The 230,686-nt window shown below is 65.4% G+C and carries 194 protein-coding genes, 3 tRNA genes, 1 other RNA gene and 1 riboswitch (1 of these 199 cut by a window edge); of the genes, 75 read left to right on the top strand and 123 right to left on the bottom strand.

Features of this window, described 5'->3' with window-relative positions; translation table 11 throughout:
* Together scpB and V6M63_RS01510 are read right to left on the bottom strand one after the other, a co-directional pair.
* Positions 1–418, bottom strand: partial view of an SMC-Scp complex subunit ScpB gene (scpB, locus tag V6M63_RS01515; protein ID WP_332738769.1) — the 5' portion only. 326 nt of this gene lie to the left of the window's left edge; 418 of the gene's 744 nt are visible here — the first part of the coding sequence; it begins with the start codon at positions 416–418; its stop codon lies beyond the left edge, outside the window.
* A 253-nt stretch (positions 419–671) separates the two neighbouring features.
* Positions 672–1,727 carry an RluA family pseudouridine synthase gene (locus V6M63_RS01510; protein WP_332738767.1) on the bottom strand — a complete coding sequence of 352 codons (1,056 nt, stop codon included), beginning with the start codon at positions 1,725–1,727 and terminating at the stop codon, positions 672–674.
* 31 nt (positions 1,728–1,758) lie between these two features.
* Between V6M63_RS01510 and V6M63_RS01505 the strand changes: the two genes are divergently transcribed.
* Positions 1,759–2,565: an outer membrane protein assembly factor BamD gene (locus tag V6M63_RS01505; RefSeq protein WP_332738765.1), complete on the top strand. Its 807-nt coding sequence runs from the start codon at positions 1,759–1,761 to the stop codon at positions 2,563–2,565.
* On the opposite strand, the gene V6M63_RS01500 is transcribed toward V6M63_RS01505, so the two are convergent.
* Complete coding sequence (locus tag V6M63_RS01500) at positions 2,528–4,576, bottom strand: ATP-dependent DNA helicase (protein WP_332738763.1); 2,049 nt, start codon at positions 4,574–4,576, stop codon at positions 2,528–2,530. The genes V6M63_RS01505 and V6M63_RS01500 overlap by 38 nt on opposite strands.
* Positions 4,577–4,677: 101 nt before the next feature.
* Between V6M63_RS01500 and V6M63_RS01495 the strand changes: the two genes are divergently transcribed.
* Positions 4,678–5,436: a PP2C family protein-serine/threonine phosphatase gene (locus tag V6M63_RS01495; RefSeq protein ID WP_332738761.1), complete on the top strand. Its 759-nt coding sequence runs from the start codon at positions 4,678–4,680 to the stop codon at positions 5,434–5,436.
* A gap of 34 nt (positions 5,437–5,470) precedes the next feature.
* On the opposite strand, the gene zapE is transcribed toward V6M63_RS01495, so the two are convergent.
* From zapE to V6M63_RS01455, 8 genes are all read right to left on the bottom strand, one after another.
* Positions 5,471–6,568 carry a cell division protein ZapE gene (zapE, locus tag V6M63_RS01490; RefSeq protein WP_332738759.1) on the bottom strand — a complete coding sequence of 366 codons (1,098 nt, stop codon included), beginning with the start codon at positions 6,566–6,568 and terminating at the stop codon, positions 5,471–5,473.
* A 19-nt stretch (positions 6,569–6,587) separates the two neighbouring features.
* Complete coding sequence (gene lpdA, locus V6M63_RS01485) at positions 6,588–8,015, bottom strand: dihydrolipoyl dehydrogenase (protein ID WP_332738757.1); 1,428 nt, start codon at positions 8,013–8,015, stop codon at positions 6,588–6,590.
* Positions 8,016–8,079: 64 nt separating this feature from the next.
* The gene (gene odhB, locus V6M63_RS01480) at positions 8,080–9,342 is read right to left on the bottom strand and encodes a 2-oxoglutarate dehydrogenase complex dihydrolipoyllysine-residue succinyltransferase (RefSeq protein ID WP_332738756.1); all 1,263 of its coding nucleotides are present in this window, start codon (positions 9,340–9,342) and stop codon (positions 8,080–8,082) included.
* A gap of 83 nt (positions 9,343–9,425) precedes the next feature.
* Positions 9,426–12,317, bottom strand: a complete 2,892-nt coding sequence (locus V6M63_RS01475) for a 2-oxoglutarate dehydrogenase E1 component (protein ID WP_332738755.1) — start codon at positions 12,315–12,317, stop codon at positions 9,426–9,428.
* 178 nt (positions 12,318–12,495) lie between these two features.
* Positions 12,496–12,870, bottom strand: a complete 375-nt coding sequence (locus tag V6M63_RS01470; RefSeq protein WP_082585987.1) for an ArsR/SmtB family transcription factor — start codon at positions 12,868–12,870, stop codon at positions 12,496–12,498.
* 98 nt (positions 12,871–12,968) lie between these two features.
* Positions 12,969–14,885: a propionate--CoA ligase gene (locus tag V6M63_RS01465; RefSeq protein ID WP_332739206.1), complete on the bottom strand. Its 1,917-nt coding sequence runs from the start codon at positions 14,883–14,885 to the stop codon at positions 12,969–12,971.
* Positions 14,886–14,993: 108 nt separating this feature from the next.
* A complete protein-coding gene (locus V6M63_RS01460) occupies positions 14,994–15,605 on the bottom strand; it encodes an isochorismatase family protein (protein WP_332738753.1) in 612 nt (203 codons plus the stop codon).
* An 87-nt stretch (positions 15,606–15,692) separates the two neighbouring features.
* Positions 15,693–16,427 (bottom strand): TetR/AcrR family transcriptional regulator, encoded by a 735-nt coding sequence (locus V6M63_RS01455; RefSeq protein ID WP_332738752.1) that lies wholly within the window; start codon positions 16,425–16,427, stop codon positions 15,693–15,695.
* A 292-nt stretch (positions 16,428–16,719) separates the two neighbouring features.
* On the opposite strand from V6M63_RS01455, the gene V6M63_RS01450 reads away from it, so the two are divergent.
* Entirely contained in the window at positions 16,720–17,247 is a 528-nt protein-coding gene (locus V6M63_RS01450; protein WP_442909516.1) for a C40 family peptidase, read from the top strand.
* 54 nt (positions 17,248–17,301) lie between these two features.
* Here V6M63_RS01450 and V6M63_RS01445 read toward each other — a convergent pair whose 3' ends face one another.
* A complete protein-coding gene (locus V6M63_RS01445; protein ID WP_332738748.1) occupies positions 17,302–18,285 on the bottom strand; it encodes a Bug family tripartite tricarboxylate transporter substrate binding protein in 984 nt (327 codons plus the stop codon).
* Positions 18,282–19,217 (bottom strand): LysR family transcriptional regulator, encoded by a 936-nt coding sequence (locus tag V6M63_RS01440; RefSeq protein ID WP_332738746.1) that lies wholly within the window; start codon positions 19,215–19,217, stop codon positions 18,282–18,284. Before V6M63_RS01440 ends, V6M63_RS01445 begins: the two co-directional genes overlap by 4 nt.
* Before the next feature lie 99 nt (positions 19,218–19,316).
* On the opposite strand from V6M63_RS01440, the gene V6M63_RS01435 reads away from it, so the two are divergent.
* Complete coding sequence (locus V6M63_RS01435) at positions 19,317–20,669, top strand: hypothetical protein (RefSeq protein ID WP_332738744.1); 1,353 nt, start codon at positions 19,317–19,319, stop codon at positions 20,667–20,669.
* 64 nt (positions 20,670–20,733) lie between these two features.
* Here the strand turns inward: V6M63_RS01435 and lpdA (V6M63_RS01430) are convergent, their stop codons facing one another.
* From lpdA (V6M63_RS01430) to aceE, 3 genes are read right to left on the bottom strand one after another with little or no spacing between them, the layout of a single operon-like run.
* Positions 20,734–22,560, bottom strand: a complete 1,827-nt coding sequence (lpdA, locus tag V6M63_RS01430) for a dihydrolipoyl dehydrogenase (protein WP_332738742.1) — start codon at positions 22,558–22,560, stop codon at positions 20,734–20,736.
* A 9-nt stretch (positions 22,561–22,569) separates the two neighbouring features.
* Positions 22,570–24,234, bottom strand: coding sequence for a dihydrolipoyllysine-residue acetyltransferase (aceF, locus tag V6M63_RS01425; protein ID WP_332738740.1), 1,665 nt, complete (start codon positions 24,232–24,234; stop codon positions 22,570–22,572).
* 20 nt (positions 24,235–24,254) lie between these two features.
* Positions 24,255–26,966, bottom strand: coding sequence for a pyruvate dehydrogenase (acetyl-transferring), homodimeric type (gene aceE / locus V6M63_RS01420; protein WP_332738738.1), 2,712 nt, complete (start codon positions 26,964–26,966; stop codon positions 24,255–24,257).
* Between the two features lie 12 nt (positions 26,967–26,978).
* Between aceE and V6M63_RS01415 the strand changes: the two genes are divergently transcribed.
* From V6M63_RS01415 to folD, 4 genes are all read left to right on the top strand, one after another.
* Positions 26,979–27,356 (top strand): hypothetical protein, encoded by a 378-nt coding sequence (locus tag V6M63_RS01415; protein ID WP_332738736.1) that lies wholly within the window; start codon positions 26,979–26,981, stop codon positions 27,354–27,356.
* Positions 27,304–29,733 (top strand): PAS domain-containing sensor histidine kinase, encoded by a 2,430-nt coding sequence (locus tag V6M63_RS01410; RefSeq protein WP_332739204.1) that lies wholly within the window; start codon positions 27,304–27,306, stop codon positions 29,731–29,733. The genes V6M63_RS01415 and V6M63_RS01410 overlap by 53 nt, the downstream gene beginning before the upstream one ends.
* On the top strand, positions 29,730–30,356 hold the full coding sequence (locus V6M63_RS01405; RefSeq protein WP_056277762.1) for a response regulator transcription factor: 627 nt from the start codon (positions 29,730–29,732) through the stop codon (positions 30,354–30,356). Before V6M63_RS01410 ends, V6M63_RS01405 begins: the two co-directional genes overlap by 4 nt.
* A 77-nt stretch (positions 30,357–30,433) precedes the next feature.
* Positions 30,434–31,285: a bifunctional methylenetetrahydrofolate dehydrogenase/methenyltetrahydrofolate cyclohydrolase FolD gene (gene folD, locus V6M63_RS01400; protein ID WP_332738734.1), complete on the top strand. Its 852-nt coding sequence runs from the start codon at positions 30,434–30,436 to the stop codon at positions 31,283–31,285.
* Here the strand turns inward: folD and V6M63_RS01395 are convergent.
* The 21 genes from V6M63_RS01395 to rpsB form a co-directional block, all read right to left on the bottom strand.
* Entirely contained in the window at positions 31,282–31,728 is a 447-nt protein-coding gene (locus tag V6M63_RS01395) for a DUF4149 domain-containing protein (protein WP_332738732.1), read from the bottom strand. The two genes, folD and V6M63_RS01395, sit on opposite strands and share 4 nt — an antisense overlap.
* Positions 31,728–32,204, bottom strand: coding sequence for a transcription elongation factor GreA (greA, locus tag V6M63_RS01390; protein ID WP_159605688.1), 477 nt, complete (start codon positions 32,202–32,204; stop codon positions 31,728–31,730). The genes V6M63_RS01395 and greA overlap by 1 nt, the downstream gene beginning before the upstream one ends.
* 161 nt (positions 32,205–32,365) lie before the next feature.
* The gene (gene carB / locus V6M63_RS01385; protein ID WP_332738728.1) at positions 32,366–35,623 is read right to left on the bottom strand and encodes a carbamoyl-phosphate synthase large subunit; all 3,258 of its coding nucleotides are present in this window, start codon (positions 35,621–35,623) and stop codon (positions 32,366–32,368) included.
* A 39-nt stretch (positions 35,624–35,662) separates the two neighbouring features.
* Positions 35,663–36,025, bottom strand: coding sequence for a hypothetical protein (locus V6M63_RS01380; RefSeq protein WP_300652166.1), 363 nt, complete (start codon positions 36,023–36,025; stop codon positions 35,663–35,665).
* A 10-nt stretch (positions 36,026–36,035) separates the two neighbouring features.
* Positions 36,036–37,202 (bottom strand): glutamine-hydrolyzing carbamoyl-phosphate synthase small subunit, encoded by a 1,167-nt coding sequence (carA, locus tag V6M63_RS01375; RefSeq protein ID WP_332738723.1) that lies wholly within the window; start codon positions 37,200–37,202, stop codon positions 36,036–36,038.
* A 269-nt stretch (positions 37,203–37,471) separates the two neighbouring features.
* On the bottom strand, positions 37,472–38,242 hold the full coding sequence (locus tag V6M63_RS01370; RefSeq protein ID WP_332738721.1) for a TrmH family RNA methyltransferase: 771 nt from the start codon (positions 38,240–38,242) through the stop codon (positions 37,472–37,474).
* Positions 38,235–38,885 (bottom strand): ribonuclease HII, encoded by a 651-nt coding sequence (gene rnhB / locus V6M63_RS01365; RefSeq protein ID WP_332738719.1) that lies wholly within the window; start codon positions 38,883–38,885, stop codon positions 38,235–38,237. The genes V6M63_RS01370 and rnhB overlap by 8 nt, the downstream gene beginning before the upstream one ends.
* A complete protein-coding gene (gene lpxB, locus V6M63_RS01360; RefSeq protein WP_332738716.1) occupies positions 38,857–40,002 on the bottom strand; it encodes a lipid-A-disaccharide synthase in 1,146 nt (381 codons plus the stop codon). The genes rnhB and lpxB overlap by 29 nt, the downstream gene beginning before the upstream one ends.
* Before the next feature lie 7 nt (positions 40,003–40,009).
* Entirely contained in the window at positions 40,010–40,804 is a 795-nt protein-coding gene (lpxA, locus tag V6M63_RS01355) for an acyl-ACP--UDP-N-acetylglucosamine O-acyltransferase (RefSeq protein WP_332738714.1), read from the bottom strand.
* 19 nt (positions 40,805–40,823) lie between these two features.
* On the bottom strand, positions 40,824–41,264 hold the full coding sequence (fabZ, locus tag V6M63_RS01350) for a 3-hydroxyacyl-ACP dehydratase FabZ (RefSeq protein ID WP_291080031.1): 441 nt from the start codon (positions 41,262–41,264) through the stop codon (positions 40,824–40,826).
* Entirely contained in the window at positions 41,261–42,313 is a 1,053-nt protein-coding gene (lpxD, locus tag V6M63_RS01345; protein WP_332738709.1) for a UDP-3-O-(3-hydroxymyristoyl)glucosamine N-acyltransferase, read from the bottom strand. Before lpxD ends, fabZ begins: the two co-directional genes overlap by 4 nt.
* Positions 42,314–42,329: 16 nt before the next feature.
* Positions 42,330–42,848, bottom strand: a complete 519-nt coding sequence (locus V6M63_RS01340) for an OmpH family outer membrane protein (RefSeq protein WP_332738707.1) — start codon at positions 42,846–42,848, stop codon at positions 42,330–42,332.
* On the bottom strand, positions 42,848–45,169 hold the full coding sequence (gene bamA, locus V6M63_RS01335) for an outer membrane protein assembly factor BamA (protein WP_332738705.1): 2,322 nt from the start codon (positions 45,167–45,169) through the stop codon (positions 42,848–42,850). Before bamA ends, V6M63_RS01340 begins: the two co-directional genes overlap by 1 nt.
* 12 nt (positions 45,170–45,181) lie before the next feature.
* On the bottom strand, positions 45,182–46,546 hold the full coding sequence (rseP, locus tag V6M63_RS01330; protein WP_332738703.1) for an RIP metalloprotease RseP: 1,365 nt from the start codon (positions 46,544–46,546) through the stop codon (positions 45,182–45,184).
* 57 nt (positions 46,547–46,603) lie between these two features.
* Positions 46,604–47,788, bottom strand: a complete 1,185-nt coding sequence (ispC, locus tag V6M63_RS01325) for a 1-deoxy-D-xylulose-5-phosphate reductoisomerase (RefSeq protein WP_332738701.1) — start codon at positions 47,786–47,788, stop codon at positions 46,604–46,606.
* A gap of 5 nt (positions 47,789–47,793) precedes the next feature.
* Entirely contained in the window at positions 47,794–48,627 is an 834-nt protein-coding gene (locus V6M63_RS01320) for a phosphatidate cytidylyltransferase (protein WP_332738699.1), read from the bottom strand.
* Positions 48,620–49,387 carry a polyprenyl diphosphate synthase gene (uppS, locus tag V6M63_RS01315; protein WP_332738696.1) on the bottom strand — a complete coding sequence of 256 codons (768 nt, stop codon included), beginning with the start codon at positions 49,385–49,387 and terminating at the stop codon, positions 48,620–48,622. The genes V6M63_RS01320 and uppS overlap by 8 nt, the downstream gene beginning before the upstream one ends.
* Before the next feature lie 35 nt (positions 49,388–49,422).
* Complete coding sequence (gene frr, locus V6M63_RS01310; RefSeq protein WP_056277813.1) at positions 49,423–49,983, bottom strand: ribosome recycling factor; 561 nt, start codon at positions 49,981–49,983, stop codon at positions 49,423–49,425.
* A 41-nt stretch (positions 49,984–50,024) separates the two neighbouring features.
* Positions 50,025–50,735 carry a UMP kinase gene (pyrH, locus tag V6M63_RS01305; RefSeq protein ID WP_291217465.1) on the bottom strand — a complete coding sequence of 237 codons (711 nt, stop codon included), beginning with the start codon at positions 50,733–50,735 and terminating at the stop codon, positions 50,025–50,027.
* A 148-nt stretch (positions 50,736–50,883) separates the two neighbouring features.
* On the bottom strand, positions 50,884–51,801 hold the full coding sequence (gene tsf, locus V6M63_RS01300) for a translation elongation factor Ts (RefSeq protein WP_332738690.1): 918 nt from the start codon (positions 51,799–51,801) through the stop codon (positions 50,884–50,886).
* A gap of 114 nt (positions 51,802–51,915) precedes the next feature.
* Positions 51,916–52,671, bottom strand: coding sequence for a 30S ribosomal protein S2 (gene rpsB, locus V6M63_RS01295; protein WP_056277823.1), 756 nt, complete (start codon positions 52,669–52,671; stop codon positions 51,916–51,918).
* 337 nt (positions 52,672–53,008) lie between these two features.
* On the opposite strand from rpsB, the gene V6M63_RS01290 reads away from it, so the two are divergent.
* Entirely contained in the window at positions 53,009–54,301 is a 1,293-nt protein-coding gene (locus V6M63_RS01290) for an FAD-dependent oxidoreductase (protein WP_332738688.1), read from the top strand.
* Between the two features lie 15 nt (positions 54,302–54,316).
* Entirely contained in the window at positions 54,317–55,912 is a 1,596-nt protein-coding gene (locus V6M63_RS01285; RefSeq protein WP_332738686.1) for an NAD(P)H-hydrate dehydratase, read from the top strand.
* A gap of 12 nt (positions 55,913–55,924) precedes the next feature.
* On the opposite strand, the gene V6M63_RS01280 is transcribed toward V6M63_RS01285, so the two are convergent.
* The 3 genes from V6M63_RS01280 to rnr are packed head-to-tail and all read right to left on the bottom strand — an operon-like array spanning position 55,925 to position 59,807.
* A complete protein-coding gene (locus V6M63_RS01280; RefSeq protein ID WP_332738684.1) occupies positions 55,925–56,476 on the bottom strand; it encodes a YggT family protein in 552 nt (183 codons plus the stop codon).
* 50 nt (positions 56,477–56,526) lie between these two features.
* On the bottom strand, positions 56,527–57,492 hold the full coding sequence (locus tag V6M63_RS01275) for a gamma-glutamyl-gamma-aminobutyrate hydrolase family protein (RefSeq protein ID WP_332738682.1): 966 nt from the start codon (positions 57,490–57,492) through the stop codon (positions 56,527–56,529).
* 14 nt (positions 57,493–57,506) lie between these two features.
* The gene (gene rnr / locus V6M63_RS01270) at positions 57,507–59,807 is read right to left on the bottom strand and encodes a ribonuclease R (protein ID WP_332738680.1); all 2,301 of its coding nucleotides are present in this window, start codon (positions 59,805–59,807) and stop codon (positions 57,507–57,509) included.
* Between the two features lie 34 nt (positions 59,808–59,841).
* Between rnr and V6M63_RS01265 the strand changes: the two genes are divergently transcribed.
* Positions 59,842–59,926, top strand: a tRNA-Leu gene (locus V6M63_RS01265).
* Positions 59,927–60,095: 169 nt separating this feature from the next.
* Here V6M63_RS01265 and rimO read toward each other — a convergent pair.
* The 5 genes from rimO to V6M63_RS01240 form a co-directional block, all read right to left on the bottom strand.
* Complete coding sequence (gene rimO, locus V6M63_RS01260) at positions 60,096–61,481, bottom strand: 30S ribosomal protein S12 methylthiotransferase RimO (RefSeq protein ID WP_332738678.1); 1,386 nt, start codon at positions 61,479–61,481, stop codon at positions 60,096–60,098.
* A 103-nt stretch (positions 61,482–61,584) separates the two neighbouring features.
* A complete protein-coding gene (gene phaR, locus V6M63_RS01255) occupies positions 61,585–62,121 on the bottom strand; it encodes a polyhydroxyalkanoate synthesis repressor PhaR (RefSeq protein ID WP_332738676.1) in 537 nt (178 codons plus the stop codon).
* Between the two features lie 214 nt (positions 62,122–62,335).
* Positions 62,336–62,412 (bottom strand) — tRNA-Val (locus V6M63_RS01250).
* A 47-nt stretch (positions 62,413–62,459) separates the two neighbouring features.
* Positions 62,460–64,760, bottom strand: coding sequence for a RelA/SpoT family protein (locus V6M63_RS01245; RefSeq protein WP_332738674.1), 2,301 nt, complete (start codon positions 64,758–64,760; stop codon positions 62,460–62,462).
* A gap of 13 nt (positions 64,761–64,773) precedes the next feature.
* A complete protein-coding gene (locus tag V6M63_RS01240) occupies positions 64,774–65,694 on the bottom strand; it encodes an alpha/beta fold hydrolase (RefSeq protein WP_332738672.1) in 921 nt (306 codons plus the stop codon).
* An 86-nt stretch (positions 65,695–65,780) separates the two neighbouring features.
* Between V6M63_RS01240 and V6M63_RS01235 the strand changes: the two genes are divergently transcribed.
* Positions 65,781–66,551, top strand: coding sequence for a 3-hydroxybutyrate dehydrogenase (locus V6M63_RS01235; RefSeq protein ID WP_332738670.1), 771 nt, complete (start codon positions 65,781–65,783; stop codon positions 66,549–66,551).
* Between the two features lie 113 nt (positions 66,552–66,664).
* Here the strand turns inward: V6M63_RS01235 and V6M63_RS01230 are convergent, their stop codons facing one another.
* Both V6M63_RS01230 and V6M63_RS01225 read right to left on the bottom strand, forming a co-directional pair.
* Positions 66,665–67,402, bottom strand: coding sequence for an SIMPL domain-containing protein (locus V6M63_RS01230; protein WP_332738668.1), 738 nt, complete (start codon positions 67,400–67,402; stop codon positions 66,665–66,667).
* Positions 67,399–67,809: a hypothetical protein gene (locus V6M63_RS01225; RefSeq protein ID WP_332738666.1), complete on the bottom strand. Its 411-nt coding sequence runs from the start codon at positions 67,807–67,809 to the stop codon at positions 67,399–67,401. Before V6M63_RS01225 ends, V6M63_RS01230 begins: the two co-directional genes overlap by 4 nt.
* A gap of 52 nt (positions 67,810–67,861) precedes the next feature.
* Between V6M63_RS01225 and ompR the strand changes: the two genes are divergently transcribed.
* Positions 67,862–68,593 (top strand): osmolarity response regulator transcription factor OmpR, encoded by a 732-nt coding sequence (ompR, locus tag V6M63_RS01220; RefSeq protein WP_332738664.1) that lies wholly within the window; start codon positions 67,862–67,864, stop codon positions 68,591–68,593.
* Entirely contained in the window at positions 68,593–69,996 is a 1,404-nt protein-coding gene (locus tag V6M63_RS01215) for an ATP-binding protein (RefSeq protein WP_332738662.1), read from the top strand. The genes ompR and V6M63_RS01215 overlap by 1 nt, the downstream gene beginning before the upstream one ends.
* Before the next feature lie 119 nt (positions 69,997–70,115).
* Here the strand turns inward: V6M63_RS01215 and ispF are convergent, their stop codons facing one another.
* Positions 70,116–70,619, bottom strand: a complete 504-nt coding sequence (gene ispF / locus V6M63_RS01210) for a 2-C-methyl-D-erythritol 2,4-cyclodiphosphate synthase (RefSeq protein ID WP_332738660.1) — start codon at positions 70,617–70,619, stop codon at positions 70,116–70,118.
* Entirely contained in the window at positions 70,616–71,350 is a 735-nt protein-coding gene (gene ispD, locus V6M63_RS01205) for a 2-C-methyl-D-erythritol 4-phosphate cytidylyltransferase (RefSeq protein WP_332738658.1), read from the bottom strand. Before ispD ends, ispF begins: the two co-directional genes overlap by 4 nt.
* Positions 71,351–71,433: 83 nt before the next feature.
* Here ispD and mfd point away from each other — a divergent pair, with 83 nt between their 5' ends.
* The 8 genes from mfd to V6M63_RS01165 all read left to right on the top strand — a co-directional run bounded on the left by mfd (position 71,434) and on the right by V6M63_RS01165 (position 77,806).
* A complete protein-coding gene (gene mfd, locus V6M63_RS01200) occupies positions 71,434–74,916 on the top strand; it encodes a transcription-repair coupling factor (RefSeq protein WP_332738656.1) in 3,483 nt (1,160 codons plus the stop codon).
* Positions 74,917–74,966: 50 nt separating this feature from the next.
* Entirely contained in the window at positions 74,967–75,689 is a 723-nt protein-coding gene (gene serB / locus V6M63_RS01195) for a phosphoserine phosphatase SerB (RefSeq protein ID WP_332738654.1), read from the top strand.
* Positions 75,690–75,849: 160 nt separating this feature from the next.
* Entirely contained in the window at positions 75,850–76,167 is a 318-nt protein-coding gene (locus V6M63_RS01190) for a BON domain-containing protein (protein ID WP_332738652.1), read from the top strand.
* Positions 76,168–76,233: 66 nt separating this feature from the next.
* On the top strand, positions 76,234–76,434 hold the full coding sequence (locus V6M63_RS01185) for a glycine zipper 2TM domain-containing protein (protein ID WP_156406485.1): 201 nt from the start codon (positions 76,234–76,236) through the stop codon (positions 76,432–76,434).
* A gap of 59 nt (positions 76,435–76,493) precedes the next feature.
* The gene (locus tag V6M63_RS01180) at positions 76,494–76,883 is read left to right on the top strand and encodes a hypothetical protein (RefSeq protein WP_332738647.1); all 390 of its coding nucleotides are present in this window, start codon (positions 76,494–76,496) and stop codon (positions 76,881–76,883) included.
* A gap of 18 nt (positions 76,884–76,901) precedes the next feature.
* The gene (locus tag V6M63_RS01175; RefSeq protein ID WP_332738646.1) at positions 76,902–77,285 is read left to right on the top strand and encodes a hypothetical protein; all 384 of its coding nucleotides are present in this window, start codon (positions 76,902–76,904) and stop codon (positions 77,283–77,285) included.
* The gene (locus V6M63_RS01170; protein WP_332738644.1) at positions 77,282–77,647 is read left to right on the top strand and encodes a hypothetical protein; all 366 of its coding nucleotides are present in this window, start codon (positions 77,282–77,284) and stop codon (positions 77,645–77,647) included. The genes V6M63_RS01175 and V6M63_RS01170 overlap by 4 nt, the downstream gene beginning before the upstream one ends.
* Positions 77,648–77,656: 9 nt before the next feature.
* A complete protein-coding gene (locus V6M63_RS01165; RefSeq protein ID WP_156406473.1) occupies positions 77,657–77,806 on the top strand; it encodes a lmo0937 family membrane protein in 150 nt (49 codons plus the stop codon).
* A gap of 13 nt (positions 77,807–77,819) precedes the next feature.
* Here V6M63_RS01165 and V6M63_RS01160 read toward each other — a convergent pair whose 3' ends face one another.
* Complete coding sequence (locus V6M63_RS01160; protein ID WP_332738635.1) at positions 77,820–78,182, bottom strand: translation initiation factor Sui1; 363 nt, start codon at positions 78,180–78,182, stop codon at positions 77,820–77,822.
* 74 nt (positions 78,183–78,256) lie between these two features.
* Between V6M63_RS01160 and V6M63_RS01155 the strand changes: the two genes are divergently transcribed.
* A complete protein-coding gene (locus V6M63_RS01155) occupies positions 78,257–79,492 on the top strand; it encodes a DEAD/DEAH box helicase (protein WP_332738633.1) in 1,236 nt (411 codons plus the stop codon).
* Positions 79,493–79,498: 6 nt separating this feature from the next.
* On the opposite strand, the gene V6M63_RS01150 is transcribed toward V6M63_RS01155, so the two are convergent.
* Both V6M63_RS01150 and V6M63_RS01145 read right to left on the bottom strand, forming a co-directional pair.
* Positions 79,499–80,059 (bottom strand): GNAT family N-acetyltransferase, encoded by a 561-nt coding sequence (locus V6M63_RS01150; RefSeq protein WP_332739202.1) that lies wholly within the window; start codon positions 80,057–80,059, stop codon positions 79,499–79,501.
* Positions 80,060–80,093: 34 nt separating this feature from the next.
* Positions 80,094–80,675, bottom strand: coding sequence for an RNA polymerase sigma factor (locus tag V6M63_RS01145; protein WP_332738631.1), 582 nt, complete (start codon positions 80,673–80,675; stop codon positions 80,094–80,096).
* 204 nt (positions 80,676–80,879) lie between these two features.
* Here V6M63_RS01145 and V6M63_RS01140 point away from each other — a divergent pair, with 204 nt between their 5' ends.
* The 4 genes from V6M63_RS01140 to V6M63_RS01125 all read left to right on the top strand — a co-directional run bounded on the left by V6M63_RS01140 (position 80,880) and on the right by V6M63_RS01125 (position 85,583).
* Entirely contained in the window at positions 80,880–81,296 is a 417-nt protein-coding gene (locus V6M63_RS01140; RefSeq protein ID WP_332738629.1) for a CesT family type III secretion system chaperone, read from the top strand.
* 12 nt (positions 81,297–81,308) lie between these two features.
* Positions 81,309–82,832, top strand: a complete 1,524-nt coding sequence (locus V6M63_RS01135; RefSeq protein ID WP_332738627.1) for a hypothetical protein — start codon at positions 81,309–81,311, stop codon at positions 82,830–82,832.
* A gap of 92 nt (positions 82,833–82,924) precedes the next feature.
* A complete protein-coding gene (locus V6M63_RS01130) occupies positions 82,925–83,383 on the top strand; it encodes a hypothetical protein (protein WP_332738626.1) in 459 nt (152 codons plus the stop codon).
* A 10-nt stretch (positions 83,384–83,393) separates the two neighbouring features.
* Complete coding sequence (locus V6M63_RS01125) at positions 83,394–85,583, top strand: hypothetical protein (RefSeq protein WP_332738624.1); 2,190 nt, start codon at positions 83,394–83,396, stop codon at positions 85,581–85,583.
* A gap of 58 nt (positions 85,584–85,641) precedes the next feature.
* Here V6M63_RS01125 and V6M63_RS01120 read toward each other — a convergent pair.
* The 11 genes from V6M63_RS01120 to V6M63_RS01070 all read right to left on the bottom strand — a co-directional run bounded on the left by V6M63_RS01120 (position 85,642) and on the right by V6M63_RS01070 (position 94,792).
* A tRNA-Val gene (locus V6M63_RS01120) sits at positions 85,642–85,716 on the bottom strand.
* 70 nt (positions 85,717–85,786) lie between these two features.
* A complete protein-coding gene (dnaQ, locus tag V6M63_RS01115; RefSeq protein ID WP_332738623.1) occupies positions 85,787–86,494 on the bottom strand; it encodes a DNA polymerase III subunit epsilon in 708 nt (235 codons plus the stop codon).
* 63 nt (positions 86,495–86,557) lie between these two features.
* Entirely contained in the window at positions 86,558–86,896 is a 339-nt protein-coding gene (gene fdx, locus V6M63_RS01110) for an ISC system 2Fe-2S type ferredoxin (RefSeq protein WP_332738621.1), read from the bottom strand.
* Positions 86,897–86,901: 5 nt separating this feature from the next.
* A complete protein-coding gene (gene hscA / locus V6M63_RS01105; protein ID WP_332738619.1) occupies positions 86,902–88,773 on the bottom strand; it encodes a Fe-S protein assembly chaperone HscA in 1,872 nt (623 codons plus the stop codon).
* 31 nt (positions 88,774–88,804) lie between these two features.
* Entirely contained in the window at positions 88,805–89,323 is a 519-nt protein-coding gene (gene hscB, locus V6M63_RS01100) for a Fe-S protein assembly co-chaperone HscB (RefSeq protein WP_332739200.1), read from the bottom strand.
* 64 nt (positions 89,324–89,387) lie between these two features.
* On the bottom strand, positions 89,388–89,711 hold the full coding sequence (gene iscA / locus V6M63_RS01095) for an iron-sulfur cluster assembly protein IscA (protein ID WP_332738617.1): 324 nt from the start codon (positions 89,709–89,711) through the stop codon (positions 89,388–89,390).
* A gap of 12 nt (positions 89,712–89,723) precedes the next feature.
* Positions 89,724–90,110 (bottom strand): Fe-S cluster assembly scaffold IscU, encoded by a 387-nt coding sequence (gene iscU, locus V6M63_RS01090; protein ID WP_332738615.1) that lies wholly within the window; start codon positions 90,108–90,110, stop codon positions 89,724–89,726.
* A gap of 12 nt (positions 90,111–90,122) precedes the next feature.
* Positions 90,123–91,340 (bottom strand): IscS subfamily cysteine desulfurase, encoded by a 1,218-nt coding sequence (locus tag V6M63_RS01085; RefSeq protein ID WP_332738613.1) that lies wholly within the window; start codon positions 91,338–91,340, stop codon positions 90,123–90,125.
* 109 nt (positions 91,341–91,449) lie between these two features.
* Positions 91,450–91,986, bottom strand: a complete 537-nt coding sequence (gene iscR, locus V6M63_RS01080) for a Fe-S cluster assembly transcriptional regulator IscR (RefSeq protein WP_056276648.1) — start codon at positions 91,984–91,986, stop codon at positions 91,450–91,452.
* A gap of 366 nt (positions 91,987–92,352) precedes the next feature.
* Positions 92,353–94,473 (bottom strand): excinuclease ABC subunit UvrB, encoded by a 2,121-nt coding sequence (gene uvrB / locus V6M63_RS01075; protein WP_332738610.1) that lies wholly within the window; start codon positions 94,471–94,473, stop codon positions 92,353–92,355.
* Positions 94,427–94,792 carry a DUF6172 family protein gene (locus tag V6M63_RS01070; protein WP_332738608.1) on the bottom strand — a complete coding sequence of 122 codons (366 nt, stop codon included), beginning with the start codon at positions 94,790–94,792 and terminating at the stop codon, positions 94,427–94,429. Before V6M63_RS01070 ends, uvrB begins: the two co-directional genes overlap by 47 nt.
* 75 nt (positions 94,793–94,867) lie before the next feature.
* Between V6M63_RS01070 and V6M63_RS01065 the strand changes: the two genes are divergently transcribed.
* The 5 genes from V6M63_RS01065 to V6M63_RS01045 all read left to right on the top strand — a co-directional run bounded on the left by V6M63_RS01065 (position 94,868) and on the right by V6M63_RS01045 (position 119,898).
* On the top strand, positions 94,868–95,473 hold the full coding sequence (locus tag V6M63_RS01065) for a 3'-5' exonuclease (RefSeq protein ID WP_332738606.1): 606 nt from the start codon (positions 94,868–94,870) through the stop codon (positions 95,471–95,473).
* 327 nt (positions 95,474–95,800) lie between these two features.
* Entirely contained in the window at positions 95,801–114,976 is a 19,176-nt protein-coding gene (locus V6M63_RS01060) for a VCBS domain-containing protein (protein WP_332738604.1), read from the top strand.
* 43 nt (positions 114,977–115,019) lie between these two features.
* Positions 115,020–117,161: a type I secretion system permease/ATPase gene (locus V6M63_RS01055; RefSeq protein ID WP_332738602.1), complete on the top strand. Its 2,142-nt coding sequence runs from the start codon at positions 115,020–115,022 to the stop codon at positions 117,159–117,161.
* Complete coding sequence (locus tag V6M63_RS01050) at positions 117,158–118,579, top strand: HlyD family type I secretion periplasmic adaptor subunit (RefSeq protein WP_332738600.1); 1,422 nt, start codon at positions 117,158–117,160, stop codon at positions 118,577–118,579. The genes V6M63_RS01055 and V6M63_RS01050 overlap by 4 nt, the downstream gene beginning before the upstream one ends.
* Entirely contained in the window at positions 118,579–119,898 is a 1,320-nt protein-coding gene (locus V6M63_RS01045; RefSeq protein WP_332738598.1) for a TolC family protein, read from the top strand. Before V6M63_RS01050 ends, V6M63_RS01045 begins: the two co-directional genes overlap by 1 nt.
* A gap of 9 nt (positions 119,899–119,907) precedes the next feature.
* On the opposite strand, the gene V6M63_RS01040 is transcribed toward V6M63_RS01045, so the two are convergent.
* Entirely contained in the window at positions 119,908–120,120 is a 213-nt protein-coding gene (locus tag V6M63_RS01040; RefSeq protein WP_056276668.1) for a DUF3820 family protein, read from the bottom strand.
* Positions 120,121–120,177: 57 nt separating this feature from the next.
* Here V6M63_RS01040 and V6M63_RS01035 point away from each other — a divergent pair, with 57 nt between their 5' ends.
* A complete protein-coding gene (locus tag V6M63_RS01035; RefSeq protein WP_332739198.1) occupies positions 120,178–120,771 on the top strand; it encodes a lysophospholipid acyltransferase family protein in 594 nt (197 codons plus the stop codon).
* A gap of 18 nt (positions 120,772–120,789) precedes the next feature.
* On the opposite strand, the gene V6M63_RS01030 is transcribed toward V6M63_RS01035, so the two are convergent.
* Positions 120,790–121,980: an aminotransferase-like domain-containing protein gene (locus V6M63_RS01030; RefSeq protein WP_442909523.1), complete on the bottom strand. Its 1,191-nt coding sequence runs from the start codon at positions 121,978–121,980 to the stop codon at positions 120,790–120,792.
* 148 nt (positions 121,981–122,128) lie between these two features.
* On the opposite strand from V6M63_RS01030, the gene V6M63_RS01025 reads away from it, so the two are divergent.
* Positions 122,129–123,529, top strand: a complete 1,401-nt coding sequence (locus tag V6M63_RS01025) for a hypothetical protein (protein ID WP_332738594.1) — start codon at positions 122,129–122,131, stop codon at positions 123,527–123,529.
* A gap of 20 nt (positions 123,530–123,549) precedes the next feature.
* On the opposite strand, the gene V6M63_RS01020 is transcribed toward V6M63_RS01025, so the two are convergent.
* Positions 123,550–123,876: a DUF2917 domain-containing protein gene (locus V6M63_RS01020; protein WP_332738592.1), complete on the bottom strand. Its 327-nt coding sequence runs from the start codon at positions 123,874–123,876 to the stop codon at positions 123,550–123,552.
* Between the two features lie 83 nt (positions 123,877–123,959).
* Between V6M63_RS01020 and V6M63_RS01015 the strand changes: the two genes are divergently transcribed.
* The 4 genes from V6M63_RS01015 (at position 123,960) to map (ending at position 126,773) form a co-directional block, all read left to right on the top strand.
* Positions 123,960–124,901, top strand: coding sequence for a LysR substrate-binding domain-containing protein (locus tag V6M63_RS01015; RefSeq protein ID WP_332738590.1), 942 nt, complete (start codon positions 123,960–123,962; stop codon positions 124,899–124,901).
* 22 nt (positions 124,902–124,923) lie between these two features.
* Positions 124,924–125,565, top strand: a complete 642-nt coding sequence (gene nth / locus V6M63_RS01010) for an endonuclease III (protein WP_332738588.1) — start codon at positions 124,924–124,926, stop codon at positions 125,563–125,565.
* Positions 125,566–125,727: 162 nt separating this feature from the next.
* A complete protein-coding gene (locus V6M63_RS01005; protein WP_332738586.1) occupies positions 125,728–125,982 on the top strand; it encodes a ParD-like family protein in 255 nt (84 codons plus the stop codon).
* Positions 125,982–126,773, top strand: coding sequence for a type I methionyl aminopeptidase (gene map, locus V6M63_RS01000; RefSeq protein WP_332738584.1), 792 nt, complete (start codon positions 125,982–125,984; stop codon positions 126,771–126,773). Before V6M63_RS01005 ends, map begins: the two co-directional genes overlap by 1 nt.
* A 13-nt stretch (positions 126,774–126,786) precedes the next feature.
* Here map and V6M63_RS00995 read toward each other — a convergent pair whose 3' ends face one another.
* Genes V6M63_RS00995 through V6M63_RS00915 form a run of 17 tightly spaced genes read right to left on the bottom strand, consistent with a single transcriptional unit; the run spans position 126,787 to position 143,573 of the window.
* On the bottom strand, positions 126,787–127,341 hold the full coding sequence (locus tag V6M63_RS00995; RefSeq protein ID WP_332738582.1) for a histidine phosphatase family protein: 555 nt from the start codon (positions 127,339–127,341) through the stop codon (positions 126,787–126,789).
* Positions 127,338–128,147, bottom strand: coding sequence for an adenosylcobinamide-GDP ribazoletransferase (locus V6M63_RS00990; protein ID WP_332739196.1), 810 nt, complete (start codon positions 128,145–128,147; stop codon positions 127,338–127,340). The genes V6M63_RS00995 and V6M63_RS00990 overlap by 4 nt, the downstream gene beginning before the upstream one ends.
* The gene (gene cobT, locus V6M63_RS00985; protein WP_332738579.1) at positions 128,147–129,196 is read right to left on the bottom strand and encodes a nicotinate-nucleotide--dimethylbenzimidazole phosphoribosyltransferase; all 1,050 of its coding nucleotides are present in this window, start codon (positions 129,194–129,196) and stop codon (positions 128,147–128,149) included. Before cobT ends, V6M63_RS00990 begins: the two co-directional genes overlap by 1 nt.
* Positions 129,193–130,644: a cobyric acid synthase gene (locus V6M63_RS00980; RefSeq protein ID WP_332738577.1), complete on the bottom strand. Its 1,452-nt coding sequence runs from the start codon at positions 130,642–130,644 to the stop codon at positions 129,193–129,195. Before V6M63_RS00980 ends, cobT begins: the two co-directional genes overlap by 4 nt.
* On the bottom strand, positions 130,641–131,615 hold the full coding sequence (locus tag V6M63_RS00975) for an aminotransferase class I/II-fold pyridoxal phosphate-dependent enzyme (RefSeq protein WP_332738575.1): 975 nt from the start codon (positions 131,613–131,615) through the stop codon (positions 130,641–130,643). Before V6M63_RS00975 ends, V6M63_RS00980 begins: the two co-directional genes overlap by 4 nt.
* A complete protein-coding gene (gene cbiB / locus V6M63_RS00970) occupies positions 131,612–132,586 on the bottom strand; it encodes an adenosylcobinamide-phosphate synthase CbiB (protein WP_332738573.1) in 975 nt (324 codons plus the stop codon). The genes V6M63_RS00975 and cbiB overlap by 4 nt, the downstream gene beginning before the upstream one ends.
* A 5-nt stretch (positions 132,587–132,591) precedes the next feature.
* The gene (gene bioF / locus V6M63_RS00965) at positions 132,592–133,845 is read right to left on the bottom strand and encodes an 8-amino-7-oxononanoate synthase (RefSeq protein WP_332738571.1); all 1,254 of its coding nucleotides are present in this window, start codon (positions 133,843–133,845) and stop codon (positions 132,592–132,594) included.
* A 4-nt stretch (positions 133,846–133,849) separates the two neighbouring features.
* Positions 133,850–134,530 (bottom strand): dethiobiotin synthase, encoded by a 681-nt coding sequence (bioD, locus tag V6M63_RS00960; protein ID WP_332738569.1) that lies wholly within the window; start codon positions 134,528–134,530, stop codon positions 133,850–133,852.
* Entirely contained in the window at positions 134,520–135,896 is a 1,377-nt protein-coding gene (bioA, locus tag V6M63_RS00955) for an adenosylmethionine--8-amino-7-oxononanoate transaminase (RefSeq protein ID WP_332738567.1), read from the bottom strand. The genes bioD and bioA overlap by 11 nt, the downstream gene beginning before the upstream one ends.
* A gap of 10 nt (positions 135,897–135,906) precedes the next feature.
* A complete protein-coding gene (gene bioB / locus V6M63_RS00950) occupies positions 135,907–136,902 on the bottom strand; it encodes a biotin synthase BioB (RefSeq protein WP_442909522.1) in 996 nt (331 codons plus the stop codon).
* Between the two features lie 39 nt (positions 136,903–136,941).
* Positions 136,942–137,523, bottom strand: a complete 582-nt coding sequence (cobO, locus tag V6M63_RS00945) for a cob(I)yrinic acid a,c-diamide adenosyltransferase (RefSeq protein WP_332738563.1) — start codon at positions 137,521–137,523, stop codon at positions 136,942–136,944.
* Between the two features lie 24 nt (positions 137,524–137,547).
* On the bottom strand, positions 137,548–138,309 hold the full coding sequence (locus tag V6M63_RS00940; RefSeq protein WP_332738561.1) for an ABC transporter ATP-binding protein: 762 nt from the start codon (positions 138,307–138,309) through the stop codon (positions 137,548–137,550).
* Between the two features lie 59 nt (positions 138,310–138,368).
* Complete coding sequence (locus V6M63_RS00935; protein ID WP_332739194.1) at positions 138,369–139,340, bottom strand: FecCD family ABC transporter permease; 972 nt, start codon at positions 139,338–139,340, stop codon at positions 138,369–138,371.
* A gap of 29 nt (positions 139,341–139,369) precedes the next feature.
* On the bottom strand, positions 139,370–140,248 hold the full coding sequence (locus tag V6M63_RS00930) for an ABC transporter substrate-binding protein (protein ID WP_332738559.1): 879 nt from the start codon (positions 140,246–140,248) through the stop codon (positions 139,370–139,372).
* Complete coding sequence (locus V6M63_RS00925) at positions 140,245–140,808, bottom strand: bifunctional adenosylcobinamide kinase/adenosylcobinamide-phosphate guanylyltransferase (protein ID WP_332738557.1); 564 nt, start codon at positions 140,806–140,808, stop codon at positions 140,245–140,247. The genes V6M63_RS00930 and V6M63_RS00925 overlap by 4 nt, the downstream gene beginning before the upstream one ends.
* Complete coding sequence (locus V6M63_RS00920; protein ID WP_332738555.1) at positions 140,801–141,622, bottom strand: ABC transporter substrate-binding protein; 822 nt, start codon at positions 141,620–141,622, stop codon at positions 140,801–140,803. The genes V6M63_RS00925 and V6M63_RS00920 overlap by 8 nt, the downstream gene beginning before the upstream one ends.
* 7 nt (positions 141,623–141,629) lie before the next feature.
* Positions 141,630–143,573, bottom strand: a complete 1,944-nt coding sequence (locus tag V6M63_RS00915; RefSeq protein ID WP_332738553.1) for a TonB-dependent receptor — start codon at positions 143,571–143,573, stop codon at positions 141,630–141,632.
* Positions 143,574–143,652: 79 nt separating this feature from the next.
* Positions 143,653–143,912, bottom strand: a riboswitch (cobalamin riboswitch).
* 51 nt (positions 143,913–143,963) lie between these two features.
* Between V6M63_RS00915 and V6M63_RS00910 the strand changes: the two genes are divergently transcribed.
* From V6M63_RS00910 to V6M63_RS00895, 4 genes are all read left to right on the top strand, one after another.
* Positions 143,964–144,212, top strand: a complete 249-nt coding sequence (locus V6M63_RS00910; RefSeq protein ID WP_332738551.1) for a DUF904 domain-containing protein — start codon at positions 143,964–143,966, stop codon at positions 144,210–144,212.
* Between the two features lie 52 nt (positions 144,213–144,264).
* Positions 144,265–144,648 (top strand): cell division protein ZapA, encoded by a 384-nt coding sequence (locus V6M63_RS00905; RefSeq protein WP_056276750.1) that lies wholly within the window; start codon positions 144,265–144,267, stop codon positions 144,646–144,648.
* A gap of 70 nt (positions 144,649–144,718) precedes the next feature.
* Positions 144,719–144,898, top strand: a non-coding RNA gene (gene ssrS, locus V6M63_RS00900) — 6S RNA.
* 2 nt (positions 144,899–144,900) lie between these two features.
* Positions 144,901–145,716 carry a sulfite exporter TauE/SafE family protein gene (locus V6M63_RS00895; protein ID WP_332738549.1) on the top strand — a complete coding sequence of 272 codons (816 nt, stop codon included), beginning with the start codon at positions 144,901–144,903 and terminating at the stop codon, positions 145,714–145,716.
* On the opposite strand, the gene rraA is transcribed toward V6M63_RS00895, so the two are convergent.
* Positions 145,713–146,219: a ribonuclease E activity regulator RraA gene (rraA, locus tag V6M63_RS00890; protein ID WP_332738547.1), complete on the bottom strand. Its 507-nt coding sequence runs from the start codon at positions 146,217–146,219 to the stop codon at positions 145,713–145,715. The genes V6M63_RS00895 and rraA overlap by 4 nt on opposite strands.
* Before the next feature lie 270 nt (positions 146,220–146,489).
* Between rraA and V6M63_RS00885 the strand changes: the two genes are divergently transcribed.
* The 4 genes from V6M63_RS00885 to V6M63_RS00870 all read left to right on the top strand — a co-directional run bounded on the left by V6M63_RS00885 (position 146,490) and on the right by V6M63_RS00870 (position 152,058).
* Positions 146,490–146,939 carry an SWIB/MDM2 domain-containing protein gene (locus V6M63_RS00885; protein ID WP_332738545.1) on the top strand — a complete coding sequence of 150 codons (450 nt, stop codon included), beginning with the start codon at positions 146,490–146,492 and terminating at the stop codon, positions 146,937–146,939.
* Positions 146,940–147,077: 138 nt separating this feature from the next.
* Positions 147,078–148,907 carry an adenylate/guanylate cyclase domain-containing protein gene (locus V6M63_RS00880; protein ID WP_332738543.1) on the top strand — a complete coding sequence of 610 codons (1,830 nt, stop codon included), beginning with the start codon at positions 147,078–147,080 and terminating at the stop codon, positions 148,905–148,907.
* A 359-nt stretch (positions 148,908–149,266) separates the two neighbouring features.
* The gene (locus tag V6M63_RS00875) at positions 149,267–150,061 is read left to right on the top strand and encodes a PA-phosphatase (RefSeq protein ID WP_332738541.1); all 795 of its coding nucleotides are present in this window, start codon (positions 149,267–149,269) and stop codon (positions 150,059–150,061) included.
* The gene (locus tag V6M63_RS00870; RefSeq protein ID WP_332738539.1) at positions 150,058–152,058 is read left to right on the top strand and encodes a hypothetical protein; all 2,001 of its coding nucleotides are present in this window, start codon (positions 150,058–150,060) and stop codon (positions 152,056–152,058) included. Before V6M63_RS00875 ends, V6M63_RS00870 begins: the two co-directional genes overlap by 4 nt.
* 100 nt (positions 152,059–152,158) lie before the next feature.
* Here V6M63_RS00870 and V6M63_RS00865 read toward each other — a convergent pair whose 3' ends face one another.
* From V6M63_RS00865 to V6M63_RS00855, 3 genes are all read right to left on the bottom strand, one after another.
* Entirely contained in the window at positions 152,159–152,809 is a 651-nt protein-coding gene (locus V6M63_RS00865) for a Crp/Fnr family transcriptional regulator (protein ID WP_332738537.1), read from the bottom strand.
* 6 nt (positions 152,810–152,815) lie between these two features.
* Positions 152,816–153,511, bottom strand: a complete 696-nt coding sequence (locus tag V6M63_RS00860) for a helix-turn-helix transcriptional regulator (protein ID WP_332738536.1) — start codon at positions 153,509–153,511, stop codon at positions 152,816–152,818.
* A gap of 121 nt (positions 153,512–153,632) precedes the next feature.
* Positions 153,633–155,333: a thiamine pyrophosphate-binding protein gene (locus V6M63_RS00855; protein WP_332738534.1), complete on the bottom strand. Its 1,701-nt coding sequence runs from the start codon at positions 155,331–155,333 to the stop codon at positions 153,633–153,635.
* A gap of 38 nt (positions 155,334–155,371) precedes the next feature.
* On the opposite strand from V6M63_RS00855, the gene V6M63_RS00850 reads away from it, so the two are divergent.
* The 6 genes from V6M63_RS00850 to V6M63_RS00825 all read left to right on the top strand — a co-directional run bounded on the left by V6M63_RS00850 (position 155,372) and on the right by V6M63_RS00825 (position 161,315).
* A complete protein-coding gene (locus V6M63_RS00850; protein WP_056276777.1) occupies positions 155,372–156,022 on the top strand; it encodes a TetR/AcrR family transcriptional regulator in 651 nt (216 codons plus the stop codon).
* A gap of 77 nt (positions 156,023–156,099) precedes the next feature.
* Positions 156,100–157,104: a Bug family tripartite tricarboxylate transporter substrate binding protein gene (locus V6M63_RS00845; protein WP_332738533.1), complete on the top strand. Its 1,005-nt coding sequence runs from the start codon at positions 156,100–156,102 to the stop codon at positions 157,102–157,104.
* 21 nt (positions 157,105–157,125) lie between these two features.
* Complete coding sequence (locus V6M63_RS00840) at positions 157,126–157,614, top strand: tripartite tricarboxylate transporter TctB family protein (RefSeq protein ID WP_332738532.1); 489 nt, start codon at positions 157,126–157,128, stop codon at positions 157,612–157,614.
* A gap of 22 nt (positions 157,615–157,636) precedes the next feature.
* Positions 157,637–159,136: a tripartite tricarboxylate transporter permease gene (locus V6M63_RS00835; RefSeq protein WP_332738531.1), complete on the top strand. Its 1,500-nt coding sequence runs from the start codon at positions 157,637–157,639 to the stop codon at positions 159,134–159,136.
* Positions 159,133–159,963, top strand: a complete 831-nt coding sequence (locus V6M63_RS00830; RefSeq protein WP_332738530.1) for a sugar phosphate isomerase/epimerase family protein — start codon at positions 159,133–159,135, stop codon at positions 159,961–159,963. Before V6M63_RS00835 ends, V6M63_RS00830 begins: the two co-directional genes overlap by 4 nt.
* Positions 159,960–161,315: a hypothetical protein gene (locus V6M63_RS00825; protein WP_332738528.1), complete on the top strand. Its 1,356-nt coding sequence runs from the start codon at positions 159,960–159,962 to the stop codon at positions 161,313–161,315. Before V6M63_RS00830 ends, V6M63_RS00825 begins: the two co-directional genes overlap by 4 nt.
* A 56-nt stretch (positions 161,316–161,371) precedes the next feature.
* Here the strand turns inward: V6M63_RS00825 and V6M63_RS00820 are convergent, their stop codons facing one another.
* From V6M63_RS00820 to V6M63_RS00800, 5 genes are read right to left on the bottom strand one after another with little or no spacing between them, the layout of a single operon-like run.
* The gene (locus V6M63_RS00820) at positions 161,372–161,914 is read right to left on the bottom strand and encodes a carboxymuconolactone decarboxylase family protein (RefSeq protein WP_332738526.1); all 543 of its coding nucleotides are present in this window, start codon (positions 161,912–161,914) and stop codon (positions 161,372–161,374) included.
* Complete coding sequence (locus V6M63_RS00815; RefSeq protein ID WP_332738524.1) at positions 161,911–162,888, bottom strand: Bug family tripartite tricarboxylate transporter substrate binding protein; 978 nt, start codon at positions 162,886–162,888, stop codon at positions 161,911–161,913. The genes V6M63_RS00820 and V6M63_RS00815 overlap by 4 nt, the downstream gene beginning before the upstream one ends.
* Entirely contained in the window at positions 162,885–164,018 is a 1,134-nt protein-coding gene (locus V6M63_RS00810; protein WP_332738522.1) for a mandelate racemase/muconate lactonizing enzyme family protein, read from the bottom strand. The genes V6M63_RS00815 and V6M63_RS00810 overlap by 4 nt, the downstream gene beginning before the upstream one ends.
* On the bottom strand, positions 164,015–164,986 hold the full coding sequence (locus tag V6M63_RS00805) for an amidohydrolase family protein (protein ID WP_332738520.1): 972 nt from the start codon (positions 164,984–164,986) through the stop codon (positions 164,015–164,017). The genes V6M63_RS00810 and V6M63_RS00805 overlap by 4 nt, the downstream gene beginning before the upstream one ends.
* Positions 164,961–165,893: a Bug family tripartite tricarboxylate transporter substrate binding protein gene (locus V6M63_RS00800; RefSeq protein WP_332738518.1), complete on the bottom strand. Its 933-nt coding sequence runs from the start codon at positions 165,891–165,893 to the stop codon at positions 164,961–164,963. Before V6M63_RS00800 ends, V6M63_RS00805 begins: the two co-directional genes overlap by 26 nt.
* A gap of 31 nt (positions 165,894–165,924) precedes the next feature.
* On the opposite strand from V6M63_RS00800, the gene V6M63_RS00795 reads away from it, so the two are divergent.
* From V6M63_RS00795 to V6M63_RS00775, 5 genes are all read left to right on the top strand, one after another.
* Positions 165,925–166,980, top strand: a complete 1,056-nt coding sequence (locus V6M63_RS00795; protein WP_332738516.1) for a LysR family transcriptional regulator — start codon at positions 165,925–165,927, stop codon at positions 166,978–166,980.
* Positions 166,981–167,212: 232 nt separating this feature from the next.
* Positions 167,213–168,184: a tripartite tricarboxylate transporter substrate binding protein gene (locus V6M63_RS00790; RefSeq protein ID WP_332738515.1), complete on the top strand. Its 972-nt coding sequence runs from the start codon at positions 167,213–167,215 to the stop codon at positions 168,182–168,184.
* A gap of 43 nt (positions 168,185–168,227) precedes the next feature.
* Positions 168,228–169,391 carry a Gfo/Idh/MocA family protein gene (locus V6M63_RS00785; RefSeq protein ID WP_332738514.1) on the top strand — a complete coding sequence of 388 codons (1,164 nt, stop codon included), beginning with the start codon at positions 168,228–168,230 and terminating at the stop codon, positions 169,389–169,391.
* 4 nt (positions 169,392–169,395) lie between these two features.
* Complete coding sequence (locus V6M63_RS00780) at positions 169,396–170,580, top strand: dihydrodipicolinate synthase family protein (protein ID WP_332738513.1); 1,185 nt, start codon at positions 169,396–169,398, stop codon at positions 170,578–170,580.
* Between the two features lies 1 nt (position 170,581).
* Positions 170,582–171,460 carry a sugar phosphate isomerase/epimerase family protein gene (locus V6M63_RS00775; protein ID WP_332738512.1) on the top strand — a complete coding sequence of 293 codons (879 nt, stop codon included), beginning with the start codon at positions 170,582–170,584 and terminating at the stop codon, positions 171,458–171,460.
* 9 nt (positions 171,461–171,469) lie between these two features.
* Here V6M63_RS00775 and V6M63_RS00770 read toward each other — a convergent pair whose 3' ends face one another.
* Positions 171,470–172,699: an MFS transporter gene (locus V6M63_RS00770; RefSeq protein WP_332738511.1), complete on the bottom strand. Its 1,230-nt coding sequence runs from the start codon at positions 172,697–172,699 to the stop codon at positions 171,470–171,472.
* A 91-nt stretch (positions 172,700–172,790) separates the two neighbouring features.
* Here V6M63_RS00770 and V6M63_RS00765 point away from each other — a divergent pair, with 91 nt between their 5' ends.
* Complete coding sequence (locus V6M63_RS00765) at positions 172,791–173,675, top strand: AraC family transcriptional regulator (protein WP_332738509.1); 885 nt, start codon at positions 172,791–172,793, stop codon at positions 173,673–173,675.
* Here V6M63_RS00765 and V6M63_RS00760 read toward each other — a convergent pair.
* Complete coding sequence (locus V6M63_RS00760) at positions 173,642–176,119, bottom strand: DUF1631 family protein (protein WP_332738507.1); 2,478 nt, start codon at positions 176,117–176,119, stop codon at positions 173,642–173,644. The genes V6M63_RS00765 and V6M63_RS00760 overlap by 34 nt on opposite strands.
* 223 nt (positions 176,120–176,342) lie before the next feature.
* Between V6M63_RS00760 and V6M63_RS00755 the strand changes: the two genes are divergently transcribed.
* Complete coding sequence (locus V6M63_RS00755; protein WP_056276810.1) at positions 176,343–176,597, top strand: hypothetical protein; 255 nt, start codon at positions 176,343–176,345, stop codon at positions 176,595–176,597.
* A gap of 17 nt (positions 176,598–176,614) precedes the next feature.
* On the opposite strand, the gene V6M63_RS00750 is transcribed toward V6M63_RS00755, so the two are convergent.
* The 10 genes from V6M63_RS00750 to V6M63_RS00705 all read right to left on the bottom strand — a co-directional run bounded on the left by V6M63_RS00750 (position 176,615) and on the right by V6M63_RS00705 (position 188,262).
* A complete protein-coding gene (locus V6M63_RS00750) occupies positions 176,615–178,042 on the bottom strand; it encodes a coniferyl aldehyde dehydrogenase (protein WP_332738504.1) in 1,428 nt (475 codons plus the stop codon).
* 86 nt (positions 178,043–178,128) lie between these two features.
* On the bottom strand, positions 178,129–180,747 hold the full coding sequence (gene clpB, locus V6M63_RS00745) for an ATP-dependent chaperone ClpB (RefSeq protein WP_332738502.1): 2,619 nt from the start codon (positions 180,745–180,747) through the stop codon (positions 178,129–178,131).
* A 109-nt stretch (positions 180,748–180,856) separates the two neighbouring features.
* Positions 180,857–181,609, bottom strand: coding sequence for a GNAT family N-acetyltransferase (locus tag V6M63_RS00740; protein WP_332738500.1), 753 nt, complete (start codon positions 181,607–181,609; stop codon positions 180,857–180,859).
* A 17-nt stretch (positions 181,610–181,626) separates the two neighbouring features.
* On the bottom strand, positions 181,627–182,100 hold the full coding sequence (gene moaE, locus V6M63_RS00735) for a molybdopterin synthase catalytic subunit MoaE (protein ID WP_332738498.1): 474 nt from the start codon (positions 182,098–182,100) through the stop codon (positions 181,627–181,629).
* A 2-nt stretch (positions 182,101–182,102) separates the two neighbouring features.
* Positions 182,103–182,354: a MoaD/ThiS family protein gene (locus tag V6M63_RS00730; protein ID WP_332738496.1), complete on the bottom strand. Its 252-nt coding sequence runs from the start codon at positions 182,352–182,354 to the stop codon at positions 182,103–182,105.
* On the bottom strand, positions 182,351–183,634 hold the full coding sequence (locus V6M63_RS00725) for a molybdopterin molybdotransferase MoeA (RefSeq protein ID WP_332738494.1): 1,284 nt from the start codon (positions 183,632–183,634) through the stop codon (positions 182,351–182,353). Before V6M63_RS00725 ends, V6M63_RS00730 begins: the two co-directional genes overlap by 4 nt.
* Positions 183,631–184,167: a molybdopterin-guanine dinucleotide biosynthesis protein B gene (mobB, locus tag V6M63_RS00720; protein WP_332738492.1), complete on the bottom strand. Its 537-nt coding sequence runs from the start codon at positions 184,165–184,167 to the stop codon at positions 183,631–183,633. The genes V6M63_RS00725 and mobB overlap by 4 nt, the downstream gene beginning before the upstream one ends.
* Complete coding sequence (locus V6M63_RS00715) at positions 184,164–185,687, bottom strand: threonine synthase (RefSeq protein WP_332738490.1); 1,524 nt, start codon at positions 185,685–185,687, stop codon at positions 184,164–184,166. The genes mobB and V6M63_RS00715 overlap by 4 nt, the downstream gene beginning before the upstream one ends.
* Positions 185,687–187,009, bottom strand: a complete 1,323-nt coding sequence (locus V6M63_RS00710; RefSeq protein WP_332738488.1) for a homoserine dehydrogenase — start codon at positions 187,007–187,009, stop codon at positions 185,687–185,689. The genes V6M63_RS00715 and V6M63_RS00710 overlap by 1 nt, the downstream gene beginning before the upstream one ends.
* Positions 187,010–187,035: 26 nt before the next feature.
* Entirely contained in the window at positions 187,036–188,262 is a 1,227-nt protein-coding gene (locus tag V6M63_RS00705) for a pyridoxal phosphate-dependent aminotransferase (RefSeq protein WP_332739192.1), read from the bottom strand.
* A 139-nt stretch (positions 188,263–188,401) separates the two neighbouring features.
* Between V6M63_RS00705 and V6M63_RS00700 the strand changes: the two genes are divergently transcribed.
* The 3 genes from V6M63_RS00700 to V6M63_RS00690 all read left to right on the top strand — a co-directional run bounded on the left by V6M63_RS00700 (position 188,402) and on the right by V6M63_RS00690 (position 191,384).
* A complete protein-coding gene (locus V6M63_RS00700) occupies positions 188,402–188,782 on the top strand; it encodes an Mth938-like domain-containing protein (protein ID WP_332738486.1) in 381 nt (126 codons plus the stop codon).
* A 166-nt stretch (positions 188,783–188,948) separates the two neighbouring features.
* On the top strand, positions 188,949–189,425 hold the full coding sequence (locus V6M63_RS00695; protein ID WP_056276841.1) for a peroxiredoxin: 477 nt from the start codon (positions 188,949–188,951) through the stop codon (positions 189,423–189,425).
* Positions 189,426–189,608: 183 nt separating this feature from the next.
* Complete coding sequence (locus tag V6M63_RS00690; RefSeq protein ID WP_332738483.1) at positions 189,609–191,384, top strand: PhoH family protein; 1,776 nt, start codon at positions 189,609–189,611, stop codon at positions 191,382–191,384.
* A gap of 65 nt (positions 191,385–191,449) precedes the next feature.
* Here V6M63_RS00690 and dnaB read toward each other — a convergent pair whose 3' ends face one another.
* The 9 genes from dnaB to V6M63_RS00645 form a co-directional block, all read right to left on the bottom strand.
* A complete protein-coding gene (gene dnaB, locus V6M63_RS00685) occupies positions 191,450–192,877 on the bottom strand; it encodes a replicative DNA helicase (RefSeq protein ID WP_332738481.1) in 1,428 nt (475 codons plus the stop codon).
* Positions 192,878–193,064: 187 nt separating this feature from the next.
* On the bottom strand, positions 193,065–193,517 hold the full coding sequence (rplI, locus tag V6M63_RS00680; RefSeq protein WP_332738479.1) for a 50S ribosomal protein L9: 453 nt from the start codon (positions 193,515–193,517) through the stop codon (positions 193,065–193,067).
* Between the two features lie 13 nt (positions 193,518–193,530).
* Positions 193,531–193,812, bottom strand: coding sequence for a 30S ribosomal protein S18 (gene rpsR / locus V6M63_RS00675; RefSeq protein WP_056276851.1), 282 nt, complete (start codon positions 193,810–193,812; stop codon positions 193,531–193,533).
* A gap of 11 nt (positions 193,813–193,823) precedes the next feature.
* Positions 193,824–194,111: a primosomal replication protein N gene (gene priB / locus V6M63_RS00670; protein WP_056276853.1), complete on the bottom strand. Its 288-nt coding sequence runs from the start codon at positions 194,109–194,111 to the stop codon at positions 193,824–193,826.
* A 26-nt stretch (positions 194,112–194,137) separates the two neighbouring features.
* On the bottom strand, positions 194,138–194,539 hold the full coding sequence (gene rpsF / locus V6M63_RS00665) for a 30S ribosomal protein S6 (RefSeq protein WP_332739190.1): 402 nt from the start codon (positions 194,537–194,539) through the stop codon (positions 194,138–194,140).
* Between the two features lie 186 nt (positions 194,540–194,725).
* Positions 194,726–196,831 carry a sodium:solute symporter family protein gene (locus V6M63_RS00660; protein WP_332738471.1) on the bottom strand — a complete coding sequence of 702 codons (2,106 nt, stop codon included), beginning with the start codon at positions 196,829–196,831 and terminating at the stop codon, positions 194,726–194,728.
* Between the two features lie 4 nt (positions 196,832–196,835).
* Positions 196,836–197,096 carry a DUF4212 domain-containing protein gene (locus V6M63_RS00655; RefSeq protein ID WP_056277334.1) on the bottom strand — a complete coding sequence of 87 codons (261 nt, stop codon included), beginning with the start codon at positions 197,094–197,096 and terminating at the stop codon, positions 196,836–196,838.
* Between the two features lie 147 nt (positions 197,097–197,243).
* On the bottom strand, positions 197,244–197,816 hold the full coding sequence (locus tag V6M63_RS00650) for a tetratricopeptide repeat protein (protein ID WP_332738468.1): 573 nt from the start codon (positions 197,814–197,816) through the stop codon (positions 197,244–197,246).
* Positions 197,813–198,148, bottom strand: coding sequence for a hypothetical protein (locus V6M63_RS00645; RefSeq protein WP_332738467.1), 336 nt, complete (start codon positions 198,146–198,148; stop codon positions 197,813–197,815). Before V6M63_RS00645 ends, V6M63_RS00650 begins: the two co-directional genes overlap by 4 nt.
* A 129-nt stretch (positions 198,149–198,277) precedes the next feature.
* On the opposite strand from V6M63_RS00645, the gene V6M63_RS00640 reads away from it, so the two are divergent.
* On the top strand, positions 198,278–199,777 hold the full coding sequence (locus tag V6M63_RS00640; protein ID WP_332738465.1) for a putative nucleotidyltransferase substrate binding domain-containing protein: 1,500 nt from the start codon (positions 198,278–198,280) through the stop codon (positions 199,775–199,777).
* Positions 199,778–199,799: 22 nt separating this feature from the next.
* On the opposite strand, the gene V6M63_RS00635 is transcribed toward V6M63_RS00640, so the two are convergent.
* The 5 genes from V6M63_RS00635 to ppsA form a co-directional block, all read right to left on the bottom strand.
* On the bottom strand, positions 199,800–201,983 hold the full coding sequence (locus V6M63_RS00635; protein ID WP_332738463.1) for a 3'-5' exonuclease: 2,184 nt from the start codon (positions 201,981–201,983) through the stop codon (positions 199,800–199,802).
* A 73-nt stretch (positions 201,984–202,056) separates the two neighbouring features.
* Positions 202,057–202,431 (bottom strand): response regulator transcription factor, encoded by a 375-nt coding sequence (locus V6M63_RS00630; RefSeq protein ID WP_332738461.1) that lies wholly within the window; start codon positions 202,429–202,431, stop codon positions 202,057–202,059.
* Complete coding sequence (locus tag V6M63_RS00625) at positions 202,428–205,181, bottom strand: sensor histidine kinase (RefSeq protein WP_332738459.1); 2,754 nt, start codon at positions 205,179–205,181, stop codon at positions 202,428–202,430. The genes V6M63_RS00630 and V6M63_RS00625 overlap by 4 nt, the downstream gene beginning before the upstream one ends.
* Before the next feature lie 2 nt (positions 205,182–205,183).
* Entirely contained in the window at positions 205,184–205,396 is a 213-nt protein-coding gene (locus V6M63_RS00620; RefSeq protein WP_332738457.1) for a hypothetical protein, read from the bottom strand.
* A 159-nt stretch (positions 205,397–205,555) separates the two neighbouring features.
* Positions 205,556–207,967, bottom strand: coding sequence for a phosphoenolpyruvate synthase (ppsA, locus tag V6M63_RS00615; protein ID WP_332738455.1), 2,412 nt, complete (start codon positions 207,965–207,967; stop codon positions 205,556–205,558).
* 158 nt (positions 207,968–208,125) lie between these two features.
* On the opposite strand from ppsA, the gene ppsR reads away from it, so the two are divergent.
* Positions 208,126–208,947, top strand: a complete 822-nt coding sequence (gene ppsR, locus V6M63_RS00610; protein ID WP_056276882.1) for a posphoenolpyruvate synthetase regulatory kinase/phosphorylase PpsR — start codon at positions 208,126–208,128, stop codon at positions 208,945–208,947.
* Between the two features lie 188 nt (positions 208,948–209,135).
* Here the strand turns inward: ppsR and V6M63_RS00605 are convergent, their stop codons facing one another.
* The 3 genes from V6M63_RS00605 to V6M63_RS00595 form a co-directional block, all read right to left on the bottom strand.
* A complete protein-coding gene (locus V6M63_RS00605; protein ID WP_332738452.1) occupies positions 209,136–209,495 on the bottom strand; it encodes a hypothetical protein in 360 nt (119 codons plus the stop codon).
* A 129-nt stretch (positions 209,496–209,624) separates the two neighbouring features.
* Positions 209,625–211,478: a sodium:solute symporter family protein gene (locus tag V6M63_RS00600; RefSeq protein WP_332738450.1), complete on the bottom strand. Its 1,854-nt coding sequence runs from the start codon at positions 211,476–211,478 to the stop codon at positions 209,625–209,627.
* Positions 211,479–211,494: 16 nt separating this feature from the next.
* Positions 211,495–211,755, bottom strand: a complete 261-nt coding sequence (locus V6M63_RS00595; protein ID WP_056276888.1) for a DUF4212 domain-containing protein — start codon at positions 211,753–211,755, stop codon at positions 211,495–211,497.
* A gap of 469 nt (positions 211,756–212,224) precedes the next feature.
* On the opposite strand from V6M63_RS00595, the gene V6M63_RS00590 reads away from it, so the two are divergent.
* From V6M63_RS00590 to V6M63_RS00570, 5 genes are read left to right on the top strand one after another with little or no spacing between them, the layout of a single operon-like run.
* Positions 212,225–213,133, top strand: a complete 909-nt coding sequence (locus V6M63_RS00590) for a caspase family protein (protein WP_332738447.1) — start codon at positions 212,225–212,227, stop codon at positions 213,131–213,133.
* Between the two features lie 58 nt (positions 213,134–213,191).
* Positions 213,192–214,145, top strand: coding sequence for an N-acetylmuramoyl-L-alanine amidase (locus V6M63_RS00585; protein ID WP_332738445.1), 954 nt, complete (start codon positions 213,192–213,194; stop codon positions 214,143–214,145).
* A gap of 36 nt (positions 214,146–214,181) precedes the next feature.
* Complete coding sequence (locus tag V6M63_RS00580; RefSeq protein ID WP_332738443.1) at positions 214,182–219,791, top strand: CHAT domain-containing protein; 5,610 nt, start codon at positions 214,182–214,184, stop codon at positions 219,789–219,791.
* Positions 219,788–220,852 (top strand): toll/interleukin-1 receptor domain-containing protein, encoded by a 1,065-nt coding sequence (locus V6M63_RS00575; RefSeq protein WP_332738441.1) that lies wholly within the window; start codon positions 219,788–219,790, stop codon positions 220,850–220,852. The genes V6M63_RS00580 and V6M63_RS00575 overlap by 4 nt, the downstream gene beginning before the upstream one ends.
* A gap of 18 nt (positions 220,853–220,870) precedes the next feature.
* Entirely contained in the window at positions 220,871–221,896 is a 1,026-nt protein-coding gene (locus V6M63_RS00570) for a M12 family metallopeptidase (RefSeq protein WP_332738439.1), read from the top strand.
* Positions 221,897–222,005: 109 nt separating this feature from the next.
* Here the strand turns inward: V6M63_RS00570 and ahpF are convergent, their stop codons facing one another.
* Positions 222,006–223,598, bottom strand: coding sequence for an alkyl hydroperoxide reductase subunit F (ahpF, locus tag V6M63_RS00565; protein WP_332738437.1), 1,593 nt, complete (start codon positions 223,596–223,598; stop codon positions 222,006–222,008).
* A 196-nt stretch (positions 223,599–223,794) separates the two neighbouring features.
* Positions 223,795–224,358: an alkyl hydroperoxide reductase subunit C gene (ahpC, locus tag V6M63_RS00560; protein ID WP_056276910.1), complete on the bottom strand. Its 564-nt coding sequence runs from the start codon at positions 224,356–224,358 to the stop codon at positions 223,795–223,797.
* 349 nt (positions 224,359–224,707) lie between these two features.
* On the opposite strand from ahpC, the gene V6M63_RS00555 reads away from it, so the two are divergent.
* The 6 genes from V6M63_RS00555 to V6M63_RS00530 form a co-directional block, all read left to right on the top strand.
* Positions 224,708–226,930, top strand: coding sequence for a TonB-dependent receptor (locus V6M63_RS00555; RefSeq protein WP_332738432.1), 2,223 nt, complete (start codon positions 224,708–224,710; stop codon positions 226,928–226,930).
* Between the two features lie 86 nt (positions 226,931–227,016).
* Positions 227,017–227,697, top strand: coding sequence for a Fe2+-dependent dioxygenase (locus V6M63_RS00550; RefSeq protein WP_332738430.1), 681 nt, complete (start codon positions 227,017–227,019; stop codon positions 227,695–227,697).
* Positions 227,694–228,821 carry an alpha-hydroxy acid oxidase gene (locus tag V6M63_RS00545; RefSeq protein ID WP_332738428.1) on the top strand — a complete coding sequence of 376 codons (1,128 nt, stop codon included), beginning with the start codon at positions 227,694–227,696 and terminating at the stop codon, positions 228,819–228,821. The genes V6M63_RS00550 and V6M63_RS00545 overlap by 4 nt, the downstream gene beginning before the upstream one ends.
* A gap of 215 nt (positions 228,822–229,036) precedes the next feature.
* Positions 229,037–229,759, top strand: coding sequence for an energy transducer TonB (locus V6M63_RS00540; protein WP_442909515.1), 723 nt, complete (start codon positions 229,037–229,039; stop codon positions 229,757–229,759).
* 28 nt (positions 229,760–229,787) lie between these two features.
* Positions 229,788–230,534 (top strand): MotA/TolQ/ExbB proton channel family protein, encoded by a 747-nt coding sequence (locus tag V6M63_RS00535; protein WP_291080339.1) that lies wholly within the window; start codon positions 229,788–229,790, stop codon positions 230,532–230,534.
* A 14-nt stretch (positions 230,535–230,548) separates the two neighbouring features.
* A partial coding sequence (locus V6M63_RS00530) for a biopolymer transporter ExbD (protein WP_332739186.1) occupies positions 230,549–230,686 on the top strand: 138 nt, incomplete at its 3' end.

Below are 230,686 nucleotides of genomic sequence, written 5' to 3'. Positions count from 1 at the left end.
CGGTTTCGCGGTGGCCGATGACTTCAATCCAGCCCCGGTCTTCCAGTTGCTTGATGATCAGCGAGTTGATCGTGACACCACGGATGTCTTCCATGTCGCCGCGCGTGACCGGCTGGCGGTAGGCAATGATGGCCAGCGTTTCCATGGCGGCACGGCTGTAGCGTGGTGGCTTCTCGGGATGCAGGCGGTCCAGGTAGGGGCGCAGCTCGGGCCGGCTCTGGAAGCGCCATCCCGTGGCGACCTGCACCAGCTCCACGCCGCGCCCGGTCCACTCGAGTTGCAGATCGGCCAGCAGGGTCTTGAGCGTGTCGGCCGACACTTCCATGTCGAACAGCGTGCCGAGCTCGCGCACCGACAGCGGCTGGGGCGCGCAGATCAATGCCGTCTCGAGGACACGCTTGGCATCCGTTGTGTTCATGGTGTCTGTCAGTCAAAAACCGGTTTGTGACCGGGACGGTGCGAAAAGCAAACGGTGCCTGCATCATCCGGGCAGTTTGTCCGGGGCATGCGGCATGCGGGCACGACCGTTGGGTCGGGGCGAATCAGCCAGATCCTGCAGCGCCCGGGTGTGGGCTCTCGGTCAGGCGGTTGGCTCGGGCAGCTGGACGATGGTCGGAGTGAAGGGGACTGTCGGGCGACAGGGCCATCCATCCGCGTTGGATGGTGCAGCTTCAGGCCGCCGATTCGCTGTCCCAGCTTGTCGCATTGTAATGGAGCCCACTGGATTCCAGTGCCAGGAACATGTCGGTCGGCGGCGTGGAGCGAAACAACAACGGCTGGCCACTGACGGGGTGCTTGAGTTCGAGGCGCGCTGCGTGCAGCGACTGCCGGCCCATGCCCCACAGCGCGCGCCCGCCATACAGCGTGTCGCCCACCAGCGGATGACCGAGCCAGGCCATGTGCACCCGGATCTGATGGGTGCGCCCGGTGTGCAGCTTGCAGGCGACCAGACTGGCCTGATCGCAGGTGTCGAGCAGGCGGAACGTGGTCTGGGCGGTCTTGCTGCTGCCGCCCTCCACCCTCACCACGGCCATGCGCAGGCGGTTGTGCACGTCACGGCCGATGGGCTGGTCCACATGCTGATCGCCCAGACCCTTCCAGCGGCCGTGGGCAAGGGCGAGGTACTGGCGGCTCACCTCGCGCGCGGCGATGGCGCGCACCAGCGCTTCCACGGCTTGACGGGTCTTGCCCACCAGCATCAGGCCCGAGGTGTCCTTGTCGAGCCGGTGCACGATGCCCGCGCGGGGCAAGCTGGCGGCACCCTTGTGGTGGGCCAGCAGGCCATTGAGCAAGGTACCGCTCCAGTTGCCAGCGGCAGGGTGCACCACCAGACCGGCGGGTTTGTGAATGACCAGCAGATCGGCGTCTTCGAACACCACGTCCAGCGCCATCGCTTCGGGCACGAACGCCTGGGCTTGCTGGGTGGGGCGCAACTCCACGCGCAGTTGATCGCCGGCGGCGATGCGCGCCGACGGTTTGGTCTGGGCCGCACCGCGCAGCTCCACGGCACCGTCGACCATGAGTTGTTGCAGGTAGGAGCGGGAGAACTCGGGGATCAGTTGGGCCAGTGCGCGGTCGATTCGCCAGCCATGCATGCCCACAGGCACGGCACAGAGGCGCCTTTCCATCTCGAGCGCCCATTCGTCGGCGGTCGCCGCCACGTCGTGACCCGTGTCTGCTGCCAGACCGTCCGACTCACCCCCCGTCGATATACTTTGCGCTTTCAATCCGTAGTTCCGTTGTGAAGGTGAGTTCGTTATGTTGACGTTCAGATTATCGGCTCTGAGTGCTTGTGCGCTGGGCGCCGCGCTCACGCTCGGCGCTTGCGGCAGCACCAAGCCGGTGGACGAAACCGTGAACTGGAGCCCCAACCGCATTTACAGCGAAGCCACCGAAGAACGCTCGGCTGGCAACTACGAGCGCTCAGTGACCTTGCTCGAGAAGCTCGAAGGCCGCGCTGCCGGAACCCCGCTGGCGCAGCAGGCCCAGCTCGACAAGGCCTACACCCACTACAAAGCGAGCGAGCCGCCCCAGGCACTGGCTGCCATTGAGCGTTTCCAGAAGCTCCACCCGGCCAGTCCGGCCATGGACTATGCGCTCTACCTCAAGGGTTTGGTGAACTTCAACGACAACCTGGGTCTGTTCGGCGCGATCGCGCGGCAGGACCTGTCCGAACGCGACCAGAAGGCCGCCAAGGAATCGTTCGAAGCTTTCCGGGAACTGAGCACCCGTTTCCCGGACTCCCGCTACACGCCGGACGCTCGCCTGCGCATGACCTACATCGTCAATTCGCTGGCTCAATACGAAGTGCACGTGGCGCGCTATTACCTCAGCCGAGGGGCTTATGTGGCGGCCATCAACCGCGCACAGACCGCGTTGAACGAATACACCGACGCGCCCGCGCTGGAAGAGGCCTTGTTCATCATGGTGCGTTCGTACGACGCGCTGGGCATGACGCAACTGCGCGACGACGCGCGTCGCGTCATGCAGGCCAACTACCCGCAAAGCGAATACCTGAGCCAGGGCTTCAAGACCGCGAGTGATCCTTGGTGGAAGATCTGGTGAACACGAGCGCGTCCAGCGCCGCGTTCATCTCGGCATCGTCCATCAAGCGGCGCATGGGTGGCAGGCCGGCCAGCAACTGATGGCCGTAGCTGCGTGTGAGCAGCCGGCGGTCGCCGATCACCAGCACCCCCCGGTCGGTCTCGGTCCGGATCAAGCGACCGGCCCCCTGCTTCAGGGCCATGGCGGCTTCGGGCAGATGCCCGTCACTGAAGGCCTTGAGGCCCTGCGCCTCCAAGCGCTCTGAGCGCGCCGCAGTCAAGGGATCGTCGGGCGAGGGAAACGGCAGCTTGTCGATCACGAGCAGCTGAAGCCCATCCCCAGGCAAATCCACCCCTTCCCAGAACGACACCGAAGCCACCAGGACGGCGCCGTGGCGCGACGACTCGGCCGCCCGAAACCGCGCCAGCAGCGCTGCGCGCGACAACTGCCCCTGGGCCAGCACCGTCATCGGTGCACAACGACCCTGCAACACCTGTTCGTTCAAGGCATCGGCCATGCGCGCCACGGCGCGCAGTGTGGTGGTCAGCACCAAAGTGCGCCCGCCCAACCGACCGGCCCACTGCGCCACCCGCACCGCCAGTTGGGGCGTGTGCGCAGCATCGGACGGCTCGGGCAGATCGTGCGGGACATACAGAGCGGCCTGGTCCCCATGGTCGAACGGGCTGGCCACCCGCAGCGTGCGCACGGTGCTGTGATCCGCCAGGCCCAGGCCGCGGGTGAACCAACTCAGCGCATCGTCGTGGCCGAGCGTGGCCGACGCAAAGATCCAGCTGCGAGTGCCGGGCCCTGCGTCCAACACGAGGCGGGTGAAGCGGGCTGCACTGTCCAGCGGCGCGCGCACCATGCGCCAGGAACGATCAGCGCCCCACTCCATCCAACGCACGCTGGCGGCATCCTGCGGGCTCGGGCCGCCCGGCGCCAACAGGCTCCAGGTGGTCTGCAGCTCCTTGATGCGGCCGAACAGGCGCATGAGTTCAGCGGCGCCCTGGGCGGTGGCTGACACAGCCTCCAGCACAGCCGTCAAGGCGTGGTCAAGGCCGGATACCGCCAGGAGCCAGGTGCCAGGGTCCAGGCCTTCGGGTGTGGATTCGGTCCACCGGCTGCGACCCTGGGTGCCCGCCTCACGGGACAAGGAACCCAAGGTGCGACAGGCCTGCTCCAGGCAGAGCGCCAGATGACCCCAAGGCCGCAGCCCGCGAGCCCAGGCGTGGCCCAGCACAGCCAGCTCGCGCACGAGATCATGCAGGTTGTCGGAAGAGATGGACTGCGACAACAGCTGGATGCCGGTGTCGTTGAGTTGATGCGCTTCGTCCAGCACCACCACACCGGTTTCGGGCAACCAATCCACCGCTTCGGCTTCGCGGATGACCTGGTCTGAAAAAAAGAGGTGGTGGTTGATCACCACCCAGTCGGCTTCGCGCGCCTGACGGCGCGCCAGATTGACGTGGCACTGCGCGGCCTGCGAGCAACTGGCTCCCACGCAGTTGTGACGCGTGGAGGTGATCAGGGGTCGCAGCGGCGAGCGCTCGTCCAGCATGTCCAACTCCCCCACATCGCCGCTGCGGGTGATCCGAGCCCAGCGCTGCACCCGCTCCAGGCCCGCAGCAATGGCAGGGTCGCGCTGAGCAGACGATCCCACGGTTCGGGCCAGCTCCAATCTGTGCAGGCACAAGTAGTTGGAGCGCCCTTTGAGCAGGGCCGCGCGCACCGGCAGGCCCAGCGCGCGGGAGACGGCCGGAATGTCGCGGGTAAACAATTGGTCTTGCAAGGCCTGCGTGGCCGTCGACAACAGCGCACGTCGCCCGCTCAGCAGCACAGGCACGAGGTAGGCAAACGTCTTGCCCACGCCGGTGCCCGCTTCCACCGCAAGATGCTCACCGGCCTGCAAAGCCTGCGCCACGGCCAGCGCCATCTGCAACTGGCCGGGTCTGGGGCGAAGACCGGGATGGCCCGCAGCCAGAGGGCCTTGGGCAGCAAAAGCGGCTGCCACGCCATGGGCCAGATCAATCACGCCAGCGGCGTGCAAAGACGCACGGGAGGTGAAGGCACCGCTGGAACATAACTGGATACCATTGCACGCATCGAACGGCATCCGAACAACGATTGATTCATATGTCCAAAGGCTACCGCATCCAGGCATCCACCGGCATCCACCGGGGCGACCGCGACTACCAGCAGGACCAGGTGTGTCTGCTGAACCATCCGCGCCACAGCAGTTGCATGCTGGCCGTGCTGGCCGACGGCATGGGTGGGCGCAGTGGAGGCCGCAAGGCGTCTGACCAGGTGATGCTCACCGCGCGCCAATTGTTTGAACGCTACGACCCCGACACCGACGACGCGTCCGCCCTGCTGCGCCAGATCGTCGAAGAATCGCACCTGGTGATCAAGCTCACCGCCGTGTCGGCCGAACAGGAGCCTCACAGCACCATCGCGGCCTTTTTGATCGATCCCGACGGTGAAAGTCACTGGGTACACGCCGGCGATTCGCGGGTCTACCACTTCCGCAACGGACGTCTGGTGTTCCGCACCATAGACCATTCCTACGTGCAAACGCTGGTCAACCAGGGTGAGATCAGCGAACAGGATGCCCTGGATCATCCGCACGCCAACATCCTCATGGGCTGCCTGGGTACCGAGAACGACCCGCCTGTGGACCTGCACGTGGTGCCGCAACTCATTCCGGGTGAAGCGTTGATGGCATGCAGCGACGGCGTGTGGCACTACTTCACGCCCGAAGAACTGGCCAGCACGATCGCCATGCTCTCGCCACGCGAGGCCTGCGAGTTCCTGATCCAGAAGGCGCGCACCCGGGCCAAGGGAGCGGGCGACAACTTGTCGATCGTGATCGTGAAGCTTGAACCGCTGAGCTGAGGCCAGCGCATTGCGGGCCTCCGGGTGACGCCCTTCAGGTCAGACCGGTGTCCACCACCCGATGCTCCAGCGCCAGAAACTCCTGTGACTGCATCTCGCTCAGGCGGGAAACCGTGCGCGGGAATTCGTGCGACATCGGGCCTTCGAGGTACAGCTCTTCCGGTGGTACAGCAGCCGACATCACCAGCTTGACACGGCGGTCGTAGAGCACGTCGATGAGCCATGTGAAGCGACGCGCTTCGGACGCCTGGCGCACCTGCATCTGCGGCACATTGGAGAGCATCACCGTGTGGAACTGGGTGGCGATTTCCAGGTAATCGTTCTGCGATCGCGGCCCGCCACACAGTGTGTGGAAGTCAAACCAGATCACGCCACCGGCGCGGCGCAGCGCACGGATCTGGCGGGACTCGATATGCATCACCGCTTCCTGGTCGCCCGCTTCAGCCAGCTCATTGAAAGTGGCTCGCAGCGCCGCATCGGCCTGTGGCCCGAGCGGGCAATGGTAAAGCTGGATGTGGTTGAGCGTGCGCTGGCGGTAGTCGGTGCCGTTGTCCACGCTGAGCACCTCCAGCCGCTCTTTCAACAGCTCGATGGCGGGCAGGATGCGGTCGCGGTGCAGGCCGTCGGGGTAGAGGTCGTCGGGGTGGAAGTTGGAGGTGGTGACGAAGCCCACGCCGGCCTTGAACAGGGCATCCAGCAGGCGGTGCAGGATCATGGCGTCGGTGACGTCCGCCACGTGGAACTCGTCAAAGCAGATCAGCTTGTAACGTTTGGCGATGCGCAGGCCGAGTTCGTCCAGCGGGTTGACCGTGCCTTGCAGATCGCGCAGTTCGCGGTGCACCTCGCGCATGAACTCGTGGAAGTGCAGCCGCGTCTTGCGCTTCAGCGGCACTGCGTTGAAGAAGCATTCCATCAGGAAACTCTTGCCCCGGCCCACGCCGCCAAACATGTACACGCCGCGCGGAATGTCGGGCTTGATGAAGAGCTTCTTGAGCGAATTGGAGCGACGCTGCTTGTACACCGCCCACTCGGAGGCACACCGCTCCAGCGCGTCGATGGCACGCTGCTGGGCGGGATCGGAGGTATAGCCGCGCTCTTTCAGCGCGGCTTCGTAGATGCTGCGAACGCTCAAAGCCAGTGACCGTGCGCGTTCAGAAGTTCAGCGTGCGCTTGTCCACCGCCAGCGCGGCCTCTTTCGTCGCCTCTGACAGCGAGGGATGAGCGTGGCAGATGCGTGCGATGTCTTCAGCACTGGCCTTGAACTCCATGGCCACGACGGCCTCCGAGATCAGCTCGCTGGCCATCGGGCCCACGATGTGCACGCCCAGGATTTCGTCGGTGGTGGCATCGGCCAGAAACTTGACCATGCCGGTGGTGTCACCCAGCGCGCGAGCGCGGCCATTGGCCAGGAACGGGAAGGTGCCGGCCTTGTAGGTGGCGCCGCGCGCCTTGAGCTGCTGCTCGGTCTCACCCACCCAGGCAATTTCCGGACTGGTGTAGATCACCCAGGGGATGGTGTTGAAGTTGACATGCCCGTGCTGGCCGGCGATGCGCTCGGCCACTGCAACGCCCTCTTCTTCCGCCTTGTGCGCGAGCATGGGGCCACGCACCACGTCACCCACTGCCCACACACCCTTGAGGTTGGTGCGGCATTCAGCGTCGACCACGATGGCACCGCGCTCGTCGAGCTGAAGGCCCACGGCTTCTGCGTTGAGACCGATGGTGTTGGGCACACGTCCGATGGAGACGATCAGCTTGTCGGCGTCCAACGACTGGGCTTCTCCCTTGGCGTTGGTATAAGCCACGCTCACGCCTTTCTTGGTGCTCTTGATCTCACCGACCTTCACGCCCAGTTCGATCTTCAGGCCCTGCTTGTCAAACGCCTTCTTGGCCTCCTTGGCGATCTGCTCGTCCACCGCGCCCAGAAACGTGGGCAGGCCTTCGAGGATGGTCACGTCGGAGCCGAGCCGACGCCAGACCGAACCCATCTCCAGCCCGATCACGCCCGAACCGATCAGCACCATCTTCTTGGGCACTGCGCCCAGGCGCAGTGCGCCATCGTTGGAGAGCACCATTTCTTCGTCAAACGGCGTGCCGGGCAAGGCGCGTGCGTTGGAGCCCGTGGCCACGATGATCTGGCGCGCGGTCAGCAGTTCTTCCTTCGCCCCCGTCACCTGGATTTCATAGCCGGCTTCCACCGACTTGGCGAACGAACCGCGACCGTGGAAGAACGTGATCTTGTTCTTCTTGAACAGATACAGGATGCCGTCGTTGTTCTGCTTCACCACCGCGTCCTTGCGCCCGATCATCTTGGCGATGTCGATCTTCACGTTGGTGGCGGTGATGCCGTGGTCGGCAAAGTGGTGGTTGGCGTGATCGAAATGCTCCGACGACTGCAACAGCGCCTTGGACGGGATGCAACCGACGTTGGTGCAGGTGCCGCCCGGGGCTGGGCCGCCGGTGGCATTTTTCCACTCGTCGACACAGGCGACCTTGAAACCGAGTTGGGCAGCGCGGATGGCTGCGATGTAGCCGCCGGGGCCACCGCCGATGACGACGACGTCAAATGTTTGGGACATGTTGGATTCCTGAATTCAAAAGGCCAACGCCCCTGTCGGGGCGTTGGCGAACGGGGGTTGCCGATCAGATGTCGAACAGAAGGCGAGCCGGATCTTCCAGCGCTTCTTTCATGGCCACCAGACCCAGCACGGCTTCGCGGCCGTCGATGATGCGGTGGTCGTACGACATGGCGAAGTAGTTCATCGGACGCACGACCACCTGGCCGTTTTCCACCATGGCGCGGTCCTTGGTGGCGTGCACGCCCAGGATGGCCGACTGGGGTGGGTTGATGATGGGGGTGGACATCATCGAGCCGAAGGTTCCGCCATTGGAAATGGAGAAGGTGCCACCGGTCATTTCATCGATGCCCAGCTTGCCGTCCTTGGCTTTCTGGCCGTACTCGGCGATCTTTTTCTCGATGTCGGCAAAGCTCATCTGGTCGGCGTTGCGCAGAATGGGCACCACCAGACCACGCGGCGAACCCACCGCAATGCCGATGTCGAAAAAGCCGTGATAGACGATGTCGTTGCCATCCACCGAGGCGTTGAGGATCGGGTACTTCTTGAGCGCGTGCACCGCAGCCTTGACGAAGAAGCTCATGAAGCCGAGCTTGACACCGTGTTCCTTCTCGAACTTCTCCTGGAACTTCTTGCGCATCTCCATGACCGGGGCCATGTTGATTTCATTGAAGGTGGTCAGGATGGCGTTGGTCGACTGCGACTGCAGCAGGCGTTCGGCCACACGGGCGCGCAAGCGCGTCATGGGCACACGCTCTTGCGGGCGATCGCCCAGATCGGGGGCGACCACAGGCACCTGCGGCAGCACCTTGGCAGGCGCGCCAGTCGAGATCGCCACGGGTGCGGCCACCGCGGGCTTGGGTGTCGCCACGGCGGAGAGCACGTCACCCTTGGTCACTCGGCCGTCTTTGCCAGTACCGGGTACCGAACCCGAGGCCAGGTTGTTGTCGGCCATCAGCTTGGCGGCGGCGGGCATTGCCACGCCGGCTTTGCTGGTAGACGCGACTGCGGCTGCTGCGGCGGCAGGGGCCGGGGCGGCAGCAGGTGCTGCTGCAGCGGCAGGAGCAGGTGCGACAGCACCGGCCACGGCGGCCGTGTCGATGCGAGCGATCAACTGTTCGGCCGCCACCGTGGCGCCGTCGCCCTGCAGGACCTCCACCAGCACGCCAGCCGAGGGGGCCGGCACTTCCAGCACGACCTTGTCGGTCTCGATTTCGATCAGGATCTCGTCGACCGCCACTGCGTCACCGACCTTTTTCTTCCACTGCAGCATGGTGGCTTCGGCCACCGATTCGGAGAGCTGCGGAACTTTGACTTCTACGATTGCCATGTTTCTTCTACCTGGGTTGTTTCGGACTGCGCTGTGCCAGCCGACCCGGGATGCACATCCTCGGGCCGGTCAGCGAGAGCGGCTTACTTGGTGAGGATGTAGCCCTTGAGCTTGCCGTAAGCGGCTTCGATCAGGTTTTTCTGCTGCTCCTGGTGCAGGTGGGAATAACCCACCGCTGGCGAGGCCGAGGCTGCGCGCCCGGCATAGCCGAGTTTCTGACCGTCGAGCATGTTCTCGTGGATGTAGTGCTGCACGAAGAACCAGGCACCCTGGTTCTGCGGCTCGTCCTGGCACCACACGATATCGGTGGCGTTGGGGTACTTGCGCAGTTCGGCACCAAACACCTTGTGCGGGAACGGGTAGAGCTGCTCGACGCGCAGGATCGCCACATCGTCGGACTCGCGCTCCTCGCGCTTTTTCACCAGGTCGTAGTACACCTTGCCCGAGCAGCAAATGACGCGCTTGACCTTCTCGGCCTTCTTGGCGATGTCAGCGCTCTGGTCGGGGATCACGGTCTGGAAACCACCCTTGGTGAACTCGGACAGCGGCGAGGTCGCGTCCTTGTTGCGCAAGAGCGACTTGGGCGTGAAGATCACCAGCGGCTTGCGCAGCCCGCGAATCATCTGGCGGCGCAGCACATGGAAGATCTGGCTGGCCGTGGTGGGCTGCACGATCTGCATGTTGGTGTCTGCCGCCATCTGCATGAAGCGCTCCAGGCGTGCGGAGCTGTGCTCGGGGCCCTGGCCTTCGTAGCCGTGCGGCAGCATCAGCGTGATGCCGTTGACGCGGCCCCACTTCACTTCGCCAGAGGCGATGAACTGGTCGATCACCACCTGGGCGCCGTTGACGAAATCGCCGAACTGCGCTTCCCAGATCACCAGCGTGTTGGGGTCATTGGAGGCGTAGCCGTACTCGAAGGCCAGCACCGCTTCTTCGGACAGGATCGAATCGATCACCACAAACGGGGCCTGGTTGTCGGCCACGTTCTGCAATGGCACATAGGTGCCCTCGTCGAACTTCTCGCGGTTCTGGTCGTGAATCACCGCATGGCGGTGCGTGAACGTGCCACGACCACAGTCTTCGCCCGACAGGCGCACCGGGAAGCCGCTGGCCACGAGCGAGGCAAACGCCATGTGCTCGCCCATGCCCCAGTCCACCGGAATCTCGCCACGACCCATGGCCGCGCGGTCGGCATACACCTTCTTCACCAGTTGGTGCGGAGAGACGCTGTCTGGAATCGTCGTGAGTCGCTCCGACAGGCGCTTCCACTCCGCCATGGGAATGGCCGAGTCGGAGTTGTCTGTCCATTTCTTGTTGAGGTAAGGACTCCAGTCCACAGCGAACTTGCTCTTGAAGTTGGTGAGCACCGGGTCCACCGTGTGCCGGCCATCGTCCAGCGCGGCACGGTAGGCCTTGACCATGTCGTCGCCGATGGACTCGCCCAGGCCTTGTGCGACCAGTTTGTCGGCGTACAGCTTGCGCGTGCCGGGGTGCGACGCGATCTTCTTGTACATCAGCGGCTGGGTCAGGCTCGGGGTGTCCTGCTCGTTGTGGCCGAGCTTGCGGAAACACACGATGTCGACCACCACGTCCTTCTGGAAGGCCATGCGGAATTCGAGCGCGAGCTGGGTGGCGTACACCACGGCTTCGGGGTCGTCACCGTTCACGTGCAGCACCGGTGACTCGATCATCTTCACGACGTCGGAGCAGTACAGCGTGGAGCGGCTGTCGCGCGGGTCGGAGGTGGTGAAGCCGATCTGGTTGTTGATCACCAGATGCACCGTGCCTCCCGTGGAGTAACCACGGGTTTCGGCCAGTGCCAGCGTTTCCATCACCACGCCCTGGCCGGCAAAGGCCGCATCGCCGTGCACCAGCACGGGCAGCACCTGCTTGCCCAGCGGATCGCCACGGCGGTCCATGCGGGCGCGCACCGAGCCTTCAACCACGGGGTTGACGATCTCCAGGTGCGAAGGGTTGAATGCCAGCGACAGGTGCACCGGGCCGCCGGGGGTGGTCACGTCAGAGCTGAAACCCTGGTGGTACTTCACGTCGCCGGACGGCAGGTCTTCGGGCGCGGTGTGGTCGAACTCGGCGAACAGGTCCTTGGGCATCTTGCCCAGGGTGTTCACCAACACGTTGAGGCGGCCGCGGTGGGCCATGCCGATCACGATTTCCTGGATGCCGACCTGGCCCGCCTGGCGGATCAGCTCGTCCATGGAGGCAATGAAGCTTTCACCGCCTTCGAGCGAAAAACGCTTCTGGCCCACGTATTTGGTGTGGAGGAATCGCTCCAGGCCTTCGGCCGCGGTCAGGCGGTCGAGGATGTGCTTTTTCTTCTCGGCGTTGTAGGCCGGCTTGGAACGGGTGCTCTCCAGGCGCTCCTGCCACCAGCGCTTCTGGCTCTGGTCGGTGATGTACATGTACTCGGCGCCGATGGAGCCGCAGTAGGTCTCACGCAAGGCATTGAGCAACTCGCGCAGGGACATCGTCTCCTTGCCGAAGAAGGTGTTGCTCGTGTTGAAGATGATTTCCAGATCGGCGTCGGCAAAGCCGTAGAACGACAGATCGAGTTCAGGAATGTTGTCGCGTTCGGCGCGCTTGAGTGGATCGAGATCGGCCCAGCGGGCGCCCACATTGCGGTAGGCAGCGATCAGCTGCTGAACGGCAACGCGCTTGCGACCGAGGTCTGAGTCGGCGCCGGTGGCGATGACGACCTTGGTGCCGCCCTGCTTGGCGCGGTCGGCAAAGGCATTGATGACGGGCTGATGCGGCACGTCACGGGCATCAGAACCGTCGCCGGCCGGCACGTGCTGCAGTGCATCGAAATAACCGCGCCAGGTGTCCGGCACGCTGCCGGGGTTGGCGAGGTAGTTCTCGTACATCTCTTCCACATACGGCGCGTTGCCGCCGAAGAGATACGAGTTGGTCTTGTAGGCAACATAGACGTTGCCCCCATTGGCTTGGGAATCGCTCATAAATCCGCTGACCTCCGTTTCCCTGCAGGAAACATTAGCTGGTTAGAAAAACCTTCCGCTGCACGGCTTGACCGTTATGCGGATGCGACAGTGACTGTGGAAGGACCTGGCTGCAACCCGGGATTGTGCCACCTTGCTGGCACGTGCAGGAAAAAGTTCGGCGCCAGAGGCGCCGTCATCAGGATGTCACGCGCGGCGAGAGCCGTTCCGAGGCGGGAACGGCGCTGGGCTCGTCGATCTCGATCGCAATCTGGGTGCACACCGTGCGACACAGCATGACGGCCTTTTCGCTTTGCACCCGGTAGATGACTTGTGTGCCTTCCTTGCGCTTGGCGAGCACCCCCGAGCGGTACAACAGGTTCAGATGCTGAGACAGGTTGGGTTGGGTCGTGTCGATCTCCTGCAGCAACTGCGAGACCGATTTTTCACGGTCACACAGGGCACTCAGGATGCGCAGGCGCATGGGCGTGGCCAGCACACCAAAAAGTTCTGCCGCGAGTTCGAAAACGCGAACCCGTTCCACCTGCCCGTCAGAGGCGATCATCTTGTCCATGGTGCCTGTCGCTCGTGTGAATATAAGCATGAATCATACTTAGAAAGCACCTTGCCGACCATGCGCCGAACGTGAGGGTGCGATGTGCACCGCTCCTTTCAGCCGAGCAAATCCTTGATCTGCTGCAACGCGGCCGGGTCGTCCATGGTGGTGAGGTCGCCAGGATCACGCCCCTCGCACACCGCCTGAATGGCGCGGCGCAACAATTTGCCGCTGCGGGTCTTGGGCAACACAGACACGAAACGCACGCGGGCCGGGCGTGCCACCGCGCCCAGTTGCTCGTCCACCACTTTCATCACCTCGCCTTCGAGCTTCAGGCGCGAGGCGTCGTCGGTCAGCGTTGAAGCGTCCTTGACCACGGCAAACGCCATCGCCACCTGTCCCTTGAGCTGATCGGCCACACCGACCACCGCCACCTCGGCGATGCGCGGATGGCTGGAGATGCTCTCTTCGATCTCGCGCGTGCCCAGGCGATGGCCGGCCACGTTGATCACGTCGTCGGTGCGTCCCAGGATGAAGAAGTAACCGTCCGCGTCCTTGATACCCCAGTCGAACGTGCTGTAGACCATCTTGCCCGGCACGCTCGACCAGTAGGTCTTCACGAAGCGCTCGTCGTCGCGCCACACAGTCTGCATGCAGCCGGGCGGCAGTGGGCCCTCGATGGCCACCACACCTTTCTGCCCGGGCTCGGTCAGTTCCGCACCGGTCTGATCGTCGAGCAGCTTGACGTTGTAGCCATAGACGGCACGCCCTGGGGATCCGAACTTGCTGCCGGCCGGCTCCACGCCGTTGCACAGCGACAGGATGGGCCAGCCGGTTTCGGTCTGCCAGTAGTTGTCGATGATGGGCTTGCCCAACGCTTCGGCGATCCATTGCGCGGTCGGCTCGTCCAGTGGCTCGCCCGCGAGAAAGAGTGCCTTGAGACTGGAGAGATCGTGGTTCTTGATGAACGAGGGGTCGTACTTCTTGAGCACACGCACAGCAGTGGGCGCGCTGAACATGACGCTGACCTTGTATTTTTCGACCAGGTGCCACCAGATGCCTGCGTCCGGCCGGATCGGCAGGCCCTCATACATGATGGTCGCCATGCCTGCGATCAACGGTCCGTAGACGATGTAGCTGTGGCCCACCACCCAGCCGATGTCGCTGGTGGAAAAGTAGGTCTCGCCAGGTTCGCCCATGAACACATGCTTCATGCTCGCGGCCAGTGCCACGGCATAGCCACCAGTGTCGCGCTGCACACCCTTGGGTTTGCCGGTGGTCCCGCTGGTGTACAGGGTGTAGCTGGGGTGGGTGGCATCCACCCACTCGCAGGGCACCACGGTGTCCAGATGCTGTTCGCGCGCGCTGGCGTAGTCCACATCACGCCCCGGGACGAGCTTCATGGGCGCCAGGCCGCGGTTGACCATCACGACCTGGGCCGGCTTGTGGGCCGAGAGGCGGATGGCCTCGTCCAGCAGCGGCTTGTACTCGACCACTTTGCCGCCGCGCGAACCGGCGTCGGCACTGACGATGGCCACGGGCGATGCGTCTTCGATGCGGCTGGCCAGCGAATGGCTGGCAAAGCCGCCAAACACCACCGAGTGAATGGCGCCAATGCGCGCGCAGGCCAGCATGGCAAAGGCGGCCTCCGGAATCATCGGCATGTAGATCAGGACGCAATCGCCCTTCTTGACGCCCAGGCTGAGCAGCACCGCGGCCATGCGCTGCACCTCGGCGTGCAGTTCACGAAAGCTGTAGCTGCGCTCCACGTCGGTTTCGGTGGAAACGAAGATCAGTGCGTTCTGGTCGGCCCGGTCCTTCAGGTGCCGGTCCACCGCGTTGTGGCAGAGGTTGGTGAGCCCCCCTTCGAACCATCGGGCAAACGGTGGGTTGTCGTGGTTGCAGACGCGGTCGAACGGCTTCTTCCAGTCCACCAGGGCGGCTTGTTCGGTCCAGAAGGCGTCTCGGTCTTCGATGGAGCGGCGGTAGAACTCGGCGTAGCCCTGGTTTTGGCTCATGAATGTCTCCTGCAGGGGTTGTGTCGGGTGGCCCCACCCAAACTGAATTCATAATTATGGCCAAGCGGCTTTCGACAGGCTGACATGCGCCCGGTGCCACCACTGGCGCATGCCCTGCAGGCCCTATTTGATGAGCGCCTGCACCTCGCGAAACAGCGGATGGTCCGCGGTGCGCAACCACTCGAAGGCCACCATCTCGGTTGTCACCAGTTCGGCACCGGCGCCGGCCAGACGGTCAAAGGCAGCGTCCCGGTTGCGTTCGGTGCGCGAGCCGCAGGCGTCGGTCACCACCCACACGTCGAACTCCTGCTCGATCAATTCCAGCGCGGTCTGCATCAGGCACACATGGGCTTCACAGCCGGCCACCACCACGGTCTGCCGTTCGGCGGCAGGCGCTGCCGCAGGCTTCTGCAAATGTTTGGGCAGGCTGCGCGCGTTGCCACCGCCCTGGGCCGGGCGCGCCGGAGGACGCAACCAGTCGCCCAGCCCATCGGAAACCGCGCCAAAGTGCATCTTGGCCAGCGTCTTGCGGCACAGCTCGCGCAACTCTGGCGGGTTGGGCCCCAGCTTCTCGGGATTCTGTTCGGTGCCCCAGGCCGGCACCTCCAGCAACTGGGCCATGCGGGCCAGACGCACGGCGTTGGCCAGCACTTGTGGGCCTTCAAAGATGCCAGGCATCAGGCGGGCCTGGTAGTCCACCAGCACCAATTGGGAGTCTTCAGCGTCCAGCAGCATGCTCGTCTTTCCTTGTTTCGTGTGTCGTTCAAATCGCTCGGGATGCTGGATTTTCGCAGCGCAGCCCGCGTCTTCGCCTGACGAGCGTCAAAGGCCGAACAAATCCGGCTGATCGAGCCCCCGTGGGGCAGCAAACGCGTCCGGGTTCAGGCGCTCCACGAGCTGTTCCACATAACCCGCGAAAAGCGGCTCCACCGATTGTCCGAACAACTGGATGCGGCCGGTGTGCAGCAGCAACAGCAAACCCACGCCGTGCGCGAACAGGGCCGTGTTTTCCCGCAACGCAGACTCGGGCGACAAACCCATGGCCTGCAGCGCCACCTCGCAAGGACGCAGCGCGTCCTGCAGGCGGCCATCGAGATGCTGGTTGAGTTCCCTGTCGAGGCCGCGCGACGTCACACCCTGGACCAGATAAAAGCAGAGATCCCGGTCGCGCGGACTGCGGGCGTAAAAACCAAACCAGGCCTGCGCCTTGGCTGCCAGGGTCAGTTGCGGCTGCAGCTTGAAATGTCGAGCGGATGCCACCTCGGCGTTGAGCCGCTCCAGCGACTCGGCGAGCAGCGCGGTGTAGATCGCTTCCTTGCTGTCGAAGTAGCTGTAGATCGCACCCGGGGTGTAGCCGGCACGACGGGCAATCTCACGGATGCTCGCCCCCTCCACACCCTTCTCGGCAAACACGCTGCGCGCGGCGTCCAGCACCAGCGCGCGGCGGGTATCGGACATGGCCAGCTGGCGCTGTTGGCGTTGCTGCTGCTGACGTTGCGCAGCCTCCTGCTCGGCGGCCGACAAGACCGGAATGAGCTCGTGCAACTGGACTTCCATGCCGGCAGTTTAGCAACCACCGGCATCGCTGATCGAATACTTGAACAGGGTTTTATAAATTTGAACATCGATCAAAAAACTGACGATCACTCATTCAAACCCACTCCATTCAATTGACGCAACTTCCAATCAAAACGATGCCAGAGGCCTGCTCCAACGAGTCGGTCAGTCGATTTGCTGGGCATTCACAACAAAGCTCAACAAAATCAATGCCTTGCAGGGTATTTCTCGCTTGACTTCACCAGGTATCGCCGATACCCTGCGGGCCATGCGTCGAATCTTCCCTGTCCTCATGCTCAGCCTCGCTGCCGCGGCCCACGCCGCGCCACCCGACGCCGCCTATGAAGACATGGACAGTTTGCTGACTGAAAAGGGCCTGATGTCCCGCCTGGGCAGCCAGATCCAGCACGCCCGCGACACCGTGGGTGAGCAGGCCTCCGGGCTGGTCATCAATGCCATGGCCTTTTTGGGAGTGCCCTACAGGTATGGTGGCAACACGGTGGACACCGGCTTCGACTGCAGCGGGTTTGTTCGCGCCGTTTTCGAGCAGTCGGTGGGCAAGATCCTTCCGCGCCGCTCCGACGAGCAAGCCGCAGCCACCCAGGAAATCGACCGCAGCGAACTCAAACCTGGTGATCTGGTGTTCTTCAACACCATGCGGCGCACCTTCAGCCACGTGGGCATCTATGTGGGTGACGGCAAGTTCATCCACTCGCCGCGCTCAGGCGCCCATGTCCGCGTTGAAGACATGCGCATGGCGTACTGGAACAAGCGTTTCAATGGCGCGCGTCGCGTGCCCATGGCCGACAAAGGTCCCTGAGGCCGCAAACGTGACGCGACGCAGCGGCCACCAGCACGGTGCGCCATGTCTGCATCACTCCATCCGGACATTGACGCTCTTGAGTCGTCGGTTGCTGCGCCACTCCTCGGCGATGCGACGCACGAACGCGGGTCGATCGCCGATGGCGGGCAGGTTGTCCGAAGCCAGCAGGCGTTCGCGAATTTCGGGCGCCTGAACAGCCTGGTTGATCTCGGTGTTCCAACGATCAAGCAGCATTGGTGGCGTACCACCTGGAGCGAACAGACCAAACAGCGAGCTCACATTGGCGTGCGGCAGGCCCAGTTCGGTGAAGGTGGGTACCTGTGGCAACACGTCAAGCCGCTGGGGTGCGCCCACTGCCAGCGGCTTGAAGTGACCGGCTTCGATATGGCGCAATTGAGCGGGCGCCACGTTGGTGGACAACAGCTCGAACTGACCGCCCAGTGCATCGGTGAGTTGCTGGCCGCCCCCTTTGTACGGGATGTGCGTCACCACAATACCGCTGCCCAGCTGCACCTGCTCCAGCACCAGATGTCCTGCGGTGGCCAGACCCGAGGTCGCCCAACGAAGCGCCTCGGGTCGCGCGCGCGCCTGCGACAACACGTCGGCAAAGCTGTGACCGGAGAACGCCGGCGTACCCACCAGCAACACCGGCGTGTACATCACACTGGCCACAGGCTCGATGTCCCGCAGCGGGTCGTGGCCCACAACACCCTGGTGGGGCCGCAAGGTCAGCGGGCTGACCGCGGAAAACGCGAGCGTGTGCCCGTCGGGTTCCGCACGCGCGAGTGCCTGCAGCCCCACACTGCCGCCGCCGCCCGATCGGTTCTCCACCCGAACCGGCACGCCGAGCTGCTGCGAGAGGCGCTCGGCGAGCGATCGCGCCACGCCATCGCTGAGCCCTCCGGGCGGGTACACGACGATGATGCGCAGCGGCTTTGAAGGCCAGTGGGGCTGCGCATCAACCGGACGCAGCGCAGCGACGCCCGCCCATGCCAGCATGGCATTGAGCATGCGTCGCCTGGGCAGCGTCGTCATGCCGGGCGCCCGCGGCGGTTGCGAGCATGCGTCTTGCGCGCCGTGTCGCGCGCGATCTTGAGAAAATGCGCAGCGGGTCCGACGGCGTCGGCTGCGCGGTAAACCAGGGTCAACGGTGCGTCGAGTGGCGTGCCATCGGCCAGCGGCAGGTAGACCACCGCATGGGGATGCAGCCCCTGCATTGACGCCGGCACCACAGCAATGCCTGCGCCCGCAGCCACCAGATTCAGACTGGTCATCATTCGCTCCACCTCAGCCGCAATGCGGGGGCGAAAACCCTGGGCCTCGCACAGCGCGAGCAAGTTGGCATACAGGCCAGGCGCACCTGGCTGCCGCACCAGGATGAAGCCTTCGTCGCGCAACTCGGCCAATGTCACCGCTCGCGCGTTCTTGCGCATGGCCAACGCGTGGTCGCGGGGCAACGCCACCAGCACCGGTTCGCGCAACAACACCTCGAAGGTCAGGCCTGCCGGCTGAGACACCGGCACGCGGATCAGGCCGCAGTGCAAACGCCCGGCCTCCACCGCCTCGGTGATGCCGGCCGCATGGTCCTCACGGATCGACAACGCAACGCCGGGCCAGGCTCGACGGCAGGCGCGCAGCGCTTCCGGGGTGAAGACATGCGCCGCCGCCGAGCTGGTGAAGCCGATATTGAGCACGCCAAGTTCGCCGCGTGCCACACGTGCCATGCGCACCTCCATGGCCGACAGGTCGTCCACCAGCCGGCGCGCCTCCTTCTCGAACAGCCGCCCGGCATCGGACAGGGTCACGCCCTTGGGATGCCGGTGAAACAACAACACTCCCAACTCTTTCTCCAACGCCTTGATCTGCAAGCTCAGCGGTGGTTGCTGGATGCCCAGGTGCTCCGCCGCGCGCGTCATGTGACCGGCTTCAGCAACAGCCAGGAAGTAGCGCATGTGGCGAATGTCCATATCTGAAAGGTATTGAAAACAGCGTTTCAGTATATTTGACATGGGGGTTGTCGCACACCTATCGTGCCTGGGCCGTTCAAAACCATCAGGAGACAACCCGTGCACATTCGTCCCACCGCGCTGCTGGCGCTGGCTGCCCTGGCCTGCCAGCTTGGCGCCGCCAACGCCCAGGTTCCCGCTGCCCCCCAACCCCGCGCCTGTCCGGCCGACGTCCCGGCAGACGCGATCTGCCATGCGGGCGAAGACGGCCTGGGCGGCTTCTACTGGATGGCCTTGCCCGCCAACTGGAAACCCGAGACCGGTGTGCTGGTGATGCATGCCCATGGCGGACCCACCGACACCGGCCCGGCGACGCTCAAGCGCGGCGAGGAAGACCTCAAGCGCTGGGCCGTCACAGTGAAAGCCGGCCATGCCTGGGCAGGGTCAACCTACCGCCGTGGCGGGTTTGGCGTGACGATGGCCGCCGAGGACACCGAGCGCGTGCGGCGCATCTTCGTGAAGCACTTCGGACCACCGCGCCGCACCATCCTGCACGGGCAAAGCTACGGCGCTGCGGTCGCCGCCAAAGGCGCCGAGTTGTACGCCATGGTGGATGGCCCCAACGGACCGGTCAAGGGTCCATACGACGGGGTCCTCCTCACCAGCGGCATGCTGGGCGGCGGCACCCGCGCCTACGACTTCCGGATCGACCTGCGCGTGGTTTACCAGTACTTCTGCAAGAACCACCCCAAGGCCGACGAGCCGCAATACCCGCTGTGGCAAGGCCTTCCCATGAACGCCAGGCTCACGCGGGCCGAACTGGCCACGCGCGTCGACGAATGCACCGGCGTGCGCAAGCCCGCCGCCCAGCGCAGCGAACAACAGAAGGCCAACCTCGCCAACATCGTTGGCGTCATCCGGATTCCGGAACGCTCGTTGATCGCACACCTCAACTGGTCCACCTGGTTGTTCCGCGATCTCACGCAATTGCGCCTGGGCAATCGCAACCCTTTCACCAACGCCAATGTGCGGTACACAGGCTCGTCGGACGACGCGGCCTTGAACGCAGGCGTGTTGCGCTACACGGCCGATCCCGCTGCATTCGCCGAACTGGCGAACGACAGCGACCCCGTTGGGAAGATCAACATGCCCGTGCTCACGTTGCACGCCGTCAACGATCCGACGGCCTTCGTCGAACTCGAATCGGCCTACCGCGACGTGGTGGAGCGCGCGGGCAATGGTCAGCGGCTGGTGCAGACTTTCAGCGACGAGTCCGAACACAGCTACTTGAGCGACCCTCAGTACCCCGCGTTGTTCACCGCCTTGCTCAACTGGATCGACAGAAAAGACAAGCCCACGCCGCAGACGGTGGCAGCCCTTTGCAAAGGCTATGAAGCCGCCTATGGCGACACCTGCAAGCTGCTGCCCGACTACCGCAGCGCGCCACTGGCCAACCGCGTCCCTCCGCGCTGAATCACGCCCATGAGAAAAGCCGCCAACCCGTGAGGCTTGGCGGCTTTTTTCGGACCGGACGCGTTTACTTGCGCTGCGGAGGCACGTCGGTGCAAGACCCATGCGCAATCTCCGCCGCCATGCCGATGCTCTCGCCCAGCGTGGGATGCGGGTGGATGGTCTTGCCGATGTCGACCGCGTCCGCGCCCATCTCGATGGCGAGTGCGATCTCGCCGATCATGTCGCCCGCGTGCGTGCCCACCATGCCGCCGCCCAATATCTTCCCGTGTCCATGGGCCTCGGGTGAATCGTCGAACAGCAGCTTGGTCACGCCCTCGTCGCGGCCGTTGGCAATCGCGCGGCCGGAGGCCGTCCAGGGGAACAGGCCTTTCTTGACCTTGATGCCCTGTGCCTTGGCCTGGTCCTCGGTGAGGCCCACCCAGGCCACCTCGGGGTCGGTGTAGGCGACGCTGGGGATGACGCGCGCATTGAACGCCGCGGCCGCCAGCTCCTTGTTGCCTTGCAGTTCGCCCGCGATCACCTCGGCCGCCACGTGCGCCTCGTGCACCGCCTTGTGCGCCAGCATGGGTTGGCCCACGATGTCGCCGATGGCGAAGATGTGCGGCACGTTGGTGCGCATCTGGATGTCGACGTTGATGAAGCCCCGGTCGGTCACCGCCACGCCGGCCTTGTCGGCGGCGATCTTCTTGCCGTTGGGCGTGCGGCCCACGGCCTGCAGCACCAGGTCGTAGACCTGCGGCGCGGGCGCGGTGCCGCCTTCTTCGGCGGCGGCAAACGTCACCTCGATGCCGTCGGGCGTGGCCTTCGCGCCCACCGTCTTGGTCTTGAGCATGATGTTGTCGAAGCGCTTGGCGTTCATCTTCTGCCAGATCTTCACCAGGTCGCGGTCGGCGCCCTGCATCAGGCCGTCGAGCATTTCCACCACGTCCAGGCGCGCGCCCAGCGTGCTGTAGACCGTGCCCATCTCCAGGCCGATGATGCCGCCGCCCAGGATCAGCATGCGCTTGGGCACATCCTTGAGCGCCAGGGCCCCGGTGCTGTCCACCACGCGCGGGTCTTCGGGCATGAAGGGCAAACGCACGGCTTGCGAACCGGCCGCGATGATGGCCTTCTTGAAGGCGATCACCTGCTTCTTGCCGGTCTTTTCCTGCGCCGTCCCGCTGGTTTCTTCCACCTCGAGGTGGTTCGCACCGACGAAGGCACCGTAACCCCGAACCGTGGTGACCTTGCGCATCTTGGCCATGGCGGCCAGGCCGCCGGTGAGCTTACCGATGACTTTCTCTTTGTGGCCGCGCAGCTTCTCGATGTTGACCACCGGGCGGCCGAACTCGATGCCCAGATCGGCCATGTGGCTGACCTCGTCCATCACGGCGGCCACGTGCAGGAGCGCCTTGGAGGGGATGCAGCCCACGTTCAAACACACACCACCCAGGCTGGCGTAGCGCTCGACCAGCACGACCTTCAGGCCCAGGTCGGCCGCGCGGAAGGCTGCGCTGTAACCACCGGGACCGCCGCCGAGCACGAGCACGTCGCAATCGAGGTCGGCACTGCCGCCGAAGCTGGCCGCCGAGGGCGCGGCTGCGGGCGTTGCGACCGGTGCGGCAGCAGCGGGCGCCGGGACAGCCGCTGGTGCAGGCGCCGCAGCGGCCTCACCGGCCGCCTCCAGCGTGAGCACCACACTGCCCTGCTTGACCTTGTCGCCCAGCTTGACCTTGAGCTCCTTGACCACGCCCGCCTGTGAAGACGGGATCTCCATCGAGGCCTTGTCGGATTCCACCGTGATGAGCGATTGCTCGGCCTTCACGGTGTCGCCGGGCTTCACCAACAGCTCAATAACCGCAACTTCGTCGAAGTCGCCAATGTCCGGTACTTGAATATCGATCAGTGCCATCGCCATTCCTTAAAGAAGAACGCGACGGAAGTCGCCGAGGATCTGACCGAGGTAAGCGTTGAAACGCGCCGCCGCAGCGCCATCGATCACGCGGTGGTCCCAGGTCAAGGAGAGAGGCAGCATCAGGCGAGGCGCAAAGGCCTTGCCGTCCCACACCGGTTCCATCTGGCTCTTGCACACGCCCAGGATGGCCACCTCGGGCGCGTTGATGATGGGCGTGAAGTAGCGCCCGCCAATGCCGCCCAGGCTGGAGATGGTGAACGTGGCGCCGCTCATCTCGGCCGGGCTCAGCTTGCCTTCGCGCGCCTTCTTGGCGAGTTCGCCCATTTCCTGGCTGATCTGCAGCACGCCCTTCTTGTCGGCGTCCTTGATCACCGGGACCATCAGGCCGTTGGGCGTGTCGGCTGCGAAGCCGATGTGCCAGAACTGCTTGTAGACCAGCGCATCGCCGTCGAGCGAGCTGTTGAACTCGGGGAATTTCTTGAGCGTGGCCACGCAGGCCTTGATCAGGAAAGCGAGCATGGTCACCTTGACTCCGCTCTTCTCGTTCTCCTTGTTGGTGGAGACGCGGAAGGCTTCGAGGTCGGTGATGTCGGCGTCGTCGAAGTTGGTGACGGCCGGGATCATGACCGCGTTGCGCAGCAGGTTGGCACCGCTGATCTTCTTGATGCGGCCCATCTCCTTGCGCTCGATGGGGCCGAACTTGGCGAAGTCGACCTTGGGCCAGGGGATCAGGCCCAGCTCGGAGCCACCACCGCCAGCGGAAGCCGGAGCCTTGGCGGCTTGCGCGGTGGTTTGCACCGCACCGGTCATCACGGATTTCGTGAACGACTGGATGTCTTCGGCGGTGATGCGGCCCTTGAGGCCGGAGCCCTTCACCTCAGTCAGCGGTACGCCGAGTTCGCGGGCGAACTTGCGCACCGAGGGTGAGGCGTGGGGCAGGCCCGCGGCAACAACCGCAGTGGGGTTGTGGGCAGGGGCTGCAGGCGCGGAAACGCTCGCAGCCTGTGGTGCAGCCGCAGCGGGTGCGGCCGGAGCGGCGGGCTTGGCCCCCTCGCCCTCCTGGGGAGAGGGCTGGGGTGAGGGGCTCGCCGCCGCAACACCTTCCAGGATCGCCAGCAAGTCTCCGATGTTGACCGTGTCACCCACCTTGACCTTGAGTTCCTTGAGCACGCCGGCGGCCGACGACGGAATCTCCATCGAAGCCTTGTCCGACTCCACCGTGATCAGGCTTTGCTCCAGGGCGATCTTGTCGCCGGGTTTGACGAGGACCTCGATGACGGCGACGTCCTTGAAGTCACCGATGTCGGGCACATGCACCTCGACCGGGCCGGCCGCTGCAGGCGCTGCAGCCGGCGCTGCAGCCGGAGCTGCGGGCGGCGTGGGTGTGGGAGCAGGCGCCGAAGCAGCCGGCGCGGCGGGAGCAGCAGCTTCACCCGCCGTCTCCAGCACCAGCACCACCGAGCCCTCTTTCACCTTGTCGCCCAGCGACACCTTGAGCTCCTTCACCACGCCAGCGGTGCTGGAGGGAATCTCCATCGACGCCTTGTCGGACTCCACCGTGATCAGCGACTGTTCGGCCTTGACCGTGTCGCCCACGTTCACCAGCAGTTCGATGACCGCCACCTCGTCGAAGTCGCCGATGTCCGGGACCTTCACATCTATGAGTGCCATGTTGTTGTCTCCTCGCCGTATCAGGCGTACAGCGGGTTGATCTTGTCGGCCTTGATGCCGTACTTGGCAATGGCTTCGGCCACTGTGGCCGCCGGCACCGTGCCCTCTTCGCTCAGTGCCTTGAGCGCAGCCACCACGATGTAGTGGCGGTTGATCTCGAAGTGCTCGCGCAGCTTGCTGCGGAAATCGCTGCGGCCAAAGCCGTCGGTACCCAGCACCTTGTAGGTGCGGCCTTTGGGTATGAAGGAGCGGATCTGCTCGGCGTAGTTCTTCATGTAGTCGGTGGAGGCCACCACCGGGCCGGTCGTGTTGCCCAGTTGCTGGGCCACGAACGGCACGCGCTGCGGCTCGGTCGGGTGCAGCAGGTTCCAGCGCTCGGCGTCCTGGCCGTCGCGCGTGAGCTCGTTGAAGCTCGGGCAACTCCACACACCAGCACTCACGCCCCAGTCCTTCTCCAGCAGTTCCTGGGCGGCAATGCTCTCGCGCAAGATGGTGCCACTGCCCAGCAATTGAACGCTTGGTGCGTCCTTCTTGAGGGCGGGCGCCTGCTTGCAGTAATACATGCCCTTGATGATCTGCTCTTCGGTACCCGGCTGCAGGCCGGGCATGGCGTAGTTCTCGTTCAGCAGGGTCAGGTAGTAGAAAACGTTGTCCTGCTTCTCCACCATGCGCTTCAAGCCATGGTGCAGGATCACGCCCACTTCATGCGCGAAGGTCGGGTCGTAGCTGATGCAGTTGGGAATGGTGCCAGCCAGGATGTGGCTGTGGCCGTCTTCGTGCTGCAGGCCTTCGCCGTTGAGCGTGGTGCGCCCGGAGGTGCCGCCCAGCAGGAAGCCGCGCGCCTGCATGTCGCCGGCTGCCCAGGCCAGGTCGCCGATGCGCTGGAAGCCGAACATCGAGTAGTACACGTAGAACGGCACCATGATGCGGTTGCTCGTGCTGTAGGAAGTTGCCGCCGCGATCCAGCTGCTCATGCCACCGGCCTCGTTGATACCTTCCTGCAGGATCTGGCCAGCCTTGTCTTCCTTGTAGTACATGACCTGGTCTTTGTCGACCGGGGTGTACTGCTGGCCTGCAGGGTTGTAGATGCCGATCTGGCGGAACAGGCCTTCCATGCCGAAGGTGCGCGCCTCATCGACCAGGATGGGCACGACGCGCGGGCCCAGGGCCTGGTCGCGCAGCAACTGGGAGAGGAAACGCACGTAGGCCTGCGTGGTCGATATCTCGCGGCCTTCCACGGTGGGCTCCATCACGGCCTTGAAGGTCTCGATCGAGGGCACGGTGAAGCTCTCGTCGGCCTTGGTGCGGCGCTTGGGCAGATAGCCACCCAGGGCCTGGCGGCGTTCGTGCAGATAACGCATTTCCGGCGTGTCGTCGGCCGGCTTGTAGAACGGGATCTTGGAAAGCTCGCTGTCGGGGATGGGCAGGTTGAAGCGGTCACGGAAGATCTTGATGTCTTCGTCGGTGAGCTTCTTGGTCTGGTGCACCGTGTTCTTGCCCTCGCCCGACTTGCCCATGCCGAAGCCCTTGACGGTCTTGATCAGGAGCACGGTCGGCTGGCCCTTGTGGTTGACCGCCTTGTGGTACGCCGCATAAACCTTCTGCGGGTCGTGGCCACCGCGCTTGAGGTTCCAGATGTCGTTGTCGCTGAGGTGAGCCACCATTTCCAGCGTCTTGGGGTCGCGGCCGAAGAAATGCTTGCGCACGTAGGCACCGTCGTTGGCCTTGAAGGCCTGGTAGTCGCCGTCGACCGTGTCCATCATGATCTTGCGCAGCGCACCGTCCTTGTCGCGCGCCAGCAGCGAGTCCCATTCGCTGCCCCACAGCAGCTTGATCACGTTCCAGCCGGAGCCGCGGAACTCACCTTCAAGCTCCTGAATGATCTTGCCGTTGCCGCGCACCGGGCCATCCAGGCGCTGCAGGTTGCAGTTCACCACGAAGATCAGGTTGTCCAGGTTCTCGCGCGCGGCCAGGCTGATCGCGCCCAGCGATTCGACTTCGTCCATCTCGCCGTCGCCACAGAACACCCAGACCTTGCGGTTCTCGGTGTTGGCAATGCCACGGGCGTGCAGGTACTTCAGGAAACGCGCCTGGTAGATCGCCATCAGCGGGCCCAGGCCCATGGACACCGTGGGGAACTGCCAGAACTCGGGCATCAGCTTGGGGTGTGGATAGCTGGAGAGGCCCTTGCCATCGACTTCCTGGCGGAAGTTGAGCAGTTGCTCTTCGGTCAGTCGGCCTTCGAGGTAGGCGCGGGCATAAACGCCGGGCGACACGTGGCCCTGGATGTAGAGGCAGTCGCCACCGTGGTTCTCGCTCTCGGCGTGCCAGAAATGGTTGAAGCCGGCACCGAACATGTGGGCCAGCGAAGCGAACGAGCCGATGTGTCCGCCGAGGTCGCCACCGTCTTCGGGGTTGTGGCGGTTGGCCTTGACCACCATGGCCATGGCGTTCCAGCGCATGTAGGCGCGCAGGCGCTCTTCGATCTCGATGTTGCCCGGGCAGCGCTCTTCCTGATTGGGCTCGATGGTGTTCACATAGCCCGTGGTGGCCGAAAACGGCAGGTCAATGCTGTGCTGGCGAGCCTCCTCAAGCAGTTGCTCCAAAAGGAAGTGGGCGCGCTCGGGGCCCTCCCGCTCGATCACGGCGCCCAGCGCCTCCATCCATTCGCGTGTTTCCTGGGTATCCAGGTCGCCGGCGCCGCGGCCGTCCTGAGCGTTGTTCGCTGCCATGCTTGTCTCCTGTTGATTGAAATCGAGCTTACGGGGGTCATTCCGCGCTGTCACGGAGTTTCCCACAACGCTTTTCAAATTTCAATATGTGCTTTTAGTTTCTACATTATGAAATACTGGGGAGTATTGAAAAAACAGAGATTCGCCACACTGGCGCTGCACAAATGGAAGCATCGGGCGCTTGCTCACGTAGACTCGGCAGGCTATGAGTTCAGCGCCCTCGACACCTGCAGCACCGCCGCCCAAAGCCGCACAGGCTCCTTGGTGGAAACGCTGGTGGCGACGTCTGCCGCCGTCGCGGCAGGATCGTTTCGCCACACTGGCGCCGTTGCTGTCGGTGCTGCTGTTCCTCTCGGCCATCGTGGTGGCCATCACCTATCTGCGATTTGAAGAGCTCGAGCGCGAGCAGGAAGCCGTGACGCGCGATGTGGAGTACGCGCAGCAGCGCTTGCGCCTGCGTCTGCTGGAACGCCAGGAGCAGCTGATGCGACTGGCCCGCGAAATCGACAATCGGGACATCGACACGGAAGAGTTCGTGTTTCAGGTCGAAACGCTGGTGAGCCAGTTCCCCGAGTTGCTGGCCGTGACCTGGGTGGACGCCCGACGCAACGTGCTCGCCAGCTACACCTCCCCCAGCGCACCGTTGCGCCTGATGCGCTCGACCGGCAGCACGCTGTCTCCAAAAGAAACCGACGGCACCTTCGACCTTGCGCGCGATTTGCGACAACCCACCTATTCGCGCCCGCTGGAAACCCAGGACCCGCGCAACGCGACGCTGATGCTGCACGTGCCGCTGAGCGAGCAAGGTCGGTTTGCCGGGACGGTCATGGGCGAGTACGCCATTGACGGCCTCATGCGCTTCGGCATGCCCCCGGAGATCATGGCGCGCTACGCGGTAGCGCTGGTGGACGACCGCGGCCATGTGCTCGCGGGCAGCTTGCAGGCGCCCAGCGACGTGTTGCGCCTGCTGCCTTGGTCCAACCCGCCGATGGAACACGAGGTGCCGGTCTCGCCGGTGGGCAACGGATTGATCGTGAAGGCGCAGGGATACCGCACCTCGCAGGACATTGTGGGCAGCGGCTTTTTCTGGGTGATCGGCGCTCTCTCCGCCCTCACGGTGTGGATGCTGCTCGGAACCTGGCGCCACACACGCCGGCGCGTGCAGGCCCAGCAGGCCCTGGTGTCCGAGACCAACTTTCGCCGCGCCATGGAAAACTCCATGCTCACTGGCATGCGAGCGCTCGACATGCAGGGACGCATCACCTACGTGAACCCGGCCTTCTGCTCCATGACGGGGTGGACCGAAGGCGAGCTGGTGGGGCGCACCGCCCCTTTCCCCTATTGGCCCGACGAAGACCACGACCAGCTGTCAGCCCGCCTGGAAGACGAGCTGCGCGGGCGCTCCACGCCCGGAGGCTTCGAGGTGCGGGTGCAGCGTCGCGACGGCAGCATCTTCGACGCGCGCATGTATGTGTCACCACTGATCGATCCCAAGGGCCACCAGACTGGCTGGATGACTTCGATGACCGACATCACCGAGCCCAAGCGCATTCGCGAGGAACTCTCTGCGTCCTATGAGCGTTTCACCACCGTGCTGGAAAGCCTGGACTCGGCCGTGTCGGTGGCACCGCTGGGCAGCGACGAAATGCTGTTCGCCAACAAGATGTACCGCATGTGGTTCGGCACGCGCGGTCAGGGTCACCGCCATTTGGTGGACCTGGCGGGCAACCAGCCCACGCCCAGCCCGGACGACGGCGATGCGGTGGACGCCTTCGCGGGCATGCCCACCGAAACCTTGACGGACGCCGGTGCGGAAAATGCCGAGGTGTTCGTGGAAGAGCTCGACCGCTGGCTGGAGGTGCGCACGCGCTACCTCACCTGGGTCGACGGGCGCCTGGCGCAGATGGTGATTGCCAGCGACATCACGCCTCGCCGCTATGCCGAAGAGCAGGCCTCGCGCCAGGCTGAACGAGCGCAGACCGCGAGCCGCCTGATCACCATGGGTGAGATGGCGTCGAGCGTGGCGCACGAGCTCAACCAGCCACTCACCGCGATCAGCAACTATTGCAACGGCATGATCTCGCGCGTCAACGAAAACCGGATCAGCACGGAAGACCTGCTGGGTGCGCTGGAGAAGACCGCTCGCCAGGCACAGCGAGCCGGGCAGATCATCCAGCGCATCAAGGCCTTCGTGAAGCGCAGCGAACCCAATCCGGCACCGTCTGACGTGGCGCAGATGGTGAGCAACGCGATCGAACTGGCCGACATCGAACTGCGCCGCCATCAGGTGCGCCTGTCGCCCTATGTGGCGGCGCGCCTGCCCAGCCTGATGGTCGACCCCATCCTGATCGAGCAGGTGCTCATCAACCTGCTGAAGAACGCAGGTGAAGCCATCATGCAGGCGGGCCGTGCACCCGGAGAGCGCTATGTCGAGTTGCGCGTGGGGCCGCGCCGCCAGGACGACCTGGACGTGGTCGAGTTCTCGGTGCGCGACTCCGGCAACGGCGTGCCCGACGAGATGATCGAGCGCATCTACGAAGCCTTCTACAGCACCAAGAGCGAAGGCATGGGCATTGGCCTGAAACTGTGCCGCAGCATCGTCGAATCTCACCACGGCAGGATGCATGTGCACAACATCTACAATGGGGAAGAGGTTGTGGGTTGCTGCTTCAGTTTCTGGATCCCCGTGATCTCAAGATTGAAGGTCAGCGACGCATCAACCGGACCAGCCACAGAGCCGGTGACGGACACAGAAAGAGCGAGATGAGTTTGATCCCGAAAAAAGGCACGGTCTATGTGGTCGATGACGACGAGGCGGTGCGCGACTCACTTCAATGGCTGCTCGAAGGCAAGGACTTCCGGGTCCGCTGCTTCGAATCGGCCGAGGCCTTCCTCAGCCGCTACGACGCCCGCGAGGTGGCTTGCCTCATAGCCGACATCCGCATGGGTGGCATGACCGGCATGGAGTTGCAAGAGCGGCTGATCGAGCGTCAGTCCCCCCTGCCCATCGTCTTCATCACCGGCCACGGCGACGTGCCGATGGCGGTGGAATCCATGAAGAAGGGCGCGCTCGACTTCATTCAGAAGCCGTTCAAGGAAGACCAGCTCGTCACGCTGGTCGAGCGCATGCTCGAGCACGCGCGCGAAGCCTTCACCACCCACCAGCAGGCGGTGAGCCGCGACGCCCTGCTCTCCAAGCTCACCAGCCGCGAAGCCCAGGTGCTGGAACGCATCGTCGCCGGCCGGCTGAACAAGCAGATTGCCGACGATCTGGGCATCAGCATCAAGACGGTGGAGGCGCACCGCGCCAACATCATGGAAAAACTCGGTGCCAACACCGTGGCCGACCTGCTCAAGATCGCGCTGGGACAGACCCCGGCCAAGGCCTGACACGCCAACCAACACACCCGATCAACGCCCGCCCTTCCCGGCGGGCGTTTCCATTTCAACCGCAGACCGATCACCCCATGACCGCACAACTCATCGACGGCAACGCCCTCTCCCGCCAACTTCGCGCCGACGTGACGGCGCGGGTCACCGCCCTGAAAGCGCGTGGCATCACGCCGGGTCTGGCGGTGATCCTGGTTGGCGAGAACGCAGCGTCGCAGGTCTATGTGCGCAACAAGGTCAAGGCCTGTGAAGACACCGGCATGCACTCGGTACTGGAGCGCTGGCCCGCCACCATGACCGAGGCAGAACTGCTTGCGCGCGTGGATGCACTCAATGCCGACCCCTCCATCCACGGCATCCTGGTACAGCTTCCGTTGCCCGCACACATCGATGCGCAGAAGGTGATCGAGGCGATCTCGCCCGCCAAGGACGTCGATGGCTTTCACATTGCCAGCGCCGGCGCCCTCATGACCGGCATGCCCGGCTTCTGGCCCTGCACACCCTACGGCTGCATGAAGATGCTGGAGAGCATCGGCTACGGGCTCAAGGGCAAACACGCCGTGGTGATCGGCCGCAGCAACATCGTCGGCAAGCCGATGGCGCTCATGCTGTTGCAGCAGAACGCCACGGTCACCATCTGCCACAGCGGCACCCCGGATCTCAAGGCCATGACACTGCAAGCCGACGTGATCGTGGCCGCCGTGGGCAAGCGCAACGTGCTCACGGCCGACATGGTGAAGCCTGGAGCGGTGGTGATCGACGTGGGCATGAACCGCAACGACGAAGGCAAACTGTGCGGGGATGTCGACTTTGAAGGCGTGCGGCAAGTCGCCGGCTGGATCACCCCCGTTCCCGGTGGTGTGGGCCCCATGACCATCACCATGCTGATGGTCAACACGCTCGAATCAGCCGAAAGCCTGGTCGACTAAACCGGCTCGGTTGTGGGTGGTGCCGCGAGTCGCCACAGCACCGCCCCAGCGCACAGCCACTGACCCAGCACCATCGCGGTGCCCACGCCGTGCCACAGGTGCAGGTTGCCGCCGCTGGCGCGGGCGGTGACGATGTTCTGGGCCACGCCGAATTCCTGCACCAGCGCGAGCAGCATCGCGAACAGCACGAAGCTCATGGTGGTGAGTGCGGCGGGCGCGATGCTGGTGCCCTCGCCACGCCAGCGGCGCAGCATCAGCAGCAAGGCCATGCCGAACACGAGGCCGGCCCAGCATTGGAGGGAAAAGATCTTCGCGGCCACGGGCCCTGCCATGGACGGACTGCCCAGCGTGGCAAACAACAACGGCACGGCGAGAAAGCTCAGTGCGCTCATGCCACCCCACCAGAGGGCGGCGATCAGGATGGCCTGGCGTTGCAGCGGCATCAGGCGTAGCGCACGGCCACGATCTCGAAGCGCTTGGTGCCACCCGGCGCCTGCACCTCGGCCACATCGCCCTCTTCCTTGCCGATCAGCGCACGCGCAATCGGGCTGCCGATGTTCACCAATCCCAGTTTGAGGTCGGCCTCGTCTTCGCCCACGATCTGATACGTGACGGCCGCACCGCTGGCTTCGTCTTCCAGCTCCACGGTGGCACCAAACACAACCTTGCCGCCGGCGTCCACCGCGGTCGGGTCGATGATTTGCGCGGCCGAGAGCTTGCCCTCGATCTCGGCAATGCGACCTTCGATGAAGCCCTGGCGATCCTTGGCGGCGTCGTACTCGGCGTTTTCGCTCAGATCGCCCTGCGCGCGCGCTTCGGCAATCGCGTTGATCACCCAGGGGCGGTCCACGGTCTTCAGGCGATGAAGCTCCTCCTTGAGTTTTTCAGCGCCGCGCTTGGTGATGGGTAGGGTGGCCATGTGGTGCTCCGGAAGTCGGGAATGCAGCAGTCTTCGTCCGTGTCTGCGTCGATACAAAAGGAAACCGCCGAGCGTTGCCGGTCGGCGGTGTACTGTGGTCAATTATGCCCCGGGTAGTCCCCGACTCCACTGGGAACAACCCGAAACCACCTCAACAGGGATCAGAGCTGCGCGTGCATCTCCTGCACCGAGATCACGCTCAGCTTGTCCAGGTACTTCATGCCTTCCACCGCGGCTTCGGCGCCAGCGATGGTGGTGAAGGTCGTCACACGAGCCAGCAGCGCCGAGGTGCGGATGGCGCGCGAGTCGGTGATGGCATTGCGGCGTTCTTCCACCGTGTTGATCACCAGCACGATATCGCCGTTCTTGATCGCATCGACGATGTGCGGACGTCCTTCGGTGACCTTGTTCACCGTCTGCACGGCCACACCGGCCGCGCTGATGGCGGCGGCAGTACCGCGGGTGGCGACCAGTTCGAAACCCATGGTGACCAGTTGACGTGCGATGTCCACCGCGCGTGGCTTGTCGCTGTTCTTGACCGTCAGGAACACCTTGCCCGACGTCGGCAGCTTGGTGCCGGCGCCCAGCTGGCTCTTGACGAAGGCTTCACCAAAGGTCTTGCCCACGCCCATCACCTCGCCGGTGGACTTCATCTCGGGGCCCAGGATGGTGTCCACGCCCGGGAACTTCACGAACGGGAACACGGCTTCCTTGACGCTGAAATACGGCGGCGTGACCTCGGCGCCGATGCCTTGGTCGTCGAGCGACTGGCCGGCCATGCAGCGCGCCGCCACCTTGGCCAGCTGGATGCCGGTGGCCTTGGAGACGAAGGGCACGGTGCGCGAGGCGCGCGGATTCACTTCGAGCACGAAGATCACGTCCTTCTTCACGCCGTTCTCTTCCACTTCCTGGATCGCGAACTGCACGTTCATCAGGCCAATCACGTTCAAGCCCTCGGCCATGGCCGCGGTCTGGCGCTTGAGTTCGTCCACCGTGGCCTTGCTCAGGTAGTACGGCGGCAGCGAGCAGGCGGAGTCACCGCTGTGCACGCCGGCCTGTTCGATGTGCTCCATCACGCCGCCGATGAACACACGGCCGGTGTGGTCGCGGATCGCATCCACGTCACACTCGATCGCGTCGTTGAGGAAGCGGTCGAGCAGCACGGGAGAATCGTGGCTGACCTTGACGGCTTCGCGCATGTAGCGTTCGAGGTCGCGCTGCTCGTGCACGATTTCCATGGCGCGGCCACCCAGCACATAGCTCGGGCGCACCACCAGCGGGTACCCCAGCGCGGCGGCTTTTTCAAGTGCTTCGGGCTCGGCGCGCGCGGTGGCGTTGGGCGGCTGGCGAAGACCCAGCGTGTGCAGCAGTTGCTGGAAGCGTTCGCGGTCTTCGGCCGCGTCGATCATGTCGGGGCTGGTGCCGATGATGGGCACGCCCGCGGCCTCCAGGCCCAACGCGAGCTTGAGCGGCGTCTGACCGCCGTACTGCACGATCACACCCAGCGGCTTCTCCTTGTCCACGATCTCCAGCACGTCTTCGAGCGTGAGCGGTTCGAAGTACAGGCGATCGCTGGTGTCGTAGTCGGTGGACACGGTCTCGGGATTGCAGTTGACCATGATGGTCTCGTAGCCGTCCTCGCGCATCGCGAGCGCCGCGTGCACACAGCAGTAGTCGAACTCGATGCCCTGGCCGATGCGGTTGGGGCCACCGCCGAGCACCATGATCTTCTTGTTGTTCGTCGGCTCGGCCTCGCACTCGCCGTCACCGTTGCCTTCGTAGGTCGAGTACAGATAGGCGGTGTCGGTGGCGAACTCGGCCGCGCAGGTGTCCACGCGCTTGTAGACCGGGCGGATGTTCTCGGCGATGCGGCGCTCGCGCACGGCCTGGTCGTTGGTCTTGAGCAGCTTGGCCAGGCGGCGGTCGGAGAAGCCCTTCTTCTTCAGGCCGCGCAGTGTTTCGGCGTCGATCGCTTCCAGGCTGGTCTTTTCCAGCGCGAGCTCGATCTTCACGATCTCTTCGATCTGCACCAGGAACCACGGGTCGATCTTGGTGAACTGATGCACCTCGTCCATCGTCCAGCCGGCGGCAAACGCGTCGCCCACGTACCAGATCCGGTCCGGGCCGGGCTCGCCGAGTTCACGCTCCAGCGTCTCGCGGTCCTGCGTCTTCTCGTTCATGCCGTCCACGCCCACTTCCAGGCCGCGCAGGGCTTTCTGGAACGATTCCTGGAAGGTGCGGCCCATGGCCATGACCTCGCCCACGCTCTTCATCTGCGTGGTCAGGCGGCTGTCGGCGGTGGGGAATTTTTCGAACGCAAAACGCGGGATCTTGGTGACCACGTAGTCGATGCTGGGCTCGAAGCTGGCCGGCGTGGCGCCGCCCGTGATCTCGTTGCGCAGCTCGTCCAGCGTGTAGCCGATGGCCAGCTTGGCCGCCACTTTGGCGATGGGAAAGCCCGTGGCCTTGGAGGCGAGTGCGGACGAACGCGAAACACGCGGGTTCATCTCGATCACCACCATGCGACCGTCGGCGGGGTTGATGGAGAACTGCACGTTGGAGCCGCCGGTGTCCACACCGATCTCGCGCAGCACGGCCAGCGAGGCGTTGCGCAGGATCTGATATTCCTTGTCGGTCAGCGTCTGGGCGGGCGCCACGGTGATGGAGTCACCGGTGTGCACACCCATGGGATCCAGGTTTTCGATCGAACACACGATGATGCAGTTGTCCGCCTTGTCGCGCACCACTTCCATCTCGTACTCTTTCCAGCCGAGCAGCGATTCTTCGATCAGCAGCTCGCTGGTCGGCGAAGCTTCCAGGCCGCGCTTGCAGATGACTTCAAATTCTTCCGGGTTGTAGGCAATGCCGCCCCCGGTGCCGCCCAGCGTGAAGCTGGGGCGGATCACCACGGGGAAGCCCACGGTTTTCTGCACGCCCCAGGCCTCGTCCAGGCTGTGGGCGATGCCCGAGCGCGCCGAGCCCAGACCGATCTTGGTCATGGCGTCCTTGAACTTGAGGCGGTCTTCGGCCTTGTCGATGGCCTCGGGCGTGGCGCCGATCAGCTCCACGTCGTACTTTGCCAGCACGCCGTGGCGCCAGAGGTCGAGCGCGCAGTTCAGCGCGGTCTGGCCGCCCATGGTCGGCAGGATCGCGAAACCGCCCTTCGCCAGCGGGCGCTCCTTGGCGATGATCTTCTCCACCGTCTGCCAGGTGATGGGTTCGATGTAGGTGACGTCGGCGGTGGCCGGGTCGGTCATGATGGTCGCGGGGTTGCTGTTGATCAGCACCACCTTGTAGCCCTCTTCGCGCAAGGCCTTGCAGGCCTGCACGCCGGAGTAGTCGAACTCACAGGCCTGGCCAATGATGATCGGGCCAGCGCCGATGATGAGGACGGTTTGGATGTCGGTTCTTTTGGGCATGTGGTTCGCGAAGGGTGTGCGCCGGGCCAGAGAGATCTCTCAGGCCTGGCGCTGGGTATCCAGTGTGTTCAGCAAGGCCTGCAGTCGCTCGGCCGGCACGTTTTTCTGCATCAGCTGCAGCAGGCCGTCGCCTTCGATCAAGGGACGCAGCACCTCGACTTCGGCGTCGTAAAAGCGCGCGTCCCAGGCAGCCAGTTCGGTGTTGAAGGTCTCGTCGTCCCAGGTTTTGCCCTTGGCCAGCAGCGTCACCAGCGGCATGGCCTTGTTTTCCAGGAACGCCTTGCGGTAGGGCTTCTGTGCCCAGCGCTGGGCGAACCAGTCCTTGTGCGGAGCCTCCAGCGTCAGCATGCGCTTGCCGATGGCTTTCTCGATGGCGAACACTGGAAAACTGAAGAGCTTCATTGCGACGGCCTCAGGCGGTAGCGGGCACGCGGGCCTGCATGAGATCGATGAAACGGTCGAACAGGTAGCCGATGTCGTGCGGACCGGGCGAAGCCTCGGGGTGGCCCTGGAAGCAGAACGCGGGCCTGTCGGTGCGGGCCAGGCCCTGCAGCGTGCCGTCGAACAGGCTCACGTGGGTGGCGCGCAGCGTGGTGGGCAGGTTTCTTTCGTCCACCGCGAAGCCGTGGTTCTGGCTGGTGATGGAGACGCGGCCGTTGTCGAGGTCTTTCACCGGGTGGTTGGCACCGTGGTGACCGAACTTCATCTTGAAGGTCTTGGCGCCGCTGGCCAGCGCCAGGATCTGATGGCCCAGGCAGATGCCAAACGTGGGCACACCGGCCTCGATGATCTCGCGCGTGGCAGCGATCGCGTAGTCGCAAGGCTCCGGGTCGCCTGGGCCGTTGGAGAGGAACACGCCGTTGGGCTTGAGCTTGAACACGTCGGATGCGGGCGTCTGAGCCGGCACCACGGTGATCTTGCAGCCGCGCTGCGCCAACATGCGCAGGATGTTGTTCTTCACGCCGAAGTCGTAGGCCACCACGTGGAAGCGCGGTGCGATCTGCTCGCCGTAGCCAAATCCGAGCTGCCACTCGGTCTGCGTCCAGGCGTAGGGCTCGGTGGCCGAGACCACCTTGGCCAGATCCTGCCCCGCCATGTTGGGTGCGGCTTTGGCGGCGGCCACGGCTGCGGCGCGGTCGGCCTCGGTGATGGTGGTGCCGGCGGGCAGGGCCACAATGCAGCCGTTCTGCGCGCCATGAGTGCGCAGGCGGCGCGTGAGGGCGCGGGTGTCGAGGTCGGCAATGGCGACCGTGCCTTCGCGCTGCAGGTAGTGCGAGAGGGTTTCGGTGCTGCGGAAGTTGGAGGCCAGCAGGGGCAGGTCTTTGATGATCAGGCCAGCGGCGTGGATGCGGCTGGCTTCGACGTCTTCAGCGTTGATGCCGGTGTTGCCGATGTGCGGATACGTGAGGGTCACGATCTGCTGGCAGTAACTCGGATCGGTGAGGATTTCCTGGTAGCCGGTGAGCGAGGTGTTGAACACGACCTCACCCGTGGTCTGACCGGTGGCGCCGATGGAGACGCCTGTAAAGACCGTGCCGTCGGCGAGCGCGAGAAGGGCTTTCGGGTGGACGGGAAGCACGGATGGGACTCCAGAAGTGGGGCGAAACGCAGGCCACCGGCGGTTGGTGCCGCGCAGGCTTCGCACCCGCCCCGCCCCGCATCGACTGGGGGCCCGGACGGACAAAACCTGGGGTGAGGAACCGGGGTGAGCGCGCGTCGCGCTGATTGCGGGTAAACCCCGGAATTATATGCTGGCCCCCACGCTCCCCCGCTGCGCGAGGTCCGCTGCCCCCCAAGGGGGCTGATCCGGCTTGGGGCGGCCCGGCGCCGGATCTGCTGGCCCCACGCCTATGTCGCGGCTGTCGCGCTCGCGTGCAGGCAGATGGCGGCGGCAGCGGCCACATTGAGCGACTCTTCACCACCTGGCTGCCCAATGCGCACCGCTTGCGAGGCCATGGCCTGCAAGGCGGCGCTCACGCCCTGCCCCTCGTGCCCGAGCACCCAACCGCACGGCCATGGCAAAGCGGCCTGGTGCAGCAGATTCCCCTCGTGCGAGCTGGTCACCAGCAGCGGAACCTCCAGCGCGACGAGATCGCCCACCGTCAGGCCCTCAACGAGGCGCAAGGCAAAGTGCGCACCCATGCCTGCACGCAGCACCTTGGGCGACCAGAGCGCAGCCGTGCCCTTGAGCGCGAGCACTTGGCCAAAACCGAACGCCGCCGCGCTGCGCAGGATGGAGCCCACGTTGCCGGCGTCCTGCAGACAGTCCAGCACCACGGCGGCCTGGCCTGGGTCCAGCGCGGTGGATCTGGGCAGATCCCACACGAAGCCCACGCCAGCCGGCGACTCAAGACCGCTGATGGACGCCATGAGCGCGCGCGGCACGGTCACGTTGTGGTCGGACGCGTCGCGCAAGTCGTGCGGGGCCTGGGCCCAGGCGTCCTCGGTGAACACGGCCATGGCGGGCCGGTGACCGCGCGCGAGCAGGGCCCGGCAGAGGTGGTCACCCTCAAGCCAGACCTGTCCCTGTTTGCGGTAGGCCGTGTTGTCCTGCGCCAGCACGCGCAGGCGCTTGAGCAGCGGGTTGTCGCGCGAGGTGATGGTGGTGGGTTCACTCAAGGGGGTGCGCTCCCGTCAACACTGCCTGGGCGAGTACCCGCGCCACCGGCGCAAACGTTCGCCGATGCATCGTCAACGCCCCGTGCTCCTGCAACGCACGCAGGTGTTCGGCCGTACCGTAACCCTTGTGGCGATCGAATCCGTATTCAGGGTGCTGCAAATGCAGTTCACACAGCAGCCGATCGCGCGTGACCTTGGCCAGGATGGAGGCCGCAGAAATGCAGTGCACCAGCGCATCGCCCGAAACAATGGCCTCGGCCAGCACGTCCAGCGCCGGCAGGCGGTTGCCGTCCACCAGCACCTTGGTGGGTTTCAGGCGCAGTCCCAGCACCGCGCGGCGCATGGCCAACATGGTGGCCTGCAGGATGTTGAGCTGGTCGATCTCCTCCACAGAGGCCTGCGCAACACTGCAGCAGAGCGCCTTGGCGCGGATTTCGTCATAGAGGCGCTCGCGGCGCAACGCGGTGAGCTGCTTCGAATCGGCCAGCCCCTTGATGGGCGAGCGGTCGTCCAGAATCACGGCCGCGGCCACCACAGGCCCGGCCAGCGGGCCGCGCCCGGCTTCGTCCACCCCGGCCACCAGACCGGGCACATGCCAGGCCAGGTGGGCCTGCTCAGCTTTCAAGAACTTTTTCGATCGCATCGGTAGCCAGTTGGGCGGTATCGCGCCGCAAGGTGTGGTGCAGCGCCGTGAAGCGCTGTTGCAAGGCCCCGATTTTCGCAGGCGCGTCGAGCCAGTCCAGCACGCTTCGAGCCAGCGCCTGGGGCGACGCCGCCTCTTGGAGGAACTCCGGCACCACAAATTCGCCACACAGAATGTTGGGCAGGCCCACCCAGGGCTGCAGTTGCTTGCGCCGCATGATCTGCCACGACAGCCAGTTCATGTTGTACGCAATCACCATCGGGCGCTTGAACAGTGCCGCCTCCAGCGTGGCCGTGCCGCTGGCGATCAAGGTCACGTCACAGGCGGCCAACGCCATGTGTGACTGGCCGGCAATCACTTGTAGCTCGGCACCCAGACCGGCGCTGCGGGCAGCGCCCTCGATGCGCTCGCGCAGTGCCGGCACGGCCGGCACCACGAACCGGATGCCCGGCCGTTCGCTGCGCAGGCGCACGGCGGCTTCGAAAAACACTTGGGCAAGGTACTGCACCTCGGAGGCTCGGCTGCCCGGCAGGATCGCCACCACGGTGTCTTCATCGCGCAGACCCAGGGCGACCCTGGCGGCAGCTCGGTCCGGCGTCAGGGGTATCACATTGGCCAGGGGATGACCCACGTAGGTCGAGGCGATGTCATGCCGGGCCAGCAGCCCGGGTTCAAACGGGAAGATGCACAGAACATGGTCGGCGCTGCGCCGGATCTTGTCGACCCGCTCGGCGCGCCAGGCCCAGACAGACGGGCACACGAAATGCACGGTGCGCACGCCGCTGGCCTTCAGGCTGGCTTCCAGATCCAGATTGAAGTCGGGTGCGTCGACGCCGATGAACACGTCGGGCCGGTCGCTGGACAACAGGCGCTGCTGCAATTGCGCACGGATGCCGACGATCTCCCGGTAGTGGCGCAGCACCTCGACGTACCCGCGCACCGCCAGCTTTTCGCTGGGCCACCAGGCCTCGAAACCCTGGGCCGCCATCTGCTGGCCGCCAATGCCGAACGACTTCAGATCGGGCCAGCGCTGCCGCACCCCACCGAGCAACAATCCCGCCAGCAGATCGCCCGACGTTTCGCCCGCCACCAGGGCAAAACGCTTTGAAGACTTCATGTCGGAATCAGCGCACGATGCCGCGCTGGGGCGACACCTGGTCCAAGAAGCTCAACATCATCTCGACGTCGGGCGCAGCTTCTGGCGTCTTGTCGGCCAGGGCCCGGATGCGTTCCACCGACTGCTCCAGCTTCAAGTCCTCACGGTACAGCGCCTTGTGCATGGCCTTCACGGCGGCAATGCGCTCGGGTGAAAAACCGCGGCGGCGCAGACCTTCGAAGTTCATGGAGCGCGCCTGGGCCGGTTGACCCTGACACATCACGAACGGCGGCAGATCGGCGAACAGCAGCGAGCACATGGCCGTCATGGCGTGGGCACCGACGCGCACGAACTGGTGCACCACGGTGAAGCCGCCGAGGATCACCCAATCGTCCACCACCACATGGCCTGCGAGTTGGGAGTTGTTGGCGAAGATGGTGTGGTTGCCCACCAGGCAATCGTGCGCCAGGTGCACGTAAGCCATGATCCAGTTGTCGTTGCCGACCTGGGTTTTCGCGCGATCCCCAGGCGAGCCAATATTGAAGGTGCAGAACTCGCGAACGGTGTTGCGGTCACCGATGATGAGCTCACACGGTTCACCAGCGTATTTCTTGTCCTGCGGCACCGCGCCCAGCGAGTTGAACTGGAAGATGCGGTTGTCACGTCCGATGGTGGTATGGCCCTCGATCACGCAATGCGCCCCGATCGTGGTCCCCGCGCCGACCTTCACGTTCGGACCGATCACGGTGTAGGGGCCGATCGCGACCGAACTGTCGAGTTCGGCAGCCGGGTCCACCAGCGCGGTGGGGTGAATCAGAGACACAGAGCGCCCTCCCCCACCGTCAGGCGATGGTGCGCATGGTGCACATCAGCTCCGCTTCGCACGCCACCTGCTCGCCCACGCGGGTGATGCCCTTGAACTTGAAGATGCCGGCCTTCATGCGGTCCAGCGTCACGTCCATCACCAACTGATCGCCCGGCTCCACCGGTCGCTTGAAACGCGCGCCGTCGATGCCGGCGAAGTAGTACACCGTCTTGTCGTCCGGCGTCACGCCCAGGGTGTCGAAAGCCAGCAAGGCAGCGACCTGCGCCATGGCCTCAAGCATCAACACACCCGGCATCACCGGGCGGTGCGGGAAGTGCCCGACGAAAAACGGCTCGTTGATGGTCACGTTTTTGAGCGCCTTGATGCTCTTGCCTTTTTCAAGCTCGAGCACCCGGTCCACCAGCAGGAACGGATAGCGGTGGGGCAATTGCTTGAGAATCTGGTGAATGTCCATCATGGCTTTGTGTTGTTCTGGAGGGCTTGTTCGATCGCTTGTTCCGCCACCTTGAGGCGTTCGCGAATGCGGTTGAGCTGCTTGAGCGATGCAGCATTTTTTTCCCAGTTCGCATTGTCGTCGATGGGAAACATGCCGGTGTAGTGACCGGGCTTGAGCAAGGAGCGGGTGACGACCGAGGCCGCGGACACATGCACGCCGTCGGCCAGCTTCAAATGGCCCAGCACCACAGCGCCACCTCCGATGGTGCAGCCCGCGCCGATGGTGGCACTGCCCGCCACCCCCACGCACCCAGCCATGGCCGTGCGGGCACCCACGTGCACGTTGTGACCGATCTGGATCAGGTTGTCGAGCTTCACGCCGTCCTCGATCACGGTGTCGTCCAGCGCGCCGCGGTCGATGCAGGTGTTGGCGCCTATCTCGACGTCGTTGCCAATGCGCACAGCGCCAAGTTGCTCGATCTTGATCCACTCACCTTGGTGCGGCGCGAAGCCGAAACCGTCCGCTCCGATGACCACGCCGGAATGCACCACACAACGCTCACCCAAGGTGCAGCGCTCTCCCACCGTCACGCGCGGGTGCAACTGGGTGTTCGCACCCACATGCGCATGCTCGCCGAGAACGCTGTGCGCCCCGATGCGAACGCCTGGGCCAACGCGAACGCCGGCAGCGATGACCGCAAACGCACCGACCTCGACGCCTGACGCCAACTCGGCAGTTGGATGAACCGCAGCGGTCGAATGGATGCCGGCGAGCGACGCGGGCGCATGCTCCCGTCGCCACCACTGCGTAAGACGGGCAAAGTACAGGTAAGGATCGTCGGTGACGATGCACGCACCGCGCTCACTGGCAGCACCGCGCAGGGACGGCGGAACGATCAGCCCTGCTGCGCGCGTGGTGGCAATTTGCGATGCGTAGCGGGCGTGTGAAACAAAGGCCAGTGCATCGGGCTCGGCCGTGGCCAGTGGGGCCAGCCGGCGGATGGTCAGCTCGGGTGAGCCGACGAGTTCACCACCGAGGGCTTCGACAATGGAGCCCAGTGGTCTCGACACACCCGGTTCCTGCGGCTTACTTGGCGCCGTTCAAGCCGCTGAGCACCTTGTCGGTGATGTCGTGCTTGGGGTTGATGTAGACCGCCTCCTGGAGGACCAGGTCGAATTTCTCCGCCTCGGCCACCTGACGGATGATGCGGTTGGCGCGTTCCAGAACGCTTTGCAGCTCTTCGTTCTTGCGCATGTTCAGGTCTTCCTGGAACTCGCGCTGCTTGCGCTGAAATTCGCGATCCTGGTCAACCAGTTGTCGCTGGCGCGCGGTACGCTGGCTGTCAGGCAGCGTGGGCGCTTCGCGCTCGAACTTCTCTGACGCCGTCTTGAGCTGAGCTGCCAATGCCTGCACCTCTTTCTCGCGGCGGGAGAATTCCTGCTCGAGTTTGGTCTGCGCGGCCTTGGCCGAGTTGGAGTCGCGCAAGATGCGCTCCAGGTTCACGAAGCCGATGCGCAGGTCTTGCGCAGCAACGCCGAGCGTTGCGAGCCCCAAGGCCACGGCAACGAGCGTCTTGCGGTTGAACAGGCTGGTAAGTGTCTTCATCAAAAGGAGGTTCCGATCTGAAACTGGAATTTCTGGATTTTATCGCCGGTGAACTTCCGAATGGGGTTGGCGATGGCGAATCTGAGCGGACCGACAGGCGAAATCCAGCTCAGGCCCACGCCCACTGAGGCACGCAGGTCTTTGGCATTCGGGCGTGTATCGTTCTCACCGAACACGTTGCCTACGTCCACAAACCCGAACATGCGCAGGCTGCGGTCGTTGCCGGCGCCGGGGAACGGGGTGATGAATTCGGCATTGAGGGCGATGCTGCGATTGCCGCCGATGTTGACAGTCTCCGAGGATCCCGTGACGGGTGAACTCGGACCGAGGGTGCCCTGTTCGAAGCCGCGCACCGAGCCCAGACCACCTCCAAAGAAGTTCTTGAACACGGGATAGGGGCGTCCACCCAGGCCTTTGCCGAAACCCAACTCGCTGTTCAGGGCCAGGGTGTATTGCTTGCTCAGTGGAAAGTACTGCTGGAACTGGTAGTTCGCCTTGACGTAGCGGGCATCGCCCGCCACACCGAGTTCGGTGTTGAAACGCTGGAGACGGCCACGGGTGGGCACCAAAGCACTGTCGCGGGTATCGCGCGACCAACCCACCGTCAAGGGCAAGGTGTTGCTGGTTTCGCCAAACTGGTCGCGATAGTCCCGGTACGCATCCGGCAGGAAAATGCCCGGTTCAATCGTCGTCTGCTCCACACCCGCACCGAAGAACACCGTGTCGGCCTCCGTGAAAGGCACACCAAACCGGATCGACAGACCCTTGGTGATCAAGCGGTAGTCACCCGTCTCCGACTGGGTGTCGTAGGGCCGCGTTGTTCGGTAGTAGGCGTCGATGCTGCGCGAGATGCCGTCGGGTGTGAAATACGGATCCACCGTGCTGACCACCAACTGCCGGTTGAACTTGCTGGTGTTGATGTCGATGCCGAGGTAGTTGCCCGAACCGAACACGTTCTCCTGGCGAATGCCGGCGATGATCGACAACTCCTCCGCTTGCGAGTAGCCCGCGCCCAACGACAGGTTGCCGGTGGGCTTTTCCACCACCGAAATGGTGAGGTCCACCTGGTCTGGCGAGCCCGGCACCGGCTGCGTGTCGATCCCGACCTCGGTGAAGAAACCCAGGCGGTCCACGCGATCGCGGGACAGGCGGATACGATCGCTGTCGTACCAGGCCGATTCGAGCTGGCGGAATTCGCGGCGCACGACTTCATCGCGCGTGCGGTTGTTGCCTTCGACGTTGATGCGGCGCACATACACGCGCCGGGCCGGCTGGCCGCGCACCACGAACGAGACGCGCTTGTTGACACGATCGATCTCAGGAGTGGCTTCCACCTGCGCGAAGGCGTATCCGAAGGCACCGAAGTAATCGGTGAATGCCTTCACGGTGCTGGTGACGTCTTCGGAGTTGTAGGGTTCACCGGCACGCAGGGTCACCAGGGACTTGAACTCTTCTTCCTTGCCCAGGTACTCACCCTCCAGCGCCACCGACGACACCACGTAGCGGTTGCCCTCAGTGATGTTCAGCGTGATCGACATGTCCTGCTTGTCAGGCGAGATGGCGACCTGCGTGGAGTCGATACGGAACTCAAGGTAGCCTCGGGTGAGGTAATACGAGCGCAGTGTTTCGATGTCGGCGTTGAGCTTGGCACGCGAGTAACGGTCGGACTTCGTGTACCAGCTCAGCCAGCCACCGGTGTCGAGGTCGAACAGGTTGCGCAGGGTCGATTCGGAAAAGGCCTGGTTGCCCACGATCCGGATTTCCTTGATCTTGGCGACATCGCCTTCGACCACGCTGAAATTGAGGTTGACCCGGTTGCGCTCACCCGGCGTGACCGTGGTCACCACTTGGGCTGCATACATGCTCTTGCTGATGTACTGGCGCTTGAGTTCCTGCTCGGCACGGTCGGCCAGCGCCTTGTCGAACGGGCGGCCCTCGGTCAGCCCGATGTCGCGCAGTGCCTTGGTCAGCACGTCGTTGTCGAATTCCTTGATGCCGGAGAAGCTCACATCGGCCACTGTGGGCCGCTCTTCCACGATCACCACCAGCACGTCACCATTGATCTGAAGGCGGATGTCGCTGAACAACCCCAAGCCAAACAGCGAACGGATCGCGGTTGAACCTTTGTCATCGCTGTACTGGTCACCAATGCGGAACGGCAGCGATGCGAACACCGTGCCGGGTTCAACCCGCTGCAGTCCCTCCACGCGGATGTCGCGCAAGGTGAATGGATCGACGGCCCAGGCGGGCAAAGCGCTCAGCAAGGCGGCCGCGAGCGCTGAAAGGGTCAGGCCACGCAGACCGTTTTTGTTTTTTGTCATGAGGAAAAGTGTTCAGCCAGCCAAGCGGGCCACATCATTGAACAAGGCAACGGACATGAGCGCCATGAGAACCACGACACCACCGCGTTGCAGGCGCTCCATCCAAACGTCAGACACGCTGCGACCGGTCACACCCTCCCAAAGATAATACATCAGGTGCCCACCGTCCAAGACCGGCAGCGGCAGCAGATTCAGCACCCCCAGACTCACGCTGATGAGAGCCAGAAACAGGATGTAAGAGGTGATGCCCAGGCTGGCCGATTTGCCAGCGTAGTCGGCGATTGTCAGCGGCCCGCTGAGGTTCTTGACCGACGCTTCGCCGATCAGCATGCGACCCATCATCTTCAGCGTGAGCCACGAAACCTCCCAGGTGCGCACCACGCCCTTGAGCAAACCGTCGACCGGCCCATGGCGCACCGTCATCATCTCGGGTGCGGCACCGACGTAGGCTCCAATGCGTCCCACCCACGCATCGCCTTGCAATTCAGGAACCGGTTTGACCATCAGATGGACGGTCTGCCCCCCGCGCTCCACGACCCATTGCTGTTCGCGGGCTTCACCGACGGGGCCGGTGGACGCGCGGATCAACGCGCGCAGACGCTGGCCATCGGACACGGCAGCGCCATCCACGCTGCGAACGGTGTCTCCGGGCTGCAATCCGGCGGCTGCGGCGGCGCCACCCGCCATCACCTCACCCACCACAGGTTGCGTCCAGGGTCCGGTGATGCCGATCTTCTGGAACAGGCTGGCATCGGCCTCGCGCACATCGAGCTGGGCCAGGGGCAGCAGCACCGAACGGGGCACTCCGCCCTCCTGGTTGCTGACTCGCAATGTCATGTCTTCACTCGACAGGGCGGCCTGGGTCAGACGCCAGCGCAGGTCTTCGAAAGAGCCTACGTCAGTGAGACTGTCTTCATCGGCTCCGGCCTGAGACACCCATTCGCCACCCCGCAGCCCAGCCGCCGCAGCCAGTGAGCCCACTGCCGGGCTGGCCAACACGGGCTTGGGTTCTTCGACGCCACTCCAGTTCACCACCGCATACAGCAACACGGCCAACAGCAGATTGGCCGCAGGGCCGGCGGCAACGATGGCTGCGCGCGAGCGCAGGGGCTGGGTGTTGAAAGCGAGGTGGCGCTCCGCCGCGTCGACCGGCGCCTCACGTTCGTCCAGCATGCGCACGTACCCACCCAACGGCAAGGCACACAGCACGAACTCGGTCGGGTTGCCCTTCTTGCGCCACGTCAGCAGCGGTTTTCCGAAACCCACCGAGAACCGCAGCACCTTCACGCCACAGGCCACGGCCACGCGGTAGTGCCCGTATTCGTGCACTGCAATCAGCAGGCCGAGGGCAACCACAAAAGCAACGAGTGTAAGCATGGTAGGCGGGTCGTGAAGTTGAAAAACGCGTGCTTCAGCACCTGTGCGTCAACGCGGTCAGCGAGACAGGCGCTCGACCTGGGCTTGTGCCAGTTGGCGCGCCTGCTGGTCGATGGCCAGCAAGTCGGGCAAGTCGTTGGGCTTGGAGGGCACCAGTGCCTGCAAAGTTGCATCGTTGATGACGTGGATCTGGTCAAAGCGCAACCGCTGATCAAGAAACGCCGCCACAGCCACCTCGTTGGCCGCATTGAGCACCGCGGTCGTCCCGATCGGGCCGTTGAGAGAGTCCCACGCAAGTTGAAGCCCCGGAAAACGCAGGTCGTCGGGTTTCTCGAATGTCAACGCTCCCAAGGTGCTGAAATCCAGCGCAGCGGCGCCCGATGAAATGCGCTCGGGCCAGGCCAGACCATAGGCAATCGGGACCCGCATATCGGGCGTGCCGAGTTGCGCAACCACCGAGCCGTCGTTGTACTGAACCATCGAGTGGATCACGCTTTGCGGGTGGATCACCACCTCGATCTGCGCCGATGGCAGGCCAAAGAGATAACAGGCCTCGATCACTTCAAGCGCCTTGTTCATCATGGTCGCCGAGTCGACCGATATCTTGCGCCCCATCACCCAGTTGGGGTGCGCGCAGGCTTCATTGGGGGTCACCTGTGCCAGGGTCTGAGGGTCGCGCGTGCGAAACGGTCCACCGGACGCTGTCAAGACGATCTTCTCCACACGACGCGACCAAGACGCCGGGTCTTCAGGCAGCGACTGGAAGACAGCGGAGTGCTCGCTGTCGATGGGAAGCAGCGTGGCGCCGCCATCGCGCACCGCCTGCATGAACAGCGCGCCGCCCACTACCAGGGCTTCCTTGTTGGCCAGCAGCAGTTTTTTGCCCGCGCGCGCCGCCGCCAGGCTGGGCGCCAGACCGGCTGCCCCCACGATGGCGGCCATGACCGCATCCACCTCGGCATCGATGCACACGTCACACAAGGCCTGCGCACCCGAGAGCACCTGCACCTTCAGACCGAGCTCTCGCACCCGATCGGCCAACTGCCTGGCGTGTGCCGGGCTCACCATCACGGCATACCGTGGGGCGAACTGCTGGCACTGCGCCAGCATCAGATCGACCTGTGTGGACGCCGTGAGGGCAAACACGCGGTAGCGGTCGGGGTGGCGGGCCAGCACGTCCAGCGTGCTTGTGCCGATCGACCCGGTGGACCCCAGAATGGTGATGGACTGCGTGGCGTTCATGAATATCAGAGCGTGGAGAGCATCATCGCCAACGGCAACACAGGCAGCAAGGCGTCCACGCGGTCGAGCACACCGCCGTGGCCGGGCAGCAGGTTGCTGGAATCTTTCACACCGGCGCTGCGCTTGACCAGGGACTCCACCAAGTCACCGACCACGCTCATGGCCACCATGAAGGCCAATGACAACACGGCCAGCAGCGGCCCGAAGGCCCAAAGTCGGGCAAACAGGCTGGTCGCGTTGTCCATGCCTTTGGCGTCGACCCAGAGCCACGCTGCCGCCAGCACGAACACGCCGATGAAACCGCTGATGGCGCCTTCCCACGATTTGCCCGGGCTGATGGTGGGAGCGAGCTTGCGCCGCCCGAATGCCTTGCCTCCGAAGTAGGCAGCGATGTCGGCCATCCACACCAGCAGCAGCACCGACAGCAGAAAGCCCAATCCCATGAGACGAGCCTGCACCATGGCGAGCCACGCGCAACCGATCAGGGCCAGGCCCAACCACAGGCGCAGACCCGCAGGCCATGCACTCCAGCCCGACACACCGCGTGCGAGCATGGCCATGGACAACACGACCCAAAGTGCCCCGACGCCGATCCACAAGGCGCGCCAGGATTGGTTCAGACCGCCCGATAGCCAGAGGGCCGCCATGACCACACCCAGACCCAGACCGAACGCGAGCGCAGGACGCGAGCCCACCCCATTGAGACGCGACCACTCCCACCCTGCCGCCACGATCAGCAGCAGCGTGAGGACCGCAAAGGGTTCGATGGAGGGATAAAACAGCGCAGGCAACAGGACCGCCAGCAGCAGCAAGGCGGTGATGACACGCTGTCTAAGCATGTCGGTCGCCACCCACCAACAGGGGCTCTGCATGGCCGACTTGCTCCGACGTCTGACCGAAGCGGCGCTCGCGGTTGGCGTACTCCAGCAGGGCTCGGTCCAACTCCGCTGCGTCGAAGTCCGGCCACAGGCATGGGGTGAACACCAATTCGGTGTATGCCGCCTGCCATAGCAGGAAGTTGCTGATGCGCAGCTCGCCGCCGGTGCGGATCAGGAGGTCGGGGTCGGGCACGTGCGCGAGGGCCAGCTCACCGTTGAGGCTTGCCTCAGTGATCTCGCGCCCTTGCGCGGCCAGCCGCTGGGCGGCCTGCGCCACGTCCCAGCGTCCGCCGTAGTTGAAGCAGACATTGAGCACGAGCTTGTCGTTGTGAGCCGTGTCGCGCTCGGCAACCATCAGGCCTTGCACAACGCGGTTGGACAGCCCACGGCGATCACCGGGAAAGTGCAGACGTACGCCATTGCCGCTCAGCGAGGGCACCTCTCGCGAGAGCGCCAGCACCAGCAAGTCCATCAGGCTGGAAACCTCCTCCACCGGGCGGTTCCAGTTTTCAGAAGAGAACGCGAACACCGTCAGCACGGACACACCCCGCTCCAGGCACGCCTTGACGACGCGGCGCAGAGCTTCAACACCCTGTTTGTGTCCGGCCACGCGAGGCAACCAGCGCTTCTGCGCCCACCGGCCGTTGCCGTCCATCACGATCGCGACGTGGCGGGGCATCGAGGCCGCGGGTACGTCTGGTGTGGAACTGGTCTGGGACATGGTTAAGGTGCGTGGGGTTGCCGACAGGTCTGCGGTCAGACCGCCATGATGTCCTGCTCCTTGCCGGCCACGAGTCGGTCCACCTCGTTGATGACACGGTCGGTGAGCTTCTGGATGTCTTCCTGCGAACGGCGATCGTCGTCTTCGGAGGCCAGTTTCTCCTTCACCAGCTTCTTCACCTGTTCGTTGGCATCGCGCCGCAGGTTGCGGATGGCGATCTTGGCGGCCTCGCCATCCCCGCGCACGACCTTGGTGAGTTCCTTGCGGCGCTCTTCGGTCATGGGCGGCATGGGAACGCGGATCAAATCACCCTGACTCGAAGGGTTCAAACCCAGGTCGGACTCGCGAATCGCTTTCTCGATCTTGGCTCCCATGCCCTTTTCCCAGGGCGCCACGCCAATCGTGCGTGAATCGAGCAAGGTGAGGTTGGCCACCTGGGACAGCGGCAGCATGGAGCCGTAATAGTCCACGTGCACGGTGTCGAGCAGCGCGGGGTTGGGGCGACCGGTGCGGATCTTGGTCAATCCGTTCTTGAACGCTTCGACCGACTGCATCATCTTGTGCTCGGCGGTTTTGCGAATGTCATCAACGCTCATGAAAACTCCTCATTTCAGCAAGTGGTGCGCGCCTTGGGGCGTCACACGTGAACCAGCGTGCCTTCGTCCTTGCCCATCACCACATCGCGCAATGCACCGGGCTTGAAAATCGAAAACACCTTCACCGGCAGCTTCTGATCGCGGCACAGCGCGAAGGCAGTGGCGTCCATGACCTGCAGGTTCTTCTGCATGGCTTCGTCAAAGGTGATCGAGGCGTATCGGGTGGCGGTGGGGTCCTTGTTGGGGTCTGCGCTGTACACACCGTCCACCTTGGTGGCCTTGAGCACGATCTCGGCGCCGATTTCGGCGCCGCGCAAGGCTGCGGCCGTGTCGGTGGTGAAAAACGGGTTGCCCGTGCCGGCGGCAAACACCACTACCTTGCCCTCCTCCAGATACTGCAGCGCCTTCGGACGCACATAGGGCTCGACCACCTGCTCGATGGCGATGGCCGACATCACGCGGGCCACCAGACCAGCCTTGTCCATGGTATCGGCCAGCGCCAGCGAGTTCATCACGGTGGCCAGCATGCCCATGTAGTCGGCGGTGGCGCGGTCCATGCCGACCGAACCACCCGCCACGCCACGGAAGATGTTGCCACCACCGATGACGATGGCCACCTGCACGCCCAGGCGGGTGACTTCTGCGATTTCTTCCACCATGCGCACGATGGTGGCCCGATTGATGCCGAAGGCGTCGTCGCCCATGAGGGCTTCACCCGACAACTTCAACAGAATCCGTTTGTAGGCAGGCATGTGACAACTTTCAGGAAGCGAAAACACAAAATTCAACCGACAAGTGTACCGAGGAGCCACTACCCTTCGGTGCCGGTTACACACAAGACAACGGGCCTTGCGGCCCGTTGTCTTGTTCAGGGCAGCAACGGCTGCCACAACAGAACGCTCAGGCGCCCTTGGCGGCGGCGACTTGGGCAGCCACTTCGGCAGCGAAATCGTCCACTTTCTTCTCGATGCCCTCGCCCACCACATAGAGGGTGAAACCCTTGACCGTGGTACCCACGGCCTTGAGCATGGCCTCGACGGTCTGCTTGTCGTTCTTCACGAAGGGCTGGTTGAACAGCGACACTTCCTTGAGGTACTTCTGAACAGCGCCGTCGATGCGCTTGGCCACGATCTCGGCGCTCTGTGCCGGCTTGCCGGCGGCCACCAGCTCCTTGTTGGCCTCATCGGCCTTGGCCGTGGCCACCGAGCGCTCGCGCTCGATGAACTCGGCGGGTACGTCATTGCTGGTCAGGGCGACGGGCTTCATGGCGGCCACGTGCATGGCGACGTCCTTGGCAGCGGCGTCTGCGCCGTCAAACTCCACCACCACACCGATGCGGGTGCCGTGCAGGTAGCCGGCCAACTTCGTCGAGCCGCTGTAGGCCTTGAAGCGGCGGAACGACATGTTCTCGCCGATCTTGCCGATCAGGCCCTTGCGCACGTCTTCCAGAGTGGGGCCGAAGCCGTCCTGGCTGTAAGGCAGCGCGCCCAGCGCGGCGACATCGGCCGGCTGGTGCTTGGCCACGAGCTGAGCGGCAGCGTTGGCCAGGGCCAGGAAGCTGTCGTTCTTGGTGACGAAGTCGGTTTCGCAGTTGACTTCGATCAGGCCGCCGGTGGTGCCTTCGATGAAGCTGGCCACGACGCCTTCAGCCGTCACGCGGCTGGCGGCCTTGCCGGCCTTGGTGCCGAGCTTGACGCGCAACAGCTCTTCGGCCTTGGCCATGTCGCCTTCGGCTTCGGTCAGGGCTTTCTTGCACTCCATCATGGGAGCGTCGGTCTTGGCGCGCAGTTCGGCGACCATGCTTGCGGTAATTGCCATCTGTGTTCTCCTTGGCGCCGCCTCACGCTGGTGGGTGAGATCGGCCATGTTCAATGATCGGTTTTCGGTGTGAAAAAGGGGCTCATGAGCCCCTCTTTCATGGGAGCAGTGCCTTCAAGCGGCGGTGTTTTCCTTGACTTCGACGAACTCGTCGGTGCCTTCGGCGGCAACAGCCTTCACGACATCGTTGACGGCGTTGCTGCGGCCTTCGAGGATGGCGTCGGCGATGCCACGGGCATACAGAGCCACGGCGCGTGCCGAGTCATCGTTGCCGGGGATCACGTAGTCAATGCCTACTGGCGAGTGGTTGGTATCCACCACGCCCACCAGCGGGATGCCCAGCTTCTGCGCTTCGAGCACGGCGATCTTGTGGAAGCCCACGTCGATCACGAAGATGGCGTCGGGCAGGGCCGTCATGTCCTGAATGCCGCCGATGTCCTTTTCCAGCTTTTCCATTTCGCGGGAGAAGGTCAGTTGCTCCTTCTTGGTCATGCTGTCCAGGCCGCCTTCTTTCTGGGCTTGCATGTCCTTCAGACGCTTGATCGAGGTCTTGACGGTCTTGAAGTTGGTGAGCATGCCGCCGAGCCAGCGCTGGTCGACGAATGGCACGCCGGCGCGGCGGGCTTCCTGGGCCACGATGTCGCGCGACTGGCGCTTGGTGCCCACCATCAGGATGGTGCCGCGGTTGGCGGAGAGCTGGCGCACGAACTTGGCTGCATCTTCAAACAGGGGCAGCGTCTTTTCGAGGTTGACGATGTGGATTTTGTTGCGGTGACCGAAGATGTACGGAGCCATCTTGGGGTTCCAGAAGCGGGTTTGGTGACCGAAATGGACACCGGCTTCCAGCATTTCGCGCATGGAGATAGACATGAGTTAACTTTCCAGAGGTTGAGTCTAAAATCCAGCCCCGATCACCTGATGGCCACCCAATCGCTTCTGATTCGGTCGCCGCAGACGACACCCGGTTGGGCTGGTTTGCGATTTGCCTTGCGAGGCTGGTGAGGTTGTTGTACCGCCCATCACCCGCAAAGCCTGTCGATTATAGCAGTCTGATCCTTTCCTTCAGCCACCCCCACCGGGCGTGCCAGTTGTGCGCCGCCCGGGGACTTTGCGTGCCTCCGTCCATGCCTGACACCGTGCCAAGCGCCTTGAGCTTTGAGCAGCGCCTGCCGCTCGCCGGCAGAATGCAGTTTTCAGGGAGCCATGTTTGAAAATCGCGATCGTAGGAGCGGGTGTCGTGGGTATTGCCTGCGCGCACGAGTTGTCACAGGACGGCCACGAGGTCACGGTCTTCGAGCGGCGCAGCACGGTGGCCGAGGAAGCCAGCTTTGCCAATGGAGCGCTCATCGCCCCTGGCTGGACGGCGCCGTGGGCCCATGACCACCGGCGCCTTGCATGGCCTTGGTCCGCCAGCGGAGTCGGCCTCCAACTGTCGCGCCTGCCCAGTGGGGGCGAATGGAGCTGGCTATGGCAATGGCGGCGTGCCAGCCAGGGTTCGCGGATGCTGTCGAACCATGCGCAGATTCACCGTTGGGTGCGCTACAGCCAGGAGCGGCAGCAAGCGATCACCGACCGGTACCAGTTTGAACACGATCGCAGCCACGGCATGCTGGTGCTGTTGCGCAGCGAGCCGGAAGCCGCCGTGGCCGAAGCCCCATTGCAGCAACTGCGCGACCTCGGGCTGACGCCCAAGATGCTCTCGGCCGATGAGGCACGGGCCCTGGAGCCCGCGCTCAACGCCGAAACGCCACTGCACGGTGCTGTTGAGCTCGGCGGGGAGGCTGTGGCCAATTGCAGGGAATTCGCCGTGTTGTTGCGCGCCCAGACTCAACGGATGGGCTGCCGCTTCGAGTTCAACACCATCGTCAGCCGCATCGAACCGCAATTGAATGCGGGTGTGAACCTGACACTCACCCACACCGCCTCCCACCCCTCCGGCGAAAACCCGAACGACACGGCTCAGCGCTTCGATGCGGTCTTGGTCTGCGCTGGCGTGGCCGCTGCCGGCATGCTCTCACCGTTGGGTTTGAAATTGCCAATGCAATCGGTGGTCGGCCATTCGCTGAGTGCTGCGGTGCGCGAACCCATGGATGCGCCGCAATCGGCGGTACTGGATGCGCGGTACGGCATCTCCATCGCCCGCTTGGGCCAGCGTGTGCGCGTGGCCGGCGGAGCCGAGTGGGGAGGCAAATCCGGCCCACCGTCAAAAGCCGGACTGCAACGCTTGTACCGCGCGCTCTCCGACTGGTTTCCGGGCGCTGTCCGCCTGGGCGGACCGGCCGGCAGCGTGCAGGAATGGCGTGGTGTTCAGGCCACGCTGCCCGACGGCATGCCGCTGATCGGCGCGAGCCGGTTGCCCGGCATCTGGCTGAACCTGGGTCACGGACAAGCCGGGTGGTCCGTGGCATGTGGCGCCGCGAGGGCGCTGGCCGACCGCATCGAAGGCCGCGCACCCGACATCGATCTGGCCACTTGTTCGCCCCAACGCTACGGACTTTGAGCCAGACTGGGGCCCATGCGAATCATCAACAACGATCGACTTGAGCCGCTCTTTGACACGGCGGCCACGCAGGCCATCGAGCAAGCCGCCCAGGCCACCCTGCCCCACCACGCGCTGATGGCGCGAGCGGGCCTGGCGCTCGCGCGGCTCGCTCGGGCGCTGGCGCCGCATGCCCGCTGCATCTGGGTGGCGTGTGGCCCTGGCAACAACGGTGGTGATGGCCTGGTGGCCGCCACGCACCTGCACGCCTGGGCGCGCCAATCGGGCAGCGCCCTGCGCGTGGTGGTGACCCATGCGGTGGCCGAAGGCGCCGACCCCGCGCGCCTGCCTCCAGACGCACGCCAGGCACTGGTCGCCGCGCAAGCCGCGGGCGTTGTTTTCCATTCCGCCCCACCAGATGAAGCCGACCTTGCGATCGACGCGCTGCTGGGCATCGGCACCATGCGTCCACTGAGAGGACCGCTCGCCACCTGGCTGGCCAGGCTGCGCTCCAGCGCTGCGCCGGTGTTGTGCGTTGACCTGCCCAGCGGCCTGCACGCCGACACCGGTGCGCTGGCAGCGATCGAGCACGACGGCCCCCCCGTCACGCGGACTGGAACTGGAGCTCGCCACACCCTGTCGTTGCTGACCTTGAAACCGGGGTTGTTCACCGGGCAGGGGCGAGATGCTGCGGGTCAGATCTGGTTCGACGATCTGGGCGTGATGCCCGCTGCCGACGTGCGCCCGGCGGCCTGGCTGTCCGGCCGTGCGGCACATGTCGGCGCCAAGACGTCCATGCCGCACGCAAGCCACAAAGGCAGCTTTGGTGATGTGGTGGTCATCGGTGGACAAGGCGTGGCCACGAACGGTGCGGGCATGACGGGCGCGGCGGTGCTGGCAGCCCGCGCGGCGTTGCATGCCGGCGCAGGAAGGGTGTTCGTCGGGCTGCTGGAAGCCGGTTCGCCAAGCGAAACCACCTGGGACCCTGTGTGCCCCGAACTCATGTTTCGCAGACCCGACGCCTGGCTGGACACGCCCCTGCTGCGTCAAGCCAGTGTGGTCTGCGGTTGTGGCGGCGGAGCGGCAGTGGCGGCAATGCTTCCCCGCCTACTGTCCAGCGCCACCAGCTTGGTGCTGGACGCCGATGCGCTCAACGCCATCGCACAAGACGCCAGCCTGCAAGCACAATTGACACACCGCCAGGGACGCGGCTGGATCACCGTGCTCACCCCGCATCCGCTGGAAGCAGCGCGGCTGCTCGGCACCGACACCGCCCAGGTCATGATCGACCGCCTGCAGGCCGCGCAAACCATCGCCGCGCAGTTTGGCGCCGTGTGCGTGCTCAAGGGTTCGGGCACGGTGATCGCCGCTCCGAACGAGACCACACGCATCAATCCCACTGGCAACGCCGCGCTCGCCACGGCGGGCACCGGCGACGTACTGGCGGGCATGATCGGCAGTGCCTTGGCGCGGCCGGCCTCGTCGACCGGAGCGGCGCTGGACCGGGTGGCAAGCGCGGTGCTCCAGCACGGTTGGCTGGCGGATCACTGGGATGACAGCGAAGAGTCGAGGACCCGGCGTCCGTCGCTGGTGGCAGGCGAACTCGCCTTGCGCGCCAGACCCGTCGGCTGACGTGAAGGGCGATCAGCCCAGGATCATCAGTCCGACCTGCAGCAGGATGATGAGCACCAACACGGACAGATCGACACCGCCCACGAGCGGAATCACACGGCGGATCGGGCGCAGCAAAGGCGCACACAGGCGATCCAGCGTAATCATCACGGGCGACTGCGGCTGCACCCACGACAGGATGGCGTAGCCGATCAACAGGATCATCAGGCCCTGCAGGAGCGTGCGCACCAGAATGCGCAGGGCCATGGTCAGGATGGTGAGCACCCAGGTGGCCGGCGAGGCCGAGACCTCCGACACACCGGTTGCCAGCATCAGCCAGATGCCGCCATAGGCCAAGGCCAGCAGCAGGGCAGACAGAAGGCTGCCCCAGTCGATGCGGCTCTGCGCCAACGCACGCGGCAGGATGCGCCGCACCGGTTGGACCAGCCAATCGGTCACGGCAATCGCAAAGCGCCCGGGCTGGGCCGACATGTGCACGCGCAAGTGGTTCATCCAGGCGCGCAACAAAGCCATCGCCATCAGGAAAAAGAACAGTGTTTCGAGCAGAAAGAAGATGATGCGCATGCGTTGCTGGTGTGTTGTGAGTGCGAGAAACGGGCGAGCCGATGCGTGGGTCAAGCGGCGGCCAACCGCAGGGGCGGGCGAGGCACGCGTGGATCGGACTCGCGGCCCGCAGCCAGCCGCTCCATGGCCGCTGCGCGAGACGCCTCCAGGAAGTCCAGCATGATCGGCGAGCTGTCGGCGAGCGCGTGCCGCCCGTGATGGAACTCCGGATGCCATTGAACACCTCGGGCGTAAGCGTCACCGGTCCAGCGGATCGCCTCCACCAGGCCGTCGAGCGTCGAGACCGCCTCCACCACCATGCCCTTGCCGAGTTCGGCGACCGCCTGGTGGTGGATGCTGGTCACCCGCAACTGAGACGCATTGGGGTACAGCTTGGTCAGCGCGGTGCCCTGCAGAAAGGTCACATCGTGTTCGAGCTGGTCGTACAGATCGGTATCCACATGGGCATGCGCCGCCGGGCACTGTGTGGGGATGTCCTGGTACAGGGTGCCGCCAAACGCCACGTTGAGCAGCTGTGCGCCCCGGCACACGCCCAGCACCGGCTTTTTCTGTGTCAGAAAGGCTCTGAGCAGCGCCAGTTCGTATTTGTCGCGCACCACGTCGCCGTGCCAGCGCGGGTCGATCGGCATCTGCCCGTAGGTCTGAGGCGCCACATCGGCACCGCCCTGCAACACCAACGCATCGAGCTCCTGCACCACATGCTCCACTTTGAGGTGGCGAGCAGCGTGCTTGCTGTCGTGCGCGACGGCGGGCACCATGAACGCAATGGCCCCGTGCTCCATGATCCAGTGCGCCAGCGACTGCTCGATGTATTGAAGGTTCTTGTTGCGAAACCCCAGTTCAAGCGGCACCTGGTACAGCAGCCGGGCCGACACGCCAATGCGCAGCGGGCGCTCGGTGGGCTTGGGGGGAACTTTGGGCGCAGCAGTCTTCACCGGCCGCGAACGCACACGGCTGGTGGAGGGGATTTCCAGCGCGGCAGACCTGGCGGGGGTCTTCTTTGGAGCATTGCTCACGGTGTGCTGGCCCTTCAACGGCGGCTCTTGCGTGGCTGATTGGCGGTGCTGCGCGCACCACCGCGGTCCGACTTCTTGCCCGCGGCCTTTTTCACCGCTTCCTTGACTTCCATCGCAGGAGCGCGCGGCGCGCGCTCCTGACGGCCCGAAGGCGCGACCTCCGAGCCGCGCCCTCGATGGGATTTGCCCCCACGCCCCGCGCCTGTGGCCCCGTCTGCCGGGCCAGCTTGACCCGTCTTGTCGCGCATGGCTCGCAGCACCAGGTCGTCGTCGCCACTGACAAGGCGGAAGTCGATGCGACGACCATCCAGGTCCACCCGGCTCACCTGCACCTGCACGCGCGTGCCCAGGGCATAACGAATGCCCGTTCGCTCGCCGCGCAATTCCTGTCGCGCTTCGTCGAAGCGGAAGTACTCGCCACCGAGCTCTGTGATGTGGACCAGCCCTTCAACGTACATGGCGTCGAGCGTCACGAACAGTCCGAAGCTGGTCACCGAACTCACGACACCGCTGAACTCCTCGCCCAGGTGCTCGCGCATGTATTTGCACTTGAGCCAGGCCTCCACGTCGCGGCTGGCCTCATCGGCGCGGCGCTCGTTGGCGCTGCAGTGCAGACCGGCGGCCTGCCAGGCCAGCGTATCGACCGAAGGCTTCTTCGCCACCTCGCCCACCGCCAACGGCTTGGCCCGACTGGCCAGGCGTTTGCTCAGCTTGGCATGGGCCTCGCCCGGTGTGGGCAGCGCGGGCAACTCATAGCGCTTGCGCGCCAGGATCGCCTTGATCACGCGGTGCACCAGCAAGTCGGGATAGCGGCGGATCGGGCTGGTGAAGTGCGTGTAGGCCTCGAAGGCCAGGCCAAAGTGACCGCTGTTGATCGGCGTGTAGATGGCCTGCTGCATGGATCGCAGCAGCATGGTGTGGATCTGTTGCGACTCGGGCCGGTCCTTGGTGGCGGCCGCGATCTTCTGGAAGTCGGCCGGCTTGGGGTTGTCGCCAATCGTCTGCGACACGCCCATGGCCTTGAGGTAATTGCGCAGGATCTCCTGCTTCTCGGGCGTCGGGCCTTCGTGCACGCGAAACAGGCCAGTGTGCTTGCCTTCGCTGATGAAGTCGGCGGAGCAGACATTGGCCGCCAGCATCGCTTCTTCAATCACCTTGTGGGCGTCGTTGCGGGTGCGCGGAATGATCTTTTCGATGCGACCCGACTCATCGCAGACGATCTGCGTTTCGGTGGTCTCGAAGTCAACCGCACCACGCTCGCCACGTGCTGCCAGGAGCGCGCGGTACACGTCGTGAAGATTGAGCAGATAAGGCACCAGTGCCTTGCGCTGACTCGCCTCGGGACCGCGCGTGTTCTGCAGGATGGCCGCCACTTCGGTGTAGGTGAAGCGCGCGTGACTGAACATCACCGCTGGGTAAAACTGATAGGCATGGACCTCGCCCTTGGCGTTGACCAGCATGTCACACACCATGCACAGGCGCTCCACGCCCGGGTTGAGCGAACACAGGCCGTTGGAGAGCTTCTCCGGCAGCATGGGGATCACGCGGCGCGGGAAGTACACGGAGGTCGCGCGGTCGTATGCATCGATGTCGATGGCCGAGCCGGTCTGAACATAGTTGCTCACATCGGCGATGGCAACCAGCAAACGCCAGCCTTTGCCCTTGCCGACCTTTGCCGGCTCGCAATACACCGCGTCGTCGAAGTCGCGCGCGTCTTCACCGTCAATGGTGACCAGGGGCACATCGCGCAGATCAACACGGTCCTTGTGATCGGCTGCGCGCACATGGTCGGGTAGTGCACGTGCCTGCGCCATGGCGGCATCCGAGAACTCGTGAGGCACACCGTACTTGCGCACCGCAATCTCGATCTCCATGCCGGGGTCGTCGATCTCGCCCAGCACTTCCTTCACGCGTCCCACCGGCTGCCCGTACAGCGCTGGTGGCTCGGTGAGTTGCACCACCACCACTTGGCCCGGCTTTGCCGAACCGGTGGCGCCCTTGGGGATCAACACGTCCTGTCCATAGCGCTTGTCTTCGGGCGCCACCAACCACACACCGCTCTCCTGGAGCAGGCGGCCGATGATGGGGGAATCGGAGCGTTCAACGATTTCCGTCACGCGTCCTTCGGGGCGGCCCTTGCGGTCCAGACGCACGATGCGAGCCTTGACCCGGTCCTTGTGCAGGACCGCCCGCATCTCGTTGGAAGGCAGATATATATCGGCCTGCCCATCGTCGCGGACCACAAAACCATGGCCATCCCGATGACCGGAGACGACACCTTCATATTCGGCCAACAGGCTGTTTTTTTCGTTCACTTTTTCTCTGCTATAATTTCGTTTTTCCTGAAATGCCCAGGTGGCGGAATTGGTAGACGCACTAGTTTCAGGTACTAGCGCTGAGAGGCGTGGAGGTTCGAGTCCTCTCCTGGGCACCAATCATAAGGGCTTGCAAACGTGATGTTTGCAAGCCCTTTTCTTTTGTCTCAACGCAAACAAGCACACAACCGCTTGCTGACGCGCTGATCACATGCTCCGAAATTCGGAGCATGCATTGCTGGACAGTTGCCGCGCTGCCTGGGGTCACCAAGAGGCGGGCCGCCGCCATCAAATCGGGACCGCCAACAGGTCGTGTCCCTGCGCTGCGACGATCCGCGCCTTGGTGAATTCACCCACCTTCAAAGTCTTGCTGATCTTCTCGGGCGGCAGCAAACGGACCAATCCGTCGATCTCGGGCGCATCCGCATAGCTGCGGCCAATGCCGCCCTTCTTGCCCATGCCGGGCGCCGAATCCACCAGCACCTGCATGGTCGCGCCAACGCGTTGCTGCAGCTTGTCGGCCGACACGGCTTCGGCCACCGCCATGAAGCGCGCCCGGCGCTCTTCACGCAAGGCATCGGGCACAGCATCAGGCAATGCGTTGGCCGTGGCGCCTGGAACGGGCGAGTAGGCAAAGCAGCCCGCACGATCGATGCGCGCTTCGCGCAGGAAGTCCAGCAAGTGATCGAACTCGGCCTCCGTCTCGCCGGGAAAACCAGCGATGAAGGTACTGCGCACAATGATCTCCGGGCAGAGCTCGCGCCAGCGCGAGATGCGCTCGAGGTTCCTTTCGCCACTGGCCGGCCGTTTCATGCGACGCAACACATCGGGGTGGCTGTGCTGCAGCGGCACGTCGAGGTACGGCAAGCACAAACCTTCGGCCATGAGCGGGATGATCTCGTCCACGTGGGGATATGGGTACACGTAGTGCAGGCGAACCCAGGCACCATAACCTTTGGCCAACTCACCCAGTGAGCGCACCAGGTCGAACATGCGCGTCTTTACCGGTTTGCCATCCCAGAAGCCGGTGCGGTACTTCACATCCACGCCATACGCCGAGGTGTCCTGGCTGACCACCAGCAGTTCCTTGACGCCCGCCTCGAACAACTTGCGCGCCTCCGTCAGCACGTCGCCGATCGGGCGACTCACCAGATCACCGCGCATGGAGGGGATGATGCAGAAGGTGCAGCGGTGGTTACAGCCCTCACTGATCTTCAGGTAGGCGTAGTGGCGCGGCGTGAGCTTGATGCCCTGCGGCGGCACGAGATCCACAAACGGGTCGTGCGGCTTGGGCAGATGTTGGTGCACCGCGGTCATCACCTCGTGCGTGGCGTGCGGGCCGGTCACGGCGAGCACACTGGGGTGCATCTGGCGCACCAGGTTGCCCCCGCCCTCGCCTTCGCGCGCGCCCAGGCAACCGGTCACGATGACCTTGCCGTTTTCGGCCAGGGCTTCGCCAATGGTGTCCAGGCTTTCGCGCACGGCGTCGTCGATGAAGCCGCAGGTGTTGACGATCACCAGATCGGCACCAGCGAAGGTCTTGGAAGTTTGGTAGCCCTCGGCGCTGAGTTGCGTGAGGATGAGTTCGGAGTCGGTGAGCGCCTTGGGGCAACCCAGGCTGACAAAACCGACTTTGGGGGCCGCGTTGGCGACCGGGACAAGCGTTTCAGACATGCCCCGATTGTCTCAGACCTGCTGCAACGCCGCAGAGGAGTGGATGATCCGGCAACGGGCCGCTCCAAGCCGGATCAGCCCGGCGGCGAAATGGGGCGATGCCTCAGCGTTTGAGCCCCAGGGCGGCCAGCATCTGCTCGCTGTTCTTCTGCATCTGTTCCTGCATCTGGGTGAACGCGCTGCGCGACTGCTCCAGGTAGGTGCCCATCATGCCCTGCATCATGGGCGACTGCACGTTCATGAACTGCTTCCAGGCTTCGGGAGTCACACCGCTGGACTGCTCGGCCATCTTGTGCTGCAGGTCCATGAAGATCTGCACGTTCTTCTCCAGGTAGGCGCCCATGAAGTCCTGCATGGCGTGTCCGTAGAAGCGAATGATGTTGGCCAGCACCTGCTCGGTGAAGATGGGCACACCAGCGGTTTCCTCTTCCAGAATGATCTGCAGCAGGATGCTGCGCGTGAGGTCGTCGTTGGTCTTGGCATCGCGAACCACGAAGGGCTCGTTGTCCATCACAAGCGTCTTGACCTCGGCCAGCGTGATGTACGACGAAGTATCGGTGTCGTAAAGACGCCGGTTCGGGTACTTCTTGATGACGCGCACAGCAGGCTGGCTGCCACTCTCGGCCTTGTTTTTTTGCACTGATGGATCTTTCTGGAAAGAAGTGAACGAACCACCGGATACGGCCGGGAGTTCACGGGTCATTCTAGAAACGCTTGAACGCACCCGCAGCATGGGTTTTCCCTGTGCATGCTAACGATCTCCGCGCTTTTCAGGAGAACAATCCGAGCAGGCCACAAAAAAGCCCGACTCGGGGTCGGGCTTGGTTGCTGGATGCTTTGCATCCGGAATAATTTGGTAGGCGCGATTGGACTCGAACCAACGACCCCCACCATGTCAAGGTGGTGCTCTAACCAGCTGAGCTACGCGCCTACAAACGATTCGAAGCTGCGAAGTATAGCAGCACTTCAAGAGCGCTTTCAGCGCCGGCGAACCACGCGCACGCCGGGCACATCGCCCACCACCGCCATGGCCCTGGCGACCTGCCGCGCATCGGCCACTTCGATGGTGAAAGTCATCCAGGCCACGCCTCGCACCGACTGGGTCTGCACGCCGATGACGTTCATCTTCTCCCGGGCAAACACGTCCGAGATGTCGCGCAGCAAGCCCTGCCGATCCTGCGCCTCGATCCCCACATCCACCGGGTACACCGCTGCCTGTCCGTCCCGACCGGCACCGGTCTGGCCGCTCCACTGCACCTCGATCACGCGGTCCGGGCTCTTGCGCTGCAGGTGCGCGAAATCGGTGCAGTCGACACGGTGGATGCTCACGCCCTTGCCGCGGGTGACGAACCCGCCGATCTCGTCGGGCGGCGCAGGCTTGCAGCATTTGGCCAGCTGCGTCATGAGCGAGTCCACGCCCACGACCAGCACGCCACCGGCTGATGCGCCGGAATTCTTGCGCGGCTTCTTGAGCCACACGGGCATTTCGTCCGGTGCGGACACTTCGGGCGGACGCAAATGCTGTTCGATGGCGCGCAGCGACAACTCGTCCTTGCCCACCTGTTCAAACAGTTCCTGCGCCGACGCCAGGCCCATTGCGATGGCGAGATCGTCCAGCTTCAGCGCAGTCTTGCCTTCACGCTGCAGCAGTTTTTCCACCGCTTCGCGCCCGCGCGCCACGGTCTCTTCCATGGCCTGCGCGTTGAACCAGGCCCGCACCTTGCTCTTGGCACGGTGACTGACCAGATAGCCCAACTCACCATTGAGCCAGTCACGCGAAGGCCCACCCTCCTTGGCGGCCGTGATCTCCACAGTCTGGCCGTTCTGCAGCGGCGTGTTGAGCGTGACCATGGCCCCGTCCACCCGTGCGCCGCGGCAGCGATGACCGAGGCTGGTGTGCACCGTGTAGGCGAAGTCGACCGCGGTGGCGCCCTGGGGCAGTTCGACGATGGCCGCGTCCGGCGTGAGCACATAGATGCGGTCATCGAACAGACCCTGGGCCGTCCCACTGAGGTCCCGCTCCCAGGCCAGCAGTTGACGCAGCACGGCGATCTTGGCGTCGTAGTCGGAACTGGCCGACACACCCGCATATCCCTTGGACCCGGCTTCCTTGTAGGCCCAGTGCGCGGCCACGCCATGCTCGGCGTGGTCGTGCATCGCCTGCGTGCGGATCTGGATCTCGAACGCCCTGCCCTGAGCGTCGCGCACGACGGTGTGCAGCGACTGGTAGCCGTTGGGTTTGGGCTTGGCGATGTAGTCGTCGAACTCGTCGGCCACCGGCACGAACTGGGCGTGCACGTGCGCCAGCACGGCATAGCAGTCGCCCACCTGCGGCACGATCACGCGCAGCGCGCGGATGTCGAACACCTGATCGAAGTCCAGCGACTTGCCGCGCATCTTCTTGACGATGCTGTAGATGTGCTTGGGTCGGCCCTGAACGGAGGTCGACACGCCTTGTTGTTGCAGATCGTCTTCGAGTTGTCGGCGCACCTGCTCCACATGAGCTTCGCGCTCTGCGCGCTTTTCATCGAGCAGCCGGGCCACTTCCTTGTAGGTCTGCGGCTCCAGGAAACGGAACGCCAGGTCTTCCATTTCCCACTTGATCTGCCAGATGCCCAACCGGTTGGCCAGGGGCGCGAACACATGCAGCGACTCGCTGGCGAGCGCCTGCCCCGGATCGCCCTTGCTGGCAGCGAAGTAGCGCAACGTCTGCAGGCGGGAAGCCAGTCGCAGCATGACCACGCGCAAGTCGCGCGAGAACGCCAGCAGCATCTTGCGCACGTTTTCGGTCTGGCTGGCCGCCAGTTCCGACACCGGCCCCTTGTTCGGGGCAGCCACCGTGGGGTCCAGCGCTGCCAGACGTTCTTCTTCCTTCTTGGCCTGCACCTCGGCGGTCTTGATGCGCGCCTGGCGCTGCAGTTGCACCAGCTTGGTGGTCTCCAGGGCCAGCGCAGCAAAGTTTTCGCCGAAGGCCTTGGTGATCACTTCCTGAGGGCGGTTCAGGTACTGACAGGCATAGACCAGGTAGGCCGCGGCCTGCATGGCCTCGGAGCCACCAATATCGGACAGCACACTGGCCACAGCATCGGCGTGGGCGAGGATGTTCTCGCCGGTGTCGAGCTCCTCGTGGGACAGCAGGGGTTCAGCAAAGGCCCGCGCGCGCTGCAAGGCCTGCGCCTGGTGCGGCAGGCTTTCGGCGGTGGCCGCCACGATCGCCGACGGCACGACCGCAGGTGCTTCGACCGTTTCGGCGTGTCCCGGGGATGGAGTGCGCTTCATGCCGGTGGCCCCATCAGCTCGACCACAGGAAATCCCGCACCACGGCCACCTGGTCATCGGCCACCAGCGTGGGCGCGTGACCCACACCATCGAAGGTGACCAGCATGGCCTTGGGCCCGCGCTGCGTCATCTGCGCCGCCGTCTCGGGCGTGAGCAGGTCGGACTGCGCGCCACGAAGCAGCAACGTGGGCGCCTGGATCGCGTCGTACAACCCCCAGAGGGCGGCCTCGCCCGCCTGCACGATCTGCTGCGCGCGCGCCTCATCGGTCGTGGCCGTCATGGCCTTGAACGGCACCGCAATCGCGGGGTCGTAGTGCAACCACCAGCGTCCCTCTCGCTCGCGCAGCAGCGGACGCGAAAGCGCCTGCCACTGCGCGGGCGTGTGGGGACCGAAGCCGGCCGAGATGGAGGCCAGGTAAGCCACTGCGGCCTGTTCGCTGTCGAACGACGGGTTGAGGCCGAGGTATGCCCCGATGCGCAGCAGCGCCTCCCATTGGATCGCCGGTCCCACATCGTTGAGCACCAGCCGGCGCAGCGCCATCTGCGGCTGGGCTGCCATCGCCATGCCGATGAGGCCGCCCATGCTGGTGCCCACCCAGTCGATCTGGAGATCGGGCGCGTCGGCGCGCAGGCGCGTGATCAGCGCCGCCGCGTCGGCCGCGTAGGTGGGAATCTGGTACCCCATGGGATCGGCCAGCCGGTCGCTGTGACCACGACCCGCCACGTCCACCGCGATCACCCTGGAGCGCTGGCGCAATGTCTGGGCCAGGGTGTCGAAGTCCAGGCCCTGGCGCGACAGGCCGTGCACGCAAACCACGACACTGCTGTGATCGGCGACCTGGCAAGACCACTCCCAGTAAGCCAGACGGCGGGGTGTACCCGTCGCTGCGGCTGCGCCGCCGACGGTGAGATGTTGGAGTTGGGGTGCTTGCATGGCGCAGGGAGATGGGGAGGTGAGATGTGTCCGTGATAATGAACCGGGCACCGTTCAATCAATCGTAATGGAAGTGGGGATTTCACATGCTTGCCAACAAAACCGCCCTCGTCACCGGCTCCACCAGCGGCATCGGCCTGGGCATCGCCAAGGCCTTGGCGCGCCAGGGTGCCAACATCGTGCTCAACGGGTTCGGCGATGCCGAAGGCCCCAAGGCCGAGATCGCAGCGCTGGGCGCGAAGGTGGCCTACCACGGCGCGGACATGAGCAAGGCCGCCGAGATCGAAGCCATGATGGCCTTTGCCGCCGAGACCTTCGGGCAGGTCGACATCCTGGTGAACAACGCCGGCATCCAGCACGTGGCACGCATTGAAGACTTCCCGGTCGAGCGCTGGGACGCGATCATCGCCATCAACCTCACCAGCGCCTTCCACGCCAGCCGGCTGGCCCTGCCTGCGATGCAGAAAGCCAACTGGGGCCGCATCATCAACGTGGCTTCGGTGCATGGGCTGGTCGGCTCGGCGGAGAAGTCGGCCTACGTGGCGGCCAAACACGGCATCGTCGGCCTCACCAAGGTCACAGCGCTGGAGAACGCCTCGTCTGGCGTGACCTGCAACGCGATCTGCCCGGGCTGGGTGCTCACACCCCTTGTGCAGAAACAGGTGGACGCCAGAGCCGCCGCGCTGGGCATCTCCAACGAAGACGCCAAGAAACAGTTGCTGGGCGAAAAAGAGCCCTCAATGCAGTTCACCACGCCGGAAGAACTGGGCGAGCTGGCCGTGTTTTTCTGTTCACCCGCTGGCAACAACGTGCGCGGCGTGGCATGGAACATGGACGGCGGCTGGACTGCTCAGTAAACGTGCACCCCCGCCGCGCTTCGCGCGACCCCCTCAAGGGGGCAGTGCCTGAGGCCCGGCAAAGCCGGTTCATCGGCACCACTGGGTTGAGTTGCCTCAGGTGCGACAGTTCTTCACTTCAGTTGAACCGAACCGGACACCGTCACATTGACGGTGGATTTGCCTGGCTCAACAGGTACGGCTGCGTCCGACATCGCGGCCTTCGCTTCCATGGCCATGGCGCGTGGCTGGAACGGGCGACCTTCCTGATCGGCCGAACTCACCGCCACTTCACGCAAGCTGTAGCCAGCGAAGCCGAAACCCTTGGCCACCTCGCCCGCCTTCGACTTGAAACGCTCGATGGCCATCGCCTGCACGTCGGATTCCAGTTTCAGTCGCGCTTCACGCGAGAGTGAGAAGCCCATGTTGCTCATGGTGAGCGTCTGGATCTTGCCGGCGGTGGTGCTGATGCGGGCGAAGTCGCGTCCTTCAAGCACCAGTTCGGTGCTGCCCTGCCAGCCACTGATCTTGCCCTTGTCGGTGTAGCGCGGGTACAGACTGAACTGACCGGTTCGCACTTCAAGCTGCTGGGGCTGGGCGCTGGCGCGGGCAACCGCCAGAGCGGACTCGAGTGCCGCCTTGAGCTGGTTCTGCACGGTGACCGCATCCGGTCCTTCGCGCGTGGTGCTCAGGCTCATGCTCAGCCAGTCTTGCGGTGCTTCGAGGAAGCCGCTGGCCGAAAGGTTGACGACGTTGAGAGGTGGGGGCTGCACGCCCTGGGCGTGCGCCAGGGAGCCGATGGCAATGAGAGATGAGAGAACGAGGGTGCGGAAACGGGGAAGTTGAACGGAACGTTGGGCTGACAAGGTCATGGTTTGAATCGGTTCTCATGCGGCGACTGGCCGCGAAGCTGCTCGCGCAGTCGCAGGCGCTCTTCAACGGACAAGCGGTAAGGCTTGGCGTTGTCTTCCATGTCGTCAAAGGGTTGCCGAAGCACATCGCGCAGACGAAGAACGTTGCGGGATTCCCCTTCATCCACCGAAATGGGCATGACCATCACCGATGCGTTGGTGGGCATCGGATGCACGCGCTGATCGCCGGGCGCGCCATGCGCCGTACCCAGTGTCAACATGATCAAGCCCAAGGGCAAATACGTTTTCATGTTCCGCTCAAGTATCGTCAATCCGGTCATTGTGTGATGTGCGCGCCGTGAACGGTTCGAGCGTCCGGGCAACATCTGTAACAGCATGTCAGGAAAATAAAAATCCAGTGCTGACAAGCACTTGGCGCTGCCACAATCGCGTTTGTTACATATTCAGGAAGTTGCCTACATGCCACAAAACAACACACGCCCCAACAAGATCCTCGTGGTCGACGACGACGTCCGCATCCGCGACCTGCTGCGCCGCTATCTCATGCAGGAGGGATTTGAGGTCATGCTGGCCGAAGACGGCAAGTCGCTCAACCGGGTTCTGCAGCGCGATTCGGTGGATCTGATCGTGCTCGATCTCATGATGCCGGGCGAAGACGGCCTGTCCATCTGCCGCCGCCTGCGCGCCAACGGCGACCGCACGCCGATCATCATGCTCACCGCCAAGAGCGAAGACGTCGATCGCATCGTCGGCCTCGAAGTCGGCGCCGACGACTACCTGGGCAAACCGTTCAATCCGCGTGAACTGCTGGCCCGCATCCACGCCGTGTTGCGCCGCCGCCCCCCCACCGAAGTGCCCGGCGCGCCCTCGCAAGACCAGGAAGTCGTGAACTTCGGCCCCTTCGAGTTCGATCTGAGCCTGCGCACGCTGCGCAAGGAAGGCTCCGACCTGCCCCTGACCACCGGCGAGTTCGCCATGCTCAAGGCGCTGGTGCGCCACCCGCGCCAGCCACTGTCTCGCGAGAAGCTGGCGCAACTGGCCCGCGGACGCGAGTTCGAGCCGTTTGATCGCAGCCTGGACGTGCAGGTCTCCCGCCTGCGCAAGCTCATTGAGGAAGACGCTGCTTCGCCGCGCTACCTGCAGACGGTGTGGGGCGTGGGCTATGTGTTCGTGCCGGACGGCAACGCCTGATGTCGGAAGAGTCGCGGGTTCCTTTTGAGACCCATCCCACTGCACTGGAGACCGCACCTGCTCCGCTGGAACTGAGGCCCAACCGCGGCTTCAGTCTGTTCTGGCGCACATTCTTCTTTCTGGCCTTGCTGCTGGTGGGTTGCATCGTGGCCTGGCTGCAGACCTTTCGCGCGCTCGAATACGAACCCCGGGCACTGCAGAGCGCCAACCAGCTGGCCTCGCTGGTCAATCTGAGCCGTGCGGCCCTGGTGCACTCGGATTCGATCGCACGGGTCTCGCTGATCAAGACCCTGGCCGACGAAGAAGGCCTGCGCATCGCGCCGCGCGAGCCCAACGACACCTTCCGCCTCTACGACACCGATGTGCTCAGCCGCAACGTGGCCGAGCGCCTGAGCGGGCGCCTTGGGCCCGGCACCCTGGTGGCGCGTGAAGTCAACGGCACACCGGGTCTCTGGATTGGCTTCAACATCGACGGCGACCCCTACTGGCTGCTCACCGATCCTTCGCGCATCGGCCCGGTGGCGGGCACCACCTGGTTGATCTGGCTGGGCACGGCTGCCCTGCTCTCCCTCACCGGTGCGGCACTCATCGCCCGTTTGATCAACCGGCCGCTGAAGAAGTTGTCGTTCGCGGCCAGCCGCGTGCGCGAGGGAGACTTCAACGCCAGCCAGCTCAACGAAACCGTGGCCACCAGCGAAATCCGCGAGGTCAACATCGGTTTCAACCGCATGGCGCAGCGCCTGTCCAAGATCGAGCAGGACCGCGCGCTCATGCTCGCCGGCATCTCGCACGACCTGCGCACACCGCTGTCACGGCTGAGGCTGGAAACCGAGATGAGCGTGGCCGACCCCATCGCCCGGGAGCACATGGCGGCCGACATCGAGCAGGTCAATTCGATCATCGACAAGTTCCTCGACTACGCCCGCCCCGATCACATCAAGCCCGACCGGGTGAGCCTGAACCAGGTGGTCGATGCGGCGGTGTTTGCGCTGGGCGATGACGAACGCAACGTGTTCACCACCAGCATCCCGCCCGACACCATCGTGATGGGGGATGCGGTGGAGCTGCAGCGCGTGTTCGCCAATCTGCTGGAGAACGCCTGCCGCTACGGCCGTGACCCCCGCACGGGCGTGGCGCGCGTGGACATTGCCGCCAAGCCCAAGGACGATTGGGTGCTGATCAAGCTGCGCGACCATGGACAAGGCGTGGACCCGGAAATCCTGGAGCAACTGACCCAGCCGTTCTTCCGGGGCGATGTCTCGCGGACCTCGGCCACCGGCACCGGCCTGGGTCTGGCCATTGTCGACCGCGCCATCGCCCGCATGGGTGGGCGCTTTGCGCTGGCCAACAGCAGCACGGGCGGCCTCTCGGCCCACTTGAAGCTGCAGCGCGCTCCCGCCTGATCCCGCCCTGGGCTTATACGGATTTGCAGTCAAAGTGAGAACAAGGCGCGAAGCCGCAGACAGTGCTGTCGCACGGCAAGGCGAAGCAACGCCGTTATCGCTTTGATTGCGAGTCCGTATCAGGTCCGCACGAAGAGCATGGCCACGGCCCGCGCTTCGATGGAGAGGCCCTGCCCCACCGGGCCGATCTTCTCGGCGGTCTTGGCCTTCACGTTGACCTGACCCACCGTCACGCCCAGCGCGCGGGCGATGCCCTCCACCATGGCCGGGATGTGCGGCGCCAGCTTGGGCGCCTGCGCGGTCACGGTGCTGTCGACGTTGCCGATCTCGAAGCCCGCCTCACGCACGCGGCGCGCGGCCTCGTTCAGCAGCACGCTCGAATCCGAGCCCTTGAAACGATCGTCCGTGTCGGGAAAGTGACGACCGATGTCGCCGAGTGCCGCGGCCCCCAGCAAGGCGTCGGTGATGGCGTGCAGCAGCACGTCGGCATCGGAATGGCCCAGCAGACCCTGACTGTGCGGGATATGCACGCCACCGATGACGAGTTTGCGGCCGGGCACGAGCGCATGCACGTCCCAGCCCTCGCCGATGCGCCACGTCGGGACCGGGATCGGGGTGTTCATGCGCGGCTCCTGAAGATGGCTTCGGCCAGCGCGAAGTCATCGGGGTAGGTGATCTTGAAATTGCGGACGCTGCCCGGCACCAGCAGTGGACGGTGGCCAGCCATCTCCATGGCGCTGGCTTCGTCGGTCACACCCGAAAAGCCCTGCGAGGCAGTGGCGGCCAGCGCGGCGTGCAGCGCCCCCAGGCGAAACATCTGCGGCGTTTGCGCGAGCCACTTGCCCGCGCGGTCCACCGTGGTCGTCACGCGCCCATTGGCCTCGGCCTTGAGCGTGTCGGGCAGTGGAACCGCGAGCAGGCCACCCACCGGGTCGTGCCGGCACGCGTCGATCAGTGCGTTGACCATGGTCGCGGTGATCAGGCAGCGCGCCGCATCGTGCACCAGCACCCAGTCGGCAGGATCCGTGCCCTGGTCCAGCAAGGCCTGCAAACCGTTGAACACGCTCTGCGCGCGCGTGCTGCCGCCGCAGCGCAGCGCGGACACACCGGGGTAACCCAGAGTCCAGAAATCATCGCCCGGGGCCACCACCACCACGAGCCGATCCAGGCGGGGCACGGCGCGCAAGGCCACCAGGGTGTGCAACACCATTGGCAAACCGAGGATGGGCTGGTACTGCTTGGGAACCTCGGTACCGGCCCGCGAGCCGGTGCCGGCGCACGGCAGCAAGGCATGGCAACGGATGCCGGCCTCGGTAGAAGTGTGGGGGGTCAATTCGGGAGCGGCATCGGGCATGGGTGGCTGCATTCTAAAATCACGGCTCACACACCCCCTGCTCTCCTGGGCCGGGGGTGTTCGTCATGGAAACACCGCGCGTCATGGACCTCCCCAAACTCACCCCCGGCAAACGCTTCACCCTGCCCCACCCCGGCGGCTCGGCCGACGCGCTGTTGCTGGCGAAGCTGGCCGCGCGCGACAAGGCCGCGGGTCGGCTCACGGCGATCATCACGTCGGACGCCAACGACGCGCAGCGGCTCATCGACGAGATGTCGTTCTTCGCGCCCGAGCTGCGATGCGCCCTGTTCCCCGACTGGGAGACCCTGCCCTACGACACTTTCTCGCCACACCAGGACCTGATCAGCGAACGGCTGGCCACCCTCTGGCGCATCTCGCAGCGCGACAAGGAGACCGGCGCCGACGTGGTGCTGGTGCCCGCCACCACCGCGCTGTACCGCGTGGCGCCGCCGGCGTTTCTGGCGGGCTACACCTTCCAGTTCAAGGTCAAGCAAAAGCTGGACGAGGCGCGTCTGAAGGGCCAGCTCACGCTGGCGGGCTACCAGCATGTGACGCAGGTGGTGAGCCCGGGCGAGTACGCGGTGCGCGGCGGCCTGATCGACCTCTTCCCCATGGGCAGCCCCGTGCCCTACCGCGTGGACCTGTTCGACGACGAGATCGACAGCATCCGCACCTTCGACCCCGACAGCCAGCGCAGCCTGTACCCGGTGCCCGAAGTGCGGCTGCTGCCCGGGCGCGAATTTCCCATGGACGACGGCGCGCGCGCGAAATTCCGCAGCCGCTGGCGCGAACTGCTCGACGGCGATCCGACCAAGAGCCGCATCTACAAGGACATGGGCAACGGCGTGGCCACCGCCGGCATCGAGTACTACCTGCCGCTGTTCTTCGACGACACCGCCACCGTGTTCGACTACCTCGGTGCAGACGCCACCGTGGTGCTGCACGGTGACCTGGAGCCGGCCTTCCAGCGCTTCTGGCAAGACACGAAAGACCGCTACCGCCTTGTGCACGGCGACCCGGAGCGTCCGGTGTTGCCGCCCGAGTCGCTGTTCCTGGGCGTGGAGCAGTTCTATGCGCGGGCCAACGAACACGCGCAGCTCTCGGTGCGCCCGGTGCAGGCCGAGCTGGAGCACAGCGCCTTCGCGCAAAAACTGGGCGACCTCTCCGTGGTGCGCGGTGCCGAAGACCCGCTCTCGCGCCTGCAAGGCCACATCCGCAACACCGCGCAGCGTGTGCTGCTGCTGGCCGAGAGCGACGGCCGGCGCGAGAGTCTGCTCGATTTCCTGCGCGCCAGCGGCGTCAATCCGCCGGCCTTCGACTCCTTGCTGGAGTTCCAGACCAGCAGCGAGAAGCTCGGCATTGCCACGGCTGCGCTGTCCACCGGCTTTTCGTGGCTCGAAGACGGCATCGACTTCGTCACCGAGACCGAGCTGTTCGCCGCGAGCCCCACCACGCGCCGGCGCAAGAAGCAGGAACAAGTCAGCGATGTCGACGCGCTGATCAAGGACCTCTCGGAGCTCAACCTGGGTGACCCGGTGGTGCACATCGCCCACGGCATCGGGCGCTACCGCGGCCTGATCAACCTGGACATGGGCGAGAAGAACGCCGACGGCACGCCAGCGCTGATGGAATTCCTGCACCTGGAATACGCCGACAAGGCGGTGCTCTACGTGCCGGTGAGCCAGCTGCAGCTGATCGGCCGCTACACCGGCGTGGGCGCCGACGAAGCGCCGTTGCACCGCCTGGGCAGCGGCCAGTGGGAAAAGGCCAAGCGCAAGGCGGCCGAGCAGGTGCGCGACGCCGCAGCCGAACTGCTCAACATCTATGCCCGCCGCGCCGCGCGCCAGGGCCACGCCTTCCGCTACTCGGCGCAGGACTACGAGGTGTTCGCCAACGACTTCGGCTTCGAGGAAACCGCCGACCAGCGCGCCGCCATCCACGCTGTCATTCAAGACATGATCAGCCCGCGCCCGATGGACCGGCTGGTCTGTGGCGACGTGGGCTTCGGCAAGACCGAAGTCGCCTTGCGCGCGGCCTTCGTCGCCGTGACCGGCGGACGCCAGGTGGCCCTGCTGGCGCCCACCACCCTGCTGGCCGAGCAGCACTACCAGACGCTGGTGGACCGCTTCGCCAAGTGGCCGGTGAAGATCGCCGAGATGAGCCGCTTTCGCTCTGCCAAAGAAATCACCGCGGCCGCCAAGGGCCTGGCCGACGGCTCGGTGGACATCGTGGTCGGCACGCACAAGCTGCTCAGTGAAAGCGTGAAGTTCAAGGACCTGGGCCTGCTCATCATCGACGAGGAACACCGCTTCGGCGTGCGCCACAAGGAGCAGATGAAGGCACTGCGCGCCGAGGTCGATGTGCTCACGCTCACCGCCACACCGATCCCGCGCACGCTGGGGATGGCGCTCGAAGGCCTGCGCGACCTGAGCGTGATCGCCACCGCGCCACAGCGCCGCCTGGCCATCAAGACCTTTGTGCGCAACGAAGGCAACGGCGTGATTCGTGAAGCCGTGCTGCGCGAGCTCAAGCGCGGCGGGCAGGTGTACTTCCTGCACAACGAGGTCGACACGATCGAGAACCGCCGGCAAAAACTCGAAGAGCTGTTGCCCGAGGCGCGCATTGCGATTGCCCATGGCCAGATGCCCGAGCGCGAGCTCGAACGCGTGATGCGCGACTTCGTGGCGCAGCGCTTCAACGTGCTGCTGTGCTCCACCATCATCGAGACCGGCATCGATGTGCCCACCGCCAACACCATCGTGATGGCGCGCGCCGACAAGTTCGGCCTGGCGCAGCTGCACCAGTTGCGCGGGCGCGTGGGCCGCAGCCACCACCAGGCCTACGCCTACCTCATGGTCCCCGACATCGAGGGCCTGACCAAACAGGCCGCGCAACGGCTGGACGCCATCCAGCAGATGGAGGAACTCGGCAGCGGCTTCTACCTGGCCATGCACGACCTGGAGATCCGCGGCGCCGGCGAGGTGCTGGGCGAGAACCAGAGCGGCAACATGCTGGAGGTGGGCTTTCAGCTCTACAACGAGATGCTGAGCGAAGCCGTGCGATCGCTCAAGGCCGGCCGTGAGCCCGACCTGCTCTCGCCGCTCTCGGTCACGACCGACATCAACCTGCACGCACCGGCCCTGCTGCCCAGCGACTACTGTGGCGATGTGCACTTGCGCCTGTCGTTCTACAAGAAGCTCGCCACCGCGCAAACCACCGACCAGGTGGACGGTCTGCTGGAAGAAATCGTGGACCGCTTCGGCAAGCTGCCACCCCAGGCGCAGACGCTGGTCGACGTGCACCGCCTGCGCGTGCTCAGCGCACCCTATGGCGTGGTGAAGGTGGACGCAGCGCCCGGGGTGATCCAGATCACCTTCCGCCCCAACCCGCCGTTCGATTCGATGCGCATCATCGAACTGATCCAGAAGAACCGCCACATCAAGCTCGCGGGCAACGAGAAGCTGCGCATCGAACGTGCCCTGCCCGAGGTGAAAGACCGCGTGCAGCTGGTGCGCGACGTGCTGCGATCGCTCGGCCAACCCATCCAACAACCCGTCACCGCCTGACGGCATTCCACCCATCCGTTCGGGCTGAGCCTGTCGAAGCCCCTGCATCCATGACCACCACCGAATTCGCTCCCGGCCTCACCGTTCAAGGCTTCACACCGCCGCTCAAGCTCAGCGATTTCAAGCTGATTGCGTTCGACATGGACTCCACGCTCATCAGCATCGAATGTGTGGACGAAATCGCCGATGCCGTGGGCAAGAAGGCCGAGGTGGCCGCCATCACCGAAGCCGCGATGCGCGGCGAGATCGCCGACTACAAGGACAGCCTGCGCCAGCGCGTGGCGCTGCTGCGCGGCGTGACCATCGCCGACATGGAGCAGGTCTACACCGAGCGCCTGCGCATCAACCCCGGCGCGGCCGAGCTCATCACCGCCTGCAAGGCGGCGGGTCTGAAAGTGCTGCTGGTCTCGGGTGGCTTCACCTTCTTCAGCGAGCGCGTGCGGCAGCAGCTCGGCATCGACTTCACGCGCGCCAACGTGCTGGAAGTGGAAAGTGGCCCCAACTGCGGGCAGCTCACCGGCCGCATGGTTGACCAGCCCTGGGGCGACATCTGCGACGGCGCGGAGAAGCGCCGCACCCTGCTCGAAGTGGCCTCGCTGCTGGGCATCGAGCCCGCGCAGTGCATCGCCATGGGCGATGGTGCCAACGACCTGCCCATGATGAGTGTGGCCGGTCTCTCGGTGGCGTACCACGCCAAGCCTGCGGTGCGGGCGCAGGCGATGGTGGCCATCAACGAAGGCGGACTCGACCGCCTGCTCAGCGTCCTGCGCTGAGGCGTCGCCGCCCTTTGCACCAGGGTGCGACAGCGCACAGACGGTGTGCAAATCCCCTTTTAGAGTCTGCTCATTGGCGGTGGGGCTTCATGCCCTGCACCATGCGGTGACCTTGCAACCATGTTGGGCCACGCGGCTCAACCACTCCAAGGAACACTCCATGAAAACGCGTCAATTCTTCCCCATCGTCATGCTCGCCGTGGCCGCTTCCGTCATGACCCTGGCTGGGTGCTCCTCCACCTCCAAGCAGGCCAGCACCGGTCAGTACCTGGACGACACCGCCATCACCGGCAAAGTGAAGGCCGCGATCTTCAATGACGCGTCCCTCAAATCGACGGAAATCAACGTCGAAACTTTCAAGGGCGCCGTGCAACTCAGCGGCTTCGTGAATTCGCAAGCCGACATCCAGCGCGCCGTGGCCGTGACGCAGGGCGTCGCGGGCGTGAAGTCGGTCAAGAACGACATGCGTCTGAAGTAAGACGCAGCTGCCCTTTTTACGGTCAACATCAAGGAGACCACCATGAAATCCATTGCATCGCGCTCGATGACGATCGCAGCTTCCATCGCACTGCTCGCAGGCCTCACCGCCTGCAGCGGCATGTCGCGCCAGGACCAGAACACCGCCATTGGTGCAGGTGCTGGTGCGGTCGGCGGCGCCGTCCTCACCGGCGGCAGCACGATGGGCACCCTCGGAGGTGCCGCCATCGGTGGCCTGATCGGCAATCAGGTCGACACCAAGAAGTGATCCGCAAGCCGGCCAGCGCCGGCTTCGGGTCCACTGTTCCACCCTCATGAAAGACGCCCATGATCAAGTCTGACAAATACGTGGGAGACGAGCTCTCCACCCTGGCTCACGACGCGGCGCAAACCGCGGAACGTGCTGCCCATTCAGCCCGCAGCGGCATCGGCCAAGGCCTGCATGAAATGTCCAACGGACTGGAGCATGCGCGCGCGGAAACCGGACAGGCGCTGCGCCAGCTGGCCTCCGACTCGGACGCGCTGTTGCACCGTGGCATCGACAAGGTGCGCGACGGTGCAGACCAACTGCGCGACAGATCCCTGCATGCCAAAGACACGGCCACCACCTACATCCAGCATGAACCCATGAAGTCGGTGCTCATGGCTGCAGCGGTGGGTGCTGGGCTGATGGCGCTCGTGGCCCTGTTCAGCCGCAACCACCACTCCGGCCGCTGATCGCGGGCGGCAACGTCCATGCTTCACCCCGTGTTCCGACTCGCGGCGTCACAACCGCAATTGCTGGCGGAACACGCCGCGGGCTATGCCGGCCTGCTGGCAGAAGAATTGGCCATCAGCGGTGCGCAACTCAAACGGCGCATCGCCCTGCAGATCGTCGGCCTTCTGGGTCTGATGGTGGCAGCCATTCTCGGCGGCGTGGCCGTGTTGCTGTGGGCGTCGTTGCCGGCGGCGTCGATGCAGCAACCCTGGTTGTTGTGGTTCGTCCCGCTGGTTCCGGCCCTGCTGGGCGCGCTGGCGCTCTGGGTGTCCAACAGCAACCCGGTGGAGCCCGCCTTTGCCACGCTGCGCGAGCAGCTTGCGCAGGACGCGGCCATGTTGCGCAGAACCACCGAGCCATGAACCCCGCTGAATCTGCCCAACAGCGCCTGGCGCGCAGTCGCGCCCAGATGACGCAGTGGCTGGAGGCCGATCACGCGCGTCGCGAAGCCTTTGCGCACAGCGGTCTGGGTCAGTTCTCGGCGCTGCCGTGGGTCCGGAGCATCGGCAACCATCCCTTGGCCAGCCTGGCCTTTGGAGCACTCACGAGATGGTGGATGAAGCCACGTGAGAAGCGCTCATCCACAACCCGTGTGCTGGCACTGGGCACGGGCCTGGGCCTGCTGCGCCGCCGACCGCTGCTCACCGTGGCGACCATGACGCTGGTCGGCGCGCTGGCCTGGTGGACCCAGATTCGCAAACGTCCTCCTGCTCGATTGAAATAAGGATTCACCATGCTCTACACCATCGCCGTCGTGCTGCTCGTCCTCTGGCTGCTCGGCCTGGTCACCTCCACCACCCTGGGTGGCTTCGTCCACGTGCTGCTGGTGATCGCTGTGGTCATGGTGCTGTTGCGCCTGATCAGCGGACGCAAGCCCTTCTGACCTGACCGCGGGCTCAGCCGCCCGCGCGCTTGACGGTGTGGCCCTGCGCCTGGAGCGCGGCCATCACCTTGTCCACGTGATCGCCCTGGATCTCGATCACACCGTCCTTGACGGTGCCCCCCGATCCACAAGCCGCCTTCAGACGCTTGCCCAGATCGGCCAGTTGCTGCCCCTCGAGCGCAACGCCTTTCACCAGCGTGACCGCCTTGCCGCCGCGGCCCTTGGTCTCGCGCGACACACGCACCACGCCGTCGCCCGCCGGCACGGCCGTGGCCTGCTTGCACACACATTGCGCCACCGGCTGGCGACACGCCGGGCACATGCGACCTGCTTCGGTGGAATAGACCAGACCACCGGTGGAGAGCTTGCTTTTCATGGGGCTGGATCGTAGCGCGCTCCACCCGCTTGCACGCGCACCACCGGTACACTGGGCCGAACCAATCCGACACCATGCCATTCCACGCCCTGGGCCTCGCGCCCGCCCTCGCCCAAGCCGCTGCCGAACTCGGCTTCACCACCCCCACACCCATTCAGCAAGCTGCGGTTCCTGCCGTGCTCAGCGGGGGTGACGTGCTCGCCACCGCCCAGACCGGCTCCGGCAAGACCGCCGCTTATGTGCTGCCGCTGCTGCAGCGCCTGATGGTCAGCCCCGGCCACACACCCCGGCGCGTACGCGCGCTGGTCCTGGTGCCCACGCGCGAGCTGGCCGCGCAGGTCGGTGAAGTCGTGCGCAGCCTGGCGCAACACCTCCCCGTCAAGACCAAGACAGCCGTGGTGTTTGGCGGTGTGTCCATCAATCCGCAGATGCTGGCCCTGCGCGGCGGCGCCGATGTGGTCGTGGCCACGCCGGGGCGCCTGCTCGATCTGGTCGAGCACAACGCCCTGAAACTTGCCAGTGTGGAATTGCTGGTGCTCGACGAAGCCGACCGCCTGCTCGACCTGGGCTTTGCCGACGAACTCGCCCGCGTGCTGGCGCTGCTGCCCGCCGTGCGCCAGAACCTCTTTTTCTCCGCCACCTTCCCGCCCGACGTGCAGGAACTGGCCGGCAACCTGCTGCGCGAGCCGCAGCGCATTGATGTGCCCGGCGTTGAAGTCGAGGAAGCGGTGATCCTTCAACGGGCCTTTCTGGTCGACAGCACACGCCGCACGCAGTTGCTGCGCCAGCTCATCAAGACGCAGGGCTGGCAGCGCGTGCTGGTGTTCGTGGCCACGCAGTACCTGGCCGAACGCGTGGCCTCCAAGTTGCATCAGGGCGATCTGTACGCCACCTCCTTCCATGGGGGCCTGAGCCAGGGCGCGCGCAAGCAAGCCCTGGACGAGTTCAAGGAAAAACGCTGGGACGTGGTGGTGACCACCGACCTGGCCGCGCGCGGCATCGACATCAGCCAGCTGCCGGTGGTGGTGAACTACGACCTGCCCCGCTCTGCCGTGGACTATGTGCACCGCATCGGCCGCACCGGTCGCGCGGGCGCCAGCGGCCTGGCCGTGAGCTTCGTCACCCCGGCCACCGAGGCGCATTGGCGCCTGATCGAAAAACGCCAAGGGCTGAGCTTGCCGTTGGAAGTGGTGCCCGGGCTGGAGCCCACCGAGGTGGCGCCAGTGAGCGAGGCTGGCGGCGGCGTCAAAGGCAAACGCCCCAGCAAGAAGGACAAGCTGCGCGCGGCCGCCGCGGCCAAGCCGGGCTGAGCGCCTTCATGGCACGGCAGCGTGCAGGTGCAACCCGAGCAAGGGAGCCGATGCTCTGTAGAACCGCAGAGCAGCCAGATTCAGTGCAGACCTCGACGCCGCGCCATTCACGGCCATCGCCCAGATCCCGCAGTCGCTGAAAGGCGCGCCCACCCGCCAGTCGGTCTCGGCCCAGCCACAGCGCTGAAATGCGGCACGTGAGGCCACATTGCCGTGGCGTATGCCTGTGACCAGGGCATGGAGCCGAGCGCGTTCGGCCAGGCCCGCCAAACCGCGTATGACCCGCGAACCATGCCCGCGCTGGCGCAGAGATGGCGTCAACCACAGTGCCGGGCTCCCCACGTCCTCTTCCAGCCGCAACTGCGCGTATCCCACGGGCTGCTCACCCTGGAAAACCACATAGCAGGCTGGCGTTTTGCTCAGACGCGTGAGCACCCACGGCACAGGATCGCGCGGATCGGGGCGCGCAATGGCTGTCCAGTGCGCCCCCTCGGCATCGTCCAGCAGACGCGCCATCAGACCTGCGTGCTCAACGCACAGCGGCTCCAGATGGCCGCCCCCTCCCATGCTGAAAACACGGCGCCACATCGGCAAACGGTGGTCAAGCCGAGCCCATCCCCGCGCGCAACTGAGCCCGGGCACGCGACAAGCGGGACCGCACTGCGGCGGGAGTGATGGCCAATCGCAGCGCGATTTCGTCACGGCTCAGCTCCTCCACCGCGACCAACCACAACACCTCTGCCTGCGTTGCTGGCAACTCGGCCATGGCACGGTCCAGGGCTGCCAGCGCCTGCCGGCTGGCCAACAACTCGGCCGGCTCCGGCGACAGGCCGATTTCCTCGCAAGTCTCCGGTTCGCACAAACGCCTTGAGATGCCCTGCGCGGCCAGCCAACGCCGCGACAGATTCAACGCGATGCCGTAGAGCCAGGTGGACGGGCGCGAGTCACCGCGAAAGTGGTGGCCACCCCGGTGCGCCTGCAGAAAGGTGTCCTGCACCACGTCTTCGGCATCCATTGCCGAACCCACCCGGCGGGTGAGCCAACGCCGTATGGAGCGGGCCTGCGTTTGAAATTCGCTCCCCCAGTCCACGGGAGCCCGCAAGGCCGAAGACACATCCTCGCTTTCCAAGGTACCGACGGTGTCTGAAAGCGGGGGGCCAGGGAGCAGAGAAAGGTCGGACATGGCCTCAGCCTGAGGCACATGCCCGGCCGCGTACATCGTGTCTTTGCACCAGAGCACCCTGTACCCCTGTCGGGCCACTGGGCTTGAAACCGCAGAGAGCGGCACGCGGGGCGCCGAACCTGCACTCACGCTGTGTGCAGACAGTCCGGTCATGCATGTTCAAGCCCTGGCTTGGACCCTGTCACCCCCTTCCATCCCCACACCATGAACCCGAACTTTGAAAAACTGGCCACTGCGTTCGCCACCAAAAACGGCCTCGATCCCAAGCACATCGTCGCCGGCGGTGCCTTCGAGGTCTCCAACATCCTGTGCTCGCTCCTGCACGACGCGGAAATCGACAAAGACCGGTTTTTCGTCTACGCCGACCTGGGTGCCACGCCGACCAAGAATCCGGAATTGGCCTACCTGAATCTCCTGAAACAGAACTACGACGCTTTCGCCGTGGCGAATTCACGGTTCAGCATTTCGCCAGCCAACGGCCATGCGATCTTCACGATTTCGCTGGATGCCAATACCACCACTTTCGATCACCTCATGGAGGAGATCAAGGGTGCCGCAGCACTCGGTCAGGAATGGCAAAAGAGCTATTTCACCGGTTTTCAGATCGGCGCCAAGATCTGAAAGGGCTGCACCATGGATCTCCATCTTTCAATCAAATCCAGTACCCAAAAGCCCCCCAGTGAAGGGGTTGCAAGGACCCGGAAACGGTACAAGGTCGCCGATGTGCATTTTCATCCGACGAACTATGTCCAGCAGGGCACGGACCCCGTGCTTCTGCTGGCCGCCATGGATGAACTGAAAATCATGTACACCACCTTGAGCCCCATTCCCACCAATGTGCTGGCCCGCGGTTGCGGAAATCACGATCACGACTACGACCACAACTACGATCACGCTCATGACGACTACAACCCCGCCACTGGATACCCCACGAATGAGGCCAACTATTACATCTCCAGTTCACACATCAAGAAAAACATAGTCAATATCGACAGCACCACCTACCAATCAAATCTAGAGAAAGATGCGCCTCTTTATTACAACCCAGGCGTGGATGCGGACACCGCCACGCGCTACAGACAGTTGAACGAAGAGCAGAAAAAACGCTTTGACCCAATGATCACGGGTCTGGTGCTGGGAGATTTGCGCTGCTCGGAGGATTTGCTGCGCAAGCTGTCGAACAATCCCGGCGTGTTCACCGGGGTGGGCGAGATCACCATTCACAAGGAGTGGGTGGAGAAAAAGGTGCCGGTCGAACACCAGGCCAACCTGAACGACAGGTCCGCCGGAATCAAAGGCCTCATGAGGACCTGTGGCGTGATCGGCATGCCCGTGGTCCTGCACTGCGATGTCGACGTCATGCTCAACCGTGTCGAAGGTGTTCCCGCCTATTTCGAACCCATCAAGGCCTTTCTGGCCGACCCGCTCTGCGTGAACACAAAGATCATCTGGGCGCACGCCGGAGGGCTGGGCAAGTATTCGACCATCAGCGATGGCCATTTGGAACGGCTGAGGCAAATTCTGGAGTCGAAGGCCCACAGCCATGTGTATTTTGACCTCTCGTGGGATACCGTGGCCAAGCAACTTTTGCGCAAATCACAACTGGATATCGTGGACGACGAGTCCCGGGTTCAAGCCTTCTGCAAACTGCTGTCGGATTATCCGGACCGTTTCCTGTTCGGCTCCGATTCCTTGTCGCCCAACACAACGGCGATTTGGGGCGCGACAGCCGATCTCTACGCCAAGGTCTTCAACATCATCGGAAAGGATGTGAGCAAGGCCATCCGGTATGGCAATTACGAGCGACTGATCGTGAGTGCTCGACCGGTGGTGCGAGCATATGAAAGGTATTGCCTGCCCTACGCCATGATTCTGGCCGACATGCGCCAGGACAACGACGTCCCCGACGCCGTGAAAGCTGCCATCCAGCGGGCAGTTCAAGACGGGATCGAGGTCGGATTGTCACTGCGAGCGCACGAATTTGAAAAGAAACCGATTCCACCGGAAATCGTCAACATGCAAAAACATTTGATGAAAGTCGATGAGTTGCGTTTGATTGCCACCAGTGTGCTGGAAATGAGCAAGCCGAAACCCTGGGAAACCAATCTGGCATTCAAGACCAATTACTTGAACAAACTGCCAGGCAGCAAACTTTAATGGAAGGCCGGAGCGCCGCGAGGGCTGCTTGTCAAAGCTCTTCTCTTGGCACTCGCGGTTTTCTTCCACCCTCATCTCAACAAATGCTCATCATGGACCCTAAATTCTTCGCCCAACTCTGCGCCGACGCCAGCAAGACGCTGGCTCTCAAAGACAGCACTGCCCTTGGCCTGGGTCAGCCCATCAACATCAATGGGGTTGACATCGAATTGATGATGAAAACCTCGTTTCCGGCCGGAGTTCAAGCCATTTTCGAGGTAGGAGCCCCGGAACCCAAACAACGCCTGGCCGTGTACGAAGCCTTGCTGGCCCAGCAGATGCTCTGGATGGGCGACCTCAATGGCCTCTTCTGCTACGACGCCAGCCACGACCGCGTGCTGTTCAGCGTGGGCATGCCCACCGACGACCACACGAAAGGTGAGCAACTGGCCAAAGCCATCCAGGGTTTCGCCGATCTGGTGCTGAGCTGGCGCAACGGCTTGCTCAAGGGTTTGCTCGATCCGGACTGGTTCCTTCAGGACGCCCTGCTCGACAAAGCAACCCACGCCTGAGGAGGACCCCATGGACGTTCCAGATTTCGACAACAACGCCACCCACAGCGACGAACACGACCCGGACCGTGAAGCGCGGCAAGGGCAGGACGAAGACGTGCTGGCATTCAGCAAGATCTTCGGCGGACCGCCGGACAGCAGCGGCTTGCGCTTGCCTCCTTTGCCGCCCCTGCCGGTGCAACCCGCGTCCCCGATGGGCCAGAGCAGCCCGCCCGTGAGCAAGCGCGAGCGCTTCGGTCTGTCGAGCGTGCTGAGTCACTCCGCACCCGGCTCACCCAGAACCCCCTCGTCAGGCCCCACATCACCCCGCATCGACGTGATGCTGGTACCCACCCCGCGCGATTCCCACGGCATGGTCAACCAGGGTGCCGCCTGGGTCACCAAGCTGCTGAGGCAGATGGAGGCCATGTCCAAGCTGTCGGCAGATGCCCAGGCCGAGTTGCTGGCCCAGGTGCCCGACCTGGCCGCCGCCAACGCACAGGCCCAAAAGGAAACGCTGGACCGTGAGAAGGACTTGCGCAACCGGCGCATCCGCACGAGCACCTACGCCGCCATGGTGATGTACTGGCTGACCTTCGGCCTGGGCAAGGTGGTGGGCAACGCCTACGGTGCAGCCATGGTGGCCAGTGGCCTGCCAGCGGCGTCCGTGTATGCCCCGCTGTTCACCATGCTGGGCGTTCCGCTCACGCAGGTGGCCTTCGGCGAACCCTATGGGGGCGCCTGGCGCAGCGCGGGGGTGAGCTACGGTTCGCCCGATCAGGCCGCCTACATCAACTACCAGACCGCGCACGCGCTCTACATCCGGGCCTGGCTGGAGGGCAGTGCCGAGGACGAGGAGAAGTACCGCAAGATCATGAACACCATCGTGGACGGGCTGATCAAGCGGGAGGGCGAAAAGAAGACCGATGGCAGCTCGCGCATTCCGCGGCGGCTGCGCTCGAACGCCAAGGTGCCCGAGCGCCTGCCCGACGGCCGCGTGAAGCCGGGACAGCCCGACCCGTCTTCGGCGGTGGTGGGCGCTGCGCGCACGCGCTCCTTCATCACCGACGAAATACCGGTGCACACCTTCACCGTGCTCAACGGCATGTCGGGCGCGGCCAACCTGTTCTGGAAGCTCGGCATGGGAGGTGCGTTGACCCGCGTGCCCGACATGCTGGCCCACACCGTGCTGGGCTCCATCGCCATGATCTCGATGTTCGAATGGCAAAACGTGTGGCGCGCCAAGTACCAGGGCGTGGACCTGAGCGACGGCGGACACCCTGCGGTGCTGAAAGCCAAAAGAGACGCGGCCCGCGTGACCCTGGCCCTGTGGCGTCAGCGGTGCACCGATGCCTTGAACCTGATCCACAAAATCGAGGAGATGCTCAAACGCGTCGAGGACTACCGGAGCTCGCACCACGTCAACGATGTGCACTGGAACGACATGCTGAGCTACGAGGCCACGCTGATCGCCACCCATGGGCAGTTGCGCCAGTCGCTCAAATCAATACTGGCCGCGGCCAGGCGGAGCAAGAAGGAGCTCAACAACCTGGAAACGCGCAACGCCAGAGCCCATCAGGCGGCCAGGCGGATCATGTCTTCGATGGTCGGCGAAAGCCCTGCGCCAGAGCCATGGCTCGATGGCGCACCGCTGAAGATCCGCAGCGTCTCGCGCGTGCTGGGCTACATGACGGTGCTGGCCACCACCACCAGCCAGGCCATCCTGCTGGGCATGGCGCTGATGGAATACGATCAACGCCGAAGTGAAGCCACGGCACTGGCGGCGATGAACAACACCACGCTTGCCAGCGAGCCGCTCAACAGCATCGGCCTGACGCCGGACCAGATGGCCATTGCGACGTTCACCGCGAGCACCGTGGCCGCCAACGCGATCGTCGGCTGGACAGCCAAAACCCTGTATGGCCTGCCTCTGTGGGAACACGGCATCCATGGGGTGGCCGGCATTGCCACGAGGGCCATCAAGGGGGTTCGCAAATGCCTGGGCATGACGCCGGACACGTCACTCCCCACCCAGGCCGACGATGACAACCTGGAAGGCTCCATCGAAGCAGTCGACGTGCCTGCGTACAGCAGCGAAGATGAGGGCTCGGGCAGTGAGATCCCTCTGCCACCGCTGCCGCACCGGCCCGAGACCAGCAGCGAGGGCAACTCCCCCAAAGTCTCCAGCTCATCGAGTTCCAGCAGCAGCGATCACCACTGAAGCGAAGCCCAAAAAAACGAAAACCCCCGGTGGCCGAGGCCAACGGGGGTTGATGTCTTGGTGGGCGGTGCAGGGTTCGAACCTGCGACCCCTGCCGTGTGAAGGCAGTGCTCTACCACTGAGCTAACCGCCCGATCGTTCAATGATGCAACAAGGCATCGATCGATCGGAAGCCTCAGATTATAGCCAGGTTTTTGGCGCTTTCAGGCAGGTGCAAGCGAACGCCACACGGTTTTTCCCTTGCTGGCCTTGTCCAGGTCGGCCAACACGTCGTCATGAGCTTGCACTTCCTGTTCGTTGGCAAGCAGCACCGGCAACTCGAAGTTGCTCAAATCCAGCGACTCGGTGAGACCGTTCTCGTCGGGTGCATCACCCAGGTCCATCAGCAAGGCATCCTGACCGCGCGTCATGTTGATGTAGACGTCGGCCAGCAACTCGGCGTCGAGCAGCGCGCCGTGCAGCGTGCGCCCGGAGTTGTCCACGCCCAGGCGGTCACACAGGGCATCCAGGCCGTTGCGCTTGCCCGGGAACATTTCCTTGGCCATCACCAGGCTGTCCGTCACCTGGCCGATCACGGTCTTGATCGGCGGGCGGCCCAGCCGGTCGAGCTCCTTGTTGAGGAAGCTGATATCGAACGGCGCGTTGTGGATGATCAGCTCGGCGTCGCGCAGGTATTCCAGCAACTCGTCGACGATGGCGGCGAACTTGGGCTTGTCACGCAGGAACTCGTTGCTGATGCCATGCACCTTGAGCGCGTCCTCGTGGCTGTCGCGCTCGGGGTTCACGTAGAAGTGAAGGTTGTTGCCGGTGAGCTTGCGGTTGAGCAGCTCGACACAGCCGATCTCGATGATGCGGTCGCCGTTGTCGGCGGACAGGCCGGTGGTTTCGGTGTCGAGGACGATCTGGCGCATATTCTTCAAGTCTCCGGAGAAAGACGATCCGCCGCCGGGCCGCCCCACGGCGGAGCGTGGGGGTTAATGAATTTCCTTGGCGTGGTTGATCGAGTACTTGGGGATTTCCACCGTCACGTCGTTCTGCGCCAGGATGGCCTGGCACGAGAGGCGAGAGTTTGGCTCCAGGCCCCAGGCGCGGTCGAGCAGGTCTTCTTCGGTCTCGTCGAGTTCGTTCAAGCTGTTGAAACCCTCACGCACGATCACGTGGCACGTGGTGCAGGCAGCGCTCATGTCGCACGCATGTTCGATGTTGATCTTGTTGTCCAGCAGAGCCTCGCAGATCGAAGTGCCGGCGGGCGCCGAGATGCTGGCGCCCTGGGGGCAGTATTCGGGATGGGGCAGGATTTTGATGATGGGCATGGGGTTCAGACTTCTTCGAGTTTCTTGCCGGACAGGGCCTGCCGGATGCCGCGGTTCATGCGCAGGGCTGCGAATGCTTCCGTGCCCTTGGCCAGGGCCGCGGTCGCGGCCTCGATGGCGGCGGCCTCGGTGCTGCCCAAGGACTGTGTCAGTGATTCGATGAGGGCGTCGATGCGCTGGCGTTCGTCGGCTTCCAGCAGATCTGCGTCGGCGGCCAGCGCGGTTCGGGTGGCGGCAATCATGCGGTCCGCGTCCACACGGGCTTCGACCAACGCACGCGCCTGTATGTCCTGCGAGGCGGTGGCAAAGCTGTCCTGCAGCATGGCGGCAATCTGCTCGTCGCTCAGGCCATAGGCGGGTTTCACGTCCACGCGGGCCTCCACGCCACTGCCCTGCTCTTTCGCGCTCACCGACAGCAGCCCATCGGCGTCCACCGTGAAGGTCACGCGGATGCGTGCCGCGCCGGCCACCATGGGCGGAATACCGCGCAGCTCGAAGCGCGCGAGGCTGCGGCAGTCGGCAACCAGGTCGCGTTCTCCTTGCACCACGTGCAGCGCCAGCGCGGTCTGGCCGTCCTGGTAGGTGGTGAAGTCCTGTGCGAGCGCGGTGGGGATGGAGCTGTTGCGTGGCACGATGCGCTCGACGAGGCCACCCATGGTCTCGATACCGAGCGAGAGGGGAATCACATCGAGCAGGAGCAGGTCGCCATCGCGGCTGTTGCCGGCGAGCGCGTTGGCCTGGATGGCGGCGCCGAGCGCCACGACCTCATCGGGGTTGAGATTGGTCAGCGGCTCCTGGCCGAAGAATGCGCCCACCGTGCGGCGAACCACCGGCATGCGGGTCGAACCACCGACCATGACCACGCCCTGCACCTCGTCCTTGCCCACGCGGGCATCGCGCAGCACCTTGCGCACGGCCGTCATGGTGCGCGTGGTGAGCGCGGCCGTGCAGGCCTCGAAGTCTTCCGGGGTGACGGTTTGCTCGACGGCCTGGCCGTCCACGCTGGCGCGGAAGGTCTCGCTGGCCGACGACGACAGGGCTTCCTTCACGCGCCGGGCCTCGGCATGCACCGCGGCACGTTCCGACGCATTGAGCGTGGCGCTCACGCCCTGCTGCGCCAACACCCAGGCGGCCAAAGCCTGGTCGTAGTCGTCGCCGCCCAGGGCCGAGTCGCCGCCAGTGGCCATGACTTCGAACACGCCTTTCGTGAGGCGCAGGATGGAAATGTCGAAGGTGCCGCCACCCAGGTCGTAGATCGCGTAGACGCCTTCCGAGCCGTTGTCCAGTCCATAGGCAATGGCAGCGGCCGTGGGCTCGTTGATCAGGCGCAGCACGTTGATGCCGGCGAGTTGAGCCGCGTCCTTGGTGGCCTGGCGCTGTGCATCGTCGAAGTACGCGGGCACGGTGATGACGGCGCCATAGAGTTCATCGTCGAAGCTGTCTTCGGCACGGAAACGCAACGTGGCCAGGATCTCGGCGCTCACCTCCATCGGCGTCTTGCGCCCGGCCACGGTTTCGACCACGGCCATGCCGTCCTGCTCGACCACGTTGTACGAGAGCTTGTCCACATCGGCCACCTGCGCGAGGCTGCGGCCCATGAGGCGCTTGACCGAGCTCACGGTGTTGGCCGGGTCCTGCACCTGCGCGGCGAGCGCCTCGAAACCGATCTGCCGCCCCGAGCCGCCCTGCGCGGGATCGAGGTAGCGCACGACGCTGGGCAGGATCACACGGCCATCGGTGGCAGGCAGGCATTCGGCGATGCCATGACGCACGGCTGCCACCAGCGAATGCGTGGTGCCCAGGTCGATGCCCACCGCCACGCGGCGCTGGTGGGGGTCGAGGGATTGGCCGGGTTCGGAAATCTGCAGAAGCGCCATGGGTCACGATCGGTTCAAAGGGGACAGTTGTCTATTGTCCCAGCAGATCGATGCGGCTTTCCACATCGCGCGCAAAGCGCTCAACGAACATAAGGGCTCTGACCTGGCGGGCCAGCGCGGGCCAGTCGCGCAACTCGTCGGCCGTCGTCTGCAGAGCTTGCAACATGTCGCCGCGCGCAGCAGCCACGTCATCGGCCATGCGCTCCAGGTCCGCCACCGCGCTGGCCTCATCCAGGTCTTCGCGCCACTGCATCTGCTGCATCAGGAAGGCCGCCGGCATGGCGGTGTTGTTCTCGGCCTGGATCGGTGCACCGTGCAGCTCGCACAGGTAGGCCGCGCGTTTGAGCGGGTCCTTCAGACGCTGGTAGGCCTCATTGATCCGCACCGACCACTGCATGGCCTGACGCTGCGTCTGAGCATCCGCGGTGGCAAAGCGGTCGGGGTGAGCCTCGCGCTGCAGGTCTTTCCAGCGCGCGTCGAGCGCAGCGCGGTCCACGGTGAACCGGGGGGGCAGGTCGAATATCTCGAAGTCGGTCGATTGCAGGTTCAGGTTCATGGCAAAACAAAGCCGCCGGCGCTGGACAGCACGGGCGGCTCGGTGGAGAAACGTGGCATCAAATCCTGAAGCTCTCGCCGCAGCCGCAACGGTCGCGCTCGTTCGGGTTGTTGAAACGGAAGCCCTCGTTGAGGCCCTCACGCACGAAGTCGAGCTGCGTGCCGTCGATATAGGCCAGGCTCTTGGGGTCGACAAGCACCTTCACGCCGTTGTCCTCGAACACCACGTCTTCCGGGGCGATCTCGTCGGCGTACTCCAGCTTGTAGGCCATGCCGGAACAGCCCGTGGTCTTCACACCCAGGCGCACGCCGACGCCCTTGCCGCGTTTGGCAATGTAGCGATTGACGTGCCGCGCTGCGGCTTCAGAAATGGAAATGGACATGGCGCCTGCAGCTCAGTTGAGGTGCTTCTTGCGGTAGTCGTCCACCGCGGCCTTGATGGCGTCTTCGGCCAGGATGGAGCAGTGGATCTTCACCGGCGGCAAGGCCAGCTCTTCGGCGATCTCGCTGTTCTTGAGCGCGGCGGCCTGGTCAAGCGTCTTGCCCTTGACCCATTCGGTCACGAGCGAGGACGAAGCAATGGCCGAGCCGCAGCCGTAGGTCTTGAAGCGCGCGTCTTCAATCACGCCCGTGCTCGGGTTGACCTTGATCTGCAGCTTCATCACGTCGCCGCAAGCGGGCGCGCCCACCATGCCGGTGCCGACGCTGTCGTCGCCCTTTTCGAACGAGCCCACATTGCGGGGGTTTTCGTAGTGGTCAACCACTTTTTCCGAGTAAGCCATGATCTTTCTCCTTCAGTGTGCTGCCCACTGGATGGTGGACAGGTCAATACCGTCTTTGAACATTTCCCACAGCGGAGAGAGTTCGCGAAGCTTTGCAACATTTTCCTTGATCGTCGCAATCGCGTAGTCGATCTCTTCCTCGGTCGTCCAGCGACCGATGGTCATGCGCAGGCTGCTGTGCGCCAGTTCGTCGCTGCGGCCCAGGGCGCGCAGCACATAGCTGGGCTCCAGGCTGGCCGAGGTGCAGGCCGAGCCCGACGACACCGCCAGACCCTTGATGCCCATGATCAGCGACTCGCCTTCAACGTAGTTGAAGCTCATGTTGAGGTTGTGCGGCACACGCTTCGTTTCGTGGCCGTTGATGAAGACCTCTTCCACATCTTTCAGGCCTGCGACCATGCGGTCGTGCAGGGCCTTGATGCGCTGGTTCTCCTCGTGCATCTCGGCCTTGGCAATGCGGTAGGCCTCGCCCATGCCCACGCACTGGTGGGTGGGCAGCGTGCCCGAACGCATGCCACGCTCGTGGCCACCGCCGTGCATCTGCGCCTCGATGCGGATGCGTGGCTTGCGGCGCACATACAAGGCTCCAATGCCCTTGGGGCCGTAGGTCTTGTGCGAGGTCAGGCTCATCAGGTCGACCGGCAGTGTCTGCAGGTCGATGTCGACGCGGCCGGTGGCTTGCGCCGCGTCCACGTGGAAGATCACGCCCTTCTCACGGCAAATCGCGCCGATGGCGGCGATGTCCTGGATCACGCCGATCTCGTTGTTCACGAACATGACCGAGGCCATGATGGTGTCCGGGCGGATCGCGGCCTTGAAGGCCTCCAGGTCGAGCAAACCATCGGCCTGCACGTCCATATAGGTCACCTCAAACCCTTGGCGCTCCAGTTCGCGGCAGGTGTCGAGCACCGCCTTGTGTTCGGTCTTGACCGTGATGAGGTGCTTGCCCTTGGTCTTGTAGAAATGCGCCGCGCCCTTGAGCGCGAGGTTGTTCGACTCGGTCGCGCCGCTGGTCCAGACGATTTCACGCGGGTCGGCGTTGATCAATGCGGCCACCTGCTCACGTGCGGTCTCCACGGCCTTTTCGGCTTCCCAACCCCAGGCGTGGCTGCGCGATGCCGGGTTGCCGAAGTGCTCGCGCAACCAGGGAATCATGGCGTCCACCACCCGCGGGTCGCAGGGGTTGGTGGCGCTGTAGTCCATGTAGATGGGGAAGTGAGGAGTGCTCATGGCGGGCTGTCTTTGTGCGGATCTGTGGGGGGTCGAATGAGAAATGTTGCCGGTACTGGCTGACGCCGACCTTGGACCTGCCCGGAGCAGCGCTCCGGGCCGATCAGGCTCATTTGGAGAACGCCGCTCCACCCAGTGCGAACACCGAGTTGGGCGCGTTCACGCGAATGGGCTTGACCACCGGCGCGCTGGAAATGGCGCGCTTGATCATGGGCGCGTTTTCCACCACCACGCCTTTGGCGAGTTGTTCATCCACCAGCGACTGCAGGGACACGGAATCGAGGAAGTCCACCATCTTGGTGTTCAGCGCGGCCCACAGCTCGTGGGTCATGCAGCGGTGCCCTTCGCCCATACAGTTTTCCTTGCCGCCGCATTGCGTGGCGTCGATCGGCTCGTCCACCGACACGATGATGTCGGCCACGGTGATCTCGGATGCCTTGCGGCCCAGGGTATAGCCACCGCCCGGCCCACGGGTCGATTCGACCAGTTCGTGGCGACGCAGCTTGCCGAACAACTGCTCAAGGTAAGACAACGAGATCTGCTGCCGCTGGCTGATGGCCGCGAGCGTGACAGGTCCGTTGTTCTGGCGCAGGGCCAGATCAATCATGGCTGTGACCGCAAAGCGGCCCTTGGTCGTGAGGCGCATTTTCAAGCTCCTTTAAATGTTGGCTTGACCGTCGTTAACCGGTTCAACAGGTTTGCCACCCCTTGAACCCCTTCTCCGCCCACCCTGACCATTGCTGGTCGCTTCATCGAAGGCTTTCCCGACTGTTTTCGTCGAGTATAGCGTAAAAGCCCAGTGATTCGCTCGGCATCTTAAGTCAAGAGCCATTTTTGTCTAAGACAAATAAGCCTTCGACCGAAAAGATCAAAACAAGACTGCTCGGTCGCTTTCGAGCTTGGACGCGCTTGATCTGATTTGCGTTCCGGCCAAATCGTTCAGCCAAAACCGATAAAAAACTGCAGCCTACTGCCCGTAGCACAGTCCAGCCCAACTCGGGTGGCCAACCTGTCAGGCGATGTTGTCCATGCCAGGCGCCCCGAACACCGAGGCCTTGAGTCGGCCCAACTGGTCGCGCACGCTGGCCGCATTCTCGAATTCGAGGTTGCGCGCGTGTTCCAGCATGAGCTTTTCCAGCCGCTTGATCTCGCGCGCCACGTCCTTCTCGCTCATCTCGTCGATGCTGGCGCGGTGCGCGCTCTCGGCGGCCAGGCGGTCGGCCTCCTTGCCCGCCTTCTCGCTGTAGACACCATCGATCAAGTCCTTGATGCGCTTGTTGATGCTGCGCGGCTCGATGCCCATGGCCAGGTTGTGAGCCACCTGTTTGGTGCGGCGGCGGTTGGTCTCGTCCATCGCCTTCTTCATCGACTCGGTGATGCGGTCGGCGTAGAGGATGGCGCGGCCATTGAGGTTGCGCGCGGCGCGCCCGATGGTCTGGATCAGGCTGCGCTCGGAACGCAGGAAGCCTTCCTTGTCGGCGTCCAGGATCGCCACCAGCGAGACCTCGGGTATGTCCAGGCCCTCGCGCAACAGGTTGATGCCGACCAGCACGTCGAACGCGCCCAGGCGCAGGTCGCGCAGGATCTCCACCCGCTCGACCGTGTCCACGTCGCTGTGCAGGTAACGCACCTTCACGCCGTTCTCGGTCAGGTAGTCGGTGAGCTGCTCGGCCATGCGCTTGGTCAGCGTGGTGATCAACACGCGTTCGTTTTTCTCGACGCGGATGCGGATCTCCTGCAGCACGTCATCCACCTGGTGGGTGGCCGGGCGCACCTCCAGTTCCGGGTCGACCAGGCCCGTGGGGCGCACCAGTTGTTCGACCACCTGGCCGGAATGGGTTTTTTCATAGTCGGCCGGAGTGGCCGAGACGAACACCACCTGGCGCATGCGCTGCTCGAACTCGTCGAGCTTGAGCGGGCGGTTGTCCAGCGCGCTGGGCAGGCGAAAGCCGTACTCCACCAGAGTGGTCTTGCGTGCACGGTCGCCGTTGTACATGCCGCCGAACTGGCCCATGAGCACGTGGCTCTCGTCCAGGAACATCATCGCGTCCTTGGGCAGGTAGTCGGTCAATGTGGATGGCGGTTCGCCGGGCGCACTGCCGGCCAGGTGGCGCGAATAGTTCTCGATGCCCTTGCAGTGGCCCACTTCGCTCAACATCTCCAGGTCGAAGCGGGTGCGCTGCTCCAGCCGCTGGGCTTCCACCAGCTTGCCTTCGCCCACCAACTGCTTCAGGCGCTCGGCCAGCTCCAGCTTGATCGCCTCGACCGCGCTGAGCACCTGCTCGCGTGGCGTCACGTAGTGGCTGCTGGGGTAGACGGTGAAACGCGGGATCTTCTGCCGCACTTTGCCGGTGAGTGGGTCGAACAACTGCAGGGTCTCCACCTCGTCGTCGAACAGCTCGATGCGGATCGCCATTTCGGAGTGTTCGGCCGGAAACACATCGATGGTGTCGCCGCGCACGCGGAACTTGCCGCGCGAGAAGTCCTGTTCGTTGCGCGCGTATTGCATGCGCACCAGTTGCGCAATCAGGTCGCGCTGGCCCACCTTGTCGCCCACGCGCAGCAGCATCACCATCTGGTGATAGCTCTCGGGCTTGCCGATGCCGTAGATGGCCGAGACGGTGGCCACGATCACCACGTCGCGCCGCTCCAGGATGCTCTTGGTGCAGGAGAGGCGCATCTGTTCGATGTGCTCGTTGATCGCGCTGTCCTTCTCGATGAACAGGTCGCGCTGCGGCACATACGCCTCGGGCTGGTAGTAGTCGTAGTAGCTGACGAAGTACTCGACCGCGTTCTTCGGGAAGAACTCGCGGAACTCGCTGTAGAGCTGGGCGGCCAGCGTCTTGTTGGGCGCGAACACGATGGCCGGGCGGCCCAGCCGCGCGATCACGTTGGCCATGGTGAAGGTCTTGCCCGAACCGGTCACACCCAGCAGGGTCTGGAACACCTCGCCGTCGTTCACGCCCTCCACCAGCTGGCGGATCGCCTCGGGCTGGTCGCCCGCGGGCGGGTACGGCAAAAACAGCTCGAACGGCGAGCCGGGAAACTTGAGGAACTCGCCCTCAGGGGGCGCTTCGCTCACCCCTTCAATCAGCGGGTTCTTCGGCGTCGGGGGCAGTGTCGTCTGGGGCATCGGACGATTGTGCCGGATGGTCGCGGTCAGCTTCGGTCCTCGGTCTGCGCACGCCGGGTTTGGCCAGGATTTCCACATAGGCCTGCTCGCCGCCCTCTTTCGCGATCGCGTCGAGCTGGCCCATCAGGGCCGCGAGATGCACCACCTCGGCGGTCTCCCTGGTCGCACCGAAGCGGCAGTCGAAGTCCAGGAAATCGGCACCTTCGGGCAGGTCACGGCGGCGTTCGCGCTTGAGGTACTTGCGGATCTCGTGTTTGACGGCTTCGAGCACGCGGTCGCGGTGAAGGCCCTCTTGGGTCAAGGCAAAGATTTTTCTCATGGCGGTCGAGCGCGTGCGGCGCGTGTCAGGGGACGAAGGGCGCGATTATGCGCGCCGGGGTATCCTGAGCCGCACATGACACCGCGCGAACAACACCCCACGCCCAGCAAGGACGAAATCGCTCTGCTCGAACCCTTTGAACGCCTCGGGCTGGACCGCATCGTGCTGGTGAACACCGCCGCGCAGGCGCGCGAAGCCTGCGCCGAGTTGACCGACAACGCGGTCTGGGGCTTCGACACCGAGTCCAAACCCACCTTCTTCAAGGATCAGGTCTCCGACGGGCCGCACATCGTGCAGCTCGCCACCCAGCAGCGCGCCTGGGTGTTCCAGTTGCACGACCCGGCGTGCCGCGATCAGGTGGCGGCCTTGCTGGCCGATGCCAGGTACACCAAGGCAGGCTTTGGCCTGGGCGACGACACCAAACGCATCGTCTCCAAACTCAATGTGGAGCCGGCAGCCGTGCTGGAGCTCAACACCCTCTTTCGCCAACGCGGCTATCGCAAGGACATGGGCGTCAAGGGCGCGGTAGCGGTGTTGTTCAACCGGCGTTTTCTCAAATCGAAGAAGGCCGCCACCTCCAACTGGGCCAACCCGCACCTGAGCGAGGCGCAACTGGTGTACGCAGCCAACGACGCGTGGGCCGCGGGGCGGGTTCACCAAAGAATCTCCGAACTCTGGTGATGCTCCATCAAAAAATTCGATGATTCGTCATCGAATTAGTACAAATAAAGTATTTGTCCAGTTTGTCTTCCTCATGACACTCGCTTCGTGAGTTGAAGCGCTTTCCCGCCTGCCAAGCGGACGCGCATCGGCTCCACAGACCGTCGGATGTTCGCTTTTTCAAGCGGCGATCCGCGCGTCGGCAAGCGTCATGTTCAGGGGGGAACGCGGGCAACAAAAGACCGGTACAACACCCGTCGCATTGCCCATACCGCAGCGCCTGATCTCCTTTTGTTCGGACAACCAGCCGGTCCTGGTTTGTCCAGATTCAATACAAAAGGATTCAACATGGCCATCGATCTCAACGGCTCTTCAGTCGCCGGACAAAACTACATCACCAGCTACCGAGAGGACGATCCAGCGATCGGCATCGTGTCTTCCGATGTCCGCGTGGGCAGCGGCAGTTCGTCCGTGAACACCGACAACATCCGGCACATCCGCATCAGCCTCACCCAGGCCCACGGGGAAGACGAGTGGGTGATCGGAGCCATGCCTGCCGGCATCATCGTCAGCCTGACCCAGAACGGACCTGCGATTGCCGTGCCGTCCACGCTGAACGCCCTCGCAGCCCCATCGATCTATCTGCGCACGGACGGACGGCCCATGCCGGATGCCGATTGGCAAACCGCCCTGAAGGCAATCGGCTTTTTTGCCGACGAGGCCATCGCATCGTCCCGTGAAATCGTCATCCAGGCCCAGAACAGCGCAGGGGCATGGCAAGTCCCCGTCACCACCCAGATCAACATCACCGCCACCAACGACGCCCCCCTGGCAGCCGAAGACACCGGCGTGGCCACGGAGGCCGGTGGGGTGAACAACAGCACGCTCGGGCAGAACGCGACGGGCAATGTGCTTTCCAACGACATCGACCCGGATCCCGGCTCCGTCGCGATGTCCGTCTCCGCCTTCGCCCACGAAGGCTTGAGCGCCGGGCCAGGCACCCGTCTCGAGGGTGCCTATGGCGCCCTGACATTGCAGTCCGATGGCTCCTACGTTTATGTGGTCGATGAGAACAACGCCGTGGTGCAGGGCCTGCGCAACGACAGCTTCTCGGTGACCGACACCTTCAGCTACACGGTCCAGGATGCAGCGGGTGCCAGCAGCACCAGTACCCTGAACATCATCATCAAGGGTCAAGACGACACGCCCTTCGGCATCGCCGTGGGCCAGCATTTCGACGGCACCGCGGCCTCCGTGGTGGCCGACCCGACACCTCTGGGCGTGAGCCGCGATTTCGCCTTTGAACTGCGCGTTTCGCCTTCGAACGGCATTGTTCTCAAGGCGCAAAGCCTCACCGACGTGGCCGGCACCAGCGGGCAGGAATTCGCTGTCACGCCGCTGCACGGCCAGACCACCTGGGGCAGCGTCGAGCATGTGGGCGTGGGTCTCTCGGTGGGCACGAACGGCATTTCGGTGTACCAGCACACAGGCGGCTTGTTGTCTTCGCTGCTCACGTGGAGCGGAACCGTCAACGCCAACACCCATGTGGCGGTGGTGTTCAACGACAACCGCCCTTCCCTCTACCTCAACGGCACGCTCGTGGCCACCGGCCTGCAGAGCAACAAGCTGGTGCATCCGCCCACCGGGGTCGGCGGCAACAACTGGGGCTACTTCGACGGAAGCATCAGCGATTTCGTGGTGTGGCACGGAGCTCTGTCGGCCGCCGACGTGGCCGTGCGCGCGCTCGACCCCAGCCTGTCCGACAGCGCAACGCCCGCCTTGACCCTGCTGCAGGTCCGCATACCGGAAGACGCGGCCGAGGGCACCGTGGTGACCACGGTGCGCGCGCGCGATGTCGACAACAACGAGGTGTTGACCTATGCACTCACCAGCGACGCTCAAGGGCGCTTCCAGATCGACGCCACCACAGGAGAGGTGCGCGTGGCGCCGGGCGCGGTGTTCGATCATGAAACGGCGCACGAGCTGACGCTCACCGTGCGCGCGACCGATCTGGCCAACCAGTCGGTGCTGCACAACTTCACGGTGACGATCGGTGACGTCAACGAAGCGCCCATGCTGGCCAACGACTCGGCCGTGGCGTCGCGCGGCTTCCTGACGCTGATGGTGGACCAGGACCATGGCCTGTGGTGGCTCGACGGCCTGGGTGGCCAGCGCAGCTTCGTTGCCACTGCGAACGAGCCCATTGGGGCCTTGACCCGCACCGCCGAGGGCCTGTACTTCGCCGTCAGCGCCGACACGCTGTACCGGCTCGATCCCGCCACCGGCCACTGCCTGGCGATCGGCAGCTTGAGCACCTCGGGCAACCAGCAGATGACCGGGCTGGCCGCCGCACCCGACGGACATCTGTACGGCGTGAACAGCGTCGGCAACCTCTTTCGCATCAGCGCCACCACCGGCGCGGCCACCTCGCTGGTCAGCGTGAACTCCAGCGTCTCGTCCCATGCCGATGTGGCCCATGTCAACGGCGCCCTGTACTGGACCACCGTCTTCGGCGACCTCATGCGTTACGACCTGGTCACCGGCCAGCACGGCGTGGCCATGACCGGCTTGCCAACGCACGGCGGCCTGTCGAATCTGTCCTTGCTGATGGCCGATGGCGACTACACCTTGTACGCGGTGGATGACACCGCAGGAAAGGTGTACCGCATCGACCTGGGTGACCACACCTTCACCGCCATGGACACCCTGCTGCCCGCGCACACTGCGGGGCAAACGCTGGTGGACGGCGCGGAGACGGCGTCTTCAGGCAACGTCTTCGCCAACGACCCGGCCTCCGACGCGGGTGACCACCACGTCGTGACCGAGGTGCTCTCCGAGAGCCCGCTCGGCAATGGCGGTCCCGCCGGCACCACGATCACCGGGGCCTACGGCACGCTGCTGCTGAAGGCAGACGGCAGCTATGTCTATGAAGTCAACGCCAGCCACGCGGCAGTCAAGGGCTTGAAGACGCCGAGCGACACCCTGGAAGACCGCTTCAGCTACGTTGTGTCCGACAGCGCCGGATTGACCGCAACCGCCCAACTGGTGGTGACCGTGCGCGGCCTCAACCATGCGCCCCAGGTGACCTCGGAGTTTGTGATCGCGGTTGAAGCGGGCGGCGTGCACAACGGGACCCCGGGACACAACCCCAGCGGCAACCTGCTGCACAACGACACCGACGCCGAGAGTGGCGAAGACCTGCGCGTGAGCCGCGTGCTGTACCAGGGAACTCCTCTGGCCCTGAGCACGCAGCAGGCGCTCAACTACGGCACCCTGACGATCGACGAAGACGGCACGTACAGCTATGTGGTGAACCAGTCCAACCCCGCGGTGGAGGCGCTGCGCACCAGCCTGGACACACTCACCGAGACCATCACCTACCAGGTCGCCGATGTGGACGGCGCGACCCAGACGGGCACGCTGACCATCCGCATCGAAGGCCGAGACGACGCGCCCGTGGCCCTGACCGAGGTGGTCATCGCCGTCGAAGCCGGTGGAGTGCACAACTCCACGCCCGGAATCGATCCCACCGGCCATGTGATCGACGCCGGTACAGATGTTGACGACGCCCCCGGGAACGTCCGCGTGAGCCAGGCGCGCACGCAGGTGAACCTGATCCGCAACGGCAGCTTCGAGCAGGCCCCTGGCTCCGCCGAGGGTTCACTCCTGACAAGCGCCATGCCGCACTGGACCAATGGCGGCGCCACCAACATCAAGTTCTCCCGCGACGACACCGCCAGTGACGGTCGGGTGTCGGTCGACCTCGATGCGTGGACCGCGCTCGACAGCCTGCGCCAGAGCAACATTGCCACGCAGGTGGGCAGGACCTACGAACTGCAGTTCGACCTGGCTCCGCGCGCGGGCTACAACGGCACAACGGTGGAGGTGTACTGGAACGACCAACTGGTCGGCTCGGCGCAAGTCGACGGCAGCGGATGGACCACGGCAAGCTTCCAGGTCACGGCGCTGGGCAACGACAGCCTGCGTCTGGCCGAGCTCGCCTCGGAGAACGACACCGGCGGACCACGCATCGACAACGTGCGCCTCTACCAGAGCGGCGTCGACCAGGCGCTGCGAGGCCAGTACGGCACGCTGACGCTCAACGAAGACGGCTCCTACCAATACAACGTGGACCAGTCCAACGCACAGGTGCAAGCCCTGCGCCGGCCTGAAGACACGCTGCAGGAAAGCTTCACCTACACCCTCATCGATGCGGCGGGCCTGACCAGCACTTCTACCCTCGCGGTGACCGTGGGAGGAAAAAACGATGCCCCTGAAGCGCTCGTTCTCGGACGCATCTTCAACGGCGACAGCGCCTCCGTGATCACCGGCACGCCTCTGGCGGCCTCGCGGGACTTCAGCTTCGCGCTGAACGTCAGCCCGCTGGAAAACATCACGCTGCACGCCCAAAGTCTCAGCGGCACGGTCGGCACCAACGGCCAGCACTACGCCTTGTCGCCGTTGCAGGGCCAGGCGGTCTGGGGCAGCACCCAACACGCGGGCCTGGGCCTGTCCGTGGGCAGCAACGGTATTTCCGTGTACCAGCACACCGGCAATCTGCTCTCACCGCTGCTGACCTGGAGCGGCACCGTCGGCGCCAACACCCATGTGGCCGTCAACGTGATCGACAACCGGCCCGCTCTGCATGTGAACGGCCAACTGGTGGCCACCGGTCTGCAGAGCAACCATCTGCTGCACCCACCCACCGAAGTCGGTGGCATCAGCTGGGGCTATTTCAAGGGCAGCATTCACGACGTGCAGGTGTGGAACGGCGCTCTCACCTGGAGCAACGGCGTGGCCACACCCGCCAGCTCCACCCCGCTGTTCAGTGCCGCAACGCTCAGCTTGAGCGAAAACAGCGCAGCCGGCACGGTGGTGACCGGACTGCGCTCCAGCGACGTCGACGCTGGCGACACCCTGACCTATTCGCTGGTGGAGGACGGCGGTGGCCGCTTTGTGGTGAACGCCAACACCGGCGTGGTGTCGGTGGCCCCGGGCGCGGTGCTCGACCACGAGGCCGTGGGCAGCATCCCCCTGAAGGCGCGCGTGACCGACACCGGCGGGTTGTTCCAGGAAATTTCCTTCACCGTGGAGATCGCCGACATCAACGAAGCCCCCATGGGCGTCAACGCCGAAGCGGTGATGAACGAAGACAACCAGGTCCGCATCGGCGTGAGCCGGGCATTGGACATCCTGGTCGGTGGCATTGCCTCTCCGGCCGTTCGCATCGACAGCATTCCTGTTGGCGGCTCGTTGACGCTGGACAACCAGCCCGTCGCGGTGGGACAGGTCGTGGCAGCCGCCGACGCCGTGCGCATCCAGTTCAAACCCGCGCTGTTTGCCGACTGGTTCCACAACCTGAGCGACCCCGACAGCGGTGACACGGTGTCTGCCGTGCGCATCATCTCGCTGCCCAGCGCAGCGCAGGGTCAATTGCTGTTCGACGGCCAGCCGATCAACCCCGAAAACGAAGTGATTCTCCGGGCCGACATCGACAAGCTGAGCTTCGAGCCCGCACTCAACCACAACGGGGATGCCACCTTCACCTACCGCGCCATCGACAGCCGTGGCACGACGCAGCAGGGCGAAGCCAGCACCTTCACCATCCATGTGCTGCCGGTCAACGACACCCCGGTCATCGCACCCACGCTGAGCATCGACGTCCACGAAGGGTCGTGGACCCTGCTCGAAGGACTGCACGTCAGCGATGTCGATTCTGGCGAGTCGGTGATCAGCGTCACCTTGAAGGTCACCAACGGTGCGATCCACATAGGCCAGTTGGGTGGTGGCGTGGAAGTCGAGGGCGACGGCACCACCAACGTTGTGCTGCGAGGCACGATGGCTGATGTAAACGACGCGTTGCTGCACCATGTGGGGTACGTGTCCGAGTTCTACGAGCCTGAAGAGATCGTGTCGGAGATGCAGGTGCTCAGCCCCTCGGGCACGGAAGACCCGATCGTCAGGGTATTGTTCACAACCCCTGTCGGCACATTCAAGGCCGATGCAGCGGATGGCGTCACGCTCACCGGCAACGGAACCGACGCCCTGGACGTGGAAGGCCGTGCCAGCGTGGTGGGGCCTTACATCCTCAACCAGCACATCTCGCGCGACATGCCCATCGCCACGAGCATGCTGACCATGACGGTGGACGACATGGGCAACACGGGCATGGATCCGGGCCTCACCGCAAGCGACACCAGCGAGCAGGACGTTCGCGTGATCGAGTTGGCCGTGGTGCCGGTGGGCCTTCCGCTCTTCCCACCCGAACAGCTGGGCGCTGGATTCACCAACCCGGCAGGTCCCCATGCCGGTGGCGCTGCGTCGGTCGGCGTTGTGGCAAGCACGCCCATCGGCGCTCCCCTGACGCTGGCGCTGGGCGATGTGTCTGCCATCACCAACCCAACCGATCCCACGAACGGCCAGCAGGCTCAAGATGCCGCCGCACAACAACGGCAATCGCTTCATGACTCCCTGCACCCGACCGCCGAAAGCCTGAGGCACCACTGGCAGGAAATCGTGCGGTGGTTGCCGCCGACGGGTGTGCAGCAAGACGGAAGCCATGAAGTCAACCCCAGCGAGCCACTTGCTCCGGAGATACAGGCCAATCCATTCTTTCTGTTCTTCGTGTTTTGGGATCTGGCCGAGACGCTGTACCTGTACAGCGAATTCCGACCGAACCAGAGAGATCTGGATGGTCAGGTTCTACCGCCGCCGCTCAACACCCTTCCCCAGATCTTCTATCCAGATGAACCGTTTCAACTGCTGGAAGACCACACGGTCCGGATCAACAACATTTCCTTCGCCGACGCTGAAGCTGCCCGCCGCGGCAAGGTGTGGGTCCGGTTCGATCTGTTGGAGCCCGGCACCCTGTCGGTCGACACAAGCGGCTATCCCGGGATAGGTGTGGGTGGCAACGCCACCTCGTCACTCACGCTCACCGGAACCATCAACGAACTCAATGGGTTCATGGCCAGCCTGGGCGTGACATACAGTGCCGCCGCGCATGCCAATGGCTTGAAGCATCTTCAAGTCACCATCAATGACATGGGACTTTTGGGCCGTGACCCCGGAACGAGTGGGGATGGCCACAGTGAGGAGGCCACCACGATCCTCGCGCTGGACATCACACCGGTTTCCGATGCGCCCGAGGGTCAGGACAGCGTCGTCGAGATGCTGTATTCAAACTCGTTGGTCCTGTACCCCGAACGATTCGGCTTTCACGATGTCGACGGCGATGCTTTCACGGGTGTGCAGATCACCGAATTGCCGGCATCAGGCCAATTGCTGCTCAACGGCCAAGCCGTCGAACCCGGTCAAGTGATCATGGCCCAGGCCATCGAGGGCTATCAGCTGGTGTACGTGCCCGACGCGAACCTGCAGGGTGCACCCGTGCATCCCCGCATCGGGTTTCGCGTCATGGACTCAGGCTCGACAGAGAACGACGGCCAGACCATGGCCGCCTCGACCAACTACCTGAACTTGCAAGTTCAGTACCCGCCCTCTTTGAGTCTGAGCACCGCTTCGATCACGTTCGATGAAGCGAGCGGGCAGGCCGTGGCCTGGATGAATGGCGCCCAATTGAGCGATCGCAGCAGCGTCGACGCCAGCTTGAAGACGGTCTGGATCCAGACTGGAACGCTCGCCTATGGTGACCACTGGGGCTTTGACCCTGCCTGGCTGGCATCGATCAGCGCTCAAGGCCCCCTGCCCTTCGAACGCATCGAACAGGGCAATGGCGTAACCGCCATCAACTTCTCCGCGGGTGCCACGCCTGGCTTCGTGCAGGCGTTGCTCGACGCGCTGGTGTTCGACATGCAGGCGCCCAATGCCACCGAAGGCACACGCCACTTCACCGTCTCGGTGGAGGATGTGGACGGCAGAAGCAGCGAGGCTGTGGTGGTCGAAATGACGGTGGTCAGCGTGCTGGGCGAAGCCATGCGCGTGCTCGAAAACGCCCATGCCGATCTGATGCAAAGCTTCGAGCAGACCGTCTCGGGCGCGGCTGGCGAGGTGAACCTGCGCGAAGGCGTGTTGACCTGGTTTGAAGCCCGGGTGGCTTTGGCCGAAGCAATGTGGAGCACGCTTGCCCTGGCCGCTGTCCAGAACGGCATCTACAGCTTCGGTCCTTCGATCCGCCAGGCATTCGATGCCCTGACGCTCGGTGTGTCCGATCTCGCTGCGGCACTGGGTCAGAACATCCAGTTCCCGGCGACACTGCCATGGCTGCAGACGGTGAACCAGGGTACGCAAGTCGAGATGCTGCAAGCCGACATGCCGCAGTGGCTTGGTCGCGTGGCACAGGCACAGGTTCAAGGCATTCAGGCCATCTACGCCGAACTCAAGTCCATGACGAACCCCGTCGGCACCCACAGCGCTGGATCGGGCGACGACGCGGTGCTCGCCTACGACCTGGGCGAGGCCACCGCGTTGACGCACTGGCTCAGAAACCTGGGTATCGAGCCGGTCATCACGTCGGTGTCGGGAGATCCGGCCACCGCGCTCGCTCAATCGGGCTCGGCATGGGTGCAAACCACGGATGGTCACGTCTGGTTGCGCGCAGACCAACACCAGCAATTGAATCGACAGATTGAAGCGGCGCGCCTGGAGCAACTGGACGGCGCAATCACCCCCCTGGAGAGGACGGTGCTCGCCCTGCTGAGCGGAACACCGTCCGAAAGCGGCCTGCTGCGCTGCGACGCAGAGCTGCTGGATCTTCTGCAAAAGATTGGCGTTTCCGTTTCAACAGACGACCTTGTCTCCCTGCAACCCACCGACGACCCGGTGGCGCTTCTCATGCCGCCCGGGCGCATCGGCCTGAGCGCTGACGGTACCCTGCTCATGTCGCCCTTGACCCAGCAGCAGCTCATGCAATCGCTGACCGAGGTGGCCAAAGCCGATGTCAGCGTCACATCGCCATTGCTGCAGTTGCACAGGCACCTGGGTACCCTGCTCGCTGCTGACGGCGTGGTGACGATCGATGCGGACACGGTGCAATCGATCACCCGCAGCGATCTGGCCGTGCGTCTGAGCAGCTCGGCGAGCGACATCGACCGCTTCGGTACCGCTGTTGCACATCCCACGAACGGCACCTGGCAGGTGACGCCGGCCACACTGGCGGGCTGGCAGCAGCAGTTGCAGGTGATGACCCAACTGTCCAACCCCATCGCGCCCTATTCCGTTGCGCACAGCGACGTGCTGCACCTGCAAGCCCAACTCGAAACCCCTGGGCAAGAGAGTTTGTACGGCCATGCCTTCGTCCGACTGGCCTTGTCACCGTTGCTCGGCAATCTGCTGGCATCGCAAGGCCTTGAAATTCACCAGGCGGTGGGCTATTCCTCCGCCGAACGCGATCTGCTGATTGCGCCTCGCGTGCAATCAGAGCCTCGCCTGGTACTCGCACTGGAAGCGGACCACGTCCTCGTGCCCGCATCGGTCGCATTGCAGTTGGGCCATGCGCTGGAACGCTCGCTGCACGACACCGGCCTTCGCCTGGGTGAACTGCCTCCCATCGACGTGCCCGTGGCCTCGAACGCTCCGGCTTCGCTGGCGCAGCAGCTCTCGCAGGCCGTGCACGCCCAGGCCATGGAGCAGGTGCTGAAACAGACCGATCGGCTGCCCACCGGCGAAGTGATGCAGCTGTGGAAAGCCGCCGCCCAGGCGCTGGCACCCGCCCTGGGCCTCACCGCCGAAGTGTCGATTCCCGCTGGCCAGGAGCCTGCGGTGCCGGGAATGGCCCTGGAGGTTTCGGCACGCCGCTGGGTGGCCGAACTGCGCGAGCTGGGTCTTGATGTCCGGCTGGTGGATGCGGCAGACGTGGCCAATGGGGCACCCGCAGGTGTCTGGCATGTGGCCGCCGATGCCCAAGGCCGTGCGCTCATGACGAGTTCAGCGCATGCCGCGCTGACCCAGACCCTGCTGATCCAGAACCACGCCAGCCGTGCTGCGCTGGCCGAGGGTCTGGTGGACCTGCTGACCCGCACGGATGTCCAGCACTCCCTCTCGGTGATCGATGCCGATGGTCAACTGCGCACGCTCACGGCCGCGGGTGCCTCCCAGATGGGCTTGGCACTCGTTCCGCTGTCCATCGTCGAAGCACTCGCTGCCCTCGGCATCGCATTGCCCACCACGCTGCTGCGCTCTGCCACGCCGAGCGAAGTCAACGACGTGGTTCGTCTGGGCACCGAGCCCGACACCATGCTGGTCGACCCTGAGCGCTCGCTGGCGCTGTTGAGCCACGACACGCTGATGCGCCTGGCCCAAGACACCGTGCTCCAGCGCATCGCCGCCGACGAAGCGCGCTACACGCTGGACCCCGATTCGGTTCCGGCCGGCACTTCACCCCGCACCCTCGCGCTGAACACCGCGGGCATGGCCGAAGCCCTGCAGGCGCTGGACAACGCCAGCGTGCAATCCGACGGGCTGGTGCGCCTCACCGTCTCCACGACGCAACTGCTGCGCGCTGGTCTGGCCGTGAATGAGTTGGACAACATCACCGGTGGTGCCAGCGCCTGGCCCGCCCTGCTCAGCGCCGCCACCATGACGGTGGTGGCCGACCCAGCACAACCCGGCACCTTGCTCACGAGCCAGACCACGCTGGACCGTCTCGTCGAGTTGGCCAGCCTGAACCTCGAAGTGGTGACCGCCGTGCAGAGCGGCAGGCCTGTTCCCACGTCCAGCGATCTGGCTGCCGCATGGCAACTGCGCGAAACGATCGGCGATGGCCTTCGCATCACCACGGAAGGCACGGTGCTCATCGAAAACGCCACCGAGCTGCTGGTCACGCTCACCCACTTCGGGGTGGCGTACACGGTGGTGGGCCAAGTGAGCGACAGTTTCAGCGACGCGCTCGATGCGCTGGCGCGTTCCACGTCCCATGGCGTCGTGACCGTGGGCAACGGTACCGATGTCCGCGTATCACAGGCCACCTGGCAGAGCTGGATGACCGCTGTGGAACAAGCCGTGCGCGCACAAGGCGGTGCCGCCCTGCTGGACCGCTGGACGCCCGAGGGCACGCAGGCGCCACTGGCCGCCACCGACTGGCGCGCCACCACCAATGAGGTCGCCAGCCATGACGCCTTGATCGATTTCATCAACGCGGCCTCGCTGAATGCGACCTTCACGGCCGGCACCATCAGCAAACTGTGGTCATGGCCGGCAGGTAGCGCCACAGGCTCGATCGCCGAGTGGCAATCGCTCATCGGTTCAGACTACGTTTTGCAGGATGTGGGCGTCATCGACCCCCTCTCGGCCAGCGGACAGGACGCCTTGAGAAGCGCGCCCTACGTGGTCGGTCACGACGCAGTGGGTCGGTTGTGGGTCAGCGACCACATGCACCGGATTCTGATGATCACGCTGACCGAACGCCTTGAAGAAAGCCGTGAAGCCCTGCGCGCCCAGGCGCTGGACAGCCTGGTGACCCATCCGGTGATCGACGGCGTGGCGCGCTGGTCTGACGGCGCACTGATACACGCCTTGCAGCGACTGGGCCTGCTCGATGCGGACACCTTGCGCCTGCACGATGTGCCCGGCGCGCCCAGCCTGACCTTCGTCGACGCCACCACAGTGGCCCTGGACGCTGCCACCCGCGACGCCGTGATCGTTCGCCTGGGCGAAATGGCCGTGCTCACCGATTCACAACAAGACCACGCCGTTCAATGGCTGGACGCTGTCAACACCGCCCTCCAGACACTGAACATCGGAACGGGACAACTCATCAGCGTGCCCGCGGGCAACCTTCTCCTGGCCAGCGTGGGTCTGGAAGGGTTCACGCTGAAACCCTACCCCACCGCTGACCTGGTGGCGCGATCACAGGCGGTCATCGGAACCATCCTCACCGCTGCCGACGGCACGCTGCACATGCAGCCACAAACCCTGTTGATGCTGCAGGCACAACTCAAGGGCTTGACGCATGCTCGGACAATCGGCGAGGCATCGGAAGCCGTTCATTTCCCTCACCTGGCTCAGGTGCTCACGGCGCTCTCGTTGGCCGCCGCGCAACCCGCATTGCTGAGCGGCTCCTTCGAGGATTCCGACATCCACTGGGGCCAGTCCCTTGCGGATTGGCACGCCGTGCCGGATGCCCGGATCGAGACGCTCGATCAGCTGCTGGGTCGGGATTTGCTGTCCTATCTGAAGAGCCAGGGCGTCCCCTTGACGGTGCTCGACCCCACCATGCTCATCGATGCGGCGCAAACGGGCCTCATCCACCGTCCGTTCACGGTGATCTCCGACCTGCAAGGCCATCTGCTCATGTCACCCCAGACGCTGGAGCAGATGGGCCACCACCTTGTGAAGCAGCTGAAGCAATCCACCGGTCTGGACTGGACCGAGGTGTTCGACACCCGATCCGGCACCGTCAATGCCCTGGCATCGTTGTTCGACACGGTCGATGACGTCAGCAGCATCGACAAGCGAGCCCTGCAGCAGAACACCACCACCAACCATGAGCAGGCTCGCCAGGACACCATCAACGTGTTCAACCAGCTGCTGCGCTCCGAGCCCGCACCGGCAGACAACGGCACCCTGGTGCTGTTGGGAAGAAATTTCACCTCCGCCGCGCTCGATGTCCTGCTGTTGAAGCTGGCCGACTACGGATTGCCTCACAGCATGGTGGAACTGGTGACCACCACCAATGGCACGGTGCTCGATGGCCAGTACGCCGTTCAAGGCACCCAGTTGCTGACGACCAAGGCCACCGCGCTCGAACTGGTGAGGGCCGCCGATCTGCTGTTGCGTACCGTGCAGATCGAACAGCAACGCGAACTGATCGAGCAACTGACCGGGCAGACCTACGCGGGCGCGCCCGGTCTGCCTTTCGTGCAGATGACCAACACCACCGCGCTCACGGACGCGCTGTCGCTGCGCCAGATTTCCGCCGTCACGGTCAAGGACGTGAACGGCACGCTGCACACCGTGGCATTCGAAGAGTTGGTCCAGGTGCGTCCAGACCCGACCCGAGGTATCAACACCACGGTCAGCCTGATCGACCTGCAAGGCCAGCCCTTCAGTGCCCAGGCCAGCGAGACCGACGCCGCCTGGCAGCGCCTGGTCGACGGGGAGGCCTATGGTGTGAAAGCCAGCGGGGATGCGTTCATCTCCATGGTCTTGCGCAACGAATTGCTGGAGCAGGCCCTCTCGGGAACCACCGCGTCCACAGCAGTGGTCGCGCAGCACCTGCTCGCGGGCCTGAACAACGCCACGCTCGACAACGGCATGCAGGTGGTGGAGAGCTATGGCCTGACGTCGTTCCTCAAGGATCTGGGCATTCCCACGCTGGTGGCCACTTCCAGCTCCGGTCTGGTCACACCGGGAGCGATCCTTTCATTGGGCGACAACCGCTTCGGCATGTCCAACACCACCCTGGAACAGATCGTCGAGAAGGTCGAACAACGTTCGCTGCACAGCGCCGCTCTGAACCAGCAACTGCTGGCCATGCTCGACGATGGACAGGCGATCTACAACGCGTCCGACTGGCTCGAGAGCCAGAGCGAAACGCAACTCGGCAGTCGCCTGGCCCTCACCAGCGGAGTCGTCGAAGGCAAGCTGGTGATCAGCGTGACCTTGTCCGATGCCATCGTTCTCGCCATGCAGCAGGCCCAGGTGATCGGCGCCCCTCCCGACCCCATGGGCACCACCCAGAACGACTACAACGCGTTGTACGAGCCGGGTGAGGTGCGTCGGGTCACATCCAGCGTTGCGGGTAGCCAGGTGCTGGTGATGACCACCGAGACCTGGTCACAGCTGCTAACCAGATGGGAAGCTGCACAGCCGTCACCAGGCCAAGGTGTGGTGATGGTCGACAACGCCGGTTTTCAGGTTCTGCTGGAGAAGGCGGGCCTCACGCCGATCACCACCACGCAACTGAAGGCCAACGGCACAGCCACCAACCATTTCGACACGTTCTCCGAGTTCAGCAAGGCGTTGCACGAGTCACTGGACGGCACGCTGTTCATTGATGCACGGAACCGGGTGTGGATGACGGTGGAGACGCACCGCTCGCTGGAGCTGCCTGCGCAAGCCGCAGCCAACGCCGCCGACTGGCCCTTGCTCACGCAAAACCCCGGTTCGGTCGCCGACGATCTGGCGCGGTACGAGTTGCTCATGCCGCTGTTCAGTGGCAACCGGATGGCCGAGGAGCCCGCAGGCGGAGCCTCGGGCTGGAAGGGCTACTCGCTCAACGCCACCGAAGTGGCTTGCCTGCAAGACCTCGGCATCACGCTGAGCGCCCCTGCCACCCCGTTGACGTCCCTGTCCCAACTGGCATTCGCGCCCGCATACACCACACAGGCTGACGAAGCCGGCAACCAATGGATCGACGCCCGCACCTACGAACTGGTGAGCGACCTGGTGCAAGGGCGCGGCCACGCGCTGATTGCGTCGCTGTTCCAGAACACCTGGGAACGCATGAGCGTGGTGGATGACAACGGCAACACCCAGGTGTGGTGGCGCAGCACCGCCGCCGACGGGGAACTCTTCGAGCAATCCCTCTCGCTCACCGGGCTCACGCTGTCCCACCGCACCGATCTGAACGGCACCGACCCGGTGCTGGACCTGCTGGACGATGGTGCCGCCTACGCCCGGGACCCACTGGGTCGGGTCTTCGTGTCGGACGCCACGCACGCCAGCCTGCAGGCCGCGCTGGAACGCGTGACACTCCAGGCCGAGTCGGGCTACCTGACCCAGTCGTTCGCCGCGCTCAACCAGTTCGTGCTCAGCGAGGGCCTTGATCTGGTGCGCGTGACGGACCTGGCACTGCAGGAGGCGATCTACCATCACCCGGATATTCAGGTGAACACCGGCCCGGTGGACTTGCTGAACCTCTCGACAGACCAGCTCAAGCTCCTGCAAGCCCGGGCGGTGAACGTGCTGGACGACGGTCAGGGCAACTACTACCTCACGCGAACGGCAGCCAACCGCCTGGCTGGCGCCCTGGCCAACGGCATCCCCGAACTGAAAGATGCCGAACTGGCGCTGCCCGCCGGACCAGCGGTGGTGCAGGTGCGCGGTGCCCAGGCACTCGACTTCATGGAAAGCCGCCTGGGCATGACGCTGAGCGTGCTTACCGATGCGCTGGGCCTGCCCGTGGATACCGCCAAGGTGAGTGCAGCAAGCCTCACGCATGCCCAGCGCGAATGGCTGAACAGCCATCCGGGCGCCGTCGTGCAGGACCGCGATGGCCATCTGCTGATGTCGGCACAGACGTTTGAATCCACCCGGGAACAAGCGAGCCAACAACTGGCGCGCACCGACGAGCAGATAGCCGAGCAACTGACCGAAGCCCTGTCCTCCGCAGTGACGTCTCAGGTCGGTACAGGCAATGGCACGCTCACCGATGCCGTGGTCACGCTGTCGGGCCCGGCCGCTGGCTGGATAGACCTCCTGCGGGAAATGCAGATGTCCATGGAAGTGCAGTTGCTGAGCACCACCACAACCGGCGACACCAACTACGCTGCCTTGTTTGCCAGCCCCAACCCACAGCTGGGCATCGACATGCACGGGCAATTGGTGATGCAGGCATCGCTGCGCGACACCTTGCTGCCAGCCGTGGCAACCATCGGCCTGCGCACCCACGCTATCGCGTCGGGCCATCTGAGCCTGGTCGACGCCATCGCCTACGACGGCGCGGTGACGGGCGGCGCCGACTCCCTGCCCCACCCCGCCTCGGCCTACTACGAAAGCTCGGCGGCCACCAGCGGCTGGGCGCGTTGGTACGGCGTGGCCACGGGGGCCCGTGCCTACCTCAGCGCCGACATGTACATCGACAACAAGTACGGCGCGAAGTACCAGGAGTTGTTGGGCGAAGCGCTCAACAACCCGACGGCCATGGTGAATTTGATGGGCAAAGGGGTGAGGGTGCCCGAGGCATACATGCTGCTGGCCTATCTGGAAGACCCGGTGGGATCCCCGAGAACGATGTCCGACCACATCCTGAAAGACGACGATTTCGAGCTGTCGCAATTCAAGGAGGAAGTTCAGGTCATTGACGATCTTGTTCACATTGGTCAAAACATTGCCTCCAACAACATCTATGCCAACTGGGGGGACACCATCCGCGTGCAACTCAATGACATGCGGGGCGCATTCCTTCGATACGAACGCGCCAATGACGTTTTGCGAAATGGCATGCTGGATGGCGTGGTGACAGAGCTGATGCACGACACCTACGATAAATCATTGAATGCATTCAGATTCCGTGCAGAACAGCTGCTGAATCAACTCAAGACCTATGTCGCTCCTTTTGGAAGAGCTGGACTGGCCGACTATCTTTTCAGCAATGAGATCACCAATGCCGCCATCCAGATCAAACGAACCTTGGATGGTTTGGAGCAGCAGGACATTGCAGGAGGGCGGACCATTCACTATCTGGAGCATGCCCGTGAAACCATTGAAGCGTCGCAATTCATGCTCAGAGATACAACCGTTGATTTCGAAACCGCGTTGAACAACGCACTGACAGCACCAGCGATCGCGAAAGCCGATTTCAAAAATCAAGTTCTGGCAGAAATCGCAGACGAGAAATCGATCAACGATGCCGTCACTCAAGCACAAAAAGCCCTGCAACAGCAGCGACTGGTGTCGTCGCTAGGCCGAATACTCTTCCAATTGGGAAGCCAGGCGGTCGATACGGGTTTGCAGATCAAAAAAGCCAACTCGCTGCTGGGAGATTCCCCCGAGGCCGATGCGCTGCGCAAACAATACCTCGCGGGGGCAGCTGCCACCGGTTTTTCCGCTGCCGGGGGATTCTTCTCTGCGTTGCAGGTGCCCGTGGCGTCGTACCGTGGCTGGGTTGACGTGCCGCAAACCTTCAATTGGCAGGTATTTCGCGAGTATTTCACGAAGACAAACATTCTTCAGTCCACATTCGTGGGACCGGGAATTCTCTGGAATCACGGCACCGACCTCCCGTTGCGGGCATCCATCAAGGAACAGCTTTTCGAAAAAATCCGGGAAGGCATCCATCTCTCAAGCGAGACCAACAAAGCAACCGGCAGCATCTATTTTCTGGCCAATATCGTTGGCATGTTGGCTGGTTTGGCGCAAATGGCTCAAGGTGCCTATACACCCGATCACATGGGCAATTATTTGATGGTCCGGGGCATGGTGAGTTTTCTGGCCGGGGCTCCCTCCCTGTTGGCTGATGCCTTCGGAGCCCTCTCCAAAAATCCGGCCTTGATCAATCAAGGGGCTTACCTGAATGCAGTGGGTCATGTGGGGCTGCAGATGGGCCTGCCCCTGATGGACGCCCTCGCATACCTGGTGCTGTACTACGGCTTCAACGACCCCAACGTGTCTGCCGGAACGCTGGCCAACAGCCTCCTCAGCGCCGTCCTGTATGGCGTGGGTTTGGGCGTCATATCCGCCAACTGGCCCATCGGTCTGTCGCTGATGGTGGCCGCCAACATCGATTTTTCCGCAGTGTTTGCAGCCATCACCGACTCTGCCAGCTACCACGCGCTGACAGAACAGGGCCGCGCTCAGGAAGCACAGGTCGCGAACGAACAATGGTGGCGGGATCTCTTCAAATCCATCCCGGTGATCAACACCGTGTTGTGGCCATGGTGGGCCCACGAGGCACATGCCGGTACACCCACCGAACTCACGCGCGCGGAATACGAGCAGGCGGTGACAGAACGTGTGAAGGCGCTGGAGACCACCGACAAGAAGCTTTCGCAGCACGCCCTGGAAATCGCCCAGATGGTCAAGGCCGAGGATCAGTTTTACCTGATTGAAGGCTGGATTGACGACTTCCCATATCAGATCAACGACGGCATCCGCGTGATCAAGAGCGTGGTGGTGAGCGAGGTGAGCGAGGGCGTGGCCAACACACAGGCCGACGTGAGGTTTTATGACGCCAGCGTCGACATCACCGGGGCTGCCAACAACTTCCGCAACGAAGCCGTGATCACCGTGGCGTTGCCCAACCTGACTGGGGGTCTGGCCACCTATTACATAGCCCCGGAGACCACGGCCCAACTGTCGTTGATCACCGACCCGGTGCGAGCGGCCAACATGCTGATCGATACCAGCGGTTCTTCGGCCGATTCGGGCAATCGCTTCCTGGTCTACAACGCCCGCGTGGCCATTGTGGGTGGTGCGGGGGACGACGAGTACCTGCTCATGCAGGCGCTCACCCCCGAACTCAACAGCAAGGGCAAGAGAGTCGTCGGCTACATCCAGGATGGGTGGTCTGGATTCGGGAGCGACCTGGTGAATTTCACGTATGCCGAGAACGCGGTGAGCATTCATACCGGCGTGTCCTACAACGGCCTGACCGCCTACGACGGCATCCGCCAGTTCGTGGGCAGCTGGCAGGCGGACTTCATCACCCGCTACGCCAGCCACCGTTCCGACGCCACGGTCGTGATCGATGCCGCCACGGGCACGGGACGCGATCTGATCGACCTGCGCGGCGGCAACAACATCGTGATGCTGGGCAGCGGGGTGGTGCGGCTGGGCGAGTCGGGCGTCGATGCTGTCGCCACCAACGCCCAGAGCGTGGGCATGACCGTGGACCTGGAGGGCGAACGCCTGAAGGGACCCTGGAAGACGAACGAAGCTGAGTATTCCCGCCTCTTCGACAACACGTTCGACGCCACCAATGACAACGTGATCAACGTGATGACCACCCAGGCGGTCAATCCGTCGGTGCAGGTGTATGGCAGCGCATTTGCCATGGACACCCTGGCTTTCTCCTTGCTCTCCACAGGCGTCGACCTGCAATTCAACACCACCAACGACACCTACCGGTTTTTCAGCTACGGTCAAGGCACCACAGGGGCCGGTCTGGGTTTTGCCGACACCCACATCGACAAGCTGATCGGCTCGACCTACGCCGACCGCATCGTGATCGACAGCAGCAACGCCACCCTCAAGCAAATCCAGGGCGGCGGAGGCGATGACTACATCCAGGTGAACCGCTCGGGTCTGACGATCGAAACCAACGATGGCCGCAGCAACGTGGTGTTGGGCAGCGCGGCAACCAGCAGCCAGGTGTTTGCCGGCGTGGGCACGCAGGTGGTGGTGGACACGGATGTGGCCACTGCGCTGGCCAGCGACAAGATCACGGTGGTCATCGACCACAACCTGCCAGGCGTGGCACCGGAAGACGGGACCACCCGATTGGACGCGCGCACGTCCAATGTGGCCCTGTACGTGCGCGCCAATGCGGGTTCGGTGGACATTGACCTGGGCACGGGCGACGCCACGGTCGAGATCGGCGAGAACGTGACTCAGGTCGTGATCCGCGACACCAGCGCCGATATCGGCCAGTTGCAGCTGTTGTTCCGCAACGCAGACCAGTCGTTCGACCTGATCGACGATCTGCAAGCGGTGAACGGCACCTGGGGCCACTTCTCGCGGGACACCACCAACACGCAGGTGTTCCATAGTGTGTGGACCAGTTCGAGCGGGCGACAGGTGGACATCCGCATCGAAGCGGCCGATGAGTCTCTGGACGAAGTGTTCATCGGTGGGGCTTTTGCAGCAGCGAGCACCTATCAGCAGCTTGAACAGCTCGTGGCCTGAAATACAGGGCGCGAACATGGTCAACGATGAACTCTGCGGGCCCATGCCCGCATCAGCCAGCTTCGAGGCCTGCCTGGCCCTGTGCGCCAGCATGGCGGGGCGACCCACCTCGCCACAGGCGCTCGGGGCCGGGCTGGCCATGGAGCAAGGCCGGCTCAGCGCCAACGCCTGCGAGCGTGCCGCAGAACGCGCCGGCATGCGTCTCTCCCCCCTGCCGATGGGCGAGGCCGTGCCGGCGCTGGCCGAGGGTGACGCGTTGATCGTGTCGGAGCATGGCGGCTTCATGGTGTTGTGCAAAGCCCCCGCGGGCTTCGTGCGCCTGCGCCCGCAGGCGCAAGGCATGCCGGCGGTGGAGCCATTGGAGGTGTCTGCCATCGAGCGCCTGAGCGCTCAGGAGGTGTGGCGGGTTCAGCCGAAGGACCTGCCACACGCCCCCGACACCGAACTGCCCGAGGTCGTGGACCGCTATGCCTGGCTGCGCCGCAGCGTGTTGGCCCAGTGGCGCACCTACATGTGGGTGGGTGTGTCCTCGCTGGTGGCCAACGGGCTGGTGATCCTCACCTCGTTCTACAGCATGCAGGTATACGACCGTGTGATTCCGAACAACGCGTTCGCCACCTTGTGGGCCCTGTCCATCGGGGTGGGGCTCATCTATTTCTTTGATCTGATCATGCGGGTTCTGCGCGCCTACATGATCGATCACGCGGGCAAGAAGCTCGACTTCGAAATCTCCTCGCGCCTGTTCGAGCAGGTGCTGGGCTTGCGGCTGGTCAATCGCCCCGCTTCGGCTGGCGTGTTTGCCAACCACCTCAACGACTTTGAATCCATCCGCGACTTTTTCACCTCGCTCACGCTCACGGCGGTGATCGACTTTCCCTTCGTGTTCCTGTACCTGGCCGCCATTGCCTTCATGGGTGGCCATCTCGTGTGGGTGCCGCTGCTGATCATGCCGCTGATGCTGGGCATCGCCCTGGCGTTGCAGGGGCCGATCGACCGGGCGGTGCGCACGTCCATGCAGGCTTCGGCACAGAAGCACGGCATGCTGATCGAGGTGCTGGCCGGTATCGAAACGGTGAAGCTCACCGCCAGCGAAGGTGTGTTCCAGGGCACGTGGGAGCGTGCCGTGCGCAGCATTGCGCAGGCCTCGATGAAGTCCAAGCTGATCTCCACCACCGGCCTGTCGGTGGTGAATTTTTTGCAGTCGATCTCGTCGGTGGTGCTGATGATCGCCGGGGTGTACCTCATCAGCATGCAGCAGCTCAGCATGGGCGGTCTCATCGCCTGCTCCATCCTCACCTCGCGCGCGCTGGCGCCCTGCAGCCAGCTGGCATCGCTGCTCTCGCGCTGGAAGCAGACGCGCATCTCCATGGACACGGTGGCGCAAATCTTTCAGCGCCCGGTGGAGCGGCCCGCTGGCAAGAGCTTCCTGGTGCGCGACACGATCGACGGCAGCGTGGAGCTTCACGATGTGAATTTCGCGCACGCCGGCAGCGCACTGCCCGCGCTGACCCACCTGTCGCTGCGCATCCAGGCCGGTGAGCGCGTGGCGATCATCGGGCGCTCGGGCTCGGGCAAGTCGACCCTGGCCAAGCTGGTGGCCGGACTGTACGAGCCTTCCAGCGGTGCGGTGCTGGTGGGCGGGGCCGACACGCGCCAGCTCGATCCGCAGCAACTGCGGCGCGCCATCGGCTGTGTGCCGCAGGACCCGTTTCTCTTCAACGGCACGGTGCGCGAGAACATTGCCTATGGCGGTGAGGCCAGCGACGACGCTGCGCTGCTCGAGGCCGCGCGGCAGGCCGGGGTGGACGAGTTCGTGAAGGTGCACCCGCAGGGCTACGACATGCCGGTGGGTGAACGCGGCTGCCGGCTCTCCGGCGGGCAGCGCCAGGCGGTGGTGCTGGCGCGCGCACTGATCAGACCGCGCCAGCTGCTACTGCTCGACGAGCCTTCAAGTTCGCTGGACCACGTGGCCGAGCAGTTCCTGCGCGAGCGGCTGAAAACCCGAATCCCGGGCGAGACCTTGATGCTGATCACCCACCGCCTGGGCATGCTCGATCTGGTGGACCGGGTGATCGTGATGCATGGCGGCCAGGTCGTGATCGACGGGCCCCGCGATGCCGTGCTGCAACAACTCAAGGGCAGCCCACCGGCACCGGTGCAGGCCGCTGCAGGAGCCCGACCATGAACGCCCAAGCTGCCGCCCCTTCCCTGCCCTTGCCGCCCGACGCCGCGCCCGCGCCCGCGCCCGCGCCGAGTGCCTGGCGCCGTGGCATCGCCGCCATCCCCAAGCTGTTCTGGCGCGTGCTCGACGACCTCACCCACATCGACACCCGCAGCGACGCTGCGCTGCACGGCCCGCGCATGACCATGCTGGCCGTGACGGCGCTGCTGGTGGTCTTTCTGGCCTGGGCCGCTCTCTTCACCATCGACGAACTGGTGCGCGGCGAAGGCAAGCTGATTCCGCCGCAGCGCGTGCAGTCGGTGCAGAACCTGGAGGGCGGCATCGTCGCGGCCGTGCTGGTTCGCGAAGGCGACACGGTGCGCCAGGGTCAGGCCCTGGTGGTGCTGGACCGCACCACGGCGCAGGCCGACCTGGCCGAATCGCAAGGCCCCTACCTCAGCAGCCTGGCCGCGCTGACCCGCCTGCAGGCCGAACTCGAAGGCCGCGCGGTGCGTTTCCCGGCCGAGCTGGACAAGCACGACGACATTCGCCAGAACGAACTCAAGGCCTTCGAGGCCAGCCGCCAGGAGATCGGCAACACGCTGGACGCGCTGGACCAGCAAGCCGAGCAGCGCAAGCAGGCGTTGGAGCGCGCGCGCAGCGAACTCGCCACCAAGCGGCGCGACGCGCAATTGATCAGCGACGAGATGGCCATCCTGCGTCCCCTGGTGCCCGCCGTGGTGCCGCGTTCGGAGTGGCTGACCAAAGAGCGGGAATGGCTGGCGGTGCGCGGCGCCATCGAGAGCCTGCAGCACCAGGCGGCCGAGCAGATGGGCGCGCTGCGCCAGGTCCAGGCCGAGCGCGAACGCTCGCTGGCCACGCACCGCTCGCGCCTGCTCAAGGAAGCGGGCGAACACCAGACGCAGGTGACGGTGCGGGCTGCACGCTCGGCAGCGCGGCAGGCGCAGATCTCGCGCACCGAGGTGGTGGCGCCAGCCGATGGGGTGGTCAAGCAGATCCATGTCCGCACGGTGGGTCAGGTGGTCTCGCCGGCCGGGGTGTTGCTCGACCTGGTGCCCCAGAGCGACCAGCTCACGGTGGAGGCGCGCATCACGCCGGCCGACGTCGGTTTCGTGCAGGTCGGTCAGCCGGTGAAGGTCAAGGTGGCCACCTACGACTTCGCTGTGTACGGCGCCATGGACGGTGTGGTCGAGTCGATCAGCGCCGACACCCTGCAGGACCGCGAGAACGCCCAGGCGCCACCCTACTACCGCGTGAACGTGGCGGTGCAGGCTGCGCTGCAGGGCAAGGACGGCAACGCCCTGCCACTGACACCGGGCATGACGGTGTCGGTGGACATCGTCACCGGGCGCAAGACCGTGTTGACCTACCTGTTCAAACCGCTGGTGCGTGGCATGAACCAGGCGATGGGAGAGAAGTGATGAGAGATCTCAAGATGAACAAGGCTGGCTGGATCGTCGGTGCGCTCGTCGCCCTTGCCCTGCCGGCCCTGGCCCAGGCGCCAGCCACCGAAGCCGACTGGGTGCGCATGGCGCTGGAACGCGACGCGATTCTGGCCGCACAACGCGATGACACCCGCGCCGCCGGCCAGGCGGTGGCCGTCTCGCGCGCCGGCCTGTGGCCCACGGTGCAGCTGAGCGCCGAAGACGGTCGCCGGGAGCGGCGCGACCGGCCCGCGTCGATCTTCCAGCCCCACACCGGGTCAAGACCCTCCGACCAACAGTCGCTCACGGTCACCCAGCTGTTGTATGACGGCCAGCGCACGCGCAACGAAATCCAGTCGGCCGAACACCGCGTTTCCCAGCAGCAGGTGCGCCTGCAGAAGGTGGCCAACGAACGTGCCGCGGCGGTGCTGCAGGCCTGGCACCAGTGGCGCTCGGCGCAAGTCGCCTGGCAGGCACACCGCGTGGCCGAAGCCGAGTTGCGCCAGCTGGTGGATGTGGTGACCCAGCGCCTGCAGGCGGGGCGTGCCGCCGAGGTCGACCTGCGGCGCGCCGAGTCGCGCTGGCTGGATGGTCAGCGCACCGTGGCGGAATCGCAGGCACGCTGGCGCGAGGCTGGCGTGGCGCTTTCCTCACTCTCCGGCGTTGACCCGCAACCGGACACACCGCCGCCAACCTTCAATCCGCTTGAGCCCAGCGCGGCCAATGCGCTGCGCGAGCACTGCCGCACCGAATGCCCCAGCGTGCAGGAGAGCATGCTGCAACTGGAGCGCGGCCGCGCCGAACTGGCTGCAGCGCGCGCGGGGCACCATCCACGCATCACCCTGGAAGCAGCCCAGGCCCATGCCCGCAATCCCACCGGCACCGCCGAACGCTACCTGAGCCGCAGCCTGATGCTCAAGGCCAACTGGACGCTGTTTGAAGGCGGTGGCCGCTCGGCCCAGGTAGCGCAGGTGGCCCACAGCGTGGAAGGCCTCGCCCATCAGGTGGACGAAGCGCGCCGCGAGTCGTTGATGCAGTTCGACCAGGCACTGGTGCGCTACGACGACGCGATCGCGCAGCACGCGCTGGCCACGCGAACCGCCAGCGTGTCGCGCGAGGCGCTGCGGCTTGCGCGCCTGGCCTTCGAGGCGGGCCGCCGCCAGGCGATCGAAGTGGCCGATGTGATCGCCGAAGCGGCGCGCGCCGCGGACGAAGCCGCCCGACGCGATGCCCAGCGCTGGATCGAGCGCGACCGCCTGCTGGCCACGGCGGGCGTGCTGCTCGATCAACTGGGGGTGGTGCTTGCGCCGGCCTGAGGCGCCCGATCAGCGCCGCCGCAATGGCGTGAGCAGATCGCTCAGGCCGTTGTGGTCGATCTCGTGCATGAGCTGAAGCAACCGACCCACCTCGCTTTTCGGAAAGCCCTCGCGGGCGAACCAGTTGAGGTAGTTGCCTGGCAGGTCGGCGATCACGCGGCCCTTGTGCTTGCCGAAGGGCATTTCCACGGTGAGCAGGCGTTCCAGGTCTTCAGGCTTCATGCGGTGGCATCGTAACGCCGCCCAGGCACCGGGTCACCGATACTCGATGCCATGCATCTGCACCGCACGATTTTCACCACACCCGTCGTCAACTCGATGCTGCGCGCATGCTCGATCGGCTTTCTCGGGCTCACCGGCTGGCGTGTGGAAGGCGCCCTGCCCGCGCATGCGGCCAGGAGCGTGCTGATCGCGGCTCCTCACACCAGCAACTGGGATCTGCCCTACACCTTGATGGTCGCTTTCGCCCTGCGGCTCAACATCCGCTGGATGGGAAAACACAGCATCTTTCGCGCGCCGTTTGGTGGGGTGATGCGCTGGCTGGGCGGCATCGAGGTCAACCGGGAGCAGTCCAACAACCTGGTGGCGGCGTCGGCCAAGGCGATCCGCGAGTCAGACGGCCCGTTGCAGCTCATCGTGCCGCCCGAAGGCACGCGCAGCAAGACGCGCTACTGGAAAACCGGCTTCTACCACATCGCGCGCGAAGCGCAGGTGCCCATCGTGATGGCGTACATGGACTACGCGCGCAAGCGCAGCGGCCTGGGCCCGGTGTTCGAACCGACCGGCGACGTGGACGCCGACATGGCGGCCATCAAGGCGTTCTACGCGCCGTTGAAGGGCAAGAACGCGACGCAGTTCGAATCAACCGACTGAATCAGAAAGAAGGCCTGGTCAGAAGGCCTGGGCCAGGCGGCCCACGCCTTCTTCGATCTTCTCCAGACCCACGGTGGCAAAGCTCAGGCGCAGCGTGGCGGCGTCGGGATTGCTGGCGTAGAACGGCGCGCCGGGCACAAAGGCCACGCCCTTGTCGATCGCGCGTTTGGCCAGCTCGGCACCGTCCTTCACCTTGCCGCCGGCACCGGTGAGGCGGGCCCAGACGAACAGCCCCCCCTGCGGCTGCACGAACTCGATCGCATCGCCCAGTTCGCGGCGCAAGGCGTTGCCCATGGTCGTGGCGCGCTCGGCATACACCTGGCGCACCCTGGCCAGGGTGGCGGGCATGCGCCCGGCCTTGAGGTATTGGGCTGCGGTGGCTTGCGCAAAGGTGCTGGTGTGCGCATCGCTGAACTGCTTGCACATGGTGGCCTTGGCCAGCAGGTCGGCCGGGCCGACCATCCAGCCCACGCGCAAGCCCGGGCTCAACACCTTGCTCAGGGAGCCGCAGTGCACCAGCCGCTCGCGGCTGCCGGGGACCTGGGCGCTGAGCGCCAGCAGGCTGGGCGGGGGCGCCTCGCCGAAGTAGAGGTCGCCATACGGGTCGTCTTCCACGATCAAGGTGTCGTGCTTCACAGCCATCTGCAACACCGCCTTGCGCCGCTCCAGGCTCATGAGTGCGCCGCTGGGGTTGCCGAAGGTGGGGATGAGGTAGACGAACTTGGGCTTGTGCTCGGCGATGAGCCTGTCCAGCTCGTCGGTCTTCACGCCGTTGCCATCCACCGGCGCGCTGATGAGTTCTGCACCATACAGGCGGAAGCACTGGATGGTGGCGAGGAACGTGGGGCCTTCGACGATCACCTTGTCGCCGGGCGAGATCAGCGTCTTGCCCAGCAGGTCCAGCGCCTGCTGGCTGCCGGTGGTGACGATGAGGTCGTTCGCCCCCACACCGCTGTTGCCCTTGCTGCCCATGAAAGCGGCCAGCTGCTCACGCAGCGGCTGGTAGCCCTCGGTGGCGCCGTACTGCAGCGCGCCGCCAGCCTCTTCGGTCAGCGCGGCATTCACCGCCTCGCGGATGCCCTCCACGTCGAACAGCGCGCTGTCGGGGAAGCCACCGGCAAAACTGATGATGCCGGGCTTGCCCAGCAGTTTGAAGAGTTCGCGGATGGCGGAAGTCTCGACGTTGTTGAGGCGGTCGGCAAAGGGGATGGTGAACGGCATGGTGGGGGGCTGATGTGGGTGGCAATGGAGCGAACACCCGATGGTAGCGAAAGCAGTCGGTGGGCTGCCGAATCGATTCCCGCGCAGGTTGTGGATTTCTAAAGTTGTTTGCATCGCATTCAATGGAAAAACCCCCATGACTTGTTCAATCCGACGCCTCTCGTTCCTGGTTCTGCTGGTCGCCATGCTGGCCGGCTGTGGTGGGCGGGGTGGGCCCGATGCCGTGCCAGACGCAACGTCCATCACCACGCCCGCCACGCCCGCCACGCCCGACGCCCCCGCCAACCCCGAGCCTCCCACCTGGCGCGACGCCGAGCGACTGGACCTCGGCGACGTTGGGTCCGTGCGAAACGCGCGGCTCGCGATGAACCGCCAGGGAGCGGGCATGGTGGCGTGGGAACAGGTGGACGGATCGACCGTTCAAGAAGTGCACGCGCGCACCGTGTCGATCAACGGCGGCCACGGAGCAAGCCTTTCGCTCGGTACCGGCATCGCGGCGCTGCCGGACGTGGCCATCAATGAACAAGGCCGTGCACTCGTGGTCTGGGTCCAGGGCGCAAGTCCGCTCAACCAGATCTGGGTCCGGAGCTACAACCCCGACACCGGCTGGGGCACGGCGCAGATGATGTCCAGGCCACAAGACACACTGGTGGCCCAGCCGCGCGCCGCGATCAATGAAGCAGGCGAGATGGCCGTGGTCTGGATGCAGACCGTGGACGTGACCTACCAGGTGCATGCCCGGCGCTTCAGCCCGACGCTGGGCTGGGGCTCGGCGGTGCGGCTCGACAGCGCACCATACGATGCACGGACCCCCCAGGTCAGCCTGGACGCCGAGGGTCGCCTGCTCTGCGTCTGGTACCAGTCCGACGCGGACGGCAGGGACAACTTGTGGGCCAATCACATCGATCACGATGGCACGTCCGCAACGGCCGAGCAGATCGACCAGAGCGACGGCTATTCAAACCAACCGGTGTTGGCCCGGTTGGGCGACGGCACTAGCGTGATCATGTGGCGACAGACGAACGAAGTGTTGCGACAACTCATCGGCCTGAACCGCTTCCAGCCTGGCTCGGGTTGGGCCACAACCACCAGCGCATCGGGCGACTACGCCTCAATGGCACGCAGCCCCTACCTCGCGCCCTGGGGCGCAGCGCACGCCGTCACCGCCTGGGTGCAGTCCGACGGCAGCCGCCCCCAGGTCTGGGCCAACCGCATTCAGCAAGGGCAACCGGGCCAGCCGCAAGCCTTGCACAGCGGCCAGACATTGGCACAAGACGACGCGCGCATCGGCGCGGACGACCTGGGCAATGCAATCGGCATGTGGAGGTTGCTCGAGGGTGATTCGCAGACCTTGTGGGCGACGCAGTGGCCGGCCAGCGGCGTACCGGGCATCGCGCAAAGGCTGGACCACAGCACATCCGGCTCAGTCTCCGAATCCGCCCTGGGCGTGGACGCGCAAGGCCAGGCTCTCGCGGTATGGATCCACATGGAAGGCGACCGCGCCCGGTTGTGGGCCCGGCCCTACCGCGCGCCCTGAAGCACGCGAGGGGCACCGGCTCAGACCGGGACCAGGGCGGCGCCTGCGTGCTCGCCGCCCTGGCGCGAGCGCTGTGGCCACCAGCGCCAGCGCGGCGCGGCGGCGCGCCGGGTGCACACCACCGGTTCCAGCCGCAGCACCGAGGACTCCAGCGCGTAGGCGATCGCGCGTTGCTGCGCCCGCGTGGCGAAGACCTCGCCAGGGTTCAGCACCACATCGCGCTGATCGTGGTCCAGCGTGATCCAGACACTGCCCTCGCGGCAGACCAGGCGCAGCGCGCCCTGGGGAATGACCTGCAGCGCCTTGTGGGGCATGTTGAGGTCGACGGTCAAGGTATCGGTTTTCATGGAACAGTCCTTTCACATCAGGGATGTGCATGACTGTACGGAGCCGTCCTATACTGCACAAACGATGCTTTTGAATGCTTCACATGCCATTTGAGAATGTGAAAACCCCGCCTCCGCCGATGCCGCGCTCGCAGATGCTGCGGCTGGACCTGCTGCCCTGCTTCGACGCCGCCGCGCGCACGCTGAGCTTCACCCTCGCCGCGCAGGAGCTCAGCCTCACGCAGTCGGCGGTGAGCCGGCAGATCCAGTTGCTCGAAGAAAGCCTGGGCGTGGCGCTGTTCGAGCGCGGACACCGCTCGCTCACGCTCACCGAAGCTGGCGAGGTGATGCAGCGTGCCACGCGCGACGCACTGGAACGCCTGCGCGACGCCTCGGCGCGGGTGCGCCCCGGCCCGCGCCTGCGCCAGGTGGCCATGACCTGCACGCACGGCTTTGCCTCGCTCTGGCTCATCCCGCGGCTCTCGCGTTTCACCGCCAGCCACCCGCAGGTGGACGTGCGCATTTCGGCCTCCATGGACATCATGGATTTGGAACGCCACCGGCTCGACGTGGCGGTGCGCTTCGTGCCGTCCAGCGTCGGGCGCGGGCAGGCGCTGTTCGAGGAAACCGTGCAACCCCTGTGCGCGCCCGCGCTGCTGCGCGACAAGGCGGCGCCGCTGCGCCAACCCGCCGACCTCGCCCGGCACACCCTGCTCACGGTGGAGAAGCCCGCGGGTCATACGCTCACCTCGGACTGGGACCCCTGGTTTCAGGTGATGGGGCTGCAGGATATGCGCATGAAGAACACCATGCACTTCACCCAGTACGCCGACGCGGTGGCCGCTGCCGTGGCCGGGCAAGGCGTGGTGATCGGCCGCCTCCCGCTGCTGCAGTCGCTGGTGAACGAGAAGAAGCTGGTTGCGCCGTTTCGCAGCGGCGCGGCGACACGCCGTGGCTACTACGTGGAGGTGGCGGACCACGCCCATGGCAACGCCGACGCGCTGGACTTCGCGAACTGGCTGCGCGCCGAGGCCGAAAGCGCGTGAACGCGTGGGACAATCCGCGCCCATGACGCCCGCCCAGATCGAAGCTTTTTTCGCCACGCTCAAAGCCACCAACCCCAGCCCGCAGACCGAGCTCGAATACACCAGCGTGTTCGAGCTGCTGACCGCCGTGCTGCTCTCGGCCCAGGCCACCGACGTGGGCGTGAACAAGGCCACGCGCAAGCTGTTCCCGGTGGCGAACACGCCGCAGGCCATCCTCGACCTCGGACTTGAAGGGCTGGAAAGCTACATCAAGACCATCGGCCTGTACCGCAGCAAGGCCAGGCACCTGATGCAGACCTGCCGCATGCTGGTGGAGCAGCACGGCGGCGAAGTGCCCCGCACCCGCGAGGCGCTCGAAGCCCTGCCCGGCGTGGGCCGCAAGACCGCCAACGTGGTGCTCAACGTGGCCTTCGGCCAGCCCACCATGGCGGTGGACACGCACATCTTTCGCGTGAGCAACCGCACCGGCCTGGCGCCGGGCAAGAATCCCCTGGCGGTGGAGCTGCAGCTGATGAAACGCGTGCCACCGGCCTATGCGGTGGATTCACACCACTGGCTGATCCTGCACGGGCGCTACGTGTGCCAGGCGCGCAAGCCGCTGTGCCCGAAGTGCGCGGTGGCTGCGTATTGCGACTTCCCCGAGAAAACAACGACCGTGCGGTAGTTCGCCAACACACACCTCCCCCACACCGTCTGCGCCGCGCGGATTCCGCCCGCGCTGCAAGAGAGGCTCACCCGAGGTGGGCGATCAGCCCATCGAATGCCTTGCTCGACATGGCTATATGAAACGTATATACTTTGCATACGTTTCATATAGAGGTCACTGATGGGTATCGTCAAAATTTCGGACTTGATGCACGAGAACCTGCGCGTGGCGGGAACCGCGCTCAGCAGGTCCATCAATGCGCAGGCCGAGCACTGGATGCGGGTGGGCATGCTGACCGAGATGCACCCGGAGCTGGATCACCGGGAAATCTGCCAGATGCTGGTGAGGGCCGAACTCGCGGGGGGACTGGACATTGCGATGTCGGTCACAACGCCTCCTGGCAAACCCCGCGCCTCGTCGACGGGCAAACACTAGTGGGTCGCGGTATTTCCATCAAGTCCGCCGAAGACATCGAGATGGCACGGCGGGCCGGCAGTCTGGCCGCGGAGGTTCTCAACATGATCGGGCCGCACGTCGTGCCAGGTGTGAGCACGGAGTCGCTGGACCGGATCTGCCACGACCACATCGTCAATGTTCAGGGCGCCATTCCGGCCAACCTGGGGTACCACGGTTATCCGAAAACCATCCTCACCTCGGTCAATCAGGTCGTGTGCCACGGCATCCCCTCGCCCGACAAGATTCTGAAGAAGGGCGACATCGTCAACATCGATGTTGCTGTCATCAAGGATGGCTGGTTCGGCGACACCAGTCGCATGTACTTCGTGGGTACCCCGACCACTTTGGCTCGGCGCCTGGTGGAGACGACATACGAAGCCATGCTGGCCGGCATCCGGCAGGTCAGGCCTGGAGCGACGCTGGGCGATGTGGGCCATGCCATCCAGTCGGTCGCTCACCGCGAGCGTTTCAGCGTCGTGCGCGAGTACTGCGGGCATGGCATTGGACAGGTCTACCACGAGGAACTGCAGGTGCTGCACTACGGGCGCCGCGGAGAAGGCATCGAGCTGGAGCCAGGGATGGTGTTCACCATCGAGCCGATGCTCAATGCAGGCAAACGCGAAACCAGGCAACTGCCCGACGGCTGGACGGTTGTCACCAAAGACCGCTCTTTGTCGGCCCAGTGGGAACACATGGTGGCTGTGACGCCCGAGGGCTATGAAGTGCTGACGCCCTGGCCGGGAGGCACAGGGACCTACGCGCCGGTCTGACGCGCTTCTTGTCTCACAGCGATACCGACATCCAACCGCCGGGCGCCGGAGCTTCTTTCGGCCACTCGGCCGCCTCAACAATGTGCACGCCACCACTGGCCACGATGTGCTGCACTGCGCGGATCACGCCCGCGTGCGTCACCCACACCACGTCGGTGGTCTTCGCCGGTCGCAGATCAGCAAGCGCGGCGGCCACGCGGTGGAGCAGCATCTGCGTGCTCTCGGCACCACCGAAACGGTGGTGCGCGAAATCGGCCATCCACCCGTCGAAGGCGCTGCGCGGCATGCCGTCCCAGCGCTGCAGTTCCCAGTGGCCAAAGTCCATTTCGTTCAGGCGCGTGTCCATGCGCGCGGCGCCCAGGTCGGGGCGCACGCCCTGCAGCGCGCTGACCATTTGCTGCGCGCGCAAGAGGCCAGAGACCCACACCGGGGTGCCGGGAGGCGGCAGGGGCGCGAAGGCCTGCGCGGCTTCCCGTGTGAGCGTGGCATCGGCCGGCACGTCGCTCGCGCCGTAGCACAGGCCTTCGGGCAGCAACACGGGCGCGTGGCGCAACAGCCAGAGTTTCATGGCAGCCCCGGCAGAAACAAGGCCAGGCCCAGGTAGAACAGCACCTCACACACCTGCTGCGTCGCGCCCAGCCCATCGCCGGTGAAGCCCTGCAGCCGGCGCTGCAGCAGGCGCCACATCCAGGCCAGGCCGATCAATGCGCCCAGCACGGCCAGCGCCCACGGCGCATCCGGCAGCAGCCACACCACCAGCGCCATGGCCAGCACCCACCACAGCAGGCCCGCGGCCAGGCCGGCGTTGCCGATGCTCTCGGCCAGCGGCTTGCTTTTGGATTGGGGTGTGTCGCCCACATGCGCCAGCGATCGGATCACGAGCAAGGGCACCGTGCGCGAGGTGACGTGGGCCGCGAACAACGCCACCGCCGTCAGCCACACGTCCACCTGCGCCAGCAAGGCCAGCAGCGCCACCTTGGCCAACACCGCCAGCACCAGCGCGATCGCGCCATAGCTGCCGATGCGCGAGTCCTTCATGATCTCCAGCGCACGCGCGCGCTCCGCGCTGCCGCCCAGCCCGTCGGCCAGGTCGGCCAGCCCGTCTTCGTGAAAGGCCCCGGTGAGCAGCACGCCGAACACGGTGCTCGCGATCGCCGCCACCCAGGGTGCGGCGGGCACCGGTGGCAACAGCGTGAGCAGCCCCCACAACACCGCCGCTGTGAGCCCGCCCACGATCCAACCCACGCCGGGGAAGTGCGCCGCGCTCGCGCGCAGCATGGCCGGGCTGAAACCCACCCAGTCGGCCAACCGCCCCGTCACCGGAATGCGGGTGAAGAACTGCAAGGCCAACAGGAAATGACGGGCGAACTGCATCATGTGCGCGCGGACGCTACCTCATCGCTGCGCGACACACCCGCCGCCTCGAAGCTCGCCATCTCGCGCAGCAGCGCACACGCGCTCACCAGCAGCGGCCAGGCCAGCGCCGCGCCCGAACCTTCGCCCAGGCGCAGGCCCAGGTCCAGCAGCGGCTCGGCCTTGAGGTGGGCGAGCATCAGCGCGTGGCCCCTTTCACCCGAGCGATGGGCGAACACGCAGCGTTGCAGCACGTGCGGCTGCAGGTGCTCGGCCACCATCACGGCCGAGGTGGCGATGAAGCCGTCGACCACGATCACGCGCCGCTCCTCGGCGGCCTGCAGCACGGCGCCGACCAGCGTGGCGATCTCGAATCCACCGAAGGCAGCGAGCGCCTCCAGCGGTGCCTTCGCGTCGGCATGGCGCGCCAGCACCTCGCGCAGGATGCCGATCTTGCGCTGCACCGCCTCAGCATCAAGCCCGGTGCCCGCGCCGGTGACATCGGCCACGTCCAGCCCGGCCAGGCGCGCGAGCAGCATCGAGGCCGCCGAGGTGTTGCCGATGCCCATTTCACCGAGCAGCAGCGCATTGCCCGGCAGGCCCTGCAAAACCTCGCGCCCGTTGGCGATGGCCTGCGCGCACTGCGCCGCGCTCATGGCCGGGCCTTCGAGTGCGTCGGCCGTGCCGTGCGCCACCTTGCGAATGAGCAGACCGTCGCGCTCGGCGAAGTCGTGCTTCACGCCGCAGTCCACCACCGTGAGACCGATGCCGTGCTGGCGCGCCAGCACGCTCACGGCCGCGCCACCGGCCAGGAAGTTCTCCACCATCTGCCAGGTCACGTCGCTCGGGTAGGCCGAGACGCCACGCGCGGCCAGGCCGTGGTCGCCCGCGCACACCAGCATCTGCGGCGACTGCAGCACAGGTGCCGTGCTGCCCAGGATCAGGCCGATGCGCTGCGCCAGCGCCTCGATGCGGCCGAGCGAGCCCAGCGGCTTGGTCTTGTTGTCCAGCGAGCGCTGCAGGGTCTGGGCGAGTTCGGGCTGTGTGATGTCGGGGATGTTCGTGTTCATGGTGCGATGAGTTGGTCGAGCACGCCGGGCTCGAAATGGGTGTTGATGAAATCGGCCAGGCCGTCGAACACGGTCTCCAGCGTGGGGGTGGTGGCGCCGAACAGCGCGTGCAGCACGCGCGGGTCTTCGAACAAGCCGTGCAGGTAGACGCCGAGCACGTTGCCCGCCGCGTTCTGCCAGCCCAGGCCGCCGGGCAGCACGTCGTTTGCAATGTCGCCGCCCGCCGCCATGGCCGGATGCTGTGCGGTCTGGCCGTGGTGGATCTCGTAGCCCGCGGCGGACACGCCCGAGAGCGCGGACCATGCGCCGTGCAGGGCGCCAAAAGTGGTGTGTGTGTGTCGCACGGTTTTTTGCTGATCGAACTGCGTCACCAGCGGCAGCAGGCCCAGGCCGGGCGCGTTGCCATCGATACCGTGCGTGTCGATCAGCGCCTCACCCAGCATCTGCAGCCCGCCGCACACGCCCAGCACCGCCCCGCCCTGCGCGGCGTGCGCGGCAATCGCGCGGTCCAGTCCCTGCGTGCGCAGCCAGGCCAGGTCTGTGGCGGTGGCCTTGCTGCCGGGCAGCACGATCCAGTCGGCACCCGCGCAATCGGCCGGTGCTCGCGCCCAGACCAGACGCACGCCGGGCACGTTCTTGAGTGGCTGGAATTCGTCGAGGTTGCTGATGCGCGGGCAGGCAATGACGGCGATGGTTTTGTTCACGGTGCCGAAGGTGCGTGTGCGGTCATCAAAAACACCGTCCTCTTCGGGCAGGCCATGTTGCCACCACATCGGCAACACCGCCACGGTGGGCACGCCGGTGAGGTCTTGCAGCATCTGCGGCGCGGGCGCGAGCAGGCTGGCGTCGCCGCGGAACTTGTTGAGCACGAAGCCCTGAATCAGCGCGCGCTCCTCAGTCGGCAGCAGCGCCCAGGTGCCATACAGATGAGCGAAGGCACCGCCGCGGTCGATGTCGGTCACCAGCAGGCAGCGCGCCCGCGCATGCAGGGCCACGCGCATGTTCACGATGTCGCTGGCGTGCAGGTTGATCTCGGCCGGCGAGCCCGCGCCCTCGATCACCACCACGTCGTTCTCCGCCATCAGCGCGTCCAGCGCGGCAGCGATCTGTGGCCACACATGCAGGCTGCGCCCACGCCACGGCATGCTGGACAAGGCCTCGTTCACCTGCCCCATCAGCACCACCTGGCTGCGCGTGTCGGCCTCGGGCTTGAGCAGCAGCGGGTTCATGCGGACTTCGGGCTCGGCCTGTGCCGCCAGGGCTTGAAAGTACTGCGCGCTGCCGATCTCGCCACCATCCACAACCCTTGCGTTGTTGCTCATGTTCTGCGCCTTGAAGGGTGCCACCTTCAGGCCCATGCGCGCGTAGTGCCGGCACAGCGCGGTGGTGAGCCAGCTCTTGCCCGCGCCGCTGGTCGTGCCCAGCACCATCACGCAATGCGCGGTCATCGGCACACCTCCGTGCGGTGCAATGCCGTGCGCAACGCGGCCTGCGCCTCGGGCGGCAACACGCCCAGGCGCCAGTGGCCCGGCAGGCCAAAGGACGTGGTGTCACGCAGCTTGATGCCGGCCACGCGCAGGCTCATCGCATCCAGCGGGCTCGGCGGTTTGCCGCAGGCGTAGTTGGCCTCGCTGGGCAACACGCGCCAGCCCAGGTCGTTCAGCAAGCCCAGTTGTTCGTGCTTCCACTCGCGCAATGTCGCCAGACTCCGCGCCAGCCAGTCCTGGGCGGCCGGCGTCACCCAGGCATCGAGCATGGCCACGGCGTGCGCGCCCAGCGGCCACGAAGGCGCCAGTTGATCGAGCGCGCGCGCCTCGGCCACGGCGCGCTCGGGGGCGATGGCGTAGGCGCCGCGCACGCCGGTCAGCCCAAGCGCCTTGTTCGGCGTCCAGAGTTGCCACACCTGCTGCAGTGCCGTGGGCCCGATGCTGCACACGCCACCGAGGCGCAGCGGTTCGTAGGCGCGGTCCAGCACCACCTGCGCGCCCGACGCCACCACGCGCCGCGCGGACGGCTCGGACTCGCCCAGCGGGCTTGAGGGCTCGCACAACCAGGCGAGGTGGGCACGTGCCGGGTCGTGTACGCGCTCGATCTTCCAGGCCTGCGCGGCGTGGGCGTAGTCGCCATATCCCGGCGTCGGCAGCCAGACTCGCTGGCCACCCTCGCGCGCCACCCAGGCAGTGACCCGGTGAATGAACTCGCTCGCGCTGCCGGCGAGCACGATGCGCGCCGCGTCCACCGCGTGGAAGGCCGCGAGCGATTCGCGCAGGGCCGCGTACGAAGGCTCGGGGTAGTGGCGCGCATCGGCCTGCTGCACAGCCGCCAGCGCCACGGGGCAAGGGCCGCAGGCATTGGCATTGGTGGAGAAGTCCCAACGGGGCACGCCCAGTGTGTCGGGGCCGCCGTGCGTGATGTTCATCGTGTGAAGCTCCAGATCAGCGCCGCCCACAGCAGCGCGGTGGTGGCGAGCAAGGCCACCACGCGGCCGGCCAGCTGCAGCGCCTGCGCGGTGTCGGCGGCCTGCGGGCTGCGGCCCGCGCCGTGAAATTCGTACACGCCGGGCTTGCCCAGGCGCACATCGAGCGCCAGCGCCATCGCGGCCATGGGCCAGCCGCTGTTGGGCGACGGTGTGCGCCGCGCCTGCGCCGGCAGTGTGCTCAGGCCGCGCGCTGATCCGAGCAAGCCCAGCAAGGCGGCGGTGATGCGCGCGGGCAGCCACGACAGCACGTCGTCGGCCCGCGCGGCCCATTTGCCGGCCCAGGTCCAGTCGCGGCCGCCGCGCTCACCGCGGTAGCCCCACATGGCGTCGGCCGTGTTGGCGAAGCGGTAGAGCGCAGCGCCGGGCAGCCCCGCCACGGCGAACCAGAACAGCGGCGCGACCACCGAGTCGTTGAGGTTCTCGGCGAGCGATTCGATGGCGCTCTCGCGCACCTGCGCGGCCTCGAGCGCGGCCACGTCGCGGCTCACCAGCCAGGACAGGCGTTCGCGCCCCGCCGCCAGCGACTCGCCCAGCGCCATCTCCACCGCCCGCACCTCGTCGCGCAACATGCGCCAGGCCAGCAGCGGCTTGAGCAACAGGCCCAGGGCCAGCGCCTGCAGCCACACCGGCCCCTGCCCCACGGCCCAGGTCGCCGCGAAGGCGATCAACACCACCAGGGCGGCCCCGGTGATCCAGCCCAGCGCGCCGGCCACGAACAATCGGGCGGCGGCGGGCGCGGGCTCGCCCATGGCGGGCGCCATGCGCCGGCCCATGGCGTCCAGGCCCTGCCCCATCCACACCACCGGGTGCCAGCGCGGCGGCGGCTCGCCCCACCAGCGGTCGATCAGCAGGGCCACCACCACCGCGATCGGCATGACCGCCCAGGGCGACAGTGGGAAGAGCCCGCTCATGGCATTCACGCAGTGGCCAGCGGGACGTGCGCCGTCTGGCCCCGCGCGCCGATGGCGCGGGCCGCGATGCGCAGCGCACACAACAGCGTGTCCACGTCGGTGGGCTCGTGTGCGGCCGACAGCGCGATGCGCAGCCGCGCGGTGCCCGCCGGCACGGTGGGCGGGCGGATCGCGGGCACCCACAGACCCTGCTCGCGCAGCACGGCCATCACGGCCAGGGCGGCGGCGTTGTCGCCGATCACCAGCGGCTGGATCGCGGTGCTTGACGCCATCAGGGTCCAGCCGGCGGCATCGACCGCCGCGTCGGCACCCGGCGCCAGGCCATCGCGCAACTGCGCGATCCGCGCCTGCAGTTGTTGCCGGCGGTGTTCGCCATCGGCCCCCAGCACACAGCGCAGGCTGGCGCGCACGGCCTCGGCCAGCAGGGCTGGTGCCGCGGTGGCGTAGGTGTAGCTGCGGGTCTTCTGCAGCAGCCATTCCACCAGGCGCTCGGGCCCGGCCACGAAAGCGCCCGCCACACCCAGGGCCTTGCCCAGCGTGGCCATGTAGAGCACCCGCGGCGAGGCGTGGGCACCGGTGAGTCCGGCAGCGGCCAGTGCACCCCGACCCTGCGGCCCGAGCACGCCAAAGCCGTGCGCATCGTCGAGCAGCAGCAGCGCGTCGTGTCGCTCGCACAGCGCGTGCAAGCCGGCGATGTCGGCGACGTCGCCGTCCATGCTGAACACCGCATCGCTGATCACCAGCTTGCGACGCGCCGGGCTGGCCGCCAGCAGCGCGTCGAGCTGCTGCAGATCGGCATGGCGGTAGCGGTGCACGGTGGCCTTGGACAGACGCGCGCCGTCGATCAGGCAGGCGTGGTTCAGCGCGTCGGAGAACAGCGCATCGCCCTCGCCCACCAGGGCCGGCACGGCACTGGCATTGGTGGCGTAGCCGGCATAGAAGTACAGCGCGCGCGGCAGGCCCACGGCCTCGGCCAGTTCACGTTCCAGCGCGGCGTTGGCCACACTGTGGCCACTGACCATGGGCGAGGCGCCCGAGCCGACACCGTAACGCTCCACCGCGGCGTGCACCGCCTCGCGCAGCGCCGGGGCCTGGGACAGGCCCAGGTAGTCGTTGCTGCAGAAGGCCAGCAGGGACTCGCCGTCCACCTTGAGCCGGGCACCCTGCTCCGGCACCACCTCGCGGCGGCGACGGCGCAGCGCCTGGGCATCCAGTGCACGCAGGCGTTCGTCAAATTCGTTCAACCAGCTCACGGTCATTCCTTCATTGCCATGCAGAGGGCAGTTGCAGCGCGATGTGGCGCGCATCGGGCGTATCGGGGTGCCACGGCACGGTGCCCAGCAGCGGTGCGGGCAGGCGCTGGCGCAATGTGTCGATGTTGTCCTCGCGGCAGGGCATGGTGGGGTCGATCGCATTGGCCACCCAGCCGGCCAGTTGCAAGCCGTCGGCGCGGACCGCCTCGGCCGTGAGCAGCGCGTGGTTCAGGCAGCCCAGGCGCACGCCCACCACCAGCACCACGGGCGCGCCGATGGCGCGCGCCAGGTCGGCCAGCGTCTCGTGCTCGTTGATCGGCACGCGCCAGCCCCCCGCACCTTCCACCACCACCACATCGGCCAGCGCCTGCAGCGACCGGTGTGCGGCCAACAGGTCGGCGACGCTCACGGCCTGCCCCGCGCGCCGCGCCGCGATGTGCGGCGCGATGGCGTCGGGCAAGGCCACGGGGTTGTCGAGTGCGGCGGGCACGGCCACGGTGGAGGCCGCGCGCAGGGCGAGCACGTCTTCGCTGACCCACTGGCCCGCGTGGGCCACCAGGCCGGCCGCCACCGGTTTCATGCCGACCACGCGCCGGTGGTGGCGCGCCAGCGCATGCAGCAGGGCTGCGCTCACCAGCGTCTTGCCCACACCGGTGTCGGTGCCGGTGACGAAGCAGCCGTCAAACGCCATCGCACAGGCCTTCCAGAGCGAGCGCGCTGGAGGGTTCTTCTTCGGCCAGCGTGGCCTGCAATGCGGCGAACGCGCCTGTGGCCAGATGCGCACCTTCGGCTTCGTCGATCACGTACGGCGGCATGGCGTACAGCGTGTGGCCGATGGGCCGCAGCAGCAACCCCTGGTCGAGCGCATGGCGCGCATAGCGGCGGGCGAAATCGGGCAGGCTGCTGCTCACGTCCCACGCGAAGATCATTCCCTGCCGGCGCACGCAACGCACACGCGGGTGGCTTGACAGCGGCGCGAACTGCGCGGCAAGGCGCTCGCTGGTGCCCAGGTTCTGGCGCAGCACGTCGGTCTGTTCGAACAGGTCCAGCGTGGCCAGCGCGGCACGGCAGGCCAGCGGGTTGCCGGTGTAGCTGTGCGAATGCAGGAATCCGCGCGCGACCTGGTCGTCGTAGAAGGCGGCATACACCTCGTCGGTGGTGAGCACCACCGACAGCGGCAGCGTTCCACCGGTCAATCCCTTGGAGAGGCACAGGAAGTCGGGCCGGATGCCGGCCTGTTCGTGCGCGAACAGCGTGCCGGTGCGCCCGAAGCCCACGGCAATCTCGTCCAGCACCAGATGCACCTGGTAGCGATCGCACAGCTCGCGCGCGCGCCGCAGGTACACCGCATCGTGCATGGCCATGCCGGCGGCGCACTGCACCAGCGGCTCGACGATCAGCGCGGCCGTGTCTTCGTGGTGTTCGGCCAGCCAGTCGGCCAGCGCGCTGGCGGCCCGCTCGGCCACATCGGCGGCCGATTCACCCGGTGCGGCCGCGCGGGCATCGGGGCTGGGCACGGTGGCGCCCAGGCGCACCAGCGGCGCATAGGCCTCGCGAAAGAGCGCGATGTCGGTCACGGCCAATGCCCCCACGGTCTCGCCGTGGTACCCACCGGCCACGCCGACGAGGCGGTTCTTGCGCGCTCGCCCGGCGTTGCGCCAGTGGTGCGCGCTCATCTTGAGTGCGATCTCGGTGGCGCTCGCGCCGTCGCTGGCATAGAAGGCGTGGCCCAGGCCGGTGGCGGCCGACAGCCGTTCCGACAGCTCCACCACCGGCGCGTGGGTGAAGCCGGCCAGCATCACGTGGTCCAGCGTGTTCAGCTGATCGATGAGCGCGGCGCGGATGGCGGGGTGGTTGTGGCCGAACAGGTTGACCCACCAGGAGCTGATCGCATCGAGGTAGCGCCGGCCTTCGTGGTCGTGCAACCACACGCCCTCGGCGCGCGCCACGGGAATCAGCGGCAAAGCCGCGCCTTCGGGCGCGTGCAGCTTCATCTGGGTGCACGGGTGCCAGACGGCGGCCAGGCTGCGCTGGCGCCAGGCTTCGTTGACGGACATGGCGGTGAACTCAGGCGCGGCGCGCCTGCAGGCCCAGCCGGGCCAGCATGTCCATGTCGGCCGCCACGTCGGGGTTGCCGGTGGTGAGCAGCTTCTCCCCATAAAAGATCGAGTTGGCGCCACCCAGGAAGCACAGGGCCTGCACGGCCTCGCTCATCTGCTGGCGCCCGGCCGAGAGGCGCACGCGGGCGCGCGGCATGGTGATGCGCGCCACCGCGATGGTGCGCACGAACTCCAGCGGGTCCAGATCGGGTTGGTCGGCCAGCGGCGTGCCCTGCACCTTCACCAGGTTGTTGATCGGCACCGACTCGGGGTAGTCGGGTGCGAGGTTGGCGAGCTGGGCCACGAGCGCGGCGCGCTGGCGGCGCGACTCGCCCATGCCGACGATGCCGCCGCAGCAGACCTTGACGCCCGCACCACGCACGCGCTCCAGCGTGTCCAGGCGGTCCTGGTAGTCGCGCGTGGTGATCACCTCGCCGTAGAAGTCGGGCGCGCTGTCCAGGTTGTGGTTGTAGTAGTCCAGGCCCGCGTCGCGCAGGGTCTCGGCGTGGCCTTCGTTGAGCATGCCCAGGGTGGCGCAGGCTTCCAGGCCTTCTTCTTTCACGGCGCGCACGAGTTCGGCCACGGCGTCCACGTCGCGGTCCTTGGGGGCGCGCCAGGCCGCACCCATGCAGAAGCGCGTGGCGCCCGCCTGCTTCGCGCGCTGCGCGGCCTCGCGCACGGCGGCCACGCCCATGAGCTTGCCGGCCTCCAGCCCGGTGTCGAAATGCACCGACTGCGGGCAGTAGCCACAGTCTTCAGGACAGCCACCGGTCTTCACCGACAGCAGCGTGGCCAGCTCGATCTCGGTCGGATCGAAGTGTTCGCGGTGCACGGTCTGCGCGCGGAACAGCAGCTCAGAGAATGGCAGATCGAACAACGCGGCCACATCGTCGACCGACCAGCGTTCGGTGGTCGCGGCTGCAACAGAAGGGCGTGGCACGAGGCGCACAGGTTGTTCGTTCAGGGTCGTCGTGGTCATGGTTCTCTTCTTTCGGGAACAGGGTCAATCTTCGATGCCGCGTTGGGCGGGAATGCCCGCCTTGAACGCATGCTTCACCAGAGTCATCTCGGTCACGGTGTCGGCCAGCTCGATGATCTCGGGCGGGCAGCGCCGCCCGGTGATGACCACATGCACGTGGCGCGGGCGATCACGCAAGGTCTGCAACACGTCGTCGAGCGGCAACCAGCCGTAGATCAGCGGGTAGGTCAGCTCGTCGAGCGTCACCATGAAGTACTCGCCCCCGAGGATAGCCGCACGCGCTTTTTGCCAACCGCCGCGCGCCAGCTGGGCGGAATGCTCCAGGTCCTGGCTCTTCCAGCTGAAGCCGTCTCCAAGCCCTTCTATGGGCAAACCGAGCTGTTCGAAGATGCGGTGTTCACCGAAGCGCGCAGAAGGCACCTTCATGAACTGGAAGATCTTCACCAGCTTGCCGTGCACATGTGTGCGGCCAAACGCGCGCAAAGCCAGGCCAAAGGCCGCGGTGCTCTTGCCCTTGCCGTCGCCGGTGTGAACGATGACCAGACCACGCCGCTCGCCCTCGGGTTTGTCGTAGCGTTTCTCGGTGGGCGGTGTTTCGATCTGCATGGTCGGTCTCCAATCAAAAATGGTTCAACGGGGCAGCGCGACCCACTGGTCGCCCAGCGGATGGATCGCGACGCGGTGGTCAAAAACTTCCTCCAGCGCCAGGTGGGTGGCCGGGTCGTCGCAAGCGCCCTGGTGGACCACCCGGCCGCGCGCCATCACCACCATCTGGTCGGCGTGCAGCGCCATGCCGATCTCGTGCAGCACGCTGACCACGGTTCTGCCCTGCGCCACCAGTTCGCGCACCAGCAGCAGCCAGTCGGCCTGGTGCGGCGGGTCCAGGTTGGCCAGGGGTTCGTCCATCAGCATCACGTCGGCCTGCACCGCGAGCAGGCGCGCGAGCAGCACGCGCTGGCGCTCACCGCCCGAGAGCGCGCCGAGCGGTCGCTCGCGCCAGTCCCAGGCCTGGGTGGCGCGCAGGGCCTGCTCCACCGCGATGCGATCGGCGTCTGACGACGGGGCCAGCCAGGGCTGGTGTGGCAGGCGGCCCAGCATGGCCACGTCCCACACGCTGAGGTCGTCCGCGCCTGCCTCGCCCTGCCCCAGCCAGGCCAGGCAGCGCGCGCGTTCGCGACCGCGCCATTGCGCCAAGGGGCGGTCCAACAGCTCCACCCGACCACCGTGCGGCAGCAGGCCGGCCAGCGCCTTGAGCAGGGTCGACTTGCCCGCGCCGTTGGGTCCGACAACGCTGGTCCAGCGCGCAGCGGGCAATTGCACGTCGATGCCATGCAGCACCGGTGTGCCGCCCAGCGACACGGTGATACCGCGTGCTTGGAAAGCGGTGGGCATTCGCGATACCTCCGTGCTGCGCACTGCGGTGCGAGCGCCTTCGGGCGGCCGGGCGGCGCTCATAAACCACCTCCCGGCCGGCGACGCCGGTGCATCAGCCACAACAAATAGCTGCCGCCGAGCACGGCGGTGAGCACGCCCACCGGCAGTTCCTGCGGCGCGATGACCCAGCGCGCCAGCACGTCGGCGGCCATCAGCAGCAGACCACCCATGAGCGTGCTGAGCACCACCAGCCGGCCGTGCGTGGTCTTGACGATGGAACGCACCAGGTGCGGTGAAGCCAGGCCCACAAAGGCAATGAGGCCGGTCTGCGCCACGGCAGCGCCGGTGGCCAGCGCCAGCACCGCCACGAGCACGCCGCGCACCGCCACCAGCGGCAGACCCAGGCTCAGCGCCGTGGCCTCGCCCAGGGCCAGTCCGTCGAGCACCCGGCCCAGCATGGCGGCCACCAGCACCGCCACCAGCAGCATGGCCGCCATCACGCCACACGCGGCCCACCCCACGAACCCGGTGCTGCCCAGCATGAAGCCCTGCATGGCCTGCAGGGTGTCGGGCGAGGCGATGGTGACCAGGTCACGCCCGGCGCCCAGCACCACCCCCACGATCACGCCGGCCAGCAGCAGCCGCAGCGTGTGCTGCACGCCCTTGGCCAGCGCCAGCGTGAGCACCACGCCAACCACCGCGCCTGCGAAGGCCGCGCTGGTCAGGCCCAGCCGCACCAGCCACTGCGTGGCGAACGGCGAGGCGCCGAACAGGGCCAGCGCCAGGGCCACGCCGAGTGCCGCGCCCGAGGCACTGCCCAGCAAGTAAGGGTCGGCCAGCGGGTTGCGGAACAGGCCCTGCGCCACCGCACCGGCCAACCCGAGCAGGCCACCCGCCACCCAGGCGCCCAGCGTGCGGGGCAGGCGGATGTCCCAGAGGATCTGCCACGCCACCGGGTCGCCGCGGGCGTTCAGCACGCTGTCAAAGCCGGTGCTGCCCACGCCGGCGCCCAGCAGCAGCACGGCCGCCGCCGCCAGCAGCAACGCCATGCCGAGCCAGAGACTGTGGCGTGCTCCGCTCACGGCAATCCCCTGGACGTGATGCAGCGCGCCATCACCCGAGCGGCCTCGGCCATGCGTGGACCTGGGCGCACGAGCACGTCGGACTCGGCTTCGGTGAACACGCACACGCGTTGCTCGCGCAAAGCACGCATGCCGCGCCAACCAGGGCGCTGCTCCATGCCCTGCACATTGCGCGAGCCGATCATGATGAGGTCGGGGTTGGCGCGCACCACGTACTCGGGGTTGATGCGCGGGAACGGGCCGAGATCGGGTGTGATGATGTTCTGCACCCCCAGGCGCGCCATCATTTCGCCGATGAACGACTGCGTGCCGGCCGCATAACCTCCCGTGCTGACCTCGTAGTACACGCGCAGCGTTCGCGCACCGGGCGGCAGCGACTGCGCCGCGGCCGCCACACCGGCGTCGACGGCGCGCCAGATGCGATCGGCATCGGGCACTTCCAGCAACTGGCCCAGCCTGCCCATGACGCGCTGCGCATCGGCCGAGTTTTTGGGCTCCATCGCCAGCACCTTGAGACCCAGCGCCTCCAGCCGTTGCACGCCGCGCGACGACGTGGCCATCAACACCACGTCGGGTCTGAGTGCCACGATGGCCTCGATGTTGGGATCGATGCCGCCACCCGCCTTGGGCAGGCCGCGCACGAACGCGGGGTGGTTCGAGTAGCGGTCCACGCCCACCAGGCGCTCGCATCGGCCCAGCTCACACACGGTCTCGGTGAGCGACGGCAGCAGCGAGACAATGCGTTGCGGCGACTGTGCCAGCGTCACGGTCACGCCGCGGTCGTCGGTCAGCTGGATGCCGGCTGCGTGCAGCGTGCCCGTCCATACCAGGAGTGCAACTGCGCTCAGCCAGCGCCTGAAGGCCAGGTGTTTCATGCGGGTTCTTTCAAGGTCAACGGCAGGCCGGCGGCCATGAGCGTGACACGAGCACAGGCGCCCGCCACAGACTGGTTCAGGCCACCGAGCGCATCCACGAAATCACGCACCTCGCGCCCCATGGGAATCACGCCCAGACCGATTTCGTTGCCCACCAGCACCACCGGTCCCTTGGCCTGTTCGATCGCGCGGCACAGCGCTTTCGTCGGCACCTCGGCGTCCTGCGGGGTGCCCTGCGCCGGCATGAGCAGGTGGGTGAGCCACAGCGTGAGGCAGTCCACCACCACCAGGGTGTGTGGCGAGCTGTGCCGCTGAAGCACCTCGGCCAATGCCACAGGTTCTTCAACCGTGACCATGCCGGGCACACGCACCGCGCGATCACGCTGGTGGCGTGCGATGCGTTCGCGCATCTCGTCGTCCCAGGCCTGGCCGGTGGCGATCAGCACCGCGCGGTGCGCCACGGTGGCATCCAGCCATTGCCGCGCGATCAGTTCGGCGCGGCGCGATTTGCCGCTCTTCTGGCCGCCGAGGATGAATTCGCTGCGCGCGATGTCAACCATGAACGTTCATCCAGTCGGTGACGATGCGGTGCATCTGCGCCACACCGTCGGTGAGCGCAGCCGGGCCGGGCTGCAGGATGTCGGCCGACTTGATCTCGAACAGCTGCCCGGTCTTCACCGCGGCCACGTCCTGCCAGCCGGCGCGCGCGGCCACCTTCTCGGGCCGGAACTTCTTGCCGCACCAGGAGCCGATGACGATGTCGGGGTTGCGGCGCACGATCTCGGCACCGTCCGCAATGATGCGGTTCTTGCCCAGCGACTGCGTGGCCAGCTCGGGGAAGCAGTCGTCACCGCCGGCGATGCCCAGCAGCTCCGAGACCCAGCGGATGCCACTGATGTGCGGTTCATCCCACTCTTCAAAAAACACGCGGGGGCGGCGCTTGCCCTGCGCCTGCAGCGCCTGCACCGACTGCCGAATGCCATCGAGCTGCACGCGGTTGGCCTCGATCCACGCCAGCCCCACGTCGGCACAGCCCACCATGGCCGCCACCTGGAACAGCATGGCGTGGATCTCCTCCACGCTGCGCTGGTTGAACACCGTCACCTGCACGCCGGCACGGATCAGCAGGGCCGCGATGTCGGCCTGCAGATCGGAAAATCCGAACACGCAGTCCGGCTCCAGCGCCAGGATCTTGTCGATCTTCGCGCTGAGAAAAGCGCTGACCTTGGGCTTCTCTTCCCGCGCCCGGCGCGGGCGCACCGTGTAGCCCGAGATGCCGACGATGCGGCTCTCCTGCCCGAGCAGGTAGAGCCACTCGGTGGTCTCTTCGGTGAGACAGACGATGCGCTGCGGACCCAGGGTGGCGGCGTTCATGGCGATGTCAGAACGACACCCGCAAGGCGGCGGTGAAGGTCCGACCGGCTTCGGGGTAGATCGACGAGGTCTGCCCGCCCACACAGCCGAACGCCTGGGTGTAGAAATCGCGATCGAACAGATTGTTCACACCGAAGGACAGTTCCATGTTCTTCACCTGCACGGCATAGCGCGCATCCGCCGTGGTGTAGGCCGGCATGCGACAGACGTTGGCGAAATCGGGATGCTGCGCACCGACGAAATTCACCCCGCCGCTGACGCGGTGGCCGGCCGACGGCACCCAGTCGGCGCGCAAGGCCAGGGTGCGACGCGGCGCGAGTGGCACGTCCTTGCCGCTGTGGGGTCCTTCCCGGAAGGTGGAACGCCGCAAGGCCAGCCGCGCACCGAGCGACAGGGTGTTGCTCAGTTTCCAGTCACCATCGATCTCCAGCCCCTGACGGCGCGTCGGATCGAAGTTGACGTTCGCACCCAGACCAAACGGACCCGGGGCACTGCGGTCGTAGCCGATCTCGTCGGTGAGGTTGCTGCGGTACAGACGCGCTTCCAGCTTGTAGGCACCCTCGGCCCAGCGCATGCCGGCTTCATGGTCGCGAGAAGTCTGTGGACGGATCACCACCGCCGGATTCGTGAAACTGAACTCGTCCACGTTGGCCAGGCGGAAGCTGTTGCCCACGCGGCCCCACACCGTCGTGGTGGTGCTCAGCGGATGGCTCAGCCCCAGTTCCCACGCTGTCTCGCGCTCGGACAGGTCGACCGGCGCGAAACCGTCGTCAACGCGCTTGTCGAGCTCTTCCGTGCGCACGCCAGCAGACAGACGCGTGCCGCTGGCCAGGGTGAAATCGTCCTTGAGGTACCAGCCGCGTGCCGTCTGGTCGGCCACCGAACCGAACGCACCCTGCACCACGCGGTCCCACTCGCCGCGGTCGTGCCCGATCACCAGCGCGTTGCGCGATGCGCCCCACTGGCTGGTGTGGCGCGCCTTGAGCGCCAGTTGGTGCGCCTCCACCTCGTAGGCATACACCGAGCCGGGGCGCACGCTGGTGAGTGACTTGTCGCGCGAACCCGCATCCATCCCGAGCTGCCAGTTACCCAGCATGGCTTCTGCGAACACGCCGCTGCGTTCGTTGCGGATGTGGGCGTGGTTGCTGGGCTGGTTGGTCTGGCGCGGGTTCGCCGCGTACTGAGCCGCGGTCAGCGAACCCGGCAGGCCGGTGTCCAGGGCATCGCGGTCGTGGCGCAGGCCCAGGCGCAATGCGTCGTTGGACCATTGGGCCGTGAAACCGGCACCATCGGTTTCCGAGCGGAAGTTGTCCCGGTGGTTGTCGGTCTCGCGCCGCTGACCGTGCACATCGATCGAGAAACCGCCGCTGGCCACGGTGGCGTTGGCACGCAGTTCCCGCAGGCGGTTGCTGCCCACGGCGCCGTACACGGTGGCGCTGTTGCGGCGCGCCGAGCCGTTGCCCGCCTTGGTGGTGATGACGATCACGCCGCCGGTGGCGCCTTCGCCATACAGCACCGAGCCGCTGCCGCGCATGACCTCGATGCGCTCGACCGAATCGATAGGGATGCCCGCCAGCCGCGTGCCGCCAAGATCGGCTTCATTGAGTCGCACGCCGTCGAGCACGACCACCTGGTTGCTGTCGGACGTGACGCCGAACCCGCGCAGGTCCAGTGCGTAGTCACCGCCACCGTAGGAGTCCTGCCGGCCCGGCACGCCCAGCAGTCTCATCACCGCTTCGTTGACCGTGGTGACACCCGTGGTCCGGATCTGGTCAGCCGTGATGACGCTCACCCCCATCGGCAGCGAGGCCAGCGTTTCATTGAAACGCGTGGCGGTGACCACCGTCTCGGGCAGCTCACTCGAAGCGACGGTTTGGGCGTGGGAAGGCAGCGCGGCCAGAACGGCCAGCGGCAGCGCGGCCAGGGGGGCGCGCAAGATGCAGTTTTTCATGGTGAAGAAACAAGAGACAAAGCTCTCACCGCCTTCCCCGACGGTGCCTGAGCGTCACGGCGGCGCGCCCGTTGTCGGACGCACCACCACCTTGTTGGCCGGTATCCGGGCTGGCAGAACAACCTTCATCGCCTTCCCAGATGGCAACGTCCCATGGGGGCGTGCTCTCCAGTGGCTGGGTGATGAAAGCGGAGTGGCCCGATCTGCGTCAGGTCTCTCGTCTGCTTACCGTTGCGGGGGCAGCGCAGGTTAGGTTCGTCCTTGTCGACTCCCCCTCCTGCTTCCCGTTGAACTGCGGCATGTGAACCACACCGCGAGCACCAACAGGCGGCATTCTAATCCGCGCCGGCTTGGGGCAACCCTACAATGCGAAAACTGCGAGTCCCCAACATGGCCGATCCCAAGCACCTTGACCAGATCACCGAGCGTGTCGAACGCCTGCTGTTGCGGCACGAAGAACTGCAGCGCACCAACGCCCTGCTGGTCGAGCAGGTGCACACGCTGCAGGCCGAGCGCGACTCACTCAAGTCCCGTCTGATGGCCGCGCGCGCGCGCATCGATGCGCTGCTGGAGCGCCTCGCACCCAGCCACATCGACCCGGCCAATGCCCAGCCCGACAACCACAAGGACCGCGCATGAGCGCAGCGCCCCAGCCAGCTCGCACCGCAGTGCATAGCACGGAGGTTTTCCAATGAACAAGCCAGGCAGCAAGCAGATCGAGGTTCAGATCATGGGCCAGAGCTATCTGCTCTCGTGCCCGCCCGGTGGAGAGTCGTCGCTGCTCGACGCGGTTGAACGCGTGGACACCGCCATGTGCCGCATCCGCGATGCGGGCAAGGTGAAAGCACGCGACCGCATCGCCGTGCTGGCCTCGCTCAATCTGGCGTTCGAACTCTCTCAGAAAGAAGCCGAGAGTTTCCAGGCTTCGTCATTTGGCCAGCCCGACAACAGTGCGTTCGCCGAGGCCGGTGGCGCCTTCGACCACGAGCCCCTGGACCCGCAAACCCAGGCCCGCGTTGATGAACTCATGCGCCGTCTGGACCAGACACTCGACAAGGACGGCCGGTTGCTCTGACACCGTCCGTCACTGCGCTCTCTTTTCTTTTCCGCTGGCCCGCACGGGCCTCGCGCAGCACCTACAATTTCCCTGTCTGCAGTGCGCGCCGGGCTTTATATTTCCTTGAACCAATGCTCATAGAGCCCGGGCTTGGTACATTGCGTGGCTGGCGTGAGCGTCTCGCGTCAGACGATCCCAAAGCCACGCTGCCCTTGCCCACCTGAACCCCGGTTCAGGATGCCGGTCCGGCGGCACTTGCAGACACCTTTCATGCCTTTCGATCCCCTGTTGATTCTTGAATTGGCCGTGCTCGGCCTGGGTACCGGTTTTCTGGCCGGCTTGTTGGGAATCGGTGGAGGCATGCTCATGGTGCCCTTCATCACCTTCATCCTCTCGGCTCGGGGTGTGGAGGCTGACCTCGCCGTCAAGATGGCCATCGCCACCTCCATGGCCACCATCATCTTCACCTCCATCTCCAGCGTTCGCGCGCACCACCAGCGCGGAGCCGTGCGCTGGGACATCGTCAAAGGCCTTGCACCGGGCATCGTGCTGGGTTCGATGATCGCCAGCCTGGGCGTGTTCGCCTTGCTCAAGGGCAGCTGGCTCGCCTTCTTCTTCGCCGGCTTCGTGAGCTTCTCGGCCACACAGATGCTGCTGGACAAAAAACCCAAACCCACGCGCACCATCCCCGGCACCCCCGGCCTGCTCGGCGCGGGCGGCGTGATCGGTTTCCTCTCCGGCCTGGTCGGTGCGGGTGGCGGATTCGTCAGCGTGCCCTTCATGACCTGGTGCAACGTGACCATCCACAACGCGGTGGCCACCAGCGCAGCGCTCGGCTTTCCCATTGCACTGGCCAACGCCGCGGGCTACATCATTGCCGGGCAGAACGTGCAGAACCTGCCCGCAGGCGCGGTGGGCTACATCTACCTGCCGGCGCTGGCGGTGATCGCCTGCGTGAGTGTGCTGATGGCGCCGCTGGGCGTGAAGGCAGCGCACGCGCTGCCGGTGAAGTCGCTCAAGCGCGTGTTCGCCGGTCTGCTCTACATGCTCGCGGCGTACATGCTCTACAAAGGCATAACAGCCTAAGCAGCAAGCGCTCGGTCGACCACAACGATGCCGTCCTCATCGGCATAGAGCCAGTCGCCCGGTCTCACCCACACACCCTGAATCTGCACCGCCACATCGCGCTGGCCTTCGTTGCGCTTCTCGGTGGGCAGCGGCATGGATGCCAGCGCGCGGATGCCGGTCTGGCTGGTCGCGAGTTCTGCCACGTCACGCACGCAGCCATCGATCACCACACCGGCCCAACCGTTGCGCGCAGCCGCTGCGCCCAGGTTGCCGCCCAACAAGGCGCGGCGCAGCGAGCCGCCACCGTCGACCACCAGCACGCGGCCCTCGCCCGCGCTGTCCACCGCCGCCTTCACCAAGGAGTTGTCTTCGAAGCATTTGACGGTGACCACCGGTCCGCAGAAGCGGCGCACCGCACCAAAATCGCGGAACACCGGTGGCAGCACGCGAAAGGCGCCAGAGGTCTCGTTCTTGTGTGCATCGCACAGATCGCAGGTGGCAAAGGGTGGTGTGTTGGTCATGGCATTTCCTGTCGAAAACTGAAGCGCGAACAGTGAGGAAAACAGCGCCGCATTTGAGCAGATGCGCCTGCACGCCGCGCCGCTGGCGGCTCTGCGTGCGTCGAAGTGTTGTTTTCCTCGCCAAAAAGCAGCTTCCCCCCTCTGAAAACGAAGAAAAAACCGCGTAGCCCACCTTGGATTGCAAGTGCATCTCCATTAGCATCCGAGACACCAGTGTGAAAGCGCGTTTTCCACTGGGGACAAGTCAAACTTCTAGAAGGAAATTCAACCATGGCAACTGCGAAAAAAGCTCCCGCTAAAAAAGCGGCCCCGGCCAAGAAGGCTGCTGCTCCGGCAAAGAAGGCCGCTCCGGCCAAGAAAGCCGCGGCACCTGCCAAGAAGGCTGCTCCTGCGAAGAAAGCTGCTCCGGCCAAAAAGGCCGCTCCAGCCAAAAAAGCTGCACCCGCCAAGAAGGCAGCTCCTGCCAAGAAGCGCACCCCCAACGCTGCGTTCATGAAGGCACTGACCCCCAGCGCCGCCCTGGCCGCCATCGTGGGTGCAAACCCCCTGCCGCGCACCGAAGTGACCAAGAAGATCTGGGAGTACATCAAGAAGAACAAGCTGCAGGACTCGGTGAACCGTCGCATGATCAATGCCGACGCCAAGCTCAAGGAAATCTTCAAGAAGGCCCAGGCCTCCATGTTCGAGATGACCAAGCTGGTCAACGACCACCTGAAGTGATCCTGGCTTTCGCACCCGGTTGGGTGTGATTCCCCAGCAAAGCCGACGCAAGTCGGCTTTGCTGTTTTTGCCATCTCCACAACCGACCTCAAGAGCAGTTGTGAGAAACTGCAACACAACCCGCATACCCCCACCGGCATGACCAGCAGCCCCACCCCGAACACCTTGCAGACCCCGGACGACACAGGGGCCGGGGAGACTGCACTTCCACTGCCGCAGCAGCGCCACAAGGTGGTGCTGGTGATGGACCTGGTGGAGTCGGTGCGCCTGATGGCCGCCAACGAGGCCGCCGTGGTGAACCAATGGCGCGGCTTTGTGCACCACGCCACCAGCACGGTGCTGCCCGACTGCAAGGGCCGCATGGTCAAGAGCCTGGGCGACGGCATGCTGGTGGAGTTCGACCAGCCCACCGATGCGGTGCGCGCGGCCCTCACGCTGCACAAGTACTTTGCCCCGCTCAACGACACCTTGCCGGTGAACCAGCAGCTGTTTCTTCGGGCCGGGCTGAACGCCACGCACCTGTATGCCGACGAGAACGACGTGTATGGCCACGGGGTGAACCTCGCGGCCCGCGTGGCCGACCTCGCCGCCCCGGGCGAGACCATCATCACCGCCAGCATCTTCGACGGCATCGTGGTCGGCATGGATGCCGAGGTGGAAGACCGCGGCGAAAACTACCTCAAGCATTGGCCCGAACCGGTTCGCACCTGGGCCGTCCATCCCGTGAGTGCGGGGTCGTCCGCGATCCGCGCCCAGGTGCCAGAGGGCACCGCGCTGGACTTCCGCCCTTCGATCGCCGTCGTCCCCTTCGAGACGCGCAGCCACGTCACCGAGCAGTTCGTCATTGGCGAGCTCATTGCCGACGGCGTCATCGCGCAACTCGCGCGCAGCCCTGATCTGCGCGTGATCTCCCGTCTGTCCACCACGGCTTTCCGGGGGCGCACCTCTTCCGCAGGCGAAATCGGTCGGCACCTGGAGGCCACCTTTGTGCTGGGCGGCAGCTACGTGACCTACGGCGACAAGGTCGTGATCATGGCGCAGCTCACCGACAACCGCCGCGAAGAAGTGATCTGGGCCGACCGGCTCACAGGCGACGTGCGAGACCTGATGGAAGCCCAGAGCGCGCTGCTGGACGCCCTGTGCTCGGCCTGTTCCAAGGCATTGCTGAACGACGTGGTGCAACGCACTCTGGTGCTGCCCCTGCCCCAGCTCGACAGCAACGCCCTCTTGCTCGGTGGCATCACGCTCATGCACCGCTCCACGCCGCGAGACCTTCAACGCAGCCACCAGTTGCTCGAAGCGGTGGTGGAGCGCCACAAGCGTGTGGCCACGCCCTGGGCCTGGCTGGCCAAGTGGCACATCATGCAGGTGGTGCAAGGGCTCTCGGCCGAACCCGCGCGAGACTTTCAGCGCGCCATTGACACCGCAGACCGAGCACTCGACTTGGAACCCGCGAGCTCGCTGGCCATGGCCATCAAGGGGCATGCGCTGTGCCACCTCGGTGAAGACGTGGATGCATCACACCGTTTGCTCCAGGAGGCCACGCAAAGCAATCCGAACGATCCGATGGCCTGGCTGTACAACAGCGTGTGGTCGACGATGTGGGGCACGCCCGAGGATTCGATGGTGGAGGCCGAGAACGCCCTGCATCTCTCGCCATTGGACCCGCAGAAGTACTACTTCGAGATGATGCTGGCCAACAGCTATCTGGCCACTGGACGACTCTCGCAAGCAGTCGATCTCTGCCGATCCTCCCTCGCCAAAAACCGCTATCACCTCCCCACCCTGCGCGCCATGCTGATCGCGCAGTTTGAAATGGGGTTGGTCAACGAAGCGCGCGAGACATTTGCGTTGATCATGGCGCTGCAACCCGATTTCACTTTGACCAAGTACCTCGCGGCTGGTCGCCACAGTCGTCTGCGGCAGCGCGGAGCCAAAGTGTTCAGCGAGATGGGCTTGCAACACTGATCAATTTCGATTTTTCAACCCAGACAGGAGCAACAATCATGAGCGGAGGAGCCAGCGGAGGAGCCAGCGGAGGTGCAAGTGGAGGAGCCAGCGGTGGGGCGAGTGGAGGAGCAAGTGGTGGGGCGAGTGGCGGAGCAAGTGGAGGCGCGAGCAATTCGGTGGTTTATGCCGACGCCCTGCTGTTAAGTCGCGCGGCCATCGTCGGCCCATTCGTTGGGGCCACTCTGCACGTCAACGAACCTGTTTTCGACAAGCCCGACAACCTCAGGCTGTGGGCCGATGGCCCCCGCGTTGAAGCCTGTTTCACCGAACTCGTCGAGGGACTGCTCTTCAAAACGCGAAATGCTTCCAAGGAGGCGATGCTGGAATTTGCCAACCTGCAAGCCAGCAACATCCAGCGCAAACCCCTGGTGAAACTGCGCGCACCGACAAAGGCGCAGTTCAAGAAGCAGCTTGACCTGGTCGCCGCTTACGCCGACCTGCGCGCCGACCGCGCCGCCGAGATCGTCGCGCAAGTGGTGCCTCCCATGGCCTTCTTGTCATCTGTGGTGGGGCTTACCGCGCACCGGCACAAGAAAACACTGCAACTCTTGGATCTGGTGTTCTCGCTGTGTGTTCACGTCGAGATGCGCTTCAAGCACATCTTCGCCAGCCTTCGTCCAGTGGCCATGTCGCCGCAGATCCAGCCCATGATCGAGACGCCGGGGCACGGCAGCTGGCCCAGTGGTCACGCCACCGAAGCGTTTGCCATGGCCGTGCTGCTGGAGGCGCTGCTCAATGCCGCGCCCGGTGCTGGCACTCCCCCCAACGGCACCGAGAGTCGCGAGCAGTTGCAGCGACTGGCCGCACGCGTTGCGACCAACCGCGTGGTGGCCGGGGTTCACTTTCCGGTTGACAGCGCGGCCGGGCGCCTGCTCGGCACCGCTCTGGCCGAATTCCTGGTCGCCCGTGCCACCGGCACCAAGGTGCACGAACGCGGTTTCGACGGCCGCCTGTTCGAAGGCCCCCATGGCGAACCGTTGGACTTCAGCCTGCACCAGTCGATGGACCACACCAGCGGCCACGCCTACACACGATCGGCGAGCACCACGGGTGTGGGCAACGCGCCCCTGGTTGCCTGGCTGTGGGAGGAAGCGATCAAGGAGTGGGCATGAGCACAGCGCCGGGCCGCTCCCAAGCAAGCTCGCACCGCAGCCCGCAGGGCGAAGGTACCTCAGTGAGCGGCGCCAACTGGTCGCCCCTGCCCACCGGCGAATTCACCGGCATCCACTGGAGCGCGCCTGGCGCGATTGACGGGCAAGACCCTTACCTGGCCTGGGCCGAAGCCGACCAGTTCGCCGGCTACCGCGTCAAGCCCAAAGGCAAGCCGCCGAAGTGGCTGCCCATCGTCATCGAGCTCACGGCACTTGCCGATGTGCCGGCGCTGGTGGCGGCCTCCAGCACGAAGTGGCTGCAGATACCGCGCGTGTACCTCAATCTGCCCGCGCTGCGCTTTTGCACGGCGCATGTGAAGCCCAAGTTTTTTCAGCGGCTGCGCTCCGATCCGCAACTGCGCGGGCTGATCCAGCGCCTGGAGCTCGGCCTGCCGGTGGCCCACCACACGCAGCCGATCCACGACCCCTGCACGCCGGGCGCACATCCCGTCAACGCACCCGATCGCCTGAACGGAAAGGTCCTGGGCCTGATCGATGGCGGACTGGCGTTTGCCAATCAGGTCTTCCTCAACACCAAAGGCCGCACACGGGTGAAGCACTTCTGGCGCCAGGACGACACGCAGGACGGCAACTGGCCCGGCAACGAGCCGCACCACCAGACGCCGCTGGACCCCGCCCGCGCCGGCCCCCGACCACGCGACATGGGCTATGGCCACGAACTCTCGGGCGCGGCCATCGACGCGGCCATGGCGGCCTGCACACACCATGGCCGGCTGGACGAGGACGCGCTCTATGAGCACCTCCAGCTGTGGGACCTGAGCAAACCCGTCAACCACGGCACGCACGTGATGAGCCTGGCCTGCGGCAAGGGCAACCTGCTGCACCCCATGGACGACGAGGCCAGTCGCTGCGACCTGATCGCGGTGCAGCTGGACTGGTCCAACGTGCTCGATACGTCTGGCGGTGCGATGAACGTGAGTGTGCTCGACGCACTCATGTACATCCTGGCGCGCTGCACGCCCCAAGCCCAACTGGTGGTGAACATCAGCTGGGGCACGCTGGCGGGCCCCCACGACGGCAGCTCCATCCTGGAGGCTGCGATGGACCAGCTGATCGATCTGTGCGGTGGACGGCTGCAGGTGACGGTGCCCGCGGGCAATGCCTACCAGAGCCGCACCCACGCCAACGACACGCTCGCACCGGGTGCATCGGTGCCCTTGCACTGGCGTGTGCAGCCCGACGACCGCACGCAGAGTTTTCTGGAGATCTGGCTGCCCGACGATGCGCAAGGTGTCGAGATCAGCGTGACACCCCCCGGCCATGCGCAGGCTTTGCCACCGCTGCGCAAGGGCCAGTCGGGTCTGTGGCTGAGGGCCGATGACCTGCCGATGTGCGGTCTGATCTTTCCGAACGACTCGGCGCTGGGCATCGGCAGCACCTGCGCCCTGCTGGCGCTGGCGCCCACGTTCAGCCGCAATGCCAAGGCAGTCACCGCACCATTCGGCTCATGGCAAGTGAAGTTGACCAACACCGGCACCGAGCCCGTGGTGTTCGACGCCTATGTGGAGCGGGACGACGTTGCGCTGGGCCAGAACACGGGCGCGCGGCAGTCCTACTTTGAAGACGCGTGGTACGACACCAGCGGCAACATCGGCAGCTTCGTGGACCACCCGGGCAACCCCACGCCCATCCGGCGCAGCGGCACCTTCAACAGCCTGTCGACCGGGCAGAGCACGGTGAGCGTGGGCGGCCTTCGCCGGCACGCATCGCCCAGCGGGCACTTCGCGCTGTACTCCCCGCGCAAACCCGACCCGGACGCCAGCCGTCCGCAACGCCCCGGCGTGAAAAAAGTGCCCGACACACTGGCCGGGAGCGACACCAACCCCGCCCTGTGGGGTGTGCTGGGTGCCGGCAGTCTGAGCGGGAGCGTGGTGCGGCTGGCGGGCACCAGCTCGGCCGCGCCGCAGGAGGCGCGCCGCCTGATCAATGGCGTTTGAGTGCCAGCACTCTCCAACCGGGAACACCGCGGAGCCGGCTTCGCCGGGCCGCAGGTGTTGCCCCCTGGGGGGAAGCGCCGAAGGCGCATCGGGGGGAGCGCTACCAGCGGGCCGGCAAGGTCTTGAGCAGCCAGATCCAGCGCTCGCGCACGGCGATGTAGCCGCCGGTCTCCAGGTCTTTCAGCAGGCGGCTCACCATCTCGCGTGAGCACGCCAGGTGTTGAGCCATCTGCTGGTGGGTCAGGCGCTCCTTGAGCGCGCGCTCACCCCGCTCGTTGGGCATCTGCGCCAAGGTGTTGAGCAGCCGGACCAGGCGACCGTACACGTCGATCAGCGCCACGCTGCGTGCGCTCTCGGTGGCCAGCCGGGCGCGGCGGATCAGGCGCGCCATGAGCTCCAGGGCGAATTCGGGGTGCTCGGCGATGTAGGCCAGCAAGGTGGCGCGGGTCACCACCGAACAGGTGCTGGGCTCGGCGGCTTCCACGTTGGCCGAGCGGGGCCCGCCATCGAGCGACATCTCACCGACATACTCCAGCGGACCGTAGAGGCCCAACGTGAGTTCGCGGCCGTTGTTGTCCGACAGGAAAGCCCGCAGGCGTCCCTGCAGCACGATGTACAGCGTGTCGCCGGTCTCGCCTTCCTGGATCAGCAGCGTGCCGCGCCGATAGCGGCGCTGCACGCCCTGCGAGGCCAGCGCTTCAATGTGTTGGTTGGGATGGGCAAATACAGAGGCGGAAGGTATGACTGGCATCCATGCTCACGGGTGGATTGACTCCGCGGCATTGTGGGGCATGGGCATCACGATGCGCAAGGCAGGCACCACCGGGGGCAGGCTGTTGATGCGCTGCAGCAGCCGGCGGATGCTGGCCGAGCCCGCCTTCTCGCGCAGGGTCTTGATCTGGCTGCGGATGGTGGACGAGGCCACGCCGTGCTCGGACGCGATCTCGGGGATCTCCAGGCCGCGGCACAAACCCATGAGCACCGCTTCTTCGCTCGGGCTCAAACCAATGGTTCGGGCAAACATGCGCACCGCCAGGTTGTCGCAGGTGCTCTGGCGCGACAGCATCACCAGCACGGTGGGCGGGTCGGCTTCGAGCGGGTGGCTCAAGGGCGTGAAGGTCATGGCGAGCTCACGCTCACCCTTGTTGAGCAGCGCCAGTCGGCGCTGGCCGCGAAACGCCGCCTCCATGGCCAGTTGCAACTGCGCGGTGAACTCGGCATTGCTGCCCAGCAGCATGTTGCCGTACGACATGAGCATCCGTCCGCTGGCGAGTTCGTGCCGCGCCAGGTGGTTGGCATGCAGGATCGTGCCCTGCGCATCGACGATCAGCATGCCGTAGTCGACCTCGTCGAGCACGCGCAGCAGGTGTGCCCGCCCCATGGAGGGCTGACCTGGCACCCCGCCCAGCTCGTGAACCTCGGATACCTTGGTTGCACCGGTTGCTTGCCACATGGCCACTCTCCTTTGATTGGATGGACCAGTCTAGGCAGGCGGTGCGTTCAGAGGGTGTATGGGAGTGCCGGGGTCTTTGTGATGTATTCACCAAACAGCCACGCGCCCGGGCGCGTGGCGATCAGCTGGGCGATTGCGCGCGCGCCCGGATGGCGGCCAGCGTGCCACGTGTCGTGATCACATCCACATCGATCATCACCTCGATCAGGCTGCCGCCCGGCGCGGCCAGGGCGCGCTGCAGCGCGGGCTCGAACTCTGCCGTGTGCGTGATGCGCTCGGCTGCATAACCATAGGCGCGGGCCAGTGCGCAGAAGTCGGGGTTGGACAATGCCGAGCCGCTGACGTTGGCCGGGTACTCGCGCTCCTGGTGCATGCGGATGGTGCCGAAGCTGCCGTTGTTGAGCAGCAGCACGATGCTTTTCGCACCATGTTGCACGGCCGTGGCCAGTTCCTGGCCGTTCATGAGGAAGTCGCCGTCGCCCGCGATGGTGAACGCGGTGCGCCCGGTGAGGATGGCCGCACCGATGCCGGCCGGCACGCCGTAACCCATGGCGCCGTTGGTGGGTGCGAGCTGCGTCTTGTGGCCTTTGGCCAGACCGTGGTGGCGGTAGAAGCGGTGCAACCAGCTGGCGAAGTTGCCGGCGCCATTGGTGAGCACGGCGTCGACCGGCAAGTGCTTCTGCAGCGTGTGGACGATGGCCGGCATGTCGATGGTGCCGGGCAAGGTGATGCCGCCGTTGGCGGGGTCGATGTTGGCGAGGTAGTCGGCGTGGCAGGCCTGCGCCCAGTCGGCCCACTTCACATCGGGTGGCGCGGTGAGCACCTCCAGGCTGCGCGCCGCCGCGTTCATGGTGGCGTTGATCGCCAGCGTGGGCTGGTAGACGCGGCCCAGCTCTTCGGCGCTGGCGTGGATGTGCACCAGCTTCTGTTTCGGCACCGGTGCCTCGATCAGCGTGTAGCCGCCGGTGGTGGCTTCGCCCAGGCGCGGGCCAATGGCGATCAGCAGATCGCTCTCGCGCACGCGCGCCGCCAGTGCCGGGTTGATGCCCAGCCCCACGTCGCCCGCGTACAGCGGGTGGTGGTTGTCGAAGGTGTCCTGGAAGCGGAACGCGTTGGCCACCGGCAGTTGCCAGTTGTCGGCGAAGCGCTGCAACGCAGCGGCCGACTGCGGCGTCCAGCCGCCACCACCGGCGATCACCAGCGGGCGCTCGCTGGCCAGCAGCAGCGTGCGCAGTTCGCGCAGCGCGCCCGGGTCGCTCCAGGCCTGCACCGGCTCCACGCGCGGCAAGGGCCGCGCGTCCACGGTTTGCGTGAGCATGTCTTCGGGCAGCACCAGCACCACCGGGCCGGGCCGGCCGTTCATGGCGGTGGCAAAGGCACGCGACACGTACTCGGGAATGCGGCGCGCGTCGTCGATGCGCTCCACGCGTTTGGCCATGCCCTTGGTGGACGGACCGAAGAACGATGCGTAGTCCACCTCCTGGAAGGCCTCGCGGTCGCGCGCGTCGCTGGCCACATCGCCCACGAACAGCACCATGGGTGTGGAGTCCTGGAACGCCGTGTGCAGACCGATGGAGGCGTTGGTGGCGCCCGGGCCGCGCGTCACGAAACACACGCCCGGCCGGCCAGTCAACTTGCCCTGGGCTTCGGCCATGAAGGCCGCACCGCCTTCCTGCCGGTTGGTGATGAAGCGGATACGCTCGGCGTGGGCGTGAAAGCCGTCGAGCACGGCGAGGTAACTTTCACCGGGAACACCGAAGGCGTGGGTCACGCCTTGGGCAATCAGGCATTCAACGAGCAGATGGCCGGCTATGCTGGGCATGGATTGACTTTATTAACCATATGGGGAATTATTCCAGCATGAGCACCACACCCACACCGGTTGCAGAAGAGCGCCTGAGAGACGCCGACCGGTCGCAGAATACCATCCTGAACGCGGCGCGCGACGAGTTCTCGGAGCATGGACTGGGGGGTGCGCGCATGGACCGCATCGCCGAGCGCGCGGGGCTGAACAAACGCCTGATCTACTACTACTTCGAAGACAAGGAGAAGCTGTTCCAGGCGGTGCTGGAGCAGGCCTACCGGCAGATCCGCGAGGAGGAGCGCCAGCTCAACCTGCTGCACCTCAAACCCGAAACCGCGCTGCGCCGGCTGGTGGAGTTCACCTGGAACTACTACCTTGAACATCCCGAATTCCTCACCCTGCTCAACAGCGCCAACCTGCACCGCGCGCGGCATCTCGAACAATCGGAACGGGCGCGCCAGCTCAACTCGCCGCTGATCGCCACGCTGGGCGAAATCCTGGAACGCGGTCGCGCAGACGGCACGTTTCGCGGCGGGGTCGATCCGCTGCAGCTCTACGTGTCGATCGCCGGGCTGTCGTACTTCTACCTGTCGAACAACCACACGCTGTCGGCCATCTTCGGACGCGATCTCATGACGCCCAAGGCGCACAGCGAAAGGCTCTCCCACATGTGCGACGTGATCCTAGGGTATGTCCTGATGAACTGAGCGGGTTTGCGGCTTGACGTTGGGCAGGCGGATTTTTATTATTAACCGCCCGGTGAATTAAACCCAGGAGACATTGCATGACCACCGTTCCCGTCCGCCAACTGCTCATCACCTCCCTGCTCGCGGTGGCCTCGGCCAGCGCGATGGCCCAATGGAAGCCCGACCGACCGATCACCTTGATCGTGCCCTGGGCGCCGGGCGGCTCCACCGACCAGGTTTCGCGCGTGACCGCGGCCGAGCTGGAGAAGCACCTCGGCCAGAAGATCGTCATCATGAACCAGCCCGGCGCCTCGGGTTCGGTGGGCACCAAGAACGCCATGGCCGCACCGGCCGACGGCTACACCTGGACCGCCGGTGGCGCCAAGGACCTCGGCACCTACAAGGTGCTCGGCATGCTCGACACCTCGGCCAGCGACTGGAACCTCTACCTCAACGTGGCACACATCGCGGTGGTTGGCGTCAATGCCGACACGCCGTACAAGACCATGACCGACCTGCTCGCGGCCATGAAGGCCAAGCCGGGCGCGGTCTCCGTGGCCACCGCGGGCGTGAACTCCAGCGGCCACTCGGCCATCGAGGCGATCGCGCGCGTGGCCGGCGTCACCTACAAGCACGTCACCTACGACGGTGGCGCCCCCGCCGCCGTGGCCGCTGCATCGGGTGAGACGGAAGTGACCACGCAGCTCGCGGCCGAGCAGACCGACATGATCCGTGCCAAGAAGATTCGCCCGCTCGCGGTGGTGGGCGACAAGTCGATCGAGATCGAAGGTTTCGGCACCATCCCGCCGCTGTCGCAGTTCATCCCCGGGTTCAAGGACCCGATCAACTACTTCGGCATCTTCGTGCCCAAGGGCGCACCGCCCGAGGTGAAGCAGACGCTGGACAAGATCTGGGCCACCGAGATGGTCAAGAGCGAAGCGCTGAAGAAGTACGCGCAATCGCGTGGCGCCATGTTCGCGCCGATGGCGGGCGAGGAAGCCCAGAAGGCGGTGTTCCCGGCCATCCAGTCGTACGCCTGGACACAACAAGCCGCCGGCAAGGCCAAGGTGTCACCCGACACCGTGGGCATCCCCAAGCCCTGATTCCCCCACACGGAACAACGCATGACCGAGGGTGGAACATCCGCCCGCTCCGACCTCTGGGGCGGTGCGGGCTGGGCGGGCTTTGGCCTGTTGATCCTGGTGGGCTCGCTGCGCATGGAGCGCTTCGAGTCCATGGGCGCCGAGCGGTACACCATGCCGGGCTTCGTGCCGGGCATGCTGGGCGGTGTGCTGCTGTTGCTGGGCATCGTGCTGATGTTGCGAAGCTGGCAGCGCATCCGCCAGCGGGCTGGCACACCCACGGCCGAACCTCTGTTCAACCGCCGCATCGGCATCATGCTGGCGCTCTCGCTGACCTACGCCGCCGGCTTGATCGGCCGCGTGCCGTTCTGGTTCGCCACCGGCGTGTTCGTTGCCACCTTCGTGGCGCTGTTTGCGCCGCCGGAGCATTCCGCCGCGCGCCGCCTCACCGTGTCCCTGCTCGCTGGCGTGCTCACCTCGGCCGTGGTCACCAACGTGTTCCAGCAGATCTTTCTCGTCCGTCTTCCCTGAGCCTTCCCCAGCACACCACGCCATGTTCGACGGACTGATCCTTTTCGGTGAATCGATCGTGCGCTTCAGCACGCCCGAGGCCATTGCCTACGCCCTGCTCGCCTCGCTGGTCGGCGTGATCATGGGCGCACTGCCCGGCCTCACCGCCACCATGGCGCTGGCGCTCATGACCACGCTCACGCTCAAGCTGCCGCCCAGCCAGGCGCTGCTGATCCTGATCTGCACCTACGTCGGTTCGATCTACGGTGGCTCTCGCTCGGCCATCCTGCTCAACATCCCGGGCACGCCGGCATCGGCGGCGTCGTGCCTGGACGGCTACCAGCTCGCTCGCCAGGGCATGGCCGGTCGCGCCATGGGCATCGCCACCACCGGCTCGGTCATGGGCACGCTGATCGGCATGTTCTTCCTGGCCACCTTCACGCCGGTGCTGGGCGGCCTGGCGCTGAAGTTCGGTGCCTACGAGTTCTTCTGGCTGGCGATGTTCGGCGTGATCATCGCGGGCACGCTCACCGGCGACGACCCGCTCAAGGGCTGGATCGCCGGCATCGCGGGCCTGTTCGTGGCCACCATCGGCCAGGAGCCGCAGTACGGCTTCGAGCGCTTTGCCTTCGGTGTGCGCGACCTGGCCGGCGGCATCCAGCTGGTGCCCGCGCTGGTGGGCGCCTTCGGTTTCGCCGAGCTGCTCACCGCCATGCGGCAACGCCAGCTGCCGGTGAAGATCAACGCCTTCGACACCGTCATCCCCAAGCTGCGCGACGTGGCCCAGTACTGGCGCACCATCCTGCGCTCGGGCCTCATCGGCACCGGCGTGGGCATCGTGCCCGGCGTGGGCGAGGACGTGGCGGCCTGGTCGTCCTACGCCGCGGCCAAGCGCGCGAGCAAGGAAAAGGAGCAGTTCGGCAAGGGCTCGGTGGAAGGCCTGATGGCCGCCGAGACCGGTGACAACGCCTGCGTGCCCGGCGCGATGATTCCCGTTCTCACGCTGGCCATTCCGGGCTCGGCGCCGGCCGCCGTGCTGATGGCCGCGATGATCATCCACGGCATCAAGCCCGGCCCGCTGATCATGGTGGAGAACCCGCAGTTCGTGTACGACGTGGTCGCCATGATGCTGTTCGCCACCCTCGGCATCCTGATCTACGGCCTGCTGCTCACCAAGGCGCTGGTGCAGGTGCTGCGCGTGCCGCAGCACCTGATCGTGCCCATCATCTTCGTGCTCTGCGCGGTCGGCAGCTTCGCCATCGCGGGGCGGCTGTTCGACGTGTATGTGATGCTGGCCTTCGGCATGATCGGTTTCTTCCTGCGCCACTTCGGCTACCCCATGGCGCCGCTGGTGCTGGGCATCGTGCTGGGCGACCTGATGGAGAAAAACCTGCGCCGTGCGCTCATCCTGTCCGACGGCAACCTGGCGCCCTTCTTCACGCGCCCCATCGCCGGCACCGTGGCCGCGATGATCTTCGCCACCATCGGCTGGAAACTCTGGAGCCTGTACCGCCGGCCGGTCCACCGCAAGGCCGCGGCATGAAACTGGCGCTGTGCAACGAGGTGCTGTTGCCGCTGAGCCTGCCTGCACAGTGCGAGGCCGCAGCACGCATGGGGTACGACGCCCTTGAGATCGCGCCCTTCACGCTGACCGACGACCCCACCACACTCGACACCGCAGCAGCGCACAGGGTGCGCGCCACCGCGCGCAGCCATGGCCTGGTGGTCTCCAGCCTGCACTGGTTGCTCGTCAAACCCGAGGGGCTTTCGCTGGTGACGGACGACGCTGCACTGCGCCGCCGCACGCTCGACCTGCTGCGCAGACTGATCGACTTCGCGGCCGCTTGCGGCGCGCGCGTGCTGGTGCACGGCTCACCCAGGCAGCGCTCCCCGGCACCAGGCCAGAGCGCGCTGGAGGCCACAGCTCGGCTGGAAGCCGCACTGGCCGAACTGGCGCCGCACGCGGCTGCGGCCGGCGTCGTCTACTGCATCGAGCCGCTCGGGCCTTTCGAGACGAGCGTGATCAACACCGTGGCTGAGGCCGCCGCGCTGGTGGACCGCATAGCCTCGCCCGCCATCCGCACCATGCTCGACGTGAGCGCCGCGTCGCACAGCGAAAGCGATCCCGTGCACGAGGTGCTGCGCACCTTCCTGGCCAGCGGCCACATCGCCCACGTGCAGGTGAACGACAAGAACCGCCGTGGCCCCGGCCAGGGCGACACCGACCAGCGCCCGGTGCTGCAGGTGCTGAAAGACATGCGCTACACCGGCTGGGTGGCCGTGGAGCCTTTTGAATACCTGCCCGACGGCCTGGGCTGCGCCGAGATCTCGGCGCGCCATGTGCGCAACATCTGGAGAGACCTGTCATGACCGCCGTGACCCTGCGCATCCACGAGGTGCAGCTGTACCAGCGCCACGTCACGCTGCGCCTGCCGTTCCGCTTTGGTGCGGCCACCGTCACGCAATGCCCGCAGGCCTTCGTGCGTGTGATCGGCGAAGTCGACGGGCGCAGTTTCGAAGGCGCCAGCGCCGAGCTCATGGTGCCCAAATGGTTCGACAAGTCGCCCGCCCTCACGCACGAACAGAACTTCGAACAACTGCGTGAGTCGCTGCGCAATGCACGCGATGCGGTGCTGGCGGCTCGCGAGGCCATGAGCCCGCACGCGCTTTCGCAGACGGCCGGGGACAACGCCATCGCCGTTTCAGTGGCGCGCGGGCTGCCCCGCCTGGCCGCGCAGTTCGGCCCGGCCCTGCTCGACAAGGCGGTGGCCGACGCGGCCCTGCGCGCGGCCAACCGATCGTGGGTCGACGGGCTGCGCGCCGGCGTGCTGGGTGACCCCTGGAGTCCACAACTGGAACTGGTGCGCCCGATCCAGGTGGTGCTGCGCCACACCGTGGGCCTGGCCGACCGGCTGAGCGAGCACGACGCAGGCACCGACCCGCAAGACGGCCTGCCCGCCACCCTGGAAGCGGCCATCCAGCGCCACGGCCTGCACCATTTCAAGCTCAAGCTCAGTGGCCAGATCGAGGCCGACGTGGAACGGCTCACGCGGATTGCCGAGGTGCTGACACGTCTGGGCGGCAACTACCGCGTCACGCTGGACGGCAACGAGACCTTCACCGACGCGTCCGGTCTGGGTCGCTTCTGGCAGGCGCTGCAAGCGACACCTGCGCTGGCCGACCTGCTCGAGCGCACCCTGCTGCTGGAGCAACCGCTGGCGCGCGCCGTGGCGTTGCGCGAGTCCATTGCGTCGCTGGGCATCGGCGTGCCCGTGATCCTCGACGAATCCGACGACCACGCCAGCGCGCTGGAAGAAGGCCTGGCGCTGGGCTACCGCGGCATATCGAGCAAGGCCTGCAAGGGCATCTACCGCTCGCTGGCCAACGCACACCGCATTGCGCAAGACCCGCGCCTGCTGCTATCGGGCGAAGACCTGACCTGCCAGGCGGGCCTGGCGGTGCAGCAGGACACGCTGCTCGCCGCCAGCCTGAGCGTGCGCCACATCGAGCGCAACGGCCACCACTATGTGGACGGCTTCGGCACCGCGCCAGCGGCCGAGGCGCAAGCCTTCGCCGAGGCCCACCCCAGCCTGTACGACACCGCCTCGGGCCGCGCACATTTGAGCGTGCGTCATGGTCAGCTCGACCTCACCTCACTGCACGTCACCGGCTTCGCCACGGCGGCGGTGCCGCAATGGCGCAGCTTGCAGGCGATCGTCTGAGGACTTGACCTGGAAAGCAGGCGCAGGCGCATGTCGCTCAACGCCAGCAAGTTGCTTCAAGGCGCAGCGATGCCCTGCAAGTTGATGGATGCGGCAACGATGGATGCCACGCCAACAAACGCGCACAACTCGCCCAGACCGCGCTTGCCCAGCCAGCGCTGTCCGTCCGCCCAGTGGTCTCGGCCGATCCGTTGCCCCGCGAGAAGGCGCTTGGCGATGACGCATGCGGTCCGGGTCTCGGGCGAGCCACCGGGAGGCAGACCTTTGGCGATAGCGTCCACCTCCTGCGGCGTGACACCAGCGGCCAGCGCCTTCACCTCGTGCCGACGCCACTGTTCGGCGCAGCGCAAGCGACGGGCGACCACAAGGAACACGGCCTCCAACGCCGTTGTCGGTAGCGCGCCCGACCACAGCAGCGACGACAGGTGCTCAACCGCCAATGCCACATCAGGACTCTCGATCAAGGCTCGGTACGGCGGCGAGAACGTACCACGCCGTGCAACGATCGTGTCATGGGCGCGTCGCTGTTCGGGCTCCAGCGCCTTGATATCGGCCTCGTAACGGCTCGGCGCTGCGACTGCGGGGGTTCGCGGCATCATGTGTTCGGACGGATCTTGCGCTCGCTGATGATCTGGTTCCATTTGGCGACTTCGCTGCGCACACGCGCCGCGAATTGCTCCGACGTCGACCCCACAGGAATGAAGCCGCTCGCCTGAAGTCGACGTCCGAGCTCGCCGGACTTCACGAGGCCTGAAGCGATCTCACTCAACCGGGCAACGGTCGATGCGGGCGTGCGCGCTGGTGCGACCAGGCCAAACAGTGGCATCAGATCCACATCGGGCATTCCCACCTCGCGCGAGGTGGGCACCGCAGGCAACTGTGCGCTGCGTTCCGGGCTCGTCACCATCAGCGCTCGAACGGTGCCCGCCCGAATGTGCTCAGCCATGGTGGGAACCGTGGTGAAGCCGCACTGAATGTGGCCGCCGATCAGGTCATTGATGACGGTCGAACCACCCCGATAAGCGATGTGCGTGATATCGATGCCTGCGGCCATGCGCAACTGCTCTCCAGCAAGATGCGGTGCACTTCCCGGCCCGGCAGAGCCAAAGCCGATCTTGCCGGGATCGGCTTTGGCCAGTGCCACAAACTCCTGCATGGTTTTCGCGGGCACGGCCGAATGCACGACGAACACCAGCGGCGCCGTCGCCATTTGCGAGATAGGGATGAAGTCGCGCAACGTGTCGTACGGCAGAGCGGCACCGAACAGCCCGGGGTTGATCACGAAGGCCGTGTCAATGAAGCCGAGCACCTGCCCATCCGGCTTGGCCTCGGCCACGGCACGAGTTCCGATCTGCGTGGCGGCGCCACCCTTGTTTTCCACCACGAACGTGGCCCCCAGTTCCTTCTCCAGCGCCTGCGCCAGCTGGCGGGCGAGCGTGTCGGTGGCTGCACCGGGCGGATAGGGAACCATCAGCCGCACGGGCCCGGCAGGATAGTCCGCCGCGTTCACCGACATGCCCGGCAGCAGGAAGGCCGCCAGCACGAGGGCCTGACGTCTCGATAATGTGTTCATGTTGTCTCCTGGTTGAAATCCGTGTCCGCCGACGCACGCGCCAACGCATCGCGATCGGGTTCGAAGCCGAGGCCGGCGCCCGTCGGCAGGACGAAAACGTCTCGCTCGCGCCTGAGCAGGTTGGCAAACGGATCGTGTTTGAGCTCACAGAAGAGGCGCTCGATCGAGACATCCGCCTCCAGCGTGGCCAGCACATGCAAGGTGGCGAGAAACCCGGGGCCGAAAAAGGCGGTCTGCGGTGAGAAGCGAGTCCGGTTCGACGCCTTGCATTCGCGAGCGACTTCCATCAGCGCGGTGACGCCACCCGCCTTGATGGCACTGGGTTGGATCCAGTCGGCAACGCCGTCCCGCGCGAAGCGGCACAGCTCGTGCAGGCTGGAGGCGTTCTCGCCAGCCGCGACCATCGCGCCCGTGGCATGCCTGAGCGCCATCAGTGCGTCCGCGTCTTCGGGTGGCCAGATCGGCTCCTCGATCCACAGCGGTTTGCATTCGAGCATCTGCCGGGTTGCCTCGATCGACTGCTGGGCCGTCCAGGCGCAGTTCGTGTCCATCATGAGTGGTGCCCCCGCAGGCATCACCTCGCGCGCAGCCCGGCCGGCCTTCAACGAGCGCTCGTGCAGCTTGATTTCGTGCCAACCTTCGCGCAATGCCCGCTCCACATTGCGGCGGATGGCGTCGGCGTCGTCGTAATACTGAAGCAGCGAAGCGTACGAGCGGATGCCATCGCGGCGCTTGCCGCCGAGCAGCACATGGAGGCCCACGCCCTCGAGTCGGGCACGCAAATCCCACAAGGCAATGTCCATGCCGCTGAGCGCGTGCAATACCGGTCCGGAGCGCCCCAGGTTGTGCAGCGTGCGCGCGGCGGCACCACCCAGCGTCTCGTCTCGCGGTGTGCGTCCGATGAAGAGCGGCGCCACACGGTTCTGGATGATCGCGACCACGGCATCGAGGTCGGCGGCGTAAGCCTCGCCCCACCCCGAGAGCCCGTTGGCCAACCGCACTTCGATCCAGCAGGAGTCGATCGTGGTCCTGCGCCGTCCCGCAAACATCGGCGCGGGCGCGCCGTGCGCAAACGGCAGCCGCACCTTCCAGCAATGGATCTCTGCAATGAGATCGGAGGATGTCGTCATGGCGGGCCATTCCTCACATCCGATGACGCATCCGCGAATCCGTAAAGGTGCGCAGCGTTGTGCACCAGAATCCGCTCGCGTTCATGCGCGGAAGTCCAGCGCGTGAAGATGTTGAATTGCGCACCGTCATCGACCGGCCGCAGGGGCTCGGGGCGGTCGCGTAGCCGGGGAATGTCCGCCGCCGGATTGGTGTGTGGCCAATCGGTACCCCAGAGCATATGGTCGAGACGTGCGTCGATGAGTGCGCGCGCAATCGACACGCCGTCGTCGCCCAACGGATGCTGGATGATGCGGTAAGGCGCCGAGAGCTTGACCCAGACGTTCCCCGCCTTGACCAGCGCGAGAAGCTCGGGAAAGCCCTTCTGCGAAAGGCCGTCGGACGCATGGGCCAGACCAAAATGGTCGATCACCACCGGCACGCCCACGTCGCCCAGCACGTCGGCCAATTCGCCGATCACGTGCAGTTGCGCGTAGATCTGCACGTGCCAGCCCATGCTGCCCGCCACCCGTGCCGCCGCGCGCAATTGCTCCCGGGCCGCCTCAGGGGCCGTGATACCGAAAGACTGGAGGTTCACGCGCAGACCCCGAACGCCGGCTGCGTGTAGTGCGCGCAGCTCTGCGCTCGTTGCATCGGTTCTCACCACCGCCACACCACGCGCCTCGCGGCCGCGCTGGCGCAACTCGGTCAGCGTATCGGTCAGGCAACGCGTGTCCGTGCCCTGCGGACTGGCCTGGACGATGACGGCGCGGTCCAGATCAAGCGCGGTCTGAAAGGCGATCAGATCGTCCACGGTGGCCGGACTGGGCATGAAGGTACGGTTGGCCGCAAAGGGGTATTGCCCCGCAGCGCCGAACACATGCACATGGCAGTCGCAAGCGCCGCGCGGCATGGGAACTTCAAGCCGCGAGTGCTGCACGCCCAGCACCGGCGCATCGCGCCCTTCAGTCGATCTTGATGTTGGCGTCACGGATCAGCTTTCCCCATTTGTCCTGCTCGTCCGAGATGAACTTCCCGAACCCCTCCGTGTCCATGGGAGCGACTGCAAACCCATGCGTCATCAGCTTTGCTCGCACATCCGGCAGGGTAAGCACACGGTTGAGTTCCGCGTTGAGTTGCGCCACCAGAGGAGCCGGTGTGGCGGCAGGCGCCACGATGCCGAGCCAGGTATCGGCAGAAAAACCGGGAACCCCGCTCTCCGCTACCGTCGGAATGTCTGGCGCCACCACGGAGCGGGCGCTGCTGGTCAGACCCAGCGCGCGCAATTTGCCGCTGCGAACATGCGGCAGTGCCGAAGCCGCGTTGGCAAACATCATGTGAATGCGGCCAGCCATGATGTCCACCATAGCGGCTTGCTCGCCCGGGTAGGGCACGCTGGTCAGTTGCGTGCCGGTGCTGAGGCCGAAGAGCACACCCGTCACGTGGGGCGAGGTGCCTACGCCGCCGTTGCCGAAGTCGATCTTGCCCGGGTTGGCTTTGGCTTGCGCTATCAGCTCGGTGACGTTCTGTGCGGGCAACGACGGTCCCGCGACAAGCACCATCGGGGCCACGCCGATGAGGCCAACACCGCGGAAATCCCTGGTCGCATCGAAGCTCCTGGTTTTCTGCAGCACCGGCGATACCGCGACCGCCGTCTGGCTGACCAACAACAGCACGCTGCCGTCAGCGGGCGCGCGGGCCACGTGTTCGGCCGCGATCATCATCGCGGCACCGTTGCGGTTCTCGACGATGACCGGCTGACCGAGGTTCATGTGCTGGGCGACCAGCCGGGCCACTGTGTCCGGCGCACCGCCGGGCGGCGCGCCCACCACGATGCGCACCGGTTTTGCCGGCAACGCCATCTGGGCCAGCACGGGAGCCACCGCAGTGAACAGCACAGCGGCCACCACCTTCCGGACAGTTGTCTTCATGTTTGTCTCCTGGGAATCGATCGGTCACACGGGTGCGCCGAGGGCAAGTGTGCAAAGACATATTCATATGGTCAAATATATTGTTCAACTGTTTTCATATAGCATTCAAATGAATCGCCGGGAGATCCTCCTGCTGTGGGAAGTGGCGCGCACCGGCTCGGTCACGCGGGCGTCGGAGCGCGTGCGCATGTCGCAGCCTGCCGCCAGCGCGACCATTCGATCGATCGAGGAGCGCGTCGGGTTTGCGCTGTTCACGCGGGAAAAGCGCCGACTTGAATTCACGCCCAAGGGACGCGCTCTGCTGCCGGAAATTTCGAACGCGTTGGCTGCGTTGTCGTCCCTGGACCGTTTGACAGAAGAGCTGCGGGTAGACGCTGCAAGCCGCGTCACCATTGCATGCGTGGCGGCAGCGGCGACCACCATGCTGCCGTTTGCGCTGAGGGTATTGCTCGAACGCATGCCGAACGCACGGCTTGTGGTCCGCTCCGGCATGTCCCTGGAGATCGTCAACATGGTGGCAGAGCAACGCATTGACTTTGGCATCGTCGTGGGCGACACGGCAGCACCGGAAGGCGGCGCCGCCGACATCTGCACGCTCGGCCTGCATGCGGTGATGCGCCCGGACTCACCACTGATTGCACACGACAGGATCTCCCTGCCCTTGCTCTGCAGCCATCCCTACATTTCTCTTGCCCGCCATCTGCACCTGGGCACACTGGCGGCGCGGCGTTTCGAGGAAGCGGGCCTGGTGTTCAATCCTGTCGTGGAAGTCACGCACTTTTCGTCGGCCTGCGCCTTTGCGGAGGCGGGCTACGGCACGGCCATCCTGGATTCCTCCAGCCTGCCTTACTCCAGCCGCATCGGGCTGATCGCGCGCCCCATCGACGTGCCGGACCAAATTCCGTTCCGCTTGCTGTGGCCCAAGGGCACTGCGCTGGCGAAATACGCGCCGTTGCTGCGCGACGCGCTGGCGCAGGCGGCAGCGGCGGCGCCCCGGCCCGCGGAAGGCGCAGGGGACCCATCCGCGAATCCCGGCTTGTCGCTCGACCGGTGACCACGTGACAGGTCCGGGCGAGTGCCCGGGCTTTACTTCACCATATGGTTAATAAAGAATGGGCGAGGCAAAACGCGCTCCCCGCAATCCGCCGCTGAAAATACAAGGGAAAACCCTATAAACGGCCGCATGCATCGGCACTTGCAGTCCTGCGCCGAGCACCTCTATAATTTATATTATTCACCGATTGGTGAATTAAACCAATGCCAGAGCCCATTTCACCGAGATCAGCATGAAACTCATCCACGCCACCGCCCTGGCCGCATTCGCCCTCGCCGCCGGCCTGCCCGCCTCTGCGCAGCAGGCCTACCCGAACAAGGCCATCCGCGTGATCGTGCCGTTTGCCGCCGGCAGCACCACCGACATCATTGCCCGCGCCATCACCGACAAGATGAGTCAGAGCCTGGGCCAGCCCATCGTGGTGGACAACCGCGGCGGCGCCAGCGGCACCATCGGCCAGGCGGCGGTGGCCATGGCCGCGCCCGACGGCTACACCATCATGATCCACTCGTCGTCGCACACGGTGAGCCCGTCCACCTTCGCCAAGCTGTCGTTCGACACCGCGGCCGACTTCGCCGGCATCACGCCGATCACGTCCACGCCCAACGTGCTGGTAATCGCACCCAGCAAGAACATCAAGACGCTGCCAGCTCTGCTGGCCTACGCCAAGGCCAACCCGGGCAAGATGAACTTCGCCTCCGCCGGCCAAGGCAGCGCCACCCACCTGAACGCCGAGAAGTTCAAGATGGCCGCGAAGATCGACGCGCTCAACATCCCGTTCAAGGGCTCGGCCGAAGCCGTGACCGAAGTGCTCTCCGGCCGCGTGGACTACTACTTCTCGCCCATCGCTCCGGTGATCGGCCAGATCAAGGAAGGCCATCTGCTCGCCCTGGCCGTGGGCTCGCCGCGCCGCGCCAGCGCCCTGCCCGACGTGCCCACCACCCTTGAGGCGGGTGTGCCCGGCTCCGAATTCAATTTCTGGATCGGGATGATGGCGCCCGCCAAAACGCCGCGCGACGTCGTCAACCGCCTGCACGACGAGGTGGTGAAGGCCCTGGCCACGCCGGAGGTGAAAGAACGTTTCCTCAAGCTCGGCGCCGACGCCTGGACGCTCTCACCCGAGCAGTTCGATGCCTACATCAAAGACGAAATCAAGAGCAACGCCGTGTTGGTGAAGGCCGCCGGCCTGCAAGTGGCCCATTGAATCCGAACCCGCTGCATTTTCAAAGAAAGAGAAGGACCTGACGATGGCTGTTCAACAACTCGGCATCATCATGCACGGCGTCACCGGGCGCATGGGCATGAACCAGCACCTGATCCGCTCCATCTGCGCCATCCGCGCACAAGGCGGCGTGACGCTCTCCAACGGCGACCGGGTCATGCCCGAACCCATCCTGATCGGCCGCAACGCCGAGAAGATGGAAGCCCTGGCCAAGACCCACAACATCGCGCGCTGGGGCACCGACCTCGACGCCGCGCTGGCCAACCAGAGCGACACCATCTTCTTCGACGCCGGCACCACGCAGATGCGCCCGACCCTGCTGGCCAAGGCCATCCGCGCCGGCAAGCACGTGTACTGCGAGAAGCCGATCGCCACCAACCTCAACGAGGCGGTGGAGATCGCGCGCCTGGCGGAAAGCTCGGGCCTCAAACACGGCGCCGTGCAGGACAAGCTGTTCCTGCCCGGGCTGCGCAAGCTCGACATGCTGCGCCGCGCCGGTTTCTTCGGCCGCATGCTCAGCGTGCGCCTGGAGTTCGGCTACTGGGTGTTCGAAGGCGACCTGCAGCCCATCCAGCGCCCGAGCTGGAACTACCGCAAGGAAGACGGCGGCGGCATGATCCTGGACATGATGTGCCACTGGCGCTACGTGCTGGACAACCTGTTCGGCGAAGTGAAGTCCGTCTCGTGCATCGGCACCACGCACATCCCCACGCGCTGGGACGAAGCCGGCAAACCCTACGAATGCACCGCCGACGACGCGGCCTACGCGACCGCCGAACTCATCGGCCACAACGGCGAACCGGTGATCGCACAGCTCAACATGAGCTGGGCCACCCGCGTGAACCGCGACGACCTGGTGACCTTCCACGTCGATGGCACGCACGGCTCCGCCGTCGCCACGCTGACGGGTTGCAAGGCTCAGAGCCGCGTGAACACGCCGCGCCCGGTGTGGAACCCGGACGTCAAGAACACCATGGATTTCTCCGAACAGTGGCAGGACGTGCCCGACACGCAGGTCTACGACAACGGCTTCAAGATCCAGTGGGAACACTTCATCCGCCACGTGGTGGAGAACGAACCCTACAAGTGGACGCTGCCCGAAGGCGCGAAGGGAGTGCAGCTGGTGGAAGCCGCGCTGGACAGTTGGAAGGAACGCCGCTGGGTCGACGTGCCGGCACTGAAGGTCTGATCACATGGCACGGTCCCTGAAACTGCCCAACGCCTCGGGCCAGGTCGAGGCCTACAAGCTGCGCGGCACCACCCCGGTGAAGCCCGCCGCGGGCGTGAAGTTCAACCGCATCGCCTACTCCGCCGCCCACGTGGTGGCCGACCCGCTGGCCGCCATCGACCCCTGGTTGCAGTGCGCGGTGGACTGGGACGAAACCATCGCCTACCGCCAGCGCCTGTGGTCGCTGGGCCTCGGGGTGGCCGAGGCCATGGACACGGCGCAGCGCGGCATGGGCCTGGACTGGCCGACCTCGCTGGAGCTGATCCGCCGCTCGCTGGACGCCGCGAAGGACGTGCCCGGCGCGCTGGTGGCCTCGGGCTGCGGCACCGACCACCTGGTGCTGGAGAACGTGAAGACGGTCGATGAAGTCATCCAAGGCTACGAAGAGCAGATGGCCGCGATCGAGAAGCTCGGCGGCAAACTGATCGTGATGGCCAGCCGGGCGCTGGCCCGTGTGGCCAAAAGCCCGGCCGACTACGAGCGCGTGTACGACCGCATCCTGAGCCAGGCGAAGCAACCCGTGGTGCTGCACTGGCTGGGCGACATGTTCGACCCGGCGCTCAAAGGCTACTGGGGCAACAACGACCCCGACAAGGCCATGGACACCGCGCTGGCCGTGATCGCGGCGCATCCGGACAAGGTGGACGGCATCAAGATCTCCCTGCTCGACAAGGACAAGGAGATCGCCATGCGCCGCCGCCTGCCATCGGGTGTGCGCATGTACACCGGCGACGACTTCAACTACGCCGAGCTGATCGCTGGCGACGGTTTCGGCCAGGAACTCATGCATGGCCAGAGCGACGCGCTGCTCGGCATCTTCGACGCCATCGCGCCCGCGGCCAGCGCCGCGCTGGGTGAACTCGCGCAGGGCAACGTGCAGAAATTCCACGACATCCTCGGCCCCACGGTGCCGCTGTCGCGCCACATCTTCGCCGCGCCCACGCGCTTCTACAAGACCGGTGTGGTCTTCATGGCCTGGCTCAACGGCCACCAGTCGCACTTCACCATGGTCGGTGGCCAGCAGAGCACACGCTCGCTGCCGCACTTCGCCGAGCTGTTCCGCCTGGCCGATGCGGCCAACCTGCTGGAGCAACCCGAGCTCGCGGTGCGGCGCATGAACACGCTGCTGACTTTGCACGGAGTGGAATGACATGCGGGACTTTTCCCAAGACCACCGCTGGCTGTCCATCAACACCGCCACGGTTCGCAAGAGCCGAGGCCAGGACCTCCCGCTGACCGACATCCTCGACGCCTGTGCGCGCCACGGCATTCAAGCCATCTCGCCCTGGCGCGATCAGGTCGCGGCCGTGGGCCTGAAAACCATCTCGGCCCAGGTGAAGGCGCTGGGTCTGAAGCTCTCGGGCTACTGCCGTGGTGGCATGTTCCCCGCCGTGGACGCCGCTGGCCTGCAGGCCGCGCGCGACGACAACCGCCGCGCGGTGGACGAGGCGTGTGAACTCGGCGCGCCCTGCCTGGTGCTGGTGGTCGGCGCCCTGCCCGGCGCGCTCGCCGGCCAGGCCGCGCACAAGGACATCGCCCGCTCGCGACAACAGGTGAACGACGGCATTGCCGAACTGCTGGAGTACGCGAAGGGCGCCGGCATGCCGCTGGCCATCGAGCCGCTGCACCCCATGTACGCGGCCGACCGCGCCTGCATCAACACCCTGGAACAGGCGCTCGATGTGTGCGATGCACTCGACCCGGGCAAGACCGGCGCGCTCGGCGTGGCGGTGGACGTCTACCACGTGTGGTGGGACCCGAAGCTGCAGGCGCAGATAGCCCGCGCCGGCAATAGCCGTCTGCTCGCCTTTCACGTGTGCGACTGGCTCACGCCCACCTCGGATCTGCTGAACGACCGCGGCATGATGGGCGACGGTGTGATCGACATCCCACGCATCCGCGGCTGGGTGGAAGCGCAGGGCTTCGCGGGCTTCAGCGAGGTGGAGATCTTTTCCACCGGCAACTGGTGGAAGCGCGATCACGACGAGGTGCTCAAGACCTGCATCGAGCGGCACCACAGCGCGGTGTGAAGCGCGGCTTCAGGCGGTGCGCCGGCCCACGCCCAGCGCCGCCACCACCGACAGCCCCAGAAACACCGCGCTGCCCACCAGCGTGGCAGCGAACCAGCCACGGTCCATGAACAGACCGAACATCAGGGGCGCGGCGGCAAAGCCCACGTCCAGCCCGGAGTACACCGTGCCATAGACACGGCCGGTCGCGCCTTTGGGCGTGGCGCGCTTGATCATCAGGTCGCGGCTGGGGCCACCCACGCCCACGGCAAAACCGGTCGCGGCCAGCGCCACCAGCGTCCCGACGGAGCCCAGCCAACCGGTGGCGCACACCAGCAGCAGCACGGCACCCAGCGCCATGGCCCAGGCAACCACGTGGTCGCTGGAGAGCTGACGCTGGTGGCTGTAGGCCGCCACGAAGCCGCCCACCAGCATGCCGAAGGCCGCGCACAGCATGTAGGCGCTGATGGTCAGCGTGGCCACTTCCATGCTGGTGCTGTGCATGGCCTTGAGGATGGAGGGTGCAAAGCTCTGCACCACCGCCAGCGACATGGTGGAGAGCAGGAAGAAGGCAAAGCACCACCACACCACCGGCAACCTCAGAAAGCCGAGGTCGCCCCCGCGCGGCGCGCCCGCTGCTTGCACCACCACCTCGGTGCGCAGCTTGTCGCGCTGCCAGAACATCACACCCAGGATCACCAGGTACAGCAAGGCCGCCACCTGGTAGGCCACGCGCCAGTCGGCCCAGGCCGAGATGCCCACCAGCAGCGCGGGCGCCAGTGCCCAGCCCAGGTTGCCGGTGAGGCCGTGGGCGCTGAAGGCGTGGCCCAGCCGGGGCGCTGACACGCGCTGGTTGAGGATGGTGAAGTCGCAGGGATGCAGGGGCGCATTGCCCGTGCCGGCCAGCACCGCCACCACCATGAGGCCCGCGTAGCTGGTGGCCTGCGAGGCGGCCACGGCAGCCAGGAAGAACATGCCGATGGCCCCGAACAGCACCGGGCGCGCGCCGACGCGGTCCACCAGAAACCCGGCCATGGCCTGGCCAACCCCGGAGATGACGAAGAACACCGTCATGAGCAGGCCCACGTCGGCAAAGGAGAGGCCGAACTCGCGGATGAACACCGGGAACAGCGGCGCGAGCAGCAGCTGCGAAAAATGCGAGGTGCCGTGGACGAGGCCCACCAGGCCGATGACGGCGGCGTCCTGTTTGAGCGGAATGGGATTGGTGGGCGCGGCAACGCGCAAGGTGGCGGTGTTCATGGACACGATCGTAGGGCGGGTGGAGAATGCGCCATCGCGACAGAACGACAAACATCGTCGAATTTCAGCCAACCCCAGCCGGGAGCCCACCATGCGCCGCCCCTCCACCCGCCGCCGGCTTCTGCCAACGACCGACACCGACCCGTATTGCCCGACACCGGCGCATCCCGTGCGTTGCCGTGCGCGCCAGGTCGACAGCGACGATCAGTTCGAACCGCACCACCATGCCTGGGGGCAATTGGCCTACTGCGCGCGCGGGCTGCTGCAGGTGACGGTGGTTCACACGGACGCGGCGGACGAACACTCGCCACTGGAGACCACCACCATCGTGCCGCCGTCGCGCGCGGTGTGGATACCGCCGCTGGCGCGCCACGCGGTGACCATCGTCGAGTCGGCCCAGTTGCTCACCCTGTACATCGACGCCAGCGCCGTGCCGGCGCACTGGACGCGTTCGCGCGTGCTGGTGGTCTCGCCCCTGTTGCGCGAACTGGTGCATGCCTTGAACCGGCCGCTTCGGCCATCGGGCGAAGCCGGGCGCGCGCTGCACACCCTGCTGTTTGACGAGATGGAGCACGCCGACACCCAGCCACTGGGTGTGCCCATGCCGAGCGCCACCGGCGGCGATCGACGGCTGCGCAACCTGTGTGAAGCGGTGATGGAGGCCCCGGCCCAGCACGCCACGCTGGCGGCCTGGGCCACACACGGCGGCGCCAGCGAGCGCACCCTGGCGCGGCTGTTTCGCGACGAACTGGGCACGAGCTTTCAGCGCTGGCGCCAGCAGGTGGTGCTGGCGCACGCCCTGCCCATGCTGGCACGCGGTGTGTCGGTGGGGCGGGTGGCCGAAGCCAGTGGCTATGCGAGCGAGAGCGCGTTCTCGGCCATGTTCAAGTCGGCCATGGGTCTGCCGCCGACCCGTCTTCGCGAGCAGGCCAGGGCACAACCTCAGGCCGGCACGGCCTCTTCGACGCGGGCCTGATCGGCCGCGATGGCCTCAATGGCCTTGCGCACCACGCTCTGGCCGTCCACCGGGCGCAGCAGGCGGTTGGCAATCAGGCGTTCGCAGCTGCGTTTGGTCATGGAGTGGGGGCGCCCACCGCGGCTCACGAACATGAAGAGCGTGCCGCGGTTGCTCGCCCAGATGAGCTGGGCACGCAGCCATTCGCGGTGCGAATACAGGTCGACCCAGTCGCCTTCGCGCAAGCCTGCCAGCATCGTGATGGCGTCGAACGGAATGCCCTCTTCGCTCTCCGCTTCATCCACGCTGGTGGCCTCCGGCGGCGTCACCTCGGACGCGCCCCGGTTCTCGGTGAGCTCGGAGAAATCGGTCGGCATCGTGTCTTCAAAGCCCGCGGCTTCCAGCTCCTCGCGTCCCAGCCAGGGCTGGGCGGCCTTGCGCGGCTTGCGCTGCTCGGGTGTGGCCGGCAAGGTCTCGTCGAGTTCCATCGACATCGACGAGGTGTCCAGCGGAACCGGATTCGACGCGCTCGCGTCGGCCCGTGCGCGCGCGCGCCGAAGGCCCAGCACCGGTTGGTGCAGGCGCATGAGGGCGTCAAAGAACGGTTTGGTTTCGTCGCGGGTCTTGCCCAACGACTCCAGCCCGGCGTGCAGCGTGGCCAGCATGCCCGGCACCATTTCCAGCAGCTGGGCCGGCAGGCGCAGCGTGACGTCCTTCTTGGTGCTCCACAACAGGTTGGAGACCACCTTGCGGTAGCCCCCGGGATCGACCTGACCCTTCGGCGCTTGGAGCTGGGCGGAGGCAATGGCCAGCGACCAGGGGCCGTAGAGGAAATCGAGGATGAAGCCGGGCACGTTGTCCACATCGGGGCGCTGGCTCAGGTCCCAGGCCACCTGGTCGGCCAGGGTCTGGCGCGCTTCGGCGTGGCGGATCGCCTGCAGGTTGTTGTCCTGCGCCGCCACGTCCTGGCGGTCGTGGTTTTCCCATTCCTGCAGCAGCTCGTCGAGCGCGATGGCAAAGGCCTGCGGATCTTCTGTCTCCAGCTCGTTGAGGGCGTTGAACGCCTGCTGCACCGGCTGGAAGAACTCGGCGAACTCGCTGGAGAATTCGTCGTTGTATTTGAAGCTGCGCTGCGCCACGCACTCCACCAGGCGGCGGGCCGGGTGCGCGTCTTCGCTGAAGAAGCGCGGGTTGGCCATGGCCAGACGCAGGAGCGAGGGCTCCAGCGCGACCACCGCCTCGCGCACCGGTGCCAGCAGCAGTGGGTCTTGCGCCACCTGGTTGACCAGCTTGCGAACCACGTCCAGACCCATGGCCTGTGCCACGCGCTCGGCCTTCTGCTTGAGCTGCATGAGCACACGGGCGCGCTCGTGGGCCGCTGCGAAATCGCCCCAGGTCTTCTGGCTGAGCTGGGTGCCGATGTCCACCGCGCGCGCGGGGCGGTCGACCACCGGCAGCGCCTTGTACTGCTCGCTGCGCCGCACCACCATGGATTCGTCCAGCGTGGGGATGGCGGCAAAGGCTTCAATGGCCGCGAGCTCCTCGCTCACCTGCTCGTAGTACTCGGGCGCGAGCGACTGTTCGTACCGCTGCCCTCCCTTCTCCAGGAAGTTGTGCAGGTACTGGTTGTCCACCGGCGTCTGCAGGCGTGCCAGCTGCGGCATGTCGGGCATGGAGTCGCCAAAATGCGCATCGCGCGTGCTGTCGCCGCGGTAGTCCAGGGGCGCCGGGCCCGACGGGTTCCATTCGGTGGCGGCCGGGCCGGCGCCGCGCGCAGCCCGGGCTGCGCTGGCCGCAGAGCGGGCCGCCGCGCCCGGGGCCTCGGCGATCAGGCGCACGCGGTAACCGGCTTCCTGCACGTTGGCGCGTTGCAGCACCAATGCCAGGCGGGCATACAAGCCCTTGAGCTCATGGCCGATGGTCTTGCCGCAATGGCGCAACCACAGGGCGCGCATCTGCGAGTCCGGCTCGTCGAGCGACATCATCTCGCGCAGCGCCCGCACGAAGACCGCCGGGCGCAGCGGGTTCATGTCGGCCTGCACGGTCGAGAGACCCTGCAGCGAACTCATGAGCGCATCCAGCACCTTGAGCTCCTGCTCCAGCGGCGGCAGCAGGTTTTGCAGCAGACGCGCGGATTCAATGGATTCGGTGACCGTATCGTCTTCGACCAGCGAGAGGTAGTTGGATTCGCTCAGCAGCGAGGTGCGTGAGGACTGAGGGGCGTCGGTGGGCACGGCAAACGCTTCTCGCAGGCGCTGCGGGAAGTCGGCCACCCAGCTTTCCTTTTCCTGGCGCATGCGCCACCAGGCGCTGGCCAGGCGGTCGCGCTGGGCAACCTCAAGGCACTGCTTTTCGGCCTCCTGCAGGCTCACCACCGCCGCGTCAAGGCAGCGCCCCAGCATCGCGGGAGCGTCTTCAAGTGCTTCGGCCAAGCACTGTTGCAGCAATCTGGGGGGTACCGTCATCGCCTGGTTGCGGCGCTCTGCCGCTGAGTCGGGGTGTGAAACACGTCACGTTTATACCTGCGCATGCCACCGAGGGCATGACACCGCTGAGATAAGGCAGATATCGGTCACCGAACGGTCAACCGGCCCGCCGAATGACCCCGGCGTCAAGACACTGTCACAACTGGCATGCAACATGCGAGGGTGCTGTCAACACACGCGCAGGCTTCAGGGAAACAAAACAATGATGCAAACCATCCGGCGTTACGCCAAGACGAACATGGCGTGGGAGGCCCTCTCACGACCCGACGCCGTGGGCCGCCAGGCCCACACGCTGCTGCTGATGGCCAACGGCCGGCGCAGCGAGCAGGAGTTGTCCCTGTTGCTGGGCTCGGATGTGTCCGAACTGGCCTATGGGTTGATGCAAAAGGGATACCTGCAGAACACGGCGGCCGTGGTGCAGCCCGAGGCCGACGACGACGCGCTCGCCGGCGTCTGAGCGGGCTCAGCCGCGCATCACAGCCAGCGCTTGAGCAGGCCCATGATCTGGTCGAAACGCGCACCGTAGGGCGGGTAGAACAGATGCCCCATCGAGAAGCGTGATTGCACCAGAACGGGTTTTTGCTGGGTGAAGCGCAGGAAGCCGGTTTCGCCGTGGTACGCGCCCCAGCCGCTTTCGCCCACGCCACCGAAGGGCAGGTTTTCGTGGGCCACGTGGATGAGGGTGTCGTTCACGCTCACGCCGCCACTCACCGTGTTGTTCATCACCCGGTCGCGCGCGGCGGTGTCGGTGCCGAACCAGTACAGCGCCAGGGGGCGCGCGGCGACGTTGATGCGTTTGATGGCCTCGTCCAGCGAGTCGTAGCTCAGCACCGGCAGGATGGGGCCGAAGATTTCTTCGTCCAGCAGCCGAAGGCCCGGGCCGGGATTGAACACCAGGGTGGGGTTCATCTGGCGTGTGGTGGACGCTGCAGCCGCCGCGCCGGGCGGCGCCACATCGACCACCCGAGCGCCCTGCGCCGAGGCCTCGTTCAGCAGGGCTTGCAGGCGAGCGTGGTGGCGGTCGCTCACGATGGCGGCGTAGTCGGGGTTGCCCGCGATGGTGGGGAACAGGCGCGCCACGGCGGCCGCGTAGGCGCGCTCGAAGGCGGCCTCCTGGCCGCGCGGCAGCAGCACGTAGTCGGGCGCGATGCAGGTCTGGCCAGCATTGAGCAACTTGCCGTGCGCGATCTTCACGGCCGCCTCATCCAGATCGCAAGACGCATCCACAACGCAGGGGGACTTGCCACCGAGCTCCAGTGTGGTGGGTGTGAGGTTGACCGCGGCGGCCGCCGCCACCTTGCGGCCCACGGCGGTGGAGCCGGTGAAGAACAGGTGATCGAACGGCAGGCCGGCGAATTCGTGGGCCACGTCGGCGCCGCCAAGCACCACGCTGAACTCTTCTGCCGAGAAGGCGCCCTGCACCAGCGAGGCCATGAGGGCCGAGGTGTGGGGCGTGAGTTCACTGGGTTTGAGCATCACCCGGTTGCCCGCGGCCAGCGCGGTGGCGGCGGGCCCCAGCGTGAGCTGCAGCGGGTAGTTCCAGGGGCCGATGACCCCCACCACGCCGAGCGGCTGGCGCTGGATGTAAGCCCGGGCGGGCTTGAGGTACAGCGGCGTGGCCACGCGCCGGGTCTTCATCCAGTGCGGCAGCTCCTTGTGCAGCTGGCCGATGGCCGCGCGCAGCACGAACAGGTCGGCCACCTCGGTGACCTGGCGCGAGCGCACGCCGAAGTCGGCCTGCACCGCGTCGGACAACGCAGCGCCGTGCGTGTCGATGAGTGCCTTCAGGCGGGACAGCCGCTCGCGGCGCAGCGCCAGCGGCACATCGATCTGGGCGCGACTGGCATGGTGCTGGGCGTCGAACAGCGCACGCAAGGGAAGGGTCGGGGGTATCTGGGTCATGAGCCGGATGATAGGTCTGACGCCCCGGCAACGGTAGAGGCAGACCCCCATCCCGACGGATGGAGGTCTGCCGCTTCAGGCCCGCTTCAGGCCTCGGCGACCGCGTCGCCGAACTCGAACACGCCCGGGTTCTGCACCGGGTCCACGTCCACCGGAATCGCTGATTTTGGCGGGTAGCGGCCTTCCAGCAGGAACTTCGACAACGGGTTCTCGATGCGCTGCTGGATCGCGCGCTTCAAGGGCCGCGCACCAAACACCGGGTCGAAGCCGACCTTGGCCAGCTCGGCCAGCGCCGCCGGCGAGACCTGCAGGTGCAGGTCCATCTTGGCCAGGCGCGCCTCGAGCACCTTGAGCTGGATCGCGGCGATCGATTCGATGTGCTGCGCGTCCAGCGCGTGGAACACCACCGTCTCGTCGATGCGGTTGAGGAACTCTGGCCGGAAGTGGTTCCTGAGCTCGGCCCACACCGCGTCCTTCACGTCCTCGTAGGGCTCGCCCACCATGGCCTGGATCATGTGCGAGCCGATGTTGCTCGTCATCACGATCACGGTGTTCTTGAAGTCCACGGTGCGGCCCTGGCCATCGGTCAGGCGGCCGTCGTCGAGCACCTGCAGCAGCACGTTGAAGACGTCGGGGTGGGCCTTCTCCACCTCGTCGAGCAGCAGCACGCTGTAGGGCTTGCGGCGCACGGCCTCGGTGAGGTAGCCGCCCTCCTCGTAGCCCACGTAACCGGGCGGCGCGCCGATCAGGCGGGCCACGGAGTGTTTTTCCATGAACTCGCTCATGTCGATGCGCACCAGGTGGTCTTCGCTGTCGAACAGGAAACCGGCCAGCGCCTTGCACAGCTCGGTCTTGCCCACGCCGGTGGGGCCGAGGAACAGGAAGGAGCCGGTCGGGCGGTTCGGGTCGGAGAGGCCCGAACGCGAGCGGCGGATGGCGTTGGCCACGGCACCGATGGCCTCGTCCTGGCCGACCACGCGCTCGTGCAGCTTGCCTTCCATCAGCAGCAGCTTGTCGCGCTCGCCCTGCATGAGCTTGCTCACCGGGATGCCGGTGGCGCGCGCCACCACTTCAGCGATTTCTTCGGCGCCGACCTGGGTGCGCAGCAGTTGCGGGCGGCCCTTGCCGTCCTTGTTCTGCGCCTTGCCGGCCTCAACCGCCTGCGCGTCCTTCAGACGTTTTTCCAGCTCGGGCAGCTTGCCGTACTGCAGCTCGGCGACCTTGTTGAAGTCGCCCTTGTCGGTGAAGGTCTTGATCTGCGAGCGGATGCGGTCCATCTCTTCCATCACGTCCTTGGAACCGAGCGCGGCGGCTTTCTCGGCCTTCCAGATCTCGTCGTAGTCGGAGATTTCCTTCGTCAGGCGGCCGATCTCTTCCTCGATCAGGCCGAAGCGCTTCTGCGAGGCTTCGTCCTTCTCGCGGCGCACGGCCTCGCGCTCGATCTGCAGCTGGATCAGGCGGCGGTCGAGCCGGTCCATCACCTCGGGCTTTGAGTCAAGCTCGATCTTGATCTTGGACGCGGCTTCGTCGATCAGGTCGATCGCCTTGTCGGGCAGGAAACGGTCGGTGATGTAGCGGTGGCTCAACTCGGCCGCGGCCACGATGGCCGGGTCGGTGATCTGCACGCCGTGGTGCACCTCGTACCTTTCCTGCAGGCCGCGCAGGATGGCGATGGTCGCCTCCACGCTGGGCTCACCCACCAGGATCTTCTGGAAGCGGCGCTCCAGGGCGGCGTCCTTCTCGATGTACTTGCGGTATTCGTCGAGCGTGGTCGCGCCCACGCAGTGCAGCTCGCCGCGCGCCAGCGCCGGCTTGAGCATGTTGCCCGCGTCCATCGCGCCTTCGGCCTTGCCCGCGCCCACCATGGTGTGCAGCTCGTCGATGAAGACGATGGTCTGGCCTTCGTCTTTCGCCAGCTCGTTCAGCACGGTCTTGAGGCGTTCTTCGAACTCGCCGCGGAACTTGGCACCGGCCAGCAGCGCGGCCATGTCCAGGCTCAGCACGCGCTTGCCCTTGAGCGAATCGGGCACCTCGCCGGCGACGATGCGCTGCGCCAGGCCTTCGACGATGGCGGTCTTGCCCACGCCGGGTTCACCGATGAGCACGGGGTTGTTCTTGGTGCGGCGCTGCAGCACCTGGATGGCGCGGCGGATCTCGTCGTCGCGGCCGATCACCGGGTCGAGCTTGCCCATGCGGGCGCGCTCGGTGAGGTCCATGGTGTATTTCTTGAGCGCCTCGCGCTGGCCTTCGGCCTCGGGGCTGTCCATGGACTGGCCGCCGCGCACCGCGGTGATGGCCGACTCCAGGCTCTTGCGGTTCAAGCCGTTTTCATTGGCCATGCGGCCCAGCTCGCCCTTGCTGTCGGCCACGGCCAACAGGAACAGTTCGCTCGCGATGAACTGATCGCCGCGCTTGATCGCTTCCTTCTCGGTGGCCTGCAGCAGCTTGGCCAGCTCCTGGCCCACCTGCACCTGGTCTTGCCCCTGCACCTCGGGCAGGCGCTTGATCGCCGCCTCGGTGGCCTTGGCCAGGCCCGGCACATTGACGCCCGCGCGCTGCAGCAGGGACTGCGGGCCATCGGCCTGGCGCAGCAGGGCCAGCAGCAGGTGGGCCGGCTCGATATAGGCATGGTCGGCGCCCAGCGCCAGCGTCTGGGCTTCGCTCAGCGCTTCCTGAAATTTGGTGGTGAGTTTGTCGAGTCGCATGAAAGTGCTCTCCGGGTGATCTGAACTGTTGGGCATGTGGAGCTGCTCCACCGGTTTTCAAGCCGGCAACCAGCTTGCACCCGCCCGCAACGGGCAGGCTTGACGCAGATCAATCCACCAACGGCGGGCGCCAGTAGGCGTAGGGCCAGGCCAGGGTGAGACCTGCGCGGCGGTACAAGGCCTGCGCCGGGAGGTTGCTCGCATCGACCTGCAGGAACACGCCAACCAGACCACGACGGAGAGCCTCCACTGCCATGGCATGCAGGACGCGGCCCGCCAGGCCCTCGCCGCGCCGGGCGGCCGCCGTGCGCATGCCGTGCACGCCCAGCCAGCCGTGGCTGAACGACGCAGCGCCGCAGGCCACCGTCTGCCCCTGCTCCCGCACCGAGGCATAGAGGGTGTCGGTGGCACGGCTGAGCGAGCGCGAACGGCTGGCACCATCGGCCGGGTCCAGGCCCTCGCCCAGGAACATGGCCATCCACCCGGCGTCGGGCCTGGCATCCAGTTCGCCTGGCGGGCCAGGGTGCAGATCCATCAGCTGATGGACCTCCCCGGTCATGGTCAGGGTCGGCTGGTCGCGCCGCCAGCCTCGATGCCCCAAGGCCTCATGCCACGGCTGAAAGGAAGGCAGATCGGGCAGGCGGAATCGCGGTTCGAATCCCAGCGCGGCGTAGCGCGCCAGAATGACGGGCAAGCGTCCGGTGTCATGTGTCCCGTGATGCAGTGGCACGGCGCTGCGGGCACGGCCCACGGTCCCGTGGTCCATGGCCAGCAGCCAACCCTCCATGGGCTCCACCACCTCGGGCGCCACCGCCTGCAGCGTGGCGCGCTCGATCGATTCGACGTCTGCAGCGATGAGCATGGCCTCGCTGCGGCTGTTCAGCTGTTGGTGGCCGCGATGCCCCAGCGCGCCAGGGCAGCGTCGTCGCTCACGCGGGCATCCACCCAGCGCGCGCCCTCGGGGGTCTGTTCCTTCTTCCAGAACGGCGCTTGCGTCTTGAGGTAGTCCATGAGGAACTCGCAAGCCTGGAAACTCTGGCCACGGTGTGCAGAGGTCACGACCACGAGCACGATCTGGTCCAGCGGCTGCAGCAGGCCCACGCGATGGATCACGCGGGCGCCGAAGATGTCGAAGCGCTGGTGCGCCTCGTCGATCATGGCTTCGATGGACTTCTCGGTCATGCCGGGGTAGTGCTCCAGCTCCATGGTGCTCACGCTCTGGCCATCGTTGCGGTCTCGGACCGTGCCGATGAAACTGCAGACCGCGCCCACGCCTTTGTCGGCTTTGCGCAGCAGCGCCACCTCGGTGCTGAGGTCGAAGTCCTCGGTCTGAATGGAGACACGAGCGGTCATGTTCACCCTCCCGTCACAGGCGGGAAGAAACCGACTTCGGCGCCCTCGGTGAGCGCAGCGGTCTCGTCGCTCATGGTCTGGTTGAGCGCCACGCGCACCGAGCGGCCTGGCGCGAGTGCGTCAGCGTAGGTGCCCCCCCGAGCCACCAGCTCGGCCCGCAGGGCGGCCAGCGTGCTGGCTTGTGTGTCGAAAGATTCGCTGCCGAGACCCAAGGCCTCGCGGATGGAAGCGAAATAGCGCAGTTGGACTTTCATGCAAGCAGGTCCGCAAAAGAGATGAAGGACACGAGGTCTCCGTGGGCGATGGTGCTGCCAGCGGGGTTGTCCACCAGACCGTCGCCCCACACCGCCGAGGTCAGCACACCCGAGCTCTGGTTGGGAAACAGATCAAGACCACCGGCCGCATTGCGCCGCACGCGCAGGAACTCACGGCGCTTGTCGGCCTTGCTCAGCGTGAAATGCGCGGGCAGCCTGACGGCGTTCCTCGCAACCGCGTCAACCCCTTGCAGGCGCAACAGGAAAGGCCGCACCAGCAGCAGGAAGGTGACGAAGCTGGACACGGGATTCCCTGGCAGGCCGATGAAGTGGCAGGCTTCACCCGCCGCCGGGTCAGCGCCCGCATCGCGCTTCACGGAGCCGTAGGCAAACGGCTTGCCGGGCTTCATGGCGATCTGCCAGAGATCGAGCCGGCCGAGTTGTTGCACGGCCGGCTTGATGTGGTCTTCTTCCCCCACCGACACGCCGCCACTGGTGAGGATGAGATCGTGGTGACCGGCCGCGGTCTTGAGGGCGGCCAGCGTGGCCTCGCGCTGGTCGGGCACGATGCCCAGGTCGCTCACCTCACAGCCCATGCGGTGCAGGAGCGCCCGCAAGAAAAATCGGTTGGAGTTGTAGATGGCGCCAGGCTTCATGGCCTCGGGCGCAACCTCGCCCGGCATCACGAGTTCGTCTCCGGTGGAGAACAGCGCCACACGCGGGCGCGCCACCACGTTCAGGCGCGCCAGGCCCAGGCTCGCGGCCAGGCCCAGGCTCGCGGGCGACAGGCGTTCGCCACGGGGCAGCACCACCGCGCCGCGCGTGACGTCTTCTCCCGCGCGCCGTACCCACTGACCCGGCTGGGGCACGGCCTGGATGTGCACGCCGTGGATGTTGCCTCCCACCTCCACCGTGTCTTCCTGCATCACCACCGCATCGGCCCCGGCGGGCATCGGCGCTCCTGTGAAGATGCGCGCGCAGGTGCCGGGCTCCAGTGGCTCGCCCTCATGGCCGGCGGCGATGCGCTGCGTCACGGGCAGTACCTTGCCCGCCTCGGTCACGTCGGCAGCGCGCAGGGCATAACCGTCCATGGACGAGTTGTCGTTGGGTGGCACCTGCAGCGCAGACACCAGGTCTTGTGCCAGCACGCGGCCGTCGGCATCGAAGGTGGCCACCGTCTCGGTGGCCTGCAGCGGCCCGGCGTGCGCCAGCAAGTTCACCATCGCGTCGTCCAGCGACATCAATGGCACACGGGTCTGTGATGGAGGGGGCGTGGTCATGGCAGGCTCAACGGGGTGCGGTATTCGAATCGCTCTGCATTGTCGACCAACCAGGCGGCCACGTCATCGGCCCGGTTCAAATCCAGCACGGTGCAGTGGACGGACATCGGCAAGGTGTCCGGAGTGTCGGTGGCAATGGCCACGATGTGTTGGTCGTCGGGAAAGCGCAGCGGCTTGCCGTGGGCCTGCCGCCACACCTCCACCTTGGGCAGATCGCTCTGCTTGAAACCCTCGACCAACACCCAATCGACGTCTGCGCGCAGCTGGGCCAGGAGGTCGTGAACCGAATGCTCGACGACGGTCTCCAGTTCGCGCATGAGCACCATCCGTTTGGGCGAAGCGGCAAGCACCTCGAAGGCTCCGGCTTCGCGATGGCGCCAGGTGTCCTTGCCGGGGTGATCGATGTCAAAACGGTGGTGCGCGTGCTTGACCACGGACACGCGCTGCCCGCGCAGCTTGAGCGCGGGAATCAGCTGCTCGACCAGCGTGGTTTTGCCCGATCCCGAAAAGCCCGCAAACCCGACGACCTTCATGCCCGGGCGCAATGCTCGGCGATGAAGGCCTGCACGGCAGCCGTGCTTGCCGACATCACCCGCACGCGCTTGGGCAGATCCTCGATGCCCTCGAACTGCGGCGGACGGTGCGGTTGCTGCCCCAGGGCCTCGACGATGGTCTCGGCGAACTTGATCGGCAACGCCGTCTCCAGCACGATCATCGGTATGCCGGGCTGCAGATGCTCGCGCGCCACTTTCACGCCGTCGGCCGTGTGCGTGTCGATCATCACGCCGTGGCGCTTGAAGGTGTCACGAATCGTCTCGATACGGTTTTCGTGCGTGCTCTTGCCGCTGCGAAAACCATAGTGGCTGGTGACGCTCGCAAACGCCGGATCGGCGCTCAGGTCGAAACGACCCTCACGCGACAGCACGTCGCCGAACAAGCCCTTGACGCGCTCGCCGTCACGATCCAGCAGGTCGAACACGAAGCGCTCGAAGTTGCTGGCCTTGGAGATGTCCATCGACGGGCTGGAGGTCTCGTGCGTGTCGGCGCTGGCCCGCACGCGGTACACGCCGGTGCGGAAGAACTCGTCGAGCACGTCGTTCTCGTTGGTCGCGACCACCAGCTGCTCGATCGGCAGGCCCATCTGGCGCGCCACGTGGCCGGCGCAGACGTTGCCGAAATTGCCACTGGGCACGGTGAACGAGACCCGAGGAAGAGACCGATTCGCCGTCGGGCCGCCCCAAGGCGAATCAGCCCCCTCGGGGGGCAGCGAACCACGCGCAGCGGGGAGCGTGGGGGCATCGCTCGTCGCCTGGAAATAACCGGCAAAGTAGTAGACGACCTGGGCCAGCAGCCGCGCCCAGTTGATCGAGTTCACGGTGCCGATCTTGTGCTCGCGCTTGAATTCGAGGTCGTTGCTGACGTTCTTGACGATGTCCTGGCAGTCGTCGAACACGCCTTCGATCGCGATGTTGTGGATGTTTTCATCCATCAGGCTGAACATCTGCGCCTGCTGGAACGGACTCATGCGGCCATGCGGGCTCAGCATGAACACGCGCACCCCGCGCTTGCCGCGCATGGCGTACTCGGCCGCGCTGCCGGTGTCACCCGAGGTCGCGCCCAGGATGTTGAGTTCCTCGCCCCGGCGCGCCAGTTCGTATTCGAACAGGTTGCCCAGCAATTGCATGGCCATGTCCTTGAAGGCCAGCGTGGGGCCGTTGGACAGGGCTTCCAGGTGGAAGCCCGGCTCGAGCTGCTTCAACGGCACGATCTGCGGCGTGCCGTACACCGCTTCGGTGTAGGTCTTCTCGCACAGCGCACGCAGGTCGGCGGGGGGGATGTCGTCGATGTAGAGCGAGAGGACTTCGAACGCGAGCGCCGCATAGCCACCCGCTGCACCCTGGTTGAACACCAGGCGCCAGCGCGCGAGCGTGGTGGCATCGACCTGGGGGTACCGTTCGGGCAAATACAAGCCGCCATCAGGTGCGAGGCCTTCGAGCAGGATCTCGCAGAAGTGCTTGCGCCCCGGGTCGCCGCGGGTAGAGAGGTACAGCATCAGTTCAGCTCTTCCTTGCGGATGCGCACGATGGGCGCGAGCACGGTGGGCAGCGTCTGCAACTGCGCCAGGGCGTCGTTCATGATGCCCTCGCGCGTGTCATGCGTGAGGATGATCAGATCGGTGGAGGTGCCGCCTTCGCCGCTCACCTCGTCGGCCTCGCGCTGCAACACGGCGTCGATGCTGATGCCGGCTTTGGCCAGCAAGCCAGTCACTTCGGCCAGCACGCCGGCCTCGTCGGCCACGCGCAGGCGCAGGTAGTAGCTCGTCACCACTTCGCTCATGGGCAGCACGCTCAGGTCGCTCATCGCATCGGGCTGGAAGGCCAGGTGTGGCACGCGGTGGTGCGGGTCGGCGGTGTGCAGGCGCGTGATGTCCACCAGGTCGGCAATCACGGCGCTGGCGGTGGGCTCGCTGCCCGCGCCCTTGCCGTAGTACAGCGTGGTGCCCACGGCATCGCCCTGCACCACCACCGCGTTCATCGCCCCTTCCACGTTGGCGATCAGGCGTTTGGACGGCACCAGGCTCGGGTGCACGCGCAGCTCGATGCCCTGGGTCGTGCGTTTGGTGATGCCCAGCAGCTTGATGCGGTAGCCCAGCTGTTCGGCGTATTTGATGTCGGTCGCGCCCAACTGCGTGATGCCTTCCACGTAGGCCTTGTCGAACTGCACCGGAATGCCGAAGGCAATCGCGCTCATCAGCGTGACCTTGTGCGCCGCGTCCACGCCCTCGATGTCGAAGGTCGGGTCGGTTTCGGCGTAGCCCAGGCGCTGCGCTTCCTTGAGCACGACGGCAAAGTCCAGGCCCTTGTCGCGCATCTCGGAGAGGATGAAGTTCGTCGTGCCGTTGATGATGCCGGCGATCCACTGGATGCTGTTGGCAGTCAGTCCTTCGCGCAGCGCCTTGATGATGGGGATGCCACCGGCCACCGCCGCTTCGAACGCCACCATCACACCCTTGGCCGAGGCCGCGGCGAAGATCTCGGTGCCGTGCACCGCCAGCAAGGCCTTGTTGGCGGTCACCACGTGCTTGCCCGCGGCAATGGCTTCCAGCACCAGCGCCTTGGCGATGCCGTAGCCACCGATGAGCTCGATCACGATATCGATGTCGGGATTCGCGATGACCGCGCGTGCGTCGTTCACCACCTTCACGTTCGGGCCCACGATGGACTGGGCGCGTGCGGTGTCGAGGTCGGCCACCATGGTGATCTCGATGCCACGACCGGCGCGCCGGCGAATCTCTTCCTGGTTGCGCTGGAGCACGTTGAACGTGCCGCTGCCCACGGTGCCTATGCCCAGAAGGCCTACTTGGATCGGTTTCATGTCGGTCATGGTTGGGGAGCAAAAAATCAGGTGCCGTGGCGTTTACGCCAACCTTCAAAGAACTTCGCGACGCGGTTGATGGCCTCGCGCAGATCGTCTTCGTGTGGCAGGAACACGATGCGGAAATGCTGATTGTCGGGATAGTTGAAGCCCGAGCCCTGCACCAGCATGACACGCGTTTCCTGCAGCAGCTCCAGGAACATCTGCTGGTCGTCCTCGATCGGGTACATCTTCGGGTCGAGCTTGGGGAACATGTAGAGCGCGGCCGACGGCTTGACGCAGCTCACCCCCGGAATGGCGGTGATGAGCTCGTAGGCCAGATCGCGCTGGCGGCGCAGCCGGCCGCCCTCGCCCACCAGGTCGTTGATGCTCTGGTAACCCCCCAGCGCCGTTTGAATGGCCCACTGACCCGGCACGTTGGCGCACAGGCGCATGTTCGAGAGCATGTTCAGGCCCTCGATGTAGTCCTTGGCCGGCTTCCTGTCACCCGAGACGACGAGCCAGCCCGCGCGGTAGCCGCACGAACGGTAGCTCTTGGAGAGCGAGTTGAAGGTCAGCGTGAGCACGTCTTCCGACAGACTGGCGATCGCGGTGTGCTTCACGCCGTCGTACAGCACCTTGTCGTAGACCTCGTCGGCGAAGATCACCAGGCCGTGCTCGCGCGCGATCTCCACGATGGCCTTGAGCAGTTCGTCGGAGTACAGCGCGCCGGTCGGGTTGTTCGGATTGATGACCACGATGCCCTTGGTGGCCGGCGTGATCTTGCGGCGGATGTCGTCGAGGTCGGGCATCCAGCCATTCGATTCCTCGCACATGTAGTGCACCGGTGTGCCGCCAGAAAGGCTGACCGCAGCGGTCCACAGCGGGTAATCGGGTGCGGGCAGCAGCAGCTCGTCGCCATCGTCAAGCAGCGCGTTGGTGGCCATCACGATCAGTTCGCTCGCCCCATTGCCGAGGTAGATGTCGTCGAGCGTCACGCCCTTGATGCCCTGGGTCTGCGTCTCGTGCATCACCGCCTTGCGCGCGCCGAAGATGCCTTTGCTGTCCGAGTAACCCGCCGAGTTCGGCAGGTTGCGGATCATGTCCTGCTGGATCTCCTCGGGCGCGTCAAAACCAAACACCGCCAGGTTGCCAATGTTCAGACGAATGATCTTGTGACCCTCGTCCTCCATCTTGCGCGCGGCATCCATGATCGGGCCCCGGATGTCGTAGCACACGTTGGCCAACTTGGCGGATTTCTGGATGGTCTTCAAAGTCACTCCCTGGGTGTTCTGGGGTCGTGCGGGGCGGGGCTCCCGGTGTGCTGCACCGGGCGTTATATTCGGTCTTGTCTGCAGGGAAAACCTGCAATTTGACCACAGTTCCGCACCCCGTCCGATTGGCCACCGCCCCATGAAACTGCACTCCGACAAGCTGGATATCCAGTCCATCACCGCCTATGGCGATGGCTGGATCGCAGTGAACGGCCAGCGCCATTCCCACAGCCTCGTGCTCACACCCCAAGGCCAGTTGCAGCCTTGGCCATGTTCGCGTTTTGAATTGCTGGAGGCCTCGCACTTCAACATGCTCATCCAGCTGGCCGCCGAACCGCCCGAGCTCATCGTGTTCGGCAGTGGTTCTCGGTTGCGCTTCGCACCCCCGGCCTTGCTGCGCGACCTGATGGCCCAGCGCATCGGTGTCGAGACCATGGACACGGGCGCCGCCTGCCGCACCTACAACATCCTGGCGGGAGAGGGTCGTCGAGTGGTCGCGGCCTTGTTGCTGGAGAGCTGAGCTCCTGGCAACCACCCCGGGTTGCCGCCGTGACGGCGGAGGCCAATCAGGGTAAAATAGCAGATTGTTTCCTGCCACGGGTCCCATTGCTGCAACGCAGGGCTCGCCGTGAGACAGCCGGGAAGCCAACGCATCACCACCAACTTACGTCAGGGGTCCACGCAGTATGGCAGTCGTTGTCAATAAACCCATTCCCGAATTCGAATCGATGGCCACGGGCGGCATCAAGGTCAGCAACCAGACGCATCTGGGCCAGACCATCGTGCTGTATTTCTATCCCAAGGACAACACGCCCGGCTGCACCACCGAAGCCATGCAGTTCCGCGACAAGTACAAGGATTTCGTGAAGGCCGGAGCCCAGGTGTTCGGTGTCTCGCGCGACAACATGAAGTCGCACGACGACTTCAAGACCAAGCTCGAACTCCCCTTCGAATTGATCGCCGATACCGAAGAAAAAATGTGCCACATGTTCGGCGTGGTCAAGAACAAGATCATGTACGGCAAAAAGGTCAAGGGCATCGAACGCAGCACCTTTCTGATCGGCCCCGACGGCGTCCTGAAGCAGGAATGGCGCGGTCTGAAGGTGCCGGGTCACGTTGAAGACGTGCTCAAGGCCGTGAAGACACTCAAGAAAGCTGCCTGATCTGCATCTGGCCAAGGGCTGTGGGCGTGGAGTTTGCGTCACGGGACTCATGCATAATGAATTCATGACGCCGGGAAGCCTCTCAGCCCCACCCCTCCTGCACCCTTCCAGCAGCCCCGAAAGCCGCCCGGTCACCCCGGCGGCTTTTTGTTTTCCAGCCCTGCGCTGAACACACAAGCCCACATGCCACTGCCCCCCGCTCCCTCCAAACGCGCCGCCCTCCTTTCACCCGAGGCTTACAGCCTCAAAGCGACCGACGAACCCTTCGATCTGGACGTTGAGGCAGTACCCGTTGTGGTCATGCCTGCTGCTCAACCTGCGCGCTTGCCAGAGCGCGAAGCAGCGGCCCTGACTTCGCCACCCGCAGCCAAAACCGCCGGCCGGGCAGGCGGCCGCGGCCGCAAGCCCGCCACGGCTCCCACGCCCGTGGTGGCAGAGCACGCTGAAGCCGCACCCTTGCTGCAGAAAGCCACGACCCCGGTCGTTCCAGCACCGCGAAGCCCACAGCCAGCGCAGGTCACCGCCTCGTCCGGCAGCCGTCGCCGCACCGCGGGCAAGGCCGGCAACGGCCCCGCCAGGCTCTTCGTGCTGGACACCAACGTGTTGTTGCACGATCCGATGAGCCTGTTCCGCTTCGAGGAACACGACATCTTCCTGCCGATGATCGTGCTCGAAGAGCTTGATGGTCACAAGAAAGGCATGACCGAGGTGGCCCGCAACGGGCGCCAGACGAGTCGCACGCTCGACGCTTTGGTGGCCCAGCAAGGTGGTGACATGACCAAGGGCCTCAAGCTCTCGGCCACCGGTCACCACGGCGCGCGCGGCCTGCTGTTCTTCCAGACCGAGCCGCTGGACAACAACCTGCCAGCCAGCCTCCCGCAGGGCAAAGCGGACAACCAGATCCTGGGTGTGGTGCATTCGCTGCGCGAACGCCACCCGCAGCGCGAGGTGATCCTGGTGTCGAAAGACATCAACATGCGCGTGAAAGCCCGCGCACTGGGCCTGGCCGCCGAGGACTACCAGAACGACAAGACACTGGACGACGGCGAGTTGCTGTACGCAGGTGCGCTGGCGCTCCCACAGGACTTCTGGACGCGCCAGAGCAAGACCATCGAGAGCTGGCAAAGTGGCAGCCACACCTTCTACCGCGTCAGCGGCCCGGCGGTGGGCCAGTTCTATATCAACCAGTTCGTCTATTTCGAAGCACCGGGCGAGCCCTCGCTTTACGCCCGCGTGACCGAGATCCGCGACAAGACAGCGGTGCTCAAGACACTCAAGGACTACACCCACTTGAAGAACGCGGTCTGGGGCGTGACCAGCCGCAACCGCGAACAGAACTTCGCGCTCAACCTTCTGATGGACCCGGAGATCGACTTCGTGACGCTCGCCGGCACGGCGGGCACCGGCAAGACGCTGATGGCCCTGGCCAGCGGTCTCACGCAGGTGCTCGACGACCGCCGCTACACCGAGATCATCATGACCCGCGCCACGGTGAGCGTGGGCGAGGACATCGGCTTCCTGCCCGGCACAGAAGAGGAAAAGATGGGCCCGTGGATGGGCGCACTGGACGACAATCTGGAGTTCCTGGCCAAGGGCGACGGTGGCAATGCCGGCGAATGGGGCCGCGCGGCCACCAACGAACTCATCCGCAGCCGAATCAAGGTCAAAAGCATGAACTTCATGCGCGGTCGCACCTTCATGAACAAGTACGTGATCATCGACGAGGCGCAGAACCTGACGCCCAAGCAGATGAAGACCCTGATCACCCGCGCTGGCCCTGGCACCAAGATCATCTGCATGGGCAACCTCGCACAGATCGACACGCCCTACCTCACCGAAGGTTCGTCGGGTCTCACGTTTGCTGTCGATCGCTTCAAGGGTTGGCCACACGGCGGCCACATCACCCTGGCGCGCGGCGAGCGCTCGCGCCTGGCAGACTTTGCGAGTGAAGTGCTCTGAGCGCGGGGATCACGCCATCATGAAAAAACCCGGCCTTGGCCGGGTTTTTTCATGGGGAACTGGCATCAGAAGTCGCCACCACCCGCCAGGCTCTCGAAACGCGTAAGCATGTTCAGGAACGCCAACTTCACCGTGCCAGTGGGGCCGTTTCGCTGCTTGCCGATGATGATCTCGGCCACGCCCGGCTCCTTGCATGCGTCCTTGGTGTAGTACTCATCGCGGTAGATGAACATGATGATGTCCGCGTCCTGCTCGATGGCACCGGACTCGCGCAGGTCGCTCATCATGGGACGCTTGTCGGTGCGGGTCTCCACGCTGCGGTTGAGCTGCGAGAGCGCAATCACCGGACACTGCAGTTCCTTGGCGAGCATCTTCAGGCCTCGCGAGATTTCGCCCAGCTCCGAGGCACGGTTATCACCGTCGCCGCCGCTGCCGCTCATGAGCTGCAAGTAATCCACCACGATCAGGCCGAGCTTGCCGCACTGGCGCGAGAGGCGCCGTGCGTTGGCTCGCAGCACACTGGTGGTGAGGCCCGGGGTCTCGTCGATGTGCAACGAGACGTTGCGCAGCTTCTCGATGGCTTCGGTCAACCGTGGCCACTCGTCATCGGTGAGCTTGCCGTTGCGCAGGTGGGTCTGGTTGATGCGACCGATCGAGCCGACGATACGCACCGCCAGTTGTGAGGCGCCCATTTCCATGGAGAACACGGCCACCGGCAGGCCTTCGTTGAGCGCCACGTGTTCGGCGATGTTGATGGCGAACGCGGTCTTGCCCATGGATGGCCGCGCGGCGAGCACCACCAGGTCACCGGCCTGCAGACCCGAGGTCATGCGATCGAGGTCCACGAATCCGGTGGGCACACCGGTGATGTCGTTCGGGTTGTCGGCCATTTCCTGCACACGGTCGAGCAACTCGACCACCAGCTTGTCCATGCCCTGGAAGCCCTCCTTCATCCGCGAGCCTTCTTCGCCGATGTTGAAGATCTTCTGCTCGGCCTCGTCGAGAATCTTCTCGACCGCCTTGCCCTGCGTGTTGAACGCTGCGGTGGCGATTTCGTCGCTGGCGGCGACCAGCTTGCGCAGGATGGCGCGCTCGCGCACGATCTCGGCGTAGCGGCGGATGTTGGCGGCGCTCGGCACGTACTGCGCCAGTGAGTTGAGGTAGGCCAGGCCGCCGGCCTCCTCGGCCTTGCCCAGATTCTGCAGGTGCTCGAACACCGTCACTACGTCGGCCGGCTTGCTGGCGTTGACGAGCGTGGCAATGGCCGAATATGTCAGGCGGTGTTCGTAGCGGTAGAAGTCGGAGTCGTTGACAAGGTCCGCCACCCGATCCCACGCACCGTTGTCGAGCAGCAGGCCACCCAGCACGCTGGACTCTGCCTCAATCGAGTGTGGGGGGACGCGCAACTGAGCGATCTGGCGGTCGGCACCACCGCCGCCCTCGTCCAGGCCGGCATCAAAGGAAGAGAAGGAACTGGAAAAAACGGCGGACATCGGCGTGAGAAAAGTAAAGGACCATGGTACGCGCTGGCCCCTGGAAAGTCATGGGACAAGTCTGTGGACAAGTCCGGTAAAAGAGGTGGATGACGGACGGGCCCACCGATCGCATACATCCCAAGAAAAAAGCCGCGGCCCGAAGGCAGCGGCTTTTGAGCGAAGCGCCTGAGCGCTCGCGCGGGACTCAGGCGGTTTCGCCGAGCACCGAAACGTTCACATCAACAATCACGTCGGTGTGCAGGTTCACGCTCACCGTGTAGTCGCCCACATTCTTCAGGGGACCGTTGGGCATGCGGACTTGCGACTTCACGACCTTGAAGCCCTGTTTGTTCAGCTCCTCAGACACGTCGTGGTTGGTGACGGAGCCGAACAGGCGACCGTCAACGCCGGCCTTCTGCGACAGCTTGACCGTCACGGCGGCGATCTTTTCACCCAAAGCCTGGGCTTCGGCGTGCTTGGCAGCGGCCACTTTTTCGAGTTCGGCACGGCGTGCTTCGAATTCGGCGATGGCATTTTGCGTGGCACGGCGAGCGCGGCCGGACGGGATCAGGAAGTTGCGGGCGTAGCCGTCCTTGACCTTGACCACATCGCCGAGGGCGCCGAGATTGACAACTTTGTCGAGCAGGATGATTTGCATGTCAGGCTCTCTTTCAGACGCGGTGCTGGTCGCTGTAAGGCAACATGCCGAGGAAGCGCGCGCGCTTGATGGCGGTGTTGACCTGACGTTGGTAGAAGGCACGCGTGCCGGTCAGGCGCGCGGGAATGATCTTGCCGTTCTCGGCGATGAAGTCGCGCAGGACATCGACGTCCTTGTAGTCGACTTCTTCGACGTTGGCCACGGTGAAGCGGCAGAAGCGCTTGCGCTTGAACAGCAGCGATTGGGTGTTGCGCTTGGGGCGCTTGTCTTTGTTGAAACGTTTGGGTGACGCCATGATGGGCCTTCCTATGTCTTGCTGAAATCTTGGATGTGGAACACCACGCCTTTGCCATTGCGCGCGTTGGTCAGAAAGCCGTGAAACTCACAGACCGAATCGAGTCCCTGCCGGGAGAGGATCTCGGCGTGCGACCCGAAGGCGATGGCCCTGAGTTGCAGCTTCACTTGCCTTGGGGTGTCCAGTTCGACAATCTGTGACTCGTGTTCGAGCACGAGGTTGACGGCCGGTATGCCTGCCGGTGTGTACCGCAGGCTCTGCACCTGCACCACCACGGCCGACAATTGAGTCTGGTTCACCCGTTGACGTTAACGCGCACCGGGCATCAAGCCTGGGCCTGTTCCTGCGGTTGGTGCTGCTGCTGGGTGCGCGATTCGGGCTGCTGAAGCTTGCGGGCTTCTTCGCGCTCGACCGACTTCATCATCGAAGATGGGCCGGTGTCGGCTTTCTTGCGCAGCACGGTCAGGTGGCGCAGCACGGCGTCGTTGAACTTGAAGGCATGCTCCAGTTCAGCCATCACAGCCTGATCGGCCTCGATGTTGACGCACAGGTAATGGGCCTTGGACAGCTTGTTGATTTGATAAGCCATCTGACGACGACCCCAATCTTCAACGCGGTGGATCTTGCCGCCGCCGGCGGTGATCATGCCCTTGTAGCGTTCCAGCATGGCTGGAACCTGTTCGCTTTGATCCGGATGGATCAGCAAAACGATTTCGTAATGACGCATGGACTCTCCTTGTGGATTCACCTGCCGCTAGGCAGGTTTGGGTTAAAGCTACCCCCAGCGTCGGTTGGGGTGCAGCAAGGCAAGCCCACGATTCTAGCAAAAAACCCGGCCAGTCGCGAAACTGGCCGGGTTCTTGAACCCACCCGCCGTCGAGGCAGCGGGTGGGCGGGGTGACGCGGACTGTGTTCAGCTCATGCGCAGGCTTGGGTAGCGCACATGCTCCACCAGCTGTTGCACCTTGCGGCTGGGCGCCGGAGTCACCAGACTGACCAGGATGATGATGATGAAGCCCAGAGGCACGCCGAACACACCGGCCGAGATTGGCTGAATCTCCCACCACAGACTCACCGGCGACGTGACGCCAAATACGCCTCGCAGCCACGGCTGGGTGGTCACCATGTAGAAGAAGGTGATGCCCAGGCCGGCGGCCATGCCCAAGGAGGCTGCGATGCCGGTGGCGCGCTTCCAGAAGATGCCCAGCACCAGTGCCGGGAAGAACGCCGCCGCTGCGAACGAGAACGCCGCCGAGACCAGGAACAGGATGTCCGCCGGTTTCTGCGCCGCCACGTACGCTGCACACAGGGCCACCACGAGCAGCAGCATCTTGGAGATGGTCACGCGGCGAGCGGTGGAAGCGTTCGGGTCGATCATCTTGTAGTAGAGGTCGTGCGACAGCGCGTTGGCGATCGTCAACAACAGGCCGTCCGCCGTGGACAGCGCCGCCGCCAGGCCACCCGCGGCCACCAGACCAGAGACCACATAGGGCAATCCCCCGATGGCTGGAGCCGCCAGCACAATGATGTCGCCACCGATGCTCATTTCGTTGAGCTGCAGCAAGCCGTCCTTGTTGATGTCGGTCACCGACAGCAGCGAGGGATCCACCTTGTTCCAGGCACCTATCCACTCCGGCAAGTTGTTGAACGGCGTACCGACCAGCACTGTGAAGATTTCGTACTTCACCAGCACGGCCAGGGCCGGGGCGGTGAAATACAGCAGGAAGATGAAGAACAGCGACCAGGTCACCGACTGCCGGGCTTCCTTCACACTGGGCACCGTGTAGTAGCGCATCAGGATGTGTGGCAACGCGGCCGTGCCGATCATCAGGCAGAAGATCAAGGCCAGGAAGTTGCGTCGCGAGGCATCGAATGCCGCCCGCGCCTTGTCGTCGCCACTGGGATCGCCGGCAAACTGCTGGGCATGCGGAACCATGCCATTGAGCGGCTTGGCCTTGTTGTCGGCACCGGTCTTGGCAGCCGTCCAGGCGGTCTTGGCTGCAGCGGCGTCCTTGGGCAGGGAGGAGATGGCCTTTTCCGCAGCCGCGATGTCGGCCGACGGCGCATTGGCGGCGCGCAGTTCGGTCAGCTTGGCTTCGGCAGCGGCCTTGTCCGCGGTCAGCGCAGCGGCGGGATCCTTCAGCTTCTCGGCCAGGGCGGCGGAGCGCTGCTTGAAGACCTCGCGCACTTCCAGTTCTTTCGGGTCGTTGGTCAAGAGCTTTTCCTTGGCCGTCACCTTTTCGAGCTGGAAACCGTAGATGGCTTGCGGCACCGGCACGCTGGTCTGCTTCACGGACAGCCACACCACCGGGATCATGTAGGCCACGATCAGGATGATGTACTGGGCCACCTGCGTCCAGGTCACCGCGCGCATGCCACCCAGGAACGAGCACACCAGGATGCCGCCCAGACCCAGGAACACGCCGAGCTCGAACGCCACACCGGTCAGGCGCGACGTGATCAGGCCCACGCCGTAGATCTGCGCCACCACGTAGGTGAACGAGCACAGGATGGCGGCGAAGATGCCGATGAAGCGCGGCAGGTTGCCGCCGTAGCGCTCGCCCAGGAAGTCGGGGATGGTGAACTGGCCGAACTTGCGCAGGTAGGGCGCCAGGAACAGCGCCACCAGGCAGTAGCCACCGGTCCAGCCCATGATGAAGGCCAGGCCGCTGTAGCCAGTCAAGTAGAGCGTGCCGGCCATGCCGATGAACGAGGCGGCGGACATCCAGTCCGCGCCCGTGGCCATGCCGTTGTAGACCGCTGGCACGCGACGACCCGCGACGTAGTACTCCGCGGCATCGGTCGTGCGGCTCATGATGCCGATGCCGGCATACAGGCCAATCGTGGCGATCAGGAAGATGAAGCCGATCCACTCGCGGGACAGACCCATTTGCTCGAGGATGGCAAGCGCCACCACGAAGACGAAGAAGCCTCCCGTGTACCACTTGTACACCTTGTTGAGCTGTTGCTTGAAGGCTTTGTTTCCGCCACCAGCGCCTGTTTCGAACATGCCTGCCATGGTGTTACTCCTCGGTCTCTTCGACACCGTGTTCGATGTCGAGTTTGTTCATGTACCAAGCGTAGTACCCAATGATCAGGCAGTACACCACCAAGGCGCCTTGGGCACCCATCCAGAAACTGAACGGCCAACCGAAGAAGTTGAAGCTCAGTTCACGTGCGAAGTAGCTCACCACGAACGTCACGACGAACCAGATTGCGAGCAATATGGCTGTGATGTTCAGGTTTTTCCGCCAGTAACGGCGGTGCTTGTCAGTCAGTTCCATGCGATCGTCCTCCATCAAGAACACCCTCTCGGGCACGCCACGAACACCACCTTTGTCCCCCAGGCAGCCTGCAACCGGTCCGCGTTTCTCGGAAACCGGCTCCCACCAGCTTCCCCTTTTTGAAGGCTGCGCAGCAGCAGCGTGAAATCAGGCCTGGGCTTGCCCAAGACCGGTCTCACGCTCCAGCTGAGCTGCCACTTTGGGCTCGAACTTTCGGAGGTGGCGAATGATCTTCGCCGCCTCGTCGGGCTCTTGCCGATCCACATGAACCCGGGCCAGCTGATACCAGCCGTAGGGGCTCATGGGTTGCAGTTCGGTGTTCTTCCGCAGGGCGGGGATGGCTTCATCGAAGCGTCGCTGGCGGATGAGGCTCAGGGCCAGGCCGTACCAGGCCCGGTCGAGCTGGGGATCTATCTCGGTGGCACGGCGAAAGGCGGTCTCTGCTTCTTCCAGCTGACCCATCTCTTCGCTGAGAAAGCCCAGGTTGAACCAAAGCGCCGCCTGATCGGGCTGGAGGTCCACCAGACGCTGGAGCACCTGCAGCGCACCCGCTTTGTCGCCCAGCTCGGCCAGCACGTGGGCACGTGTGGCCAGCGCGTAAACATCCGACGGATTGGCAATCAGCAAGGCGTCCAGCTGTTCGAGTGCGGCAGATCGGCGCCCAAACACCAGCAGGCCTTTGACCTGCCAGCGTGCAAACCAGTGATTGACAGGGTTCATTGACACAGGCTCACCCCGATCTTGAGGCAGTGGTTGATCTTGGCGATCGTCACTCCCACCCACACAAAGGCCAGAATGCAAAACGCCACCAGCGGCAGGTGGCGTTCGAGCACAAACTTCGGGGTCACCAGCCGTGCCACCTGAACGAATGGTCTGCCGACTTGCTGGAGCACTTGATAAAACAGATTCTGATCTTTCTTCTGACCCGCGAGCAGGCCCAAAACCCACTGACCGAACAACGACAGCAGCGCGATTTCGGCGATCAGCTTGACTGAAGAAATGAAGAAGAGCATGGTGCCTTCGGTTGATTTGGGGTCATTCTGGATTTGCACCTTACCGACTTCTTACAAACGGACTTGCAGCCCGCTTGAGGCAGGTCAAACCCTCTAAGGATTTACCCGAGGTTTTCATTGCGTGCACGGTATAGGATGAAGAACGGATTCTTAAGTCCTACAACAAACATGACCACTCTTCCAACAGAAGAATCCTGCTCCACCCCAGCCCCGAGCGAGGCCAGCGCCCCACCGGGCGACGCTGCGCTCAACCTCATGACCACCCCGGTGAGTTCGTTGATCAAGCGCGAGCCGATCACCCTGCCCCCGCAAACCAGCATTCGCGCGGCCGCGCAACTCATGAGCGAGCAGCGCGTGTCGTCCATCCTGATCGTGGAGCAAGGCCACCTGTTCGGGTTGATCACCGACCGCGACCTGCGCAACCGCGTGATCGCTGCAGGCCTGGACACGCAACGACCGATCATGGACATCGCCACGCTGGCGCCTTTTTCAGTGGGCTTGAACGACCCCGCATTCAACGCGCTGCTGCTGATGGCGCGCCACAACATCCATCATGTGCCCGTGCTCGATGGACAGCGCATCGCCGGCATGATCACCGCGACCGACCTGACAGAGCAGCACAGCACCTCGGCCGTGTACCTGGCCGGCGACATCTACAAACAGACGTCGATCGACGGCTTGCAACGCGCCAGCACCAAGATTCGTGCACTGCAGCAGAGCCTGGCCGCTGCCGACGCCACCGCCTACAACACCGGCCACATCATCACCGCGATCACCGACGCCATCACCACCCGGCTGCTGCAGTTGGGCGAAGCACAACTGGGCCCCGCGCCGGTGGACTACGTCTGGGTTGCCGCAGGCTCCCAGGCCCGCAACGAGCAGACCGCCAAGTCCGACCAGGACAACTGCATGGTGCTCGACGATGCGTTTGACGAGGCCTTGCACGGTGACTACTTCCGGGAACTCTCGCGCTTCGTCTGTGATGGGTTGGACGCTTGCGGCTACGTGCACTGCCCGGGCGAGATGATGGCCATGACCGATGCCTGGCGACAACCCCGCCATCGCTGGGCCGAGTACTTCCGTCGCTGGACCAACGAGCCAGAGCCCAAGGCGCTCATGCTCACCTGCGTGTTCTTCGACCTGCGAGCCATTGCGGGCCAGAGCCGCCTGCTCGACGGCCTGCGCGGCGATGTGCTGCAGAGCACCCGGGGCAACACCATCTTCCTCGCCCACATGGTGGGCAACGCACTGACCCACCAGCCACCGTTGGGCCTGTTCAAGGGGCTGTCCACGGCGCGCAGCGGCGAGCACAAAGGCACGATCGACCTCAAGCACACCGGCGTGGTACCCATCGTCGATCTGGCCCGCGTGTATGCGCTGGCAGGCGGACATGCCGAGGTGAACACGCACGACCGGCTGCTCTGCGCCGCCGACGGAGGCGACATCAGCAACCAAAGCGCACGCGACCTGCGCGACGCACTGGAGTTCCTGGCCGCACTGCGCATCCAGCACCAGGCCCGTCAGATTGCCGCAGGCATGTCGCCCGACAACTTCCTCAACCCGGAGGAGATCTCCAACTTCGAGCGCACCCAGCTCAAGGACGCGTTTGCGGTCGTTCAAAACATGCAGTCGGTGCTGCAACAACGCTACCAGGTGGCGCGATTCTGAACAATCTGCTGCCGCGCGGGGATCAGTACTTCAGGCGGGCGTAGTAAGTTCTCTGGGCGGCTTCCCTGGCCTGCCCCAGCGTGTGAATCCCCTGCTCGGCCAGCAAGGGCAGCAGCTTGAGGAAGATCTCGGCCGTGACCATCGCATCACCCATCGCGGTGTGGCGACCGATCACCGGCACGTCGAAGCGCTCGGCAATGGCCTCCAGCCGGTGCGAGTCCTGATTCGGGTGAATCACCGCCGACAACAGCAGGGTGTCGAGCACGGGCTGTTCGAACACCACGCCGGTGGACTGCTCCTTCAGTTGCAAGAAGCGCATGTCGAACGCGGCGTTGTGCGCCACCAGCACGGTGTCTTGCGCAAACGCGTGAAACGCAGGCAGCACCTCGCCAATCTTTGGCTGCCCCAGCACCATGGAAGGCTGAATGCCGTGAATGGGAATGGAAGCCGGAGGAATGGCGCGTTGCGGGTCCACCAGTTGCTCGAAGCACTCCTGGCGCAGCAGCTTGCCGTTGACGATGCGCGCCGCGCCGATCTGGATGATCTCGTCGCCCATGGAGGGCTCCAGCCCGGTGGTCTCGGTGTCGAACACGGTGTAGACCAGATCGACCAGGCGACGCTCGTCGAGGGAGCGGGTCTGCTCGGTGGTCTTGAAGAGATCGAAGTCGTAGTACTCGGGCCGGCTCTCGCTGTGCACATAGCTCAGGGCGTCGATCTGGTCGCGCGGATCGGCCAGCGGCAGCAGGATGCGGAAGAACGCCTGGTGGCGGGCACGCTCGCGCTCGAACCAGAAGGCACCGCCGTGCCGCTCGATCACGTCGCGCACACTCAGCCCGGTGCTCTCGCTGCCCACCGTCATGGCATCCATCTCCCAACTCATCACCGTCTCGTTGCTCATCGCCTGCCCCGACCAGACAAGGTCCAGCTGCGCCTTGCCCGCGCTGCCCGTGGCCAGGTCCAGGCGCAGCTGCACGAAACGCACCGCGAACTCTTCGGCCAGGCGACCCGAGAGATAGACCAACGCCTGCAAGAGGGAAAAGCTCTCGACCTTGAGCCAGAGCACCGGGTTGACCTCCTGGGCGCTGGCCGGCAATCCGGTCACGGTCTCGATGCGGCGCAGCGCGGCCGACACCAGATCGGCTCCCAGCATGTCTTCGAGCGGCCAGCGCGTTTTCAGGTTCTGAGCGGTATCGGATTCGATCGCAGCGATGCGCCGGGCCAACCCGCCGGTCTCTTCACGAACCACCCGCAGAAAGCGTTCGCGTGCGGCCGGTTCCAGATCCGGGTGGTCCAGCACGTCCAGCGCGGCCTGCATGTTGGCCAGGGCGGATCGGGTGCCCTCGGTCAAGGTGTGCAGCACCCGATCACGTGCCGACTCAACCTCGAAGTCGCGCGTGATGTTGTCGAGCATCAGCACGAAGCCGGTGAGTTCAGCGCGGTCGGCCGGGTCTTCGGCGGCCTGGGCCTGGGCCGAACGAACCGGCGCCATCTGCACCCGCAGCAGCTGGCCCGCGGGCGTGGAGGTCACGAGCTGGGCCGAAGGCTGGGCCGCGCCCGCGAGCATGCGCTGCTGGATGTTCTCCAGGGCGTGTGCCACCAGCTTGCGGTCGAACACGGTGTAGATCGAGCGGCCCAGGCCGATCAACTCGGCGCCACCGGCCACATCGGGCGCCTGGGACAGTGCGCGGAACTGCAGGCGAGCGCGCTGGTTGTAGAGCAGGATGCGCCCATCCAGATTGCACACCACGACGCTTTGGGTGAGCTCGGCCATGAGCGCGGCCAGCCGACCCTTTTCCTGTGCGATGTCACGGCTGGCCTCCAGCACGCGCGCATCCATGTCCTGGCGCAGCCGGGTGCGCTGCACCACCAGCTGGTTGATCACCTCGGTGAGGGCGCGGTTCTCTGCGCTGCCCTGCGCCGGCAGGACGCGCGCCACGTCGGTGCGCACCAGCACCATGCCCTCTTCGGCCAGCTGGGCTGCGGGCTCGATGAAGTGCTCCACCAGCGCGCGCACCGCGAACGCCAGCGCGCCCAGCAGGACCACGCCCATCGTGGCCACCAGCGTGCCGCGCGACGCCACGATCCCGGCCAGCAACTGGCGCTGATCCGCATCCAGCGTCGAGCCCACGATCGCCCACGTGAGGCCGAGCCACAGCAAGACCGCGCCGCCCACGAGCGCCACGCCCAGCCAGAACCGGCGACCCATGCGCCGGCGGCTCACTGGACTACCCTCCGCGCTGCGCGCTCCGGGACGAGCGCTTGGGAGCGGCCCGGCGCGCTCATGGCGCGGGCCCCAGCAGGTCGTGCACCTTCTGCACCAACTCCCTGGTGGAAAACGGCTTGGTCATGTAGGCGTTGGCACCCAGCGCCAGGCCCTTGGCCACGTCGGTGTCGCGCCCCTTGGCGGTGAGCATCACGATGAGCATGTCGCGAAAGTTCTCGTTGGCACGCACCTCGCTGCACACATCGAACCCGGTCTTGACCGGCATCATCACGTCGAGCAGCACCAACGCCGGTTGCTCGCGCTTGATCGCGTCAATGGCTTCCTGCCCGTCGCGCGCCAGCACCACCTCGAAGCCTTCCCGTTTCATGAGGAACTCCAGCGAGATCAGGATGTTGGGCTCGTCGTCGGCGATCAGGATCTTGTGGCTCATGTCTTGTCTCCTTGCACTTTGGTTGCCTGCAGCTGGCGCGGCAGGGAGAAGCCGAACACAGACCCCTGCCCCGGCGTGGAATGCAGCCACATGTGCCCACCGAAATGCGCGACGATCTGCCGGCTGATCGGCAAGCCCAGGCCCGTGCCGCCCGGCCGGTAGTGCGCGTCCCCTGCGATCTGGCGGAACTTCTCGAACACCATGGCCTGCTGGTCGATCGCAATGCCCGGTCCGTTGTCCTGCACCTCCACCTCGACACCATCCTCACGCTCCTTCAGGCTCAGCGCCACGCAGCCGGTGTCGCGCGGTGCGTACTTGGCCGCGTTCGACAGCAGGTTGAGCACCACCTGCATCAGGCGGTCGGCGTCGGCGTGCAGGGGCCGCACCCGCGCCGGCACATCGAGCACCAGCCGCACGCCGCGCTCCCGCAGCGGCTCGGCCATGGTGCTGGCAGCCTGCTCCAGAAGGGCTTTCATGTCCACCTCGGTGTCGTGCCACTCGGCGTGGCCCGACTCGATCTTGGCCATGTCCAGCACCTGGTTGACCAGGCGGCTGAGCCGCTCGGTCTCGGCCACGATGATGCCCACAAACTGCTGACGCTGCACGGTGTCCATATCGGCATCGTCGCGCATCAGTTCGGCCAGAGCCCTGATCGAGGTCAAGGGGGTACGCAGTTCGTGCGTCACCGACGACATGAAATCGTCCTTCAACCGGTCCAGGCTCTTGAGCTGGTCGTTGGCCTGGCGCAGCTCGGCGGTGGCACGCTCCAGCGACTGCGACTTCTCCTCCAGCTCGTGCGAGTAGGCGCGCAGCTGCGACGCTTCATCGAGGATGCGCATCACGTCGTCCAGGTCCAGCGCCTCTTCTTCCACCACCGAGGCCACCATCACCCGGGCCGACGCGCTGCCGATGGCGCCGGCCAGTTGCGTCTCCACAAAATGCACCAGCCGGGCATCGGGCGGTATCTGCTCGATCTGCCTTACTCCGGCGCGATCGGCATAGTCGGCAAACAGGCGCTGCGCAGCCTCCACGCCCAGGAAGCGCCCCACCAGCGGCAGCAAGGCAGACACTTTGGCCTTGCCCTGCCAGAACACCGGACGCGTGGCCAGGGTGCGGTGAAACACGTCGACGAACAGCAGGGCCTGGCTGGTCTCGCGTGCGGTGGGTGCGCGCCAGAGCGACACACCCACATAGCCCGTCACATTGGCCAGCAGGCTCCAGATCAGCGAGTGGGTGAGGTTGTCCAGCCCGGCCAGTCCCAGAAAGGCCTCGGGCTTGAACAGCCACAGGCCAAAAGGCCCCTGCTCCATGAAGCCGGCGGTGAGCCAGCCCGACTTCACCAGCGACGGCAGCATGAGCGTGTAAGCCCAGAAGGCAAAGCCCAGCAGCAGACCGGCCAGCGCCCCATGCTGCGTGCCGCCTTTCCAGTACATGCCGCCCAGCAAGGCCGGCGCGAACTGGGCCACCGCCGCGAAGCTGATGAGGCCGATGCTCACCAGCGCGTAGGCGTCACCAGCCAGGTGGAAGTACAGATAGCCCAGCAGCAGGATGCCCAGGATGGCCAGGCGGCGGATGCGCAGCAGCACCGCGGTGAGATCGCCGCTGGCGCGCGCGCCAAAGCGCCGCATGCGCAACAACAGCGGCATCACCAGGTCGTTGCACACCATGGTGGACACCGCGATGGCCTCCACGATCACCATGCCGGTGGCCGCCGAAAGGCCGCCCACAAAGGCGAACAACGCCAAGGCACCCTGCCCTTGTGACAACGGCAGCGACAGCACGAAGGTCTCCGGGTCCATGCGCCCCGAGCCGAAATGCAGCAGTCCACCGAGCGCGATCGGGAGCACGAACAGGTTGATGAGCAAGAGGTACAGCGGAAACGTCCACACCGCGCGCTTGAGGTGGTTTTCGTCCACGTTCTCCACCACCATCACCTGAAACTGGCGCGGCAGAAAAATCACCGAGAGCATGGCCAGCAAGGTCAGGCCCAGCCACTGCGCGTAGGCAAATGGTTGGCCCTGATCGAACTGCATCAGGCGGCGCAGTTCCTCGACGGCGTGGGCCTGGTCGAACAGCGCCGCCGGGCTCGCAAAAAGACCGAAGCAGACGAACAGGCCCACGGCCATGAACGCCATCAGCTTGACCACCGACTCGAACGCGATCGCCGCCACCATGCCTTCATGGCGCTCGGTGCTGTCCAGATGGCGCGCGCCAAACACGATGGTGAAGCCGGCCAGCGCAATCGCCACATACAGCGTGCTGTCGCTCCACCAGTCCGCACTCTGCACTGCCGGCATGCCCAGCGGCGAGGTGAGCACCGCGTAGCCGCTGGCAATCGCCTTGAGCTGCAGCGCGATGTAGGGAACGATGCCGACCACCGTGATCAGCGTCACCAGGCCCGCCAGCAGCGGGCTCTTGCCGTAACGGCTCGCGATGAAGTCGGCGATGGAGGTGATGCGGTAGGTCTTGGCGATGCGGATCATCTTGCGCACCACCATCCAGGCCAGCAGCATGGCCAGCATGGGCCCCAGGTAGATCGGCAGGAACCACACACCGGCGTTGGCCGCGCGACCCACGCTGCCGAAATAGGTCCAGGCGGTGCAGTACACCGCCATGGAGAGCGCATACACCCAAGGGCTGGAGATCACCGAACGGCCCTGCGCGGCCCGCAGGTCGCCCCAATAGGCCACGGCAAACAGCAGCAGCAGGTAGGCAAACGAAACGCCGATGACGAGCGGGGCCGACAGCATGTTCAGTCGTGTTGCGACACGTTGCTGTGGTGCTCCACCACCCAGGCAAGCGCTGCGATCAGCGCCGCCCAGATGACGAAGAGCGCGAGCGGGAACAGGGGCAGACCCCATACCCGCGCATCGTGGTCCCAAAGCGCCAGCAGCGGAAAGTTGAACAGCGCCGCAGCGGCGAAGAACAGGGCCACCAGCCGCTGGGCAGCGAGACCTTTGAACATGTGTGTCTCCTCAAACGCCCACCACGGTCCATGGCCAGCGGTGCGCGATTCGATTGTGCGCCATGCACCGACCCCTGAGTCTGACGGGGCTGGCCACGAAAAAAGCGGCAGGGTTGCCCGCTGCCGCCTTCTCATTCAAGCGCCGAAGCGCGGGTTCTGTTACTTCTGACTGGACGACAGGAGTTGCCAGGTGTCGACCACCGAATCCGGATTCAGCGAGATCGAGCTGATGCCCTCGTCGCGCAGCCACTGCGCGAAGTCGGGGTGGTCGCTGGGGCCCTGGCCGCAGATGCCCACGTACTTGCCCTCGGCCCGGCAGGCGCTGATGGCCATCTGCAACAGCGCCTTGACGGCCGGATCGCGCTCATCGAAATCGTGCGCGAGCAGCTCCAGGCCCGAATCGCGGTCCAGGCCCAGGGTGAGCTGGGTCAGATCGTTGGAGCCGATCGAGAAGCCGTCGAAGTACTGCAGGAAGTCCTTGGCCAGCACCGCATTGCTCGGGATCTCGCACATCATGATGACCTTGAGGCCGTTCTCGCCGCGCTTCAAGCCCTTCTCCGCCATGAGCTCGGTCACGCGCTTGGCCTGGCCCAGCGTGCGCACGAACGGCACCATCACCTGCACGTTGTCCAGACCCATGTCTTCGCGCACGCGCTTGAGCGCTTCGCATTCCATGGCGAAGGCTTCGCGGAAGTCTTCGCTGATGTAGCGCGCCGCGCCGCGGAAGCCCAGCATCGGGTTCTCTTCATCGGGTTCGTAGCGCGAGCCACCCACCAGCTTGCGGTACTCGTTGCTCTTGAAGTCCGACAGGCGCACGATCACCGGCTTGGGCCAGAAGGCCGCGGCGATGGTGGCCACCCCTTCGGCCACCTTGTCCACGTAGAAGGCGCGCGGCGAGGCGTGGCCGCGGGCCACCGACTCCACCGCCTTCTTCAAATCGGCATCGACCGCGGGATAGTCCAGGATCGCCTTGGGATGCACGCCGATGTTGTTGTTGATGATGAACTCCAGCCGCGCCAGGCCCACGCCGCCGTTGGGGATCTGGCAGAAGTCGAACGCCAGCTGCGGGTTGCCCACGTTCATCATGATCTTCACGTCCAGCGGGGGCATTTCGCCGCGCTGCACTTCGGTGATCTCGGTTTCCAGCAGGCCGTCGTAGATGTTGCCGGTATCGCCCTCGGCGCAGCTCACCGTGACCAGCGTGCCTTCCTTGAGCAGTTCGGTCGCGTCGCCACAACCCACCACCGCCGGAATGCCCAGCTCGCGCGCGATGATGGCGGCGTGGCAGGTGCGCCCGCCGCGGTTGGTCACGATGGCGCTGGCCCGCTTCATCACCGGCTCCCAGTTCGGGTCGGTCATGTCGGTCACGAGCACGTCGCCGGGCTGCACCTTGTCCATCTCGCTGATGTTGTGCACCAGGCGCACCGGGCCCGTGCCCACCTTCTGGCCGATGGCGCGGCCGCTGGCCAGCACCGCGCCCTTGCCCTTGAGCTTGTAGCGCACCTCGGTCTTGCCGGCGCCCTGGCTCTTCACCGTTTCAGGGCGGGCCTGCAGGATGTAGAGCTGGCCGTCCACGCCGTCCTTGCCCCACTCGATGTCCATCGGGCGGCCATAGTGCTGCTCGATCACCATGGCGTAGCGCGCCAGCTGCTCCACATCGGCGTCGGTCAGGCTGTAGCGGTTGCGCAATTCCACCGGCACGTCGGTGGTCTTCACCAGCTTGCCTTTGAGCGCGCCATCGCCCGACTTCTCGGCATCGGTGGTGAAACCCATCTGGATCAGCTTGCTGCCCAGGTTGCGGCGGATCAGCGCGCGTTTGCCGGCCTTGAGCATGGGCTTGTGCACATAGAACTCGTCGGGGTTCACGGCACCCTGCACCACGGTCTCGCCCAGGCCGTAGCTGCTGGTGATGAAAACGACGTCTTCAAAGCCGCTCTCGGTATCGATGGTGAACATCACGCCGGCAGCACCCAGGTCGGAACGCACCATGCGCTGCACACCGGCACTCAGGGCCACCTCGGCATGGGCAAAGCCCTTGTGCACGCGGTAGCTGATGGCACGGTCGTTGTAGAGGCTGGCGAACACCTCCTTCATCTTGTGCAGCACCTCTTCGATGCCGATCACGTTGAGGAAGGTCTCCTGCTGACCGGCAAACGATGCGTCGGGCAGGTCTTCGGCGGTGGCCGACGAGCGCACGGCAAACGAAGCCGTGGCGTTGCCGTGGGTGAGGGTGACGAAGGCTTCGCGGATGGCCTTTTCCAGATCGGCCGGAAAAGGCTGGTTTTCCACCATGGCGCGGATTTCGGCCCCGGCCTCGGCCAGGGCGCGCACGTCTTCGGTGTCCAGCGCATCCAGCCGCGCGTTGATGCGCTCGGTCAGGCCGTCGTACGCCAGGAATTCGCGGAACGCGTGCGCCGTGGTGGCAAAGCCCGTGGGCACCTTCACGCCGCTGGGCAGTTGCGAAATCATCTCGCCGAGGCTGGCGTTCTTGCCGCCGACCGACTCGACGTCGCTCATCCGCAATTTCTCGAAAGGCACGACCAGATCGGTCGCTCCAAACAGGTTGGACATGGGAAAACTCCTAAGGTTGAAAAACCGGGGTGTCCATGCAGGGGCTGGCGACCTGTTGTTCTGTTGTGGGTCTGGCACCGGGCAGGGAAGCAAATGAGACGGCAGGGCCACCGATAATGGCCCCCGACACAACACCCGGTATTGTAAGGACGCGCCCCATGCCCAACCGAACGGTCTTCTTCATCTCCGACGGCACCGGCATCACGGCCGAGACTTTCGGCAACGCCCTGCTGGCCCAGTTCGAGATCGAGGTGCGGCGCGTGCGCCTGCCGTTTCTGGACAGCGTGGACAAGGCCCACCAGGCGGTGCGCCAGATCAACCACACCGCCGTGATCGAAGGCAAGCGCCCGCTGGTCTTCACCACCGTGGTCAACATGGAGGTGCTCGCGGTCTTTCAAGGGCACTGCCACGGCATGATGCTCGACATGTTCGGCACCTTCGTGGAACCCATGGAGCACGAGCTGGGCGTCAAGTCGAACCACCGGGTCGGGCGTTTCTCGGACGCGTCCAAGAGCAAGGCCTACAACGATCGCATCGAGGCGATCAACTTCTCGCTGGCGCACGACGACGGCCAGAGCCACAAGGACCTGCAGGGCTCCGACGTGATCCTGGTGGGGGTGAGCCGCAGCGGCAAGACGCCGACCTCGCTCTACCTCGCCATGCAATACGGCCTGAAGGCCTCCAACTACCCGCTGATCCCCGAGGACTTCGAGCGCCGAAAGCTGCCGCCTGCGCTGGTGGCGCACCGCAAGAAGATCTTTGGTCTCACCATCGCGCCCGAGCGCCTGAGCGAGATCCGCAACGAGCGCCGCCCGAACTCGCGCTACGCGAGCCTGGACAACTGCCGCATGGAAGTGAGCGAGGCCGAGGGCATGATGCGGCGCGAGGGCATCCGGTGGTTGTCAACGACGACCAAGTCGATCGAAGAGATCGCGACAACCATCCTTCAGGAAATCCGGCCGGAGCGCCTTGAGTACTGAAACCGCGCCGGGTCTGTGGCCCCCACGCTCCGCCGCTGCGCGGGTCGCTGCCCCCCGAGGGGGCTGACCCGGCTTGGGGCGGCCCGGCGCCGGGTCTGTGGCCCCCACGCTCCGCCGCTGCGCGGGTCGCTGCCCCCCGAGGGGGCTGACCCGGCTTGGGGCGGCCCGGCGCCGAGCCGTCTCTTCGGTCAGCTCTTCTTGCGGCCCGGCCCCAGGCCGTGCGCCTGGCGGCCGAGCGCAAACGACGCCAGCAGCTTCATCCACAGAGTCACACCCGCCACGGCGATCCAGTCTTCGGATGACAGCGCCTGGAAGCCGAGCACGGCCACCAGCACACCCACGATGATCACGCCGCCGACCAGGTTGAAGGCCATTTCGTAGGGTGCGTACTTTTCCGCGTTGGGCGGCGGCAGGCCCTTCTTCAAGGCAACCTCGGAAAAGTCGCGCTTCACAAGAATGCGATACGCGCGGCGCAGCCAGAAAAAGGCCACTGGAAACAGGGCGATCAGGAAGATCCAGTTGAAGATGAAAACGCTGGGCAAGTTCATGGTGCGCGGTGTGTTGATGCCGGATTGTCCTCCAGCGCTCTCCAGAAACGCCAAACCCCGTCAGCGAACCAACGGGGTCTGGGGAACAAACAGGCCGGGCGGATGCCCGGTCAGTGTGGGTTCAAGCCATCAGTGGCCGGTGGCAACGCCAGCGCCCTTGGGCACGCGAACCGATTCCACCAGTGCCTGGATGTGCGTGGGCACAGGTGCCGACATCTTGCTCACCGCATACGCGACAGCAAAGTTCACGATGGCGCCTACGGTGCCGAAGGCTTCGGGCGAGATGGTGAAGAAGCCGTTCACGCCGCCGACCATGTTCACGTAGTCGGTGCCCTTGATGAAGAAGATGCCCTTGTGTGCGAACACATAGAACAGCGTCACGAAGAGACCCGCCAGCATGCCGGCGATGGCGCCCTTGTCGGACACGGTGCGGCTGAAGATGCCCATCATCAACGCAGGGAAGATGGTGGACGCCGCGATACCGAAGGCCAGGGCCACGGTACCGGCCGCAAAGCCCGGCGGGTTCAGACCCAGCCAGCCCGCCACGAAGATGGCCACGGCCATGGCGATCTTGCCGGCCATGAGTTCACCCTTTTCGCTGATGTCGGGCTTGATGGCGCCCTTGATCAGGTCGTGCGAGATGGCCGACGAAATGGCCAGCAACAGACCGGCAGCGGTGGACAGCGCAGCGGCCAGGCCACCCGCGGCCACCAGTGCGATCACCCAGTTGGGCAGCAGTGCGATTTCCGGGTTGGCCAGCACGATGATGTCGGCGTTCACGGTCAGCTCGTTGCCCTTCCAGCCAGCCGCTTCGGCCTTGCCTTTGGCGACTTCGTTCTTCGTGGCGTCGTTGTAGTACTGGATGCGGCCGTCCGCGTTCTTGTCTTCCCACTTCAACAGGCCGGTCTTTTCCCAGCGCTTCATCCACTCCGGACGCTGGTCGTACACCAGGCTGGCTTCGGTGGCATACAGGTCGGCGTTGGCCTTGACCGCTTCGGAATTCACGCCGATGCCGCCTTCAGCGCTTCTGACCAGACCCACTGCGGAGTTGACCGTGCCGTGCAGGTTCAGCTTGGCCATGGCGCCCACGGCAGGGGCCGTGGTGTACAGCAAGGCAATGAAGACCAGCGCCCAACCAGCAGACGAACGCGCATCGGCCACCTTCGGCACCGTGAAGAAGCGAACGATCACGTGGGGCAGGCCCGCGGTACCGATCATCAGCGACACGGTGTAGAAGAACATGTTCAGCGTGGAGCCCGCGCTGGTGGTCGTGTACTGGCCAAAGCCGAGGTCGGTCACGACCTGATCAAGCTTGGTCAGCAGCGACACGTCGGTGCCGGCCATGTCGGCGCCCAGGCCCAGCTGTGGCAGGAAGTTGCCGGTGAGGTTGAGCGAGATGAAGAAAGCCGGCACCAGGTAGGCCACGATCAGCACGATGTACTGCGCGACCTGCGTGTAGGTGATGCCCTTCATGCCGCCGAACACCGCGTAGGCAAACACGATGGCCATGCCGATGTAGATGCCTTGGTCGCTGGTCACACCCAGGAAACGCGCGAAGGTCACGCCCACACCCGTCATCTGGCCAATGATGTAGGTCAGCGATGCGACCAGCAGGCACAGCACGGCCACGTTGCGAGCTGACTTCGAGTAGAAGCGGTCGCCAATGAATTCAGGCACGGTGAACTTGCCGAACTTGCGCAGATACGGTGCCAGCAACATGGCCAGCAACACGTAGCCGCCGGTCCAGCCCATCAGGAACACGGCGCCGCCGTAGCCCATGTTGGAAATGAGGCCGGCCATGGAGATGAAGGACGCAGCCGACATCCAGTCGGCGGCCGTGGCCATGCCGTTGGTGACGGGGTGGACCCCGCCGCCGGCCACATAGAACTCGGACGTGCTGCCCGCGCGTGCCCAGTAGGCGATGCCGAGGTACAGCGCGAAGCTGAGCCCGACGAACAGATAGATGGTGGTTTGAAGTGCCATGGTGTTCTCGTGTTTCTCAGTCTTCCTGCATGCCGAACTTGCGATCGATCTGGCCCATCTTGTGGGCGTAATAGAAGATCAATGCAATGAACACGTAGATGGAGCCCTGCTGCGCGAACCAGAAGCCCAGCGGATAGCCGCCGAGCGAAATGTTGTTGAGCAGGGGCGCGAACAAGATGCCCGCACCGTAGGAAACCAGGAACCACACGACCAATACCTTGGTCAGCAGGCCCAGCGTGGCAGACCAATAGGCCTTTGCGTTGCTGTCGCTATTCATGAGTCATTTCCTCTGAGGTTGCTTGCTGAAGGGCGGCGTCCGCCACCGTTGAGTGCACTCCACAAACACCGGGTTTGTGGCATCACGAGGAGCACTTTGTTGGCGCTTTCTTACAGCTAAATTGCGATCCCGCTCCAAGTGCATCAAACCAAGGGTATGCCCCTAGCAATTAGCACCGAAGCTGACGCGCAGCTTGCAAACCGAGAGCAACACACCCCGCTTGCGAGCGGTCACGACATGCGCCGCACGCGCAGATCGGCGCGTGCAGTGAATGCAGAAATGTGGGACACGTTCGCACGACGGCGGCTGCCGCAACCGCCCATGATCCGCAGCGCCATGAGTAGCCCGAAAGCTCCCAATCGGGACATTCGCTTACAACTTGCGATTTGCTTCATAAAGACAAAACGCCCAGAATTTGTGACAGATTGCACAACCCGAACAATATGAAACAGCCACCGGGGGAGTTCAAATGGTCAGCAAGAATGCGTCTGTCGCAACCGCGAAAAAGCCCCAGGCCCTGTCGCTGCACATCGGCATCAACGAAGTCAGCGCGGCGCACTACGAGGGCTGGACCGGACCCCTCGCTGCCTGTGAATTCGATGCGCACGACATGGCGGCGATCGCGCAGTCCCAGGGCATGAAAAGCACGCTGCTGATCACCAAAAAGGCCACCCGATCCAACCTGCTGGCGGCTTTGCGCAAGGCGGCCAAGGCCCTGGTCGCCGGAGACTTCTTCTTCATGAGTTTTTCCGGCCACGGCGGCCAGGTGCCCGACGTCAGTGGCGAAGAAGACGACAAGCAGGACGAAACCTGGTGCCTGTATGACGGCCAGCTCATCGACGACGAGCTCTACTTCGAGCTCAGCAAGTTCAAGGCGGGTGTGCGCCTCTTCGTGGTGTCGGACAGCTGCCACAGCGGCACCGTGGTGCGCGCCGGGCGGCCGCCTCCGGGCACACCCACGCAACGCCCGCGCATCATGCCGCCGGCCGTGGGCATGCGCGTCTATGCGGCTCACAAGGCGTTCTACGACAAGCTTCAAACCGAGGTGGCCAAGGCCGCGGGCGCACGCGTGAGCGACCCCGACACCGCGCTGGCCAACGTGACGGTGAGCAACCGGCTCACGGCCATCGTCAAGGAGTTCAAGCCCTCGGTCATCCTCATCTCGGGCTGCCAAGACAACCAGTTTTCCATGGACGGCGACCACAACGGCGCCTTCACCGAACAACTGCTGCGCGTGTGGAACAACGGCGCGTTCACCGGCAGCTACGCGCGTTTTCACGCACTCATCCGCGCGGGCCTGCCGCCCAGCCAGTCCCCCAACCTGTTCACACTGGGGCCGGCGGCCGCATTCCTGAGAGAGACACCGTTCAGCGGATGAGCGCACCGCGCCCGTGAACGGCGCCTTGTTCTCCTTCGGCAACCCAAGGGAGGGTTTCATGCTCGGCATCCAGAACCACCGCCTCACCGGCCCCGACGTGAGCTTCCGGCCCACACCCAATGTGGGCGGTGCCATGCGTCCGCAGTTCGTGGTGTTGCACTACACCGCCGGGCGCACGCTGGAGAGCTCGGTGGAGTCGCTGTGCACGAAGAAGCCGCAAGGCAATGCCTCGGCGCACATCGTGCTGGGGCGTGACGGGCGCATCGTGCAGCTGGCCCCCTTCAACGCGGTCACCTGGCACGCCGGCGTGAGCCAGTGGAACGGCATCGACGGCCTGAACCACCACGCCATCGGCGTCGAGATGGACAACGCCGGTCTGCTGCACCGCGAGGGCGAGCGCTGTGTCTCGTGGTTCGGCAAGGCCTACCCCGACAACGAAGTGGTGGTGGCCGAACACCGGCACGGTGGTGGAGCGCGGCCATGGCACCACTACACCGAAGTGCAGATCGAGCGCGCGCTGCAATTGTGCGAAGTGCTGGTGGCGCACTACGGCCTGAAGGACGTGCTGGGCCACGAGGACATTGCGCGCGGACGCAAGGTGGACCCCGGTCCGGCCTTTCCGCTGGCGGCGGTGCGCAGCCGCGCGCTGGGCCGTGGCGGGGATGTGCCGGTGAGGCTGGTGGTCACCTCGGCCAGCCTGAACATCCGCAGCGGACCGAGCGCCGATTTCCCCAAGGTCGCCCCCGCGCTCAAGCGCGGGACCGAGCTGGTGCTGCTCGAACCCCAGGACCGCTGGAGCCGCGTGGCCGTGGTGGGCGCCACCGACCTCGAGGGCTGGGTGTGCAACGACTTCGTGGCGCGCCAGGCCGCCGCGCGCGCTCGGGCCGGCGTGCTGTCGCGCTCGCAGCGCGCAGTGCCCGTGACGACCCGGGCGAGAGCCACGGCAAGCGTTCCGGCCAAAAAGCGGGCAGCGCCAGCGAAGAAGGCCACCACCACCCGCGCCCGGCGCTGAGTTCAGGCGTGCGCACCCGCTGCAGAAAGTGCATTCATGACCACTGCGTCCGACCCCATCACCTTCATCGTTCGCGGTCAGCCACAGACAGCCCCGGCCGCCACGCGCGGCAGGGGGCCCGGTGCCCCGGCATCTTTTGGCGGGCGGGGGCAGACCACGCAGCGCGTGCAGGTGGGCGCCACGCGTGGCAGCAGCGACGTGGTGCGCCTCACTGCCCGCCCCGGGCTCGACGCGGTGGTGCTGCACATCGCCAATGGGCCCTCGCTCATGCTGCACCCCGAAACCGCGCGCGACCTGATGCTCGCGCAGTCGGGCCTCACGCGCAGCGGTGTCGAAACACAACGCCGCAGCCGCTCCAGCGGCAGCGCCACCAGCGCCGAGATCAACGTGCCGGCGCAGCTCGGCTGGCAGGGCCTGGAGCAGGCCGGCGCTTCGCGCGGCACCTCGCGGGGGCGCCTGGGCGATGTGCTGCTCTCCGCGGTCGAGGTGGTCACCGGCCTGCTGCTGGAGCCGGCTTCGCGCATCACCGCCGCCAAGATCGCGGCGCGGGTCGACAGCCAGGTTGAAGCCGGCCTGTACCCGCTGTCGGCGGAGAGCTTTGCCACCGCGCTCAAGGGCAACGGCCAGCGCATCGCCAGACTGCCCTCCCCCACGCCCGCCGATTCGCCGCTGCTGGTGCTGTTGCACGGCACCTTCTCCGAAACCCACGGCACCTTCGGCAAGCTGTGGCAACACCATTCGAACAAGGTGCGTGAGCTGTTTGCGCGCTATGGCAACCGGGTCTATGGCTTCGACCATCCCACGCTGATGGCCAGCCCGATCGACAACGCGCTGCTGCTCGCCCGCTCGCTGCCCAAAGGCGCACGCCTGCACCTGCTCACCCACTCGCGCGGCGGCCTGGTGGCCGAGGTGCTGGCCCGCGTGTGCGCGCGGCCCGAGCTCGACGAAAAATCGCTTGCGCCGTTCAAGGTGCCGGACCACCGCAACCAGTTGCAAGCCCTGCGCGACCTCGCCGCCGAGCTCAAGGGACGCGACATCCGGGTGGAGCGCGTGGTGCGCGTGGCCTGCCCTGCGCGCGGCACGCTGCTGGCGTCCAAACGGCTCGATGCCTATGTGTCGGTGCTCAAGTGGTCGTTTGAACTGGCCGCGATTCCGGTGGCGCCCACACTGATCGACTTCATTGGCGAAGTGGCCAGCCAGCGCACCGACCCGACCCTGATGCCCGGCCTCGAATGCATGCTGCCCGAGAGCCCCTTGGTGCAGTGGCTGCACGCCAGCGAAGGGGCGGACGCCGGCCCGCTGCCCGGACAGCTGCGTGTGGTGGCCGGCGACATCCAGGGCGACTCCATCACCTCATGGGTCAAGACCCTGCTGGCCGACGCGTTCTACTGGACCGACAACGACCTGGTGGTGCAGACCCGATCGATGTACGGCGGCACACCGCGCGCGCCCACCGGCGGGCACGCGGCGGCCACCTTCGTGCTGGAGCGCGGTGGCAAGGTCACCCACTTCAGCTACTTCAGCGAAGCCCGCTCGGCCGAGGTCATCTGCAACGCGCTCGTGCAGGATTCCCCCGCGGGGTTCCAGCCGATCGGCCCGATGTCGTGGGCCGGCAGTTCCAGCGACGGCCTGCGCGGCATGCCTCGCACGGCTGGCGCGCCACCGGCCTCCGAGCGGCCCGCCGTGATCATGCTGCCGGGCATCCTGGGCAGCCACCTCGCGGTGGATGGCAAGCGCGTCTGGTTGAGTGCGCGCATCCTCGGCGGCCTGGGGCGTCTGGCCTACCCCGATGCGGGTGGGCGTGTGCTGCCCGACGGCGCCATCGGCAGCGTGTACGACGACCTGGCCACCTTTCTGTCAGCGACCCACGAGGTCATCGAGTTCTCGTTCGACTGGCGCCGCCCCATCGAGGACGAAGCCACCCGCCTGGCCGACGTGATGGACCAGGCCCTGGCCGCGCGCGCCACCAGCGGCCAGCCGGTGTGCCTGCTGACGCATTCCATGGGAGGCCTGGTCGCGCGCACCGTGCAACTGGAGCGTCCCGACGTGTGGCAGCGATGGCTGGAGCGGGCGGGCTCGCGCTTGCTGATGCTGGGCACACCCAACGGCGGCTCGTTCGCGCCGATGCAGGTGCTCTCGGGCGACGACACCATGGGCAACGCGCTGTCCGCCTTCGGCATGCCGTTCCAGGACCACAAGGCACGCCGCCTCATGGCGGCCATGCCGGGCTTCCTGCAGTTGCAGGCCGGCCTGCTCGACCCCACGCTCGGCCTGGCGCAAAGCGAGCGCTGGCAGGCATTGGCCGAGCAGGACATGAAGACCCTGGAAGACGCCAACTTCTGGCACCACGTGGAGAGCCAGCGCACGATCTACCGCTGGGGTGTGCCGTCACAGGAGGTGCTGGACCGCGCCGTGGCCTTGCGCCGCCGGCTCGACCAGCAGCGCGATGCCGCCCTGCCCGGCTTTCGCGACCGGTTGCTGATGGTGGTGGGTCACGCGCGCTTCACACCCGCGAGTTTCGAGATCGATGCCCGCGAAGGCCTGGTCTACCTGGACCAGCCCGACGGCGGTGACGGCCGCGTGACGCTGGAGAACGCCTTGCTGCCCGGGGTGCGCGCCTGGCGGGTGGATGGCACGCACGGCGACTTGCCCGACGTTTCTTCCGCCTTTGCCGCGTACCTGGATCTGCTGCAACACGGCGACACACAACGCCTGCCGGTGGTGGGCACCGAATCCCTCACACGCGGCGGTGGCGCCGCGGCGGCGCTCGTGCGCAGCCGCCCGTCACGCCAGCGCAGCCCGGTCGTGCAGCCGCCCACGGGACTGGGCGAGGTGCTGGCGCCGGCCGCCGAGGCGCCCATCCGAACCGAAGCGCCGCGCAGCGCACTGCGCATCAGCGTGCACAACGCCAACCTCAAGTTCATCAGCACACCCTTGCTGGTGGGCCACTACTTTGCGTCCACCCTCAGTGGCAGCGAGGCGGTGGTGGACCGTTTCATCGGGGGCGTCATGTCGGCGTCGCTCACAGCAGGCCTGTACCCGGAGGCACCGGGCACGCACCAGATCTTCGTCAACAACCGGCAAGACCCGGACAGTCCGTTGTCGTTGCCCCGCCCGCCCCATGTGGTGGTGGCCGGCCTGGGCACCGAAGGCAAGCTCAAGAGCGCCATGCTGACCCACACCGTTCGCCAGGCCACGCTGGCATGGGCCCAGCGGGTGGCCGAGACGGGCGGTGCCACCCACTTCGAACTGGCCGCCACGCTGATGGGCAGCGGCGGCAGCGGCATCACCGTGAGCACCTCGTCGCAGGCGGTGGCGCAGGGCGTGCGCGAGGCGAACGAAAAGCTCAGCGCAGGTGGCTGGCCGCTGGTGAGCCACCTGCGCCTGGTGGAGCTCTACCTCGACCGGGCCACCGAAGCCTGGAGCGCATTGACGCTGCTGGCCGCCGCCGCCCCCGAGCACTTCATGATCACGCCCACCATCATCTCGGGCGTGGGTGCTCTGCGCAAGACGCTGGACAACGGCTACCGCGGCACCGCCTACGACTTCATCAGCGCGGTGACCGTGACCGACGAGACGGGTGAACCCAGCATCGTCTACACGCTGGACACGCAGCGCGCGCGCGCCGAGGTGCGGGCGCAGGCCACGCAGGCGCGGCTGGTGGGCGAACTGGTGCGGCGCGCCTCCAACGACGCCAACCGCGACCGCAACATCGGCCGCACGCTGTTTCAGTTGCTGGTGCCGGTGGAGATGGAGTCCAGCCTGGGCGGCACGACCGAGCTGCTGCTGGAGCTTGACGACGGGACTGCCGGCATTCCGTGGGAGTTGCTGGACGCACCCGATGACGGCCGCGGTGGACCCGAGGCGCCCTGGGCCATCCGCAACAAACTGCTGCGCCGCCTGCGCACCGCCGCATTCCGCACCCAGGTGAGTGACGCTCGGCTGGAGGACGCTGTCCTGGTGATCGGGGAGCCCCTGTGCGACCCGCTGCTGTATCCGCCGCTGCCGGCCGCGCGCGCCGAAGCCCAGGCGGTGGTGGAGGCGCTGAGCGGGCAGCTCGGGCTGGACGCGTCCCGGGTGCATTCGCTGATCGCGCCCGACGACGGCCTGGGGCCCGATGCCGCTGCCGTGACCACCGCGCTGCTGGCGCGGCGCTACCGCATCGTGCACATCGCCGGCCACGGTGAGCCTGAACTCCTGCGCCTGGGCATGCCGCCGCTGCTGCGCGGCGTGGTGCTCAGCGACAACACCTTTCTCGGCCCGCGCGAGGTGCAGGCCATGCGGGTCGTGCCCGAACTGGTGTTCCTCAACTGCTGTCACCTCGCCGCCGACCCCGACAAGCTCCTCAAAGGTGGCTACGACCGCGCGCAGTTTGCCGCCGGCGTGGCCAAGCAACTGATCCGCATCGGCGTGCGCTGCGTGGTGGCCGCGGGCTGGGCGGTGGAAGACGACGCCGCCAACGCGTTTGCCACCGAGTTCTACCGCGCGCTGCTGTCGGGAAGACGCTTCATGGACGCGGTGCAGGCCGCCCGCGTGGCCGCTTACACCCTGAGCCCGCTGGGCAACACCTGGGCCGCCTACCAGTGCTATGGCGACCCCGACTGGGTCTGGCAGCGCAACGAAACCGACGCGCGCCGCACGCCGCCCCCGTTGTCCAAGCTGTACGCCGGCATCGCCTCACCGGTTGCACTGGCCCTGGCTCTGGAAACGCTGGCGGTGCAGAGCACCACCCAGGGGGCAGCACCCGAGTCGCAACGCGAAAAGATCCGCTATCTCGAATCCCGTTTCGACAGCGAATGGGGCGGCATGGGCGCGGTGGCCGAAGCCTATGGGGTTGCCTGGGCCGCGGCGCGCGACATCGACCGCGCACTGCACTGGTACCGCCGCGCAGTGGCGGCCAACGACGGCAGTGCTTCGGTGAAGGCCAACGAACAGCTGGCCAACCTGGGCGCTCGCCAGGCGTGGGCGCGACTGGAGGCCGCGGGGCGCCAGGGCTCCAGGCCCGCGGCCCTGAAGGCCTTGCTGGAGCAAGGGCGCGCGGAGATCGCGCAGGCGATCGCGATCCTGGACGCACTGGTGGCGCTGTCGCCCACGGTCGAGCGTGAAAGCCTGCTGGGCTCGACCTGGAAACGCATGGCCCGGCTCGAAGGCATGGCGGGTACCTCCGGGGCCGCCGCCAAGGCCCGTGCGGTGGACCGCATGGCCGAGCACTACCGGCGGGCTGAGGCCCTGGCCCTGCAAAGCGGGCAGGCCGACCTGTTCTACCCCGCGCTGAATCTGGTGGCCGCCGAGCTGCTCGCGCGCGGACGCGACCCTCAGTGGCCAGGCTTCGGCACGGAGCGCCTGCAGCGGGTGCGCCAGAGCCTGGAGCGCCAGCAACGCGAAGACCCGGACTTCTGGAGCGTGGTGGGGCTGCCCGAGCTCAGCGTGTACGAGGCCCTGGCCAACCATTCGCTGGTGGCGCAGCTGCCCAACATCCTGAGCAGCCTCGACGACATGCACCAGCGCGCGGGCACCGCCTGGATGTGGGCCTCGGTGGCCGACCAGCTCGGCTTCGTGCTGGAGCACCTCGATGGCGTCACGAGCGCCGACCAGCAGGCCGCGGATGAGTTGCTTGATGTCCTGAACCGATACGCCGCCGAATGAACCGCATCTTCATCAGCTACCGCTCGTCCGACGGCAAGAAGGACGCCGACCGGCTGTGCGCCGACCTCAGCCGGCTCTATGGCGAAGACCAGGTGTTCTTCGACAAGCAGGACCTGCGGGGCGGGCATTCGTGGCGCAGCGCCATCATGGCGGCGCTGGGCACGCAGCCGGTGGTGCTGCTGCTGGTCACACCCGATCTGCTGGGCATGGCCCACCCCGAAGGCGGCCGGCGCATCGACCGGGACGACGACCCCATCCGGGGTGAAGTGCTCACCGCGCAGTCCCACGGGGCGACCATCATCCCGTTGTTGACCGAGGGCGTCTTGATGCCGGCCACCGGCGACATCCCGGCGCCCCTGCGGTTCTTGAAAGAATCGCACGCGCTCAAGCTGCGCACCGAAGACTGGGCGGGCGACCTGAACAAGATCGTGGCCGACCTCGCCAGCCACGGCATCAGCCCGCTGGTGCCGCGCTCAGAGTCGGACGTGCAGGCGAAACGAGGCTGGATGCAACGCATGCAGCGCGGCTTCACGTGGATCGGCGGCATCTTCGTGGGGCTGGTGGTGATCGGGCTGCTGCTGCCCGAGGAAGAAGACGCCGTGCCGGCACCCGCACCGCTCGTATCGCCAACGCCAACGCCAACGCCTGCGCCTGCGCCCGGCCAGAACACCCGCGATGTCTCGGGCATGTGGTGGTCGATCGACGAAGACAACCGGCGCCTGCGCGTGCAGTTCACCGTGATCAATGGCGCGATCCAGTTGCAGACGGATGCCTTTCCCATCGCCTGGTACCCGCGATGGCAAGCCTACGCACAGAGCGTTCGGGACATGGGCCTGGTCTTCAGCGACGTGCGCTACGTCGGCCAGGGCGTGCTCACCCACGTGATGGGCGTGCCGCGCATCGAGATTCCTGTGCAAGCCGTCACCGGCGACGGCCGCGGACCGCTGGACACCGGCAGCGTGGTGCTCAACGCCAGCGCCGATGGGCGTGAACTCACCGGCCAGCTCTGGAGCAACGGCGAGCAGGCCGACACCCCGCTGCGGCTGGTGCGAAATCCCTGACCCCCCCAAGGAGCCACCATGACCAAACTGGTCCATGTCTGTACCCAGCGCCTGCTGCCCGCCGAGCTCATGCAGTTCCAGCCCACGGTGCGCAGCCGCGGCCGCACGCGCGCCATCATTCCGCTGGGCAAACTGTGGATGAACGGCAGCACGCTGCGGGTGCGCTTCATCGGCGGCACAGCAGCGCAGCAGGCCAAGGTGCGCGAGCAGGCGCAGTGGTGGACGGCGCACGCCAACCTGACATTCGAGTTCAACAACGCGTTGGATGCCGAGATCCGCGTCAGCTTCGACCCGGCCAAAGGCGCGTGGTCCTATGTGGGCACCGACAACCGCAGCATTCCGCTGGACCAGCCCACCATGAACCTGGGCTTCATGGACGGTGGCACCGTGGCGCACGAGTTCGGCCACGCCATCGGCCTCATGCACGAACACCAGAACCCGGATGGCGGCATCGAATGGAACGAAGCCGCCGTGATCCGCGACCTCTCGGGACCGCCCAACAACTGGAGCGAAGCCACCATCCGCCACAACGTGCTGAACAAGTACCGCGCCGATCAGATCAACGGCACCACCTTCGACCCCGACTCGGTGATGCTGTACTTCTTTCCGGGCAGCTGGGTGCGGAGCGGCGTGGGAACACGGGCCAACCCCGTGCTCTCCGCGCAGGACAAGGCCTTCATCGGCGGCGCCAAGGCCTACCCCAAGTCCGCACCCACGCTGCTCGATGCCCAGGAGCTGACGATCGGCGCCACGCGCCGCACCTCAGCCGCCATCGGCAAGACGGGCGAGGAAGACCTGTTTCAGTTCAACGTGAAGACCGGTGGCAACCACATCGTGGACACGCGGGGTCCGACCGATGTCGTGATGAAACTCTTCGGACCCGACAGCCCCACCGCCGTGATCGCCGAGGACGACGACAGCGGCGTGGGCACCAACGCGCTGATCCGCGCCAGCCTCATCCCCGGTCGCTACTACGTGCAGGTGCGCCACTACAACAAGGCCAGTGGCATGGGCAACTACACCTTGAAGGTGCGGCGAAGTTAAAGAAGTCACCCCCGTCGCTTGCTCACTGCGTGTAGCCGCATCCCCCCTCAAGGGGGCAATACCTGCGGCCCGGCAAAGCCGGTTCCGCGGTATTCCTGCTGAGTTCGTGTCAGGCGGCGACTGCCTCAGCCGTTTCCGACACCACCACCGGCTGGCGGATCAGGTAGTCGAAGGCGCTGAGCGCGGCCTTGGAGCCTTCGCCCGCGGCGATCACGATCTGCTTGTACGGCACCGTCGTGCAGTCACCCGCGGCAAACACGCCAGGCACATTGGTGTGACCCTTGGCATCAACCTCGATCTCGCCGTAGCGGCTGAGGTCCACCGTGCCCTTGAGCCACTCGGTGTTGGGCACCAGGCCGATCTGCACGAACACACCGTCGAGCTCGACATGTTTGATGTCGCCACTCACGCGGTCCTTGAACGACAGGCCATTGACCTTGCCGCCGGCACCCGTGATTTCGGTGGTCTGTGCGTTCACGTTGATGGTCACGTTGGGCAGGCTCTTGAGCTTGCTCACCAGCACCGCGTCGGCCTTGAGCGCGTCGGCGAACTCGACCAGCGTCACGTGTTTCACGATGCCCGCCAAGTCGATCGCCGCTTCGACGCCGGAGTTGCCACCACCGATCACCGCCACGCTCTTGCCCTTGAAAAGCGGACCGTCGCAGTGCGGGCAGTAAGCCACGCCCTTGTTCTTGTACTCGGCTTCGCCGGGCACGTTGACGTTGCGCCAGCGCGCACCGGTCGAGAGGATCACGCTGCGCGCCTGCAGCACCGCGCCGTTGGCCATCTGCACCTGCACCATGCCACCCGCTTGCGCGGCGGGAATGATCTTGTCGGCGCGCTGCAGGTTCATGATGTCCACGTCGTAGTGGCGCACTTGCGCTTCGAGCGCGGCGGCGAACTTCGGGCCATCGGTCTCCAGCACGCTGATGTAGTTCTCGATCGCCATGGTGTCGTTGGTCTGACCCCCAAAACGTTCGGCCGCCACACCCACGCGGATGCCCTTGCGGGCGGCGTACACGGCAGCGGCCGCACCGGCCGGGCCACCGCCGACGATCAACACGTCGTAGGGGTCCTTGGCATTGAGCCTGGCGGCTTCGCGCTCGTCGGATTTCACGTCGAGCTTGGCCACGATCTCTTCGAGCAGCATGCGGCCCGAGCCGAACAGCTCACCGTTGAGGAAGACCATGGGCACGGCCAGGATCTGGCGCTCTTCGACCTCGGCCTGGTACAGACCACCGTCGATCACCGTGGCCTTCACAGCGGGGTTGAGGATGGACATCAGCGTGAGCGCCTGCACCACGTCCGGGCAGTTGTGGCACGAGAGGCTCATGTACATCTCGAAATTGAAGTCGCCTTCCAGACCCTTGATCTGATCGATCACAGCGGTCTCGACCTTGGGCGGGTGGCCACCGGTCCACAGCAGCGCGAGCACCAATGAAGTGAACTCGTGGCCCAGTGGGATGGCAGCGAAACGCACGCCGGTGGCCTCGCCTTCACGGGCAATGACGAACGACGGTTTGCGCGCATCGGTGCCACTCTCGTCGAAGCTCACCAGGTCCGACAACTCGGCAATCTCCTGCAGCAACTCACGCATCTCAACTGCGCCAGCGCTGCTGTCGAGCGAAGCGATCAGGCGGATGGGGCGCTGCAGCTTGCCGAGGTAAGCCTGCAACTGGGTCTTGAGGTGGGTGTCGAGCATGAAATTCTCCTGAATGGAATTGAGGCATCAATGCCGCCGGTGGATGGGCCAAAGAAAAGCCCATCGGTCTGCGGTACTAAAGAAACGCAAGAGGAAGAGATGACCCCTTCCAGAATGCCGCGGGTCCGGCTCCGCCGGCCCGCAGGCATTGCCCCCTTGAGGGGGTGACGCGCTGAAAGCGCGGCGCGGGGGAGGGTCAGATCTTCCCGACGAGGTCCAGCGAAGGCGTGATGGTCTTGGCGCCTTCGTTCCACTTGGCGGGGCAGACCTGGCCTGGGTTGTTGGCCACGAACTGGGCAGCTTTCAACTTGCGCAGGGTTTCCTTGACGTCACGAGCGATCGCGTTGTCGTGGATTTCGGCGGTCTTGATCACGCCTTCGGGGTTGATGATGAAGGTGCCGCGCAACGCCAGACCTTCTTCTTCAATGTGCACGCCGAACGCACGGGTCAGCGTGTGGGTCGGGTCACCGATCAGCGGGAATTTGGCCTTGCCCACGGCGGGCGAGGTCTCGTGCCACACCTTGTGCGCGAAGTGGGTGTCGGTGGTCACGATGTAGACCTCGGCACCGGCCTTCTGGAACTCGGCGTAGTTGTCGGCGGCGTCTTCCACTTCGGTCGGGCAGTTGAAGGTGAACGCAGCGGGCATGAAGATCAGGACCGACCACTCGCCGCGCAGGCTGGCGTCGGAAACAGGCACGAACTTGCCGTTGTGGAAGGCTTGGGCCTGGAAGGGCTGGACGGTGGTGTTGATCAGGGACATGGTGGTTTCCTTTGTCGATGGAGTTGCGGGAATGGTGAACGGGGTACTGCATGAGCAGCGCTTAGTTGAACTATAGCCCATGTCTATCAATAATCTTTATTGATAGTCACTATGAGGCCAATAGTCGGAATGTTGCGACGCAGCACCAAAACCTCATCAGCGCGTTACATTTTAATGCGAATCGTTCTCGTTATATATACAATTCCGGCTTCCAGCCAGCCAGGACGCAGCCGCGTGCAGCCAGCCGAAAACCTTTCAGCTTGTTGACACCATGTCCCACCGGAAATCCCGCCTGCGCCCCACCCCCTCCCGCGCCCCGTCATCGACACCCTCGACCGCGTCCGCGGCCATGTTGCCCCTGGGCGCCATGCTCCTGGCCGGCTCCTTGAGCGCCATGGCGCAAACCACGCCCTCGAACACGCTGCCCACGGTGACCGTGCGCGAGCAGGCCGAGGCGCCGGAAGGCAAGGACGCACTGCGGGCGACGGAAACCGGTATCGGCAAGGGTCGCCAGCAGTTGCGCGACATTCCGCAGTCGGTGACCGTGGTGACCGAGAAGCTCATCGACGACCGCAATCTCGACACCGTCAAGGAAGCGCTCAAGAACACGGCCGGCATCAGCTTCCTGGCGGCCGAGGGCGGCGAAGAAGACATACGCCTGCGCGGCTTTTCGCTGCAGGCCACGGGTGACCTGTTCATCGACGGCGTGCGCGATCCGGCCTTCTACGAACGCGACACCTTCAACCTCGACCGCATGGAGGTGCTGCGCGGCTCGGCTTCGATGCTGTTCGGTCGCGGCTCCACCGGCGGCGCGGTCAACCAGGTCAGCAAGGTGCCGCGCCTGATCACCGAACACCAGGTCGACCTGACCCTGGGCAGCCATGCCTACCGCCGCGTGCAGGGCGATTTCAACATCCAGACCGGTGAGAGTTCGGCGCTGCGCCTCAACGCCATGGTGACCAAGGCCGACAACAACGGCTCGGGCGCCAGCCTCGACAAGAACGGCGTGGCCGTGGCCTACCGCTGGGGCATCGGCGAGCGCAACGAGTTCCAGGCCAGCCTCTACAACCTGGACAACAACAACGGCATCAACTACGGCATCCCCTACATTGCTCCCTACGCGGGCGCACCCAACACCGAGCGCGTGCTGCTGCCGCTGGACCCCAAGAACTACTACGGACTGGCCAGCGACTACAGCGACGGCAGCGCCACCTTCGCCGGTTTCAGCCACATCCACCGCTTCGATCGCGAGAGCGAGATCAAGACCCAGATCCGGGTGGGCCAGTTCAAGCGCGACCAGCGTTCGGGTGCGATCCGCTTTGCCGCAGCAGGTTTCCAGCCCGGCGGCGTGGCAGCGAACCTGACCAACTTCGGTCCCGACACCGTCCTGCAGCGCAACCTGCACCTGAAGATCCAGGATATGGACAACGTCCATGTGCAGAGCGACTACAACGGCAAGTTCGAAGCCCTCGGATTCAAGCACGAGATCCTGGCCGGCGTGGACGCGTCGCGCGAAGAGAAGACGGTGTACGCCGCGCGCAATGCCTTGCAAGGCGGCGTGGTGCCAACCAAACCGCGCACCACCATCGGAACGCCCAGCGACGGGGCCTCCGTGGACGAAGCTTCGCGGGTGCTGCGCGTCAGCAACCAGTACGTATCGACCGGCTGGGGCGCCTACGTGCAGGACGTGCTGCAACTCACGCCCACATGGAAACTCGTGGGGGGTCTGCGCTACGACAACCTCAAGGGCGACTACGACACCTTCTCCATCCCGAACGCCGCGCCAGGGCCGGTCACCACCAACAGCTACCGCATGAAGGTCTCCGAGGTGAGCCAGCGCGTGGGTGCCCTGTGGCAGCCCAACGCACTGCAATCGTTCCACGCCTCCGCAGGCACCTCGTTCAACACCTCGGGCGACGCGTATTCGCTGGGTGACAGCAACGTGAACACGCCGCCCGAGAAGAGCATCAACCTGGAAATCGGCGCCAAGCTCGATTCGGCCGACAAGCGCTTCACCACGCGCCTGGCGGTGTTCCGCTCGACCAAGCTCAACGAGCGCAACACCGACCCGGACCTGCCGGTGGTCACGCTCTCGGGCAAGCGCCATGTGGCCGGCTTTGAAGCCGACATTGCCGGGCGTCTCTCGCCGATCTGGGAAGTCTATGGTTCCTACATGTGGATCCCCGTCGCCCATGTGGACAAGGCCGCGCCTTGCCCAGCGTCGGGCGCGTGCATGCAGAACACACCGGGTGAACGCGTGGGTGACCGTCCTTCCCTCACGCCCGAGCACAGTGGCACGGTCTGGAGCACCTGGCAGCTCACGCCCAAGTTCCGCTTCGGCGCCGGCCTGAACTTCCGCGGCAAGCAAAAGCCCACCCGCTCCGAGTTCCACGTGCCCAGTTACGTGACCGCCGACCTCATGGCCGAGTACCGCTTTGACTTCGAGAACCTGATCCTCAAGGCCAACCTGACCAATGTGGCCAACAAGCTGTACGCCGACCAGCTCTACCCCGGACACTACATTCCGGGTGCGGGCCGCACGCTGCAGGTGACCGCCAGCCTGAAGTTCTGACCCGTCCGCTCTCCAAGGCTTGTGCCGCCCCACACGTGTGGGGCGGCTTTTTGCCTTTTCCCCACGACACAAGACCACAAGACCCCATGCTGCTGACCTTGCCCGACATCCTGAGCCCCGAAGACCTGCACCAGGCCCGCCAGGCGCTCGCGCGCGCGCCCTGGGTCGACGGGCGCGAAAGTGCCGGCAGCCAGGCCCGGGAGGCGAAGAACAACCAGCAACTGCCGCACGACTGCGAGGCGGCGCAAGCCATCCGCAACCTGGTGTTGCGCGGGCTGGACCACAACCCACGCTTTTTCTCGGCCGCGCTGCCGCTCAAGGTCTTCACGCCGCGCATCAACCGCTACGGCGGCCCTGCCAACGCCTATGGCAACCACATCGACAACGCGGTGCGCGTGCTGCCCGACGGCCAGCGCGTGCGCACCGACATCTCCTGCACCGTCTTCCTGAACGATCCCGCCGACTACGACGGCGGCGAGCTGGTGGTGGCCGACACCTACGGCGAGCACCGCATCAAGCTGCCAGCCGGACACGCCGTGATCTACCCCGGCACCAGCCTGCACCAGGTGAAGCCCGTCACGCGCGGTGAGCGCCTGGCCTGCTTCTTCTGGGTCCAGAGCATGGTGCGCAGCGACGAGCAGCGCCGCCTGTTGTTCGACCTCGACATGAACCTGCTCGCGCTGCGCCAGCGCCATGGCGAAACGCCCGAGACCACCGCGCTCACCGGCACGTACCACAACCTGTTGCGGCAGTGGGCAGACACATGAAGACCAAGCCTGGATCCGCCACCCCGCACACCCTGCCCGACGGGGCCGTGAGCCTGACCGACCACGAGCACCACGCACGTCTGGTGCTCGACGAGGCGGTCTGGGCCTACTTCAACGGGGGCGCCGCCGACGAGATCACCTTGCGCGCCAACACCCAGGCCTGGCAAACCATCGAGCTGCTGCCGCGCGTGATGCGCCCGCTCGCCGGCGGCCACACCCGCGTGCACCTGCTGGGCCGCGAATGGGCCCACCCCATTCTGGTCGCGCCCATGGCTTACCAGCGCCTGGCCCACCCGCACGCCGAGCAGGCCACCGCGCTGGCGGCGGCGGCGCTCGGTGCTGGCCTGGTGCTCAGCACCCAGGCCAGCACCTTGCTGGAGGATGTGGCCCGCACCGTCCTGCCCGAGGCAGACCGCGGCCCGCTGTGGTTCCAGCTCTACCTGCTGCCCGACCGGGGTTTCATGCGAGCACTGGTGCAGCGCGCCGAAGCGGCTGGGTTTGAAGCCCTGGTGCTCACGGTCGACGCCCCGGTGCAGGGGGCCCGCGACCGCGAGCGCCGCGCTGGTTTTCGCAGGCCTGCGGACATCACGGCGGTCAACCTGGCCGGGCGCGTGGCGCCTGCACCGCTCGCCCTGCGGCCAGGACAGAGCAAACTGTTCGACGACCTCATGACCCACGCCCCCACCTGGGACGACGTGGCCTGGCTGCGCTCCATCACCCGGCTGCCCGTGCTGCTCAAAGGCGTGGTGCACCCGGACGACGCACGGCAGGCGCTGGCCTGCGGCGCGGCCGGTCTGATCGTCTCCAACCACGGCGGGCGCACACTGGACACCATGCCCGCCACCGCCACGCTGCTGCCGCGCGTGCTGCAGGCGGTGGCCGGTGATGCACCGGTGCTGGTGGACGGCGGCATCCGGCGTGGCACCGATGTGCTCAAGGCCATGGCACTTGGCGCATCGGCCGTGCTGGTCGGCCGCCCGGTGCTGCACGGCCTGGCCAACGCGGGCGCCACTGGCGTGGCCCATGTGCTGCGCCTGCTGCGCGACGAACTCGAAATCGCCATGGCGCTGACCGGCTGCCGCACCCTGGCCGACGCGCCGGGAGCGCTGTTCACTCCCGGTTGATGGGCTTTGAGTGCTCCTTTTTTCGCCCAAACATGCAAATACGAAGCATTCTCGTTTAGAATCACTCACAGCGATGACCCACCCATCTCCCTCTCAAAAAGGACGCCACATGACCACCGGACTTGTCGCCTTGGGCACCAGCCTGATCTTGATGTTGTGCGCGGTGTGGTGGATCTTCCGCGCCTGATGCCCCCACCTCCCACGCCGCTAAACTGATGAGCTCATCCAGCGCCACCCTGGCGCCGCCCTTCTCCCCCATGCCTGACGCCATGCCCACGCACCTGCACCGCCGTCTGGCCATCGTGCTGGCGGTGGTGGCATTCCACGTGGGCGCCCTCTGGGCACTGCAAAGCGGCCTGCTCAGGCGCGCGGTGGAACTGGTGATCCCGGTGCAGGTGATGGCCGAATTCATCGAGCTGCCGCAACCCCAGATCGAGCCTCCGCCGCCGGCCCCGCCGGTGGTCGCACCGACCCCGCCCCGCCCCAAGCCGCGGCCTGTGCCTCAGCCGCTGCCGCAACCGGTGGCCAGCCCCACACCCGAGCCGTCCACGCTGGCACCCGTCGTGCCTCCCAGCCCGCCAGCGCCGCCCGCCCCCGCCGAGCCGGTGGTGGCCGCCGCGCCACCGGCACCACCTGTGCCGCCGGCACCACCCCGCATCGAACTGCCTTCGAGCAGCGCCGACTACCTCAACAACCCACGCCCGCCCTATCCGCCGCTGTCCAAGCGCTTGGGCGAACAGGGCAAGGTCGTGGTGCGCGTCTTCATCGAAGTGGACGGCACGGCCTCTCGGGCCGAGGTGCGCAGCTCCAGCGGCTTCGAACGCCTGGACCAGACCGCCCTGCAGACCGTGCTGCGCTGGCGCTATGTGCCCGGCAAACGCGCCGGCGTGCCCGAGGCCATGTGGTTCAACGTGCCGATCAATTTCGTTTTGGAATAAACCCCGTCCCCAGGAGTCAGAAAAAATCATGGAACCGCAACTCGCAACATCGGGCATCGCCCACGTCTGGACCCAGGGCGACTGGGTCACCCGCTCGGTGGCCATCGTGCTGCTGCTCATGTCGCTCGCCACCTGGATCATCATCCTGTGGAAGGCGCTGGACCAGCGCGCCCAGCGCGCGCAGGCCAAGGGCGTCGAAGGCTTCTGGCACAGCGCCGACTTCGCCGAAGGCCTGGACAAGCTCGGTTCGCCCGAGGGCAATCCGTTTCGCGCCGTGGCCCTGGAAGGCCGCGAATCGACCCGCCACATCCTGCACAAGGATGGCCACAACGGCTCGCCACCGCAGCGCCAGCTGCACGACAGCCTGGACGTGAGCGACTGGGTCGAGCGCTCGCTGCGCAAGAGCGTGGACGACTTCACCGCGCGTGCCCAGAGTGGCCTGTCGGTGCTGGCGTCGGTGGCCTCCACCGCACCCTTCGTGGGCCTGTTCGGCACGGTCTGGGGTATCTACCACGCGTTGCTGGGCATCGGCGCGGCCGGCCAGGTCAGCATCGACCAGGTGGCCGGCCCCATCGGCGAGGCGCTGATCATGACCGCGCTGGGCCTGCTGGTGGCCATTCCCGCGGTGCTGGGCTACAACGCCCTGGTGCGTGGCAACAAGGGCATCAGCCACCAGCTCAACCGCTTCGCGCACGACCTGCACGCCTACTTCGTCACCGGCGCCCGCGTCACCGCGGGTGGTGATGGCAAGGTGCTGCCGATGAAGAAAGCCTGAAGAGGAACCACACCATGGCCATCGGAACCCAACAGGACAGCGACGACATGATGAGCGAGATCAACATGATCCCGTTCATCGACGTGATGCTGGTGCTGCTGATCATCTTCATCATCACGGTGCCGGTGATCAAGCACGCGGTCAACATCGAG

Source organism: Hydrogenophaga sp., assembly GCF_036675665.1.
GTDB lineage: Bacteria > Pseudomonadota > Gammaproteobacteria > Burkholderiales > Burkholderiaceae_C > Hydrogenophaga.
The sequence above is the reverse complement of the archived record's forward strand: the minus strand, read 5'-3'. Positions and strand labels throughout refer to the sequence as shown.

Bases quoted from the DNA above. Each gene is read 5' to 3' on its own strand.
- V6M63_RS01505 (WP_332738765.1), top strand. From the start codon at position 1,759: ATGTTGACGTTCAGATTATCGGCTCTGAGTGCTTGTGCGCTGGGCGCC.
- V6M63_RS01495 (WP_332738761.1), top strand. From the start codon at position 4,678: ATGTCCAAAGGCTACCGCATCCAGGCATCCACCGGCATCCACCGGGGC.
- lpdA (WP_332738757.1), bottom strand. From the start codon at position 8,015: ATGTCCCAAACATTTGACGTCGTCGTCATCGGCGGTGGCCCCGGCGGC.
- odhB (WP_332738756.1), bottom strand. From the start codon at position 9,342: ATGGCAATCGTAGAAGTCAAAGTTCCGCAGCTCTCCGAATCGGTGGCC.
- V6M63_RS01475 (WP_332738755.1), bottom strand. From the start codon at position 12,317: ATGAGCGATTCCCAAGCCAATGGGGGCAACGTCTATGTTGCCTACAAG.
- V6M63_RS01470 (WP_082585987.1), bottom strand. From the start codon at position 12,870: ATGGACAAGATGATCGCCTCTGACGGGCAGGTGGAACGGGTTCGCGTT.
- V6M63_RS01460 (WP_332738753.1), bottom strand. From the start codon at position 15,605: ATGCTGCTGGACGCTGAAGACTCCCAATTGGTGCTGGTGGACTACCAG.
- V6M63_RS01455 (WP_332738752.1), bottom strand. From the start codon at position 16,427: ATGGAAGTCCAGTTGCACGAGCTCATTCCGGTCTTGTCGGCCGCCGAG.
- V6M63_RS01450 (WP_442909516.1), top strand. From the start codon at position 16,720: ATGCTCAGCCTCGCTGCCGCGGCCCACGCCGCGCCACCCGACGCCGCC.
- V6M63_RS01445 (WP_332738748.1), bottom strand. From the start codon at position 18,285: ATGACGACGCTGCCCAGGCGACGCATGCTCAATGCCATGCTGGCATGG.
- V6M63_RS01440 (WP_332738746.1), bottom strand. From the start codon at position 19,217: ATGGACATTCGCCACATGCGCTACTTCCTGGCTGTTGCTGAAGCCGGT.
- lpdA (WP_332738742.1), bottom strand. From the start codon at position 22,560: ATGGCACTGATCGATATTCAAGTACCGGACATTGGCGACTTCGACGAA.
- aceF (WP_332738740.1), bottom strand. From the start codon at position 24,234: ATGGCACTCATAGATGTGAAGGTCCCGGACATCGGCGACTTCGACGAG.
- aceE (WP_332738738.1), bottom strand. From the start codon at position 26,966: ATGGCAGCGAACAACGCTCAGGACGGCCGCGGCGCCGGCGACCTGGAT.
- V6M63_RS01405 (WP_056277762.1), top strand. From the start codon at position 29,730: ATGAGTTTGATCCCGAAAAAAGGCACGGTCTATGTGGTCGATGACGAC.
- folD (WP_332738734.1), top strand. From the start codon at position 30,434: ATGACCGCACAACTCATCGACGGCAACGCCCTCTCCCGCCAACTTCGC.
- V6M63_RS01395 (WP_332738732.1), bottom strand. From the start codon at position 31,728: ATGCCGCTGCAACGCCAGGCCATCCTGATCGCCGCCCTCTGGTGGGGT.
- greA (WP_159605688.1), bottom strand. From the start codon at position 32,204: ATGGCCACCCTACCCATCACCAAGCGCGGCGCTGAAAAACTCAAGGAG.
- carB (WP_332738728.1), bottom strand. From the start codon at position 35,623: ATGCCCAAAAGAACCGACATCCAAACCGTCCTCATCATCGGCGCTGGC.
- V6M63_RS01380 (WP_300652166.1), bottom strand. From the start codon at position 36,025: ATGAAGCTCTTCAGTTTTCCAGTGTTCGCCATCGAGAAAGCCATCGGC.
- rnhB (WP_332738719.1), bottom strand. From the start codon at position 38,885: ATGCGATCGAAAAAGTTCTTGAAAGCTGAGCAGGCCCACCTGGCCTGG.
- lpxB (WP_332738716.1), bottom strand. From the start codon at position 40,002: ATGAAGTCTTCAAAGCGTTTTGCCCTGGTGGCGGGCGAAACGTCGGGC.
- fabZ (WP_291080031.1), bottom strand. From the start codon at position 41,264: ATGATGGACATTCACCAGATTCTCAAGCAATTGCCCCACCGCTATCCG.
- V6M63_RS01340 (WP_332738707.1), bottom strand. From the start codon at position 42,848: ATGAAGACACTTACCAGCCTGTTCAACCGCAAGACGCTCGTTGCCGTG.
- bamA (WP_332738705.1), bottom strand. From the start codon at position 45,169: ATGACAAAAAACAAAAACGGTCTGCGTGGCCTGACCCTTTCAGCGCTC.
- rseP (WP_332738703.1), bottom strand. From the start codon at position 46,546: ATGCTTACACTCGTTGCTTTTGTGGTTGCCCTCGGCCTGCTGATTGCA.
- ispC (WP_332738701.1), bottom strand. From the start codon at position 47,788: ATGAACGCCACGCAGTCCATCACCATTCTGGGGTCCACCGGGTCGATC.
- V6M63_RS01320 (WP_332738699.1), bottom strand. From the start codon at position 48,627: ATGCTTAGACAGCGTGTCATCACCGCCTTGCTGCTGCTGGCGGTCCTG.
- uppS (WP_332738696.1), bottom strand. From the start codon at position 49,387: ATGTCCCAGACCAGTTCCACACCAGACGTACCCGCGGCCTCGATGCCC.
- frr (WP_056277813.1), bottom strand. From the start codon at position 49,983: ATGAGCGTTGATGACATTCGCAAAACCGCCGAGCACAAGATGATGCAG.
- pyrH (WP_291217465.1), bottom strand. From the start codon at position 50,735: ATGCCTGCCTACAAACGGATTCTGTTGAAGTTGTCGGGTGAAGCCCTC.
- tsf (WP_332738690.1), bottom strand. From the start codon at position 51,801: ATGGCAATTACCGCAAGCATGGTCGCCGAACTGCGCGCCAAGACCGAC.
- rpsB (WP_056277823.1), bottom strand. From the start codon at position 52,671: ATGTCTATCTCCATGCGCGAAATGCTGGAAGCCGGTGTCCATTTCGGT.
- V6M63_RS01285 (WP_332738686.1), top strand. From the start codon at position 54,317: ATGCGAATCATCAACAACGATCGACTTGAGCCGCTCTTTGACACGGCG.
- V6M63_RS01280 (WP_332738684.1), bottom strand. From the start codon at position 56,476: ATGCGCATCATCTTCTTTCTGCTCGAAACACTGTTCTTTTTCCTGATG.
- rimO (WP_332738678.1), bottom strand. From the start codon at position 61,481: ATGTCTGAAACGCTTGTCCCGGTCGCCAACGCGGCCCCCAAAGTCGGT.
- V6M63_RS01245 (WP_332738674.1), bottom strand. From the start codon at position 64,760: ATGAAGCGCACTCCATCCCCGGGACACGCCGAAACGGTCGAAGCACCT.
- V6M63_RS01240 (WP_332738672.1), bottom strand. From the start codon at position 65,694: ATGCAAGCACCCCAACTCCAACATCTCACCGTCGGCGGCGCAGCCGCA.
- V6M63_RS01235 (WP_332738670.1), top strand. From the start codon at position 65,781: ATGCTTGCCAACAAAACCGCCCTCGTCACCGGCTCCACCAGCGGCATC.
- V6M63_RS01230 (WP_332738668.1), bottom strand. From the start codon at position 67,402: ATGACCTTGTCAGCCCAACGTTCCGTTCAACTTCCCCGTTTCCGCACC.
- ompR (WP_332738664.1), top strand. From the start codon at position 67,862: ATGCCACAAAACAACACACGCCCCAACAAGATCCTCGTGGTCGACGAC.
- V6M63_RS01215 (WP_332738662.1), top strand. From the start codon at position 68,593: ATGTCGGAAGAGTCGCGGGTTCCTTTTGAGACCCATCCCACTGCACTG.
- ispF (WP_332738660.1), bottom strand. From the start codon at position 70,619: ATGAACACCCCGATCCCGGTCCCGACGTGGCGCATCGGCGAGGGCTGG.
- ispD (WP_332738658.1), bottom strand. From the start codon at position 71,350: ATGCCCGATGCCGCTCCCGAATTGACCCCCCACACTTCTACCGAGGCC.
- mfd (WP_332738656.1), top strand. From the start codon at position 71,434: ATGGACCTCCCCAAACTCACCCCCGGCAAACGCTTCACCCTGCCCCAC.
- serB (WP_332738654.1), top strand. From the start codon at position 74,967: ATGACCACCACCGAATTCGCTCCCGGCCTCACCGTTCAAGGCTTCACA.
- V6M63_RS01190 (WP_332738652.1), top strand. From the start codon at position 75,850: ATGAAAACGCGTCAATTCTTCCCCATCGTCATGCTCGCCGTGGCCGCT.
- V6M63_RS01185 (WP_156406485.1), top strand. From the start codon at position 76,234: ATGACGATCGCAGCTTCCATCGCACTGCTCGCAGGCCTCACCGCCTGC.
- V6M63_RS01180 (WP_332738647.1), top strand. From the start codon at position 76,494: ATGATCAAGTCTGACAAATACGTGGGAGACGAGCTCTCCACCCTGGCT.
- V6M63_RS01175 (WP_332738646.1), top strand. From the start codon at position 76,902: ATGCTTCACCCCGTGTTCCGACTCGCGGCGTCACAACCGCAATTGCTG.
- V6M63_RS01170 (WP_332738644.1), top strand. From the start codon at position 77,282: ATGAACCCCGCTGAATCTGCCCAACAGCGCCTGGCGCGCAGTCGCGCC.
- V6M63_RS01165 (WP_156406473.1), top strand. From the start codon at position 77,657: ATGCTCTACACCATCGCCGTCGTGCTGCTCGTCCTCTGGCTGCTCGGC.
- V6M63_RS01160 (WP_332738635.1), bottom strand. From the start codon at position 78,182: ATGAAAAGCAAGCTCTCCACCGGTGGTCTGGTCTATTCCACCGAAGCA.
- V6M63_RS01155 (WP_332738633.1), top strand. From the start codon at position 78,257: ATGCCATTCCACGCCCTGGGCCTCGCGCCCGCCCTCGCCCAAGCCGCT.
- V6M63_RS01150 (WP_332739202.1), bottom strand. From the start codon at position 80,059: ATGGGAGGGGGCGGCCATCTGGAGCCGCTGTGCGTTGAGCACGCAGGT.
- V6M63_RS01145 (WP_332738631.1), bottom strand. From the start codon at position 80,675: ATGTCCGACCTTTCTCTGCTCCCTGGCCCCCCGCTTTCAGACACCGTC.
- V6M63_RS01140 (WP_332738629.1), top strand. From the start codon at position 80,880: ATGAACCCGAACTTTGAAAAACTGGCCACTGCGTTCGCCACCAAAAAC.
- V6M63_RS01135 (WP_332738627.1), top strand. From the start codon at position 81,309: ATGGATCTCCATCTTTCAATCAAATCCAGTACCCAAAAGCCCCCCAGT.
- V6M63_RS01130 (WP_332738626.1), top strand. From the start codon at position 82,925: ATGGACCCTAAATTCTTCGCCCAACTCTGCGCCGACGCCAGCAAGACG.
- V6M63_RS01125 (WP_332738624.1), top strand. From the start codon at position 83,394: ATGGACGTTCCAGATTTCGACAACAACGCCACCCACAGCGACGAACAC.
- dnaQ (WP_332738623.1), bottom strand. From the start codon at position 86,494: ATGCGCCAGATCGTCCTCGACACCGAAACCACCGGCCTGTCCGCCGAC.
- fdx (WP_332738621.1), bottom strand. From the start codon at position 86,896: ATGCCCATCATCAAAATCCTGCCCCATCCCGAATACTGCCCCCAGGGC.
- hscA (WP_332738619.1), bottom strand. From the start codon at position 88,773: ATGGCGCTTCTGCAGATTTCCGAACCCGGCCAATCCCTCGACCCCCAC.
- iscA (WP_332738617.1), bottom strand. From the start codon at position 89,711: ATGTCCATTTCCATTTCTGAAGCCGCAGCGCGGCACGTCAATCGCTAC.
- iscU (WP_332738615.1), bottom strand. From the start codon at position 90,110: ATGGCTTACTCGGAAAAAGTGGTTGACCACTACGAAAACCCCCGCAAT.
- V6M63_RS01085 (WP_332738613.1), bottom strand. From the start codon at position 91,340: ATGAGCACTCCTCACTTCCCCATCTACATGGACTACAGCGCCACCAAC.
- iscR (WP_056276648.1), bottom strand. From the start codon at position 91,986: ATGCGCCTCACGACCAAGGGCCGCTTTGCGGTCACAGCCATGATTGAT.
- uvrB (WP_332738610.1), bottom strand. From the start codon at position 94,473: ATGCCCCAGACGACACTGCCCCCGACGCCGAAGAACCCGCTGATTGAA.
- V6M63_RS01070 (WP_332738608.1), bottom strand. From the start codon at position 94,792: ATGAGAAAAATCTTTGCCTTGACCCAAGAGGGCCTTCACCGCGACCGC.
- V6M63_RS01065 (WP_332738606.1), top strand. From the start codon at position 94,868: ATGACACCGCGCGAACAACACCCCACGCCCAGCAAGGACGAAATCGCT.
- V6M63_RS01060 (WP_332738604.1), top strand. From the start codon at position 95,801: ATGGCCATCGATCTCAACGGCTCTTCAGTCGCCGGACAAAACTACATC.
- V6M63_RS01055 (WP_332738602.1), top strand. From the start codon at position 115,020: ATGCCCGCATCAGCCAGCTTCGAGGCCTGCCTGGCCCTGTGCGCCAGC.
- V6M63_RS01050 (WP_332738600.1), top strand. From the start codon at position 117,158: ATGAACGCCCAAGCTGCCGCCCCTTCCCTGCCCTTGCCGCCCGACGCC.
- V6M63_RS01045 (WP_332738598.1), top strand. From the start codon at position 118,579: ATGAGAGATCTCAAGATGAACAAGGCTGGCTGGATCGTCGGTGCGCTC.
- V6M63_RS01040 (WP_056276668.1), bottom strand. From the start codon at position 120,120: ATGAAGCCTGAAGACCTGGAACGCCTGCTCACCGTGGAAATGCCCTTC.
- V6M63_RS01025 (WP_332738594.1), top strand. From the start codon at position 122,129: ATGACTTGTTCAATCCGACGCCTCTCGTTCCTGGTTCTGCTGGTCGCC.
- V6M63_RS01020 (WP_332738592.1), bottom strand. From the start codon at position 123,876: ATGAAAACCGATACCTTGACCGTCGACCTCAACATGCCCCACAAGGCG.
- V6M63_RS01015 (WP_332738590.1), top strand. From the start codon at position 123,960: ATGCCATTTGAGAATGTGAAAACCCCGCCTCCGCCGATGCCGCGCTCG.
- nth (WP_332738588.1), top strand. From the start codon at position 124,924: ATGACGCCCGCCCAGATCGAAGCTTTTTTCGCCACGCTCAAAGCCACC.
- V6M63_RS01005 (WP_332738586.1), top strand. From the start codon at position 125,728: ATGGGTATCGTCAAAATTTCGGACTTGATGCACGAGAACCTGCGCGTG.
- V6M63_RS00995 (WP_332738582.1), bottom strand. From the start codon at position 127,341: ATGAAACTCTGGCTGTTGCGCCACGCGCCCGTGTTGCTGCCCGAAGGC.
- V6M63_RS00990 (WP_332739196.1), bottom strand. From the start codon at position 128,147: ATGCAGTTCGCCCGTCATTTCCTGTTGGCCTTGCAGTTCTTCACCCGC.
- cobT (WP_332738579.1), bottom strand. From the start codon at position 129,196: ATGAACACGAACATCCCCGACATCACACAGCCCGAACTCGCCCAGACC.
- V6M63_RS00980 (WP_332738577.1), bottom strand. From the start codon at position 130,644: ATGACCGCGCATTGCGTGATGGTGCTGGGCACGACCAGCGGCGCGGGC.
- V6M63_RS00975 (WP_332738575.1), bottom strand. From the start codon at position 131,615: ATGAACATCACGCACGGCGGCCCCGACACACTGGGCGTGCCCCGTTGG.
- cbiB (WP_332738573.1), bottom strand. From the start codon at position 132,586: ATGAGCGGGCTCTTCCCACTGTCGCCCTGGGCGGTCATGCCGATCGCG.
- bioF (WP_332738571.1), bottom strand. From the start codon at position 133,845: ATGACCGTGAGCTGGTTGAACGAATTTGACGAACGCCTGCGTGCACTG.
- bioD (WP_332738569.1), bottom strand. From the start codon at position 134,530: ATGGCGTTTGACGGCTGCTTCGTCACCGGCACCGACACCGGTGTGGGC.
- bioA (WP_332738567.1), bottom strand. From the start codon at position 135,896: ATGTCCGTCAACGAAGCCTGGCGCCAGCGCAGCCTGGCCGCCGTCTGG.
- cobO (WP_332738563.1), bottom strand. From the start codon at position 137,523: ATGCAGATCGAAACACCGCCCACCGAGAAACGCTACGACAAACCCGAG.
- V6M63_RS00940 (WP_332738561.1), bottom strand. From the start codon at position 138,309: ATGCCCACCGCTTTCCAAGCACGCGGTATCACCGTGTCGCTGGGCGGC.
- V6M63_RS00935 (WP_332739194.1), bottom strand. From the start codon at position 139,340: ATGGCGTTGCTGCTGGCGGCGGCGGCCGTGCTGCTGCTGGGCGCCGGC.
- V6M63_RS00930 (WP_332738559.1), bottom strand. From the start codon at position 140,248: ATGAAACACCTGGCCTTCAGGCGCTGGCTGAGCGCAGTTGCACTCCTG.
- V6M63_RS00925 (WP_332738557.1), bottom strand. From the start codon at position 140,808: ATGGTTGACATCGCGCGCAGCGAATTCATCCTCGGCGGCCAGAAGAGC.
- V6M63_RS00920 (WP_332738555.1), bottom strand. From the start codon at position 141,622: ATGAACGCCGCCACCCTGGGTCCGCAGCGCATCGTCTGTCTCACCGAA.
- V6M63_RS00915 (WP_332738553.1), bottom strand. From the start codon at position 143,573: ATGAAAAACTGCATCTTGCGCGCCCCCCTGGCCGCGCTGCCGCTGGCC.
- V6M63_RS00910 (WP_332738551.1), top strand. From the start codon at position 143,964: ATGGCCGATCCCAAGCACCTTGACCAGATCACCGAGCGTGTCGAACGC.
- V6M63_RS00905 (WP_056276750.1), top strand. From the start codon at position 144,265: ATGAACAAGCCAGGCAGCAAGCAGATCGAGGTTCAGATCATGGGCCAG.
- V6M63_RS00895 (WP_332738549.1), top strand. From the start codon at position 144,901: ATGCCTTTCGATCCCCTGTTGATTCTTGAATTGGCCGTGCTCGGCCTG.
- rraA (WP_332738547.1), bottom strand. From the start codon at position 146,219: ATGACCAACACACCACCCTTTGCCACCTGCGATCTGTGCGATGCACAC.
- V6M63_RS00885 (WP_332738545.1), top strand. From the start codon at position 146,490: ATGGCAACTGCGAAAAAAGCTCCCGCTAAAAAAGCGGCCCCGGCCAAG.
- V6M63_RS00880 (WP_332738543.1), top strand. From the start codon at position 147,078: ATGACCAGCAGCCCCACCCCGAACACCTTGCAGACCCCGGACGACACA.
- V6M63_RS00875 (WP_332738541.1), top strand. From the start codon at position 149,267: ATGCTGGAATTTGCCAACCTGCAAGCCAGCAACATCCAGCGCAAACCC.
- V6M63_RS00870 (WP_332738539.1), top strand. From the start codon at position 150,058: ATGAGCACAGCGCCGGGCCGCTCCCAAGCAAGCTCGCACCGCAGCCCG.
- V6M63_RS00865 (WP_332738537.1), bottom strand. From the start codon at position 152,809: ATGCCAGTCATACCTTCCGCCTCTGTATTTGCCCATCCCAACCAACAC.
- V6M63_RS00860 (WP_332738536.1), bottom strand. From the start codon at position 153,511: ATGTGGCAAGCAACCGGTGCAACCAAGGTATCCGAGGTTCACGAGCTG.
- V6M63_RS00855 (WP_332738534.1), bottom strand. From the start codon at position 155,333: ATGCCCAGCATAGCCGGCCATCTGCTCGTTGAATGCCTGATTGCCCAA.
- V6M63_RS00850 (WP_056276777.1), top strand. From the start codon at position 155,372: ATGAGCACCACACCCACACCGGTTGCAGAAGAGCGCCTGAGAGACGCC.
- V6M63_RS00845 (WP_332738533.1), top strand. From the start codon at position 156,100: ATGACCACCGTTCCCGTCCGCCAACTGCTCATCACCTCCCTGCTCGCG.
- V6M63_RS00840 (WP_332738532.1), top strand. From the start codon at position 157,126: ATGACCGAGGGTGGAACATCCGCCCGCTCCGACCTCTGGGGCGGTGCG.
- V6M63_RS00835 (WP_332738531.1), top strand. From the start codon at position 157,637: ATGTTCGACGGACTGATCCTTTTCGGTGAATCGATCGTGCGCTTCAGC.
- V6M63_RS00830 (WP_332738530.1), top strand. From the start codon at position 159,133: ATGAAACTGGCGCTGTGCAACGAGGTGCTGTTGCCGCTGAGCCTGCCT.
- V6M63_RS00825 (WP_332738528.1), top strand. From the start codon at position 159,960: ATGACCGCCGTGACCCTGCGCATCCACGAGGTGCAGCTGTACCAGCGC.
- V6M63_RS00820 (WP_332738526.1), bottom strand. From the start codon at position 161,914: ATGATGCCGCGAACCCCCGCAGTCGCAGCGCCGAGCCGTTACGAGGCC.
- V6M63_RS00815 (WP_332738524.1), bottom strand. From the start codon at position 162,888: ATGAACACATTATCGAGACGTCAGGCCCTCGTGCTGGCGGCCTTCCTG.
- V6M63_RS00810 (WP_332738522.1), bottom strand. From the start codon at position 164,018: ATGACGACATCCTCCGATCTCATTGCAGAGATCCATTGCTGGAAGGTG.
- V6M63_RS00795 (WP_332738516.1), top strand. From the start codon at position 165,925: ATGTTTGTCTCCTGGGAATCGATCGGTCACACGGGTGCGCCGAGGGCA.
- V6M63_RS00790 (WP_332738515.1), top strand. From the start codon at position 167,213: ATGAAACTCATCCACGCCACCGCCCTGGCCGCATTCGCCCTCGCCGCC.
- V6M63_RS00785 (WP_332738514.1), top strand. From the start codon at position 168,228: ATGGCTGTTCAACAACTCGGCATCATCATGCACGGCGTCACCGGGCGC.
- V6M63_RS00780 (WP_332738513.1), top strand. From the start codon at position 169,396: ATGGCACGGTCCCTGAAACTGCCCAACGCCTCGGGCCAGGTCGAGGCC.
- V6M63_RS00775 (WP_332738512.1), top strand. From the start codon at position 170,582: ATGCGGGACTTTTCCCAAGACCACCGCTGGCTGTCCATCAACACCGCC.
- V6M63_RS00770 (WP_332738511.1), bottom strand. From the start codon at position 172,699: ATGAACACCGCCACCTTGCGCGTTGCCGCGCCCACCAATCCCATTCCG.
- V6M63_RS00765 (WP_332738509.1), top strand. From the start codon at position 172,791: ATGCGCCGCCCCTCCACCCGCCGCCGGCTTCTGCCAACGACCGACACC.
- V6M63_RS00760 (WP_332738507.1), bottom strand. From the start codon at position 176,119: ATGACGGTACCCCCCAGATTGCTGCAACAGTGCTTGGCCGAAGCACTT.
- V6M63_RS00755 (WP_056276810.1), top strand. From the start codon at position 176,343: ATGATGCAAACCATCCGGCGTTACGCCAAGACGAACATGGCGTGGGAG.
- V6M63_RS00750 (WP_332738504.1), bottom strand. From the start codon at position 178,042: ATGACCCAGATACCCCCGACCCTTCCCTTGCGTGCGCTGTTCGACGCC.
- clpB (WP_332738502.1), bottom strand. From the start codon at position 180,747: ATGCGACTCGACAAACTCACCACCAAATTTCAGGAAGCGCTGAGCGAA.
- V6M63_RS00740 (WP_332738500.1), bottom strand. From the start codon at position 181,609: ATGCTCATCGCTGCAGACGTCGAATCGATCGAGCGCGCCACGCTGCAG.
- moaE (WP_332738498.1), bottom strand. From the start codon at position 182,100: ATGACCGCTCGTGTCTCCATTCAGACCGAGGACTTCGACCTCAGCACC.
- V6M63_RS00730 (WP_332738496.1), bottom strand. From the start codon at position 182,354: ATGAAAGTCCAACTGCGCTATTTCGCTTCCATCCGCGAGGCCTTGGGT.
- V6M63_RS00725 (WP_332738494.1), bottom strand. From the start codon at position 183,634: ATGACCACGCCCCCTCCATCACAGACCCGTGTGCCATTGATGTCGCTG.
- mobB (WP_332738492.1), bottom strand. From the start codon at position 184,167: ATGAAGGTCGTCGGGTTTGCGGGCTTTTCGGGATCGGGCAAAACCACG.
- V6M63_RS00715 (WP_332738490.1), bottom strand. From the start codon at position 185,687: ATGCTGTACCTCTCTACCCGCGGCGACCCGGGGCGCAAGCACTTCTGC.
- V6M63_RS00710 (WP_332738488.1), bottom strand. From the start codon at position 187,009: ATGAAACCGATCCAAGTAGGCCTTCTGGGCATAGGCACCGTGGGCAGC.
- V6M63_RS00700 (WP_332738486.1), top strand. From the start codon at position 188,402: ATGAAACTGCACTCCGACAAGCTGGATATCCAGTCCATCACCGCCTAT.
- V6M63_RS00695 (WP_056276841.1), top strand. From the start codon at position 188,949: ATGGCAGTCGTTGTCAATAAACCCATTCCCGAATTCGAATCGATGGCC.
- V6M63_RS00690 (WP_332738483.1), top strand. From the start codon at position 189,609: ATGCCACTGCCCCCCGCTCCCTCCAAACGCGCCGCCCTCCTTTCACCC.
- dnaB (WP_332738481.1), bottom strand. From the start codon at position 192,877: ATGTCCGCCGTTTTTTCCAGTTCCTTCTCTTCCTTTGATGCCGGCCTG.
- rplI (WP_332738479.1), bottom strand. From the start codon at position 193,517: ATGCAAATCATCCTGCTCGACAAAGTTGTCAATCTCGGCGCCCTCGGC.
- rpsR (WP_056276851.1), bottom strand. From the start codon at position 193,812: ATGGCGTCACCCAAACGTTTCAACAAAGACAAGCGCCCCAAGCGCAAC.
- rpsF (WP_332739190.1), bottom strand. From the start codon at position 194,539: ATGCGTCATTACGAAATCGTTTTGCTGATCCATCCGGATCAAAGCGAA.
- V6M63_RS00660 (WP_332738471.1), bottom strand. From the start codon at position 196,831: ATGGCAGGCATGTTCGAAACAGGCGCTGGTGGCGGAAACAAAGCCTTC.
- V6M63_RS00655 (WP_056277334.1), bottom strand. From the start codon at position 197,096: ATGGAACTGACTGACAAGCACCGCCGTTACTGGCGGAAAAACCTGAAC.
- V6M63_RS00650 (WP_332738468.1), bottom strand. From the start codon at position 197,816: ATGAACCCTGTCAATCACTGGTTTGCACGCTGGCAGGTCAAAGGCCTG.
- V6M63_RS00640 (WP_332738465.1), top strand. From the start codon at position 198,278: ATGACCACTCTTCCAACAGAAGAATCCTGCTCCACCCCAGCCCCGAGC.
- V6M63_RS00635 (WP_332738463.1), bottom strand. From the start codon at position 201,983: ATGGGTCGCCGGTTCTGGCTGGGCGTGGCGCTCGTGGGCGGCGCGGTC.
- V6M63_RS00630 (WP_332738461.1), bottom strand. From the start codon at position 202,431: ATGAGCCACAAGATCCTGATCGCCGACGACGAGCCCAACATCCTGATC.
- V6M63_RS00625 (WP_332738459.1), bottom strand. From the start codon at position 205,181: ATGCTGTCGGCCCCGCTCGTCATCGGCGTTTCGTTTGCCTACCTGCTG.
- V6M63_RS00620 (WP_332738457.1), bottom strand. From the start codon at position 205,396: ATGTTCAAAGGTCTCGCTGCCCAGCGGCTGGTGGCCCTGTTCTTCGCC.
- ppsA (WP_332738455.1), bottom strand. From the start codon at position 207,967: ATGTCCAACCTGTTTGGAGCGACCGATCTGGTCGTGCCTTTCGAGAAA.
- ppsR (WP_056276882.1), top strand. From the start codon at position 208,126: ATGCCCAACCGAACGGTCTTCTTCATCTCCGACGGCACCGGCATCACG.
- V6M63_RS00605 (WP_332738452.1), bottom strand. From the start codon at position 209,495: ATGAACTTGCCCAGCGTTTTCATCTTCAACTGGATCTTCCTGATCGCC.
- V6M63_RS00600 (WP_332738450.1), bottom strand. From the start codon at position 211,478: ATGGCACTTCAAACCACCATCTATCTGTTCGTCGGGCTCAGCTTCGCG.
- V6M63_RS00595 (WP_056276888.1), bottom strand. From the start codon at position 211,755: ATGAATAGCGACAGCAACGCAAAGGCCTATTGGTCTGCCACGCTGGGC.
- V6M63_RS00590 (WP_332738447.1), top strand. From the start codon at position 212,225: ATGGTCAGCAAGAATGCGTCTGTCGCAACCGCGAAAAAGCCCCAGGCC.
- V6M63_RS00585 (WP_332738445.1), top strand. From the start codon at position 213,192: ATGCTCGGCATCCAGAACCACCGCCTCACCGGCCCCGACGTGAGCTTC.
- V6M63_RS00580 (WP_332738443.1), top strand. From the start codon at position 214,182: ATGACCACTGCGTCCGACCCCATCACCTTCATCGTTCGCGGTCAGCCA.
- V6M63_RS00575 (WP_332738441.1), top strand. From the start codon at position 219,788: ATGAACCGCATCTTCATCAGCTACCGCTCGTCCGACGGCAAGAAGGAC.
- V6M63_RS00570 (WP_332738439.1), top strand. From the start codon at position 220,871: ATGACCAAACTGGTCCATGTCTGTACCCAGCGCCTGCTGCCCGCCGAG.
- ahpF (WP_332738437.1), bottom strand. From the start codon at position 223,598: ATGCTCGACACCCACCTCAAGACCCAGTTGCAGGCTTACCTCGGCAAG.
- ahpC (WP_056276910.1), bottom strand. From the start codon at position 224,358: ATGTCCCTGATCAACACCACCGTCCAGCCCTTCCAGGCCCAAGCCTTC.
- V6M63_RS00555 (WP_332738432.1), top strand. From the start codon at position 224,708: ATGTTGCCCCTGGGCGCCATGCTCCTGGCCGGCTCCTTGAGCGCCATG.
- V6M63_RS00550 (WP_332738430.1), top strand. From the start codon at position 227,017: ATGCTGCTGACCTTGCCCGACATCCTGAGCCCCGAAGACCTGCACCAG.
- V6M63_RS00545 (WP_332738428.1), top strand. From the start codon at position 227,694: ATGAAGACCAAGCCTGGATCCGCCACCCCGCACACCCTGCCCGACGGG.
- V6M63_RS00540 (WP_442909515.1), top strand. From the start codon at position 229,037: ATGAGCTCATCCAGCGCCACCCTGGCGCCGCCCTTCTCCCCCATGCCT.
- V6M63_RS00535 (WP_291080339.1), top strand. From the start codon at position 229,788: ATGGAACCGCAACTCGCAACATCGGGCATCGCCCACGTCTGGACCCAG.